Source organism: Kangiella marina, from assembly GCF_039541235.1.
GTDB classification, from domain to species: domain Bacteria; phylum Pseudomonadota; class Gammaproteobacteria; order Enterobacterales; family Kangiellaceae; genus Kangiella; species Kangiella marina.
Genome location: NZ_BAABFV010000001.1, coordinates 1,383,969 through 1,614,654 on the forward strand (window position 1 = coordinate 1,383,969; position 230,686 = coordinate 1,614,654).

Consider the following 230,686-nt stretch of genomic DNA (forward strand, 5'->3'; position numbering starts at 1 on the left):
TCAAGCAGTAATTCAATTTCTTCTGTATTCTCGTTCGACGTTTCAAATAATGCATCTTCTAATCGAATGATGCTGCTGTTCAGCTTCGTTGCAAAGTCTTCATCACTTTGTAAGATATTATTCAAAGACTCCTTAAGCTCGTTATCCTTTATTGCCTTAACGGTCTCAAACCATTTATTTTTTAGTGCTGTTTGATCCGCATCTAAAACCAAGTACGCATTATAGGTTCCTGCGAAGTGTTCGTTTAACACTTTATCTGCTATTCGAATATCATGGCTTTCTTTAAACCAGCGAACAGGATTGTCGTTAATTTGAATTTTGCTTAAACCCACAATACTGAGTATTACTATTCCAGTAAAACCAACGATGACTAACTTATTTTTTGCTAAACTTGAATTGCCTACTTTTGGCAATAACTTCATTAACTTTGTATTGCTATCCGATTTGTTTTGCAACGACGCCAGTGACTCATCTTTTAACGTCACTAAATAGGCTGGGATAAAAATTATCGTGAGTATAAACGCCAATAAAATTCCGAAACCAACAAAGGCACCAAATATCTGTACGGGCGGAATCGGTGTCAGCATTAATGAAAAGAATCCTATTGCTGACGTTACGCTGGTATATAACATCGGCGTGAATAAATGATCCACGACCTGTTTTATCACACTCCGTTTATTGCTTTCGCCTTTATACCTATCTGCAAATTCCGACATGATATGTACAGAATCTACCACAGCGATTGGCATCAAGAAGATAGCTATCATCGAGCTCATGATATGCACAGTAAAGCCCATACCAATTAACGCACCCATCGTGATGATCACTGTCGCCATAGCAATGATCATTGGAGCTACGACAAACTTTAGATTTCTAAAAAATACCCACATCACAATAAAAATCATCAAGGCTGCTAATGGCGCCGAAATCCCCATTTGTACAAACATCTCAAAGCCGAAAGTATCTTCAGCCACTGGCAAACCCGTGACGTGATAATCATCCTCTGAGTCCAACCCTTTGATTAACAGATCGATTTCATTTGCAATTCGATAACTTTCATCTTTGTCTTTTATCGGTACATAGATAGTAGCGGCTTTTGCATCGGCCGAAGCAATGGTTTCTTGAAGTAAAGGCAACCGTTCTACTTTTTCACTGATCTCGATCGCTTCATCTTCGTTTTGCGGAACTTCCCTCATCATCCACTCAAAACGTATTTCGCCTGACTTCCCTTGTGAAATATTGTCAACGGTTGATATGTCCATCATATCTGAAGAAACAACACCCTCGATTTTTGAAATTCCCTTACTCAGTTGATGGAGAGCGGTGAGTGACTGCGGGTTATAGATCCCATCAGCTCCTTGATTTACTGCACCGACAACAATGACATCGTATAAATTGAAGCGATCCTTCACTTCATTATGAAACACTCGCGCAGGCTGATCCTTTGGCAGCATATTCTCTGGATCGGTATCAATTGTGATATTGGGAATTAAAGCTCCAGCTATTAAGGTTAGCATTAGAGTGATAATAAAGATCCATTTTGGCTTGTTCAGCGCGAATGTGAGTAATGATTGCTTCATGTCTATGTCCACAGTATTTTCTAGTCTGAAGTTTAAATTAGTTATTGCTAATATTCAAACACTGTTCTATCCTGATATCATAATCTATTAATGCCATACACTATGTCTATCCAGATTACTCCCTTCTACCACCAAGATACGGGTACTTGGACTTACGTAGTCAATGACCCATCCTGCAACCACTGTGCCGTGATTGATCCTGTGCTTGACTATGAGCTGAGTTCCGGCAAAGCGAGTTATCAATCGATTCAAAAAGTGATCGACTTCATCAATGCCCAACACTTGCAGCTACAATGGATTCTTGAGACGCACGCTCATGCCGACCACCTTACCGCAGCCCAATATGTAAAAGATAGCTTAGGTGGGAAAATCATTATTGGCGCAGGTATTATGGACGTCCAACAGCACTTCGCCACCAGCCTAAACTTAGATATCCCCATCGACGGCAGTCAATTCGATATCCTTGTGCATAAGGGTGACACTCTGAGTTTAGGTCGATATGAATTTATCGCTCACCCAACTCCAGGCCATACAGACGATAGTATGAGCTATCAGATTGCGGGTCATATTTTTATTGGTGATACCTTTTTCCATCCAGAACTGGGCACGGCTCGTTGTGACTTCCCGGGCGGTTCCGCTGAAAAGTTGTTTAGCAGCCTTAAATTTCTAATCGCATTTCCTGAGGACTATTGTTTGTGGCTCTGTCATGATTACCCCAAAGACCGTGAGCCGGTGGCTAAAACGACTGTCGCAGAGCAGAAAAATAACATCCACTTTCGTCAATCTGGCGGCAACCCCGAGGCCTACGCACAATTACGCAATGAACGTGATGACTCTCTTCAGGTGCCTAAGCTGATTTACCCATCCCTTCAGGTCAATATTCGAGCGGGGCAATTTCCCGACGCTGAGCCGAATGGTTGTAAGTACTTGAAAATGCCTTTTTCTGTCGACAAACCTTAATTTTCGTTGCGCTATTTGGCGGTCAGTTGCTAAACTTGCCGCCAACTTTAACAATAATATTGTGCGCACTTGTCATTACCTCAGCTCAATCAACGACAACAACAAGCCCTACTCAACACCTCTGGTCCACTATTGGTACTGGCTGGTGCAGGTAGTGGTAAAACAAGTGTCATTACCCGCAAAATTGTTTACCTGATTAAAGAGCGCAAGATTCCAGCAAAGAATATTGTTGCGGTTACCTTTACCAACAAAGCATCCCGAGAAATGAAACAACGGGTTAGCAAGATTGCGGGGCAAAACGCAACCAAAGGTCTTACGGTTTCTACGTTCCACAATTTTGGTCTTAATTTTATTCGCCGAGAATATAAAACTCTCGGCATGAAATCTAACTTCACTATTTTTGATGATCAAGACAGCTTGGCTCTACTCAAGGACTTAGGCTTTAAAGAAGCGGAAAGCGATAAAGCCTTACTCTCGCAGCTACAAAACCAAATCTCTCAGTGGAAAAACGATCTGATCCTTCCTGAACAAGCGATTGCTCAAGCCAATAACCAAGAATTACTCGTTTTCGCTAAAGTTTATGAAAAGTATGCTCGAAGCATGAGGGCATACAATGCGGTTGATTTTGATGACTTAATTTTGATACCGACCTTATTATTGCGCGATAACCTTGAGGTTCGCGAAAAGTGGCAGAATAAAATTAAATATTTATTGGTTGATGAATATCAAGATACCAATACCAGCCAATATGAATTAATTAAATACTTAGTGGGTCAGTTTGGCAACTTCACCGTTGTTGGTGATGACGATCAATCGATTTATTCATGGCGAGGCGCACGTCCTGAGAACCTGGATCAGTTAGCCAAGGATTTTCCTAAACTTCAAATTACCAAGCTTGAGCAAAACTACCGTTCTTACGGCAGAATTTTAAAAGCAGCCAACGTGTTAATTGATAATAACCCTCACGTTTTTGAAAAGAAGTTGTGGTCAGATAAACCTTATGGCGATCCGCTTCGCGTTGTCACTTGCGCCAACGAAGATGAAGAAGCTCAGAAAGTCGTTACTGAAATTATTTCCCGAAAAGTACGCACCAAAAATGGTCGCTATTCTGACTTTGCCATTTTGTATCGCGGTAATCATCAAGCAAAACTCTTTGAAAAAGCGCTTATCGCTAACAAAGTCCCTTATAAAATTTCAGGAAGCACCTCCTTTTTTGGTCGCGCTGAAATTAAAGACATCATGGCCTATCTTCGTTTGTTAACTAACGAAGATGACGACAATGCGTTCCTACGTATTGCTAATACCCCTCGTCGCTCTATTGGCCCCACGACTCTTGAGCAGCTTGGAACTTACGCTCAAAAACGCCACATTAGTTTGTATGCTGCCAGTTTTGAAATGGGCCTTGAGCAATACTTATCTGGCAAAGGATTGGATGCCGTTCGTCGTTTTACGGATACCATTTCACGCGCTGCAGATAATGTGAAACGAGGCGACAGTTTAGGCGTCATCCATGATCTGATTGCCAAAATTGGCTATCACTCCTGGCTTCATGAAACGTCAAGTACACCTAAAGCCGCAGAATTTCGTTGGAACAATATTCAAGAACTTTTGGGTTGGGTTGAAACCTATGTTGATGATAATGAACATGACGAAAATCCTTTCGCAGCAGCGGTTGCTAATCTGATGCTTCGAGACATGCTTGACCGTAATGAAGAAGAGGAAGAAAACTCCAATCAAGTTCAACTGATGACCCTACACGCAGCCAAAGGCTTAGAGTTTAATCATGTTTATTTAGTTGGCATGGAAGAAGAGTTTTTACCGCATAAGTCGAGCATCGAAAATGACGACATTGAAGAAGAACGTCGACTCGCTTATGTGGGTATTACCCGCGCCCAACAAACACTCGTGTTCACGCTTTGCAAGAAACGAAATAAATTTGGCGAAGTGATCAACTGCGAACCCAGCCGTTTCCTTGAAGAAATTCCAGAAGAAGACTTAGATTGGGACGCAAAGCGTAAACCATTATCCGACACTGAACAAAAAGAATTAGCTGACGATAATATCTCTATGCTGAAAGCACTTTTTAGTGACTAGTTCCTGACATCACTAACCCTTCTCTTGATTGGTCGCTTTCCCCCCTTTTGCAGTTCCTTACAATCTCTCGCTTGCTTAATCGCTAACGTTGGATAATAATAAAATTATTGGTAAAGGGCACAGGAGGTGTACCATGTCATTCTTCGAATGGTTTTTTGTCGTCATAGCCTGCATTCTTATTTTTGCAGTCGGCTATGCGGGAGTTACAGGAAAGTCTATTTTTTCGTATAAAGAACCCAAAAATAATCGACGGCACCCTCATTAAAAAAGGCTTCCGAAGAAGCCTTTAAAGAAGTTGCTGTTAATTCAACCTTTGGAATACGGTTGCAATGCCTTGGCCTAAGCCAATGCACATAGTCGCCAATCCAAACTCCTTATCTTTATCTTCCATCAGTCGCAGTAACGTGGTTGAGATGCGAGAACCTGAACAACCTAATGGGTGACCCAAAGCTATCGCGCCACCGTTTAAGTTTACTTTGTCTTCAAACTTATCTCGCAAACCTAGTCCGTCAAGCACGGCTATTGATTGAGCTGCAAACGCTTCGTTCAGTTCAAAAAGCTCAATGTCGTCGATAGACATTTTCGCTCTTGCCAACGCTTTTTGTACCGCAGGAACGGGGCCGAAACCCATAATCGATGGATCACAACCAGCCACACCCATTGAGACAATTTTAGCGATAGGCTTTAACCCTAAACTGTCTGCTTTTTCACGCGACATCACCAACATCGCTGAACCACCGTCTGAAATGGCAGAAGAAGTTGCCGCCGTTACGGAACCATTTTTTGGATCAAACACTGGGCGCAACTTTGCTAAATCTTCAACCGTTGACTCCGGACGAATCACTTCGTCAAAATCAAAACGCTTTAGCTGCCCTTTCTCATCATGCCCTTCCATCGCTAAGATTTCTTTAGCAAAACGGCCTTCAACAGTCGCTTTATGTGCTAACTGATGTGAGCGATAACCAAACTGATCTTGCTCTTCGCGCGTGACCTTGTACATCTTAGCCAACATCTCAGCCGTTAAACCCATCATGCCAGCAGCTTTTGCCGTGTATTTTGCCAGCTCAGGGTCAAAATCGATCCCATGATTCATCGGTACATGACCCATATGCTCGACGCCACCGATGATAAAGACATCACCGTCACCCACCATAATTGAGCGAGTAGCCGTGTGTAGCGCTTGCATTGATGATCCACAAAGACGATTAACGGTTTGTCCGGCAACATGATGAGGTAAGTCCGTCTTCAACATTGCATTACGGGCAATATTGAATCCTTGCTCCAAAGTTTGCTGCACACAGCCCCAGATCACATCTTCAACATCCGCCGGATCCAACTTCTGGTTGCGATCCAATAGACCTTGCATCAACCGTGCCGACAATTCTTCCGCACGTGTATTTCTAAACATTCCACCTTTCGAACGACCCATTGGGGTACGAATGGCATCTACTACTACTACTTCTTTCATCGTTTACTCCCAGTGGCTTCTTTTAAGATACGTCAGATTGATAAAATTTCTTGCCAGACTTTGCCATTTCGACCATTCCGGCCGTCGGCTCATACGCTTTACCTAAGTGTTGGTATTTTTCAGCAAGTTCAACAATAGTATTAATCCCTTGTTCATCGACGTACTTAAAGACGCCACCTCTAAATGGTGGGAAACCTAAACCATAGATCAGCGCCATATCACCTTCAGCAGGACTATCAATAATTCCTTCTTCAAGGCAGCGAATGGTCTCAATGATCATCGGCAACATGGTCCGAGCAATCACTTCTTCATCGCTGAATTCTTGGCTTTCGCTAGCGATCTCTTTCAACAACTCGTATGCTTTCGGATCGGCCTCTTTGGTTGTACGACCCTTCTTATCCGTGCCATAGACATAAAAGCCTTTACCGGATTTTTGTCCGTAACGATCGCTCTCAAACATCACATCGATGGCATCTTTCTCTTCTTTGCTCATGCGATCAGGGAAGCCTTCAGCCATCACTTCTGCTGCGTGACGACCAGTGTCCATCCCAACCACGTCCAACAAGTAAGCCGGTCCCATCGGCCAACCGAATTTTTTGCTCATGACCTTATCTACCTGCTGGAAGTCAGCACCATCGCGTACTAACTTGGTAAAACCGCCGAAGTATGGGAACAAGACGCGATTAACAAAAAATCCAGGGCAATCATTCACAACCACAGGGGATTTACCCATTTTGCTGGCGTAAGCCACCACGCTCGCCACCGTCTCATCCGAAGTTTTCTCACCACGAATTACTTCAACCAATGGCATTTTGTGTACCGGGTTAAAGAAATGCATGCCGCAGAATTTTTCAGGACGCTTCAGTGACTTGGCCAAACGATCAATCGAAATGGTCGAGGTGTTCGAGCAAATAATGGCATTCTCAGGCATTAAGCCCTCAACCTCACTCAGCACAGACGCTTTGACTTTTGGGTTTTCAACCACAGCTTCAACCACGATATCGGTATGTTTGATTTCTTCATAGCTGAGGGTCGGCTTAATACTGGCAATACCTTTGGCCATTTTATCGGTCGAAATTTTGCCGTACTTAACACCTTTACCAAACAACTTAATGGCTTCGTCCATGCCCGCTTCTAGTGCATCTGGATTGATGTCTTTCATAATCGCCGGGACGCCACGTGATGCCGACTGGTAAGCAATGCCGCCACCCATGATTCCAGCACCCAGTACAGTCGCATTCTTTACTTCAACATCCGCGGTTTTAGAGGCTATTTTGGCTTTTTTCTTTAATACCTGATCATTCAAGAACAGCTGAATCAGAGCCGACGCTTGTTCCGTTTGCGCCATATCCGCAAACGCTTCATGCTCAGCACGAATCGCGTCTTCAAGAGACATACCCGCACTGTGCTCGATCAACTCAACACCACGAACCGGCGCAGGGTAGTGTGGCCCCGCCTGACTCGCGATATAGGCTTTCGAGGTCATAAAGGACATCATGCCTTCGGTTTTATTTAGCTGCAAAGGCGCTTTCTTTTCTGCACGACGCGCTTTCCAATCCAGCTCGCCCTCAGCTGCCTGCAATAACATCTCTTTTGTGCTTGCCACTAAATGCTCAGAATCGACCACGGCGTCTAGCGTGCCAATGGCCAGAGCCTTCTCAGCCTTGTATGCTTTACCGGTTGATAACCACTCAAATGCATTATCCGGGCCTATCAATCTGGCTAACCGAACACTTCCGCCAAAACCAGGCACTAAACCCAGCTTCGACTCTGGTAAACCGACTTGCGCTTTTGGGCTAGCGATACGGAAGTCGCAGGTTAAACACATTTCTAATCCACCGCCTAGCGCGATGCCATCGATTGCCGCGGCAGTTGGGTAAGGTAAATCTTCAAAGCCTGTGAACACTTCATTCGCTTCAACCAACCAGCCCAGTAACTCTTCACGGCTGGAAGCAAACAGCTCATTAAATTCTGTAATATCAGCACCCACAATAAATACGGGTTTAGCGCTGGTCGCAATAACCGCTTTAACCTCTTTGTGGTCTTTTAACAGCTCATTGACTTGGCGCCATTCGCTCAAGGTAGCTCGGTCAAACTTATTAACCGACTCATTTTGATTGTTAAAACACATCTCAGCGATACCGTTATCGCTCAGTCTGCATTGAATCGACTGACCTTCGAAAATCATTCTGTTTCTCCGTTTTGATTATCAGATAATGGAGTTGGACTTTTGGCCGCTCTGATTAAAGTAGATTAGGACAAACCAGTGTACTTCAACCCAGCTTCAGGTCTCAACTACATCTGTACGGCTGTATCTGGTCTGACCAATCATAACGAACTTTTTATCTGAACAAAAGCGTCTATTCCTGAGCATCCACAATAATTGTTGCTTTTGTGACCGACCGATTCTTTCCTTGCCCACCAAGGGGCCGATCTGAAATAATGTTGCCTTATTGTCTTAAATTTAATGGTAGTTTTATGACTGACGCAGAGCTAAAACCTTTATTCTCTGAGCACATTGACACGATTACCAAGCGTTATCAAGACGCTATGCAGCGTCATGGCTTCGATCACCTGCTTATTCCGGCCGGTTCGATGCACGGTATTTTCTTGGATGATATGTCCTATCCATTCAAGTCGAATTTCCACTTCAACAGTTTCATTCCGCACGATGATCTTCACGACAGCACCATTATTATCTCAGCCAAGGGTGAGCGCACCCTATGCTACTACCAGCCGGTAGATTTCTGGCATAAAGTTGCCGGCGATCCCGATGGCTTCTGGGTTGAGCACTTTGATATCAAAATGATGCGCAAAAAAGATGAAGTCCGTGCTTTCATGCCGTCTGACGGCACTATCGCCTTTATTGGTGAGATGGCTTATCCTTTCTTGGATGAGGATTTTGATGCCATCAATCCTGGCAACCTAATTAATGAAATCAACTGGCACCGCGCCATCAAAACAAATTACGAGATAGAGTGCTCGGCACTGGCGAACAAGCGCGCTGCAATGGGCCACATGGCTGCTCGCGACATGTTCTACAATCAAGGTTCTGAGCTCGAAATCCATTTAGCCTACTTATTGGCTAGTGGTCATCACGAAGCTCAGCTTCCGTATAACAGCATCGTGGCGCTTAATGAAAACGCCTCTATTTTGCACTACATGCATTATGATGCGGAACGCCCAAGCGAACATCGCACTTTCTTGATTGACGCTGGTGCTCGATACAACAGCTACGATGCCGATATCACCCGCACCTATGCGTTTGACAAAGACACCGAGTTTGCTGATCTCATCAATACCATGGAGCAACTTCACTTAGGTATCGTTGATCGGGTCAAACCAGGTCAGTCTTATGTTGACCTACACGTTGATACCCACTTAGAAATCGCCAAGGTGCTTAATCAATACAAGATTTGCGATATGAGCCCTGAGGCTATGCTTGAGAATGGTGTAACGCGGACTTTCTTCCCACACGGTCTAGGCCATCAAATCGGTCTGCAAGTCCATGATGTCGGTGGTCACCAAGCCAATGCTGACGGCGATCCGGCGCCACCGCCACAAGAGCACCCGTTTTTGAGGAACACTCGACCTATCGAGAAAAATCAAATTCTCACCATCGAGCCAGGCCTCTATTTCATTAAGTCACTGTTGGCTGATCTTAAGGCGAGCGAACACGGCTCCAGCATTAACTGGGATCGTATCGAAGCGTTCCGCCCTTATGGCGGCATTCGAATCGAGGACGACATTGTGGTGACAGAAAGCGGTCACCGCAACCTAACCCGTGCTTACTTGAAATAATCGGTTATTCCTTTAACAACCAATGAGTAAATCGACAACCGCTTACCGCGTGCCCAACCATGAGGTAAGCGAACCTTTCACGGTTGAAGACATCATTAAAGGCAGTCGATTCATTACTCGAATGGTCTTCACACCTTCTGTTGATAAGGCCAAAGCATTCATCAAACAACTGAACAACGACGAACCTGACGCCACTCACCATTGCTGGGCGTACATTGTCGGAAACCCCGAAAGTACCACCTTGATTGCTTGCTCGGATGACGGTGAACCCAGTGGTACCGCTGGCATGCCAATGTTAAATGTTCTACAACACAGTAAGGTGGGGGATATTACCGCTGTAGTCACTCGCTATTATGGTGGCACCAAACTTGGCACGGGTGGACTTGCTCGCGCGTACAGCGGCGGCGTTAAGTCTGCTTTAGAGGCTGTAAGTACCCACACAAAAATCTATACGGTTTCTGCAGAGGTCTCTTGCTCATACGAACTTCAGAATCAAGTTCGCTATCTTCTGGATGAGCATCAGGCACAAAATATAGCCGAACATTTCACTGACAAAGTCGTTATAATGGCTGATATTCCAACCGATCAACTGTCCGCATTTTTATCCTCGGTTGAAGCTTATGAAAACAAACAACAACTTAGTATTAAGGTAGATCATGACAGCGCTTAAACATATCCATATGACCTTGGCGATCATTACTATTCTTGGTTTTTTGCTGAGAAGCTTTTGGTTATTCCGTCAAAGCCCAAGCTTGAACAAAAAGTGGGTCAAAATTAGTCCTCACGTTATTGATACCTTTTTACTTGGAACGGGTATTGCTTATTGGGCAACCTACTATGGCGCGGTGTTTCAGCCATGGATCATCGCCAAACTTATCATGATTGTGCTCTATATCGGTTTTGGTATTGTGACCTTTAAAGCCAACACCAAAGGTCTGCGCGCTCTGGTCTTTACCCTTGCAATTGTTAGCTTTGCCACCATACTCTATTTAGCACGCACCAAATCGTTACCTTGGTAACCACGACAAGAGGTCTCATCAAATGATTGATCCTAAAAAGCTGGATGACATTGCTAAGAAACTCTCTGATTCAGTACCAGAGCGTCTAAAAACAGCCAAAGACGAAATGAGCAAGCAATTTAAACAAGTGCTACAGACTCAGCTGGGTAAACTCGACTTGGTTTCGCGCGATGAATTCGATACTCAGACACAAGTCCTGCTTCGCACACGCCAAAAGTTGGAAGAACTCGAAAAAAAGCTGTCAGAAATCGAAAACCGCTAATCATAATTCCCAAGCGACCTACTCTGGTCGCTTTTATCATCTGCAACAACAATTCCAGACTTGCCTTTTACCGTCGTTTGTATAATCTGATTATAAGGGAACATAACGACTTAAACTTATGCTATTAATTGGCGGCAACCCACAAAAAGAGCACATTCTACTTAACCCTAAAATGGCTAATCGCCACGGACTTGTTGCTGGCGCAACAGGAACCGGTAAGACCGTGACGCTACAAGTCTTGGCAGAAGGTTTCTCAAAAATGGGAGTGCCGGTGTTTACCGCCGATGTTAAGGGTGACCTTTCTGGTGTTGCCACAGCGGCTGGTAGCCACCCAAAAATCACTGAACGGATTGACACGATTGGCATTACCAATTATCAAGCACACGATAACCCGGTTATTTTTTGGGATGTCTTTGGTAAGCATGGCCACCCTGTCAGAACGACGATTTCTGAAATGGGCCCCATCCTGCTTTCAAACCTTCTTGAGCTCAATAATACGCAGGAAGGTGTCCTTCATATCGCGTTTGATATCGCTGACGAACAAGGACTATTGTTGTTAGATATCAAAGACTTGCGGTCCATGCTCAATTGGCTTAGTGATAACCGCCAAGAAATTATGCGTGAATACGGTAATGTTTCTCCGCAAAGTGTTGCTGCCATCGTACGCCGCCTTCTAGTCCTTGAAAATTCTGGTGGCGATCAGTTCTTTGGTGAGCCCGCACTCAACATTAAAGACATGATGCGTACCGACATAGATGGTCGTGGCCTTATCAATATTTTGCACAGTAAGGAATTAATGCTGAATCCCCGTATCTATTCAACATTCTTGCTGTGGCTCCTGTCAGAACTCTTCGAAGAGTTAGAGGAAGTCGGCGATCCAGATAAACCTCGTTTGGTCTTTTTTTTCGATGAAGCCCACCTCCTTTTTGAGAATGCGCCAAAAGCGTTACTCGATCGAATTGAACAGGTTGTTCGTTTGATCCGCTCAAAAGGCGTTGGAGTTTTCTTTGTCACACAGCATCCTACGGATATACCAGAAGATGTACTCGGCCAATTAGGCAATCGTATCCAACATGCCCTTCGCGCCTTTACCCCAAAGGATTTTAAAGCCGTTAGAACGGCTGCAGAAACTTTTCGCCCCAATCCTGAGCTTGATACCGAAGCCTTAATCACTCAGCTTGGTGTTGGCGAAGCGTTGGTTTCTGTTCTGGATGAGAAGGGACGGCCCAGCATTGTTCAACAAACGTTAATTTGCCCACCTGAATCCCGTATTGGCCCACTCAAACCCAATGAACGAGAAAACGTGTTTAACACCTCTCCGGTTAAAGGGCTTTATGATACAGCTGTCGATCGTGAATCAGCGTATGAAGTGTTATTAGCCAAGGAGCAGAAACTCAAAGAGCGTCAGGAAAAAGAAATGGCAGAGGCTAAACGCCTGCGTGAAAAGGAAGAAAACGCGAAAGCTTCTCGTAAAAAGCAAAGCCGTCGCTCCAATCGACAAGGGGTTGGTGAAACCTTCTTAAAAACACTGGCTAGAACCCTTGGTTCTAACCTAGGAAAAAAACTACTTCGCGGCATACTGGGCTCCATCACCGGAAGTAAGTAATCACTTCTAAAAGTGTTCAATAAAAAGGTGCATGAACGCACCTTTTAATATCTTTAACTCGGTTATCCGGTTAATCCTTCAACAAGAAGGTTACCTTTAACACCACTCGAAACCCAACAACATCACCATTTTCTATAACCGCTTGTTGTTCTTTTACCCAGGCAGCTTTAACCTGATCAAGCGTTTTATTCGCTCGTTTAACACCCTGCACCACAGCATCTTCAAAACTCTTTTCCGACTCAACGATAATTTCTGTAACTTTTGCAATTGACATAACAGCTCCTTTTTTATCCATCTTCGTATATCCCTTTTCATATTACGTATATTTCCTGTATAAACAAGGATGTAGTAACAACATTTGTAAAATAATCAGCGACTTGAGGTTTTTATGTTTTCCGTTACCGACACCCCTTACCTTGTACCTTTTGATAATTCTTTCGACTTAACTCAAATGGCAACCACTGTTTCATCGGAACGCTCAAGCCCGCAGCTAAAGAAACACTACAAAAAAAACCGCAAACAACTCTACTTAGAACAACAAAAGCTCTATGCCGATAACCGTTATAGCGTTTTGTTTGTCTTTCAAGCCATGGATGCCGCCGGTAAGGACAGTACTATTCGACATGTTTTTCGAGGGGTAAACCCAGCAGGTTTTCAAGTCTCAAGTTTTAAGCAACCGTCGAAACGCGAGTTGGATCATGATTTTTTGTGGCGCACCACGAAACAGCTACCTCAACGCGGTCGCATTGGTCTTTTTAATCGAAGCTATTATGAAGAAGTGCTCGTTGTCCGTGTTCATCCCGAGTACCTTGATTCACAACAGCTTCCGTTTGATTATCAACCTGAACTCACCGCCCCTTCTCCCGATCAAACACCCAGCTTTTGGCAGCAAAGGTTTCGCTCAATTAACGATCATGAGCACCACCTTGCCGCTAATGGCACCATTATTCGTAAGTTTTTCCTCAATGTGTCTAGGCAAGAACAACATCGACGCTTTAAAGATAGGATTGATCGCCCGGAGAAGAACTGGAAGTTTTCTGCTGGTGACCTCAAAGAGAGCGCTCACTGGGATAAGTACATGCAGGCCTATGAAGATTGTCTTCGAAGCACATCCACCCCTTGGGCCCCTTGGTATTGTATTCCAGCGGATAATAAGCCTCTGATGCGAGCAATTGTGTCTGATATTGTCTTACAAACGTTAACTGAGCTTAAACTGGCATTCCCCTCATTCGATGACGAGGATACAGCGCGCCTTAAAGACTATCGCTCACAGCTTATTGTATAGGTTTCATCACGTCTCACTAAAAAGGGCGCTATTAGCGCCCTTTGTTAATCAATATCGAATCAATCTACTGAGATCTCTCGCTACACATCAAGATTCGCTACTGACAACGCATTGCTCTCAATAAATTCCCGTCTAGGTTCCACATGATCACCCATTAACGTAGTAAACAGTTGATCAGCAGCTACTGCATCTTCGATGGTAACTTGCAGCATACGACGGCTTTCTGGGTCCATTGTAGTTTCCCATAGCTGACCTGGGTTCATTTCGCCCAAACCTTTGTAACGTTGGATGGCTTGGCCTTTACGAGCCTCTTGCATTAACCACTCAAGAACGTAACTAAAGGTCTCAACTTCCTCTATCTTTTCACCACGCTTAACAAAAGCTCCAGGCTCAATAAGACTCTCTAACTGCTCACCAAGAGTACTGATTTTCTTGTAATCCTCTGAAGTAAAGAACTCCTTTGAAAGTAAGTACTCACTTTCAATGCCGTGGTGATACATGGTAAGGTGCGGCATGAAGATGTTCAGTTCATTATCCTTGCGCAGCTTAAATTCATAACGATGCGATCCGCTCGTTCTGTCTTTATTCAACTTTTCTTCCAGCGTATCTATCCATGTCTGAACTTTCGATTCATCTTTCATGTCATCGGTTGACAAGGTTTTGTGATAGATCATCTTGTTCAGCATTTCTCGCGGTAATCGACGAGCAACACGGTTGATGGTCTTTTTAACTTCACGATATTCCGTAACCAGTGTCTCTAAACGTTCACCACTAATCGGCGGGGCATCTTTACTGGTAAATAACTGAGTATTATTCAAAGCCAAGTTCGTCAAATATGCCTCTAGAGCATCATCGTCCTTAAGATAAGTTTCTTGCTTACCTTTCTTCACTTTATACAGCGGTGGTTGGGCAATATAAACATAGCCTCGCTCAATAAGCTCGGGGACTTGGCGGTAAAAGAAGGTTAATAATAAGGTTCGAATATGGGCACCATCGACATCGGCATCCGTCATGATAATAATACTGTGATAGCGTGTTTTATCTGCGTCAAACTCCTCGCGTCCAATACCACAGCCTAACGCCGTAATTAAAGTCCCGACTTCCTGTGACGATAACATTTTATCAAAGCGCGCTTTTTCAACGTTTAGAATTTTACCTTTAAGCGGCAAAATGGCCTGATTCTTACGGTCACGGCCTTGTTTTGCAGAACCTCCCGCAGAATCACCCTCCACAATGTAGAGTTCTGATAACGCCGGATCTTTTTCCTGACAGTCTGCTAATTTTCCTGGTAAACCCGCGATATCTAACGCACCTTTACGACGTGTCATTTCACGCGCTTTCCGTGCAGCCTCACGCGCTCTGGCCGCGTCGATCATTTTATTAATAACCGACTTTGCTTCGTTAGGGTTTTCCAATAAGAAGTCTTTTAAGTGCTCGCCCATCGCTTGCTCAACGGCACTTTTGACTTCACTAGAAACCAGTTTGTCTTTAGTCTGTGAGCTAAACTTTGGATCAGGTACTTTGACTGAGACAACCGCAGTCAGTCCTTCACGAGCATCATCACCCGTCGTGCCAACCTTGCCTTTTTTATTGTAACCTTCCGCTTCCATAAAGGTATTCAAACCGCGAGTTAACGCTGCACGGAAGCCGGCTAAGTGTGTACCACCATCACGCTGAGGGATGTTATTGGTAAAGCAGAAAATATTTTCTTGGAAGCCATCGTTCCACTGCATCGCCACTTCGACCGTAATACCATCTTCCTCACGCTCTGCAGTAAAGTGGAAAACACGCTCATGAACCGGTGTTTTATTGTGATTCAAATATTCAACAAACGCCTGAATCCCGCCTTCATACTTAAAATGATCAGACTTACCACTGCGCTCATCGTTTAATTTAATACTAACGCCGGAGTTCAAGAAAGATAGCTCACGTAAGCGCTTTGCTAGAATATCGTACTTAAACTCAATATTGGTAAAGGTTTCAGAGCTCGGCTTGAAACGGAGTTCTGTGCCGCTGGTTTCGGCATCTCCAACCATTTCCAATGGCTTTTCAGGCACACCAAATTTATAGAACTGCTCATAACGCTTACCACCACGACGGATGGTTAAGGTAAGATCTTCGGATAGCGCATTAACTACCGACACCCCTACGCCATGCAGGCCGCCTGACACCTTATACGAGTTATCGTCAAATTTACCACCGGCATGAAGAACCGTCAGAATCACCTCAGCAGCGGAAACACCCTCTTCTTCGTGAATTTCAGTAGGAATACCACGACCATCGTCGCGTACCGATACCGAGTTATCATCGTGTATCGTTACCTGAATTTCCGAACAGTGACCGGCTAGCGCTTCATCAATGGAGTTATCAACCACCTCAAACACCATGTGATGCAAGCCGGTACCATCATCAGTATCACCAATGTACATACCGGGACGCTTTCGTACAGCGTCTAACCCTTTAAGTACTTTAATACTGGAAGAATCATAGTTGTTATTTTCCGACATAGAGTTTCCTTCTAGGTTGTTCATGCCTATATAACCATCGCGTTGCTCGACACCTCTTCAACTTGACCATGTTCCACGTGGAACATTTTCACCTGATCATACTGCTCAATCAGTGGTTTAAGAGGTGCTAAATGAACGCAAGTTATAAAAATTTGTTGATTTACTGGCTGTTGAGCTAATAAATCCAGCAGCTGAGTTTGATGATTCGCATCAAGTTCAGCGCCGATATCATCCATCAGAAAGAGTGGAGACTGTTGTCCATACTCTTGCATGGCTTTTAGTTGTGCTAATTTAAAAGCTGTAATCAGCAGTTTTTGTTGGCCGCGAGACAGATAATCACCAGCCTTTTTATTTCGAGCGAGTAAAAACTTTAGATCAGCTTTATGAATACTAGACTGGGTGAAACCCAGTTGCTTATCTTTTTCAAATTGTGATTTATACAATTCTGCCAAACCAATGTCATCTTTATCAGACCAACCTGGATATAACTCTAAGTGACAGTCTGCTTGTTGGATAAAAGCTTTGGCAAATTGACTAAATAAAGGGTTTATTTTATCACAATAAGCCTGCCTAAGTTGAGTAACTTGTTGTGATAAGTTAACCAATTGCTTATCCCAAACAGAGACATCGGAGTAAGGTGCCTTGCGTTTTAACAGCTGATTACGTTGCAAAAGGATTTTGTGGCATTTTTGCCAAGTAGATAAAATAGAATGTTCCACGTGGAACACTCCCCAGTCTAACTGTTTGCGGCGCGCTCCTGGCCCTTTAATGAGCAAGTCATATTGTTCCGGAGATAGGATTTGCACCGGAGAAAGCTTAGCAAGTGTGGAAAGCCGTTTAACAATCTCACCGTTGAGTTTTATAGCGGTTTCGCCATTACGTTTACGGTTAAAGCCGAGTTTGTGAGAGGCACCTGAAGACTCTAGTTTGGCAAAAACAGTGATGTCCTGATTATCATCATTGATGACTTTATTATGTTTGCTGGTACGAAAAGAACGACCGTTACCTAATATATATAGGGCCTCTAATAAACTGCTTTTTCCAGCAGCATTGGGGCCGTAGATGATATTAAGTTGAGGAGAGAAACTTAAAGTTGGATTCTTTAAGTTCCTCAAATTTGAAATGGTTAACTGGTTTACACGCATGGGATTGGATGAGTTTGCCAGTTAGAGAATCTTATAATAGAAAAGATCAACTAGAGTCTCATTGGCATAACGACATACATGCTTTCGCCGCCATCAACTTCTTCAATTAAGGTGCTACTGTTAGCATCAATAAAGGTTAATTTTACTTGCTCAGTTTTAATGGTATTCATAACATCGATCATATAGCTAACATTGAAACCAATTTCCAAATCAGATCCTTGATAATCTACACTGAACTCGACTTCGGCTTCTTCTTGCTCTGGGTTGTTCGCATGTAAGCGTACCTGGCCATCCGACAGCATAAAACGAACACCGCGAAACTTTTCATTACACAGGATAGAAGCACGCGAAAGGGATTCTTTTAAAACCTCTCTGTCTGCAATGACAATTTTATCACCATTACGTGGCAGTACTTTGTCATACTCAGGAAAGCGTCCATCAACCAGTTTCGATATAAACGAATAGTCAGAGTTAGTGATTTTGATGTGGTTAGAGCCTAAACTTAGTGTCAACGGCTCATCGGTGTGATCCAACAAACGGCCTAACTCTGAGACACCTTTACGAGGAATAATGGCGTTAACGCGTTCATCCAACTCTAACTTAACCGACTCTTTGGATAGCGCAAGTCGGTGACCGTCGGTAGCGACCGAGGTTAGAGTATCTTCATCAAACTCAAACAACATGCCGTTCAAATAATAACGAACATCTTGTTGAGCCATAGCAAACTGAGTCTTTTCTATCAATTCTTTTAGGGTATGCTGAGAGACCGTAAGTGAGGCGAGACTCGCAGTTTCTTCAAGGTTGGGGAATTCATTAGCAGGCATCGTCGACAGGTTAAAACGACTGCCGGGGGTCGAAACACGCAGACGGTTTTCACCCATCTCAAGCTTAACGTTTTCACCATCACCTAAGCTTTTAATGATATCCAGAAGCTTTCGCGCTGGAACTGTAATTTCTCCAGGCTCAAACTCTCCCTCTAAAGCAACTTGAGCTTTTAATTCAATCTCTAAATCGGTTGCGGTTAGTGAGAGCTTACTATCATCAACAACCATTAAAACATTAGATAAAATTGGCAGTGTCTGTCTTTTTTCAACAGCGCCACTAACCAATTGTAATGGTGTTAACAGTTGATCACGAGTCATGGTAAAACGCATATGAGTACCCTTATGAAACCCAATAAATAGTTATTATGTTGATAAAGTCCTTAATAGATTAGAGTAATCTTCTTCAATATCAACACTTTCGCTTTTTAATTCTTCAATTTTTCTACAGGCATGCAAGACCGTGGTATGGTCGCGGCCACCGAAAGCATCTCCAATTTCAGGCAAGCTGTGATTGGTTAGCTTTTTGGCAAGCGTCATCGCCATTTGGCGAGGTCTAGTAATAGAACGACTGCGCCTTTTAGATAATAGATCAGAAACCTTTATCTTGTAATAGGTGGCGACAGTTTTTTGGATATTATCAATAGAAATCAGCTTGTCTTGCGCTGCGATTAAATCTTTTAAAGCATCTTTAACAAAATCTAGCGTGATCGCACGGCCGGTAAACTGAGCGTTTGCAATAACGCGCTTTAAGGCACCTTCAAGCTCACGCACGTTAGAACGAATTCGTTTTGCAATAAAGAAGGCCACTTCATGCGGTAACTCAATATTGGAGTGATTGGCTTTACTCATCAGGATAGCTACCCGTGTCTCAAGATCAGGTGGCTCGATAGCAACTGTTAGCCCCCAACCGAATCGCGATTTAAGCCGCTCTTCCAGCCCCTCAATCTCTTTCGGGTAACGATCACAGGTAATAATAACCTGTTTATTCTTTTCAATGAGGTTATTAAAGGTATGGAAAAACTCTTCTTGGGTCCGACCCTTATTGGCAAAAAACTGAATATCATCAATCAACAAAGCATCAACTGAGCGATAATAGTTTTTAAAGGCATCCATACTGTTGCTTTGAAGTGCTTTAACCATATTGGCCATAAAGCGTTCAGAATGAAGATAAACGATTTTTGAATCGGGTTTATCTTGTAAAATAAGATTACCGACAGAGTGCATTAAGTGAGTCTTACCAAGACCGACGCCACCATAAATCAACAGAGGATTGTATGAAATACCTGGGTTTTCAGCTACCTGCTCAGCAGCGGCTCGTGCAAGCTGATTCGATTTACCTTCAACGAAATTCCCAAACGTAAATTTAGCGTTGAGGTTATTCTGTGGAAAACTGGACGACGGTGCTGATTGACGGCTAGTCGAGGAAACCGATTGAAACGGGTTTGCGTACCCGTTAGTCGCTGGCGCTGTAGTCGGCGCAGTGGCAGGCTGAGAAGGAGTAGCAGCTTCCATTTGCGCATTACCAACATGTAAAGAGATATGCATGTGATTGCTCTCATCTTTACTGGTGACAAACTCAGTGATGCGATCGAGGTATTGCTGTCGGATCCAATCAACAAAAAAAGGATTAGGTGCATACAAAGACATTTCTTTGTCTGTTACTTGGACTTGGAGGGGTTTTATCCAAGTATTATATTCTGTAACTGACAGTTCAGATTGAAGTCGTTGCAGGCAATTTCGCCATATGCTGCTAGACATATACAGTTAATCCTAAATCCATGTTTATAGTTGTTGTTAACAAGTAAGTGTTCGAGGTTGAAAACCGAATTCAGTCATTCCCCAACTCCGAAAGCTAGTGTAGATCCATCTTTGTGAAATATCCACAGTTTTAACAAAAAACTTATCGTTTTTGTGAGTAACTGAAAAATGCAACATTGGGGACTAATTGCACAAAAAGCAAACACAACCCCGTTAAAAGGATAAATTGTGGTTAAATGATGTATATAAATAGTGCAAAACTGTGCACAAAGGTATAAAAGTGGCTTTGTTGAGACTTATCCATTTTTTAACCTCAGGATATAAGACAGTTTAAACACCGGTTTATCATAATTCTAACTCAATGATAAATTTATACTTTACTAACTTATCAACAGATAGTGGCTTGACTAATAATAATAATAAGATCTTTAAATACTTAATTATATTTATTACTGACTAACTTGATCAAATCCGAGAAAATTGATGGAGATAACGCATGAAAAAAGAAATAAAACGGATAAAATCCTGTAAAAGCGCTTTTTTTATCAGAAATATAAGCGTAGTATGAGTTTTTAAGCCAATAGGTTATCCACAGTTTGCGGGCCTAGACTCCGTGTAAATACAATATCTAGTGCTTGGATATAACAGAAGACACTATATGAGAGATCTGGAAATAAACGGAGCAAACCCTTAAAAAATAAGGCTTTGAGCATTGCAATCGTAGGGAGATTCCTATAAAATTCCGCGTCCTTGTAGTTATTGTCACAAATCAATGTCTATTATGGACAAGATAATTGTGAATAAATTTTTATGTTGATGGGTTAAGCAGATGAAAAGAACATTTCAACCAAGCGTCATTAAGCGTAAGCGTGTACACGGTTTCCGTGCTCGTATGGCGACTAAAAATGGCCGTAAAATTTTAGCTAACCGCCGTGCAAAAGGCCGTAAGCGTTTAAGCGCTTAATTTGCGGTAGATAAAATATTGAATTCTTTGATGTGAGCGATAAGACGAGTTCCAGTAAAACCATAGATTATGGTTTTCCAAGAAGTCGTCGATTGCTCACAGCTGAGGATTATAAAAAAGTCTTTAGCAATCCAGTAAAGCTGGTTTGCCCTTCTTTCACACTCCTTGCAGTTCCTAATACGTTAAATCATTCTCGTCTTGGCTTAATTGTAGCTAAAAAAAACGTTAAATCAGCGGTTAAACGTAATCGTTTAAAGCGATTATGTCGACAGTCATTTCGTTTAAACCAAAATGAACTTCCTGCTGTAGATATTGTTTTATTGGCGCGTCGTGGTAGTAGTGAAATGACGAATGAGGTATTATTCGAGCACCTCAAACGACTTTGGTCGCGAGCGAAGAAAAAATGCAGTGGCTACTGATTAAATTAGTGCGTTTATACCAGTTAACGCTCAGTCCGTTAATTGGCAATCAGTGCCGTTTTGCACCTACCTGTTCTAATTATGCGATAGAAGCCTTAGAGCATCATGGTGCGCTTCGAGGGAGCTGGTTGACAGTGAAGCGAGTCGGACGTTGTCACCCAGGGTGCGAAGGTGGGCACGATCCTGTCCCTGTGAAAAAGTCGGTTCAACAATCAAAAGCTGTAAAAGAGTAAACTATGGAATCAATGCGCGGATTTTTTATTCTCGGCCTAGCGGTATGTACGTTTCTTTTGTACCAAGCTTGGCAAAAAGATTATGGCCCTAAGCCCTCTCAACAAGAGAGTGTGGCCGAGCAAAACAGTGTTGCAGTAGCTGGTGATAATAAGACCGTTGCTAGTGACGATCTTGTTACCGTTGAAACGGATTTAATCAGTTACCGTATCGATCCAAACGGTGGCGACATTGTTTATGCTGAGTTGAAGAACTATAACGTCGAGTTAGATCAAGCAAACAATAAAGTCGTGTTGTTTGATTATCGCGATCGTATGTACCAAGCGAAAAGCGCATTGTTAGGGCAAGGCGCTCCTGATAACCAATTACCGCGTGCTGCCTATACCACCGAAAAGCAGGCTTATCGATTGATAGAAGGCCAAGACTCTTTGTCGGTTCCTATGACTTGGGTCAACGCTGACGGTGTTACGTTTGAAAAGGTCTTTACGTTTACACGCGGACAGTACCTTATCAACATGGCTTACCGCATCAACAACAGCTCTGCTAACGACAGAACCTATAATTTTGTTGCTGAGCTAGCGCGCGATCAAAAACCTACAGGCTTGGAAGAAAAGTCCTCGTTTGGTATGACGCCATTTATGGGGGTTGCCTACTCTCCCGAAGAGCAACAGTACGAAAAAGTAGATTTTGAAGATTTAGAAGAAGAGCCTATCAAAACATCGCGTCAAGGTGGTTGGGTCGGCTTCTTACAACACTACTTTATTTCGGCGTGGATTCCGCCACAAGATCAGCAGATCAATATCACCAGTTCAGTAAAGCAGAACAAAGACACCACGATCCGTTTTGTGCAGCCCACAATTTCAGTTCCGGCAGGCCAAGAAAAGTCGATTACCGCAGACTTGTATGTTGGACCAAAAGATTTAGAGCAGCTCGAAGCAGCGGCACCAGGTCTAGACAAGTCTTTGGACTTGAGCTGGGTTTGGTGGATTGGTTTGCCTCTGTATAAATTAATGCAGTTTTTCTTCAGCTTCTTAGGAAACTGGGGCTTAGCCATTATTTTAGTGACCATGGTCATTAAAACGTTGTTGTACCCATTGTCAGCAGCGCAGTATCGCTCGATGGCGAACATGCGTAAATTGCAGCCTAAAATGCAGCGTTTGAAAGAGCGCTATGGCGATGATAAGCAGCGCATGCAGCAAGAAATGATGAAAATGTACAAAGAGGAAGGTGCTAACCCATTCGGTGGTTGTTTGCCGATGCTGTTACAGTTCCCCATTTTCATCGCCTTGTATTATGTTCTGTTTGAAGCGGTTGAATTACGACATGCGCCATTCTTTGGTTGGATTCAGGATTTGTCGGTTGCTGATCCCTACTTCGTCTTACCGTTGCTGATGGGCGGAAGTATGTGGTTGATGCAGCGCTTGCAGCCTAAGTCACCAACCATGGATCAGATGCAACAAAAGATCATGAGCTATTTACCGGTGGTCTTTACAGTCTTTATGCTGTTCTTCCCGGCAGGCTTAGTCCTTTATTGGTTATGTAACAACTTAATTTCGGTGGCCCAACAGCAGTACGTCACGAAAAAAGTTGAGAACGCCCCCGATAAGCCTAAAAAAGCGGTGAAGAAAAAGTAAGCTAACGCAGTAATTATATAGGAACAGATAGTGTCAGCTACTAATACGCAAGACACCATTGCCGCTATTGCAACGCCTCCCGGTCGCGGAGGCGTTGGCATCATTCGAGTATCGGGCGCCTTAGCAAAAACCGTAGCCCAAAAAATTGTCAAAAAATCACTCCAAGTTCGAGAAGCAACTTATCTCCCCTTTGTCGATCAAAACGATGTCGTACTGGATGAAGGGATCGCGCTTTATTTTAAAGCGCCGAACTCTTTTACCGGAGAAGACGTTCTAGAATTGCAAGGCCACGGTGGCCCAGTGATTCTGGATTTATTGCTCAAGGAAGTTCTAAAACTAGGAGTTCGTTTAGCACGTCCTGGGGAATTTTCTGAGCGTGCGTTCTTGAATGATAAGCTGGACTTGGCGCAAGCGGAGGCGATTGCCGATCTGATTGAATCAACCTCAGAACATGCGGCGCGATCGGCGGTGCGATCACTGCAAGGTGAGTTTTCGCAAAAAGTCCATGGGTTAGTTGAAGCTTTGATCCATTTACGGATTTACGTTGAAGCGGCAATCGACTTTCCGGAGGAAGAGATTGATTTCTTATCTGACGGTAAAGTCTTAGGTGATTTAAATACAATTATCAATAACATTGAGTTATTACAAAGCCAGGCGCAACAAGGCTCGATTTTACGCGAAGGCATGACCGTGGTGATCGCGGGAAAACCAAACGCCGGTAAATCCAGTTTATTGAACGCACTGGCAGGCAAAGATTCGGCAATTGTGACCGATATTCCAGGAACCACCCGTGACGTCCTGCGAGAACATATTCATATTGACGGACTGCCGGTTCATATCATTGATACGGCGGGTTTGCGCGAATCAGACGACAAAGTGGAACAAATTGGTATTGAGCGAGCTTGGAAAGAAATCGAACAAGCGGATCAAATTATATTAGTCGCAGACTCAAATGAAACCACGAGCTTTACTCCTCATGAAATCGATCCTGCTTTTGAGCGCTTTGAACAATTTAAAGAAAAGTTATTGATCGTAGCCAACAAAATTGACTTGTCACAGCTTGACCGAGATGATCTAAATACGGGTTATAAAACCATCAGAATTAGTGCAAAGGATGGAACGGGAATTGATGAGTTAAAGGCAGAGCTCAAACAGATTGTCGGCTATCAACAAAATACCGAAGGGGCTTTTTTAGCTCGACGTAGACACTTAGACGCGATTGAGCGAGCTCTGTCGTTTTGCTACTTAGGCAAGGAGCAATTAGTCGAGTTTAACGCTGGAGAGTTACTCGCCGACGAATTACGCCAAGCACAAAACTCGCTGTCAGAAATTACCGGTGAATTTAGTGCCGACGATTTATTAGGACGAATATTTTCTAGTTTCTGTATTGGGAAGTGAAGGTAGTCATATAGATCTCGGGAATTTGATCTAGTGCACATAAAAATTTATTATTAACAGTGAAATTAAAAAAATACAGGGATATAAAATGAGGAATTTGGTTTTTATAGCTTTTATATTAATTTTATCTGCTTGCACAACGATTAAGGTTCCAAAAGCAACTGGTGGTAGTAAGTCTGATGGAATTGTAGAACTTTCATACGAATACGGTATGTTTGAAAGTCCCCAAGTTGACTGGAATGAAGCTTTGAGCACAGCCGTTAGAAGGTGTGCTGCTTGGGGTTACAGTACAGCCGAAAGCTTTGGCGGAACAATTTCCCGTTGCCAGTCATATAATAGTTATGGCAACTGTGTTAGAAACTTTGTCACAATGAAGTTTCAATGCATAGATTGATAAATCATTGGCTGGGTGAAATTCATCCAGCCAGCTATTAGTAAGTTTAAAGCACCCCTCTAAAAGTATCACAAGCCCCAAAGCTTCCTGTATTTGCGCCTCGATTAAACCAGTCCATGCGTTCTTTCGCTGAGCCATGGGTAAAATTTTCACGACGTGGTGGTACGCCAGCGCGTTTCATGAGGGTGTCGTCGCCGACGGCTTCTGCTGTTGATAAAGCTTCTTCTAAATCACCTGACTCTAAGAATTGAATGCGTTTCTGGGTTTGGTTAGCCCATACACCAGCGAGGCAGTCCGCTTGCAGTTCCATTTTAACCTGAAGGGCATTCTGCCCTACTTTGTTGGTTTTGCTTTGTGCTGTGCGAACCTTGCTTGAAATGCCTGTGACGGTTTGAATGTGGTGACCGACCTCATGAGCAAGTACATAGGCCACCGCAAAGTCGCCACTGGCTCCCATGCGTTTTAACTCGCCTAAAAAACTTAAATCCAAATAAATTTTTTGATCGGCTGGGCAGTAAAAAGGTCCAGAGGCTGCTTGACCGGTACCGCAAGCGGTTGGCGTCCTGTCGTTATAAATAACCAATGTGGGTTGCGGGTACTTTTCATTGGATTGGCGAAAAATCGAAGTCCAAGTATCTTCAGTATCAGCTAAAACCACGCTAACAAAATCATAAACGTCTTGTTCTTGAGCGGAGGGTTGGTAGTTGGTTTGCTGAGTTGTTGTGTTAGAGTTTTGACCACCTATCAAGTTTGTGACGACCTGCATCGGATCTTGGTTGAACACAAAGATGGCGATGAGAGCCATGACAATACCACCGATACTAAGCTTGGCACCTGACTTCATTCTTTGACCACGGCGGTCGTCTATATTGCTGCTTCTTCGTCGATTGCGCCACTTCATAATCGGATCCCTAGAAAAAACGAATGGTTAAGAATAATATAACAAGCAAAATAAAGGCAAGTGACAAGGTTTGATTTAGAGAAAATTATAAGCGTGTTAAAAATACTTAAGGTAAGCCCAAGGTGAGGAAGAACCTCACCTTGGTTATATATTATTGATCCGTTTCTACCTCTTCTCGTTTGACGGACTCAGGAGTAACTTCACGACGAACTTGGAGTGCTTGGATTTCGTTTACTCTGAACGGCATCTCAAGATAGTTGCCTGAAGAAATGAAGGTTTTAACTCGGGCTATCGAGCCGGAAACGGACTGTACGGTTCCAACGAAGCTTTTGCCTCGGTAGTTAAAGCGTGCTTCATAACCAATATATTGACCGAGATTAGAAGGCGCTGTGTCCTGTAATGTTAACCCCTGTACTCGGGTTAAGTTGTCGTCTTCTAGTTCCACAACCGTATCCAGTTCAGGGAGCTCGGAAGGCAGTGGTGGGTTTCCGTAAATTTGGCGAACACGTTGATCGTTAAAGAAAATACGAACACTTAAAGCACTCATCAAACGTTGCGCAGACATTTGCATCATTTCCATAGAATTGATGGAGTCTGTTGGGTAGCTTTCTAAGCGAATACTACCAGGCTGACGAATATAGGTTTTATACGTATCGTAAAACTCTTCGCTAAAATGAAGATTATTGTCGTACAAAACATGACGAAGATAATCGATATGGCGTGGGTAGTACTGAGCAAGCTCTAAACCTTCGAGTTCTGCGCAATACTCAAACAGACGATTGGTAAAATCGGTTGTCAAAGCTTCGACAGTGACCGACTTCAGCTTGGGGTTTTGTACCAGAGCATTGGGATTGATTTGATCAAGTAAAAAATCAACGTTTAAACTGCCGTACTCACCAGCATTAACATACATGTTCCAGTTGGCTTGATTGATATGCTTATCGTAGGTAAAGCTGGTACTAAAATCCAAGGTCACTTGTTGATAACCCATCGCAGTGTAATCACTGATATCAAGAGAGGTTTTATTGTCACAACCGGCAAGCGACATTGTTGTCAATAAATCCGGTTGAGAATCATACGAGGAGTCACTATCCATCGACGAAACTAACGGAAATTGCAGTTGCTTAATTTCTGCGCTCATATTTTGAACGCCACCAAAGTATTGGCCTGATTCGATGGAACGAACCAGTTTAAAAGAGTTAATTAAGCTGTCTGTACCAAATCGAATTTCTTCAATCGTGGCTTTTTGAGCAGTGCCGGGAATGGTGATTTTAATGTTGGTCGTGACCGATTTACCATCGAAACTGACGTAAGTTGAATCATAGCTAGCTGGCGCTTGCATTTTCATTGCGGTAAAAATGTTGTCGATCATTTGCTTATTTTTGTACCAGATATAGCCGTAAGCTAAACCTGCAAGAATAAGAAGAACGATCAAAATACGAGTAAAAAGTTTCACCAGCCTCTCCTTCCTTTATCTATCAATAATAATTATCTGCACATGGTGATCGTGTAACAAAGGCTACGCTAACCATAAAATTCCCGCGTTGTAACTCGCGTGACATAAAATTGGGCTTAACATGGAATTGCTCGACTCACGTAAAAACGCCAATGCAATGCCAAGAAGAAAAATCGCTGACATCCCCACCCAGTAATCACTGTATTCTATTAGGTGGAAGCCCATAAATACAACTGCAGATGCACAGATTGCGAAAAATGTGGTAAAGCGGGTTTTTAGGGCGTCAAAAATAATACCGCGGAATAAGTACTCTTCACACAAAGGAGCAAGTAAGACGGTTACAAAAATCAGTAAGCTTTGTGCGCTTAAACCACTGCTTTGAATGATCCGAAAGGTGTTGCTCTCCCCAGCTTGGGGTGGGTATTGAGAGCTGACGAAACTAACGACGTAGGCTATAGCTGCACCAGAAGCTAGAGCAATAAGGATGCGATGAGGTTTAAGAGAGAGTCGTGGTAAAAACTGTGTGACTAAGTACTCTTGGGTTAAGAGTGCAAGCAGTGTGTATGAAATCACCAAAGAGCCCGTGACCGAGAGAATCAGCACCATGCCGGAGGCCGTTTCTGGGTCGCTACCAGTGGAAAAAAAAGGCGCTAGTATTGTGAGCAATAGCGCTGTGGTTAGGGAAAGCACAAGTAATAGTGCCAAAGCCAACCATAACGAATACATCAGGGAGATCGGGGTATAAGACGCGCTATCAGTGGTTTTGAGCACAATAAAGAATAAGTATAATGATAAAGTATTGATTTTAGGTTGATTGAAACAGAAAAGATAGTCAAAAACTGTTCAAAAGTTAAACAAATCAGAGTATGATCTCGCTCCCAAATCGCCTAGGGTTTACAATAGCTCTTTGCGCTCACAAACAGTTAGGTTGAAAGTTCGATATATGCGTTATCCAGAAAATTATTCAGTGATTATTATTGGCGGTGGCCATGCGGGTACAGAAGCAGCGCTTGCGTCTGCGCGCATGGGTGTGAAAACGCTATTACTGACGCATAATATTGATACTTTAGGCCAAATGTCCTGCAATCCAGCGATTGGAGGTATCGGTAAAGGCCACTTGGTTAAAGAGATCGATGCCTTGGGCGGTGCCATGGCGCAGGCGATTGATCGCGCCGGAATCCAGTTTAGAACCCTAAACGCCAGCAAAGGCCCAGCAGTGCGTGCGACGCGTGCGCAGGCTGATAGAGCTTTGTATAAAGCGGCGATTCGAGAAACGTTGGAAAATCAGGAAAACTTGAGTATTTTCCAAAACGCTGTGGTTGATCTGATTGTTGAGAAACACGACGTTAGCGGCCCGGCTGAACAAAAAGTGATCGGGGTGAAAACCCAGATGGGGCTGGATTTTTATGCGGATGCCGTTGTTTTAACGGTGGGCACTTTCTTGGGTGGAAAAATTCATATCGGTCAACAGAACCACTCAGGCGGTCGTGCTGGTGATCCGCCGTCGATTGCACTGGCGGATCGGTTGCGTGAACTTCCATTCCGTGTCGATCGCTTAAAAACAGGTACACCTCCTCGAATTGATGCTAAATCCGTTGATTTCTCGCAGCTGGAACAACAACCGGGTGATACGCCGGTACCAACCTTCTCTTTTATGGGTGATGTGTCGCAACACCCTGAGCAAATCTCTTGCTGGATCACCCATACTAGCGAAAAGACCCATGACATTATTCGTGGCGGGTTGGATCGTTCGCCGATGTATTCCGGGGAAATTGAAGGGGTTGGCCCGCGTTATTGCCCGTCGATCGAAGACAAAGTGATGCGCTTTAGTGATAAAAACAGTCACCAGATTTTCGTCGAGCCTGAAGGTTTGAATACCCACGAATTGTATCCAAACGGTATTTCAACCAGCTTACCGTTTGATGTACAGATGGACTTTGTGCGCTCGATCAAAGGTTTTGAGAATGCGCACATTACGCGTCCGGGCTACGCCATTGAGTACGACTTTTTCGATCCTCGTGACCTCAAAGCATCGTTAGAAACCAAATTTATCCATGGATTGTTCTTTGCGGGACAAATTAACGGTACCACGGGGTATGAAGAAGCTGGTGCTCAAGGTTTGATTGCGGGTATGAACGCTGCGCTGCAAACACAAGGCAAAGACAGCTGGACGCCGCGTCGCGATGAAGCTTACATAGGCGTTTTAATTGATGACTTAATCACGCGCGGCACACAAGAGCCTTACCGCATGTTCACTTCGCGAGCTGAATACCGTTTGATTTTGCGCGAAGACAATGCCGATTTACGTTTGACTGAGCGTGGTCATCAGCTTGGACTAGTGGATGAAGCCCGCTGGGTCGCCTTTAATCACAAGCGTGAAGCGATTGATAGCGAGTTAAAACGTATTGCTAAGCTGGTGATTACGCCGGAAAGCCAGGCAGCCCAAGAATTGAATAAAGTGTTGGAAAAACCGTTGAGCCGTGCTTACAAGGCCCAAGAGTTATTGCGTCGCCCAGATGTGAGTTATGACATGCTGATGTCGCAGCCTGATTTAGGGCCGAAAGTCGAAGACCCTAAGGTTTCTGAGCAGGTCCAGATCCAGACCAAGTACTCGGGTTACATTGAGCGTCAAAAAGATGAAATTGATCGCAACTTACGTAATGAGCATACGCAACTACCGAGTGATATCGACTATACCCAAGTAAAAGGGTTATCCAACGAAGTGGCGCAAAAGCTCCAAAACTTGAAACCTGAAACCATTGGCCAAGCTAGCCGTATTTCAGGGGTTACACCTGCCGCTATTTCGTTGTTGTTGGTGTATTTGAAGAAGCGGAAACACCTAAAGTCAGCGTAATGACTTGTTCCTTTTCTTACGTGGCGACCAACGGGAATGCCTTGGTACAAGAAAAGGAACCAAAAGAAGGCCACCCCGGACATTGAGGTCATGCAAGCATGACTTCCAGCGTCCCGCCCAAAATATTTTCCGCATCAGAGTTTACAGCTCTTCCTTGTGCTGAAAACTCTTAGCAAAATCATCCAAGATTTTGCTCGCGGTATTTTGTGCGTAACTTAGCTCAATGTAAGGGGACCAGAAGCAGGGCTTGTAACAATCGAGTAATAAATATAACCACGAGTAATCTTTAGTGAATCAAGAATTAAAACAACTCCAACCTGAATTTAATCAAGAGTGTCAGAAGCTGGGTATTGCTGTTTCTGAAGCGCAAAGTGAGCAGTTGCTGGAGTATTTATCGTCGTTATTTAAGTGGAATAAAGCATTTAATCTGACGGCGATTCGCAATCCTCAAGAGGCGTTGTACCTTCATTTATTGGATTCTGTGGTGGTATCGCCTGCGGTTGCGTCGTTTGATTCTTGCTTGGATGTGGGTACTGGCGGTGGTTTGCCTGGAATTCCGTTGGCGATTTTAAATCCTGAGAAATCCTTTACCTTGCTGGATACAAACAGTAAGAAAACGCGATTTTTGAAACAGGTGGTCTATGAGTTGGGACTCAATAATGTCACCGTGGTTAATAAGCGGGTACAAGACTTTAATCATGATTCAGGGTATGCTTGCATACTTTCGCGTGCTTTTGCGTCGCTAAAAGACATGACCGATTGGACCGAACATTTACTGGCAGCGGATGGACAGTGGCTGGCAATGAAAGGCTTATACCCTGATGATGAGATAGCACAGTTAGATTCATCGCTACAATTGGTCGATTCTAAGCAAGTAAAGGTTCCCAATTTGGACGCAACGCGGTATTTTATTTATCTCCAAAAAACACAATAAAAGAATCTTGAGGTGACTTGTGGCTTACATCATTGCCATTACCAATCAAAAAGGCGGCGTCGGTAAAACGACCACTAGTGTCAATCTTGCAGCATCTTTGGTGCAAGAGAAGCAGCGTGTGCTGATGATTGATATGGATCCTCAGGGCAATGCCACCATGGGGTCGGGCATTGAAAAGTCGGATTTAGAGCTTTCAACCTATGACTCTTTAATGGAGCCGGAAGACGTTAAAAGCCATATCGTCAGCTCCGATGTTGCGGGTTACGATGTATTGCCTTCAAACGGTGATTTAACCGCGGCTGAAGTTCATTTGTTAGAGTTTGATGATAAAGAAAAGCGTTTGAAACAAGCATTGCAGGCGGTTAATGATCTGTATGACTTTATTCTGATTGATTGCCCTCCGTCGTTGAACATGCTGACCTTGAACTCGCTAGTGGCTTCGGACTCGGTTGTGATACCGATGCAGTGTGAATACTACGCGTTGGAGGGCTTGTCGGCGCTACTTAATACCATTCGTCAGGTTCAAGAGCATGTTAATCCGAACCTTGAGATTGAAGGTATTCTACGCACCATGTACGACCCCCGTAACCGTTTGTCGCTGGAAGTATCACGACAGCTTTTCAGTCACTTTGAGGATAAAGTCTACCGCACCGTGATCCCGAGAAATGTGCGTTTGGCAGAAGCGCCAAGCCACGGCGTTCCAGTATTATTCTATGATCGCAGCTCCAGTGGTTCTAAAGCTTACTTGGCGTTGGCGGGTGAGATTATTAAGCGTCGAAGTGCGGCATAACGATAACGTAGAGAATTTAGAGGACATTTCATGAGTAAACGTGGTTTGGGTAAAGGTTTGGACGCATTACTGGGGAACAGTACCAGTAAAACGGCTAGGGACGCTAAAAAATCAGACGCAAACCAAGACTCAGAAACGATTTTGAGCCAAGACGGCGTTCTTAAAGAAATGCCAATCGAGTTTTTACAGCCCGGTCAATATCAGCCGCGTCGGGTGATGACTGAGGAGGGCCTGGAAGAATTAGCCGACTCAATTCGAGCTCAAGGCATGATCCAGCCGATTGTGATCCGCCCGATTTCTAAAGACAAATATGAGATCATTGCTGGTGAACGTCGTTGGCGTGCAGCGCAAAGAGCAGAGTTGCACCAAATCCCGGTTTTAATAAAAGAAGTTCCGGATGAAGCGGCCATTGCTATGGCCCTGATTGAGAATATTCAACGTGAAGATCTCAATGCAATGGAAGAAGCCAATGCTCTGCACCGCTTAAAAGAAGAATTCAACCTGTCACACCAACAAACGGCCGACGCTGTAGGTAAGAGCCGTACGACCGTAACTAACTTATTGAGATTAATGCAGTTAACGGATGCTTGTAAGACGCATCTGGAGCGTGGGGACATGGAAATGGGTCATGCACGAGCGTTATTAGCGCTTGATGGCGCGAAGCAGTCGGAAACCGCAAAGATCGTGGTGCAGAAAGGATTAACGGTTCGAGAAACGGAAAAGCTGATTCGAAATATTAATGAACCGAAGAAAAAAACCAAAAAAGAAGAAAAAGATCACCATATTGTCGCACTGGAACAACAGCTGGCTGATAAAATCGGTGCCACCGTGGCGATTAATCACGGCTCAAAAGGTAAAGGCAATCTTGTCATTAACTACCACAGCTTGGATGAGCTGGATGGGATATTACAACATTTAGGTATTCAATCAGACTAGAACACAATTTATAGGGATTACAATAACTAATTAGTCACATGAGGTAAAAAAAACACTTTTGTGGCAGTCCTTTGGTTGATAAAAGGCGGGTAAATCTTTATACTTGCCGCCCGAATTGTGGTGAAACTGGTAATGTTGGCATGAGTCAATCACTAGCGCGAAAAGGCCGAATGCAAGCCTACAAGATGGTGCTCGTGCAATTGGCAATCAGTTTTGTCTTGTTTCTGATAGGTCTTTTGATATCAGGAACCGTCAGCCTATCACTAGGGGTTGGCAGTCTCATTGTGGTGCTGGTTAATTTTATCTTTGCCACAATCGTATTTCGCAAGTCAGGTGCTCAGGCAGCTCTCGAAATTAAAAAAGCCTTTAATTTTGGAGAGAGCTTGAAACTAATGCTTGCAGCAGTGCTCATGGCATTTGCATTTATTGTATTACCGGTGCAGGGGGCTCCATTATTGATAGGTTATTCAATAATCGTGCTATCTCAATGGTTTGCACCGTTAATTATTAAGTGACTTATTTTTAAGTGATTAAAGGGGACCTTTCCTTTATAACCGATTAAAGAAAAGGTTTTACTTGATTAAAGAGTATAGGGTTTAAGAAGCAATGGCATCTTCAGAGAATCAAACCAGCGTTGAGTATATCAAGCACCACTTACAAAACTGGCAAGTGTGTAAAACCGACCAAGGTTGGGTATGGAATAACTGCCAAGAGGCTGGTTTTTGGACATTTAATGTCGATAGTCTTATTTTCTCTTTCCTTTTAGGCGCGCTATTTTGCTTTAGTTTCTGGAAAGTGGCTAAAAACGCGAAAATTGAAAACCCTGGCAGATGGCAATCATTTGTCGAAATGATCTTCGAATTTGTTGATAAGTCCGTTAAGGACACCTTCCATGGCAGAAATCCATTAATTGCACCATTAGCATTAACGATTTTCGTCTGGATCTTCCTGATGAACTTAATGGATTTAATTCCTGTCGACCTACTTCCATGGGTTGCAGATAAGATAAATGTGTACGCCTTTGGTGCCGAGCCTGGTCATACCTACTTAAAGGTTGTGCCAAGTACTGATGCCAATATTACCTTTGGTTTATCGTTGGGCGTATTCTTACTCATTATCTTCTACAGCATTAAAGTGAAAGGTGTTGGCGGTTTCGTTGGTGAATTAACGTTACACCCTTTCTCAAGCAAGAATAAATTTGTACAGGTGATTTTGATTCCGGTTAACTTATTGATGGAATCCATTGGTCTTCTGGCAAAACCTGTATCGTTAGCGCTGCGTTTGTTCGGTAACTTATACGCAGGTGAGTTGATATTTATTTTGATTGCGGTCTTGATGAGTGCTGGTATCGGCGGCATCGTTGGCGGTGGTATCGCTTACATGATATGGGCTATTTTCCACATCCTAGTAATCGTACTACAGGCTTTCATCTTCATGATGTTGACGATTGTCTACTTGAGCATGGCTCACGAAGATCATTAATCACAGTTGTAAGTTTTAGATTGAGTTTTTAGTTTTAATATTTAGTTTTTAACATTTAACCATTTCTCGATTGGAGGAAAACAATGGAAACTTTGTTCGCGTTCACAGCATTAGGTGTGTTATTAATTTTGGGTCTAGGTGCTTTGGGTACTGCGATTGGCTTCGGTCTTCTAGGTGGTAAATTCCTTGAAGCTTCAGCTCGTCAACCTGAACTAGCTCCAATGCTACAAACTAAAATGTTCCTAGTAGCTGGTCTTCTGGATGCGGTAACCATGATCGGTATCGGTATCGGCATGTGGTTCACATTCGCAAGCCCATACGTTGGTCAATTGCAATCTCTTTTAGGTTAATACGATTGCACGCTGGTATTAATACCAAATTAATGACTAACTATTAGAGAGGGGGAATAGACGTGAATATTAACGCTACCCTATTAATCAATATGGTTTTCTTTGCTGGCTTCGTGTGGTTCTGCATGAAGTTTGTATGGCCTCCAATCATGGCAGCCATCAAAGAGCGCCAAGATAAAATTGCCGAAGGTCTTGCGGCTTCTGAAAGAAGTCAAAAAGATCTAGAGCTTGCTCAAGAAAAAGCAGCTGAGATGTTGCGTGAGGCGAAAGGCCAATCTGCTGAATTAGTAGATTCTGCTAAAAAACGCCACACCGAAATCGTTGATTCTGCTAAAGATGATGCACGTGCTGAAGCTGATAAAATCAAAGCTGGCGCACAAGCTGAAATCGAGCAAGAAGTTAACCGTGCTCGTGAGCAACTTCGCACAAAAGTGGCAACACTTGCGGTTGCTGGCGCAGAGAAAGTTATCGAGCGCAATATTGACGAAGCGGCGAACAACGATATGTTCGATAAGCTAGTCAAAGATCTATAAGGGTTAACTATGGCAGAGCTATCTACTATTGCAAGACCATACGCAAAAGCAGCATTCGAATATGCTCTTGGTTCTCAGACTGTGTCTGAGTGGGCAAGCATGTTAGATTTTGTCGCTCAAGCCGTTAGCAATGATGAAGTGGCGTCACTGATTACAAACCCTGCCCTTTCGACAGAACAGAAAGGTGAGGTTGTTCTTAAAATCGGTGAAGGCCATTTGGTCGATAAAGTTCAGAACTTTATTAAACTGCTTGCAAGAAATAATCGCTTAGAAGCATTGCCAGCAATTCGCCAACGTTTCGACGTGTTAAAAGCGAATTATGACAAAACGGTTGATGTCGAAGTAACTTCGGCAGCGGCCTTAAGCGATGAACAATTGCAACGACTAACTGACAAGTTGACGACAAAACTTGGTCGTAAGGTTAACATTGAAACACAAGTGGATTCTTCAATGATTGGTGGACTGGTTATCAGAGCCGGTGACATGGTTATTGACGGATCAATACGCGGTAAGCTCAACAAGCTTTCCGAAACGCTAAGAGCTTAGTGAGGAAGAAGCATGAGTGTGCAACTGAATCCATCTGAAATTAGCGAGCTAATTAAAAAGCGCATCGACTCTTTTGAAGTTGTGAGCGAAGCTCGTAATGAAGGTACTATCGTCAGCGTATCTGACGGTATTTTACGAATTCATGGTCTAGAAGAAGTCATGGCTGGTGAGATGATTGAACTCCCTGGCGGTAAATATGGTATGGCTTTGAACCTAGAGCGTGACTCAGTCGGTGCGGTAGTTCTTGGTGACTACTCTGACATCGTTGAGGGCATGACAGCGAAATGTACTGGTCGTATTCTTGAAGTACCAGTCGGTCGTGGTCTTCTAGGTCGCGTAGTAGACGCGCTAGGTAACCCTCTGGACGGCAAAGGTCCAATCGAGAATGACGGTTTCTCTCCAATCGAAAAAATTGCACCGGGTGTAATTGAACGTCAATCGGTAGACCAGCCTGTTCAAACTGGTATGAAATCTATTGATGCGATGATTCCTGTTGGTCGTGGTCAGCGTGAGTTGATTATTGGTGACCGTCAGACTGGTAAAACAGCCATCGCTATTGATGCCATCATCAACCAAAAAGGCACAGGCGTGACTTGTGTATACGTAGCGGTTGGTCAGAAAGCATCGACAGTAAACAACATCGTACGTAAGCTTGAAGAGCACGGTGCAATGGACCACACTATCGTGGTAGCTGCGACAGCAGCAGATGCGGCTGCACTGCAGTTCATCGCTCCATTCTCTGGTTGTTCTATGGGTGAGTTCTTCCGTGACCGCGGTGAAGACAGCTTAATCGTATATGATGATTTGACGAAACAAGCATGGGCTTACCGTCAAATTTCATTGCTATTACGTCGTCCTCCAGGTCGTGAAGCATACCCTGGTGACGTTTTCTACTTACACTCGCGTCTTCTTGAGCGTGCTGCACGAATCAATGCAGATCATGTTGAAAAGATCACTAACGGTGAAGTAAAAGGTCAAACGGGTTCTTTGACAGCATTGCCTATCATTGAAACTCAAGCTGGTGACGTATCAGCGTTCGTACCAACTAACGTAATCTCGATTACAGACGGTCAGATCTTCTTAGAAACTGACTTATTCAACGCAGGTATTCGTCCGGCGGTGAATGCAGGTCTATCGGTATCGCGTGTAGGTGGTGCAGCACAGACTAAGATCATTAAGAAGCTTGGTGGTGGTGTTCGTCTAGCATTGGCTCAGTATCGTGAATTAGCAGCATTTGCTCAGTTCGCGTCTGACCTTGATGACGCAACACGTGCACAGCTAGAGCATGGTCAACGTGTTACTGAATTAATGAAGCAGAAACAATATGCTCCATTATCAGTAGCTGAAATGGCTATCTCATTGTACGCAGCAGAAGAAGGCCACTTGAAAGATGTTGAAATCAACAAAATCGGTGACTTTGAATCTGCATTGCTAGACTACTTCAAGAACCAACACGGCGACTTGTTGAATGAAATCAATGAAAAATGTGATTACAACGACGACGTGAAAGCTAAACTTGAAGAAGCTTTAACTAAGTTTAAGTCTACGCAAACTTGGTAAGACTAAGTTTTGAAGGGTGCTTTATGCGCCCTTCCCTACTTACCAAACACTAATTTTAGACTGGAAATAGAGTATGTCAGGCGCTAAAGAAATTCGTACCAAAATTGGGTCGATTAAAAATACGCAAAAAATTACTTCTGCGATGGAAATGGTTGCGGCAAGTAAAATGCGTAAAGCGCAAGATCGTATGGCATCATCACGTCCTTACGCTGAAAAAATTCGCACTGTGATCAAACACATTGCGCAAGGTACTCCTGAGTACCGTCATGCTTATATTACTGAGCGTGATGTTAAGCGTGTAGGTTATATCGTGGTATCAACAGATCGCGGTTTATGTGGTGGCTTGAACATTAACTTGTTCAAGAAAGCACTAAACAGCATGAAAGAATGGTCTGAACAAGACATTGAAGTTGATATGTGTCTTATCGGCAGCAAAGCTACAGGATTCTTTAGAAGAGTCGGTGGTTCAGTTGTTGCTAAAAGTTCAAATCTTGGTGATACACCAGAGATTGAAGACTTGATTGGCGCAGTTAAAGTGATGTTAAAAGCCTACGATGAAGGTCGCATCGATCGTTTATTTATCGTAACTAACGAATTTGTGAATTCAATGACGCAAGAGCCTAAGGTTGAGCAGTTATTGCCTCTACCGGTTGGTCAAGACGATGAATTGCGTCACCATTGGGATTATTTGTACGAGCCAGAAGCGAAGCCGCTTTTGGACAAACTAATGGTTCGTTTCATTGAATCACAAGTTTATCAGGCCGTTGTAGAAAACATCGCCTGTGAACAAGCTGCACGAATGGTAGCGATGAAAGCTGCTTCGGATAACGCAGGTGATCTTATTGATGACCTTGAGCTTGTTTACAACAAAGCACGTCAGGCAGCGATTACTCAAGAGTTGGCTGAGATTAGTGCTGGTGCAGCTGCGGTTTAATACATTACTTTCGCGTAAAGTAGAGAAGATAAGTTTTTAAAGCTTAAGATTGAGGAAATCAATATGAGCACAGGTAACATTGTAGAAATTATCGGCGCGGTTATCGACGTTGAGTTCCCGCGTGATAGTGTTCCTAAGGTTTATGATGCACTTACAGTAACTGACACTGGCTTGACGCTAGAAGTTCAGCAACAGTTAGGTGACGGTGTTGTTCGTTGTATCGCGATGGGAGCATCAGATGGTTTACGTCGTGGACTAGAAACAACTAATACTGGCGCGCCAATTCAGGTTCCTGTGGGTACTGAAACCCTAGGCCGTATCATGGACGTGCTTGGTAACCCAATCGACGAAAAAGGTCCTATCGGTGAGAAAGAGCGTATGTCTATTCACCGAAAGGCGCCTACTCTTGAAGAGTTAGCACCTGCTAATGAACTTCTAGAGACTGGTATTAAGGTTATTGACTTGGTATGCCCGTTCGCAAAGGGTGGTAAAGTTGGTCTGTTTGGTGGTGCCGGTGTTGGTAAAACTGTAAACATGATGGAGCTTATCCGTAACATTGCGATTGAGCACTCAGGTTTCTCAGTATTCGCTGGTGTTGGTGAGCGTACTCGTGAGGGTAACGACTTCTACCACGAAATGACTGATTCAAACGTAATCGATAAAGTATCGCTAGTATACGGTCAGATGAACGAACCACCGGGTAACCGTCTACGTGTTGCTTTGACTGGTTTGACGATGGCGGAAAAATTCCGTGACGAAGGCCGTGACGTACTATTGTTCGTTGATAACATCTACCGTTATACCCTAGCAGGTACTGAGGTATCAGCACTTCTAGGTCGTATGCCATCAGCGGTAGGTTACCAGCCTACACTAGCTGAAGAGATGGGTGTTCTTCAGGAGCGTATTACTTCAACGAAGACGGGTTCGATTACGTCGATTCAGGCGGTATACGTACCTGCGGATGACTTAACGGATCCATCGCCAGCAACGACGTTCGCACACTTAGATGCAACAGTTGTATTGTCTCGTCAAATCGCTGAGCTAGGTATTTACCCTGCGGTTGACCCACTAGACTCTACTTCACGTCAGCTTGATCCGTTAGTTATCGGTAATGAGCACTATGACGTAGCTCGTGGCGTTCAAGGTGTATTGCAGCGTTATAAAGAGTTGAAAGATATTATTGCGATTCTTGGTATGGACGAGCTTTCTGAAGAAGATAAGCAGACGGTATCACGTGCTCGTAAGATTCAACGTTTCTTATCGCAGCCATTCTTCGTAGCAGAAGTATTTACTGGTGCTCCTGGTAAATATGTATCGTTGAAAGACACGATTTCTGGCTTCAAAGGCATTTTGAACGGTGAATACGATCACTTGCCTGAGCAAGCGTTCTACATGGTTGGCTCAATCGAAGAAGCGGTTGAAAAGGCTAAAAACATTTAATCAGCCCTTACTTAGTATTAAGAAGGGGGGGACCTAATGGCAATGACTGTACATTTGGATATCGTTAGCGCAGAAGACTCAATCTTTTCTGGAAAGGTTGAGCGTCTTATTGCGACAGGTGATTTGGGTGAGCTAGGTGTTGAACCTGGCCACGCTCCCCTACTAACGTCATTAAACCCAGGCCCAGTCAAAGTGACTTTGCCAGGTGGCGAGGTTGAGTTGTTTTTCGTCTCAGGCGGAATGCTGGAAGTTCAACCACACATGGTAACAGTATTGGCTGATACGGCTGTTCGAGCGGAAGACGTTGATGAAGCAAAAGCTTTAGAAGCTGAAAAAGACGCTCGTGAAGCCTTGGCTGATCAAAGTTCTGAGATTGAGTACTCTAAAGCTGCTGCTGAGTTAGCTGAAGCTGTTGCTCAATTACGCACGCTACGTGCGATTAAAAAGAAAAGCGGAAAATAATTCTTTTTAAAAGAGCGAAATAAAAAAGGTGGCTTTGGCCACCTTTTTTTATGTTCGAATGTTGTCTTTTATGGGTTACATGTCTTCTGGAGTCATACATGGTTCAACCATAAACTCTGGAGTCGCCATCTGACTTGTAAGACTGTATAGCATCATACTCGAAGCGCCTAAGTGAGGATCACCGATAGTGCCACCAGTACCGCCGCCGCCAAAACTGATATTATCCCAGTCATTTTGCGAAGCATTAATATTGCCGACAAAAACTGATGATTGCAGAGTACCATTGTTGTTGACGTCTAAATTTGCGCTGGCTGTTCCTGATAACCAAGAACCGTTACGGCGTACTTGATAGTCAGCCAAATCGGATTCAGTAGTGCCTCCATATCCAGACATAGCGCTAAACTCACTGATGTTACCGCTGATGGCGTTAACTTTTAAGCGAGAATAGTCAACAACACCGGTTGCGCCATCAACACGTAGCCCCGGCATTTGGTAGTCATAACTCATGATGCTGAGGTAATTTAGTTTACGGTTGGTATTTTCATTACCACCATGACGTAGACCTAGATTGTGACCAAACTCGTGCATCAACGTGCCAGCTTGTTGCTGCATTGTGCCACCAGGAGTCGGCCATCCACCTAAACTCACAACAAAGTCATGGGCTGGGATACCGCGAGAAATACCACTGGAAGTACCGCCACTATGGCGATCAGCAAATAAAGCATAGTGGAACAATTTACTGCGTCTTGACGGGAAGTATTGATTTTTAATGACATCAAAATCAGTCCAAACCGGGCTTAAGTTACTATCAACATCGGCGGCAGCGATTTGAGAATCCAAATCAATGGCTAATGTAATGCCTGTTGAGCCATCAGGATTGGTCACTGGGGCGTCGGCAAATGCTTGAATAACTTGATCTAACGCTGCTTGATCAGGTTTAAAGGCTTGATAATAGTCAGCTTCAACCAACACCGTTTTACGCAGCGGATCGGCGCCATAGTAGCGGATATCAACCCCGTTGTAGCCGAAGATTTCAGCGGCATCACTCAAACGATCGTCATCTGTGTCGCTATCATAAGGATTGGTGCCGTAGCGCGTTTCGGCCGCGTTACAGATAGAGTCGCCATCGCTATCAAGGCTGCCTAGTGGGCAAAGATAAATAACTGGTGCGTCACTGACGTAATAGGTTTTACCACTATAAGTAATTTTTTGGTAATCCGGCTTATGATAGAAGGTGCGTGATTGATAACCCGGTTTAGAGACTCTGAAGGTGACGGCCTCTTGACCGCTTGATGGTGTGATAAATTTAGTATTGGCGCTGCCATTGCGGTCACCATAGGCATCAAACACATACATACCCGAAGTATCGGTGCCTTCTGGAAAGCCGCAACCATTACCTGAGCAGTTTCCATTAATGACAGAAACCTTAGCTTGGTAAACGGCGGAACCGGTGTTAGCGTCTTGGACTGTACCGTAAATACAGCCATTAAGAATAGCTGCCGAAGCAGTCAGTAATAACAGTTTTTTCATTTCAATCTCCTTTGAAATATTCCTGTGAAAGGCTTCATCTATGAAGCATGACCAGCTTAATAAAGACTTGAAGAATGAAAAAGTGGTTAAAACTGAAAAAAAAGTGAGAGATCACTGAAAAATGTATTCTATAAAAGCCAAAATTGATGATAAGTGTTAAAATAAGCGCTTAATTTCAACGAATTAGAATAAATATGGCACTAAGCGTCGTGATATTGGCAGCGGGCAAAGGGACTCGCATGCGCTCAAACTTGCCAAAAGTATTACACCCTATAGCTGGTCGCTCGATGGTAGAGCACGTCATCAATACTGCAAACTCATTACAACCCAAGCAAATCATCGTTGTAGCGGGCCATGGCATCCATCAAGTTGAAAAGAAACTCGAAAACACTAATATAACCATCGTAGAACAAGCCGAGCAATTAGGAACCGGCCACGCGGTTGATCAAGCTTTGCCTATAATCAGTGATGATGATCAGGTTTTAGTACTTTATGGTGATGTTCCATTGATTCAATCCAGTACGCTCAAAGATCTGATTCAAGCACAACCATCTGCTGGCATCGGATTGTTAACAGTAAAACTGGATAATCCGTCGGGCTATGGCAGAATCATTCGCAATTCACAGAATGAGGTTACCGAAATCGTTGAGCAAAAAGATGCGAATGATGAACAGTTGAAAGTGACAGAAGTTAATACCGGAATACTGTGCGCGAATGCTGCGGCGTTAAAGCAATGGTTGAGTAACATTGATAATAACAATGCCCAAGGTGAGTATTATCTGACGGATTGCATTGCTATGGCTGCAGACAAGACTCAAAACGATGATGCAGGGGTTATCGCATGCCACCCTACTTCGGAGATGGAAGTCGAAGGGGTTAACAGCCGCGTGCAGTTGGCACAGCTGGAGCGTCGCTACCAAGAAGCGCGTGCACAAGAGTTATTAGAGCAAGGTGTTACCCTACTGGATCCAGCGCGATTGGATGTTCGAGGCGAACTAAACTGCGCAAACGATGTCTTGATAGATGTCAATGTGATTATCGAAGGCAAAGTCACCATTGAGTCGGGTGCGACAATTGGTGCAAACGTCATATTGAAAGACTGTGTGATTGGTCGAGACAGTCAAATAAAACCGAACACCATGATAGAAAGTGCCGAAATTGGGGCAGCTTGCCAAGTAGGCCCGTTCGCGAGGATTCGTCCAGGAACGAGACTGGAAGATGAAGCGTTCATAGGTAACTTTGTTGAGACCAAGAAGGCAACGCTGGGTAAAGGCAGCAAAGCAAGTCACTTGACCTATTTAGGCGATGCTGAGATTGGTCAAGGGGTCAATGTGGGCGCGGGAGTGATTACCTGTAACTATGATGGTGCTAATAAGTTTGTTACACGAATTGAAGATGGTGCCTTTATTGGATCAGACTGCCAATTAGTTGCACCGGTGACTATTGGACAAAATGCGACAGTGGGCGCGGGCACGACGGTAACTAAAGATGTTCCAGCTAATGAATTATCGATCAGTCGGGTGCCACAAAAAAACATTGAAGGCTGGCAAAGGCCGGTTAAACAGCAAAAAAGTAATAGCGAAGGATAAAGAATAATGTGCGGAATTGTTGGTGCAATCGCGCAACGAGATGTCAGCGACATCTTGGTTGAAGGTTTGAAACGTTTGGAATACCGTGGATATGACTCTGCGGGAGTGGCTATTTATCATGATGGTCACATTGAAAGAATTCGACGGGCTGGAAAAGTATCTGAACTTAAAGAAGCTCTGACTAAAAGCCCAATAAGCGGTGGCTTAGGCATTGCTCACACTCGTTGGGCAACTCATGGTGAGCCAACAGAGCGAAATGCTCACCCACACATGTCCGAAGATAATATTGCGTTGGTGCATAACGGCATCATTGAAAACCATGACGAGTTACGCGATGAACTGAAAAATAGAGGGTATCGCTTTGAGTCCGATACCGATACTGAAGTCATTGCGCACTGCTTACATGAGGCACTACAAAACACCGATAGCCTGTTGAAGGCGCTATTAGCAACGACAAAGAAGCTGAAAGGTGCTTATGGCACGGTAGCCATCGACGCTAATCAGCCAGATAAAATGGTAGTTGCCCGTTCCGGCAGCCCATTAGTGATTGGCAAAGGTATTGGCGAATACTTTGTCGCTTCAGATCAGTTGGCTTTATTGCCGGTCACACGCGAGTTTTTATATCTGGAAGAAGGTGAAGTGGCTGAGGTGCGCCGAGATGGATTTACCTTATTAAACAGTGATGGTAAAGAAATTCATCGAGAATTTGAAACCTCAGATATTCAGCATGATGCTGTCGATAAAGGAAACTACCGTCACTTTATGTTGAAAGAAATATTTGAGCAGCCGTCAGTGGTCGCAGAAACCTTAGAAGGCCGTATTGTCGATCATCAGGTTTACGTTGAGACTCTTGGCGAAAATGCGACAAAGATCTTTGAGCAAGTGGATGCGCTACAAATTATTGCTTGTGGCACCAGCTACCATGCGGCATTGGTTGCGAAATACTGGGTTGAGCAATATCTTAAGATTCCATGCTTAGTTGAAATCGCCAGCGAGTACCGTTATCGCGACACCGCAGTGATTCCAAACAGCTTATTTATAACGATTTCACAATCAGGTGAAACTGCCGATACCTTGGCGGCTCTAAACAAAGCCAAAGATGAAGGTTATTTAGCAAGTTTGACGGTATGCAACTCCCCTGCTTCTTCCATGGTGCGTGAGTCTGACTTTACCTTATTAACGCGAGCCGGTGCTGAAATTGGCGTTGCCTCGACCAAGGCATTTACGGCACAGCTTGTTTCTTTGCTTCTTCTTATGGTGTCGATTGGTAAAGCCAAGGGTATGGAAAAAGCCGTCGAACAAGAAATCGTAGACGCATTGGAGCATTTGCCGCATGAAATCCAGAAAGCACTGGATCAGGCTGAAGCTATCGATAAGCTATCAGAGGCATTTGCAGAGAAACAACATACGTTATTTTTAGGACGCGGTCAGCAGTACCCAATAGCGATGGAGGCGGCGTTAAAGTTAAAAGAAATTTCGTATATTCATGCGGAAGCCTATGCGGCGGGTGAATTAAAGCATGGACCTTTAGCGTTAATTGATAAAGAAATGCCAACGGTTGTTGTTGCCCCAAATGATAATTTACTGGAAAAATTGAAGTCTAATGTTGAGGAAGTGCGCTCACGAGGCGGTAACCTCTTTGTTTTTGCAGACAAGTCAGCTAATATTCAGGATTCAAATGGTATAACAGTGTTCCCTGTGGATAGCCAATATCGAATTACGGCCCCCATGGTTTACACCATTCCAATGCAACTTTTGTCGTATTACGTGGCGGTGATCAAAGGAACTGATGTCGATCAGCCGAGAAATTTAGCAAAATCAGTGACAGTTGAATGATTTAGGAGTCATGAATGAAATTAAAAGTATTATTAGGTAGTGTTTTAGCGTTGATTGCCATGAGCCAGGTGGCTTGTGCTGAAAATAACACGAGTAAGTCCGCTATCGTTAAAGAAGGCGAAGACTACACAGTTATCAGTGGCAAAGAAGCGAGCGCTAAGCCACACGTATATGAGTTTTTCTCATATACATGCCCACACTGCTACAACTTAGAGCCGGTGTTAAACAAGTGGAAGGAGTCTAAGCCAGAAGCTGTGAAATTCGAGCAAGTTCCAGTTTTCATGAGCCAGGTGCCACACTTAACTTATGGTTACTACGCGGCAGAGGTTTTGGGCGTTAAAGACAAGGTACACCCAGCAATTTTCCATCAATGGCATGCCGAAAAAAATATCGTCAAATCAAAAGAAGATTTAATTCCAATCTTTGAAGAAGCCGGTATTTCTAAAGAAGACTTTGAAAAAGCTTACACCTCATTTGGTGTTGAGAGTAAAGTCCAATACGCAAAAAAGCTAGCGCGTGATTTCCGTGTAAGTCGTTTCCCTATGGTTATTGTGAACAAAAAATACACGGTACAAAGCTATAAAAACATCAATGAAATGCTAGGTAGCTTTGCCATAGAAAACACAAAGTAATCCCTACTTATACAAAGTGTTAATTCAAAAATGCCAGTGTTCACTGGCATTTTTTATGGTTATACTTAATATGAACGATACAATAAAAAAAACGTCAACCGTAAGCTAAGTTCACAACTCACACAGTTCAACTATGACCGATCCAAGCAAACAGAAAGAGTCTCAAGTGAAAGGAAAAGCGATTCAATCACAACCCTTTAAGGTTAAGGTGATTCGAGCATTAATCCGCTTTTTTGCCGCGATGCCAGCCTTTGTTGGGAGTGGCTTTTCAAGGCTTTTTGCAACCTGTTCAAGGGTATTTAAGTCCCGTGGTTATCAAACAACGCTGACCAACTTAGAGCTGTGTCTGGCTGATAAAACCGTCAAGCAACGTCAGGAGATTGCTGCTGATAGTTTACGTCATACGGGTAAATTATTTTTTGAAGCGGCTAAGATTTGGAAGAAATGTGAAGGCGAGCAGTTTCTAGACAAGATATATGGTGAGGCCTTGGTCAAGGATACTGTAGCACAAGGTCAAGGGGTGCTTTTTACCGGCTCTCATATCGGAAATTGGGAGGTCGCTTTATATTACCTTGGCAGCCGATACCCCTTTCACTGTATGTACCGCCCGCCTCGGCAACAAGAGATGGATGAAGTCATCAATATGGGGCGCTGTCAGAATGATACGACGATGGTCAAAGGGGATAGCCGTGGTGTTATGCACATGATTAAGATGTTAAAAAACGGTGAGGTTGCAGCGGTGTTAAGCGATCAAGAGCCGGGGCGTCGAGCGGGAGTCTTTGTTCCCTTTTGTGGTAAGCAAGCGTTGACCATGACTATTGTGCAAAAAATTCAACAAAAAAGTGATGCCAAACTGTTTCAAGTAGCAGCTATTAAAAATGACGCTAATCGTTATGACATACATTTAATGCCAATTGATATTAACCCGGATCAAAGCGTAGAAAGTTATGCGAAACAGGTTAATGGAGAGTTGGAAGGAATGATTCGTCAATATCCTGAGCAGTATCAGTGGTCCTATAAACGCTTTAAAACGACCGAGTGTGGCGGATCCAACCCGTATCAGAAGTAAGTTAGCGTCGCCAAAAATAAGGGGTAAATAACACTAGAAGGGTAAATATTTCAAGACGACCTAACAGCATGGCGAAGCTTAAAATGTATTTCGTGAAATCATTGAGACTGCTGTAATTGACTGAAACCTCACCGAGACCTGGACCCAGATTATTTAAGCAAGCCGCGACAGCAGAAAAAGCGGTAATCTGATCGATGCCGTTGGCCATGAGCAAGATCATAAGAATTAAAAAGAGCATGACATAGGTGGCGAAAAAGCCCCATACCGCTTGTACCACACGATCGCTGACAGAGGTTTTGCCTAGCTTGATCAAAAAGACCCCTGTTGGATGAACCAATCGTTTAATTTCTCGAAACCCTTGCTTGAAGAGTAATACGATTCGAATAATTTTTATGCCGCCACCAGTAGAGGCCGCACAAGCTCCGGCAAAGCTCGTTAAAATCAACAAGACAGGCAAGAAGCTTGGCCAAGCGCTGAAATCAGAGCTGGCAAAACCCGTGGTTGTAGCAATTGAGATGGTATGAAAAATACTCTTCACCAGGCCTTCGGAAAAGCCAAACTGGTTATAGCTTAACAGGACCGCAAGACAGATTAGGGTTACGCAAACCAGCATCGCCAAATAGCTTTTAAACTCGGGATCTTTAAAGTACGGCGTCAGACTAAGACTTCTAACCGCCATGAAGTGCAGTGAAAAATTAACCCCCGACAACAACATGAATAGTGACGCCACTAATTCAATATTAGAGCTTTCAAAATAGCCTATGCTGGCATCATGAGGCGAGAATCCACCAATGGCGACGGTCGAAAAACTGTGAGCTAAGGCATCGAACGGCGTCATGCCCGCTAGCCAATAGGCAACGGCACAGGCAATGGTCAGGCCGAGATAGATATACCACAAGGCCTTGGCCGTACCAGCGATTCGTGGTGTGAGTTTGTTGTCCTTCATTGGGCCGGGCGTTTCAGCGCGGTAAAGCTGCATCCCACCAATACCCAGCATAGGCAGGATAGCGACCGCAAGAACGATGATACCCATGCCGCCAAGCCATTGCAGTTGTTGTCGATAATAAAGAATGGAGTGAGGTAGACTGTCGAGGCCGCTGATCACCGTTGCACCAGTCGTTGTCAGCCCTGAAAATGCCTCAAAAACGGAATCGGCTAGCGACATTTCAATCCTGTCCATCAGTAAAAATGGAACAGAGCCCATTAAACTTAAAACCGTCCAAAACAGCACAACCACTAAAAAGCCGTCGCGGACTTTTAAATCACTTTTGGCGTGGCGTTTAGGAAAGAATATCAGGAAGCCAAAAATAAGGGTCATGAAAAAGGTCAATACAAAAGCACTACCGCCGCCATCCTGATAGATCAGTGCTACCACGCTCGGCGGAATCATGGTCAAACTGAAGACCATGATTAATAACCCTAAAATGCGTGTAATGGTAGCGAATTGCATTAAACGTCCTAAATAAGGCTAAAAATAGGTGACATTGACTTGGAAAAGACGTTCAACATCTTGAATATAGTCTTTGTCCACCATGAACAGAACCACATGATCGTTTTCACGGATAATAAGATTATCGTGCGCGATCAAAACCTGATCATCGCGCACGATGGCCCCAATCGAGGTTCCAGGCGGTAACGCCAGCTCGCTAATCGAGCGTCCGATAACAGAAGAGGTCTGTTCATTACCTTTAGCAATGGCTTCAATGGCTTCTGCCGCACCACGACGAAGCGAATAAACGCTAGAAACGTGTCCGCGTCGAATATGAGTCAGCAAGCTGCCAATGGTCACCTGCTGTGGCGAAATAGCGATATCAATTTCATGTCCTTGAATAAGATCGACATAAGCGGTGCGGTTAATCAGAACCATAGTTTTGCGCACGCCCAAACGTTTGGCGAGTAGCGCCGACATGATGTTTGCTTCGTCATCATTCGTCACTGCGATAAACAGATCAAACTCGCTGATATTTTCATCGGTCAATAAATCTTCGTCAGAGACATCGCCTTGCAGAACCAAGGTATCTTCAAGATTGTTAGCGAGTTCTTCCGCTCGCTCGGGATCGCGCTCAATGATTTTGACCAACATCTTCTTTTCAAGACGCTTGGCCAAACCCTGACCGATATTGCCGCCACCCGCGATAATCACGCGTTGATAGCTTTTTTCGAGACGCTGCAGCTCACTCATGACTGAGCGAATATGCTTTTTGGCGGCAAGGAAGAAGACCTCATCGTCGGCTTCAATCACCGTGTGTCCTGTCGGCACGATAGGCTTTCCACGTCGAAAAATAGCCGCAACACGGGTTTCGACATTGGGTAAGTGTTGCTTTAACTCGGACAGCGCATTACCAACGAGAGGGCCGCCATAATAGGCCTTAACAGCAACTAAGCGCAGTAAGCCATTGGCGAAATCTAACACCTGAAAAGCCCCAGGATTATCGACCAAGCGTTCAATATACTCGGTAACCAATTTTTCAGGACTAATGACCACATCCACTGGAATGTGGTTATGGGTAAACAAGTCGTGCTTATGGTGGTAATTAGCCGAGCGGATTCGAGCGATTTTAGTGGGTGTTTGGTAAAGGCTGTGAGCTATTTGGCAAGCGATCATATTGACCTCATCGCTACTGGTAACCGCGACCAGCATATCGCTGTCATCAATGCCTGCGTTGGCTAACACATCAGGATAGGCGGCATGACCAACTATCGTGCGCAGATCGAGGTGATCTTGGATGTAGCGCAACCGCTTGGGATCCGAGTCAATTAAGGTAATGTCGTTATTTTCGCCCTCTAAACTGAGCGCGAGGCTAGTACCCACCTGACCGGCGCCGAGAATAATAATTTTCATAACGACAAATAATAAGCCTTCTTATTAGTATCTGATGCTTATGCTAACGCTAACTGCATGGGATCGGAAGGGTTTTTTGATGAATATGGGTATTAATATCAGGGATTTAGCAATCTGCGGTAAAGGCTTGCGAGGCTACTGACTGCGCTGCTGGACTGCTATTTAACTCGATTTCTGCAATAGGGCGTAATAGAAACCGTCCATGCTTCCTGTTCCCGGAATAATTTGGCAGCCCAGTTGAGCGTGGCTTATGGCGACTAACGCTTCGGGCAAGTCGACTAAATTGGCGCTATGAGTGCGATCTAGAAAAGCTGTTATTTGTTGCTCATTTTCTTCGAAAAGAATGGAACAGGTGGCGTAAAGTAGCTTTCCTCCAGGTTTTAAAGCAGTCCAAGCAGCATCCAAGATCTCGTTTTGGATCTGTTGCAGCTCTGCAATATCGCTATCCCGACGCAGAAGTTTAATATCTGGATGACGACGTATAACGCCAGTTGCACTGCAGGGCACGTCCAATAAAATCGCGTCATAGTGATCGGTTTGGTTGTGTAAAAAACGGGTAACGTCACTATCGTGAATGGTGGCTGATAACTCCAACCGCTCGAGGTTTTCTTGGATCCGGAAACAGCGAATAGGATCTATATCAACCGCATCCAATTGGATGCGGTTGTCGGTAAACTCAAGTAGGTGGGCGCTTTTACCGCCAGGGGCTGCGCAAGCGTCTAAAACTTTTTGATCTGGTTTGGGCGCGAGTAACTGGGCCGCTAATTGTGCCGCGACGTCTTGTACGGAACACATGCCCTGCTCGAACCCTGGGAGCGATAGGACTGGAACGGCTTGGTCTAACACAACGGCGCTGCTCACCAATGGGTGTTCGGAGTACCCTAGACCGACTTCATCCAACGACCGGCAAAAATCAGCACGGCTAGTTTTCATCCGGTTGATGCGTAACGACATTGGTGCTTGCTGATTGGATTGTTCGAGAATCTGTTCAACCTGACCTTTATAATGTGGCTTAATACGTTTGATGAGCCACTCTGGAAAGCTAAATTTGGTGTCCCAATGGTGATCCAGCTGTTGAGCTAATGCCTCTTTTTGGCGTAAATAGCTGCGAAGAACGCCATTTAAGAGCTTCGTCGCCCACTCTTTTTTGAGCTGGCGACAGCCATCAACCGTTTCGCTGATAGCGGCATGATCGGGCACTCGGCTATATTCCAGTTGGTAAAGCCCCACGATTAATAAGCAGAGCAAATCCCGATCTTTGGGTTTAAAGGGCTTTCTTAACAGTAAATGGCTAAGCGCATCTAAACGCTCAAAATAACGGCACGATCCCAAGACGATGGCTTTATATAGCGAGGTATCGCTGGGGTTTTCAAATTCGATATTGGCCAATACATCGCTTGAGGATTGGCCCTCAAAGGCGATCGTATGTAACGATTGAGCCGCCTGAGAGCGAATTTTCTGTGCGTTGAATAGAGCCAATGAGATAGCCTTACAGTATTTAAGATAAAGTAAATTGCACGCCTTTGGCTAGCAATTCTTGATTTTTAGGAGCATTTAGAAGATCTTTGACAGGCATGCGACGAGAGCCAGGAAGTTGCAACTCGGTAAGCATCAATTGTCCTTGGCCACACTGGACCAAGATGCCTTCTTGGCTAGCGTCGAGAATGGTTCCGGCGGCTTGCTGCGCTTGAGGAGCGCTGTGTTCACTGGCCACTGCGGCCTGCCAAATGCGGATAACCTCTCCGTCTAATTCAGTTTGTGCCACCGGCCAACTGTTAAATGCACGAATAGTGCGTTCAATGTTGGCGGCGTCTCGCGTCCAGTCAATCATAGCTTCTTGTTTACTGAGCTTGTGCGCATAGGTGGCTAAGCTGTCATCTTGCGTTTCGGCCGACATGCCCTTCTTCGCGATCTGGTTGAGGGTGTCGGCTAATACTTGGGCACCTTGAAGGGCTAACTTATCATGCAAACTAGCGCCTGTATCGGTATGGGTAATCGGTGTGATCGCTTTGCTGATCATGGGGCCAGTATCTAAGCCAGCCTCCATTTGCATGATGGTGATCCCTGTTTCTTTGTCTCCGGCTTGGATGGCGCGTTGAATCGGGGCAGCACCTCTCCAGCGAGGGAGTAAAGAGCCGTGTACATTAATACAGCCAAGCCTTGGCGTGTCTAAAACGATTTGAGGGAGCAACAAGCCATAGGCGGTTACAACCATGATGTCAGCTTTGTAATCCGCCAACACCTGCTGGGCTTCGTCGGATGTAAAGTTTAACGGTTGCTCGACGGGAATATTATGCTCCAGCGCCAGTGTTTTAACAGGACTCATGGTGATCTTTTTTCCGCGACCGGACTGGCGATCAGGCTGTGTATAGACCGCAATGACTTGATGATCGGAGTCGATGAGTGCTTGTAAGCTGGCTGCCGCAAAGTCAGGCGTTCCGGCGAAAATAACGTTAAGAGATTGACTCATAGTAAGTGTGTGCTTACTTGTTTTGTCGGTGCTGTTTTTCCAGCGCCTTTCGGATGCGGTTACGCTTTAATGGCGATAAGTAATCGACAAAAAGCTTACCTTCAATGTGATCGTATTCGTGCTGGATACACACGGCTAAAAGGCCCCCGGTATCCATTTCGAATATGTCGCCGTGACGATCTTGTGCTTTGATAACAATTTCATTGGCACGTTTAACTTTGGCATAAACGCCAGGGAAAGACAGGCAGCCCTCCTCCATTTCTTCAACGCCACGCTTTTCTACGAACTCTGGATTAGCGAAAACCAGAGGTTCGCTTTTGTCCTCTGAAACGTCTATCACGAAAAGGCGTTTGTGGAAGTTGACTTGCGCGCCTGCAAGGCCGATGCCAGGTGCTTCATACATGGTTTCAAACATGTCATCGACCTGTTGTTGGAAATCGTCACCAAAATCCGTGACGTCTTCTGCTTTTGTGCGAAGTCTTGTATCTGGGAATTCTAAAATGTCTAGTTTAGCCATGAAACCTAATTCGTTACCAATTGTAGTTGAACATGATTAATATGGGGGCGATCATAATCAATTCGACCCAGAATGACCATTTTTTAGACCAAAAATGTCCACAAAATGCTCGAAAATATTGATTAGACTGTGATTAAGTTGTAGTAATCTGCTAAGAAATGTTGATAAGATGATGATCCTTATAGAGTTTAAGCTCTAGGTTTGGGGTTTGGCTGTTTCCTTTTGGCCTATTTTCAAAGCACGCTGATCGCGGTATATTCAGTGCTATGGGTTAAGAGGATCCGACTATCAGTAAATTACAAAGGATAGCCATGAAAAAATTAGTTTTAGCAGCAGCTGCAACGGCAGCGCTATTTTTGGGGAGTATCGCAGCACAGGCTGCAGAGCTTCGCGCAGATCATCCTGATACATACGTGGTCGAAAAAGGTGATACCCTTTGGGATATCTCTGGCCGCTTTTTAACAAAGCCGTGGAACTGGCCTGAAATTTGGCACGTTAACCCGCAAGTTGAAAATCCGCATTTGATTTATCCTGGTGATATTTTAAAGCTGGTGTATATCGATGGTAAGCCATACTTGGTTAAAGCCAGTGATGGAACAATTAAGTTGCGTCCGAAAGCGCGTGTGTTGTCAGAAGGTGATGCGATTACGACAATCCCAATGGATATCATTCGTCCTTTCTTAATTGATGAGCTAGTGGTTGATCCTTCGGTCTTCGAAACGGCACCTTATGTGGTTGCGCTCGGTGATGAGCGACTTATTACGGGCGGCTTAGATGATCGAATCTATCTTCGTGGTTTGGATGCTAATGCTGGAAGCACGTACGGTGTTTACCGTAGAGGCAAAGAATACCGTGATCCGGTGACGGATGAGTTACTGGGTGTAGAAGCGCGTTATGTTGCCAGTGGTAAAATTGCCAAAGAAGGTGATCCTGCTACTCTGGATGTTAAAAAGTCAAAGCTGGAAGTGTTAAAAGGTGATGTTTCTTTACCGCGAAATGATGATCCTTTACCGCCAGTTTATGCTCCTCGTGCTCCTGAAAGTGACATTGTTGCACAGCTGATTTCGGTCTATGACGGTGTCTCGATTATTGGGCAGTACAACGTCGTGACTTTAAACAAAGGTGCGCGAGATGGACTTGAGGAAGGACATGTTTTAACGGTCTATCAACGTGGTAAGAAGGTCTTGGACGAAGTCGCTGAAAAGCGTGGGGCTGATGATCCTTATGTGACTCTGCCAGAAGAGCGCGCCGGCACTATTATGGTGTTCCGTACCTATGACAAAGTGAGTTTGGCGTTGGTGATGGATGCTGTACGTCCTATTCATTTACTTGATGTGGCGCGTAACCCTTACTAAGTGAACTTATTGGTTCGACGAGTTATACTAAAACTGGCCTTGTTAAACGCAAGGCCAGTTTTTTATGGGGAACAGAAAGCCGACACCAATTTACACCATCGATTAAAGGATTAATCATGAATATTAAGAATATAGATTCACCAGAAATGCGCTCTTGGTTAGCACTTTCTCACGTCAACATCAGCATTAGTAAGCTGCAACACTTCTTCGAGAATTACTCCTCAATCACTGACTTATTTGAGTTGTCAGAAAAACAGCTACAGTCACTAGGCTTTCGCCAAGGTTTAAAGGAAAAGTTGGGTTCGATTGATGACGCACGTTTAGAGCAAGATTTGGCGTGGTTCGACAGTGAGAATAAACACTTATTACCTTATACCAGTCATGACTACCCGCCATTGTTGCGAGAGATTGATTCTGCGCCGAAAATACTTTTCGTTCATGGACAAAAAGAAGTGCTTAAACAACATCAAATCGCGATTGTTGGCAGTCGAAATCCAACGCCACAAGGCAAGGATAATGCAATTGAATTTGCACGTACTTTGGGCAAGGCTGGAGCTGTCATAACCAGCGGTTTAGCATTGGGTGTGGATGGGTTTGCTCATCAGTCTGTGCTCGATAAGGGGCTTCCTACGATAGCGGTCGCGGGAACGGGTTTGGATCGAGTATACCCTGCGCGCCATAAAACGATGGCGCAAAAGATTGTTGAAAACGGTGCTTTAGTGTCCGAGTTTGCAATAGGGACAGGAGTTCGAGCAACCCACTTCCCGGCGAGAAACCGAATTATTTCTGGCATGAGCTTGGGAACCTTGGTGGTCGAAGCTGCTGTAAAGAGTGGTTCACTAATTACCGCACGCTTAGCGATGGAGCAAGGACGTGAAGTGTTTGCCATTCCTGGCTCGATTCATAACCCGCTGGCAAGAGGCTGTCACGCATTGATAAAGCAGGGCGTGAAGCTAGTCGAAACGGCTGAGGAGATCATAGAAGAATTAAGTGCTTTGGCTATTTGGCAAAATGAAAGTTTGTTACAGCCCGAAAAAGACACGAATAAAGCGGTGGAAGGGTTTACTTTAGATAAGGAATATCAAGAGCTTATAGAGCATATCGATTACGATACAACCTCAATGGATTGCATCGTTGAGCGTACAGGCCTTGAAATAGATGTAGTCAGCCATATGTTATTACTGTTAGAATTAAATGACCATATTGTGAGTGTGGCGGGCGGATACCAGCGCCGGTCCAGCTAGAGAACGCAGTCCCTTTAGCGACACTTAGCAAGTGGGTTCAGTGACTTTAACGGCAATCTATAGCCTAAACCAAGAGAGTCAAATGAAAGAAGACGTACTTGACGTACTACTTTATATCTTTGAAAACTTCCAAGACGAAGAAAACAACCACATATTGGCCAATGACACCTTAGTTGAAGCCCTCGAAGACGTTGGTTTTACGGATGGCGAGATTAAAGGTGCGATTGATTGGTTAGATGGGTTGGTTCTAGCGACTTCTGAACACTTCAAGCCGACACCTGAAGCCAGTCAGTCGATTCGTTTGTTTTCGCCAGAAGAGCAAATCATTTTAACGCCAGCAGTTCAAGGTGCGATTATGTACTTCGAACAGCGCGGAATTTTGGATGCTCACGCTCGCGAAATGGTGATCGATCGAATGACAGCATTGGGTCAACATGAAGATGAAGAAGTGGCATTAGAACGTCTACGCTGGGTAGTCATGATGGTCTTGTTTAATATGCAGGATCGAGATGCCGAGTTCGCTTGGGTAGAAAACTTAGAGAGTGGTTCTTTCGCTCACTAGTCTAATCTAGAGCAAAAGTTCCACGCCGACAGCGGCAATGCGCCGTCATCAAAAGCGTAGCAGCTAAAACTGCTGACAGCCTTTTCTTCTCACTTTTTTAGACATCTTTACCAAGATTTACACCGCACTTTAAGTAACAATAAGCTTTTTAGCGTACAATTTGACGTCATATTAGGCGTGCCTTCTTGAATAGCGAAAAGATCCTCACCATGTTAAGTGTATCGTTGGGCCCATTGAGTTTGCCGGTCGACAGACTACTGCTATTGATCAGCTTTGCTGCCGCTATGCTGGTAGCTTACCTCGTTGGACGGCGTAATCAGTCGCCAGCCGATGGTAAAATAGCGACGATTTTTATCGGCTCGATGCTGGTCGCTAGACTGGTATTTGTAGCTCAATACTGGGAGCAGTACCAGGTAAGCTGGTGGTCGGTGATTGATATTCGTGATGCGGGCTTTAACCCTTGGGCAGGTGTTGGAACGGCGGTTTTAATGACGCTGTATATGTTGAGCCAACACAAAAAAATTCGTAAAGCCTTAGTCAGTGGTTTAAGCGCAGGCGCGGGATTATGGTTACTGGTGATGGCATCTTTGTGGATGATCAGAGATACGTCGCAGCAACTACCAACCATTGTGGTGCAAGAGCTGTCAGGTAACAGCGTCGAGATAGGCGAAATTGAGGCTGGTAAGCCTCGGGTCATCAACTTATGGGCAACCTGGTGTCCGCCCTGTCGTCGTGAGATGCCGGTGCTACAAGCGGCACAACAAAATACGGACGAGATTGGGTTTATTTTTGCCAATCAAGGTGAACACCAAGCGGTGATTAAGCAGTACTTAGACACTGAATCACTAGCGTTGCGCAATGTCACGGCAGATAGCAAGGCCCTATTAGGCCAAATGGTTGGCAGTCGAGCCCTACCGACGACATTATTCATTGACGGACAAGGGCGAATTGTTGATGCTCACTTAGGTGAGCTGTCTCATGCTAAACTGGCATCAAAACTAGAACGGTTGAAGACGCTCAATAAAGAGCAGTCAAAGGTGAACAATTAATGAAAAAACGGTATATATTGGCGAGTATACTCGCGTTATCACTAAACGCCTGTGCGGATGAGAAAGCGGAAAATGACGGTGTCTTAAAGACTGAGCAAAATCAGGAGCAAGGAGCGTTGGAGCGTGTTAAACAATACCCTGCACCGATTGAGAGTATCATTGACCAAGGCGTTGAAATTATCGATACGTTCGAAGCGCCAGCGGGCATGATCGGCTACGCAGGGATGATGCGAGGCCAACCGTTAGCCATATATGTTACCAGCGATAAAGAGCATGCCATTGTTGGAACCTTGATCGATAAAGACGGCGTTAACTTAACCGTAGATGTTATGGATTCTCTGGTGGAAGGGCCTAGAATGGAGCGAGCCTGGAAAGAGCTTGAGGAAAGCGCTTGGGTAGCCGATGGCAGCGATGACGCGCCAGTGATCATTTATACCTTTACCGATACCAACTGTCCTTATTGTCATAAATTTCGAGAAGCTGCGGAGCCTTGGATCAAAGCCGGAAAGGTCCAGCTACGCCATATCCTAGTCGCGATATTGCGTAAAAGCAGTATGAGCAAAGGGGCAACCATTCTGGGCAGCGACGACCCTGAAGCGATGATGCAGCAGCATAACAATGCTTTTAGCCAAGGTGGTGTGACGGTTGACCCTGCAGCGGTAGAAAAAGGACAAGTTAGAGTTCAATTGAATACCAACATGATGCAGCGCCTAGGTTTCGGCGCAACACCAACATCACTGTATAAAGATCAAAACGGCAAGATTAAAAGCGTTCAAGGAATGCCGCAAGGCGATATGCTAGAACAAATGATGGGCAGTCCTAAGCCAGAGTAACTCTGGCTATGGAAATACGGGTGTTTAGCGTCTTTCGGGAGCTATTTTCTTAATCGCTTTGGCGAATGCTTGATGCTCTATCGGGTTCACCGTTTTATGCACTATTTTAGTACTGGCTGGGTGTTGGCTTAAGCAATTACCATCCTTCCAGTTGATTTGTGGCCTGACGGGTCTTGGAACGAAGCCGCCCCCACAGTTTGAGCAGACATTAAGCAATATATCATCAACGCAGTCACGGCAAAACGTGCACTCAAAAGTGCAGATCATGGCTTCCGTAGACTCTGGCGGAAGCGATTTATTGCAGTGTTCGCAAGTAGGTCTTAGCTCTAGCACAAATCACTCCCTATGCTTCATTTGGTATAGAGGTTGTAGTACTAACTTGTTCTTCATTATCGCTATCAGGACGAGTAAAAGTCTTTTTTACCCTTTCCGACATGAGCATGTAAGGTATCCAAATGGCGGCATAAACAATACTCCTTGCTAACAGTTTGATCGTTTCAGCGTTGAAAATTGATACCTCAGGTAGGATTTTATTAACCATGACAGAGTCCAATAGCACGATGAAAGGAACTAGCGAGATGACAAGGATAAAGATGCGGGGGAAAGCTTTATGCTTATAAAAGAATAAGAATAATAAACTCAGCCAAGCAAGCAATAGAGCAATGTTTAAGGCTAATTCAGCATAGAATAAAGCAGCAAAGTACTCGATATAATAATCGGATGAGGGATCACTTAAAACTGCCAATGTCCCGTCAGATATCAATGGAAAGAGCTCTTGGTTGAGTTGGTATGAGAGCAGTATCGGATTAAGTACAATACCAATGGCCACGACGATAAGCCAACCGCCAAGCCCTTTTAAGTAGTTAGGGTCGTCATCAAAAGCTTGAAGTTTATTGTCCATTTAGATCCTTTTTAGTATGTTTTTTTGAAAATGTAGCACGAATAAAGCGTGATGGCATAAAAGATTGAGAAAATAGTGGTCTGAACCTACACAAGAGCAGGCTAAGCCGGTAAAATTCGCCATAATGTCGTAAACCCTTTGTTTATGCCATACTTAAAGACTTTTGAACGCTGAGCGACACTTCTCGAGCGTTTCTAATACACAGTATATTAACGAGTCGAATCATTTGGCCTACGTAAACGATTTTCAAATCAAGCGTGCCGTCAATCTTATGGAGCAAGACGGTGTCATCGCCTATCCCACCGAGGCCGTATTTGGTTTGGGCTGTCTCCCCTTTTCTATTGAAGCTATTCAGCGAATTCTTGCGATTAAAAAACGTCCTTGGCACAAAGGTTTGATCCTTGTGGCGAGTGATATTGGGCAGATTGAGCCTTTCGTCGATGAGAATTTTCATGACTTGTTGGTCTGTTTCGATGAAGTGCCTTTTTTTGAAGAGAGTCGTCCTAGTGAACCGGATCAGCCGGTGACTTGGCTGCTGCCTAAGAGTGAGCTGGTATTACCGCTGGTGTGTGGCGAACACCCAAAAATTGCGATTCGTTTAAGTAAGCATCCGATCGTGAAAGCCTTGTGTGATGAGGCGCAATCAGTGATTGTTTCGACCAGCGCCAATCGTGCGGGAAATCCTGAGATGAAGCGTACGGAAGAAGTGCGTAATCAAATGTCTAATCAGTTAGATATGGTGGTATCGGGCGCTGTGGGTGGTTATGATCGCCCTTCTAAAATTATCGATGCTCAAACACAAACAGTGTTGAGAGCTTAAACACCGTTGTATCAATACAAAGAGGTGGTATGCAAACCATTGATATTGAAGCAGTGAAATCCTACCTGCTTGATTTACAAGAAAATATTTGCCGCGAACTGGCCAAGGAAGATGGCGAGAAAGACTTTATTAAAGATGAATGGCAACGTGCCCAAGGTGGTGGTGGTCTAACTCGCGTGATGGAAAATGGTGCTGTCATCGAAAAAGGTGGTGTTAACTATTCTTATGTTGAAGGCACTAATATGCCGGCTTCGGCGACAGCACACCGCCCTGAATTAGCTGGCCGTGGCTTTAAAGCCATGGGTGTCTCCTTGGTCATCCACCCCAAGAACCCCCACGCGCCAACGTCACATATGAATGTACGCTTTTTTATTGCCGAAAAAGAAGGCGCTGAGCCGATCTGGTGGTTCGGAGGTGGCTTTGACTTAACGCCCTATTACGCTAATAAAGAGGACTGTCAGTTTTGGCATCAAGTAGCGAAAGACGCTTGCGATCCTTTTGGTGAAGAGTGTTACTCCAAGTACAAAAAATGGTGTGATGACTATTTCTATATCAAGCACCGTGATGAGCACCGGGGTATTGGCGGCTTGTTTTTTGATGACGTTAATACGGAGAGTATGTCTCAATCAGGAGATGACTGGGACTTTGAGCAGTGCTTTGCTTTTATGCGTTCGGTCGGCGATCATTTTATTAAGGCCTATCAGCCAATTTTGAATAAACGCAAAGACTTGCCCTACACTGAGCAAGAGCGTGACTTCCAGTTATACCGTCGTGGACGTTATGTCGAGTTTAATCTAGTCTGGGATCGGGGCACTTTATTTGGATTACAGACAGGCGGTCGTACGGAGTCAATATTGATGTCCCTGCCAACCGCAGTAAGTTGGCGCTACAATTGGCAGCCAGAGCCGGGAACTCGTGAAGCTGAGTTGACGGATTATTATCTAAAGCCGCAAGATTGGCTAAGCGCTTAAGCGAATTATATAAGGTTTGATTATGAATAGTGGTTTCTTCCCTAGTCGTCGTTTGCGACGCGTTCGTGCGCAGGCGTTTAGCCGTGACTTGGTGCGTGAGTCGAGCTTGTCAGCGAAAGATTTTATTTATCCAGTTTTTGTACTGGAAGGTGAAAGCCGTAAAGAAGCGGTCGCTTCGATGCCAGGCGTTGAGCGCAAAACCTTAGATTTGTTGCTGGAAGAATGTGCTGAAATCGTAGAGCTAGGCATTCCGGCTATCGCCCTATTCCCAGTAGTTGGTGACGATAAAAAATCATTGAAAGCCGAAGAAGCCTACAATCCTGAAGGGTTAGTCCCGTCCGTAGTTAAAGCCATTAAAGCGAAATTCCCGCAGCTTGGGATTATGACGGATGTCGCGCTGGATCCTTATACGTCACATGGTCAAGATGGCATTCTCGGAACAGAGGGTGATGATGAGGGCTATATCCTAAACGACATCACCAAAGAAGTCTTAGTGAAACAGGCTTTGTGTCATGCACAAGCTGGCGCTGACATGGTAGCGCCGTCAGATATGATGGATGGTCGTATCGGTGCCATTCGTGAAGCGTTAGAAGCCAGCGACTTTGTCAATACTTTAATCATGTCGTACGCGGCTAAGTACGCATCGAGTTTTTATGGACCTTTCCGTGATGCGGTGGGTTCTGCCGACGCCTTAGGCAAAGCGGATAAGAAAACCTATCAGATGGATCCGGGCAACACGGATGAAGCGCTACACGAAATTGCTTTAGATATTGAAGAAGGTGCGGACATGGTGATGGTGAAACCGGGCCAGCCGTATTTGGATATCGTTCGCCGTGTGAAAGACGAGTTCAAAATGCCAACATTTGCGTATCAAGTCAGTGGTGAGTACGCCATGATCAAAGCCGCTGCGCAAAACGGTTGGCTTGATGAAAAAGCGATAGTGATGGAATCGTTATTAGGCTTTAAGCGTGCTGGATGCGACGGTATTCTGACTTACTTTGCTAAAGACGCTTGCCGTTATCTTTTAGACGATCAATAGAGACGTTAACGAGAAGCTATTTTGACCGTCATTTTAAACGCCATCATCCCAGTCGCCCTTGTGGTGCTGATTGGGGTGGTGTTAAGTAAGTGGCGGTTGGTACGCACGGAGTTCTTCGAAGACCTATCCAAGGTCGTGTTCAAAGCATTCGTCCCCGTCTTTTTATTCGTCAATGTCTATGAAACCGGTTTAGAGGATATTGGCACTACACTGTTCGCCTACTTTACGCCCGTTCTAATCATCTTTGTGGTTCTGGCCTTAACCATGAGTCATCGCATCGCCTTAACCTCGACCTTCTCCAACAATGTTTTAGTCGGTATACCGGTGATTTTATCGGTCACTGGGCAGAAAGGTTTGGTCATTAGTTTGGCAGTTATCTCAGGGCACAGCCTAATTTTGTTTAGCAGCTTTTTCTTGTTTTCAACGCGAGTGAACGTAACACCGTCGAAATTTAAAGCTGCGCTTGGAATTTTTAGTAATCCCGTCATTCTCGGCGTTGTTTTGGGGTTGATATTTAACGTTTTTGAGATTCCTATTCCCAAACAGTTATTCACGCCTCTGGAAATGGTTTCCGATGCTGCGTTGCCGTTAGCCTTAATAATTTTAGGGAGTTCGCTCGCGAGTCTTGGGACTCTTAGCCGTTCGGTAATTAAAAAAACAGCTTTGGTGACCACAATAAAGTTAGTACTGTTACCGCTGGCGGTCTTTAGTTTTGGTTATTGGGTTATAGGGCTTGGCCCGACACACTTGCTATCGTTAACCATTCTCGCCGCATGCCCTACCGGGATCAGCGTCATGCCTTTTGTGGAAGCGGTTGAAACGGATCGCAAAATAGCCCATAACACCATAGCGTTAAGTACTTTGTTGTCGGTGGTGACGATTCCGACTACGATATGGTTAGTACAAACCCTACACTAGCCCGATCTGGCGAGTCCGGGGTATTCTAAAGCCGATAGATAGAGGTATCTCATGAAGTTATTCAAGGTAGCTATGACGGTAGCATTTACTTTACTGGTGGCGACGAGTTGTAAGACCACAGATATAAACCGAGTTCTGGATAGTATTGGCGGTAACCAGCCTTTATCGGAACAAACGGTCGTGGCGGGATTGAAACAAGCGTTGGAAGTCGGGACGAAAAATAGTGTTAACAGTACGAATCGCCCCGGAGGTTTTAGTAACAACCCACTGATTAAGATTGTGGTGCCTGAAAAGCTGGATAATGCAGCGAGCACACTGCGCAAAGTGGGTTTAGGAAGCTACGTTGATAACTTTGAAATGCAGATGAATCGTGCCGCTGAGAAAGCCTCGGGTGAAGCAACCGAAGTGTTTATTGGGGCTATCAGCTCGATGTCGATTGCAGATGCTTGGGGGATTTTGCGCGGCGGTGATAATGCAGCAACCGATTACTTTCGCACAAAAACGCAAACGAGCTTAGAGCGACGGTTCCAGCCTATTATTACCAGCAGCATGGAAAAAGTTGGTTTTTATAATGACTACAAACAGTTGTTAGGTGCCTATGAAAAACTGCCCTTTGCCGACAAGCCAAACATGAACATAGAAGATTATGTGATGCAAGAGACCTTAGGCGGGTTGTTTACGTTAGTGGCGCAGGAAGAAAGGAAAATTCGTGATAACCCAGTTGCACGAACAACGGAACTCTTACGCAAAGTTTTTTCTCAGCAATAAATGCCACTATTCGTGTGGCCAAGATAAAAGCGCTTCCTCCTTAAGAAATACAGGGCTCTAGAATCTAAGCCACGAGTAAAGCACAAAAGGCCAGACCTCTGGCCTTTTGTGGTGAAATAAGGTATCTATAGACCAGTCTTATAGAAACATAGGTATTTTCTTGAGTGTAAAAGTAAAAGAAGTGCAGTTTACGGCTGACGATGGCTTCGAACTACACGGAGCGGTGTTTTCATCAATCGATTCGCCACATCAACGTGCGGGCAAGACCGAGCAATTGCTTATCATTGGTTCTGCATTCGGTGTCCCCTATCAATATTACAAGCATGTCGCTAGTTTTCTCGCGGAGCAAGGAATCATAGTCCTTGTGTTTGATTACCGTGGAATCAGTCATTCGGTCAATGGCAACATGGCGACAGATAGCATATTGATGCAGCATTGGGGGGAGTTGGACTTAGAGGCGGCAATTCAGTTTGCCGGCAACCAGTACCAGCCAGAGCGGTTGAGCTATATGGGGCACAGTGCTGGCGGTCAGATCATTGGGCTAGCGCCGTCAAGTCATCGATTCGATAGAATAATAATTGCGGCGAGTGGTGTGGGTTCTTGGCGCTTATGGCCGGGGTTGCAGAAATATGCATTAGCTGCAGTTTGGTATTTAGTGTTTCCATTGGTGATGGCGCTTCAGTTTGGAGACTATTTTAAGTCACGGTTTTTAGGCCCCATCCCTGTGCCAAAAAATGCGGTCAAGCAGTGGTTGCGCTGGGCTCGGTCAAAAGAATACCTCTTTAGTCCTGAGCATCATTTGGATATTTCAAATTACCAAAACATCGAAGCAAAGCTCCTTGGCATGACCATCACCGACGACTGGTATGCACCAAAAGAAGCGAGAGACGGATTACTGAAACACTATCCTAATGCGAGGAAAACCATTGTAGAAATATCACCTGAATCAATAGGACTTAAACGTATTGGACACTTTGGTCTGTTTAAGAAAAAGCAAGAAATCCGACAAGGAATATGGCAACCTATAGTTAATTTTTTACAAGACTAGGAAGTACCTCAATGTCAGAACGTGAGCAAAAACCCTCTGAAGCAATAGAGACTTGGAACTTTGTCTTCCCAAACCAAAGCAATCCCTACGGCAATATGTTTGGTGGAGAGCTATTGGCGATTATGGACTCAACAGCTGCATTGGCTGCAATTCGCTATTCAGGCCGCACCGTATCCACGGCTTCGGTAGAGCGTGTGATATTTAAACGCCCTATTTTTGTGGGAGATCGAATCAAAACGGTGGCTAAAGTGGTGTTGGTTGGGAGTTCATCAATGATGGTACGAACGGACGTGTTCGTCGATAAAGGCGGTGAAGAAGGTGATGTGTTGAGTACAACCGCGCACTTTACCCTGGTGGCTTTTGATGAAGATCGTAACCCTGTAATCGTACCTGACTTGGTGATAGAAAATGACAAAGAGCGTAAGCACCTTGAGTTAGCTGAACAAATTAAGTCACATGTGGGTCGGCGAGAAGGAAGAATTAAACACGTTGTGGAGAAATGGAAATAGTAGCTAAACTAGAATTGCGCAGATGGTTTTGAGGCTTAAATTATTAGTAGTCGCGAAGGAGCGCATCTTTCGCAGGGGTTTTTTATATGGATTCAACCTCAGAAAAATAGGGTTAGGGTGTTACTTAAAGTTTTGCTGGGAAATGGTAAAAGTATAGGCTGCTTAAAAGCAGCCTATAGCGTTTGGGGTTAGTTTTTCGATTGGCGTCTTTGAGTGGGGTGACGGCGCTTTTGCTTTAACGGAATCGAAGGTTTGAGTTCAGCCAAGTATTCCGGCTTAATCTCAAGTTTCGGCAGTTCGTGTCCAACGTAGGCTTCGATAGCTGTTAGATTCATGGCGAAGTCTTCGCCTGCAAAACTCACAGCATCGCCCTCGGCGCCAGCTCGAGCGGTACGGCCAATACGGTGTACATAATCTTCGGCATCATCAGGTAGGTGATAGTTAAAAACATGAGTAACGTCGTCAATGTGTAAGCCACGCGCAGCGACATCGGTACAGACTAGGACATTAACCGCATTATTTTTAAGGTCATCGAGTAACTTTAAGCGCTTCTTTTGGTGCACGTCGCCGGTTAACAATCCGGCTTCAATATCATTACCGCGTAAGCATGCCCAGACATGTTCCGCTGCGCGCTTTGTGTTGGTAAAAACGATGCTCCTCGGCGGCGTTAAGCGCTGCATAAGGCCGACCAATAGTGGTAGCGCCTCATCCCGACTCGGATAAAACAAAGCTTCACGTATTTTCTTGGCGGTCACTTGCTCAGCGGCGACTTGGACATGTTCAGGGTTATGCATATGCTCATAAGCAAGCTCTTGCACACGATGTGATAAAGTCGCTGAAAACAGCATGTTCATACGGTCAGTAGCCGCAGGCATACGGTTGAATAAGTAACGAATGTCTTTAATAAAGCCAAGATCAAACATGCGATCGGCTTCGTCGAGAACCACGCTATCAATGGCCTCTAGGCCATAAGCACCCTGCTTCAGGTAGTCGATTAGGCGACCAGTAGTACCGATCAGAATGTCGACGCCCTTTTCCAATTGAAGGCGTTGTTTTTCGTGATCTTCGCCCCCATATACTACTCGAATCTTGAACTTTGCATGCTTGCCAAGCTTCAAGGCATCTTTAGCAATTTGAACCGCCAGCTCACGAGTTGGTGCCATGATAATAGAGCGAGGCTCGTTAACACGACGCCCATCAATTTCCGGCAGGGTCAACATGTCGTTCATGACCCCAAGCAGAAATGCGATGGTTTTGCCAGTACCAGTTTGTGCTTGGCCAGCAACATTTTGACCTTTCAGTAATAAAGGTAATGTTTTAGCCTGAATGGGCGTACAGTACTGAAAACCAAGGTCATTAATCGCCGACAGTAGTTTCGGGTGTAGACCTAAATCGCTAAAGCGAGTGTCGGATAAATGTGATTTGTCCATCTATTATAACTTTTTACCATTGGATGCTTGCAAAATTGCAAGTCATTGTATCAAATAGGGCCATTGTGCGTCTGATAGCTAGCAAGCGCAAGCGAATTAGTAGGAGAAAACTGAATGAGTGACAAAATTGTATACCTTAGCGACGACACCTTTGAACAAGAAGTCTTAAACTCAGATAGTCCTGTTTTAGTGGATTACTGGGCTGAATGGTGTGGTCCTTGTAAAATGATCGCGCCAATCTTAGACGAAATTGCTGAATCGTATGACGGTAAAGTAAAAGTGGCTAAGTTAAACATCGACGAGAATAACGAAACGCCGCCAAAGTACGGTATTCGTGGTATTCCTACGTTAATGCTGTTTAAAGGCGGTAACGTTGAAGCAACAAAAGTAGGTGCAGTATCAAAGTCACAATTGATGGCTTTTATCGACAGCAATATCTAAGCTGATCACGTTAGTCGATTAAGAAAAGAGGCTCCGGCCTCTTTTTTTACGGGTATTTTGTTAAGAACGTCAATTAATGTAGTAGGCTGGCTATTTGTTGAGCTAAAAAGCTAGACACCTCTAAAATCTAGTGCTACATTTAACCTTGCTGAATACAGCGTCCAAATAAAAGCCTTCGGGCAAACTCCGTTTCTATTCCAAAACACTAATTTCACGGGAACACTAAGCATTGTCTATCAATGCGTCAAAAGACAATCATTCAACATTATGAATCTTACAGAATTAAAGCAGAAATCCGCTCAAGAACTGTCTGAGATGGCTAAAGCTGTCGGTCTCGAGCACATGGCGCGTATGCGCAAACAGGACATCATCTTTGGACTACTAAAGAACCACGCCAAAAGCGGCGAAGATATCTTTGGTGGTGGAGTTTTAGAGATTTTACCGGACGGTTTTGGTTTCTTACGCTCAGCGGAGGGCTCTTATTTAGCAGGCCCTGACGATATTTACGTCTCGCCAAGCCAGATCCGACGTTTTAACCTGCGAACGGGTGATACCATTTTCGGCAAAATACGCCCACCTAAAGATCAGGAACGCTATTTTGCCCTACTAAAAGTCGCAGAAATTAACTACGACAGCCCAGAAAACTCCCGCCGCAAACTCTTATTTGAAAACCTAACACCGTTACATCCAGACGACCGTATGCGTATGGAGCGTGGTAACGGCTCGACGGAAGATATTACTGCGCGTGTTATTGATTTAGCAGCGCCAATCGGTAAAGGTCAGCGTGCATTAATCGTATCGCCACCGAAAGCCGGTAAAACCATGATGTTACAGAACATCGCTCAATCGATTACCTATAATCACCCAGAGTGCATGCTGATCGTCCTTCTGATTGACGAGCGTCCGGAAGAAGTAACTGAAATGCAGCGCTCAGTAAAAGGCGAAGTGGTCGCTTCAACCTTCGATGAGCCAGCTGCGCGTCACGTGCAAGTCGCCGAAATGGTTATCGAAAAAGCCAAGCGTTTGGTTGAGCACAAAAAAGACGTGATTATCCTTCTTGATTCGATCACGCGTCTAGCCCGTGCTTACAACACCGTTGTACCATCATCAGGTAAAGTTCTGACCGGTGGTGTCGACGCCAACGCCCTACAACGCCCGAAGCGTTTCTTTGGTGCTGCGCGTAACATTGAAGAAGGCGGTAGCTTAACCATTATCGCTACAGCGCTTGTTGATACCGGCTCTAAGATGGACGAAGTGATCTACGAAGAGTTCAAAGGCACCGGTAACATGGAGCTGCACCTATCTCGTAAGATCTCAGAAAAACGTGTATTCCCAGCGATTGACTTCAACCGCTCAGGCTCACGTAAAGAAGATTTACTAACGTCTCAAGAAGAACTTCAGAAAATGTGGATTTTACGCAAAATCCTACATCCAATGGACGAGTTAGACGCGATTGAGTTCTTGATCGACAAGATGGCGATGACAAAAACAAATGACGAGTTCTTCACCTCAATGAAAAAATAACCTAGAAACGTCTTTTTAGGTTATTGCTTTGTTAGTCTCTTGCTCGCTCGGTTACGTATTATTATACGTGCCCTCGCTGTGCGAGAGACTGCCTCGCAAAATGACTAAAAATCCAGTTTTCTAGTGATATTTTACTGAGTAAAAATTACCCTTTTGCGAAATAACTTTGTTGGTTTTGTGCTCATGTCGGTCACGAATTTGATATACGCCCCTCATTGTGCGCAAAACTGGCTCGCTCTTTCATCAAAAGTCTTAATTTTTAGATATACAGTTGTAGCAAACTACTTCTCAAAACTCTTTGCTAAAAGAAGGAGCTTAAGTATTAATTTCAGGGAAAAAATTAATCAAAACCTCGAGTTCCGAAAGATTCACTTAATAGCTGCTTTTTTCTTTAGTTTACTTATTTCAGCGGCCTTTGTGGGACTTATGGGTAGCTCAATTGAGTTGGTAAGCCGAGGAGAAGTTGAGTGGACGCAATTCCTATCGGCACCTCTTGGGTATTCAATTTTTAGCATCTTTTATACTCCTTTTTTAGCTCCGCCTTACTTGCTATTAATGACTGCCTTGATATTACTTAAGATAGTCAATCGTTATACCCTTGTTTTAGCAGGTTGTATCTTTGGCCTCGTATTCTGGCTAACGCTGCATTTAACAGAAAACTGGCTACCATTTTCTGAGATTGGCTTTATCGTGTACGGTTTAGCCGGTGCTCTTGGAGGCTTGGTAACTTATAGAGTTTTGGATAGAAACTCGCTTGAAAAAGAACTAAGTCTTAAAGGCGACGGACCACCCCTTAAAAGTTAGCTGAGTGATGCAAAATTATAGGGTAAATTGGGCAGGGATAGCCCAATTTAGCAAAGACGAAACAGGAAGTTTCGTTTTGCGGCGCGTTAATAATTTTGAAGAATGAAGGTAGTTCGAAGAACCTAACTTTTGGGGCGAGTTTTTTGGTTCGTTTTTTGCTCGTCAAAAAATGAACGTTAAAAATACTATCGCTATGATAGAGTGATCAAGAAAGTCCTACATTCGATATAGAAATCTAAACCAATCTGCTAAAATACCCCCAATACCAAACAACCCCCAATCCCATGCAATACAAAGATCTACGTGATTTTATCGAAAAACTTGAATCGATGGGCGAGCTTAAGCGCGTGTCGATGGAGGTTGATCCGAATCTTGAGATGACGGAGATTTGCGATCGAACCTTGCGAGCAGGTGGTCCTGCGATTCTTTTTGAAAACGTGAAAGGTCATTCTGTGCCGGTGCTGGGAAACTTGTTTGGAACGACACGACGTGTCGCTTTAGCCATGGGCAAAGAAGATTTAACAGGGTTGAGAGAGTTGGGTGAATTGTTGGCGTTTTTAAAAGAGCCAACGCCGCCGGCGGGCTTTCGTGATGCATGGCAACAGTTGCCAGTATTTAAAAAAGTGATGAACATGGCGCCGAAGGAAGTAAAAAAAGCGCCGTGCCAAGAAATCGTGATCGAAGGCAATGCGGTCGATTTAACGAGCATTCCAGTGCAAACCTGTTGGCCGGGTGACGCTGCACCACTGATGACGTGGGGCTTAACCGTCACCAAAGGGCCGAATAAGAAGCGTCAGAATTTGGGTATTTACCGTCAGCAGGTGATTGGTAAAAATAAACTCATCATGCGTTGGTTGGCACATCGTGGTGGTGCGTTAGATTTTAAAGAGTGGTGCGACAAGCACCCTGGAGAACGTTTCCCTGTGTCTGTGGCATTTGGCGCTGATCCGGCTACGATTTTAGGTGCTGTAACGCCTGTTCCTGATACGCTAAGTGAGTATGGGTTTGCGGGCTTATTGCGAGGCCAGAAAACGGAAGTCGTGAAATCCATTGGCAACGAGTTACAGGTACCCGCTTCGGCTGAATTTGTACTTGAAGGTTATATTGAACCGGGTGAGATGGCGGACGAAGGCCCTTATGGTGATCATACGGGGTATTATAACGAGGTGGATAGCTTCCCAGTCTTTACGGTGGAGCGCATGACCCAGCGTACCAACCCAATCTATCATTCGACGTATACCGGTCGTCCACCGGATGAGCCTGCTATTTTAGGGGAAGCACTTAACGAAGTGTTTGTACCCATCTTACAAAAACAATTTCCAGAAATTACCGATTTTTATCTGCCACCGGAAGGGTGTTCATACCGTTTGGCGGTGGTGTCGATGAAGAAGCAATATCCAGGACATGCCAAGCGCGTGATGATGGGCGTCTGGTCGTTCTTGCGTCAATTCATGTACACCAAGTTTGTGATTGTGGTCGATGATGATATTAATACGCGCGATTGGAAAGATGTCATTTGGGCAATCACGACACGCGTCGATCCGAGTCGTGATTGCACGCTGGTTGATAACACGCCGATTGACTATCTTGATTTTGCGTCACCAGTATCAGGTCTAGGTTCTAAACTGGGGATTGATGCCACCAATAAATGGCCAGGCGAAACTGACCGTGAGTGGGGCGAACCTATCGTGATGGATCAAGCGGTCAAAGATAAAGTGGATTCGATGTGGGACGAGCTTGGGCTTGAGCCTGCAGATAAAGAATAGCATTAAGAAGAATAGCACTGAGGGTTTATGTCAGAGCAGACTGAAGCACAATTTGTAGAATCCCAAGTATCGCTCGTTCGCCGTATGGGACGAGATGTCTACTGGGTTGAGTTGGAGCCAACGGCCGGAAAGTTGCCATCGTATAAAGCGGGTCAATACCTTATGTTAGAGTTAGAGGATGGTTCGTTACGCCCGTTTTCAATCGCCAGCTCGCCGCTTCAGGATGTGCTTGAGTTACATATCCGTCGTTTACCCGGTCATGATGAGGCTGATAAAATTATCAGTCATCTAAAGCACCGAAATACCGTCAGGGTACAAATGCCTCAGGGCGAGTGCTTACTGACCGATAGTGAACGCCCGGCAGTATTTATTGCAGGTGGTACGGGCTTTGCGCCGTTCCATTCGATCATCAAAACGGCTTTGCGAACAGGCAACCCTAGGCAATTGGTTCTATACTGGGGCGCGCAAACCTCGCCTGATCTATATTTACACCGTGAACCACAAGAGTGGGCTGAACAGTACACAAACTTTACTTATGTGCCGGTTTTATCTGGGCTTGATGAAGCGTGGCAGGGTCGTAAAGGCTTCGTCCATCATGCTTTTATGCTCGATCATGATGACATTACTGACATGGATATTTATGTTGGTGGTTCTGAGCCTATGGTGATGTCAGTCTATCAGGATTTATTGGAGCGCGGTGTGGCCAAAGAGTCGATTCACTCGGATATACTCGATATCAAACGTCAAATGGGCTTGCTCGACTAGTCGCTGGGTTAACTCACACCCGCTTGAAAATTATTGACGTATTAATCCCACCAAACGCAAAGTTATTGCTCATGATGTATTGATGATCCATTTGGCGATCATTCTCGACAATGTAGTCCAGCTCTGCACAGTCCGGATCGACAGTCTTTAGGTTCGCAGTAGGCGCATACCAATTGTTACGCATCATTTCGATAGACAACCAAGCTTCAATCGCACCACAGGCACCAAGGGTATGACCAAAGTAGCTTTTTAGCGAGCTAATCGGGACGGCACGTTGGAAAACATCACGGGTGGCATTAGTTTCAGCGACATCACCACGATCGGTTGCTGTGCCGTGTGCGCTGACATAGCCAATATCATCAGGCGTTAATTGCGCGTCTTTTAAAGCCAGCTGCATTGCGACCGACATGGTTTCGCGCTGCGGCTGCGTGACGTGAGCGCCATCGGAATTACAACCAAAACCAACCACTTCAGCCAAAATAGTCGCGCCCCGCGCCTTGGCGTGTTCGTACTCTTCAAGGATCAAAGTACCTGCGCCCTCGCCTATGACTAATCCATCACGATCTTGATCAAAAGGACGAGGCGTTGATTCGGGTGAATCGTTTTTAACCGAGGTCGCGAACAGCGAGTCAAAAACAGCCCCTTGTGTGATACACAATTCTTCAGCACCGCCAGCAATCATTACGCTTTGTTGGCCGTACTTGATGGCTTCGTAGGCATAGCCAATGCCTTGGCTGCCTGAGGTACACGCGCTACTGGTCGGAATGATGCGGCCTTTTGTGCCAAAGAATACGCCCATGTTGACGGGAGCGGTATGACTCATCATTTCAACATAAGAGGTCGAAGTGAAACCGGTCATAGGGCCACCTTTGATCAAGTCACCGAACACTGGAATGGTGCGCGTGCTGCCGGAGGATGAACCATAAGCAATACCGGTAGCGCCGTTGGTGAGTGATTCGTGCTCTAATAAGCCGGCCTGCTCTAGCGCTTTTTGGGTCGCGCAGGTAGCGAGTAATGAGACACGGCCCATGCTACGAATTTTTTTGCGCGGAAGCTTCGGAAAAATATAATCAACAGGAGCCGCTAGGCTGGTGCGCAAGCCTTCACACTGTTCCCACTCCGGCATAAAACGCACAGCATTTTTACCGAGCTTTAAATGGCTGGAAATTTGCGACCATTCATCGCCAAAGGCGGTGATGCCCGACATTCCTGTGACAACGACTCGATTCATTAGGCCATGCCTCCGTTAACCGAAATGACTTGGCGAGTGAGGTAGCCCGCAGTATCGGAAAATAAGTAGCTGACTAAACCGGCGATTTCTTCCGGTTTACCCATGCGGCGTGCCGGAATCACTTTCATGGCTTCATTGGTGATCTCATCATCAATCATGTCGGTTTCGATGAGCCCCGGGGCAACGCAGTTGACGGTGATTTTACGTCGAGCTAACTCGACCGCTAAGGCTTTAGTGGCACCAATAAGCCCTGCTTTTGAGGCGCTGTAATTGACTTGGCCGCGATTGCCTAAAACACCGGAAACCGATGACATGGCAACAATTCGGCCACCTTTTTTATTGCGCACCATTGGCATCACCAGCGGTTGCACCACATTGTAAAAGCCATCCAAGTTGGTATGGATGACATCGTCCCAGTCACTGTCAGTCAAGGCCGGAAAGGCACCGTCACGAGTAATACCGGCGTTACACACGACCCCATAATAGGCTCCGTTGGCTGCAACATCTGCTTCTAGCGCTTGACGCGTTTGCTCGCGATCGGCGATATCAAACTGGATAAGCTGAGCAGAGCCACCTTGTGACTGGATTTCAGCGACAGTGGTTTCAGCCTGCTCAACACCGGAGCGGCAGTGGACGGTAACTTCTAAGCCATCATTGGCGAGTTGAAGGGCGATGCTCTTGCCAATACCGCGGCTGGAACCTGTGACTAATACGCGTCTGCTCATAGTTTTACTCATTATACTGTGTTAATTCGTTAAAAGTTGATTCTCATCATTGGTTTCAAAAACGCTCAATTTTGCCTCAGCCATAAGCTCTCCGTCTAAGCTGATGGTGCATTGAAAAGCACCGAGACCGGAGTTATCCATATACACCTCTTCGACGTTAACCTGATAGGTGTGCCCTGACTTAAACACCGGTTGATACAGTTGCAATTTGCGGCTGCCGAGCAAGAAGCCAAGCTTCACCGGCTCGTCCCGTAAGACCGCTCGAACGCCAGCAAGCGCAGCAATAGTTTGTGCCATGTACTCGATAGCGACCAAGTTTTCCACGCCTTCTTTGTCAGCGCTATAAAATCGACTTTGTGGCGAAATGTCGACCTCTGCATGTAGCTGACTTGGCCCAAAATCAAGCACGCGGTCAATTAAAACCATTGGTGGAGAGTGAGGTACAAGCTCCGCTATGGGTTTTGACAGGATTGAATTTTTGAGTTGAGAATTGATTTCTTGCATACCTTTACCGTTCGCTGGAAGCGATTATAACACTGACGTTGTTTCCTCCAAAGGCAAAGGAGTTACTCATCGCAGTGGTCAGAGAAGAAACGGCTTTGCCGTCGGCCAGCGTGATCGGGGCAAGCGCAGGGTCATAGTCGCCATCGTAGCAATGCTTGGCTAAAAATCGTTCATTATCAGTCTGTTGCAGTAGTAACCAGCAAAAAGCAAGCTCGGTTGCACCCGCCGCACCCAAGGTGTGACCGGTTAAGGGCTTGGTTGAGCTGCAGTGAGTTTTGTGTGATAAGACTGCCTGTACAGCCTGACTTTCCATAGCATCGTTAAGCTCTGTCGCAGTGCCGTGGAGGTTGAGGTAGTCGATATCATCCCCAGAAAGTCCCGCCTCTTCTAGCGCCATCAACATGGCTTCTTTAGCACCTTGCCCTTCCGGGTGTGGCGCTGAAATATGGTGCGCATCCGAGGATTCGCCGACGCCGCGTAACTCTATGGCGCTAGGGTCGCGGGTCATGATAAATAAAGCCGCACCTTCACCAATATTAATGCCGCTGCGGTTAGAGCTGAATGGGTTCGTTAGCGCCGGTGAAATAGCTTCTAGAGCATTAAAACCGTGCAAAGTCATGTCGCACAGTGAGTCCGCGCCACCGACAATGACCGCGTCGCACAAATTATTCTGGATGAGGCTTCGAGCCGAAGCGAAGACTTTGCCGCTTGAAGAGCAAGCAGTAGACACGGAGTAAGTGGGCCCTGTAATGCCCCAGTAATCAGCAATAAACGCTGCCGGTGATGACATTTGGATCTGTGAGTAGTCAAAGCTGGCGGGGAATTCACCCTGTTTATGATGATGGTTAAGCGCCAGCTCACCCTCAGCGATACCCGAGGTACTTGTTCCAAGCACCACGCCAATGCGATGATTGGGGGTGCTGGATTGAAGCTTGTCAAATGCTGGTTGTAATTGCTGTAAGCAGTGCAGAATCAATTGATTATTACGGGTCTGGTGCTTCGACAAGTGCTGGGGAATGGCGGGCAGTGACGGTGTAACCTTACCTGCAATAAATGTTTTCGGCGACAGCTGGGTGGTGTAAGGCGTCATGTTCGAAGTATCACCCGTGATGAGTTTAGACAATATCTCTTGATGATCGCTGCCTAAGGCATTGATTAAGGACATGTGGTTTAAGTAGACACGTGCTTTAGTCATTGGCATTCATCTCTATAGCTAAAGGTGCGATAACCAGGCTGTAACCTCGTTCGAGGTGATTGAAGCGAATAGTTCCTTGGTATTTGGTTGGCTGCGAATAGTCGATGGTAATGATAGGTATACCATCGTTGACAATCTCTCGCTTAAGAGGGTTCGGTTCTAACAGATCGGCGTTGTTTAAGTGTTGAAGCAGCTGGCGTTTGGGCCACAAACTCAGCTGCAAATCCGCCAGTAAATATTCAGGCTTAATGCTATCGACCATCGCTGAAAGTCCTGTCGCATCTATCATTCCATCCTTCATGACGATGGTGAAAAGGCGTGTGCCAGTAGGGGTTAAACCGACCATGGTCAGTTTGTCACTAAGAATTTCAGTCTGAAAAATCAGATCATGGTGTTCATCGTTATATTCAGCCGTTGCACTCTGGGTCAGAGTCATACCGTTGTCGAATGGAATACTTGAAAGCAGCTGAAGCTGGACGCCATCAGCGATCTCAACAGTCTGATCCTGTGACTGATAATGCGTGGTGCAACCGACCAGCAGCAACAATAATGAAAAAACTAAGGCGCGCATAATTCACCCAGTACGTTGAGGCGACGTTTGGGTTCGACAACGAAAGGATTGTTGTCATCCCAAGCATAACCGGCTAAGACGGAGCAGATCATTTGTCGGATATTATCAGGAGCATCTTGGAATTGAATGATATCTTGAAGCTGCTGCTGATACCAAGAATCAACAAAGGCTTTAAAAGTATTGACGCCCTGGCGCAAGGGTTCGGCGAAATCCTTATTCCAGCAAACCGCTTGCTGATTGAACTGCTTAATTAGGCAATCGCATGCTAACGTCGCGGATTTAAAGGCGATAGTAACGCCAGAGGAGAAAATAGGATCGAGAAACTCGCCGGCATTACCTAGTAGCGCATAGTGATCACCGTACAGTTGCTTCACATTAGAAGCATAACCCGTGAGTTGCTGTGCGTCTTGCGTGATAACAGCTGCGAAAAGCAGTTTGCTGAGCCTAGTCGATTGGTTAACTGCGCGAAGCAAGAGCTGATCATTGCCGAGCGGCTCTAAGTCTGGAGCGGTGCCCTGACGCAGCCGCTCAAAAAATTCAGGTTTGGCGACACAGCCTAGCGAAGCGGTATTGTCGGAAAACGGGATCAGCCAATACCAAACATCCTCTTCGTTGGGGTGGGTTTCAATTAAGATTTTATTACGATCGAAAGTGGGATCGGTGATGTTATCTTGAATATGACAAAATATGGAACTGCGAACAGGAAACTCACTCGGTAGGTCGAGATCAAGCAAACGAGGGAGCACCCGCCCAAAGCCACTGGCATCGAGGACGAAATCAGCCTTGATGGTGCTCGCCATGCCCTCTTCATCACGAATGATTAATTCCGGTTTGGGGTTAAAGTCAATACTCTCTAGCTGGCTGCCAAAAATGAACTCTGCCCCAAACGCTTGGGCTTTTTGCGCTAGCAGTTGATCAAAGCTTGCTCGTTTGACTTGGTAAGTTGATTCAGGGCCGTCGCAGGATTTGTCTGCAAAATCAAAAACCGATTGTTGCTGATTAGAGACGAAAACAGCACCGTTTTTATACTGAAAACCAAGCTCGTGAGCAGAATCCAGGACTGATTGTAATAGGCCCGCCTCTTCAAGATAAACCATGGACTGGGGAAGTAAACTTTCACCAATGGAAAATCTTGGGAAATGTTGTTTCTCAACCACCAGTACTCGGTGCTGAGCTTGGGTTAGAAGACTTGCGGCAAGACTACCAGCAGGGCCTGCACCAATAATGACCACATCATAAGTTTGCGCTGGCTCAGTCACGGCTTAATCCTTTTGCTTGGTAAATTTGGTGCCCTAAGACAGGCGATAATAAGAATACACTTAAGATACCAGAAAGCATGGTGACGCCAAAGGCGTGAATGGCCGGGGTGTCACTAAAGGACAGTAGGCCAAAAGATAAAAAGGTGGTCATCGCGGAAAGACCGATAGCCAATGCAATATACCGTGAGCGCTGTTTGGATTCAGAGTAAAACAACCCATAATCGATACCAATACCAAATACCAAAAACAGGGCGAGAGCGCTGAATAAGTTAAAGCTGCCGTTAATAGCGATATTGGCTAAGATAGCGATTGATGCGGCAATGATGGGCCCAAATACGACAAAGAAGCCAATACGAATGCCGTAACGTAAAGCAAGAATGATAAAGATCACGGCGACGGCGATCGAGAGCATGAGTAAGGAGAGCTCACGGTATTGAGCAAAGAGCGCAGAGACTTTTTCAACTTTGTTAATGAAATACAAGGTTGGGTTCTGTTCAGCAAGAGTGACTAAAGGTTCGATATGTTGAATATTGTGCAGCGTTATTATAGCGGAGAATTGCCGTTCAATTTGCCCCAACCATAAATAAGAAAAGCGTTCACCAAGCGGTGAGGCAAGCCATTGATTAAGCGTCAGCGGCTGTCCTTCTTGAGCATGAAACTGTTGCTGCAACTCAGCAGCATCATTCGCTGTAAGCAAGCCTAGCTCGATAAAGGGTGCCAAAAACTGGGAGTTGAAATGCTCGGCCAGCTGCTGGTAACTGCCCTGTTGCTGCATGACAGATGGTACAAATTGAGCAAGATGATTGAAATCATCAATAGCGCCTGAGTCGACCAGCGTCTGTAAATCCTGGTTAACGGATTCAAGTTTTGCCAACAGTTTATCCGTAGAATCGGCTTTAACCACAAAAAATTGATTAGTCGCTGGCGCCGCAACTAACTGTTGCAGCTGCTGCTCTTGGGCGTACAGTTCTGGTGGTACCGATTGCAGTTGTCGAATGTTGTCGTTATTGCTGTCAGTGTTGCTTAAATAAAAAGCGGCAACGAGGGGCAATAAACATAACGCAGCTATGAAGGCTTTGTGACTAAGGTGCTGACTGGCTCGAGTCAGTGCGTCAAAAACCTTAAGCAACCTATTTGGGGTGTTAACTTTATAGGGAATCCGGTCAAACAATAAGGTCACTGTTAGGAAGGCGCCAATTAATCCTGTAGCGCAAAATAGCGCCATTTGCTGTAAGCCTGGGAATGGCGTGGTAAATAAGGCAGCATAACCAATAACACTAGAAATAAGGCCAAAGCTGATGGCACCAAGGATGTGGTGCAAAGGCTTTTGGGTTTCATTAGCGCTGGCGAAATAGTGAAACGCATAGTCCACGGCCACACCAATTAAGCTGGAACCGAAAACCAGCGTCAAAATGTGGATGGAGCCGAAACTTGCATGGGTCACTGTGAAGCCCAAAAAGATACCAGTGCCGAGGGATAATAACGTTAAGCACAAAGGTACAATGCCGCGAAAAGCCACGATTAGCAGCAAGACAACCCCGATCAAAGAGCCCAAACCGATGGTCGAAATTTCTGACTTGGCAGACGCTGCGGCATGTTGTGCATAAAAAGTGGCCCCTGTATAGAGTACTTCGAGTTCAGGGTGCTGGTGTTTAAACTGTTCTATGGTGGTGATCAGTTGTTGTTGCGTGGTGCTATCAAAAGGAGATGACTGGAGCGTGGCGGTGACAATCGAGTAAACGTCGGACTGGTCATGGATAATCAAATGACCATCAACAAATTCGCGTTGGCTGTCGGCTGTATTGGTCGCGGCGATGTGCTCGAGATAACGGTAAGACAACAGGTAAGGATCATCGGGTAATAAGCTGATTAATTGACCAGATAGGGGCGAATAAACCAGTTGTAAGCTGGCATCGATAAACGGCTCAATCCCTTGCTCACACAATAACAGCTGATCTTGGGGGCTGAGTAAATGGAATCGATGGTTAAACACGAGCTGACCGACGGCTTCTTGCTCGGCAGAGCTTAATTGTGCTTCTAATGATGCAACGAGAGAGTTGTTGTGCAGGGCTTGTGCAAACGTTTTTGCCGATTCAGCAGCGGTGTTTTTGTCGGATGCTTTGATGGCAACGATAATTTTTTTAAAGTTTTGCTCTGAAAATCGTTCAAATGCTTTTTCCGCAAAAGGATCAACTTCCGTTTGTGGAAGGAGTTTAAGAATATTGGTTTGAACGTTAAATCCAGATTGCAGTTGAGCGTAGAAGCCAGCGCCAACGGTAAGAACCAATAATAACCAAAAGACAAAGCGACGGTTAATCGACAAGGTACTGTCCTAATTGTTGTTCTAAGCTGGAGTCTTGCAACGAAGAAAAATGGAGGACGGTTTTGTCATCATTGGCTTCGGTAAAGTGCAATTCGTTAATACGCTGTTCGCCGGATAGGTAAATCTGCTTAAGCAGACGCTCTATTTCAGAGTTGGAAGGTGTCAGCGTTAGAGCCCAGCCCTGTTCTTGGCAATGGGATTGGACGTTAAAGTGATGATGTAAAGCCTCAAGGTTGCCAGATAGAATCGCTAAAAAGGTCGATGAAATCAGTTCGCTGGTTTGGTTTTTAGCGTTACCAGGTAAGCTCACTGGCTGATCGTTTTTATTAAACTGTTGGAAGCTGTCGTTACCGATAACCGTTGTACTTTTGATGGGTTTCGTCGTTTGCCATACTACAAAGCCCTGCTCCGTTAGCAACAGATAGCCAGATGATGGCAAAGGTTTGGAAAGTACGGCTATGTGCTTTTCTTGTTCGAAACTGTGTAACGGATCTTGGTTTTGAATAGAGGCTGTAATAGCGTCTAAATCACAGACCTGAGAGTCTTCAGCTTGTGCCGTGCTGAGAAGAAAGAAAGCAAACAGTAATAAACTAACAATGCGCATTATTGTGCCTGAATGAATTGGTGTAATTGTTGGCCAAGGATTGGGGGAGACACCAGCTGCATTTCAAAATCAGTGGTGGTTACAGCAACTTGGACTGTGTAACCCTTACAAAGTTTCTCTCCAGAGCTGGCGCTTTGGATCACGTAGTCGATTTTTAAACGGTTTTCAAATTCTTTGAACGTCGCCACACAGAGCAATTTATCGCCAAACTTTGCGGGCTTAATGTATTTCAAGCGCATATCAACGATAGGCCAATAATAACCGGATGCCTTCATTTGTGGATAGTCATACTGAATTTTACGCAACAGCTCGCAGCGGGCTTGTTCAAAGTACTTGACGTAATTGCCGTGCCACACGATGTGCATGGGATCTAAGTCGAAGAATGGTACTTCAACGAAACACTCGGCGGCGATGGCGTGTTGTTGTAGCTTTGCATTATCCATGGTCGTAAACTCAGTAAGTCTTCCAGTGGCGTTGTTGAATTAAATCAACAAAGTGACGCAGCTCAGATTCTAAAGGACGGTCTTCATCGACCAGCTGGAACGTTTTAAACACTTGCTCAAGGGTGCTGCTAATACTGTCGGAAAGGGAGTCAGCGCTCAACTCTTCGCTGTTGATGCGAATTTGAACGGCCTGACAGGATGCCATTAATGAGGCCGCAGCAACCTGTTCGGTCAGCTGTAATATGCGTAAGCAGTCGCGTGCAGCGATAGTGCCCATACTCACCTTGTCTTGGTTATGACATTCGGTTGAGCGTGAAAAAACACTCGCTGGCATGGTGTTTTTTAAAGCTTCTGCGGTCCAAGCACTGATTCCAATCTGAACGGCTTTAAAACCATGGTTAATAGGTTTGCGCTCTGCCGTGGCCGCGGAAAGATTATTCGGGAGGCCATTGTTAAACTTTCTGTCCATCAGCAGTGCCATTTGACGATCCATCAAATCAGACAAGTTCGCAATACCCGTTTTTAACGTGTCCATGACCATCGCAATATGGCCGCCATAAAAGTGACCGCCATGCAAAACGTGTTGCCCTTCACCATCAATGATCGGATTATCGTTAGCGCTATTGAGTTCGGTTTCGATCATCTGACGCATCCAAGGCATCGAATCCTTTACCGCACCGATAATGTGTGGCGCGCAACGTATCGAGTAACGATCCTGTAAGCGACTGGAATTTCGCGGATGCTTATGGTGATTCAGATCATCACGGATCCAGGCAGCGATTTGATTTTGCCCAGGGTGAGGCTTGGCACTAAACAGAATATCATCGAAGTGAGCGCTGTTACCTTGAAGCGCGATCGAGCATAACGCCGTAATTCGTGAACATAACTCGATAAGGTATTCAGCGCGCTGGTAAGCGAGGCAGGCTAAGGCGGTCATGACGGCTGTACCGTTCATAATCGCTAGACCTTCTTTTGGCTGCAGCTTGATGGGTTTGATATTTAAGGCGGCAAAGACCTCTTCAGTAGGCTTGGTCTCGCCTTGGTAGATGACTTCGCGTTCACCGATCAGAACCGCGGCAACGTACGACAAAGGCGTTAAATCGCCACTGGCGCCAACCGAACCTTCTTGCGGAATTCGCGGCATAATATCGTGTTTGAGCAGAGTTTCTAGCTGCTGCAATAACTCCCAGGAGACGCCCGAATAGCCTTGGCTTAAGGAGGTTAAGCGAGCGCCAAGAATAGCGCGGGTTTGTTCGACCGAGAAGATATCTCCCAAGCCACAGCCATGGAAGCGAGTAAGGTGAAGTGGTAATTCATGGACATTACTCAGCGGAACTTGCTCGGTGACAGAGTCGCCATAACCCGTGGTCACGCCATAGATCACACCGTCTTCTTTGAGCAGGGCTTTTAGGAAATCAGACCCTTTTTGGATGTGTTGCTGAAAGCTGGGGTCATCGTTGAGTTTGATTTGCGCGTGACCTTCGGCCATGGCATTGATCTGCTCAATGGTAATGGCTGAATGACCAAATGTAATGTCAGTATTAGCTGTTGTCACTGGGTGTCTTCTCTTTTTTGTTTTGTGTTGCGAGAAATATGGTTTTCGTCGTCTTTTTGCCAAAAATTAAAGAAGTTGAACCATTGATACGGTGCCTTGAGGCAATAATATTCAAGTCGGCTCGCATAATTCTCGATAATTGATTGTAACTGTTGCTTCTTGCCAGTTCTAGTGAGCTTTAAACTGTCCGCAAAGTGCTCAAGATAGATATGGTACTGTCCAGATTGCTTGAGACAAAAGATCAGGTAGGTTGGGCAATCCAAAAGACTGGCTAAGATAAAGGGGCCTTGGGAAAATGGTGCTGGTTGGCCGAGGAAGTCGGCATAATTAACACGACCGTATTGTGTCACGGAGGTTCTATCCCCGACGATAATGACGATTTCGCCCTGATCGACTTTTTCTTTAAGCTCAATAGCGGTTTCCGCGCCCATGGAGTCCACTTGAATGAGATTCAACTGGGCATTAGGGTTGAATTTCTCGATAGCGGCTTGAAACTTGAGAGCGTGCTTGGTGAACACCAAGGCATTAATTTTCAAGTCCGAATCATTTTCGCCTATCGCGCGGCACAATTCTAGGTTACCTAAGTGAGAGCCAATGAAGACCGCGCCTGCTTTGGGACGTTTTTCGCGTAACTGTTGGAACATCTCAGGGTTATGAAAAGTCACATCATCCAACGTCACATCATTTAACCAAGCTCGAATTTTATCGATGGCGGAAACACCAAACTGAAAAAAGTGCTGATAAACATGGTACCAACGGACGGCTTTTGGTGATCGGGTGTGTTCAGCCAGGCGACGTAAATACTGGTACGAGGCTCGTTTTGCTTTACTACCGGTTAGCATAAAGTAGCCAATCACTGGGATCAGAATTAAGCGAAATAGCCACTGTCCAAAAACTCGGTATATCCAAACCAGTAGCTGTATGCCAAAGGTGGAGCCGCGCTCTTGGGTTGCTGACCAATGTTTATCGGGCATCGGCTTAACCTACCTTGGAACGCGATAGCAGGCGGCCGAGCAGGCGTGGTGCTCGCGGAAGCATGCCAAAAAATAAACGGGTATGCATTTTCGTGATCAGCCAATTGTCTTTGACTAACTGAAAGTGCGAAGAGCCATCTTCGGGATAGGTGACACGAGTGGGCAGATTAATAATGGGTACCCCCTTCCAGTCCAGTTTGACCAAAATTTCAGTGTCAAAATCCATGCGTTTGCCAATGCGGCTTGAGTCAATTAAAGCCACTGTGCTGCTCAAGGGATAAAGCCGAAAGCCGCACATGGAGTCTTTGATGCGGAAAGACAGCGTTTCAACCCAGACCCAAAAGTGCGTGATATAACGAGGAATAAGTCTGCCCAGCGGCACTGATTGATCATAATCAGGGATGCCACAAATCACCGCTTGGGGTGATTGTTGGCTCAGTTCGATAAAGGTTGGAATATCATCAATCGCATGTTGGCCATCGGCATCGACTTGAATAGCATGACTGTAGCCTTGGGTATGAGCTTCTCGAAGTCCAGCCATGACCGCGCCCCCCTTCCCTTGGTTGTGCGAAAGGTGGATCAGTTGAAGCTGTTTATCTTCAGATTCAAGCGTTTCGAGATACTGCTTAGTGCTATCGTTACTGCCGTCATTGACCATAATCACGGGTAAATCATACTCAGCAATTGCTTGCAGCACCTGCTTGATGTGCTGGGTGTGATTATAATTTGGTATGACGATACAGTATTGCGGACTCATCAGGATTTATCGTCTCGAAAAAAGAGTTTGCCCGATGAAAAGTTGTGTTCAGCGTTATCAAACTTGAAGGTTAAGCAGTGCTTAGCCGGATCATAAGACAGGTTTAAGTTAACATCAGTTTCAGGTGTGATGACATGCTGAAACTTGAGTGCCGAGACTTTGTCGACACTCCACGTAGGTTGAGTATTCAGCTCGGGAGCGATTAACTGCTTAAAATAGTCTAGTGCCCACTGTGTTTGCACGACGCCGGGCACAATTGGGAATTGGTCAAAGTGGCCAGCGAAGGCATCAAGTTGTGCTGAAATCTGAAGCTTCAGCGTGGCTTCGTATGGGCTGACTTGGCTGTTTAATATCTGTGGGTACTTCATGGTTAAAATAAATTGGATAGCAGGGTGAGTGGCAGTTTTCCCTGAGAATTATACGGTAGATGTTCAAAGTAACGCCATTTTCGAGGGATCGCAACCGCTTCGAACTGGCCGACCAGCTGCTGTTTTAATTGCTGGTTTAGTTGGCGCTTTGAATGCTCTGCGAGAAATTGTAACCCTTGTTCGCTAAGCTCAACCACCATAGCAATAAAGGTTCGGTTTTGTTCTAAGACAACAGCTTTCGCCTGATTCACTAAATCTGAGGCTTTGAGTGCGGTTTCTAGTGCTTCTAAAGAAACTCGCTTCTCTTCAATTTTAACGACCCGATCCACGCGCCCTAAAAGTTCAAAATGATGGTCATCGAGTAACTCTATTCGGTCGTCTAACGGGATGGAGTGGTGAATATAAGGAGAATGCAATTGTGCACGCTCGGAGCGATGGGCTTGAGCTAGCGTTAACCCGGGAAAGAGCGTCCACGCGGTATTCTTATCGGCTTGGGTTCGGTAACCAATGCCGCCGGTTTCAGTGCTTCCAAAGACCTCGATCGGATAGACCCCAAATTGTTGGAATGAAGCTGTGGCAGCTTGTGTTGAGAGTAGACTGCCGGAGCTAAAGCATTGGTTTAAGACAATATTGTCGAGACTGTTATCTTGGCGTGATAAAAATGCTGGGCTCGAAATTAAGCATATATCAGGGTGTTGATGGTTGTGGGCAAGCAGTTCTTCGGGGTAAAGCAGTAGCTCTGTGCTGAATGCATGACGAAATAATAGCGGCCATAGCAGGCGGAAAATCAAGCCATAAATGTGGTGGTGCGATACGGTGGCGAAAAAGACACCTTGATCCACCTGCTGGGCAAATAATTGCTCCAAAGTTTCCGTTTCCAAGAGCAATTGTGATGGTGTTTTAGCAATAGCTTTTGGTTGGCTGCTCGACCCCGAAGTAAAAAACTGTATCTCACTGCTTAAAATGTTTGGAAATTCGATGCTAGATTCAGTCTCAGATTCCAAGTAATGGGTCGAAGCGATATCAGCAACGACGGATTGATCAGCGATAATCAGTTGGTAAGAATTACTGATGCTGGTCAGCCACTCGGGTTTATTGTTAGCGGTCAGCACAATATCTTTGTTCAACAACATCAAGGCGACAAAATTGACGGCGAAATCGTAACTGTTTTGCGCAAATAACAAATAGCTCTGCTCAGGGCGCTGTTTAAATCGATTAGTAGCTACTTTGATGTGCTTTTGAAAGTCGGCGCTGGAGAGGTTTATCTCATTATTAAACGCGATCAGGCTATCGGTATCTTCTGTCAGCAGTTGCTTGAGGTTTTGATATGCCAAGTTCATGCAACTACCCTTTTTTTAATACCAACTTGCGATACAACAACTCAGAAGCAAACAAAACACCCATTAGGATGTATGAAATAAGGCCGTTATAGAGTGTCCAGATCGCGGTCGACGCATAAAAAACAGTGTACAAAGATATGCCGATGTTGATGATGAAAAAGCCACACCAAACCATGGTGACATTCCGCGTATAGGTGACGCCTTCTGGCGGTAGGTCTGGTTCCTGTAGGCGAGCCAGTCGCTCAATCACAGAGGGTGGTTTGACTAGGCTGTAACTGAAAATGGTCAAAAAGCTAAGCGAGATAACCACCGGGTAGAGTTTAAGGCCTAACTGGCTATTGTCAAAATAACTGAAGCCAGCGAGGCTCAACCCAGCAATAAAGATAATAATCCATAGCCCTTTAACGGCTTTTAGTAAGTCGCTATTGGTAAATAAGGCGCGAACAATAACCAGCGCGGCTAAGGTCAGGGCTAAATGCTTGGGTTCTAGGTAGTGTAAGCCAAAATAAATCGCTATGGGGTACAACAAAACCACCACAGCGATAGTTATTTTGAGCAAAAGAGCCATCTTAGTTATGGACTAAGTCATATACTGCGTCGACAACATGCTGCATGGTGCGTACGGCTTTGAATGTCTCAGGATTGACCGATTTGCCAGTGATTTCTTGAAGTTTGATCACCAAGTCCACGGTATCAATACTGTCGAGATCAAGGTCGGTATAGAGGTTTGCATCAATCGTAATATCGTCAGCATCAACTTCAAAGTCTTCAACAAGAATTTGAATAAGTTGTTGAAAAATTTGGTCTTTATTTTCAAGCTTTGCCATTATGCAGCTCCTTTTTGTTGTTCTATAAAGTCCGCCAAGGTGCTCACAGAATAGAAATGTTTTTTTGACTCTTCGGAGTTGGAGTCGAGTTTAATATCAAACTTCTTTTTTAGCGCGAGCCCGAGTTCAAGGGCGTCAATGGAATCCAGCCCCAATCCATCGCCAAACAAGGGTTCCTGTGTTTCGATGTCATCAATGCTAATATCTTCAAGATCAAGGGATTCAATAATCACAGCCTTGATCTCAGCTTCAATAGGTCTCATTCTTCGATAATTCCTCTGTAAATACTGTCTTAATATGCTCCGTTAATCGCCTGGCAGCGATGGACTCATTTTTGTCATTATTTATGAACGGAGTAACATCTATTTCCTCGATAACGCGCATGGAGAACTGAGCTCTGCGGGATGGTATCTGATACCACTTTTCTTGTTTTGTCAGTGTGGTCGGGTTGCAATCAATAATCACCGGCAAAAGATTTTGTTGGCAACGTACGGCAATATTGGCCGCGCCACGCTGTAACTTTATGGGTTGATTAGGGACTGTACGGGTGCCCTCTGGAAATATGACGAGATTATAACCTTCTTCGAGGGACTTTTTACAGTTTTCTATGAGTTTATTCACATCTTGGTCATTATTGATAAAATCCGCGACCCGCACCACGCGCTTCAAAAAGAAGTTATTCCAAAGCCCCTGTTTAACCACGCAGTCAGCTTTTGGGATGAGTGAAATCAAGGCAACCACATCAATGAGCGTTGGGTGGTTGGCGATAATCACTTTGCCCTCAACCTCTTGTAACTGCTGTCGAGCTGTCTCTAGATCAAAGGTAAAGATGCCGAGACTTTGCATAAAACTGATAAAGAAGCGCCAAGATCGATGGATTAAGAAGCGAGCTTTGCGTTTTCGAATATCTGGATCGGGGTTAAAAACTTTAATTACTGGAAAAACAAACAGCGATAAACAAAGGCCACCGAGGCCGAAAGTGGTGAAGGAAAGCCCTGTGGCAAAAACACGCCATAGGTAATTAAGCCTATAAAGCATGCTTTGAGAACTCCCAATGGGTGTCATCAGAGTCTATCGTGTGCTCATCGTGATCGCTGTGCAGAAATTCAAAAAAGGCCAGTGACAGAGGTATTGTGGGTGAAAGTTCTGCTTTTGAGCGTTGAAAGGCGAACGAGAGTGGTTGCCCTTCGTCCAGAGACAGTAGTAGCGACAGGCTGTAGCTCGGGCTTGAGTAGGGCTGAAGCTTATCAAAAGGTTGACTAATGAGACTATCAAAGCAGGTTAATAGTACTTTAGTGCCCGGGAAGCGCTGTAAAAGATTAAAGCTTTCAAGTAAAGCAAAGCCGAAGGTGTTGCTACTGGCTGCGATGCTCGTCCCCGGGTGTTTATTGCCGTTGAAAATCGAGTATAAGCCCAGTGCGGCATTATGAACCGACAAACTAAAGTCTTTGGGTGAGACTTCCTGATCAGAGCTCATATCGTTAACAATAGTGATAGTGCGATTAAGCTCGCCGTGCTGAGATGCAAAAACCGTCATAATGTCAGCAGGATCGACCGTTGCTCTTTCGAGACACTGTAGCGAAGAGTGCATTGCCATTTTGCTTAAACCGTTTAGGCGGCGACGCTTAATCGGTGGGATCTGTTTTAAACTGATATCATCAAGATCGCAGTTTTTAAGCAAAGATGGGCGGTAATTATCAGAACTTAAGTCATTATCAGAGAGCCAGCAATATGACGATACAATGCGGAGGGAAGGCGAAGGTTTGTCGATCATTGTGCTATCCGTAAGGCTTAAGTTGGAATTAGAGTTATGTAGGCTGCGGAAAGTCTAGCCGAATTAGGTGCTGACATCAAACGGTTCAGCAGTGTAGGCGCTGCAATAAAAAGCCGAGCAAACAGGCTCGGCTTTAGGTCTTGCTGTGGCTTAACTAGAATTTAGCAATCATTTGCTGAATTTTTTGGTTATCCACCATGTCTTTAATGGTTTTCTGTAATTGCTCGAGTTGCTCACCTTGAATAGAGGCTTTGCTGAACATAAAAGCAACGCTATCGCTGGGTAAGTGTACGTTTGAAGCTTTGATCTTATCATCTAAGCGCTTACGTTTGAGGATGTATTGGCCCTCAACTGGATCGGCCAACACCCCGTCAATCTCGCTATAAAGGATGTTAAAGAAGCTTTGTTCACCCGACTTAGAGTCAATAAAAAGCCCTGAATATTGCGGATGATTCATGAGTTCGTAGACTTCTTTACCGTAAAAATAGTCGCTGGTAATCCCGACTTTTTGACTACGGCTTAAGAAACCGCTTAAGGTATTACCGTTATACGAATTGCTGCTTCTAATGAATAAAGTAAAAGATTCATCACGATATGGTGCTGAGAAGTTGGCAAATTCCTCACGATCAGGCGTGACGGTTGCCCCCGCTAAAACATCGACCTCACCATTTTCTAAATCTGTTAATAATTGTGTCCAAGGCTTCTCAACGAATTTAACATCACAATTTATCGAGTCAGCTGCTTGTTTAAAGACCTGTATGTCAATACCGACAATTTCACCATTACGCTCAAATTGGTAGGGCGCGCGCGACTCCCAACCCATGGTTAAACTGCAGTCACGATTAGGCTTATCGGCAACTGAGTTGTTTTGTTCAGCAGCTTCTTCGCTTCCACATGCTGTCAGAATAAAGATTGTCAATATGGATATCAGCTTAAATAACTTCATTGAGCGCCTCCCCAGTACAACGTGTATAAATATTGCTTAGTTTTTATACTGCTACGAAATGTGAACTGGATCAAGTATTAGAGGCCAAAATAGTCAGTTTTTTTTACAAATAGTGTCAAAAATTTATACATTTGATGAGTTTAAGTGACAAAAATCGTAATTTGCGGATTTTGACAAGAAAAGTGTATCGGTAAGTAAAGACACTGTTGTGTGCAATATTGGCGTGAATTGTGAGGTTGAAGGAGGGATTTCTGACTGTTATTGGCATAAAAAAAGCAGGCCGAAGCCTGCTTTGTATGTCGTAAGAACTGCAATTAATGAATGGCGTTCTTAATTTTGTTCATAGCATTTTTTTCTAATTGGCGAATACGCTCAGCAGAAACGTCATATTTATCCGCTAATTCATGCAAGGTTGCTTTTTGATCGCTTAACCAACGCTGCTGAAGAATGTCTTGGCTGCGCTCATCCAATGTTTTAAGGGCGAACATCAAACGTTCTTCGCGTTGTCCTTGCCATTGGTTTTGCTCTACTTCTTCTGCAGGATCGGCATTACTCGCTTCCAAATAATGCACGGGAGCGTATGCGGATTCTGAATCGTCGTCTTGAGCGGGTGCGTCAAACGTCGCATCACGAGCATTCAAGCGCCCTTCCATTCGGCGAACTTCTTCAGGTTTAACCCCTAAATCGTCAGCAACAGCTTTAACTTCCTCATTATTTAACCAGTTCAAAGACTTCTTCTTTGAGCGAAGGTTAAAGAATAGTTTGCGCTGGGCTTTGGTTGTGGCAACTTTCACGATGCGCCAGTTACGCAATACATATTCATGTATTTCCGCTTTAATCCAGTGCACAGCGAAAGATACTAGGCGCACACCAACCGTCGGATCAAAACGTTTTACGGCTTTCATCAAACCAATGTTGCCTTCTTGGATAAGGTCTGCTTGTGGAAGACCATAACCACTGTAGCTTCTAGCAATGTGGACAACAAAGCGTAAGTGAGCCATTACTAACTGGCGAGCAGCTTCAAGATCGCCTTCGTCTTTAAAGCGGTGCGCTAGCGCCTGTTCATCTTCAACGGAGAGAACAGGAATCGCGTTGACGGTACTGACGTAACCGTCAATACTGCCAGTCGGTACTGCTAGCGCCATGTTCATTGGGATATTACTCATTCATCCCCTCCTAATATTAATCGTTAGCTACGATGTTAGCACTCTTTTTTGGAGAGTGCTAATGTTTTAGCACTTTGTCTATAAGAGTGCTAACTATAGCAAAAGTTTCAGCCTATTGATCAAAAATGGGGTAAAGAAATGTCAAGATTGACGGGGCTTTGATCGAAAGTGTGACTGGCGGTAACCAGTCACTTATCAAGACTGTTTTGTGTTCCGGATTTATTACTTAGCTGACGCTTCAACTTCAATAATAAGATGAACGTCATCAGCTACCGCTGGAACACCGTAAGTCATTCCCCACTCCGAGCGCTTAATGGTGCCGCGAGCGGAAAAACCGACGTGTTGTTGCTCCGACATTGGGTGAATGCCAGCTTTATTAAGCGTTAGGTCCAATGTGACAGGCTGGGTTTTGCCTAAAATGGTTAAGTCGCCATGCAATACGCCAGTATTATCGCCTGTTTTTTCGAGCTTTGTGCTGGTAAAAGTTAGGCGCGAGAATTTATCGACATGCAGAAAGTCAGCGGATTTCATGTGATCGTTCCACTTGGTATTTTCTAAGTCGATGGAGGCAGCTTTAATTTCGACGTGAGTGGATGATTTCGACCAGTCATCTTGGTCAAAGGTCAGGTCGCCACGGAATGTCGGGAACTTACCAAAAGAATTTGAAAATCCAAGGTGATTAACTTTAAAAACGATTTGACTGTGTACGGTATCAAATTCGTATTCAACAGGCTCGGCGACTGAAGCGGTTGAGAAAGCCAGTACACTCGAGGCAACGAGGCCCTTAATGAGATTGTTCATGCTACATTCCTTATTATTGAAAATTCAGATGGGGTATTTTTAACAAGCTTAAGCCCATCTATCAAATGCATAGTACCAATATTGACTATCCGCGTAGGAAATAGTTGCAAAGATGATAACCAGTATGTGATGGCCAACGTTACTGCGGATTGATGTCTTTTAAATGTTTTCGGACCGACACCCAGGCGCCAATAAGTCCTAAGGATGCGCCAATAACCAGCAGTCCTAAGGTGAAACTCGGGGCAAGGCCAAGTAAGGAAAACTCGCTGCTGTACAGTTGCGCCAATTGACTGGTTGACTGTTTAAGTAGCACAAACACTATGTTAACCATCAGTGCAGCGAGCAGTGCTGCAATCAAGCCATACCAAAATCCAGCATAAAGAAAAGGCCGGCGGATAAAAGCGTCGGTTGCACCAACGAGTTTGATGACTTGGATTTCTTCGCGGCGGTTTAAAATGGCCAAGCGGATGGTATTACCAACAATCAATAGGACGCCGAGTGCCAGCATTAGGCTGACAAATGTAGCCACCTGCTCCGAAATTTCAAGGATGGAGTTGTACTTTTTGATCCAATCACTGTCTAGCTTTGTTTGATCCACCAGTGGTAATAAGGCCAGTTCTTGGGCTAGGGCTTCGAGTTGCGACGGATCATTAAAAGCGTCTGTAGGTTCTAAGGTGATGGTGTATGGCATCGGATTACCATCAAGATAATCAAGTGCTTCACCAAACCCGGAGTAATCTTTAAATTCGTTGAGCGCATCTTCTTTACTGACAAAAGTAACCTGCTTAAACTCTGGCCGTTTGCTGAGTTCTGTTAACAGTTCTTTGGCCTCTTTGTCAGAGCTGCTTTGCTCCAAATAAAGTGCCATCTTAATGCCGCCATCCCACGACTGAGAAACCGCTTTAGCATTGGTCATAAACAGATAAAAAGCCGAAGGCAAAGCTAGCGCTATGGCCAGAACCAAAATTGTCATTAGGCTGTTGGTCGGCTGGCGTAAGATATCGAGAAGCGTTTGAAAGCTATTTTCTTTGTGGAGTTTGAGCGCCGTGCGAAAACGATCACGAAAACTGATCTTGTAGCTGGTAGCGCTGGATTTGCGACTTTTAGATTTAGCAGAACTCATGCGAAGTCGACCTCCGCCAGTTCATTACGAATAGCGCGTCCTTCTTTGAGCGTGATCAAAGGGTGTTTCATGCGAGCAATCAGCCCTAAATCGTGGGATGCGATAAGGACGCTGACCCCGACCTGATTGAACTGAGCAAAGAGATTCATAATATCTTCAGACAGCTCGGGATCTAAATTACCGGTGGGCTCATCAGCCAAAAGCAGTGGTGGCTTGTTAACCACAGCTCGAGCAATGCCGACCCTTTGTTGTTCACCGCCGGAAAGCTGGATCGGCAGTTGCTTCTCTTTCGTAAGGAGGCCAACTTTGTCCAGCGCAGCGCGGACACGTTTGGGTATGTCGCGATCGGAGACACCAGCGATAACTAACGGCAGTGCCACATTGTCATAAACCGTCCTATCGAACAATAAACGGTGATCCTGAAAAATCATACCGATCTTACGACGATGGTAAGGGATCTGACGATCTTTAACGTTAGAGATATTGATATCATCTAAAAGGATTTGTCCGCGAGTCGGACGCTCCATCAGGGCGATGAGTTTGAGAAGGGTACTTTTGCCAGCGCCACTATGGCCGGTTAAGAAAGCCATTTCACCGCGCGGTAAACCGAAGCTGACGCCTTTTAAGGCTTCATGACCACCTTGATACCGTTTAAAAACCTGATGGAATTCAATCATTTATAGTTGTATTTGTCCTATTCGTTGGAGTCACTTGGCTGCACATCGGAGCTGAATAAGGCTTCGATAAAGTCATTTGCGTCAAACTCACGCAAATCATCAATACCTTCACCGACACCGATAAAACGGATAGGAATCTGTAATTTATCCGCTAGTGCAAAGATAATACCACCTTTTGCAGTGCCATCCAGTTTTGTAATCGTGACGCCGGTCAAATTAATCGACTTGTGGAAGTGTTCAGCCTGATTCAAAGCATTTTGGCCGGTCCCCGCATCAACCACCAGCATAACTTCGTGAGGCGCGTTTGGATCAAGCTTCTGCATTACTCGCTTAACTTTAGCTAACTCGTCCATCAAGTTAGACTTGGTATGCAATCGTCCGGCGGTATCAGCAATCAGCACATCAATCTCGCGGCGTTGGGCGGATTGTAATGCATCGTAGATCACCGAGGCGCTGTCTGCACCAGTATGTTGTGCGGTTACATGAATATTATTGCGCTCGCCCCAGACCTGAAGCTGTTCGACTGCAGCTGCGCGGAAAGTATCGCCGGCGGCCAACATGACCGACTTACCTTCTTGCTGGAATTTTTTAGCAAGTTTGCCAATGGTAGTGGTTTTTCCGACACCGTTAACGCCAACCATTAAAATCACATGCGGCTTATGGCTTAATTCTAACGGCGCACTACAAGGCTCTAAAATCTCGGACAGCAATAAACGTAACCTATCCATTAAAGTCTGCGCATCTTTTAGCTCTTTTCGCTCAGCCTTTTGGGTTAGATCGTCAATGATTTTGCGCGTCGCTTCAACGCCGACATCTGCCATCAGCAGTTGTGTTTCGATTTCTTCCAACAAATCATCATCGATTTGTTTACTGCCTAGCACCAGATCAGCGATGCCGCTGGTCAGTTGGCTACGCGTTTTACTGAGCCCGTCTTTAAGACGCGAGAAAAACCCTTTTCGGGTTGGTCGCTCTTGAGTCTCATTGTGACTTGTTTCAGAGGCGGCTTGCTCGATTGGAGCCGTTGAAGTGGAGGAGTTATCAGTCAGATCGAGCGGTTCTTTAGATTGATTGTCTCTGTCACTAAGTTCAGGCGCAGGCGCATCTGATGTAGAGTCAGGGGCAGAGTCAGTTAGCTCAGGCGCATGATTGGCAATGTTTTCTGTGTGCTCGGTATCAAGTTGCTGCTCCAAATCCTCTTCGATAACTTGCTCCAAAGCTTCCTCAGCTTGTTCAAGTTTTTCCTCAAGATCATCGGGCGTTGCTGCTTGTTCAGTCTTGTCTTTCGCAGTCTCGTCTTTTTTTCCAAACCAGCCGAAAAGGCCTCGCTTTTTAGATTTGTCATCGCTCATGAGCTGAACAGTCCGTAATGTATTTATTCTAAACAATAAAAGCGCTATCCTACCATTTTAGGCAAGCTAACGTCAGCTTTTTAGAAAAGGGTCGGGTAAACAAAATGGCCAATCGTGACAAGTTTTTTGACGAGACAAGACAAAGCAGCAAAAAGCCCAATAAAAGTGGTCAGTTCCGAATTATTGGTGGTCAGTGGAAAGGACGAAAGTTAAAGTTTTATGAGGTTGAAGGTTTGCGACCGAGTTTGGATCGCGTTCGTGAAACCTTATTTAACTGGCTGCAGAGTGATATTCGTGGGGCGCGATGTTTGGATCTTTTTGCAGGCTCTGGTGCTATTGGCATTGAGGCCTTATCCCGCGGCTCGACGCATGTTGATTTTGTCGAGCTTAATAAAAAGGCCGTGCGTCAACTGGAAACTAATTTAGGATTATTAGACGCTGACGACGGTAACGTTATCCACATTGACGCCAAGCAATTCCTGGAAAAAGAAAACAGAGCTTACGATATCATTTTTATTGACCCACCGTTCCATAAGGGCTTAGCGCAAGAGGTCATTAGTAAGTTAGCGCAAACTAACTTAGTGCAAGAGGACACCTTGATCTATTTGGAAATGGAACAAGACTTGGAAGTCGAGATTCCTCAAGGCTGGGAGTTACTAAAAGACAAGAAAGCTGGGCAGTTACAATATCAGCTGTATAAAAAGATTCAGTAATCCGATATTACGAGGTATACAACACTCTGATCAAGTGGTAGCCAAAACGGGTTTTAACGGGGCCAATAACACTGACTTCGTCGCTTCCCTTTTTGAAAACGGCTTGATCAAAAGGCTTTACCATGGCTCCCTTTTTGAACTCGCCTAAATCACCGCCTTGCTTTTTGGAGGGGCACATGGAGTGCTTTTTTGCCAGATCTGAAAAATTAGCGCCCTTCTCAATTTTTGCTTTTAAAGCGTTTGCTTCGGATTCCGTTTTAACCAATATGTGTAGGGCTGCGGCAGTTTTCATTGTTGTGAAAGGATTAAAGTAAAGTTTAGAGTTCTGGCGATGATAGCACATAAACATCGAACCGATTGCCTTTTGATTCGATGCTCATCGAGGGTTTTTGATCATTAAGGAAAGGTGCATAGCTCGGACGCTTGACCACGACGCGGTATTTGGCGTGAGCTAAAGCGGTCGGCAGCAGTTCATCAGCATCCGGGTCAGTGCCGACCAATAATTTGACGAGCCGCATGTCTTTTTTAACCGCAGCGCTTTTGGATTTTGGCGGAAACATCGGATCGAGGTAAATAATGTCGGGCTGTTGCTCCTGACTTAAGCTTTGGATCAGTTGAGTAGACTGGCCTTGAGACAATGAAAACTGCTGTTTAAAAAGGGCCTCATCCGCTTGCTTGGCGCGCTCTATGGCATCATCCAACAAACTCGCGACAAAGGGCGAACGTTCGATCATACGAATGGAACAACCAAGGCTGCGTAATTCTGCGGCGTCGCGACCCAGCCCAGCCGTGGCATCCAGTATACTCGGGTTCCAATTATGTTTGAGGCCGCAGGCTTTAGCGATATGTTGTTTGCGCCCTCCTCCATGTTGACGCCGGTAGGCGATGGTGCCAGCGGTTAAATCGAGAGTTAGGCTGACATCATGACCATCGAGCGGCGCCGTAAAGCTGAGAAACGGAATGCCGCTATTATCGGCATAGTGGAAATACCCCTGATAATCCTTGAGCTTAGATTGGTCAGTGACAGCAGCTAGCTCCCTCAGTAAACTAGGGGCATCGGGCCTATTAGGCTTTAACCAAAAAGCAAAGTTTGTTGCCACAAAATTCCTTAACATTAAATATAAAAAGTTAATAAAATCAAAATGATAGAAGCTGAATCATCCATTATTGAAGTACAGGTTCCCGTCACATCAGCTGAGCAAAATGCGCTTGAATTATTAGCGTCCGAGAGCGGTTTGTCAAAGCAGAAGATTAAAGATGCAATGACAAAAGGTGCTGTTTGGGTCGCTAAGAACAAAGACAAAACAGGTTCAGCGCGTCCTATCAGACGTAAGAATAGCAAGTTAAAGGAAGGCGATCAGTTATTTTTATACTATAACCACGCGGTGTTAGCTCAAACCACCGAACTGCCTGAGTTGGTCGCTGATGAAGGTGATTATTCGGTGTGGAACAAACCCTATGGAGTCTGGGCGCAGGGTTCGAAATGGGGTGATCATTGCTCGATAGGCCGTTTAGTAGAACAGCATTTTGAGAATAATCGCCAAAGCTATGTGGTGCACCGACTGGATCGAGCCGCCAGTGGACTGATGGTGGTTGCGCATAATAAAAAGGCTGCCGCTGCTTTATCCCAACTGTTTGCCAAGCGCGAAGTGGAAAAAGTTTATCGAGCGACTGTCAATGGACGATTGCCGCAGAGTGAGGTCTCAGTGACTCAGCCTATCGATGGCAAGCCTGCAAAAAGTCATGCAAAGGAAGTGAGTGTTGATGAAAAGAATACGACCAGTGTGGTTGAAGTGACTATCGAAACCGGCAGAAAGCATCAAATTCGAATTCATTTAGCGAGTGTTGGCTGCCCAATTGTCGGCGACAGATTACATGGTGATGCAACAGCGGAAAGTAGCGATTTGCAGCTAAAAGCGGTTAAATTGTCATTTAAGTGCCCTATTACCGATAAAAAAAGCCACTACGAGCTGTAGTGGCTTGGTTGTAAAAGCGTGCCGATTTGTGAGATCTAGACTACCTCAATGGTTTCTGGCTTACGCAGAAAATAGATGGATAAAAATACCAAGTATAAGGGATAGATAACGATGGTTGCCGCGCTGAAGCTAACACTGACCTCAAACAACCCTAAAAGTATCGATATTGCAGCTAAAATGGATAAATAAGCAGGTATATTGCGGTAGTTTGCTAATAAAATAATGCCTATAATAACATCCAAAATACCAAAAATAATCATACAGCTGATACTGAGGATATGAACACCAGTTGTGGTCCAAGCTTCAGCGAGTCCAAAATTAGCCAAGACATCAGAAAGAAAGATCCCGCCAAAGAAGATCACAGAGTTGATGATGATTAACGTGAGTAAAACATCGATGCTTTTAAAATTAAGTTGCTCGTGAAGGATTTTTTTAAAATAAATATATAAATAGACCGAAATCGCACCAATGAGTAGGAACAATCCGCTATAACCATCGAGTTTAGGCTCAAATATCGTCAGTGGATGCGCGCTATCCAGCCTTGAGTAAATCAGTAATGCCCAGTAAACCGGGAATAAAATGGCGAGGACAATGGATGCAATCCCAGGTAATAAATAATCACGTTTCATTAATATCTCCACTATAAAAGTTAATCCGTTTGTTCATCGACAAATTCAAGAATATCGCCAGGCTGGCACTGCAGTTCTTTACAGATTGCTTCCAGTGTTGAAAAGCGAATGGCTTTGACTTTGCCGTTTTTTAAAAGAGAGAGGTTGGTCATTGAAATGCCAATTCTCTCGGATAGTTCTTTGAGCGACAGTTTGTTTTTTGCCATCTCAATGTCTAGGTGTATTTGTATTTTCATGAGGCTAGATTATGATCGATATAATTGATTGTCAATAAATATTTTACGTTTATCATAAAATTTTAATTGTTTGTCATTGTTTGTCATTGTTTGTGTAAGAAGCACTAGAAGATGTAAATGGCTATATTTTGCTGGTAATATGGTGGCTCGAATGGTTAGAGGGGTTTGAATGAGCACGCAGCAGCGACTAACGGATGAAGTATCCGCTTGCCGGATATGCACGGACTTACCGTTAGGCCCAAAACCAATTTTTCAGTTTGGCGATGAGGCTAAGATATTAATTGCTGGGCAAGCGCCTGGACAGATTACTCATCAGCGCCGCCGCCCTTTCGACGACGCTAGTGGCGTCCGATTGCGAGATTGGTTAGGGGTTGATGAAGATACCTTTTATGAAGCTAAACAGTTCGCGATTTTACCGATGGGGTTTTGTTACCCAGGAAAGGGAAAATCAGGTGATCTCCCTCCTCGTCCTATCTGCGCTAAAACCTGGCAACATCAACTGTTAGCCCAGCTTAAACATCTAGAGCTGGTGGTGGTTATGGGCCAATATGCCCTGCAATGGCACTTAGGAGTGAAAAAGTCACAACCGATAACACCGTTAGTTAAGAATTGGTCTAAATACCAGCAAATAGACGTTAAAAGTAGGCAAAATGCAAATAATGGCATTGAACAACCAGTCAGTTATTTCCCACTGCCCCACCCTAGTCCACGCAATAATATCTGGCTAAAGAAAAATCCGTGGTTTGAAAAAGATTTATTGCCTCAATTAAAACATAGTGTCGCTAAGGCTTTGCTTTGAAGGATTTTTTTAGTGCAGCCTCAAACACGGCAACACCTTTTTCACGAGCGAGTTTAACGTTATTGTCTGGGATCGATTCGGGATCATCGTAGTTTTTGAGTGCTTGGTCGAGGCTGGCTTCGCGCAGAATATGCAGAATTGGGTAGGGTGAGCGATTGGTATAATTCGCTGGATCGTCTTTGTCCAAGCCGTCAAAACAGTAGTCAGGATGGAAGCTGGCGATTTGATAGATGCCTGTATAGTTAAGGCGATCCAGTAATTGGTTGCCGTAGTCGAGTAAGTCGAGATAGTCATCAAACGAGTCGAATCCTTGGGGCAGGATGATCAAGCTGGTTTCTATCGCCTTATTTTGATCGAGCGCCTGAAGTTCATCGACGAGTTCGTATAACACCGGTTCGATGCTATTAGACGACGATACTGCGTAATTGATAGTATTTCGAACAAATTCACGACGGGCAAACGGACAAAAATTATAGCCAATAACGGTCTGGGAGAGCCAATAACGGACGCTGGCGATGATGTTTTCTTGAGGAACTTGTGACATAAGGCTTTATCATGTTTTGGAAGCTGAAGAATTATAGCAGAAGCATAACCAATTAGCTTATCGAGACTATTACTCAAAAAAAGGTTTTAAGTCGTCTGGTATTGGCATAGCTTTGAAGGGTGAAACATTGGCACCGCCAGTATTGCCGACGGGATATTTACCAAATAAGGAGCCAGCAGAGCCAATAATTCGGATCATTTGTCCCAATATTTCTTTTAGGTTTATAGTTCTCAGGCCGATCTTAAACATCCAGTAATGACTCTTAACATGCCAAGAATAGCGCGGCTGACCAAGGATATGAGCGCGCTCGAAGTGATAAAATGCTAAAGAAAACTCTTTGTTATCAAAATGTTGCTTGCCAAGGTCAAGTTCTTGATCGAATTTTTTCTGCAGTTTAGATACTTCCATCAGTCGCCTCATTTACGATAAACATTCTGTGTACCAGTAGTTTGACAGACTAGTTGGTTTGTTATTAAATGGCAACATATTTCAATGACTGATCATGCCTCCTGTGTTCAGCAGTCAGAAACCGGGAGAGAGGGAATATCATGTCGAACAATAGCGAACTCGATAAGCAAAGCTCTGGTTCAACAGAGCCTCAACAAAAGCCATCAAACAATGGCCAGCGCACGGTTGCGTTTGGTCGCTTTATTGTAAATCACCCTTGGCTAGTTATGCTGGCAGCAATAGCCTTGCTATTGTCAGCCATGTATGGAGCTAAGTTTCTTGAGATAAAGCCTGATTATCGGGTGTTTTTCGCCGAAGATAACCCCCAGTTAATAGCATTTGATCATATTCAGGATACTTACGATAAAGCCGACAACGTGATGATGGTACTCACGCCAAAGGAGGGTGAGGTTTTTGATAAGGAGACTTTGAAAACCATCCAGTGGCTAACCGAAAAAGCTTGGCATGTACCTTATTCTACCCGTGTTGACTCAGTCACCAATTATCAGCATACCTGGGTGACGCCAGAGGACGAGGATTACATGCTGGTTGGCGCTTTACTGTGTGTCCCGGCAAAATCTGCCGATTTCGATAGTACCTGTGAGCATGAGTCTGTTACCCCAGCGGCAATTGATGAGCTGACTCAGCAACAGCTTGATCGTCTTGAACAGATTGTGATTAATGAGCCACAGGTGGTTAATCGGATGATTAACCCGGAAGGCACGGTCACAGCGGTTAACATCACAGTGCAAATGCCAGACGATAAAGACCTCGAGGGGTTAGAGGGCGATGAGCGCGCTAAGAAAAAGACGGAGATATTAACCGCGGGGCAGAAGGTCGCGGATTATGTTCGGGATTTGCAGTCACAAGTTGAAGAACGCAATCCTAATTTAGAGGTTCGGCTAACGGGTGTGGTCATGATGAACACCGCTTTCGCCGAGACAGGGCTGGGCGACATGATGACATTAACTCCGATCATGTTGTTACTGGTGATTCCGTTGGCGTTGTACTTCATGATTAGAAGTATTAGCGGCACTATCGGTAGTGTTCTGATCATTATTTTCTCCATCGCTGGAGCCATGGGGATGGAAGGTTGGTTAGGAATATTCCTAACAGCACCAGTATTCTCTGTACCAACGGTGGTGGCGACGATGGCGGTGGCGGATTCCGTTCATCTGTTGGTAACTTACATGCAAAACCTACGCCAAGGGATGCACAAAAAGGATGCCATGGTTGAGAGTATTCGTATCAATATGATGCCGATATTTTTGACCAGTGTGACGACCGTGATTGGCTTTTTGACCATGAACTTTAGCGATGTTCCACCGTTACAAGATCTGGGTAATGTGGTGGCTATCGGGGTGACGTTTGCCTTTATATTCTCGGTAACATTTCTACCAGCGTTTATATTATTGATGCCAACCAAGGTTCCACGAGGTCGCTCAGCTAAACACGAAAAAATGGATCAGTTTGCCGACTTTGTGGTGGCAAAGCGTAAGATGTTGCTGCCTCTGATGACGGTGATTTGCATTGGCGTTATTGCTTTCTTGCCGAAGAACGAACTGAATGATGAGTTCGTCAAATATTTCGATGAAACCATTGATTTTCGCGTTGACTCGGATTACACCGCTGAAAACCTTACTGGCCTCTACACCATGTTCTACGCCGTCAATAGCGACAATGAAAATGGGATTCATGAGCCTGAGTTCATGGCAATGTTGCAGGAGTTTGTGACCTTTGCTGAGGCACAACCAGAAGTGATCCATGTGCAAAGCTATACCGATGTCATGAAACGCTTGAATAAAAGCATGAACGCGGATCGTAATGCGTGTTATGCCTTGCCAGAGGCTAGCTTGGACGAAAATTGTAATGAGGTGCTGAAAGAGCCAGATGAGGGTACCGATTTGAATACCCGAGTGCGAGAGCTGACGGCACAGTTTACATTGATGTATGAAATGTCATTACCAAAAGGCATGGACTTAAACAATCAAGTCAGTAGCGATAAAGCAGGAACGCGGGTTCAGATCGCACTGCACAATTTATCCAGCATTGAAGTCCTAGCGCTCGAGAAAAAATTTGCACAGTGGTTTGAGAAAAATGCCCCTAACTACGAGGTGCAAGGGTCGAGTCCTGCCGTCATGTTTGCCCATGTCGGACAAAACAATATCTATTCAATGTTAGAAGGCACGGCTTGGGCATTGGTACTTATTTCGCTGTTACTAATTTTTGCGCTTCGATCGTTTAAGTTAGGACTATTAAGTTTAATACCTAACATTATTCCGATGGCGGTGGCCTTTGGTATTTGGGCAATTTTTCAAGGGCAGGTTGGCATGGGCTTGTCGGTTGTGACCGGCATGACCTTAGGTATTGTGGTCGATGATACGGTGCATTTCTTGAGTAAGTATTTGCGAGCACGCCGAGAAAAAGGGTTGGACTCCCATGCTGCGGTGAAGTATGCCTTCCAAACCGTGGGCATGGCACTTACCGTAACCACCATTGTCTTAGTACTAGGCTTCCTAGTTTTAGGGATGTCACACTATGTCATGAATAGCCACATGGGCATATTAACGGCAATAACCTTAGCAGCCGCATTAATCATTGATTTCTTGTTGCTGCCGCCGTTACTGATGTTGATTGAACCTAAAAAATCGACGCAGAAAACAAATTCATAGAAAATAATCAATAGGAGTTATTGATGAAACATTTATTGGTATTGGCTAGTTTGTTCTTAGCCAGTGTTGGAGTTCAAGCCAGCGATGCAAACCAACGCATTGCTGAAATCAGTGATGGGAAAGCGAAAGGCTTAGCTGTGGCGGAAGCAATGAAAGCCCACAATACGGGTTGGGGCGATAGCGAAGCAAAAATGACCATGATCTTGCGCGACAAAAGCGGTAGCGAAACCGATCGTAAAGTGCGCGTCAAAAGCCTTGAGGTTGATGGTGATGGCGATAGAGGATTAAGTATTTTTGATGAACCTCGGGATGTTGAAGGTACTGCTTTTTTGACCTATTCACACATTGAAGGAAATGACGATCAGTGGCTGTATTTACCAGCTTTAAAACGTGTTAAGCGGATTTCTTCATCAAACAAATCTGGGCCATGGATGGGGAGTGAGTTTGCTTACGAAGATTTGTCGTCGTTTGAAGTTGAGAAGTACGATTATAAATTTTTACGAGAAGACGAGCTAAATGATCAGAAGGTTTATGTCGTTGAGTCTTATCCGACGTACGACAACTCAGGCTATAGCAAAACCATCACTTGGGTCGATCAAGAGCACTTTCGAGTGCATCGCATTGAATTCTTCGATGAGAAGGGTGATGCCCTGAAAACGATGGAAGTTTCAGAATTTAAACAGTACTTGGACAAGTATTGGCGTGGTCATAAACAGGTTATGACGAATCACCAAACGGGCAAGAGTACTGTCGTAAAATGGAAGGATTATGAGTTTAATACAGGTCTTGATGAAAACGATTTCAACAAGAGTAGTTTAAAAAGAGCGCGTTAATGTCAGTTATAGTGAAAGATACCGAAAAAACGAGCATCAGAAATGCTGACGCTACCCGGCAAAAGATTCTGGATGTGGCCTTTGAGGAAGTGCTTCTCAAAGGCTACCAGGGACTTCGTGTGGATGGCGTGCTTAAGAAAACCTCATTAACTAAAGGCGCTTTCTATCACCACTTTGCCAGCAAGAAAGAACTCGGCCATGCTGTCATCGACGAAGTTCTCAAGCCATGGATCGAAAACCGTTGGATCATTCCGCTAAAAGAAATCCAGCATCCAATAGACGACTTAATTCGAATGCTTGAATCTGCGCGGGATGACATTAGCGCGGAAGAATTGCATACAGGTTGTCCATTGAACAACCTTACTCAAGAAATGTCACCGCTGGATGAATCGTTCAGGATTCGAATTGCGAATATTTGGCAGCTTTGGCATCAGGCTTTGGTTGAAACCCTAGAGCGTGGACAAAAGCTGGGTTTAGTGAAAAAGAGCATTAAGCCCAACAATGTCGCCCGATTCCTAATTGCTGCGATGGAAGGCATCATTGGCCAGTGTAAATGCTACATGAATGACTTGGCTTTTTATGAAGCCGGCGAATGTTTACAAGACTACCTTGAAAGCTTGCGAGTGGAAAATAGCTAGATCGTGATTCCACCGCGCAAGCCAGTCCCCCTTACCGTCTTTCTCAGCACTATTTATACAGAAGATAACTCCTCTATCCACAGCATCCATTGACTCCTGAACGTGGGAATCCCCACGTGTACTGTGTGACGTTGATATTTCCATCTTATTTTGGGGTTAAAACACTCGCTTCGAGTACAATCAAAAAGATATGCGCGCAAAATAATTAAGGTATATTTAAGAAAGACTTCACGTTTTAAAGTTTTTTTTATAAAAGCGTAGTGTTATTATTCCGCAGCTATTTAGGGATATTGAAGGACAATCAAGAGAAAAGGGCTTTGCAGAATAATAACGATACGTGCTCACAAACTGTTTTATCTGAGATAAATGAGTCGAGTGGCAGTGACATAAGTGAGTTGAGCGCAGAGGCAGGGAGCTTGGACTGGGAGCAGATTAAAACCCAGTTGCAAATCATGGTGCTAAAGATTGATAAAAAACTGAGTCAATCAGTCAACGCCATCCTCCACCATCCCCGATTTCAGGAACTTGAAGCTAACTGGCGAGGTTTGTATTTTCTTTGTCGTGAGCGCTCACTAGAGAAATCAGCCCGAAAAACCAAAATTAAAGTACTTGATATCAGTCTGGCTCAGCTTGGAAAGGACTTATCGAGAGCCATCGACTTTGATCAGAGTGAGATTTTCAAAAAGGTTTACGCTGAAGAATACGACAATCCGGGGGGCGAACCCTACTCGGTGTTATTGGGCTGTTATCGGATGCAACTTAAGCCAAGGCCTGAGGTAGGCATTGGTGACATTGAAATCTTGCAGTTGATGTCGGGTGTGGCTGCGGCAGCATTTTCGCCATTTCTTACCAGCTTAGAACCGAGCTTTTTTGGGGTGGATCGATATCAAGATTTATCGCCTTTAATGAATGTCACTGAGATGATGCGCCAAAAAGAGTATCGCGCTTGGAATAGCCTTAGGAAGAGTGAGGACGCACGCTTTCTTGGCTTAGTATTGCCAGATATCTTAATGCGACAACAGTACCAAAATGACGGTACTCGAAACGATGGATTTGTATTTAAAGAAACCATTGAACACTCTGGGGACCGGTTGTGGGGCAATGCGGTTTTCGCGTTTACGACAACGGTAATGCGAGCATTTTCTGAGCATGGGTGGTTTGCTTCAATCAGGGGAGTACCGCGGGGACAGGTCAGTGGCGGCGTAGTTACGGACTTACCAGTAGAGCGATCTGCTGTTGATGGTTGGAGTGAATTAGCGCCCGTAGCTGTGAGCGTGACCGACGGTTTAGAGCAACAACTGCACAGCAATGGATTTATACCAGCAATGGCGTTAGCAAGAACCCCATATTTAGCCTTTTATGGCAATAACTCGGTACAAAAACCGCAAGTGTACAACGATGCGGTGGCGACGACCAATGCCGCAATGTCGAGCATGATGCAATATACCTTGTGTGTCTCAAGATTTGCTCATTACATAAAAGTTATCTGCCGTGACAAGGTTGGGACTTTTGCTAACGAGACAGAGTGTGAGGCATTTTTGCGGCAGTGGTTATTGAAATACACCACGGCGAATGATGATGCGTCGGTAGAATTAAAGGCTAAATACCCATTGCGAGAAGCAAAAGTCAGCGTTAGCGAACGGCCAGATAAACCCGGTTACATGTTGTGTGATATGCACATCAGACCGCATTTTCAGTTGGATAATCTAACGTCAAGTATTCAGCTAACAACCGAAGTCATACAAAATAAACGAGGGAATCGATAATGGATAGTTTTTCTGAAAAATATAGCGAAGGGAATATTGACGCCTGTATTAACCAGTTAGTGCAAGAAATCAAAGAAAACCCCGATCAGCATTACAAAAGAATGCTATTTGGACAAATGTTATGCGTTTCTGGAGATTATGAGCGAGCGGATAAGCAGTTAGATTTACTGTCGACATTAGAACCAAAGTTTGTCATTGAAGTCGCCAATTGGCGGAACTTGATCCGCGCCGCTCAGCATCGTAAAGACTTTTATGAATCAGGTCGTCCACCAGAAGTGATTGGCCAGCTGTCAGCGCGGCTAGAGAAACATATTGCAGCAATGGTGGCGTTACGCGCAGAAGATAGTGAAACTTTCAGTGCTGTACTGTCAGAAGCTGAAGAAGCTCGTAAAGCGGTGAAAGGAACTTGGAATCAGGAGTCAAAGGAGTTTGATGATTTTCGAGATCTTGACGATTTAAACGGAGGCTTCATGGAAGTGCTTGCCCCCAATGGGAATTATTACTGGATTGCCAACGAGTCAATATCGTCGATTGTGTTTGAAGAAGCCAAGCAGCCGATTGATTTCTTATGGCGGAAGGCTGACTTAATCTTAAACGATGGAACGCAGGGCGAAGTGTATATCCCTGTAACTTATGTGGATTCCATGAACGATCAACAACGTCTGGCCCGAGAAACTGAATGGGAAGATTACCGTGAAACGGAAACCATGCGTGGTCGTGGACAGAAAACGTATTTAGTCGGCGACGAGGCCGTATCGATCTTAGAAATCAACAGTATTGAATTTAATCATTAAGAAAGAGGCACGGACGGAAAGTAAAATGAAACTACTACTATTAGCGCTCGCATTATTGTTGTTACTGCCGGGGTGTGAATTACTGAACAAAACATTTTCGATGGGTGCTATGTCCGAAGAAGAGCGTTATCTAGAGAAAAAAAGGCAGTCTGAAAGAGACAAGGTCTATATCTATCAGAAAGAAGTTGTGTCGGCTGAAGAGTATATGCACATCATTGATAAGTCGTTTTATCGAAATTTTATCAACGAAGAGCAAATCCAAGTTATCCGCTATGCTGACTCAAAATACTATGATGTGGCGCTGCGTTTAAAAGGGCGGGACATTTTCAGAACAGATAGTGAAGTCCTAACCAATAACGCAAAAGATTTGCTCGATCGAATCGCGAGCTTACTGAATGTTTATGATAAGAGCACTATTACCGTGGTCGGTTTTACCGATAATGTGGGTGCCGCCAAGTACAACATGAGTTTGTCAAAAAATCGGGCAGATAGTGTGTTATCAAATTTAGTCTTGCGCGGAGTTGAGTTAGACCGATTAAAGTCATGTGGGCTGGGAGAAAAATATCCTATTGCGACCAATAGAACGGAAATAGGACGAGCGACCAACCGCCGAGTAGAGATTCACATCAGCACCTATTTTGACGGAAGAGAGTGTCAATAAGCAATGATAAAACCAAGTCAGATGCCAGAGTTAAGGACGTCATTACTTGATGTGCTTGCAGATGACGATGATGGCCAGCAGGGCTTTGATCCTTATGACCGTTACAAAAAACTGGTGTGCCGTGATATCGAAGCGTTACTCAACACAAAAATTGATTGGACGTTAGTGACCGACTCATTGCAAGAACTCAAGCTGTCATTAGTAAATTATGGTCTGGAAGACTTTTCGACAAAGAACTTAACGTATCCCGGTGATAAGGATGTGTTGTGTGTTGAGATACGAGAATTGATCGAGTTGTATGAGCCACGATTAGAGCGAGTAAGAGTCAAAATTCTGGATAACAGTGATCCGATTGATCGAGTGGTGAGGTTAATGATTACTGCCAATTTAATTTTAGAAAAAGACAGAGAACGGCTATCGTTTAGAACGAAACTGAATCCGGTGGATCATTTATTCAGTGTTAAGGAGCTTGAGTATGAAGGATAAGTTACTCAGCTATTACAATAAAGAATTATCCTACTTTAGGGAATACTCAGAAGAGTTCGCAAAAAAACACCCAAAAGTGGCGGGGCATTTAGGTATTGATACGAATGAGGTGGACGATCCTCATGTTGCTCGGTTAATAGAGTCAGTGGCATTTATGACCGCCAGAGTGCAGCAAAATATTGATGCTGGTTTACCAGAGCTGACACAGTCATTGTTCAGCGTGTTATATCCCGATTACTTTGCGCCGATACCAGCTACCGGGATTTTTTCATTTGAGCTCAAAGAGGGCATTGAAAAGCCTTACAAGATTGAAAAAGGAACCCGCTTTCGAGCGATTCAAAGCGGCATGGCAGAGTGCCGCTTTAGAACCTGCTATGAAACAATGCTGTATCCTATACAAGTCACGGATGCCAGTTACAGCGGATTACCTTTTGAATTGCCTGAGCTACCCCAGCGTAGCCATAAAATACAATCAAGGTTAAGGCTAGCGGTAGCGGCAACGAGCAACAACCTTGATGAAGACGGTTTCGAGGTAGAGCGACTACGATTTTTTCTCAAAGGGCAGCAGCAATACATCGCGAAGTTATTTGAGTTGATCCATAACGATGGAGTTGTAATAGCCATTTCCGATAAAGCCCGCCCTGAATCAAGGAAGTTCGTGACTGCTGACTGTGTAAAGCAAGTCGGGTTTGACCATGAGGAAGCCGTACTACCTTATGACAAAAAAAGTTTCAGCGGTTACCGAACATTATCAGAGTTTTACCATACGCCGGATAAGTTCTTATTTTTTGATATTGAAGATTTCAATCAGTGCTACAAACCCGGCGAAACTCAGAAAGAAATAACGTTTTATTGTAATGCACACTATCCAGAACTAGAGCAAATGGTTTCAGCTCAAAATTTTGTACTGGGAGCAACGGCAGCGATCAACCTCTTTGAACATACACCAGAGTTAGTTGATGTCGAGGATGAGATTAATGATTACAGAGTCAATCCTTCAGCGAATCAGCCTGAAAACTTTGAAGTTCATCACATCAAAGAGGTGTGTAGCATTGATGCTGCCGGTAATAAAAAAACATTGTCGCCGATTTATAAACCCAATTTAAAGTCAGGCTCAGCATGGGTATGGAACTACAAGCGTGAGTTTAAAGACATGGCAGGGGGAGCCGTATCGGCAGGATTAGATACGGTGATCAATATGATCCCACAGGGAGAAGATGCTCGGCCTAAGTTTTTACAACTGACGACAGAGTGCAGTAATCGAAATTTGAGTACTAAGTTGCGCTTGAGTGATGGTGGTTGCCAGTTACTGTTTGCAAAGCCGACGCCGAGTATACAGCGAATTCGGTGTGAGTCTAACCTGTCAAAACCAAAACGGCCTATGGTGAATGACCAGTCGCGCTGGCAGTTAGCGCGTCATCTGAATTTAAGTTATTTGTCAGAAAACGGGGTCGAGGGATTGCGGGAAGTACTGAGCCTTTACAATTTTTTTGGGTTGCCAGAGGTCGATAACATGATCGATGGTATCCAAGACATGGTAATCAAATCTGACGTGTCGCGTGCAGTGATTGGTGGTCATTCGGGTGTCATTCACGGTAATCAAATGACGCTGATGTGTGATGAAGACTATTACACAGGAACCAGTATTTACCTATTTGGATGTGTGTTGAACAACTTCTTATCGCAACTGTGCCAAGTTAACTCTTACGTGAAGTTGTGTATCAAGTTGCAGGGACATAAAGAGAAGTCCTATCAATGGCCCGTGTTAGCAGGAAAGATCAAGCTGCTATGAATGACTTAACCGTGAATACAGTGACCAGGTTCCATTCAGATCATCCTTACGCGATTGTTTTTGGAATTGAGCAAGCGATGTTTCGCGAAGGCAAAACGCGGGTGCTGGATGGGTTAGAAAAAGGGCGTATAAAGTTTGTCGCTAAGCAAACATTGAATCCTCATGAGCACTCGGTTCAGTCATACCAAAAAGATGAATCTGTCGACCAATACCGTGTGGTTGGGAGTTTATTAAACTTGACCGGGGCGAATGGAATCATGCCTAACCATTACTCGGAAACACTGGCTAAGACCTTACGCGATAACAATACAGTGTTTAAAGATTTTTTGGACATGTTTAATCATCGCTTGAGCAGTTTGATGTACCGCAGTTGGGCTAAGTACCGCTTTGATACCGACAGAGTGTATCAGCGCGCGGTAAAGCAATACCAGTCGAGCATCGATGTGTTAATGAGTAGTTTGGCTGGTATCAGCTTTTTTGCGAAAGATCACTCGGCAACTTACTTCAGTGGCTTAACCTTTAACAGCGCAATCTCAGCTGAAAAGCTGAAAAATATTGTTGCTGAGGTTAGTGGACTCGAGGTTAGCATCAACGAATTTAAAGGAAAGTGGATTGAGTTAGCAGAAGAAGATTTGAGTCGGTTAGGGCGTAGTGAAAAAAAATATAACCAACTTGGAGTGAGCACTATGCTCGGACGTCGTTGCTGGGATATTGGGTCGGGTTTTGAAGTGGAGTTTAAGGTTGAGGATAAAGCAACTTTTAAAAGTCTAAACCCCGGCGGCAGTATGAACCAAGCGTTGACTAGGTTACTCAAGCAGCTAGTGGGAAGTGGTTTCGAGATTAATTATAAATTGAAAGTAAAAGCGTCGCACTGTGAACCCGTGGTTTTGTCAAAAGAAGCCCGAACCACATCGCTTGGAGCCAATGCCTGGATGGGCAAAAACACCAGCCACCATCGAATGATTGATTATTATTGTTAAAGAGTTAGGAGAAAACTGTGTCGAATAATGAACTCAGAGTGCTTATTGATAAGCTAAATGGATTTTGTAAAAACAGTCTAGAATCGTCAGCGGGTTTATGCCTGTCGAGAAGTCATTTTTATGTGGAAATTGAACATTGGTTCTTAAAGTTACTGGAAGATAAAACGGGTGATTTTCATCATATTTTGTCGTTTTTTAATGCGGACAGTGAGAAAGTTTCTCGAGATTTAAATAAATCCCTTGAACGATTAAAAACGGGCAATGACCACCCTCCGGCGCTATCAACCTATCTGGTCAGTTTAATCAAACAAGCTTGGTTGCAGGCGTCGTTAGAGCGGGGTAACGCAGTAGTGCGTTCGGGGCATTTGCTATTAGCATTATTAAAAGACGATAGTTTGTCTATGTTTACTCATGGTATTTCGCCAGAGTTAGAGCAGTTAAGCGCTGAAAAACTGTCGGTAGATTTTGACACTATTACGGCTGCAAGCAGTGAATCATCTCAGCTTCAAGCAGTAAGCCCGTCAACATCAAGCAAGGGCACGCCAGCGCTTGATCAGTACACCGTAGATTTGACTCAACAAGCCCGTGATGGAGAGCTTGATCCGGTACTCGGCCGAGAAGAAGAGGTGCGACAATTAACGGATATTTTAACTCGGCGTCGACAGAACAACCCTATTCTGACCGGCGAGGCAGGTGTTGGTAAGACTTCTGTGATCGAAGGCTTCGCCAGTAAAATTGTTGCAGGAGAAGTGCCTGATGTATTGAAAAATGTCCGCCTTAAAGTGTTAGACATGGGATTATTACAAGCCGGTGCGGGTGTCAAAGGTGAGTTTGAAAATCGATTAAAAAGTGTCATTGAGGAAGTCAAAGGTTCGGTAGAGCCGATCATCTTATTCATTGATGAAGCGCATACGATGATCGGGGCGGGAGGAGCTGCGGGCCAAAATGATGCGGCCAATTTGTTAAAGCCAGCTTTGGCGCGTGGTGAATTACGAGTAATTGCTGCGACGACTTGGGCAGAATATAAAAAATATTTTGAAAAAGACGCTGCGCTGACTCGTCGCTTTCAAGTGGTGAAAGTTGAAGAGCCTGATCTGAATACCGCGATAGCGATCATGCGCGGTCTCACGGATGTGATGGAAAACCATCATAAAGTCAGAATACTCGATGAGGCATTGGTCGATAGCGTAAAGTTATCGCAGCGGTACATTGCTGGACGACAGCTTCCCGATAAATCGGTGAGCTTACTAGATACTGCTTGTGCGCGGGTTAATTTAAGTCAAAACTCAAAACCCAGACAAGTAGAGCAGCTTGAGAAAACATTAGAAGAGATAGTCAGAGAAGCAACTATTTTGGATAAAGAGGCAGAGCAGGATGCGAACCATCAGTACCGTTTAGAAGAGTTGGTACTAGAGCAGGAAAAGTTAGATTCAGAGCTTGAGGAGGTCACCGAGCGCTGGCAGAAGGAGCTTTCGATGGTGCAGAAGTTGAACGAATTAATGCTGAAACACAATACTGCGTTAGTCGAAACCGAGGAAGAGGAGGCGGATGCTGGAGAATGCCTTACGGAAGACGGTGAATGGAATGCGGATGATCTGATTGGTAAGCTAGCACAGATGCGATTTCAACTAGAGCAACTTCAGGGTGAATCTCCAATGGTCTACCCGGAAGTGGATTCTCGAGTTGTGGCTGAAGTGGTCTCAGATTGGACGGGCATTCCAGTTGGGAAAATGCAGAAAAGCTCAATCGGTGTATCACTTAAATTAGAACAGACCTTACGCCAAAGAGTGGTTGGGCAGGGCAGCGCGCTTAAAGGCATTGCTAAAGCGATGAAAACATCATCTGCCAAATTGATGGATCCAACCAAGCCGTTGGGTGTTTTCCTGCTTGCGGGGCCAAGCGGTGTTGGTAAGACTGAAACCGCGCTGGCACTCGCTGAGCAAATGTATGGAAGCGAGCATAACCTGACGGTGATCAATATGTCGGAGTTTAAGGAAGAACATAAAGTCTCGTTACTCATGGGCTCCCCTCCAGGTTATGTTGGTTATGGTGAAGGTGGTGTCTTAACCGAGGCTGTCAGGCGTAAACCCTATTCGGTCGTATTGCTCGATGAAATTGAGAAGGCTCATCTCGGGGTCCAGGATATTTTTTATCAAGTCTTCGATAAAGGAATGTTAAAAGATGGTGAGGGGCGCGATATTGATTTTAAGAATACGCTTATTATCATGACTTCAAATGCTGGTACCGACACCATCATGAAGCTTGCTGAGGATCCTGAAACACTGCCTGAAGGCGAAGCCCTTAATAAATTAATCCATGAAGATTTGCTAACAGTCTTTAAACCGGCATTTTTAGGGAGAGCGACATTACTGCCGTATCTGCCATTAAATGAAGAAGTACTAGAGACCATCGCTCGTATCCAGTTGGGTAAGGTGTCACGACGAATCGAAGACTCTTATAAAATCAGTTGTGAATTTGATCAGTCCGTAGTATCTAGCATTGTATCTCGCTGTTCCGAGGTCGACTCTGGTGCTCGAAACATTCAAAAGATTATTAATCAAAGTCTACTGCCAGAGCTTTCGGAGTATTTTTTAAATGCGATGATCGAGGAGTCTGATATCAGCGATTTAAAAATTAGGGAAGAATCTGGAAATCTCATATTTGACAGGGGTTAGAGGATCATTTGTCTGGTCATACTAGTCATTGTAAATCAAGTGTTATATGGCTTGAGTTGATTATGATTGCTGTTTCTATGAATTGGTTCTTACTTTAGACTTTATTTGCGTAAAATAGTTGATAAATTTGAACTGATTAGTAATATCTGATCGTGAACTTGATTTCACGCAAGATATATCTTGAATTATATCGATACAGATGAACAAACATATGGACGGTTAAAAGGAGAAAATTTCATGTCTATATTTATGAATTACGACAACATCAAGGGTGAAACGACAGCGAAAGGTCATGAAGACTGGATTGATTTGTTGTCATTGGACTGGGGTGTTCAGCGCGGCATTACTGCGCGTGTGGGCACTAGCAAGGATCGCGAAGCGACATCTGCAGACGTTAGTGAATTGCGCATTACAAAATATATGGATAACACGACGCCTTACTTGTTTAAGGAAGCCTGTGTTGGTAAAGGCAAGCCGGTACAGATCCATTTAACAAAAACGGGTGATACGCTTGAAAACTATATGGAGTACAACCTAAAAGACTGCATGATCAGTGGCTACCGTGTAAACACTGAAGGCGAACGTCCTGTTGAAGAAATCACGCTTAGCTTCACTAAGATTGAGCAAAAGTACACGCCATACGATGATAACCATAAAGCAGCGAGCCCTGTCAGTAATGGTTATGACGTTGCAACAGCATCAATGATCTAATCATTAGTGCTAAGAGTACCATTAAAGGGAGGTCATGCCTCCCTTTCTTGTCTCTAAAAACGTCTCACTAATAAAATGGGAACTAGATTGGTTTAAGAGAAAGTGTAGCACTGGTTATTGAGTAACATAGTTATTGAGTAAAATAGTTTCTGAGTAAAAAAGGGAAGCACGATGGGAATATTTGAGAAATACACACAGGGAAACCGCTTACTTCAAGTCGAGACTCCTCTCGGGGGAAATACCCTCCTGCTAACGGCTATTGAAGGTTATGATGAGCTTTCAGCGCCTTATCAGTTTACTCTAACCTGTTTGTCAGAAGAGCCCAGTTTACCGGTCCAAGATTTGGTTGGGAAACCTGTAGACTTCGGCTTTGAATTGAACAATGGCGCTACGCGCTACTTCAATGGGTATGTCAGTCGATTAGTCAGTTTAGGCACTGCATCAGAACACTTATATCGTTACCAATTGACGGTAGTGCCGAAATTATGGTTTCTCGGTAGACGTGTGAACTTAAGGATATTTCAGCATCAAACATTGCCACAAATTGTTGAGAAATTGTTTGCTGAGCATGAGATCACATTTGAAAATCGGATCACTGCCAATTACCCCAGACATGACTATTGTGTGCAGTACCGTGAAAGCGATTTGGACTTTATGAGTCGTTTGCTAGAAGAAAGTGGGATCTTTTATTACTTTGAACATCTTCAGGGTGAACATAAGATTATCCTTGCAGATAATAAGTCGAGTTATCCCGCCTGTGCCCAATCAGTGGTGGCTCAGTCTTATGGCAGTTTGGACGATGAGCATATTTCAGATTGGCGGAAAGAAGTAATCTTCCCTCATGGACAATATAGTGCCAGAAGCTACAATTTTGAAAGTCCCAATGATGATTTGAGTACGAACTGTCAGGCACACAATGATTTTCCAGGAGTCGAGCCTTATGAAATATACGACTACCCGGGAGAGTATTACGATTCAGGGGATGGGGAGCCAGAAACCAAGAGTCGAATGCAGGAAGCTGAGCAGTATCATGAACGAGTAGAGGCAAAAAGCAGTTGCCGTAATCTATCGGTCGGAGGGACCTTTACCGTCAGTATACATGATGACCGTACTGAAATGGGACAGAGTTACTTAATCACAAGGATGCAGTATAAAGCTCAAGATAATACTTATCTCAACAGTGATGATCCGCAGCAAGAAGTAAGTAATAGTTTTACGTGTATTCCAAAGTCTGTCCAGTTTCGTCCAGCCAGAAGACAGGCGAAGCCTTGTGTAAAAGGGATTCAAAGTGCAGTCGTGACGGGACCTAAAGACGAAGAGATTTATACTGACGAATATGGCCGTGTAAAAGTACAGTTTCACTGGGATCGTGAAGGGAATTTGGATGAGAATAGTTCCTGCTGGGTGCGCGTGTCGCAGCAATGGGCTGGTGCGGGTTTTGGTGGTATCAATATTCCTCGAGTGGGTCATGAAGTCTTAATCGAGTTCGAAGATGGCGATCCAGACAGACCGATCATTACTGGGCGTGTTTATAATGGTAATAACCCCGTACCTTATCATTTACCTTCCAACAAAACGCAGAGTGGCTGGATGTCTCGTTCGACACCAAAGGGCAGCGTTGAGAACTGCAATCAGATTCGGTTTGAAGATAGAAAAGGCGCTGAGCAATTGTTGATCCATGCCGAAAAAAATCAGGACATCGAAGTTGAGAAAGATGAAAGCCACTGGGTTGGTAATAATCGCACAAAAGTTATCGACAATGATGAAACCAGTCATATAAAGCATGATCGTAAAAAAACAGTGAGCAATGATGAAGCGGCTGATATCGGTAACGATCAAAAGACCAAAATTGGCAACGATATTGAGCTTAAAGTGGGGAGAAACTCGCAAATTGAAATCACCAAGGATTTGTTAGAAAACGTTAACAATCATCGAAAAGAATATACCTATGCCAACCATTGGGAAGAAGTGGGTGGGCATTATGAGCATAAAGTACAGGGAAAATATGACCTGGAAGTCGTCGAGAAAATATTTAGCAGAACCACAGAGCATACATTGCATGCGTCAGATAAGGTGGTGATAGCTGGAGCCGGAGGATCGATCACCATTGATAACTCAGGTATTACTTTGGAAGGGAAGGAAATCAATATTAAAGGCAGTGCGATCAATATGGGAAGTGGTTCAGCAAAGCAGATTGAAGCATTGAAAGGGGCTGCTAACGAGGGGTTACCCTTCTGTGAAGAGTGTGTGACGAGAAAGGATGACGAATAAAAGATTACCGAAGCTTACAAAGAAGGAACGAGCTCATTTAAAAGAGCTGCTGTTAGACTCTGTAGGAGATAATGAAGAGTTGTACGCTATTGTCGACTCAGCAAAGGATGGCTCAATACCGCATTACTTAAACGGTCTTAAAGCAAACTATAGAGTGTTATTGACAGGTGAGGGCGCCAAAGGGTTAGAAAGTGTCGCGCCTTATATCGTCAGACTCGAAGAGTCGGCAAATACTGTGAATTGGTATTTAGAAAAGGTATACGGTAACGGGATAGGATTCGTAGTAGCTTCCATGGATTCCATCGAACAGCTTGCAGATCAATGGGCGGGCATCATTGAAACAAAAGTGCCGAGCTCAGGGCATAACGGATATTTTAGAGTATATGACCCTGTAGTACTGCGGAGTTATCTAGAGATACTAGACGAAGACGGTGAGTTAGGAGATTTTTTTGAACATCTAGGATCGCTACTTGTTGAAGCAGATAATACTGTGGAATTAATTTGTTATAGAAAGAATTCTAAAGACAAGTTTAATAATGAAATAATTGTGAGTAAAGAAAGCATTCATAGAGCAGAAAACATGCCGCGGGACACTATTGAAAAGGGAGCGATAGCAGGATGAAGGAAATAGCATTAATCGGTCATACCCATACCTGCAAGGGAACGAAAAGCAGTGAACATAAAAATGGCCCGATAATCAGTGGGCAAGCAAAAGTGACAGTGAATGGTGTGCCCGTCGCTGTTGTCGGCGATAAGCTGCAATGTGATGATTCAACTGACGTTATCGTTAAGGGATCTAGCGTGGTTAAAATTAATGGCAAGCCTGTTGCTCGAAAGGGAGATAAAACGGCAATAGGGGGATTCATTGATAAAGGTGATCCGTTAGTTAAGATTGAGTAATTAGGGATGAATGATGTCAAACAAGTCGAAAAGTAAGATTCAAAAACTATTTACCGAAAATCACTATAAAAAGTTTTTAATGCAATGCCGAGATGAAATAACGCAAAAGTTCCCGGGCTTTTGGAGCAGCCTTTCTCAGCAAGAGCAACTGACTTGGCTTGATAGCGTTGTTCGAGACTCAAAGAAACTCGGGTTTGGGAATGAGTACTTAATTAAAGATTACATGAGCATTGTGTGTAAGATAGGAAAAGATTTCCTCCAAGACCCTGACATCGATAATAAGATAGTACGGTTCATAACTGACACTAACTTTTCACCTTACGTAAGAACCAGAGACACCAATCGATGGATTGATAAAAACTTGTCTAAGATAACAAAGCCAGAGAGGATCTAAGACTATGATGAAAAAAATAACAGTTATAGTATTACTGATTCTTATCGCGGAGTTAGCGATGGCAGACAGTAAAGAGGTTGTTGGCTCAGAAACTGAAAAATCATCACAAAACAATATTTATCATGATTATATTGTTCAAACAAAAAAATTAATTGATAAAAAGTTTCCCGGCTATTTCAAAGAGCTAACGAAAGGTGAGCAATTACAATGGATTGACTACGTGGGTCGACAAGGGGCTAAGTTTGGATACGACAATATAAGCTTGAGGCAGGGCTATACAATCATAGCTTGCTACTTAGGAAAGGACTTTATGACAGATCAAGGTGTAGATAAGAATATTAAGCGATTCTTACAAGATGAAAGGTTTTCTAAATACGTAAGAATTAGAGATATGCAGCGGTATTTAGAAAAGAAGAACTATAAATTAAACAAACCATCGATTGTGGAATAAATGATGAAAAAAACGATAGCAACACTGCTGATAATTTTTGTTACTGGCTGCTCTGCTATGCAAAAGAAAGCCAATGGCAGTCATTTCAACTTTGGATCTAATAATAACTCAGAAGCAAGCGTTTGGTTAGAAGAAATTATTGTTGATGGGAACTGGAGTGCTCCTGCTACAGGGACTCTAGGCTGTGGTGGTGGCAATATAAATGGTGCACCAGCTATTGGCTCAGTTCCTAAAAATACTCCAGCACCAAAAGATACCATTTACTTGGAGTGGTATGCTTGGAGGGAGATGTCAAGAATGAAAGCGGTAGTTGATTTGCCAGGTAGAGATGTAATCTATCCATTGTTGCTTAATCCACCGTGGCCTAAAAATAAATATAATATAAATAAATCCTACTTTATTATTGATTTTAGACCTGACCATAAAGTCTGGATCAAACTTGCTGATACTTCTTCGCCGTCGTCACAAGACGAGGTAATGATTTTAGCAGAAGGACAAGGTGTTAAAACTGATGATGTTGTTACTCGATATAGCCATTTTGAGGAGGGTGAAAACTACAAACTCGATTGTACGGCACACCGTAAACGGATTGAGGAACTTGGGGGATACACGAATTCTTTAGAAGTTTATGACCGTTGGTATCCTGGAGCGCCTCAAAATAAAGAGTTAGGCCATGAGTAGTCGTAAAAGCCCGAATCAGCTACCAAGCAAATGCCCATGGATATTAAGAGTCGGTGTTTTCTTTGATGGAACTGGTAACAATAAAGAAAATGATATCCCTAGAGGTAAAGCCACAAATATTGCGAAGTTATGGGAAACGTACAAAATTGAAGAGGATACAAAAAACCTTATAAGATATAGACGGTTTTATAAAAATGGTGTTGGCACAATTGATGGAGATGATGATGAAGTTAGTGGTTTAGCACTAGGGGAAGGTGGCATAGAAAGAGTTCATGAGGCGATAAAAGAGGTTGCAGATTTTTTTGATGGTAAGCCTTGCGCTAAAGAGTTTGTTGTTGATGTATTTGGTTTTAGTCGCGGCGCTGCTCAGGCCAGACATTTTATCAATGAATTACACGACCGTGCCGCTGGGCCGAATGTTAAAGTTGGCTTTGTAGGAATTTATGACACAGTGGCTTCTTTTGCTGGAGGTTGGATCGGAGCGCTTGACCCTACGGATTTATTCTCAGATGACGAAGCTGGGGATAATATTAATCGTTACAAAGTGTCGGAGTACCAAGGACAAAGAAAGGTAAGACGAGGACGAAGAATTGTAGAGGCCCCATACTATAAAGATATTATTAAAGACTTTAACTTTCACCTCAGCTCTGCTTCTGCAGATTTTATTGAGCACTTTGTGGCAAGAGATGAGGTTCGTAAGAACTTTCCGTTAAGTAGCTTGGAGCCTAATGATGGAGGCTTCCTGAATCAGAAGACATATATTGGCGTGCACTCTGATATTGGTGGAGGCTATGCAACAGATGAAGGTGAGATAAAAAATAAACTAGACTGGATAGCGCGTTATCGACCAGTACATGGAGCTAGGATCGGTGGCTTAGATAGAGCAAGGCCCGATAAAAGCAATCAGTATCGAAAAGAGGAACGATACTCGGAAGCAGAAATAGAAGAGATAAAGCAGGCGTATTGGAAGCTTGGTTATGATATCCGTGAAGAAAGACTAGGGTTAAAAGTGTGGTTGGTTGGCAAGAAAAGCGTTGCTAATACTTTATCCAATGTCTATTTACGATTGATGCACCAGAAAGCCTGTCAGTCTCAAGTACCATTTGAAGAGTTACCTGAAGGCGAAGAGTACGATATTCCATCAGAGCTTCAGGACTATTGGAAATCGTTAAAGGATAACGATAGTTTTCCTCGTTCATGTGAACAAGAAATTTATGCAAAGTTTGTGCATCAGTCAGATGTTGATGATGAGGACAGAGCGCCAATATACAAGCCGAAACAGTATTTTGCTGATTTAGCTAATGAGCCTGATGTTGGCGAAATAAGAACGATCTTTACAAATGACTCGACTTTAGCCGTGGCGCCAGAAGCTAATGATAACGTTGACGCTAATGGTGCTGAGATCTGTACTGAGAATTTAGCGAGTAGGGGTTAGTTTATCGTGTGCAGGTTCTTATAAAGGGGCTTTAGCCGTTTATAGAGTCGCTTGTAGGTTTCTTGATAGAGCTTGTGGTATTTTTTTGTATTTCCTGGAATCGGTTTGAACACTGCGCCCTGACGACACATGGCTGATGTTGCTGCTTCATAATCCTTATAAAGGCCAATGCCGACGGCGGCATTAATCGCTGCTCCGAGTGCTGATGTTTCATAGGTATGAGGTCGTATGGCAGGCCGATTGAATATATCTGCAGTTAACTGCATGCTGGTCGCACTTTGTGAACCTCCCCCTGAGACATAAAGTTCTGATATTTTTTGATGAGTCCTGCGTTCAATATTCTCCATTCCTTCCCTTAAGCTATAGGCGATACCTTCCAAGATCGCATGGTAAACGTGTGCTTTGGTATGAGAGTCTTTAAATCCTATGATGGAGCCTCGAGCTTCGGGACCTGGTACTTTAACTCCAGGAGACCAGTAAGGTTGTAACATTAAGCCATCAGAACCTGGCGGGATGTCAGCAACGGACTCTTCTAGAATTTGCTCGGTAGCAACGCCGCGCTCTTGTGATAATAGCTTTTCAGCATGTGCAAATTCATCTTTGAACCAACTAATCATCCAGTATCCGCGGTGGATCTGAAACTCTAGCGTGTAGGCGTTCGATACGGATGATGGGTAAGGTGGAATAAATCGAACTGGCTCGACATATGTTTGACTGGTGACGTTTATGGTGGCAGTGGTGCCGTAACTTAAACATGCTTGGTGTTTATCCAAGCAACCTGAGCCTAATACTTCCGAAGCTTTATCTGCACCAGCAGCGATGACTGGCAGCCCTTGGGGCAGACCAGTCGCTTTAGAGGCGCTGGATTGAAGCTGGCCTATCAGATCACCCGGTTTCACAAGTTCAGGAAGTTGCTGTTGAGAAATGGGTGCTATTTGCCACTTCCAATCAGAAGGCTTAGCCCACTGGTGGTGTTTGTAGTCAAAAGGAATATAGCTGACTTGTGAGGCTACGGAATCTTTATACTCACCGGTAAGCTGATAATTGAGGTAACCGGATAATAGCAGGTACTTGTGTGTGTTTTGCCATATGTCAGGTTGGTGATGAGCTATCCAAGCTGCCTGGCAACTGGCTTGGAAGTTCTCGAGAGTCGCGTTAAGTCCTGCTAATTTAAAAAGGTATTTCCAGTAACCTTTTAATGGCTGAGTTTCTTCTAGTTTTCGTTGATCGGTCCAGATGATTGCGGGGCGTAAAGGTTTGCCACTAACATCAAGGTTAACGACCGTATTTCTCAGAGTCGTTACGGCTATCGCTTGGATATTCGAAAAGTGATCTGAGGCAGTCGATTTTAGTCTTTGGCACGCTAAGCATAAAGTGTCCCAAAAGTAGCTTGGGTTTTGCTCATACCAGCCAGGGTTAGGTGACTGATAATGATTAATAGGAATCTGGCTTTTGGCGAGGATATTGCCATGAACGTCAAAGATAATGGCACGCAAGCTTTGCGTACCATTATCAATGGCGAGAATGGTCTTGTTGCTCAATTAATTGCCTATCCCTGAGTGGCGGAGTAAAGCATCGGGCGAAGGCTCGCGTCCGCGAAAGGCTTCAAACAGTTCGGCTGGCTCAGCGGAACCGCCTTTCTGTAAAATGTTCGTTAGGAAGTCTTGCCCCGTTTGCGGGTTAAAAATACCTTCTTCTTCGAATCGAGAAAAAGCATCTGCCGATAATACTTCGGCCCATTTATAACTGTAATAACCGGCCGCATAACCTCCAGCAAAAATATGACCAAAGCTATGCTGGAAACGATTAAATTGTGGAGGCTGGATAACAGACACTGCTCGTCGAACTTGGTCGAGCTGGTGTTGGATTTGATCGGGTTGCTTAACATCAAACTCACTGTGTATGGTGAAGTCGAACAATGAGAATTCTAGTTGTCGAACCATTTGCATGGCTGACTGGAAGTTCTTAGCTGCTAATAGGCGTTCCAGTTTCTCAGCCGGTAGCGAATCACCAGTCTTATAGTGTTTAGCAATCTTGGCCAAGCCTTCTTCTTCCCAACAGAAATTTTCGAGGAACTGGCTGGGCAACTCTACTGCGTCCCAAGGTACGCCAGAAATTCCCGCAACAGAGGCATAGTCAATATCGGTCAGCATGTGATGAAGGCCGTGACCGAACTCATGAAATAAGGTGGTGACTTCGTCATGGGTAAAAAGCGCAGGAGTATCACCAACAGGACCATTAAAGTTACAGGTTAAAAAGGCGACAGGCTTTTGGATGCCATTGTCGGTTTTGCGGCGACCAATACAGTCAGCCATCCAAGCGCCACCACGCTTATTGCGTCTCGCATAGAGATCAAGATAGAAGCTGGCGATATAATTATTCTGTAGATCGTAAATGTCAAAAAAGCGAACGTCATTATGCCAGGTTTCGATATCATCACGCTCTTGGAAGGTGATGTTAAACAAGGTACCGGTGATTTCAAACATGCCTTTAATGACTTGGTTCTCAGGAAACCAAGGTCTTAATTCTTCTTGAGAAATGTTGTAGCGTTCGTTTTTGAGCTTCTCACTGTAATAGGCTAAATCCCAGGCGTCGAGCTTATCGATGCCATGCTTTTCACGAGCATAGTCGCTCAGTTCTTTTAAATCGTTTTCAGCTTGAGGCTTAGATTTGGTCGCTAGCTCGGTTAGAAAAGAAATAACTTCTTCAGTGGACTGAGCCATTTTCGTCGCAAGAGATAGCTCACCATAATGTTTGAAATCCAATAACTGGGCAAGTTCATGCCTTAGTGTGAGTATTTCTGGCATGATGTCGCTGTTATCGAACTCTTCGGCATTGGGGCCGATTTCTGAGGCGCGTGTGGCGAATGCCGTATAGACTTCTTGACGCAACTCTCTGTTATTCGCATGCATCATGACCGGCAAATAAGAGGGGAAGTCGAGTGTGATTCTATAGCCGTCAACATCAGCAGCTTCAGCAGTTTGCTTGGCCGCAGCTATGGCAGACTCTGGTAATCCATCAAGAGCGCTTTTATCGGTAAAGTCTTTATGCCATGCCATGGTAGCGTCTAACACATGTTGTTCAAACTTTGAGGTTAGCTCTGATAGACGCTTTTGGATTTCACCATAGCGTTGCTTCTTATCATCATTGAGTGCCACGCCTGACAATTTAAAGTCGCGTAAATCATCTGTCAGGATTTTGCGCTGCACTTTATCAAGCTTTAGTTCATCCGCTCTTTTTGCCAGCGAGCGTACAGCGTTATAGAGCCCTTGGTGTTGGCCCATTTCTGTTCCATAGTCAGAGAGCAGAGGCAAACAAGCGTTATAAGCTTCGCGTACTTGATCGGAATTAGCCACGGAATTGATATGGCTGATAGGACTCCAGGCTCTATCCAAGCGATCGTTGATTTCTTCAAGCGGTTTAACGAAGTTATCCCAAGTAATGGTCTCAGGAGTCAGACTATCCGTTAAGTCGTTGATAGCTTGTCGGCTGTCGTTAATGATGGCCTCAATGGCATCGACCATATGAGCAGGTTCAATGCTGGTGAAAGGGGGTAATTCTTTCAAGTTTAGCAAAGGGTTAGACATAAATACCTTCTAAGATGTTTTGCTTAATTCATACAATTTAGCTTCTTTTAATAAAGCATAATATGCGGATAAATGTGAAAAAATAAAGCCCCTCAAGCCGGAAAAGCAGTAGCGATAGATTAGGTAGTTTCGAATAAATTCGAGCGGGTATATGAGCAGCAGTTTCAAAACTGATGCTTTTTTGCCTTTGTTGAACTTTTCTATGGCCTTTAGCGAGGAGTATTGATTATATTTTTCAGTGAGTTGAGCGATATTCGAGTAACCATAGTGGTTAAAGTAACGCTTGGTATGGGCAACTTTCTGATCAAAGTCTGGGCCTTCATGAACGTTATCTTGCAGTCGATACTTCGCATGTTGCTTGAGAAATAATCGAGTATTCGTTGGTAGGCGTGTTAGATTTGAAAAAAAACGTCCGGCGAAAAGATCGTTGCGACGACATTTGAGTGCAACGTAATCGTGCTGGCGTGTCACAAAAGATTTGAACTCATCAATAATTTCTGGTGTCAGTTCTTCATCGGCATCAAGATTTAAGACCCAATCATGCTGGCACAAACTCATGGCATATTGCTTTTGCTTAGCATAACCCTGCCAATCGTGATGAACCACTTTTGCGCCTTTTGATTTTGCGATAGCTATGGTTTTATCGTTGCTGCCGCTATCGACGACAATGATCTCAGCGAAAGACTGGCAGCTATCTAACACACGACCAATATGCTGCTCTTCATCTTGAGCAATAATAAAAACACTAATTGGGATGGGTTCCATAAGTCCTACTTGTTTGGGTTTTTATGTCTCACGACCTCGATAATCTCGGTGGTCGAAATGGAGGGTGTTCGAGGTAAATATTTAACATCGCATAAGTTTGAGAGTTCATCAAACTTACCCTGCCAATCATCGCCCATGACGAGGATATCGGCGTTATACTGTTTGATGTATTCAGCTTTAAGCTCTAAAGATTCTTCGGAGAAAACAAAATCAACACAGGATAGCGCGCTAATAATGCGCATACGGTCTTCCTCCGAATATATAGGATAGCGGCCTTTTTTCGAGTAGTTAAGTTGATCCGAAGAAACTCCGACATAAAGCTCAGTACCGTAAGCGCGGGCTCTTTCTAGAATGTTAACGTGGCCGACATGAAACACATCGAAGGTACCAAATGTAATGATTCTCATAATAGGCCTCAAATTAACCCGTAGGATTTAAAAGAAAGTTGGCGACGCGCTGCGAGCATTGCCCATCAACGTTACCCACTACTTGTTGGGTAATCGATTGACGTGCGCTGTGATGGGTTTGTGGCTGTTGAATATTGAGCTCAACCGCCTCTTTTAATTCCGAGTAGCGATTGATATTGGTGCCCATCGAACCAAATAATTCATAGTCATCCGAGAGACGCTTGTTTAGACGGAACTTGAGAATACCGCGATAACCCCAGCGCAATTTTAGGAAGTGACCAATAATGACGGGTTTATCCAGTGCGATAAACTCGAATAAAGCGGATGAGGTTTCACTGATCATGATATCTGCTGTGGCCATAAAGGGCACCAAGCTTTGCTCGCTCATATCAGCTAAATAAACATTGCTAAAAGTAGCCCAGCGCTCTAGTAGCAAGCGCTGCTTTTTGTAAGCCGATTTAATTAGTGATAAATAGTGAGGCTTGATAAGAATATTGTAGTCGCTAAATTGCTGCGGCCAATCTTTAGGGAAGTTTTCGATGGTGCTCGGATAAAACGTCGGCGAATAGAGCAAGGTTGGCTTGGCCGGATTGAGTCCTAGAGCAGTAAGGTCCATAGCGATAGTAGGGTCATTGATAATTGGATCCAGCTTGGTATAACCCGTATTAATAAAGGTTTTATTAGGGTACATCGCTTCTAACCGCTGCTTTCGGTGCTCTGATTCAACGAAGCGATATTGGATAGCGGCGCTGGACGCATTATAGTAAGTCGACTTAGGACCAAGCCCATGCAATATTAATGCAGTTTTACAGCAGTCGTTCAGATCATTGGCAATGTCAGCGGCATGCCCAAAAATGACCCAGTCCGGTGCCTGAGATTGATAAAAACTCAAGCGCTCATCTTCAGCCAGTAGATGTGTTGTAACATTCTTACTATGAAGCGACTCTGTAATGGATGGCGGGGGCTCAGAAATGAAGGTGACCCCGACTTTTACAGAAGAGTCAGCGGCCGATGCTAACAAAGCATCAATGACTGGCTCGAAGTGTGGCAAATAGTATAAATAAGCGACATCAAAATATATTTTCACAGCGACAACTTTTCGTCCAAGAATGATTTAGAAACTAGGGTATTAAGAATCATCCAAATGATGTGAACGTGTTCCGTTCATTGCTTGGCGGTTTGAAAACCTAAGCCTGTCCCTGTGATGTGATTAGCTTCTAAATAGCAACTTAATGTGTTTATAATCAGGACATTATAAACAGAATTGGTGAGAAATAACCATGACTGATAGACAAACTAAAGTTCATGCCAAAAACCACTACGACTTCCTGGCAATCGGGGGAGGCAGTGGTGGCATCGCTTCAGCAAACCGAGCCGCCATGCACGGCGCTAAAAGTGCCATTGTCGAAGCGAAGGCTTTGGGTGGGACCTGTGTTAATGTTGGTTGCGTACCTAAAAAAGCGATGTGGTACGGTGCACAAGTTGCTGAAGCGTTTAAATATGCACCAGATTACGGGTTTACGCCACAAAACGTCGACTTTAGCTGGTCGAAGCTTGTGGAGAGTCGAGAAGCCTACATCTCAAGAATTCACCAGAGCTATGAGCGAAATCTCGGCAATAACAAGGTTGACGTGATCGAGGGCTATGCCAGGTTTATTGGGAAAAATACGATTGAAGTTAATGGTGAATGCTATAGCGCGGATCACATTGTCATCGCTACCGGCGGCTATCCTATAATTCCAGATGTGCCTGGGGCGGAGCATGGTATTGACTCGGACGGCTTTTTTGAGCTGACGGAGCAGCCTAAGAGAGCAGCAGTTGTTGGAGCAGGATATATTGCTGTTGAGATTGCAGGTGTCTTCGATGCGTTAGGCACAGAAACACATTTAGTGGTTCGAAAGCACAAGCCACTTCGTGATTTTGATGATTTATTATCAGACACATTGGTTGATGTCATGCGAGAGTCAGGCCCAACCTTGCATACTCACAGCACGCCAAAATCTGTGGAGAAACTGGCGTCTGGAGAATTGCTACTACATTTAGAGAATGATGAAACCATCGGCCCTGTTGACACTTTGGTGTGGGCGATTGGACGTGCCTCCGCCACCGGCGATTTAGGGCTTGAAAATACCAATGTGACCAAGGATGAAAAAGGCAACATCAAGACAGATAAGTACCAGAACACGACCGCCAAAGGTATTTATGCACTTGGAGATAATACTGGACGATTAGCCTTGACGCCGGTGGCGATTCAGGCGGGTCGTCGCTTGTGTGAGCGATTGTTTAATAACAAGCCGAATGAATTTTTAGATTACACCAATGTGCCAACGGTGGTGTTTAGTCACCCACCAATCGGAACCGTTGGGATGACTGAGCCTCAGGCACAGGAAATATACGGTGAACAGAATATCAAAGTTTACACCTCTTCGTTTACGGCGATGTATTCAGCACTGACCCAGCATCGTGAGCCGACCAAGATGAAGTTAGTCTGTGCGGGACCGGAAGAGCGAGTTGTGGGTATTCATGGCATTGGTTTTGGAATTGATGAAATCTTACAAGGTTTTGCTGTTGCGCTTAAAATGGGCGCCACTAAAGCGGATCTGGATGATACGGTGGCGATCCATCCGACCTCTGCTGAAGAGTTTGTGACCATGCGCTAAGAGACAAGGTTAGCACCCAGATGTTGATCATCATAAAAAAAGCCCAGTTCAAACTGGGCTTTTTTAATCAGGCGGTTATGCGTTAGTATTCGATGCGCTCTACAGTGAAACCTTTTTGTTCCAAGTAGTCGTTGATACTCTTTTCACCGCCATAATGAGCCGCGCCTACTACCGCAAAAACAGCGCGACCATCTTCAATCTGCTTTGCTAAGCCGTCAGCCATGTTTTTATTACGGTTATATAAAAGCACATCCATGAAGTACGAATAATCTTCCTCATTGATACCGCTTTCTTTGGCTTCCTCAAAAGAGCTTTTAACATACTCTTCGATATCCCCAGTTTTCCACGCCTGAATTAATTTATCATTTTCACTGTCATCTTTGGTTACTACAGAATAGAGGAACGCATCTTGAAGTTTTGGTGACATGCTATCCAGCGCATTGAGTTGCAGATCAATCGTTTCAAGCTCGAGAATATCTTTGTTATCACGTGCTCGATCTATGAAATACATATCAACCCCATATTGTTCGCTGTAGCCTGACTGCTGCATATTCAGTGCTTCTAAAGTCATTGCTGCAAACCAAGGTTCAAATGAAGTGAACATGCTGCATGGGCTTTTGGTTTCTTGGCAGTACTCATTGTATTTTTCAAGCGTTTCAGCCTGTAGCACGGACTCCAGTGAGTTTTCAGGGTCAATAGCCATTTGCTGGACTTTTTGCGCCAAAGCCATTTGGTTGATATTGGTCACATCAATTTCAACAGTTAATGTATCGCTAGAATTGAAGGCATCTGTAACCACTTTGGGTAAAGGGTACATGCTTTTTTCGCCCATGTGCACAGAGCCGAAAAGATAGGAAGTTTTACCGTTATGCTCAATTTTCCAAAGCGCAGGCGTATAGCCCTGAGCTGTGTGTTGGCTCTTATTTTGCGGATTATTTGTTTCAGCAACAGTCGTGGAAGCTTTAGTGTTATCGTCTGATGGCGACTTTTTTTGCGATTTGCCCGAATCGTCACCACAGCCTTGAAGGCCAAGGAGCGTTGCAAACAATATCCCTAACAATTTTTTCATAGAAAACTCCGAAAGATTCTCTTTAATATCGTTTATATTATAGTCTATTAATGGGTATCACTGATAAATTTTGCAAGAGCTTGGGTAAATAACTCACAGCTTTGCTTTCCGCCATGCCTAAAGAACAGCGAAGGTTCGATAAGTTCCACTTCATTGACATAGACTGCACCATCTTTGTGATGCAGGAAGTCTACGCGAGCATACAGCGGCAAACTGATGGTCTTGGTCACGTAAGCAATGGCCTTTTGCGCTAACTCACGCTCTTCGTCCGATAACTGATACGGGTAATCACTGGCCCCATAATCATCTTGTACCCTAAAGTCACCCTTAACGGGTACCTTTCGTGTGCCGTGACTGTACTCACCGGCGAAGAAGATTCCAGAGGTTTCGCCAAAGGATTCGACATTGCTCAGGTAGGGCTGCAGCACCAAGTCTTCTGTTGGAGTCAGCCGGTCAGCGTGTTTTTGTGCCTCAGCGATACCTTCCGCTGTATTTTCAAAGGGTAGACACTCTCTGGCATTGGCGCCGACCAAAGGCTTTATGAAACCTTTTTTCCAGCCATGCTGTTGCATCAACTTCTCTATGTTGTAAAGCTTGCCTTTAAGGAGCCACTCAGAGGGGGCAATGGTGATACCCGCATGTTGCAGCTCTTGTAGATAGCGTTTATGACTGTTCCAGCGAATGATGGCGGTGGGGTTGATAAGTTGAGTCTGAGTGCTAACTCGATCAACCCAGCCCATAAATTCTTCAAAACGATCCTGATAATCCCAGGTGGTGCGAAGCAAGCAGGCATCAAACTGATGCCAGTCCGTGTCGCTGTCCCAGGGTAAGATTTGGTATTCAATACCGTTGGCTTCGAGCGCCCTAAAAAAAGGAAGATCGTCTTTTTCCCAATCAGGAAGATCAAAGCAGCTAGCAATGGCAATTTTCATGCGCATAAACCTTTGATTTAAATAACATATCAGGATTCTAGGGCTAGCATACTACAGGTTTTTATAAAAGTCTTTATACCAATACCCAGATTAGTTACCTGCCAAATTATTGGCTAATAGTGCTCCGGGCGAGGCGTTGTTCGCGTTGTAGTAATTTTGATAGCTGGTTGGCCGGCATTGGATGATAGAAGAAGATACCTTGACCCATATTGCAGCCCAAAGACTTGAGTGTGTTGTACTGATTGGGCGTTTCGATACCTTCAGCAACCGTATTTAGGTTAAGGCTTTCTGCCAAAGAAATGATGGTGCGAATAATATTCAAATTAACCATATGATCTTTGAAGTTAGGGCTAAGGCGAGAGATAAAATACTTATCAATCTTGAGGTTGTCGACCGGAAGTTGGCTGAGATAAGCCAATGATGAATAGCCTTTGCCGAAGTCATCAATCGACACCTTAATGCCAAAATCTTTGAGTTGCTTGAGAACTTTGACGGTATTAATAACGTCCGTCATAGCAGCACTTTCGGTGACTTCAACCTCCAGCATTTTGCCCGATACGCCATACCGATTAATGGTATCCCTTAGGTTATGCACCAAATCGAAATACTTAAGATCTTTGACTGATAAATTGAACGCTATGGTGACGTCGATACCGGTATTGTGCCAATCGAGAAGTTGTTGGCAGACCATTTCCATGACGAGTTGGCTCAGATCATGAATGAGTCCACTCTCTTCGGCAATCGGGATAAAAATATTCGGCGGAATACTACCACTTTCCGGATCATCCCATCGGCACAAGGCCTCGACACTACGAATTTTGCCCGTATGAATATCGACTCGTGGCTGGAAGAATAAGTGCAATTGCCGCTCAGCAATCGCAACCTTAAGCTTTTTCTCAACCATTCGACGTTTGCTTTCTTGTTGGCTGTACTTGCGTTTATAAAACTGAACTTGGTTGCGTTCGGATTTCGCTGAGTACATTGCCATATCGGCATAGCGGAACAAATCTTCAGCATTATCACTGTGATCAGGGAACATGCTGATCCCTATACTGGCACCAGTCTGAACGCGGTGTGGGCCGACTTTAATCGGATTTTTGAGGTGTCGCAATAAGCGTTTTGCTACCGTATGGGCTTCTTCGGCATCAATATTAGGTAAAATAATCGCAAATTCATCGCCACCCATGCGCGCCAAGGTATCTCCATTACGAATACATTTTTTCATGTATTCGGTGACCGCAATAAGCAGTTGGTCGCCAGTGGCGTGACCTAGAGTGTCATTGATTTCTTTAAAGCGATCTAAATCAATGTACATAAAGGCAAGCTGGTCTTTTTTATCAGAGCAGTTCTCAATGTCTCGCGCCAAGCAGCTATGCAATAGATTTCGATTAGCGAGGCCAGTCAGGCTGTCGAAGTTAGTCAGTCGATGAATTTTATTTTCCGACTCTTTACGCCCGGTTATGACGTGAAAGTTGATGGTAACGCCTTGAATATCAGGATCATCCAAGTGATTAGCCAGTCGGCTTTCAATCCACAAAATAGCACCATCTTTATGGCGAATACGTCTTTCTACGACTGAAGATGCGCCAGGATTCTCTGAAACATAGCGTAAATTAACACTGGCATCCTCACGATCATCCTCGTAGATAAAGCCTTCGAGTGTTTTCCCCAAAAGGTCTTCTGGGGTGTAGCCCGTCACGCGGGTGACAGAGGGTGAGATATAAGTTACATAACCTTCTTTATCGTACATCAAAATACAGTCGTAACTGTTCTCAACCAAGGTTCGGTAATACTTATCTTTTTGCTGAAGTGCTAATTCGGCTTCATAGTCTTTATTGAGCTTATGAATAGAGCCAATTTCAATAATTGGTTCGCCATCAGCATCGCGTGAGTAAATGGTGCTGTGTACCTGAATCCAAAACCATTCACCGTTTTTGTTTTGTAATCTGAATTCGGCCGGTACAACGGTGCGATTATCGCTTGAGCGTAGCGCCTTCTCTTGCTCTTGAACAATATTGAGGTCATCCGGGTGGATAAAGCTATACACACCATCCGGCATATTAGAAATTTCTTCCTCTGTGTATCCCAAGAGTTTTGAGTAATTGGCCAAGCCTTCAGTAAAGATCTTTTGTTGATAATCAAGAACATAGATAAAGATGGGTGAGTTCTCTAAAACGGTCTCTTTATAGTCTTTGACCACATCTTTCAGTGCGGGGTCTGCGAGGTTTAGGCTGGGTAGGACCTGCAGGGTGATAACGCGATCGATAAAAGAGCTGCCTTCTTGTAACTTATGAGCGGATAGAAGGAACTCGCGATCAAGACCGAGTTGAGGCAGCTTAATAATCGCTCGGCTCTCTTTACCCCGCAGAATGGGCTCAGGAAGCAGCTTTGCCACTTCTTCACCGAGCAGCATGTTTGATGAAACGACGGGATCAATAGCGATGGCTTTGATGACATAACGCTTATTGCATAGCAATAGCGCAGCATAATCATCATCGAGAATACTGTTAATGACTTCTTGATCCAGTGGCTTAATCCGTTGCTCCAATGCTACCCTTGGCCCCATATATATTATTGTTGGTCACGCTTTATCCTTACTAGAATAGCCGGTAGCTAGGGTTTGTCAAATAGTAGGGCAGACTTTTGTTTTGCGATTATCAACTTTATCGCTAAAATAGGGCAAGCTTATCGAAAATACAGTCTATGACTATTCGAACTTTTCAAAAGAAAACCCCAAAAATTGGAAACAAGGCTTTTGTCGATGATACGGCGCTAGTACTTGGTGATGTGGAAATTGGCGACGATAGCTCTATCTGGCCAATGGCTGTACTGCGTGGCGATGTGCACTCAATTCGAGTGGGCAAGCGTACCAGTATCCAAGACGGAACGGTTTGTCATGTTACACATGCCGGCCCTTATGATCCCAAGGGACATGATTTAATCATTGGGGATAATGTGACGGTGGGCCATAAGGCCATACTTCACGGCTGTACCATTGAAGATAACTGCCTTATTGGTATGGGGGCTGTAGTCATGGATGGTGCGGTTGTTCGAGAAAATGCCATCATTGGCGCGAATAGCCTAGTACCGCCAGGGCGTGAGTTGACGGGGGGATTTTTATGGGTAGGTTCACCGGCGCGTAAAATTCGAAAACTTACTGACGAAGAAATCAAATTCTTTAAGTATTCTGCCGATAACTATGTTCGTTTGAAAGATGAACACCTAGAAAGCTAGGATTAGGACGCAAGCCTGCGCTTCCTGATATAACGATAGATTCAAAAAAACCGGCGTGAAGCCGGTTTTTTTATGGACGGTGTTATTAGAAGCTGTAGCTAATCCCGACTGTGGTGGTGCGATCCGTTTTCTCAGCACCGGCTGGAACAACGGAATTGTAGTTAATTAAGTAAGACAACTTCATGGCTAAGTTTTCAGAAATCTTCGTCGAAATAGCCGAACGCGAAACATAAGTATCGATTTCTTGGCCCCAAACAGCACTGATCGTCTGTGTGAAGCGGGCGTTATCAGTTAATTTGTGCGCGAAGTCTAAGTCACCACGAATCACGCTTTCTTTTTCGTCTTCACCAATAAAAACAGCGTTAACCCGATAACCAAGACCAATACCTAACGAGAAGTGGCCGTCATCACTTTTGTAAAACTGATGACCGTAACCTAAATAGGCGCCTGCTTGGTAATCATAAGCCCCGAAGTAATCGTTTTTATAGTCTAAGATGCTATAAACAAAACTTTTCTCAGTAAGGTCAAAACGGTTATTCCAAGCAAAAGTATATTGCTCAGCATCACGCTGATCTTCACTTGAGTTACTAACACCAGTGATTTGGATACCCGTCGCCCAGTTTTCAGATGCGCGGGCTACCCAGTCAAACGCGCCATTAAGGCTTTCGGTTTCTGTGTTCCCTGATGTGCTGATATAACCAAGATCAATATTACCTTGATGACCTTCTTCAGGGGCATCAGACAGTAAGCCATCAGCGAATAAAGCTGGTGAAGCAGCGCAAAGCGCTAAAGCAATTAAATTCTTTTTCATTGTCATAATCAAAAATCTCGCAAGTCTATATCTTTTGGGGGTTAGCGGCACAAATTGTAACAGATTGAGCCGCTTGATCACCCCTTAAAATGTCAAGAATGGTCAATGCTTATGAATTTGTTTTATCAAACCAGTCAAAAATGCTGTTGAACTGTAAATGTAGCCGTTTCAATAATACGGAATGGTATTGTTTGCTCGGTGTGGCCGAAGTAACCTCTTTACCGGCGACATGATCTTGTAATTGCTGGCGAGTGAAGGCCGTTCCATCAGAAGCTATCGAAAGACTCATCTCACGTTTCCCAGCAAGCTCAAGCCAGTAACACAAATCGTCTTCGTGGATAAGATTAAGCCACTTAGGGTCATGGTATTTGTCTTTGTCTAAAAGGCTATCCATTAGCTTAGAGCGGTCGCTGGAATACAGTCCTGAGGCTCTAACGATAGAGGTAACCGGATGTAAAGTCTGCAAGCTTTTTTCGGCATCTAACAGCGCCTTGCCTTTGAAATTGGCGGGTTTAGGGGTAACCGATTCGTCAATAACGGGCTCTAAGTTACCCTCGTAAACCGATGTCGACGATAAGAAAGTGCAGTGAAACTCGGTCTGTTGTTTATGCAGCTCTTGGATCAGACGAGACACGGCATGGATATAGGTTTGGCGATAGGCTGGCTCTGCTCTCTCGTCAGGTGCCAATATAATATAAACATTCGAAAATTGAGGCAGCTCAGGCAGCGTGTTGCTAACTTTTAAGAGATCACACACGATGTGGCGACTTGCCCAAGACTTCTCAGAGCGCGATAAAGTGTAAGGCTGTTCGCCTTTACTGACCAAGTAGTTATAAAAACGCTGACCAAGTTTGCCAGTGCCGACGATTAAAGTGTTCAATCTATTTCCTCTACAAGTTTAGCCAGGCTTTTTTCAGTGGCGATATCTTTAGCTGCAAGCTTATCCAATGTTTTCAGTCCTTTGCCGGTAAGTACTAATACGAAGTCACACCCAAAGTTCTGCGCGCATTCGTAATCGGACTTGGAATCACCAACGAAAACCACCTCGTTAGCGGTTACCTTAAACCTATCAGCAATGCGTTGCAGCATCAGCGGTTTCGGTTTACGGCAGTCGCAACCATCATCAGGATGATGGGGGCAAAATTCGATGTGATCGATGTGGCCGCCTTGCTCTTCAAGCAACTGAGTCATCTTGAGGTGCATCTCTGAAAGCACCGACTCATCATAAAAGCCGCGTCCAATCCCCGATTGGTTGGTGGCTATCGCGATTTTAAATCGTTGATTCAGTTTCGCTACGGCAGGCAAGCTACCAGCAATAGGCACCCACTCCTCGGCAGACTTGATGTAAGCATCTGAATCGTGATTGATGACACCGTCACGATCCAGAATAATGACTTTCTTCGTTGACCAATCGATCATGGATTAACTCTGTAGCAACGAAATATCAGCCACTGAACCAAATAGGTCTTCCAGCTTTTTTAGAAGTGCCAATCGGTTAGCTTTGATCGCTGCATCGTCTGCATTCACCATCACATTATCAAAGAACGCATCAACATCATCGCGCAGAGCCGCAAGGCGTGTTAATCGTTCTTGGTAGTTTTCGATAGTCGTCAACTCTTTTTCTGCTTTGCTGATAGTCTCGGCCAGAGCTTTTTCTTCGGTGTCTTGCAACAATGATGAATCAACAGTTTCTGGCACGGTAACGTCTGCTTTTGCCAAAATATTTTTTACGCGTTTATTGGCGGCAGATAAACTTTCCGCTTCAGGTAGCGTCTGGAAATATTGAACCGCTTTGATGCGTTGGTCAAAATCTAGGGGCTTTGTCGGGCGAAGTGCCATTACCGCGCTAACCGTATTGGCACTAACGTTTTGATCAAGATACCAAGCGCGGAAACGATCAAAAATAAAGTTGAGTAGTTTTTCAGCAGCTAATTCATCAGAAAGCTTACCCTCGAACTGGCTAAGCGATTGTTCGACGAGTTGCTCGAGGTCTAGGCTTAATTGATTTTCAACAATAGTACGCAATAAACCAATCGAAGCACGTCGTAGCGCAAAAGGATCTTTCGCGCCTTTCGGGGCTTGACCGATGCCAAAAATACCGACCAATGTATCAACCCGATCGGCAATAGCGATACATTGACCAACTGGGTTTTGCGCTAAGGCATCACCAGAATACTTCGGTAAGTATTGCTCAGTCATGGCGATAGCAACGCTGTCGTCTTCGCCATCATGACGGGCGTAGTAAGTACCCATAATGCCTTGAAGCTTATCGAATTCCCCGACCATTTGTGTGGTCAAGTCACACTTCGACAGTAAACCGGCGCGGTGGGCGAGTTCAGGATCTGCGCCCACTTGCGGTGCAATCGCTTTAGCCAGCTCCGCCACTCGTTCGGCTTTTTCTTGCACCGAACCCAGCTGATTCTGGAAAACGACTTTCTTTAAACGCTCTTGGTGGCTTGCTAACGTAGTTTGTTGATCTTTTTCATAAAAGAACATGGCATCCGCAAGGCGAGGACGAATCACTTTTTCGTTACCCTCAATCACTACGCGCGGATTGGAACTTTCGATATTACTAATAGTGATAAAGTTTGGCATTAAGTTGCCGTCTTCATCTAAAACGTGAAAATATTTTTGGTGCTCAGCCATCGACGACACTAAACACTCAGCCGGGACTTTTAAGAATTCGGTATCAAATTCACCAGTTAGTGCGACTGGCCATTCAACCAATCCGGTGACTTCATCCAGCAGGTCCTGTTCGATTTGAGCCACGCCACCCAGTTTTTCAGCCTCAGCTTTGACCTGGGCTTCAATCAGTTTTTGGCGTTGTTCAAAGCTGACGATAACGTGTTCTGCTTTAAGCTTGTTCACGTAATCATCGGCATCATGCAAGGTTACATCGCCTTGCGCCATAAAGCGGTGACCACGGCTGACATTGCCAGTCTTAGTATCCAGAATCGTTGCTTCAAGTACCGAAGAGCCGTGTAATAATACTGCCCAGTGCACGGGGCGAATAAATTGCGCAGAGCTATCTCCCCAGCGCATTGGCTTAGGAATCGGTAGTTTCTTCAGCGCGCTATTGAGAATTTGCTCAATCAGCTCGCCCAGTGGCTGACCTTTTTGCGACATGGTGTAACCAAGACGTTCGCCTTTATCGGTAGCAATTTTTTCAAGTTGATCGACGTCGACGCCACATGATTTTGCAAAGCCGACTGCCGCTGGCTTCGGTTGACCATCATCATCAAAGGCAGCCGCAACCGCAGGTCCTAAACGCTCGACCTCTTTATCAGGCTGGGCGTCGCTTAACTGACGCACGATCAACGCTAGGCGACGTGGTGTGGCATAACTTTCAATTGACTCGAAACTAAAGTCTTGAGCGGTTAAAGCTTCAGCAACATTTGCTTTTAAAGCATCGCGTAATGTTTTTAGACTCACTGGTGGAAGTTCTTCAGTTCCCAGTTCGAATAATAGATCAGAAAAATGTTGATTAGAGGATGTCATTATTTTTCCTCCTTCTGCGCGTTTTGTTGCGACTCATTAAGCATCGGGAAGCCGAGATCTTCGCGAGCGGCGTAATAGGTTTCTGCGACCGCGCGAGCAATGGTTCGAACGCGCAAAATGAAACGTTGACGCTCAGTCACTGAAATAGCGCCACGAGCATCCAATAAGTTGAAAGTATGAGAGGCTTTTAACACCATCTCATAGGCTGGTAGCGGTAGATTGTTGTCGATGAGGTTCTTAGATTCTGACTCATAGTAATCGAACAGCTCGAATAATTTATCCACGTTAGCGTGCTCAAAGTTGTACTTTGACTGCTCAACTTCGTTCTGATGGAAAACGTCGCGGTAATAAACTTTGCCCAGAGGGCCATCGGTCCACACCAAGTCGTAAATGCTATCGACTTCTTGTAGATACATAGCAATACGCTCTAAACCGTAAGTGATTTCGCCCATCACAGGCTTACACTCGATGCCGCCTGCTTGTTGGAAGTACGTAAACTGGGTCACTTCCATGCCATTGAGCCACACCTCCCAGCCAAGACCCCAGGCGCCAAGTGTTGGCGACTCCCAGTTATCTTCAACAAAACGGATGTCGTGCTCTAATGGATCAATACCAATGGCTTTTAGTGAGCCCAAGTACATTTCTTGGATATCAAGCGGCGAAGGCTTGATAACAACTTGATATTGATAATAATGTTGTAGTCGGTTTGGATTTTCACCATAGCGGCCGTCAGTGGGGCGACGGCAAGGTTGTACATAAGCTGCGCTCCAAGGCTCAGGGCCAATGGCGCGTAAGAATGTCGCTGGGTGAAAGGTGCCAGCGCCAACCTCAAGATCAAGCGGCTGTTGAATGACGCAGCCTTGTTCGGCCCAGTAGTTTTGCAGGGTTAAAATCAGCCCCTGAAATGTTTTTGTACTTTCGTTAGCTTGAGTCACAAGTATGCCTTCGCTAAGGTGATGAATAAGAATGCTAGGATAAGATCCTAATTAAAGGTCGGATTATACGGCAATTTGGGTTATTTTCTAACCTAGAAAGCCAACAAATTCAGGAGAATGCACAAATGTTCAAGATTAGAGCAATTACCAACCTGTTATTAGTCGCAGCCGTGATTTTTATGAGCTACTACAGCAGTATTGTTGGGATTAATGGCGAGACTCAAGCATCCGTCAGTAATGGCTTGTCTACGGATTTTACCCCGGCACCTTACGCTTTCTCGATTTGGGGCCTGATCTTCGTCATGTTGGTGGTGATCGCAATTAAAGATATTCGTCTGGCTTTTGCTGACAGTACGGATGGCGAGGAGTCTTTTAACTGCTGGTTGACGGTGGCTTTGGTCTTCACCATTGCGTGGACGATTGTTTGGTCTTACTTACTGATTGGTTGGTCGTTGCTGGTGATGGCGGCTATTTTTGTCAGTCTGGCACTGGCGATACTGCGCGATAAGCCTCGCCCGGTTAGCGCCAATATGACATTAGCGCTGTATTTTGGCTGGATCAGTGTGGCGCTAGTGGCTAATGAATCTGCTTGGTTAGTACATCTTGGTTGGGTCGCGGACAATGGTCAAGGTTGGCTCAGCGATCCCAGTTTTAGTGTGATGCAAAGTGCGTTAAGTTTGGTGTTATTCGCGTTGGTTCTGAGTTTTAAGTCGATTCGCAAAGGGCTTGAGCCTGCGGTCTTTGTTTATCCTTTGGTCGGTGTGTGGGCCTATATCGCCATTATGGTGAAAAATGGGGCGGGAAATCCCAACCTGTTAGTCTATGTCTCTGCATTCTTTGCGCTGATTTTATTGGTCGTCACCGGCTATTTTGGGACCAAGTGGAATGCCAACTATTCTGCGAAATCGAAAGATTAGTGTTAAATAACAAAAATTAGGAAGGGCGATGTCTAAAAAACGTTGTGGCTGGGTCAGTGATGACCCGCTGTATATTGATTATCACGATAATGAGTGGGGACGTCCGGAATACGATGACCAGAAGTTGTTTGAAATGCTATGCCTTGAGGGCGCTCAAGCAGGCTTAAGCTGGATCACGGTGCTTAAAAAACGCGAACATTACCGTAAAGTGTTCGATAATTTTGATCCAAAAAAGATCGCGCAATATGACGATAAAAAGCGCGAAGAATTATTAAATGACGCTGGAATTATAAGAAACAAGCTGAAAGTAAACGCTTTTATTGTTAACGCCCAACGTTATTTAGATATCACTAAAGAGCAAAGCTTTAGTGACTACGTCTGGCAGTTTGTCGACGGAAAGCCCGTTAAGAATCACTGGAAGAGTTTAAAGGAAGTGCCAGTGACTACGCCAGAATCTGATGCGATGTCCAAACGGCTAAAAAAAGACGGTTTTAAATTTATCGGCAGCACCATCTGCTATGCCTTTATGCAAGCCACCGGCATGGTTGATGACCATGTAAAAGACTGTTTTATTCGAGAGGATTAGACGTAGATTAAAAAAAGCCACCAACGTTACCGTCAGTGGCTTTTTTGCTTCGGTCATTTGCTGCTTATCATTACCCCAACTGTGCTAGGACAGCTTTTGCCGATTCGGCTGATGAGGCAGGATTTTGACCAGTGATCAGGTTGCCATCAATTTGGACAAAGGACTCCCAGTCATTACCTTTGCTATATTGACCGCCGTTTTGTTGCAACATATCTTCAACCAAGAAGGGGACCACATCAGTTAACTCCACAGCTGCTTCCTCTGAGTTACTGAATCCAGTGACTTTCTTGCCGGAAACAAGTGCATTTCCTTGCTGGTCTTTAGTGTTTTTAAAGACCGCTGGGGCGTGACATACCGCGCCAACAGGTTTGTTATCTTGGTACATCTTCTCAATGATGGCCTTGGAATCTGAGCTTTCAGCGAGATCCCATAATGGACCGTGCCCGCCTGGGTAGAATACGGCATCAAAGTCATCTGGGTTTATGTCCGACAGTATTTTAGTGGTTGCTAAGTGCTCTTGTGCTGCTTTGTCGTCTTTGAAGCGTTGCGTCGTGTCGGTTTGGGCATCTTCAGCATCGCTGTTCGGATCAAGCGGCGGCTGACCACCTTTAGGAGAAGCTAGTGTAATGTTCGCGCCCGCATCCTTGAATACATAATAGGGTGAGGTGAACTCTTCGAGCCAAAAGCCCGTTTTATTGCCTGTATCACCGAGCTGATCGTGCGAAGTTAAAATCATTAGAACTTTCATATTTGCTCCAATATTTCTGTATGTAATAGAAAGGTGGTGTTTATTCGGACTATTTCAACCGTGAGAAACATTAAATGAGGGATAGGTATCAAACAACTTAGCAGGCTTTGGAAAAATTAGCGCTTAGAGAACATCTGCTTTAGTTGTTTAATGATACTGACAAAAGAGCCTGAAAGTCCGATGATAACAGCCGCAACGAGCAAACCGACGCGAAGTTTTACGGGGAATTCAAACCAGCCCCAATAATCATTGCCCAGAATAAAGCCAATCAGAATGACGGCTATTAGGTAGCAACCAAGGGTAAATTTGGATAAAGGTTGGAATTTAGGCATTGTCCTGCTGTGTTGTTGGGAGCATCAAATGGTGCCGAGACTGTAAAACTCACCCGCGGAGATGACACCTAAGTGCTTTTTATCATCAATTATGCGCTCTTCGGCCAGCTCAACCAGCTGGTAAAACACATTGCGGTGAATCAAGGCGTGAAGGTTGCGACGGATCATGATGTAAGGTGATGGCTCACCCGTTTTGGCATCTTGTTCAACCCATAGCGGGTTATCTTCGCTCAAGGCCACCGTATTATCACAGTTGTCGGTAAAAATAATGACCTGCCCCTGATCGGTATTTTTGAGGGACATCTTGAGAACAAGAAATGGGGCATCTTCGACTTTGATACCCAGCTTTTCGACGGGGGTTACTAAAAAGTAATTGTCGTCTTCTTTCTTGAGTACGGTAGAGAAAAGTTTGACTAAGCGTTGACGACCAATGGGAGAATTTTGGTAATGCCAAGTACCGTCACGTTTAATCACCAACTCCATCTCACCACAAAAGTCGGGATTCCATTGCTCAACCGGTGGCAGCTTGTTGCTGGCTTGAGCCTTATTGATCTCGCTCAGGATATTATTCAAATTGGGATTGTCGTCGTTTTCGTTACTCAAATGCTCTTACTCTCCATGAAGTCCCTTATAAACCTTTACGAATAAGGTATTTATAGGGTGTTTCGTCAGTGCTACTGGCAAGAAGCTGGTGATCCATAAAAGTGCAAAACTTCGGTATATCACGGGTTGTTGATGGGTCATCCGCTATCACCAATAACGTTTCACCATCTGCCATCTTGCGTACATTTAACCGTACCATCATCACGGGCTCTGGACAACGTAGGCCGAGGGCGTCGAGTTTACGATCAAAGTTATCGAAGTTGAATTCTGTCATGATGGCTCAATGTAATGGGTATATGATTGAAAAAATTGTGCGAATTTTAGTCTTTTTGGGCATGTTTCTAAAGTAAATTGCTCAATAATAGTAATAATATATTACATTGTTTTAAAAGATTAATTTTATATATTAATAAAGATTCGTTACGATAGTGACATAAATTAAGCAAAGGAGATTGATTGAATGAATAAAGCGATTAACATTGGAATTGAGCAAAAGGCACGTGAAGAAATTGGTCAGGGACTATCTCGCTTACTGGCAGATACTTATACGCTGTACTTGCAAACACACAATTTCCACTGGAACGTTACGGGTCCTTTTTTCCAGCAGCTACACGTATTGTTTGAAGAGCATTACGTAGAGTTAGCGGAAGCGGTGGATGAAATTGCTGAGCGTATTCGTGCTCTGGGTATTTTGTCTCCAGGGACTTATCAAGAATTTGCTGATCTTTCGAGCATCAAGGAAGTGAAAGGCGATATCCCAGCTGAAGAGATGATTGAGCGTTTAGTGGATAGCCATGAAACGGTCGTAAGAACAGCGCGTCAGGTTTTAGAAACTGCGCAAAAAGCGGATGATGAATCTTCAGCGAGCCTAGTCGGTGATCGTTTAGTGGTTCACGAGAAAACCGCTTGGATGTTACGCTCGCACCTTCAAAGCTAATCGGCAAGTTTTAGTGAAGCTAGTCTTCACTAGAGTCATCACGAGAGGTCGAAACCACGCGGTTTCGGCCTTCTTTTTTGGCCTTATATAATAGGTGGTCAGCTCGATTGATGACCATATCAAGGTGTTCATCTTCTGGCGTATACTCAGTCACACCAAAGCTTGCGGTTAGATGTATTCCTTCCGCTAAATCTTCAAAGTCTGCATTAGCAAATTGTTCATTGAGACGAGTTGCAATTTGGGTAGCATCGTCCATCACTGTGTCTGGTAAGATAATTAAGAACTCTTCACCACTGATACGGCCAATCGTATCGTTATCTCGCAAAATGTGACGAGTAATCCGAGCAAGGCGATTAATTACTTTATCGCCGACATGATGGCCAAAGCGGTCATTGATCGTTTTGAAATGATCAACATCAAAGATGATCAGGCTATAAACCGATTTATTCAGCGTGGACCGTTGATGTTCGTTATCCAGTTTGCGGAAAACCTGGCGACGGTTAGGGAGTAGCGTCAGATTATCGGTGAGCGCCATTTCTTGGTTTGTTCGCGCTAAGCGGCGATAGCGAATAAGTAGCCAACAACAAATGAGCAATAAGACCAGCAGCAAAATAATTAAAGTGATGAGCCAAGTGCTGTATTCTTTGTATTGTTCAACAAATTTGGTGCTTATTTGGTTTTCTTTTTCGAGCAACTTATTTTCAAAACTCAATCGCTCTTGATCAAGCTGTTCGCGAGAAAGGTTAGAAACATAGGTCAAGTTATCATTAAAAGTATCACGATAAACACTGAACGATTCATCCAGTAATTCAAAAGCCATTTCAAACTCACCACGCTGAGCACTAATCTCAGCGCGCAGTTTCTTAAGGTAAAAGTCGTCGAGTGCAGCGACTTTTGCGGCCTCTTCGATGGCGTATTCGATGTGTTGTTCTGCTTTGTCGAGCTCACCAAGTTTCAAGTAAGCATAGGCAAAGTCAGTTTGTAATTCATAGCCAAACAGCTTCTCACCAACTTTTTCTTGAAGTGCTTTGGCTTTTTCTAATTGCTCTATAGCCGCTTGATACTGCTCAGTATCAGTGTCGATCCTTGCTTCAACTTGGTGAGTGAAAGCCTGAAGCGGCACATCATTTTCTTGGATAGATAAAAGGCGTGCTTTGTGAGTGAGCTCTAAAGCTTTTTCATACTGCTTGTTAGTGCGATAAGCGTCACCCAAGTTAGCGTAGAAATAAATATTACTGACCAGTGCTGGGTGCTTTTCCATCACTTCAACCGCTTTTTCAAAATACATGATTGCGGATTGGTTGTCGTTCAAGAAATTATACAGAATGCCGAAAACATTATAGGTTTCAGAAATTAAATAGGGGTCATCAGATTCCAGTGCATAATCAAGCGCGAGGTCGAGTAACGTGATGGCTTCTTTATACAACGATAATAATGACGAAATGTAAGCGCGCTCGAGGATTAGATCGCCTAATTTGTTCATGCCCCAAATGTCTTTGACCTCTTCATAGAGGTTTTCAGAAGTGGTTAATGCTTGCTCTAGATCACCCTCACTGCGAAGAACAAAAATATTCACGTACTGGTATTGATGTTCTAAAGAAGGAGTATCAACATTTTGCACCAAAGGCTGTGCGACAGAAAGAAACTCTCTAGCTCGAATCGCGTCACCATTAAGGATGTGATAATTGGCCATCAGAATATTGGCTAGAGCTTCTGAGTGATTATCGAGATCGGGCTTGTTAAGTAGGTTGTTTATTTTGATATAAAAAGCTTCTTGTTTTCTTTCTGGGACAGAAAGGTTCGACATTCCGTAAAGCTGTTGCTGTAAAGCTGATGTGTTTACTGACGAACTGGAATTGTTAGAAACAAAAGTAGGGACTCCATAGTTGGCGGGAGCCATAAAAGCGAACGCACTACAACTAAGCAAGCATAAAAAAATAAACTGTATGCATTTCCTATAGATGTACACGAGTTCCCTTTTATTAGATTGATAGCTATAGACCGCACTTTACACCAATCCTTGTGAAAAATGAACAACCAGACAATGCGGTTGCGCATTGTCTGGTTAAAAGTTGAACAAACTCTGATTTGTACTAAACGTTACAATTAACAAATCATCGCTTTATTCAAAGAATAGCGCCGGTCTAGCCTCTTCTTTTGGCGCAATTTGGTTCATGGTTTCGGCGTCATACAACTTACCGTTCAACATGACCATCTTGACCTTGTCTGAGTTGCGCAGGTTTTTTATCGGATCGGCGTCGAGCACCACTAAGTCCGCCAGCTTACCAGCTTTTATCGAGCCAAGTTCATCAGCCATGCCCAACATTTCTGCGCCATCGATGGTGCCAGCACGCAATGCTTCTAATGGCGTCATACCACCTTGGGCAAACATCCACAGTTCCCAGTGAGTGGCTAAGCCTTCACGTTGACCGTGAGCACCAACGAGGACTTTCACGCCTTCGTCTTGTAACTCTTTAGCGACGGTCGCATTGTTGATGTGGTTATAATCTTCAAGCGGCGCTTTCATGCGTCGGCGAGATGCTGGTTCTAGGACTTCACGAGGAACAAACTTGCTCAACAGTGGGTGCTTCCAAACGTCTGTTTGGTCGTACCAAAAACGCTCGCCCCAAATACCACCGTAAGCCACGCCAAGCGTTGGTACATAAGCGGTCTCAGCTTGACTCCATAACTGCTTCACATCGTCATAGATGTTGGCGACAGGAATCGAGTGCTCAATGGTCGTATGGCCATCAATCACCATGCTCATGTTGTGCATGAATAAAGAACCACCTTCTGGTACCACTAACATATCGGTCTTACGAGCGGCTTCAAGCACCTGTTGGCGTTGATCGCGGCGCGGTTGGTTGTAACTTTTTACCGAAAAAGCACCAGCAGCTTTCATGCGCTCAAGGTGACCGGTCGCATCGTCAAGGTTATCAACCTCAGCAGTAATGTAATGGTTCGCCCCGTACAAAATCGTACCCGTAGAGAAAATGCGGGGGGCGGTGATTAATCCTGCTTTTTGCATTTCACTCGCCGAGAATACCGCTTCAGTGTCGGCTGACGGGTTATGCGTTGTGGTCACGCCAAAAGCGAGTGATGCCAAGGCATTCCAGTTAGTTTCAGGTTGGATTTGATCGTTAGCGTAAGAGCCGTGCCAGTGATAATCCACTAAGCCAGGAATAATAGTTTTACCGCTGACATCAATGGTTTTTGCACCAGAAGGTACCGAAATATCGTCACGCGTCCCCACAGCTTTGATGCGATTGTCTTCAATCACGACCACGCCGTCTTCGATCACTTGATCGCCTTCCATGGTGATAACTTTCGCGCCGACTAGGGCAGTAACGCCGTTGGGTTTATCAGCTTTGACCGCAAGCTCGATTTTGGTTTCTCGTGCAACCTTTTCATCAGCAGTCTCTTCGCTCGCTTTGTCCTCTTTATGACCTGAGGCCAAGAAATCAAACTTCTCAGCTAGTTTTTGTTGGTAAAGCGTTGGGCCTAAGGACCAAGACAGTTCAGTGCCATCTTCTGACCAAGCTAAGTTCGATCCTGCAAAGGTCGAAAACTGTTTCACCGGTAGGTTGCCCGCAGAAGGACCTGTGGTAATCGCGCCACCACTTTTCACGAAAGGTGTGACATAAACTTGGTAACGTTGGGTAAAGGCTATCCACTTTTGATCCGGAGATACTGCAAAGTCTGAAATCCAGTTGCCTGCGTAGTGTTCTTGCTGGTCGTTACCGTTTAAGTCAGTGCTTACTAGTTTGCTCTGGTAGGTTTGACCGTTAGCTTTAGTCGTTGAGAAAAAGACGCGATCGTTATCGCCAGCGAAAAATGGGTTTGAGCCTGAATCGCTGACCTTTGTCACTTCTTCTTCATCAAGGTTAACGCCGAAAATTCCCGTATCGTTGGAATACAGCGGACTCGTAATGTAGCCGCCACTGATTGCCTGATACACCGCAAATTCACCATCAGGACTCAAGCTAGGGTTAACATAATGCCCCGGTTTGTCTGAAATGACATCGCCGCGACCGCCGCTAGAAGACACCACGCGAACCGTTCCCAGCTTTTTATCGTCCCAAGTGGTGTAGATGATGTCATCGCCATCGGCAGAATAGCTTGGGTAAAGCTCGAAGTGATCATTCTGGCGCGTTAAACGTTCTGGCTTACCATTGGGTAAATCCACCGTGTAGATTTTACCTAAGCTTTGGAATACCGCTTGATCACCCTCTGGCGAGACCTGTAACCAGCGCAACATTTTGGCATTAAAGCGGTCTTCACCCACAGAGTTCTTCTGTGTGACCGCCGCACGCATTTCACGCTTATCATTCACTTCAAACGGAATATGAGCGACTTCCTTCGACTCAACGTCGATTTTGTGCAATTTACCTTTAGCCCAGAACACGATTTCCTCGCTATCAGGTGTCCATGAGAAATTCGGGTAAACCCCGTGAATCGCCCAGGTTTCCTGCATATCACGCTCTAAATCTTTATAGATAGGAAACTCAGCTCCCGACTCGCGATCGTGCAAGAAAAGTGCTGACTTACCGCTGATACGGCGAACGAAGGCGATGTATTTGCCGTCTGGCGAAGGCTCAGGGCGAACTGCGCCACCCGGGCCATCGATCCAGGTTTCGGTTTCGCCGGTATCACGATTAATCGCGAAGACTTCATAAATCTGTTTGGTCGAATCTTTGCTGTACTCGAAATAGCCGCCGGGGGTCGAGTCGCGCGAATACAGAACATACTGGCCATCAGGCGTAAACGCCGGTTCTCCCAAGTCTTTCTGCTCGTTCGGGCGCTTGTTTAACTGAACGCCGCTACCGCCAGACTTGTGATAGAGCCAAATTTCGCCTGCGCCGAGCGAGCGAGTGCCGGTAAAGTGTTTACGTGCCGCAATATAGTCGCCGTCAGGACTCCACTTAGGGTTGTTTAATAGGCGGAAGTTTTCTTTAGTGACCTGATACTGATCGCTACCGTCAGTATCCATCACCCAAATGTTATCGCCGCCACCCTGATCTGAAGTGAAGGTGAGCTTTGAGCCGTTAGGAGAGAAATCAGGCTGCATATCCCACGCCATGCTGTTGGTAATATTGGTTGCCTTACCGCCAGACATCGGCATGGTGTAGATATCGCCTAATAAATCAAAGGCAATGGTTTCGCCATCCGGGCTCACATCAAGGTTCATCCAAGTACCTTCAGTCACATTTAACTCGGCAAAAACCGCTTCGCCGGGAGGATTATTGACGTCCCACTTAGCCTCTTCTTTCTTCTCCTCAGCCTGCGCCGCGAAGCCCAAAGAAGCCACTAAAAGGCCGCTTATCATGGAATATTTATACATTGTCACATTCTTATAAAATGGTCCGAACCTAGCAATATAAAGACTTGGCACCGAAAGGGCAAAGGAGGGCAGGCTAAGATTTGTCGAAAATTGTAAGAAAAGGTTAACGCTCTAAGTGAAGTGTGAGGATAAAGAGTCTTTTGACTCAAATAGAGGCATGCAGTAGTCTTAACGTTCAATTAAAAAAAGAATACAAGAAACTGGAATAGCTTGTAGGAAAAAAGCCAATGAGTACCGAAAAAGTCGGAAATCCGAGCGATACCGCACTTCAAGACCGCCTTTACTAGGGTATTAGCCACTTTTTTTGGAACTGAAATAAAAATTGCAAGTAAATTAATAAGTTACAAGCGAGTTCGTGTATTCTTATGTTAAATTTCAAAGGAAGCTATGAGCAACATTGATGAATACAAAAGGTCAGAGTTGCATTATCTCTGTATCGGTATTCCTGAGAATGAAAGATTAAAGAAACTACAGGAACTCATCGCTTCTGGAGAAAACATTAATGCTCAAGACCGAAATGGCTGGTCACCTTTACATTTTGCCGCCCAAGAAGGCGACCACAAAGTGGCAAAACTTTTGATTGAGAATGGCGCAGACATCTCGTTAGTAGACGTGAACGGTAATACTCCTATTTGGGTGGCAACAATGAATTCATACCATGGGACTGAGGTTATTACTATTTTACTGAGTTCTGGTGCAGATCCTAGTCAGAAGAACATTCATGGAGTATCTCCAATAGATGTAAGTCCGGAGTTGTTCAAAGATGCAATTTAACAAGTCAATCAACTACGCGCCTTCGGCGCCGGACGCAGCAAAGCTGCGCCGGTTATTGAAGCGTTATGTGTCAGAGGAGAATCGATGAGCAGCGTAGTAGAGGCCCTTCTTGATAATGCATATCAAGACTCGCAGCTATTAGAAGGAAATGACCAGAAAGGAGATGTTTTCTTTATTCCACGGGATGTTGATTTTCTTTTATATGCTAAAGATCAAGCTAAAGGGGAGCTTGTCACAAGTTTCATTAACGATAATTGCTACGGAGAGGCTAGCTACTCCGAACATGATGGTAATCACTGTATAAAAGTGGTCATCCACATGCCTACAACCCAGAATGTCCTCAACTCTGTTTCGGGTTTAATGACTTGTATTGCAGCAATCTACGATCTCGATTACGACGGTTGGGGCTGTTCTCTTCAAAGGAACACTTAACAAATTGCTCAAGTATACTCCGGCCGCAAGCGACCTCCGCGGGACGCCCACTGCATCGCTTGATTTTACATTGGCTACGCCAATTTTATTAAAACCAAGCAATACAGCGCGCGCCCCTTAGCAAGGCGTTATGTTTTTAAGAAGTTATGAAGCAAGATATCTATAAAATGATTGAAGAAATGGATGAATATTTCTATGGAATAATGGAAATAGACCCCCTTTCCGTACTTTCGTCTGTAGATGAAATTTCACAACTTAATGAGGTTGCAAAGAAATACAAATGCGCTTCCATCGGCGATTCATGGAGGGAAATATCAGAGGAAGATGGTTTTGATCTAATAAAAGATGGAATAGCCTTTGATTTGGTTTTCACTAGCTATCGAAATGTGGATGAGAAATTAAATGGGGTCAGAGTACAATTATAACTCTAAATGGAGCGGGTAGGTTTTAGTAGAAATAAATTATAACCTGACACAAATAACCAATAAATGAGAAAGTGACGCAGAATGAATTTGAGCCTTAAATTTAAAGTTCTAGAAGAGTAATTATCAAGCTAAAGAATGACATAAAGAGTAACAATAAAAAATATCATTCAAGCAAATAGTTCAATAAGATTTGGAGTTGTTTGTAAAGTTTTTGAGTTAATTTTAGGGAATCATGAAAATAATACCATATGATAAGTTTGACATAGAATTATCTAGTCGCCCTGATGAGGTATTAGATATTATTTCAAATGTCACTGAATCTGATAAATTATTTAAATTTTCTGAAGGTAAAGAGTTTAGTGGCTCTATAACAGAAAACGGATTTGTAATAAGAAAAAATATAACGTACCGCAATTCGTTCCTTCCTATTATAGAAGGTGAAGTAAAGCCTTCTTATGACGGCATACTTGTAACTATCACCATGAGGCTTCATACAGCCGTTCTATGTTTTATGTGCTTTTGGTTCACGGGTGTAGGGATTGCATGTATAAATGTATTGGCAAACCTTGATAACTTTTCCAACAATTCGCTAATACCCTTTGGAATGCTTTTGTTTGGATTGGGCATGGTCATTTTTGGGTTTGGATTAGAGGCTCCTAAGCAGAAAAATCGAATTGTAAATCTTTTGACAGAGCAAAGTACTACGAACTAAGGCTTAGTCCCAACCAGCCACACAGAAACTACTCCAATAAAACAGTATACTCCGCACATAAATAACAGGATTTAGGACAATAGGTGTTATGGATATGAAATCAAAACTTAGTCCTTCGTTTAGATTGGGACAAACGAGCTGGAAGTGTTTCTATACGACAGCGATAGCGGGTCTCATTGGATTAATGATGGCGATTCCTGCGGCGCAAGCTGTCTGTACAACTTCTTCGCGAGGGGGGACACCTCCTGGTGCGTGGGAAGCCCATATGAATGAAATTGCATCTATGGGAACGTTTCCAGAGGCTAGCTTTGAGATAGGTAATCAAAAAATTTATAGAATGCGTAAACCAGATGATGTCGGATCTCGCGATCGTTGGCTTGAGCGTTTGCGGAGCATGAAGCCTCGTATCGAAGAACTACAACGTCATTTCCCGACAGCGGCTGAGCGCGAAGCGGCAGAGCGGGAAGAGAGTGAAAGAAGAGAACGAGACGATGATTATAGGTTGCCGTATATGCCAACTCCCCCCGAACGTTCCGTACTTATCATCGAAAGTGAACTCAATATTATTGATAACCCGGCGTTCACTAACTGCGCGGCTGAAGAGGAAGTCCATGACCTAAAGAATTACTTATCGGGAGATTTAGATCCGAATTTATTTAAAGGGTTGTGTGTAGTTTTTATTCGCTCGCACGTGTTCGATCGAGAAGAAGAGAGAAAGTTTGCGTTGTCACATGAGTGGATGCACACCATGCAACATGGGTCTTATCAAATTTCTGAGATGGAGAGGCTGTGGTGGATTGAAGGTTCTGCCGAGTGGGGCGCACATAAAGTCGTCGGCAGGACGACGGAGCGTGATAATAAGATTGAACAGTTCTTTGAACGCCAGCCTGACTGTTCATTAACGCAACAGTCTTATGATGCGCAGGTGTTCTTTTTCTGGGGAGAGCAATCGTTTGGTACTGACTGGGGCATCTCACTGGGCATGGGTGGGCCTGATTATCTTGATACGCCGCGACGAGCTGCTGAAATATTACCTCCTGAGCAATGGCTGGACTGGGCCATTTCTCAAGCCGACAAAAAAATCACGATGCCCGATGGGCGGGATTTACCTTTTCAGGCAGAATTGGAGCTGCTTGATTTAACACACTCATGCGAAGCGGCTATTGAAGGACCACCGCTATCGGTGCAGTTGCGTGAAATACGATTCCCCGAAGACTCCGCGCCTTTATTAACGATTGATCCTCAAGGGGCTCAGGTAGCGTATAGACCACTTGATGTTGACGAGCCCAGTCGCCCAAGCTCGTGGACCAGAGTTACCGAAGAAGTGGAATTAGAACCAAGCGAAGGTCCATTGCTTTTAGCTGCGATTATGCCTTCTGGGAATAACCTAAACGTACAAATACAACAGGAAAGTAGTGCTGGAGACAATTGCGCCTGCCACATAGGTCGTTGGATGGAAGAGGCGACGGCGGACTCTGAAGCCCGAGACAGTTTAAGAGGGGCGCTGGAAGCAATCGAAAAAGCGCGCGCCTTTGTACCGCCAGAGCAGTTAGCAGAACTGGAAAAAGCAAAGCGCATGATCAGTTCGTCAGACACCAAAGATAGATTCCGCTTTAGAGGAGCTGCAGAGCAAATTTTTGAGCTCGGTGGAGAGGGTGATGTGACCTACGTGAACGATGGCCCAATCGTTACTTTTAGAGGCGGTGGTGCCTTTAGTATTGAAGACCCTCATACGATTCGAGCCGACAAAACAGAAGTGAATTACACCACTTATATACATTCTGGTCGTTGGGACATTGAGGGAGGAGCATTAAAAATCGACCTACAAGAATTTACCTATAAAGGTACAGTGGAAGGCCCAGTTTCAGATGGCCCACAACATATTGGCGGTAGCAATAGACACACAAGTTACGTTGGTGGCGGTGGTGATTGGATCGTCTCCTGTGAAGGCTCAGGCGTAAAACTGACTCCAGCCGATAGGGGAAATCGTGGCCCGGGTAAGGATGCGGTGTTGGAGGCTCACTAAATCAGTCAGCTTGCCTTGAGACTTTTTCTTCGAGGCAGAGCTTGCTATCCGGTTAATCGCTCGTAGTTTAGTCGGATTACCGTTACACTAGCGGCTTATTGCACTGATAAAGCCTTTGATGACCTTTTCTGAACTTAAATTGATCCAACCTCTTCTCGATTCGCTGAACAAAAGCGGTTATAAAACGCCTTCACCGATCCAGCAGAAGGCTATTCCACTAATCCTCGATGGTCAGGATATTATGGCTGCCGCGCAAACAGGAACGGGGAAAACGGCGGGCTTTTCACTGCCGATCCTGCAAAAGCTATCAAAAGGTAAAAAGCCTTCAGCCAACGTTGCGCGGTGTTTAATCCTAACGCCGACACGAGAGCTGGCGGAGCAGGTTCATCAAAGTGTCCAAAAATACGCGGCAAACTTATTGCTAAAGTCGCAGGTGGTTTACGGTGGCGTTAAGATCAACCCGCAGATGCTAAAGCTTCGGAAAGGGACGGATGTGCTAGTAGCCACGCCGGGGCGATTATTAGATCTGATGGAAAAGAATGCAGTGCGATTTGATGATCTAGAATTTCTAGTCTTAGATGAAGCGGATAGAATGCTGGATATGGGGTTTATGCCCAGTATAAAGCGGATTATCGGGAAGCTGCCTAAACAGCGTCAAACGTTGTTGTTTTCGGCGACCTTCTCCGAATCGATTAAAAAGATAAGTCAGCAGTTCCTGAATAACCCCAAACTGATTGAAACAGAAACCACCAATACCACTGCGGCTACTGTTAAACAGTGGATTCATCCGGTCGATAAAAAACAGAAAGCAGCGTTGTTGAGTTATCTCATCGAAGAGCACCGTTGGCACCAGTTATTGGTCTTTGTGAGAACCCGACGGGGAGCGAATCGTTTAAGTCTGGCGCTTGAAAAGCGAGGAATCAAAGCGACAGCGATCCATGGTGGTAAAAGTCAGAACGCACGTAATCGTGCTTTGGCTGAATTTAAATCGGGTAAGGTACATGCCTTGGTCGCCACCGACGTCGCTGCACGTGGACTGGATATCGACCAAATGCCTGTCGTCGTGAACTATGATCTGCCAAATGTCGCTGAAGATTATGTCCACCGGATTGGACGTACGGGTCGTGCTGGTGAAAAGGGTAGCGCTATATCACTAGTCAGCGCCGATGAAGTCGATGACTTGCGAGCAATTCAAGACCTGATCCAAAAGCAGTTAGAGCGAATCATCATTGATGACTTTGAACCGCAGCATGTCGTCCCAGAAACCAACTTAAAAGCCGCGAAGAAAAAGAAGCCTCACAAAAAGAAAATCGCTAAGGCAAAACTGAAACAATCTGGCAATAAATCAGGCGACTCTCAAGATAAAGGTAGCCAACCGAAAAGAGGCAAGAACGGTTATAAAGGCAAGTCAGCTAATAAAGGGAAAGCGACTAAGAAAAAGCCGAGTAAAAAGAAACCGACTAACAAAAGTTCGAGTAATATCTGGGACAAAAAGAGTTAATTAATATTTCTATTGAAGGTTAAAGTTAAAGGGGCAGTAAATGTACTCTGACCCCATTTATTTAATTAATATTTTTATTGAAGGTTAAGTTAAAGGGGCAGTAAATGTACTCTGACCCCATTTATTTGCATTTATTTAAAATTACAAAGGTTAGAATTTTTACTCTCGCCTTATTTTATGACTTTTTGTGAAGGCAAGGTTAGCGTAACGATAAGAATCGTCATCACTTTGTTCATCCTAAATCATTGCTAAAGGTCTAACCAGCTATAACTCCTATTAGAGCTGGGCTAGAGCGAAGAGGTGGTTTGTAAGTCATTGATTTTACAGTTCTTTAAACACATTCTTATTCAAATCATTAGAATGCTATAAGCATAAAACAAAATAAGCTTTGTAAGAGGTTTCTATCAAGGCCCTTATTGTCAGGATAAGACAATTGCTTTGGTTACGACGAAATCTTTCCAGTACAGGTGAATATCGTAAATCGTTACGGGCCCTGTACACCAACGGGCAATACTGCTTGTTGGTGGAACGAGAATGAGGAGTAACTATGTTTGATATCATGAAAAGACTATTAGCGATAAGCGCTTTAGTGTTCGTCATGTCAGCTTGTAGCGATTCTGACTCGAATGACGATGATAATTCGAATAATCAAAAGCCAGTGGCTGAAGCTGGTAGTGATCAGGAAGTTGACGTTGGTGCCGAAGTCACCTTAAGCGGTGAGGCTAGCTCAGATCCTGATGGCGACACTCTAACCTATCAATGGACATTATCATCAACACCGTCAGGTAGTACCGCAGTGTTAGTCGCGGCTACGTCGATGAGCCCTACCTTTACTGCTGATGTTGCAGGTTCTTATACTGCAGAATTAGTGGTGAGCGATGGTGTTCTATCGAGTGATGTTGATAGTGTGACCATCGTTGCGGTTAGCGCTAATCAAAAACCAGAAGCAAATGCAGGTCCAGATCAAGACGTAAGAACTGGTTCAACAGTGAATCTTGATGGTTCAGGCAGTGTGGATGCTGATGGTGATACGTTAACTTACCAATGGGAAATCACATCGAAACCCTCTGCGAGTACAGCAACGTTAAGTGATAATGATGTTGAGCAACCAACGTTTATTGCGGATGTAGATGGTACTTATACGGTAGATCTTGTTGTTAATGATGGAACGATCGACAGCGACGTTGATTCCGTAACGATTATTGCAGCATCAACCAATGCTAAGCCCGTCTCTAATGCGGGTAATGATCAGGCCGCAAAAACCAGCTCTAGTGTCATGTTAGATGGATCTGCAAGTACAGACTTAGACGGTGATCAGTTGTCATACCAATGGACTTTAACAGCAAAGCCAGCTGCAAGTGCTGCTGTGTTAAACGATAGCACCGCCGCTCGCCCAACGTTTGATGCAGATGTTGATGGTGAGTATACGGCAGAGCTAGTAGTTAACGATGGCAGTGTCAGCAGTGATGTGGACGCGGTAACTGTGGTTGCGGCATCCTTGAACTCTGAACCTGTGGCAAATGCTGGTGATGACTTAAAGGTGAAAGCAAACACTGTGGTGACGCTAAACGGAACGCTGAGTTCTGATGCAGACAAGGATTTAGTTAACTATCAATGGGCGCTTACTTCGACGCCAGCAGGAAGTGCAGCTGAACTAAGCAATATCAGTCTTGCAACACCAACCTTTGTGGCAGATGTTGAAGGGACGTATGAAGCAGAGTTAACTGTGAATGATGGTTCTGTTGATAGCAGTGTTGATACCGTAACGGTTGTCGCTGTTGAAGCAAATGCTGCACCTATTGCAAATGCAGGCCTAGAGCAAAGTGTTAATACTGGTGCTAATGTGTCGTTAGACGGTTCGGCGAGTGTTGACGTTGATGGTGATCCATTGAATTACGAATGGGCAATCATTTCAGCGCCAGCAATGAGTACGGCGGCGTTAGATAGTTCTTCGTCGGTAAGCCCAAGTTTTACGGCTGATGTTGAAGGTACTTATACGGCACAACTTATTGTGAACGATGGTTCGGTTAAATCTGAAGCGGATACTGTAACGGTAGTTGCTGCAAGTACTAACGCAAAACCGGTAGCGAATGCAGGACTTGATGTTCGTGTGACAGCCGGAACAGAAGTCAGCCTAGATGGTTCAGGTAGCTTTGATGCTGATGGTGATACTTTAACTTATCAATGGAGCTTTATCTCGCAACCGAACGGCAGTGCTGCTGCGTTTAGTAATGCAACAGCCGAAACAACATCCTTTACAGCGAATGCCGAAGGTAGTTATGTGGTTGCCTTAGTGGTGGATGATGGAACGGAAGCTAGTGTTGAAGATATTGTTCATGTCGAGGTGATTCAACCGCAAGTAACGTTGCGCAAACAGTTTGGTGCTGATGCAAGTGCGACTTATAACCAAGTCACTATGCCGTACACTTCAAGTGCGACTGTAGATGCCTCAGTCAGTGGGTCTGCGGACTTTACGTTGGATACGTTCCGTATTCTTGCTGAAGGTCAAAACTATACGATCACCAATGTCCAAGTAACGGATGACTCAGGCAATGTTTCGCCTTACTTTACGGTGATTAGTGACAGTTATGTGCTACTGGAAGGTGAGGCTGTCGAGTTTGCGTTAATGTCGCCACTAACAGCAGGAATCGAAACGAACTTAACCTTTAGTTTTGAGATTGCTGAAACTGGGCAAACTTTTGAAGCAAACTATACTTTCACTAGTAACTAAGCCTGAAGCGTGATTTTAAATCACGATAAAACGACAAAAAAGCCGAGGGTCTCCTCGGCTTTTTTAATGTGATGTTGGGATCATTTTTTTAAACAAATATTATCAGTAATCACGCTATCGCGATGATGCTTGTTAATGGTTTGTTGCAAGCGTTGGTAATTGGTCAATAATTTACTCTGGATACGATAAAGTTCACGAATGACGGCGCGCTCACCTTCTTGATGCAGTTCTTCAACAGTTTCAATACGTAGACTTCTGATAAACAAAGCTTCAATGTAAGCCTGAACGATTGCCCGGTGGTCGCTTTGGTTTGCGTTAATCTCGCCAATTAAACTCAAAATTTCATAGTCAAGGTATGACGAGGCTTGGGTGGTTTTAGCAATCTCCCAGGCATCATTACGCAAATAACCGACTTGAATGCCACTGGGTTTTTCATCGCCCGCTGCAACGGCTTCGTGGTAAGACTGAAAGCTGATAATTCGTAAGCAATTGGCTTCGACTTCATCCACTACTTCTTGCAAAGCTCGCTCGGCTAACTCTTGGTGTGCCTGAGCTTCTCGCCAACTGTTAAGTGCGAGCGCTAACAGGACGCTTAAGATAACCAGCAAGCTTTCGAAGATTAAAAGCTTCCATGGAAATTTAGAAAATGACTTCTTGGTAAAAAACATAGGTTACTCATATTCATCATGGCGCTTTTGCCATTCATAAGTTGGTGTTTGCGGCCAGCCGTCGGGGGAGTCTTCCCATGCTTCTTGGCGTCCGTAAGGTGTTAGGTCTAAATAGCTCCAGTGACTGCCTAGGTATTCCACGCCGCGATCGCCGATATGAAAACTCTGATAAATATCGTTACCATCACGAATAAAAACACTGACCCCATGTTGCTCACCGTCATCAGTCGTTGCACCAAAGTCATAATTAAAATCACTGCCTAGTGACGAGTACCAAGGAATCGGCTTGTTCCACTCCATCCGTTTTTGATACTGATGAAGTTTATCCAAAGGAGCGCGAGAAATTAAAACAAAGCTGGTATTACGGGCATGGAAGTGGGCGGGGTGAGTCATGGCATCTGTCACCCAAGAGCAACCGGGGCAGCCAGCCTCCCAATCAGGACCAAACATAAAGTGGTAAACGATGAGTTGCTTTCGACCTTCAAAAAGATCGAGTAATGACACCTTGCCTTGTGAGCTGTCAAACTCATAACTTTTATCAACTTTGTGCATCGGAAGGCGTCTGCGTTTGGCATTAAGCTGATCGCGAGCTCGGGTAAGAGCTTTTTCTTCCTCTATTAATGCATCTACTTGTGATTGCCACTCTTCCCTTGATACGAGCGGTGGCAGTTTAGGGGCATCATTGACCATAAAACTCCTCCATAGTGTGCAGATACAGAATAAAGATTAGCACTATTAGTCATTAAAGTCCTTAGGTTAGGTGAGAGAGGTGTTTTATCTTATATAAAAATATGTAATGTTTAAGGACAGAGAGACTCTTAATAAGAGACATTCATAAAGTTAGAAAGAGGTTTGAACATGAGTATTTTTACCAGTCATACCGTTGAAAGTGCGCCAGAAGAAGCAAAGAGCATACTAGAAGGGGCGCAGAAGCAATTAGGATTCCTACCCAACTTATACGCGAATTTAGCTGAAGCGCCACAAGCATTAAAAGGGTACATGCAGCTTAGTGAGTTAATGGAGAACTCAAGTTTTAGTGACGAAGAGCAGCAAGTGATTTTCCTTACTGCGAGCGTTGAAAACGGCTGCGAATTTTGTGTCGCGGCACACTCAGTCATTGCTAAAAAGATGGTTGGCGTTGCAGAAGATATTGTCAATGCCATTCGAGATCGTGATGATACCGATAGCGACAAAATAAACGCATTGATTCGATTCACTCAACGTGTGATTCAGGATCGGGGCTGGGTTGATGAACAGGCAGTGAAAACATTCATAGATAGTGGATTTACTAAGCAACAGGTACTAGAAGTTGTACTCGGTGTTGCCATGAAAACGATCAGTAATTACACCAATCACATTACAGGAACTCAAACTAATAAAGAGTTTGAAGCTGAAGCTTGGAGTAACAAGGCTTAATCTTTTAATCAGTAAATATTTCGCTCAAAACCACGCAGGAGGATTAGAGTCATGAAAACCAAGGTGTTAACAGTTGTATTGGCGATTATCTTTTTGGTATCAGGTGGTGCGAAATTATTGGGCCTGGAGTTTGAGCTTGAAGCATTTTCTCGCTGGGGTTACCCGTTGTGGTTTATGTATCTAACAGGTGTGATTGAGGTCGTGGGTGGTGTGGCTTTGCTGGTTCCGCGACTGGCATCTTACGCAGCGGTTGGGTTAAGTGTGGTTATGGTTGGAGCTGTGGCAACTCACTTAATCAATAGCGAGTGGGTGATGTTAGTGATTGCGAGTGTGATTCTGGCTTTATTACTGTGGCGTTCTTATATCGGTAAAGCAGAAATCGTTAAAGTCATTCGTGCCATTACTGGCTCTTCGGCTGCAACATAAAGTCGAGAGCCATTTTTAGCTCTTTCTCGGTACAGTCAAAACAGCCGCCTTTCGGTGGCATGGTTTTGTAACCTTCTATCATGCTTTTCATTAGAGCGGCTTCGCCTTTATCCAGGCGAGTTTGCCATTGCTCAAGATTTCCCCGAAGCGGTGCGCCGCCGTGGCCACGCTCGTGGCAACTAAAGCATGAGCGGTAGTAAATACTCTCACCATCGTTTTTAGGTGGTTCTTGGTTACACCCTGCTAGGAGCAGTAGCGCAGTCGTTATGAGTATTAATTTAAAGCATTGAGTCATCGTCTTTTACCATATAGAGACAATCGGGTAAGGGCATGATTTCAGGGTATTCTGCGACGTTAAACCCAAGTTTTAGGTAAAGGTTTTTGGCTCTGGCATTGGCTTTAAGTACAAATAGTGAGTAGCCATTACTGTCGAGCAATTCGTCACCAAGTTTCATCAGTTGTTCGATTAAAGCTTGGCCTATCCCTTGTCCTTGAACGTCTGGCTTAACGACTAGTCGGCCAAGGTGAGTGTGGCCCAGTCTTTGGTAGGTTTGTCCAAATGCAACGACCTGATGCGGTTCTTGACTAGTATCAATCAGTACACGACTGTGTAATTCGTCAAGTTTAAGATCTTCGATGAAAGTGTCAGCGGTAAACGGAAAACGAAAGCCTGGCCCCGCCCAAATCTCGAAGACTTTAGGGCTTCTGACCCACTCCATCACTTCTAACAGGTGGTGTTTTTCAGGTTTAACGCATTGCATCATGGCAGATTTCAGGCACAAAAAAACCGATCACTTAGGATCGGCTTCTTAGGAATGATTACTTGCTTTCTTCGAGCATGTAGTCAACAACGGCTTTAATTTCGTCGTCGGAACAGTCTGCACAAGTACCTTTCGCTGGCATGGCGTTAATACCGTTAATCGCGTTGGCATAAACGGTATCGATGCCTTTAGACATGCGCTCTTCCCAAACGGCTACATCACCCATAATTGGTGCACCAGCTACGCCAGAAGCGTGACACGCTGTACAGTAAGTGTTGTAGATATCTGCTGGCTCACGAGGACCTGATGGGGCTGTCGTTGGTACTGTATTCGATACCTGAGGTACGTCATCACCTTCAACATATACTTTATAAACTGGCTCTAAACGGTCTTTAACGTTTGAGTCACTCAGGTGAGTCGCTGCCGCAGCGCCGGCAAATACTGCTGCTGTGAATGTTGCAGCTAAAACGAACAATGATTTAACTTTAGTCATGGTCTCTCTCTATCAATACAGATCATCGGCTGATGGCTTACTAGAATACAAAATAAGCGCTGCCAAAACACCCAAAGGTGAAAATTCAGTGCGCAAATTATAACCGTAATCAAGGCACGATCAAATAGCCTGATTAAAATAACCTAAAGTTATTCTGATTATTCACTTCTGGGCATACTTTTTTAAAGTGGGATCAGGCACAATGGGCTTAAATTCAAGGCGATGGTTTCGATATGGGTTCACTTCAGCAAGATGCTTTGCATATGCTTGGCGAAGCGCTGGTCAATAACATTCCTTTCAATCGACATATTGGTCTTAAATATCAAACAGTTAGCGAAGAAGAATGTGTCATTACCTTCGACATGAAGCCTGAATTAGTCGGTAACTATATTCAGGGCATTTTGCATGGCGGTGTTATTTCGTCAGCGATGGATATGGTGGGGGGCACCATGGCTGCTGTTGGGATTTTACATAGCAATCCAGCGACGCACCTTGATGAATTGAAAAAGAAGATTGCCAAATTAAGTACGATTGATCTGCGTGTCGACTTTTTACGTCCGGGACGTGGAGAGCGGTTCTTTGCTAAGGCTGAGTTATTGCGTGCTGGCAAGAAAGTGGCGGTTGTTCGTACCGAGCTCGTCAACGAAAACAATACCCTGATAGCCGTAGCAACGGGAACCTTCATGGTGGGATAAATCGAGGGTTATTTTTTAGCCTTACATTCTTATATTTCAATGGGTTATAGTCATGAAAGCTGAAAACAGTTCGGATCAGCACACGGCTGATGTGGCGCACAAAACAACGGAACCAGAACAAAGTAATAAAGCCGGTTATATCTTTGGCTTAGGTGCTTTTGTCATCTGGGGTTTGGCGCCGATTTACTTTAAAGCCGTTCAACAGGTATCAGCGCTTGAGATTTTGGCTCACCGGGTCGCTTGGTCAGTACCTGTGGTACTCCTGATCATGTTGGTGATAAAGCGCCCGTTTCCAAAAGGGGTGCTCAAAGATAAAAAAGTGATGGGCATTCTAGCCATTACGGCGGTTTTGATTTCAGGTAACTGGCTGGTATTTACTTGGGCGGTGACCCATGATCGGGTGCTTGAAACCAGTTTGGGTTACTTTATCAATCCATTGATCAGTGTGGCGCTGGGGATTTTCTTTCTCAAAGAGAAGCTGTCGATATGGAGTAAGTGGGCACTAGCTTTAGCCATCGCTGGCGTGACTTATCGTGTGATTGTGCTTGGTGGACTACCTTGGGTGTCGTTGTTTTTAGCCTTCTCATTTGGTTTTTACGGCTTACTGCGAAAGCAGGTCAATATCGGACCACTGCAAGGCTTGTTAGTCGAAACCCTAATGGTGTTACCGATTACGGTCGGCTATATTTATTATTTATGGCACACCGGCACGGGTAGCTTCTTAAACCTGTCGCCGACGATTGACTGGTTGCTGGTCGCGGGTGGTGTTGTGACAACCGTACCATTGGCTTTATTCTCAGCGGGAGCACGAATTTTACCGCTCAACACCATCGGTTTCCTGCAGTATTTAGCGCCGAGTTTGACCTTTATTCTGGCGGTTTTTGTCTTTAAAGAGCCTTTCAATTTAGATTTGTTGGCGACCTTTGGCTTAATTTGGGCTGGCTTAGTGGTTTACACCATCGGCGTGGTTAAAAATTCGAATCGTCGTCGAATCGTTACTAATTAAACGGAAAAAGCCATGGCGTGTCTGGGACGCCATGGTGTATTTTCGGTTGGATTAATCGTCGCTTCTTACGATCAACCAGATAAAGACACAGCTAGCAAAGTATTGAAAAGCACCGCCTAGTGATTGTGCGCCGACAGACGTTTGCCACATCTGAAACCAAGCGCCTCCTAAGACGCCAAAGAATCCAAACCACACGATAATGCCAATACCGGCACCAATCAGCGATAAGGATTTAGCTTGATTAAAGGTTGCGCTGTCAGACTGTCTCGCTTTAAACATAGTAAAAGCGCCAATCAGCAGTAAAATGCCTGCGGTCAGCTCCGCCAAGATGATAATAAACACGCAGATCCAGACTAGACTGCTGTTGGTAACGGCTGGAAACCAAGAGTTGGCGTAATAGGTATGCTCCGACATCCCTAGAACGTATGAAACAGCACCAAAGCAAGCGTCTAAGTTGGCCAGGTTTTGTAAGCCATAGATCAGGCAAAGCAATGATAAAAACATGACTAAAACAATTTTTAAGTAACGAATCCCCATACTCCCTCCTGAGAAGTGTTTAAAAAATAGTCAGCGTTAATATAGCAGAAAGCAGTGCTTAGAGGGAATTAAGGGGATGAGCGGACAGGCAGCTTTGTTGTCAGCCAAAGTTCGCTCCAGCGTTGACGTTTTTGTTGCGGTGATAAGGTTTTCGGTGAGGCAATGAGAGCCTCAGGTAAGGTGTAGGTTGACTCAAAGAGTCGGGAATTAACGGCGCCTTTGATGATAACTTCATTCTCATCATAAAGTTGATGACTAACTGCGACCATATCGAGACAAGAGGGACATTGCCAGAAGGTAGCTTGCTCAGATCCTTGTTTTAATGATTGAAGTGAATGTTTAGAGGTAATGACTAGCTCACCCATGGGATCAGACAAGTAAGCGATATTCCGTTCGGTACAAAAGCGACAATCACAAGCCCTAGGCAGATATTCTTCTATTGGCTTTGGTAGTGACAGCGTCAAGTTAACGTTACCACAGCTACACTGTGCTGAGTAGTTCATAAGCAGGGCTTGAGTAGGGAATGATAATTCAATATTGAATGAAGACTGTAAGACAGTCAAAAGTATCGGCCCCGAGGTGGTCGGCCTAGCGAGAAGGAGCAGCTAAGCCAACCTGGGGTAAAATGTATCGATTAAAAGGTTAAACGAAACCCTGCAGTTAGCGTTCTTGCAGGACGTGTTGTGCGATCTTTTAAGAAGGAAGCATGGTCACGAATTTCTTCATTCGCCATGTTGTCGCCTTTTAAGAACAACAACAGATCGGCGTTATCAAAATAGAGGTTGTAACCGACGCTCATGTTGATCAGCGTATAACCTTCGGTTGGAAGCTCTTCGTCAGCGACTTGGGTTTGGTCATCAACTTTAATGGCGGTGAAGTCGGCATTCAAATCGCCTTGCACGAACCCAATATTACCGCCGAAACGCTTAGCTGGAGTACGTGGTAAGTAGCCGCCGTTGTCTAAAGTGGCTCGGGTGTAGTCAGCAAATAAGCCAGCTTTCCAATAGGAGTCGCCTTGGTAACCGAAGGTCCAATCAACTTCAGCTTCTAAACCGGTAAAGGTTGCGTCATCTTGAGTGAACTCAAAAATGGGGAACTCATCATGCTCCTCGTGACCACCGCTGCCTGCATCATGGTCTTCTTCGTGCTCGTGATGAGCCAAGTAGATGTAGTCAGAGACTTGGTTATGGAATAGTGATAATGAGGCGTGGACTTCATCGGTGTGATAACGCAAACCGATATCAAGGTTATTAGCAGTCTCTTCATTTAGGTTTTCATTACCGACTTCAATGCTTAATGTCGCTAAGTGAGGTACATAATTGGTTTCATCGCGTCCCGCATTAGAATACAGTTCTTCGACTGATGGTAAGCGCTGTGCCACCGCAAAGTTAATCGGTAAAGACCAGGTATCATTCATGTGCCAAACTGTACCCGCGGCAAAACTATAAGCCGTGTCATCACGCTGCGCGCCAACAAAGTTAGCAGTACCTGAAACATCAATTTTTTGCTGATCGAAACGTAAACCAAGTTCGGTATGCCAGTCGCCTTTGTCGAATTCTTCTAGCCAAAAGATACCGTAGTTGTTGGTGTTCGATGCTGGAATAAATGTCTCAGCACCAACGGCCGCAAAATCGCTATCGCTGAGCTGTAAGCCGAAAGCACCTTGCCAGCCATTCCAAGATGTATGAACCGCTTCGAGGCGAAGTTCTTGCGCATCATTGGTAAAGCGCGTGCTGACTTCTCCTTCTTCAATTTCTTGGTGCTGATAATCGGTTTTGGAATAGTTAAATTTCAAATTTTGAAAGCCGCTAAAAGGATCGCTTAACTGACCTTTGAGGTTGTATCGTTTTTGCTCAAGGTCAAGGAAAACACCTTCAGCATGTTCTTCACCTTCATGCTCACCTTCTTCTTCGCCGTGCTCTTCATGACCGTGGGCATGGCCGGGTAAGCCATAAGAGCGCTCAAACTCGGTAAACGACATGCCTATATAGCCGCGATCACCAATATAAGAGACACCAAAGCTGCCGCCCTTTGTATCGGTACGAGTGTTTTCAAGAGTGCCGCCGTAGTCTTCTGCATGCTCGGCATGCTCTTCTTCACTTTCACCCGCATGCTCACCTTCTTCTTGAGCGCGCAAGAAAGACGACTCAGAAAAAGCTGGAATGTCATAGTCGTCACTTTTAGATTTGAAGGCATCCACATTAAAAGCAATATTGCCGGCAGATGCTGTTATCGTGCCAACGGTGCTGCGTTCGCCTGTGGTCGAGTCGGCTGCTCTTGCTTCAAAACCACCTTCAAGACCATTGGTTAAATGTTGTGGGATACGGTTATCGACAACGTTAACAGCGCCACCGACAGCACCGCCACCGTACAATAATGTTGCTGGGCCTTTGAGTACTTCAACGCGCTCAGCGAGCAGTGGCTCAGCAGCGATCCAATGATCGGGACTTGAGTTGGAAGCGTCTTGGGTTGAACTGTTATTGCTGAGTACCGTGACGCGATTACCTTGTTGCCCTCGAATCACGGGGCGGCCTGCGCCTGCGCCGAAACTGGAAAGGTTAATGCCCGGCGTTTGAGCAAGTGTCTCACCAATATTGGCACCGCGATTTTTGACTAAGTCATCGCCACTAATAATCACCGCAGGCGAAGCCATTTCTAGACTCGAATGCTCTAGAGGATTACCCGTGATGACGAGCACCTCGGCGTTATCTGGGGTTAGGCTAATACTTTTGTCATTACCATCATGGTTGACCGAGCGGTTAATATGCCCTTCATTGCCGCCTTTGATATCGAGCACATAGCGACCTTCTTCTAGCCCTTCAAAAACAAATGTGCCGTTAGCATCGGTCGTGGTTGATAAATTTTGGGCACGAAGATGAACTTCGACGCCTTCTAAGGGCTGGTTATTGTCATCAGTGATGATGCCAGAAAGATTTTTTTCAGCGGCGAAAGCGCTTTGTGAAGCGAGTATTCCTGCGACTAAAAGACTCAGTGTTCTAAGTTTCATTGGATAAATCCTCAATGTCTTGCATAAGCCAAAGATCAATGGCGTCTAGAGTTGTTCTCTATCAGTAAAGCCAAAGTCTTAATGTGTGTTAATACTTATAAGGGTTATGCGAATTGAGGTGGGGCGCGTCCGTTGAAAGGACGGATGCTGCGCACAAAAACCGTACTGTTGTTAACAGTGATGGCGTCTGCGCTAATCTCGAGTGGTTGTGGAGCGGTTATCTGATTTGGAGCGGTATGCAGTTGATTACCGGCATGATGTAAACAGAAGGTACACTCGGGAAGATCGGTTGCATCCTGGTGAATAGGTGAAAATGCATGCGACACGCTAAGCAAAGCCATGCTTAGCAAGGCAGCTGTCATAATAATGTGACGTAACATTTTATTCATAGTGGATTCACGCAGCTCTTTATTAAGAGTTTGATGCTTAGTCCATGATGGACCAGTCTTAAGCAGTTTACCGAAAAGTTGGCATGCTTCAAGTTTGCAATGCTATTCGATAAAAAAGTAAGATGCAATCAGTACTCTGATGATATTTGTAACAGAGTTTCTCTAGCATTGATGAAAATAACTCTAACTAATTCAATCATAAGGAAAAAGTTGCTATGGCCGACGATTTGCCAATTTCGATAGCTGAGCGTCGATTAGATAATGTGCCGAACTATCCAGACCGTCATGAGCCGGTAGGGTTTATGTTGCGACTGATAAAAGCACTGCATACTTACGGCGTACCGAGCTATGAACTTGAGCGACTGATGACCAATGTGGCGGATCAGTTGGGCTATGGCTTACAAGCCACGGTGGTGCCAACAAGTATTACCATGACCTTTATTCAAGACGAAGATAAGCCACGAACCTATGTCATCCGTTCAAACTCTGGCGAAGTTAACGTCGATAAATTAAGCCGCACGATTGATGTCGCTTATGATGTGATTAACGGTGAAATTACGACTGAGCAGGGCGCACGTGAGTTGACGGAAATTACCCACTCAGCACCGTTACACAGCAAGGGCTGGCTGATACTCTGCTTTATGTTGGTCTCGACGGCGATTTGCCGAATTTTTGGTGGTGGCGTGCCTGAGATTATCACGGCATCAGTAACCGGCTTAATCGTTGGTGTGTTTGTTAATGTTGGCGGTTTACGGTCTGAAACCGTGTCTAACTTGATGCCAGCCTTGTCGGCATTTTTGGCGACACTAATATCCTTCGGCTTTAACTACTGGGTGGGTTTAAGTTCAACATACATTCCCGTAGTTTCTGGAATTATCGTGCTGGTTCCGGGCATGATGCTGACCATCGCCATGGCGGAATTAGCGACTCAAAATCTAGTTTCCGGCACAGCGCGTTTGCTGGGTTCGGTGGTGATTTTTATTCAGATGATTTTTGGCGTGGCGATTGGTTCGCAAGTGGCGGCAATCTTTTTTGGCCAAGCTTCAATTACCACATCGATTGACCACCAGTTACCGCAGTGGACGGTTTGGATCGCTATTGTTGCCAGTTCATGGGCATTAATGATGCTGTTCCAAACTCGAAGCAAGCATTTACCCTGGATTGTGGTCACGACGGCGTCATCGTTTTTCGTCTCACGCTGGGCAGGCGCAGAGTTAGGCGCGGCGACGGGAGCTTTTTTCGGGGCACTGACGGTGGGTGTGTTTGCGAACTTGGCCTATCGAATTAAGCAGGTGCCGACTGCCGCAGTGATGATGCCTGGCTTCATTATTTTGGTTCCCGGCAGTGTCGGTTTTAGGAGTCTGACTGAGATCTTGGATCACAATATTATTGGGGGGCTTGAGTCAGCCTTTAACATGATTATTGTCGGTATATCATTAATAACGGGACTTCTGGTGTCGTCGATAGCGACCTTACCCAAACCTAAGATTAAGACGGAAAGAGTGGAAGTAAAGTCAGAACCACCAAGAGACGATAAAGCATGAAGCGCCTATTAGCTTTTAGTTTGCTGTTATTATTCAGTGTTGCCTGCTCTCCGGCCGATCAGCAAGGCTATCGTTTGGTTTATGTTCAAGATGGGGATAGTGCCGTATTATGTTGTGAGAAGGGCAAAAAGTTTACCGTAAGGTTGCTTGATATTGATGCTCCTGAAAAGAACCAGCCTTACGCTGAGCAGTCAAAAGCCATGCTCAAACAGTTCTTAGAAGACGAGCAGTTGTATTTAGTCGGCAGTCAATACGATCGTTATGGACGCCGTTTAGCCGTTATTGAAGTTAACGGAGTTAGTATCAATGATAAGATGGTAGAACGTGGTGCGGCTTGGGTCTGGAAGTACAGCAAAAGCCGACGTATGAAAGCGTTGCAAGAAGAAGCCAAGGAAGCGCGCGAAGGTTTGTGGGCTTTACCGGAGTCGCAGCGACAGAATCCGTGGGAGTGGCGACAGTCACACCCGAGGAAATAAGTTATCGGGTTACAAGGGTTTGGAGTCAGTTATGTCGAGTGAAATGATCGAGCGAGTGGCATTAGTCGGCGGAACTCATGGTAATGAGTTGACCGGAATTTATTTACTCAACAAGTATCGGCAGTACCCGAAACTGATCGAGAATAATAGTTTTAAGCTGGAGCTTTTTGAGGCTAACCACAAAGCATTTTTGGTTAACCGACGTTATATCGATCGGGATCTTAATCGTAGCTTCAAGCTTGCAGATCTCAATGATGACTCCTTGTTTGGTCATGAAAATGAGTTGGCAAAACGGATTAACCAAAAGCTTGGACCGAAAGGCGACAGTCGTACGGATATGATTATTGATTTACATACTTCTACGGCTCCGATGGGGGTTAACCTGGTGTTAACCAAAACCGATACCTTTCACTTAATGCTGGCAGATTATGTTCAACAGCGCATGGAGGATGTTTCGGTAACTCTTGAGGCGATGCCTGATCATCACTTTTTGATGTCCGTTGCGCCACAGCATGTTTTGGTAGAAGTCGGAGCGACAGCACAAGGACAGTTACGCCAAGATGTATTCGATAAGACAGAAGAAACCGTCCAGTTAATTTTTAAGTTCCTCAATCAATACAATAAGCATCAATTGCCACAGCCGTCTGAATCTATAGATGTTTTTGAATATTTTGACGTCATGTTTTTACCGACGGATATCAATGGCGATATTGCAGGCATGATCCATCATGGCATTCAAGATAGAGATTTTTCGCTATTGAGAACCGGTGAACCAATGTTTACTTTGCTGAACGGCGATGAAGTAATTTATGACGGCGAAGACTGTTATATGAGCTTTATCAACGAAGCCGCTTACTACGACGAAAAGAAAGCCTTCGCCATGTCGAGGAAGAAGGTTTTTCATATAGGGTAGTCATACTTTCAAGTTAATGCTTGAGGTTCAGCACATCTGAAGCTGGATAATTAGCACCAATCACCCCGTTAAAAGTTAGCCTCAAGGTTAAAAATTATAGTGCAAATTGGGCAGGGATAGCCCAATTTAGCAAAAACGAATATGTGACCCCTAGGAATCCCTCCGGGAGAGGTTTCGTTTTGCGGCACGTGAAGAAATTTTTAATCATGAGGGAAGTGCGGTAGCGCCTAACTTTTGGGGCGAGTTTTTTGGTTCGTTTTCCCTAAAGGGACTTCCTTTGGTCGTTTGCTCGTCAAAAAATGAACGTTAAAACACTTTATAACTCTGTCTCACAAGAGACGTACCATGGTGGAGCCATAGAAAAAAGGTAAAAAAAACCGCCCAAAGGGCGGTATAGCGTGAAGAGACCTATGATAGCAGTTTTATTATTGTTGGAATTGGGTTCGCTGGATCATACTCGTAGGAGAGGTGGGGTTTTCCGATAAACACCACTATCATGACCTCAGCGAATGTCGTGGTAGGTCATTACCGTGTTCTGTATGACCTGACCTTGAAACGAATCATACTCTTTAAATTCTTTAAATGCAAACGATTCTCATTACAGTTTAAAAGAAAGTTGAAAAAAGTGAGAACTGCATCAATATCTAGTCATATTAGGTAAGAATAAGTGGCTCTGTTTTTAATAAAAGAGTGACTTTAAGGAGTCGTCAGATGACGCATAAAACGATTCAAGGTATTTACAAAGCACCACAAGGTCACTGGGTTGGTGATGGTTTCCCGGTGCGTTCTTTATTTGCTTACAGCGGTTCTTATAACCAGAAGGGGCAACAGATTAGTCCGTTCTTGCTGCTGGATCATGCGGGGCCCGCGAGCTTTGAAGCAAGCAACCGTCCGAAAGGTGTGGGTGAGCATCCGCATCGTGGTTTTGAAACGGTGACGATTGTTTATCAAGGCGAAGTGTCGCATCGGGACTCCACTGGTAAAGGCGGTACTATCTATCCGGGTGATGTGCAGTGGATGACGGCTGGTGGTGGTATCTTGCACGACGAGTTCCACTCGGAAGCTTTTACTGAACGCGGGGGCGTCATGGAAATGGCGCAGCTTTGGGTGAACTTACCGCAAAAGCACAAAATGGTGACGCCGGGTTATCAGGCGATTCAGTCAGAGGATATTCCGAATCTATCCTTAGACGGGGGCAAGCTGAGAATTATTGCGGGTGAGTATCAAGGTAACAAAGGACCAGCACATACCTATTCGCCTCTCAATGTCTGGGACTTCACCATGGCAAGTGGTCAGCAGCAGCAACTATCCATTAACAAAGTCTGGAACACGATTGTGGTTGTGTTGAAAGGGGCGATAACAATTAATCATCAGCGAGCTTCAACAGACGATACGGTAATATTTAATCAGGGTGGTACCGACATCGATATCACGGCTGAAGAGGATTGTACCCTGTTACTGCTTAGCGGAGAGCCGTTGAATGAGCCCATTGTCGGAGCGGGCCCATTCGTTATGAATAGTGAAGATGAAATCATCCAAGCTTTTGATGACTTCAAAAATGGTCAGTTTGGTCGAAGCCTAGACTAGTTTTGTACTACTGAGCATTCTTCCGATTAATCTTTCTTCATAAAGTTCTTCATGAAGTCGATCGGCAGCGGGAAGACTATCGTGTTGCTATTTTCACCGGCCAAGCTGGAAAGCGTTTGCAGGTACCTTAGCTGGATAGCTTCCTCTTGCTGCGATAATACCTTCGCCGCTTCTAACAGTTTTTCAGAGGCCTCCATTTCACCACGAGCATGAATGACTTTGGCGCGACGGGCGCGTTCGGCTTCTGCTTGCTGCGCGATGGCACGAATCATGCTTTCGTTTAAATCCACATGCTTAATTTCGACGTTAGCCACTTTGATACCCCAAGCATCAGTTTGACTGTCTAAGATGGCTTGAATATCGGTGTTTAATTGTTCGCGCGAGGCTAACATTTCATCCAGCTCGTGTTGGCCGAGGACGGAGCGCAAGGTCGTCTGAGCCAGTTGGCTGGTGGCGTCATAATAATGCTCAACGTTAATGATGGCTTTTTGCGGATCAATCACGCGAAAGTAAACAACTGCATTGACTTCGACGGAGACATTATCCAGCGAAATCACATCTTGCGTTGGAACGTCCATCACCACGGTACGTAAATCAACGCGAACAATTTGTTGGACAAACGGGATCAGGATGATAAGGCCGGGCCCTTTGACTTTCCAAAAACGACCGAGCATAAAAATAACGCCGCGCTCATATTCTCGAAGAATCTTAAACATGCTAGCCAGCAGTAAAACCACCACGGCTAGAATAATGGGAAATAAAATGTTCATAATAAATCCTTCTATGATTGGTTAAGAATGTTTATGGGGCACAGAGTTTCAAGAAAAAGTGTCTCCAGAAGAAGACTCTCCTGAAATAGGCACGACGGTTAGCTCCAGATCCGTAACCGCCACGACTTTAACCTGTTGCCCCGCGTGTAAAGGCGTATCGCAGTGAGCTTTCCATCTCTCGCCACAAATATGAATCCAGCCTTCTCCAGAAAAGTCATGCTGTACGACGCCGACTTCTTGTAGCAATTCTTCTCGCCCACTGACCACCGGTTGCTGCTTGGCTTGAATGGCAAGGGTTAAAACAAAGCTCAGGAGAATGACGCTGATAATGGTCACGCCGACCAGAATTGGAATAGCAATAGCGACCCCTGTTTCGGGTTCATTGAACAGCATGAAGGAGCCAAAGAGGAAGGCGATAATACCGCCAACGCCCAGTATACCGAAGCTTGGTGCAAACGCTTCAACCACCAGTAACGCAATACCAAGCACCAGTAGCCCCGCTGCCACGTAGTTAATAGGTAAAATCTGCAATGCGTAAAAAGCCAGTAATAGGCAAATTGCTCCAATGACGCCGGGCACCATGGTGCCGGGGTTATAACCTTCAAAGATCAGCCCGTAAATACCAACTAACAGCAAAATATAGGCGATGTTAGGATCGCTAATGATACTGAGCAACTTCATCTGCCATGTCGGTTCGACTTCGACAATACTCATGTCGGCTGTATCCAGAGTGACTTTACCGGAAGGAAGTCGCACGCTGCGGTTATGAATGTCACGCAGTAATTGTTGTGGACTTTCGGCAATCAAATCAATCACGCCAATCTCTAAAGCCTCTTTCGAGGTTAAACTTTCACCTTCACGAACAGCGTTTTTGACCCAGTCAATGTTGCGCCCATGATAAGCGGCCAACCCTCGCAAATAGGCCTCTGCATCATTGATGATTTTTTTGTGCATGGCATTCTGATTGCTGTCCGTAGCTGGTGGTGATTTTTTGGCGCCTTGTTTTTCTTTATCACCCTCTTTGTCTTCTGAGCCCGGATTTGGCATGCCGCCAATCGAGACTGGAGTAGCCGCCCCAAGGTTGGTCGCCGGAGCCATTGAAGAAATATGGCTAGCGTAAAGAATATAAGTTCCTGCGCTCGCCGCGCGGGAACCGGGAGGGAAGACATAAGTCGCCACCGGGATTTTAGAGGCAAGAATCTCGCGAATAATATCACGCATGGCTAAGTCCAGACCGCCGGGGGTATTCATTTGGATAATGATTAAGTCATAACCTTCTTCAGGCGCTGACTGAATATTAGAAACAAGGTAGTGAGCAGTGCCAGGATTGACCGAGCCATCAAGCACCAATAGCTTGGCCTGCTTTAGGGAATTTGACTCACTATCTGAGGCACTAAGAACTGGCCACGCGAATGAAAAAAGCGCGGTGAAAAGGAAAAAGCTGACTATTCTCAGTATTGACTGCTGCATAGAAAATCCCACTACTCAGCTAGGCTCTTAATAAGCCAAAGCCATCACCTTTAATGTAGCGCGAATAGAGAAGGATTACAAAGATGAGGTGTATCAAGCAAGCTGCTCAAAGGTATAAAAAAGCCCGACTATTTCTAGTCAGGCTTTCTTAATAATGGTGGCCCGGGGCAGACTAATTTGTTTTGAACAAATTTGAACATTGCAGTTTGCTGCAATGGCCGTGAGGCAAACTGCAGGGATGTAGTTTGTCATTGAACGTAGTTCAATTCGATAATCTGTATATGTTGGACACAAAAAAGCCCGACTATTTCTAGTCAGGCTTTCTTAATAATGGTGGCCCGGGGCAGAATTGAACTGCCGACACAAGGATTTTCAATCCTCCGCTCTACCAACTGAGCTACCAGGCCGAGGACGCGTATTAAACCGATTCTGCCGATTTAAGTCAAGCCTAAATTTGAAATTTATTGCTTGTTTTCAGGGACGTAGCCATCGGCCTTGTCGTAGTCGCCACCGAAGAGGAACTTTTCCATTTGGTCGGCGAGGTATTTCTGCGTGTCTTCGTCAACTAAACTTAAGCGTTTTTCGTTGATGAGCATGGTTTGGTGCTCTAACCACATTTGCCATGCTTGTTGCGAAATATTGTCATAAATGCGATCGCCAAGTTCACCTGGGAAAGGCTTGAAACCAATTCCTTCGGCGTCTTTTTGTAGTTTTTGACAAAAAATAGTACGTGACATTCGATTCTCCGCTTGGGGTTTTGGCTTTGCTAGCTCAAGCTATCGAGCACCTTACTAACGGGTGTCGGTAGGCCGATTTCAGCGGTTTTCTGCTGAGTATTCTTTTGCAAGAAGTTGAGCGCAAAGCTGTCAAATTCGTTGGGCTCCATGATACCTGTGTTAGGAAGCTTTTTCACTAGCAATGGCTGCACTTCGAGGTCGTAATGGCTGAATTTGTGCACGAAACTGCTGAGTTTTTGTGCATCCGCAGGAGCTTGCTCGGATTGGTCTATTTCTGGGAAACACCAGAGGCCGCCCCAAATCCCAGAAGGGGGGCGCTTGTGCAGCACTACTTGCTGGTTTTCGAGGTAAATCAACCAATACACCGAGCGTTTAGGGCGTGCTTTTTTGGGTTTTTTGCCGGGCAGCTGGGTGATTGTGTCATGCTTGAGGGCGTAACAGTGCTCTGATAACGGGCACTGTTCGCATTTCGGTTTTGAGCGAGTACAAACCACCGCGCCGAGATCCATCATGGCTTGATTATATTCGGCAGTATGGTGGTTAGGTGTATTTTCTTCGGCTCGCTGCCACAGAGTCTTCAGCACAGACGATTTTCCTGCCCAGCCTTCGATGCCGTAACAGCGCGCTAAAACACGCTTAACATTACCGTCGAGAATGGCGCTTGGCTGATCAAAGGCAAATGCAGCAATCGCGCCCGCAGTGGAACGACCGACACCGGGGAGTGTTTCGATAGCTTCTTGAGTTTGTGGAAATTTTCCGTCATAGGTTTCCGCAACCATTTTCGCTGCCTTGTGGAGGTTTCTGGCGCGGCTGTAATAGCCCAGCCCGCTCCACAGGTGCATCACTTCATCGCTGCTGGCCTTGGCTAAGTGGTTAATGGTTGGAAACTTATTGAGAAAAGATTCGTAGTAAGGAATGACTGTTGTAACCTGAGTCTGCTGGAGCATGATTTCGGACAGCCAAATCTGATAGGGATCTTTGGTTCCTTGCCATGGCAAATGCTTACGACCGTGTTGGCGGTAGTAGGCAATGACTTTGTTTTGAAACTCTGTTGCTTGCCACATGAAGCTTGCTCTTTAGCAGATCTAGAAGCCGTAAAGGAGCGGCAGGATAATCGATAGCGATATCCACATCAAGATAACCAGCGGAACACCGACTTTAACAAAGTCTGAGAACTTGTAACCACCGGCATTCATGACCAGTAAGTTGGTTTTATAAGCCATCGGCGTGGCGAAGCTCATGTTGGCACCAAACAAGACGGCGATGACGAATGGCTCTGGCGGTAGGTTCAACTGGGTCGCTACGCTGACCGCAATCGGGGTGCCAATAACCGCGGCGGCATTGTTGGAGACGACGTTGGTTAAAATCGCTAACAGTAACATCAGGCCGCTTAATAGAACGGCTGGTGGTGCGCCATGAAGTACAGAGACAAAGGCTTGCGCTAGATATTCTGCGGCGCCAGTTGCGGTCATGCCAATACCCAGTGCTAAACTTGCGGCAACAATCAGGACCACCGGCGCACTGAGGGCGTTCATGGCATCGCGCCAAGTAATACAGTGGGTCAAGATCATTAGCAAGGCACCGCCTAAAGCACTGACAGCAATCGGCAATAACCCAACGGCTGCAAATAAAATGACCAAGCCCATGATGATTAAGGCTCTTGGCGCGCGGTGTGAGCGGGGAAGATCGGTTGTTGCATCGAGCACTAAAATATCGCCACGCTTTTTAAACTCAGCAATTTCACTTTGTCCGCCCTGTACCAATAAAACATCACCGACGTGTAAGGTCACTTTGCCTAAGCCTTTATTATGCATATCAACCACGCGATCGGCGCGGTGGAGGGCTATCGCGACCAGCCCGTATTGGTTCATAAAGCTGACGTCTTTTAATGAACGTCCCGCTAGCGGTGAGCCTGGCGTGACGACCAGCTCTGAAAGTTGTTGGTTTTCTGCCGTGAGAGGGTGATCATCATTGACCTCTTGGCCTGATTTATAAAGCCGAGCCCCCAGAACTTGTTCATATTCTTTTAGGCGATCGGGCGAGTCGGTGACCCGCAGTTTATCACCGGCACGAATAATGGCGTCCGGCATTGGCATAATCGAGGCGTCTGAGCCACGGTGAATTCGTGTGACCTTCATCATGCCATCGGTTTTGCCAATGACTTCGGCCAGAGGTTTGCCATCGGCAAAAGAGTCTTCATTAATATGAAGCTGGGCGGTGAAAATTCTTGGTGAAGTATTTTTCATCAACGCCTGACGCTCAGGAGTTAATTTCGGCGCAACCAGCCACAAGTAAACCACGGCTATCGCGCCAGCAATGGCTGCCGGTAACATGAAGTCGAACATGCCAAAGCGCTCCAACCCTAAATCAGCCGCAACGGAAACTACTAACAGGTTGGTTGAAGTACCAATAGTGGTCGCCATGCCGCCAACAATGGTTGCGAACCCCATTGGCAGTAAAAGCCCTGATGGACTGCGGTTTGAGCGAACGGCAACACTGATAAGGATCGGTAACAATAAGACAACAATCGGCGTATTGTTAACAAATGCGCTTAAAATGCCAGCAATTAATAGCGTTAACAATAATGAGAATAAGGGGGCAGTTTTCCAGATCCGAGCTAAGAATCGGCCGATCGGCTCTAAGGCGCCGGTGCGCACCAATCCCTGACCCGCTACCATCAAGGCGCACACAGCAACTAAAGCTTCGTGGCCAAAGCCGCTGAAGAATTGCATCGGTTCGAGATGACCATTGAAGTTATGGAATGGTGCGAAGGTAAAGCCCATGGTTAAGACCAACAGTACGACTACGCAGGATGTCTCCAGCGGTATGTCATCGCGTCGGAATAGATATAAGGCAAAAACCGTCAGCAACAGCACGAAAAGTGCGTGTCCATTCGGTAAATCCGGAAATGGCATTCCTCTCCTAACTCCTGAACTTTCTTATTAATTTTCTTCAAACCCGAATGAACAACCTTACTGATTTGAGGATATTTTAGCAACGTCTTTGTCGATCTAAGCACATTATTTTCCGCAAACTTTTACAATATGGTAAAATCGCGTCCAAGTATTATGCTGTTTATCCAATAGAGAGCTATCCTTTTGAATTCTGAAGAAAAAAATCAACGCAAAATTCGCAGTTTTGTACTGCGCAAAGGCCGTTTAACCAAAGGCCAGCAGCGCGCAATGGACCTGCATTTCCCGCGTTTAGGGCTTGAATTCAAGAAAGAGCTGTACGATTTTGAGAATATCTTTGGTCGTCAGGCGCCGGTAGTTTTGGAAATCGGGTTTGGCATGGGGAAATCATTTGCCGAGCAGGCGCGAGACCAGCGCGATCACGACTTTATCGGTATTGAAGTGCATAACCCCGGTGTTGGCGCGTGTTTGGTGTTGGCTGAAGAGTATGAGCTGGATAATATTCGAGTGATTAATCATGATGCGGTAGAAGTGATTGAACATTGCATCCCAGACCATAGCCTTGAGCGCATCCAAATCTTTTTCCCTGATCCTTGGCATAAAAAGCGTCACCACAAGCGCCGTATAGTGCAAACTGAATTTTGCCAAAAGCTTCACAAGAAACTGAAACCGGGCGGTGTTCTACATTTAGCCACCGACTGGGAAAACTACGCTGAGCATATGTTAGAAGTACTTCAGCCGATGCCCGAGTTTAAAAACCTATCGGATACTAACGACTTTGTACCGCGTCCAGAATCACGACCTTTAACTAAGTTTGAAGTGAGAGGGCAGAATTTGGGGCATGGGGTTTGGGATCTGATGTTTTCAGCGATAAATTCTTAGAATTTCTGCGTTATACACGCTCTTGCGTGTGCTCGTTGGCTAGAGCCAACTCCGCTACTCAAAGCGTGAAAGCCTTGAACTTCAAAGAATCTCTCGGCTGAAAAAGTATGAGTCAAATCTAGTATAAATAGAACATCATTCCGCGGCACCAAAGGCACTTCCTTCGGTCGTTTACCGCGGAATCCAGAGGCTTTATTTCAAAGACTTGATTATTGCTGTCTGGCAGTAATAGTCTTTCCGGTTTCTGTAGTAAGAATCAAAGCACCGTAACCGTCGATGTCGTATCGTGTGACTTTGTTTAAAGTGTCTAAGAACTTTTTCTCTTGATTCATTAACGCTGGTGGGCAAGCTTTCATCGTGCCGACGGGGTTGTTAAAGGTCAAATTTTCCCCTGTTAATGTGTAAGCGGCGCTGTAGCTGTTGCATGACGATATGCCGTAGGCGCGACCTTCGGTATCAAAGTTGATGGTGACACGCGATCTATCAATAATGCCTGTTTTGGCAATGTCCTCAACCACCCATTCGACATCAGTTAATAAAGTTAAAGGGTCGCCGCCACAGCCTTCATAGGTTTTGCCGTCTAAGGTTAGGGTAACGCGAGCGGGATAGGGGCGGCCGGACATGTCGTCGTAGCAAAGCTTGCGTCGAACATCAATAATGGCGATATGAGCGTCTGTTTCCGCATGATATTTATAGCCACCTTTATAAGGCTGAGGTATTGGTCGTGGCGCCTTTACGGTATTTTGACCGTAATTGGTTTGGATTTCGATACGGTTTTGCTCAATCTTAACTAACCAGCCAGGCTCATTACCTTTAGCAGTAAAAGGAATCGGGTACTTCGAATCGACGTCAGAACCGACTGTGCCGGATTGAACGCGTTCCAATAGAATTTTTCCCATATCATGAGATTGTCCGCTGATATCAATCGTATGTCTTGTGGTTGAAATCCACATCAGTTGGCCGTCGGGGCCTTCGACTTTGGCGTGGAGGCTGTAGATGCGACGTTCTTGTAGTTGTTTCTTCGGCAAATCCAGCGTCACTTCAAGCGGAAGCTGAACGCCGCCACCCAAACCAATAATTTCTTCACTCAGTACTTTTGCGGCCTTGTCGGCAATAGAAACATCCTGAATGGTGGCAATGACCGTACTGCCTTCAGGCGCGAGCATCTTTTCACGGTACATTAACTCTGCTGTAACCTGGAAGTTTGAAGCGACTGGCTGGTGCGAGTCACTAGGGATGGTTTCTTTTTTGCAGGCGGTCAGGCCTAATGTTAGAGCGGTAATAAATAAAGTCAGTGTGTATTTCATAATTGTTTCCTACCGTTTGAAATATGGACTTTGTATGAGCTTATAGTGCCATATTAACGGCAGTAGAAGCTAATAGAGTTAATGATTTTTGAATTATAACTGGGCGCTCTGTATGGAAGCTGAATTTATCGATAAGTTTTAATCTCGAGCTCTATCTTTCTCAGCTAGATATTGGAGTGCTTTAGGATCGCGATCGATTTGTCGCTTAAGAGCCCCTAGTAAATCTTTTTGCGAAGAGCCATGTATGGATTTGTTATTTACGATAAGCAGACCGACAGCGCAGGATATAGCAGTCAAGTTGACTAAGTCTGTGGTTGAGTTGGTTAGATAAAGTATTAGCCAGATGATTTCGACAAGTAATACTAAGAGGAGTGTGATGAATTGAATCTTTTTATTCTTTTTAGCCTTTATATAAATGTCTATGTCTTGTTCTTCCATGGTTAGGATAAATTGATAATATTGATGGATTCAGAACTATTATAGTTGATAAGAAATCTTTCGAGCAACTCGTTAAGGAAGAGGGCGCCTTTTTCAGTCGGCTTTAATTGTGAGGGATTGTTGTCTATAAGACCGTCGTCTATTGCTTGTTGCAAGGTTGGTTGGATGGTAGAGAGCGAAAGGCCGGTGTATTGACTGAACACACTCATGGGGACGCCATCAATTAAGCGCAAAGCATTTAGCATAAATTCGAACGGTAGCTCCGATGTCGGGATCGGCATATCATTGCTGATCTCATTGACAGAGCCTTGCAAGTAATCTTTTGGGTGGCGTTTTTTTGTGGTGCGGTGGACTTCACCTAAGTCCAGTCGCGTAATTTTGCCATGAGCGCCTGCACCAATACCTAAATAGTCGCCAAAGCGCCAATAATTGAGATTATGTTTTGCTCGAAGTGTAGCATCTTTAGCATAAGCCGATGTTTCGTATTGTTGATACCCGTGTTGCGCCAACAGTGCTTGGCCAGCTTCTTGGATATCCCATAAGACTTCATCGTGCGGTAATTGCGGCGGCTGTTGATGGAACAGTGTGTTGGGTTCAAGTGTTAGTTGATACCAAGAAATGTGGTGCGGTTTGAGGCTGATGGCTATTTCTAAATCACTCAGAGCTTGTTCAACAGTTTGATTGGGAAGGCCATGCATCAGATCGACATTAAACGAATCGTACCCTGCTTCATGTGCAAACTCAGCCGCCGCTATAGCCTGCTCGGGGTTATGAATACGTCCCAGCTGTTCCAAGTGAGTAGCGTTAAAGCTTTGCACGCCTATCGACAGGCGATTAATGCCTGCCTGGCGGAAGCCACGAAACTTTTCGGCTTCGAAAGTACCGGGGTTGGCTTCCATGGTTATTTCAATGTCGTTCTCAAACGGTAGGCGTGCTCGAATGGCGCTGAGTAATCGGTCTAATGACGCTGGGCTGAATAAGCTCGGGGTGCCCCCGCCAATAAAAATACTGTGCAAACGTCTGCCCCAAACCTTCGGCAGTTCCTGCTCAAGATCCTCTATCAGTCGATCGATATAAGCCTGTTCGGGTAAGTCGAACTCAGTTTGTTGATCGGACTTGAGGTTTTTGATGGCGTGTGAGTTGAAGTCGCAATAAGGACACTTACGCACGCACCAAGGGATATGGATATACAGCGATAACGGAGGATTGGTCAGCATCAGCTTGAAGACTCGCTAAGCTTTTGCATTAATTCGTTGAGCGCTTTTCCGCGATGGCTGATCGCTGCTTTTTGTTCCGGCTTAAGCTGAGCCGCTGAGCACTGATGTTGCTCACACCAAAACAGCGGATCATAGCCAAAACCACCATCGCCAACTTCTTGTGTCATAATCTGACCTTCCCAACTTCCCTGACAAATCAGCGGGGTGGGGTCCTTAGCGTGTTTCATAAAAACCAGTACGCATTGGTAGCGTGCGCTGCGTTCTTCGCTAGGTACGCCCTGAAGCTTGGCCAGCAAGAGGTCGTTGTTGGCTTGATCATTGCCGTGGCTGCCTGAGAAGCGAGCCGAATAAATCCCCGGTTGACCACCAAGGTAATCGACTTCAATACCGGAGTCATCAGCGATTGCGGGCAAGCCTGTTACTTCCGCAGCGTGCCGCGCTTTGATGATGGCGTTTTCGACAAACGTTGTGCCCGTTTCAGGAACATCTTCCACGTTGAGATCAGTTTGCGGGATCACTTGCAGTTGAAACTGAGCCAATAGCTGGGTGAGTTCAGCGACTTTTTTACGGTTGCCTGATGCGAGAACAATTTTTTGCATGATTCACTGCGATCGTTAGGAAATGAGGGTGATTATAACGCAAACCACCGCAGAAAAGAGTGCTGCGGTGGTTTAATTGAAGCGGTTTTTAGTCAGCGTAGAATTTTTGGGTTAGATCGATACTGACGGGTTTGTCGTAACCTGGGATATTGATGGTAAAATCAAGATCCATATCTTCTTCATCGCGGAACTGAAAATCGGCTAGGTAGTACACGGCATCACCTTCAACCACCTCTTTAAAGCCCAACTCTTGAAGTTGTGACAGGTTATTGGTCGCTCGACCGCGCAGTGCAACTTTCATTGCCTTGTCTTCGCCATCTTCAACCACCTTATGCACTGAGACATTCAATAAACCCGTGTATTTGCTGCGCTGAATTTTATATTGAACGGCTGTTTCCGGCTGGATAAAAGAGCTGTTAAAGGCGTTATAGTGAATGACGTAATTGTCCACACGCTTTTGATTCGCTTCAATTGGATTGCTAATAAAAGCAATAAGCCCCATGACCCCAGCTATAAATACGTTTTTCATGATGAACTCCTATCCCTTACGCCTTATAACAAGGCTATACTTATAAGATAGCAAAAACTGTTAAATGTTTCAGGAAAACTCTACTGATAGAAGTTAACCCGTGATCAACTTAACCCCAAAGCTGTATAAAGCATCCTGCAGGAACCAAAGTCCGAACAAAATGATCATTGGTGATAAATCAATCGAGCCAGCGATCGGCGGTATGATTTTTTGAACCGGGCGCAAAATAGGGCGCGTCACCTGGTATAAAAAAGCAACTGCCGGATGGTACCGACCACCGCTCATGAAGCTGGCGATCATGAGACCTAAAAATAGAATCAATAGCATGTTGGTGATAATCATAATGAGCCCGCCCATGGCTGGAGCCCCTTTCATCATCAAACCAATAATAATGCCAAGGGTCATGGCTTGCGGCGGTAAAGTGATGAAAACCGTCGAGATGATAAAAAACTTAATCACAATAATCGCTAACGCCACCATAAAACTGGCCGTACTAAAGCGCCCCATATCAGGAATAATGCTGCGAATAGGGTTGATGACCGGCGCAGTAAACTTGTGAATAAACTGCGAAATAGGATTGTGGAAGTCCGCTTGTCCAAGTTGTAACAGCAGTCGTAGCAAGAACACCATGACCAATAAATTGGACAAATGCTCTAATAAAGTGAAGGTGATGTTATTCATCGATATCTTGGCCTAAAAGTTATAAGTCAGAGTTCTAACACTATTGATTCGCAATTTCAGCTAATTCTTTGCCGCGTTTTACCGAAGCTTCTAAAGCTTTCTTCACTATTTCAGGTAATTTGTGGTCGTTCAGAGTATCCAGCGCGGCTGCAGTCGTCCCGCCTGGAGAGGTGACATTACGACGCAGTTGGCCGATTTCAGTATCACCATTTTGTTGAACCATTGCCGCAGCGCCGAGCGCAGTTTGCGCAGCAAGCTCACGAGCGGTTTCTTTCGGTAAGCCGAGATCCATACCGCCTTGAACCACAGACTCCATAAACAGGAAGTAATGGGCAGGGCCGCTACCTGAAACTGCCGTAACCACGTCCATCAAATCTTCATCTTCAACCCAAATGCTTTTGCCTACAGCTTCGAAAATGGCACTGGTGGCTTCGCGCTGTTGCTCAGTCACTTTGCTGTTGGCGTATAAGCCCGTTGCACCGTAGCCAATCAAGCTCGGGGTATTTGGCATGCTGCGAACGACCGGAGTGTCAGCGCCGAGAAGGTTATTCAAAGTGTCACAGGTAACACCTGCGGCAACTGAAATGGCGCACTTATGGTTCAAGTCCATCGCTTTAAAATCATCGCATGCCAACGACATTTTTTGGGGTTTTACCGCTAACAGCAGATAATCCACATGGTTGGCGACTTCAGTATTGTCATGAGTGGTATTGAGTGTCGGGTATTTTTCTTTAAGTGCATCTAACTTTCCTGCGCTAGGGTTGCTAACGTAAATACACTCTGCAGGAAGGCCTGACTGGATCAAGCCACCTAAGATGCTTGCTGCCATGTTGCCAGCGCCAATGAACCCAACTTTTGCTTTACGTAATACTTCTATCGAATCAGTCATAACTGCCTGTTTGCTTGTTTGTACTCGCTACATGAGCAAGTAAAGTGAATGTGGATAATCTAGTTAATCTTATAGTCATGAGGGTTAATGCTTGGAATTCAACGCTTTTAGTAAGGAAAAGCTACTAAGAAAGACAACGGCTTATGCATCGCGCTGGCCAAAAATGGCTGTACCAATGCGGATCATGGTACTGCCAGCGGCAATCGCAGCCTCAAAATCGCCCGACATGCCCATCGAAAGTGTATCGATATCTGGGTATTGTTCTGCTAACTGCTGATAAAGTTCAGTAACCTTCTCGAACTGCTGTAATTGCTTGGGATACTCGGTTTGTTTCGGGGGCAGCGCCATAATGCCGCGCAGGGTCAGGTTGGGACTGTTTTGAATCGCCTCAGCTAACTCGAAGCAAACCTGCTCATTAACCCCTGCTTTTTGTGCTTCACCAAATAAATTGACCTGAATACAGACGTTCAGTGGCGCCATGCCCTCTCGGGCTTGATTGAGTTTATTAATGATCTTAATCCGATCGACACTCTGTACCCAATCGAAATGAGCCGCGATGTCTTTGCATTTACGGCTTTGAATGGCCCCGAGCATGTGCCATTCGATGTCACTTTTCCCCAGTTTTTGGATTTTCTCAACGCCTTCTTGGACAAAGTTTTCACCGAATTCCCGGTGACCGTTTTGGTAGGCTTCTTCAACTTTATCAATGGGTTGGCGCTTACTAACAGCGATCAGGCGCACATTATCCTCAAAATTCGCGCGTTTCTCGCGGCTTTTTGCGATTTCTTGTTGCAGAAGTTCTAGTTGAGAGGCTATGCTAGTTGTCATTAGTAAGAATAAATATCAATATTGGGGTCTAACCTATGGATATTACAGAGCTTTTAGCGTTCAGTGTAAAGAACAACGCATCGGATTTACACATCTCCGCTGGTATGCCACCACTGATTCGTGTCGATGGCGATATTCGTCGAATTAACGTGCCGCCGCTAGAAGACAAAGAAGTCCATTCGCTGATTTACGACATTATGAATGATAAGCAGCGAAAAGACTACGAAGAGTTTCTTGAAGCGGATTTCTCATTCGAATTACAAGACTTAGCACGTTTTCGTGTTAACGCCTTTATTCAAAACCGCGGTCGTGCAGCGGTATTTCGTACCATTCCCTCGCGCGTTTTAACGCTTGATGATTTAAAAGCGCCTAAGATTTTCCAAGACATTTCAATGCAGCCTCGTGGTTTGGTGTTGGTAACGGGACCTACCGGTTCAGGTAAATCAACAACCTTGGCCGGCATGGTCGATTATATTAATGACAGCAAACATGATCACATTTTAACGATTGAGGATCCGATCGAGTTTGTTCATGAGAGTAAGAAATGTTTGGTCAACCAACGTGAGGTTCATCGCGATACTCACAGCTTCTCTAACGCACTGCGCTCAGCGCTTCGTGAAGACCCTGATATTATTCTGGTGGGTGAGATGCGTGACCTTGAAACGATTCGTCTTGCGCTAACGGCGGCAGAAACTGGTCACTTAGTATTCGGTACACTGCATACCACCTCTGCGGCAAAAACCATTGACCGTGTGATTGACGTTTTCCCGGAAGGCGAAAAAATGATGGTACGTTCGATGCTGTCGGAGTCATTGCAGGCAGTTATCGCGCAGACACTGTTGAAAAGAACGGGTGGCGGTCGTGTTGCGGCGCATGAAATCCTCATTGGAACACCGGCGATTCGTAACTTGATCCGTGAAGCGAAAGTTGCACAAATGTACTCGGCGATGCAGACCGGTATGTCTCTGGGCATGCAGACGTTAGACCATAGTTTGAAACAGCTGGTAAGTAAGGGTGTTGTTTCGCGTCAAGATGCGCGTTTGAAAGCGAGCAATAAAGAAGAATTTTAGAGGTTACACATGGATATTACTCCATTATTAAAAGCTTTGATGGAAAATAAGGGCTCTGACCTTTTTATTACAGTACATCGTCCGCCTTGTATCAAAATGAACGGCAAGATTCGTCCGGCGACAAAATCAATGTTAACGCCGACTCAGGTCGAAGACTTGATTCACTCGTCAATGGATGACCGCCAAAGAAAAGAGTTTGCGGAACAAAAAGAATGTCAGTACGCGATTAGTGTTGAGAATGTGGGACGTTTCCGTGCCAGTGCATTTTATCAACGTAACCAGCCGGGTTTAGTTGTTCGTCGTATTGAAACGAAAATTCCGACGACGGAAGAGTTGAAAATTCCAAGCATCTTGAATGATTTAGTGATGAAAAAGCGTGGCATCATTATTTTCGTGGGTGCAACCGGTACGGGTAAGTCGACCTCGCTTGCCGCGATGATTGGTTATAGAAACCGCAACTCGCAGGGCCACATTATTAGTATTGAGGACCCGATCGAGTACGTGCACCGTCACGATAAATGTATTATCACGCAACGTGAAGTTGGGATTGATACCGAGTCGTTTGAGGTGGCACTGAAAAATACACTGCGTCAGGCTCCCGATGTGATTCTGATTGGTGAGGTTCGTTCGCAGGAAACCATGTCGCAAGCCATTACTTTCGCTGAGACGGGTCACTTGTGTTTATGTACTTTGCACGCCAATAACGCGAACCAAGCACTAGATCGTATTCTGCACTTCTTCCCCAAAGAAGAGCACACACGAATCTTGATGGATTTATCGATGAACCTTCGTGCTATCGTGGCGCAACAATTAGTGCCAACGGTTGATGGTAAAGGTCGCCGTGCAGCGATTGAAATCATGATTAACTCACCGTTGATCTCGGATCATATCCGTAAGGGTGAAGTCCACTTGATTAAAGAGTTGATGGCTCGCTCCACAGAGCTTGGCATGCAAACCTTTGACCAAGCCTTATTTGAGCTCTACGTTAACGGACAAATCACTTATGATGACGCCTTATTGCATGCGGATTCAGCGAACGACTTACGTTTGCGAATCAAGTTGCATGAAAAAGATGCGGATTCGTTGACTGATGGAACGGAAGGTTTACAGGTCGAGATGGATGATGAACGACCGAACAATATGTTCTAAAGGCCGCTTCTAAGCTGCACACAATGAAAGCCTGGCACTTGCTGGGCTTTTTTATGGATAATACAAATTAGTTTATGAGGTAGTTTCTGACTCGAAGTAGCTTTTGAGAATAAGCTCTGCAGCATAAGCATCAAAGTCTGAGTCTTTAACTTTCTTGTATCCGCCGAGCTCAAACAAGTATTCACGAACCTCTGCTGTGCTGAGTCGCTCGTCATGAGTAAATGCAGGTAACCCAAAACGTCCATGCAAGCGCTTGGCGAACTTTTTCGCCATGAGCGTCACCGGCTGTTCGGTACCGTCCATATTCAGCGGTAAGCCAACAACAAAGGCGTCTACTTGCCACTCCTTAATCAAGGCATCAACCTGCTCCCAGTTGGGTTGATTATTTTCCGCCTTGAGCACACAAAGCGCTTGAGTTGTGCCTAATGTTTTCTGACCGGTAGCAACACCAATACGCTTCTCACCAAAGTCAAAGCCGAGAAAGCGAAGTAGGGGCTTCTTGCCTTCTGAGGTGTCAGGCATGTCCGCTGTGCTCGGTTAGCTGAGTCCAGTCAATGCCTAACAGTTTGGTCGCTTTTTGCCAACGCTGCTGCGCCGTGGTGTGGAAAATAATGTCTTTATTGGCTGGAACGATGAGCCAAGAATTTTCCTCGATCTCTTTTTCCAGCTGACCTTTATCCCATCCGGAGTAGCCTAAGGCGATGACACACTCTTCGGGGCCTTCGCGGTTGGCGATGGCCGCTAAAATGTCTTCGGAAGTGGACAGCGCAATATCATCGCTGATGGTCATGCTCGAGTCCCAGTTACCCAGCGGACTATGCAAGATAAAGCCACGCTCTTTATCAACCGGCCCGCCGGCCAAGAGTGCATGATCAAGCACCTCTTGGTTGGTACTGGCAATTTTAAGGTGATCAAACAGCTCATGGTAGGTCGCTTCGAGCGGTTGACTCAACATAATACCCAAAGCACCTTCTTCTGAATGCTCACAGATATAAGTCACGCTTCGTGAAAAGAATGAGTCTTCGAGTGTCGGCATCGCGATCAACATGTGATCGGCCAGTGAATGAATTGATTTCATAGAGTAATTATATCAGCTTTGTGAGGGCTCTTTGGATCTTGTTGTCTATATTAGGGCTTTTTTTCAAAATTCCAGAGGCGAACAATTTCTAGGACATCCGTGGTTTCACGAATCGATTCAGGGAGTGGCGCAAAGGGTGCGGACAGGCGCACAATCTGCAAAGCGGCTTGATCGAGCACCTCTTGGCCCGATGATTGGAGGATTTCGACACTAACCAGCTCGCCACTTTTACTGATGGCGACTTTGAGCTTTAAGTTACCGTAGATACCGAGTCGGTTGGCTTGTTCTGGGTAATGTAGATTACCGACTTGCTCAATTTTTCGACGCCAAGTTTCAAGGTAGGCGGCGTCGGCGGGTGACTGCTTTACGGCTGCTGAAATTTGTCGGGTTCTCGTGCCGCGGGTTTTCAGTTTGTCCGTCGCGTCTTGCTCAAGATTACGCTTTTGCAGATCTTCGGGTGGCGGACTGACGATGGTAGGTAAGTCGAGCTCCGCCATGGTTTCATCAGGATCATTGCTGGTGGTGGCGCTCCAATCTGCAGTAATGCTGGTAACGAAATCCAGTTGCTGTTGCTTTTGTGTTGGCTTCGGCAAGACTTCAAGCGACGGGGTATTGGTCGTTCCTTCGGTATTTTTAAAGTGCTCAAGCTGTGTGGTTGGGCGACTCGCTTCTTCAGCGTCACCCGCACCTTCCTGATTTTTCTGCCCAATAAAGTCAGCATCTTTAGGCGCTTTAAGGCTTTCTCGCTGGGCGAGGGTAACGTCCAGAGATAAAGGGATCTGACTGGGTTTTGTATCAGGTAGGGTGAAGCGAATACCGAGCAAAACCAGTAAATGGAAACAGACTGCCATAAAAATTGTAAACTTAAGGCGATCGCTCGACTTGATTGGCGATACCTTGAGAGTTACGGCGTCTTTTGTACGCCTCTGAGTTTGATTAGCAGTTTGAGTCATGAGGATAGTTTTGCTAAATCTTACGTTATACCGATAGTTGTTGTTCTAATGCGAGAAACAGTTTCTCGCCGATATTAATATCAAATTCGTATTCTAATTCTCGCATACAAGTTGGGCTGGTAACGTTAATTTCGGTCACATAACGGCCAATAACATCTAACCCCACAAACAATAAGCCGCGTTTCACCAGCTCTGGAGCGATAGCTTCAGCAATGGCTTTTTCTTCTGCGGTAATGGGCATTGGCACACCACTTCCGCCAGCAGCTAAGTTGCCTCGAGTTTCACCTTTTTTCGGAATTCTGGCTAAGGTGTAAGGGATAACCTCTCCATTCACAATCAAAACACGCTTATCACCATCGGTAATTTCGGGGATAAACTGCTGGGCCATGGCGAGATTTTTTCCATGCTCGGTCAGAGTCTCGATAATAACAGAAAGGTTTGGATCATCAGCTTTGACCCGAAATATTGATGCGCCGCCCATGCCATCTAACGGCTTCAAAATAACGTCCCCTTGCTGCTGCGCAAATGTTTTAATTTTTTGTAGGTTAGCACTCACTAGCGTCTTAGGTGTGTGCTTAGGGAACCATGCTGTAAAGAGTTTTTCATTACAATCGCGTAAGCTCGCGGGGTCATTGACCACTAAAGCCCCTTGCTGCTGGGCAAGCTCCAGCAAATAGGTGCTATAGATATAGTTCATATTAAACGGCGGATCTTTGCGCATCAAGATCGCCGAAAACAGTCCACAATCCATGGCTTTAGGTGACTCATCAACAAACTGAACCCAGCTGTTAGGATTGTCTTCAAGTGTAACTCGTTGGCAGTCTGCGAAAACGTGACCTTCCGACAAGTATAAATCTTTAGGTTGGCAGTAAAATACTTGCCATTGACGACCTTGTGCCTCTAACATTAAGGCGAAGGTAGTATCTTTTTTGGTATTGATGGAAGTGATTGAATCCATCACCACAAGCACTGAGTGGGTCATAGTAGAACATCGTCATTATTTTGTATTAAATTACCATGATATTGTCATAAGCTAAATACATAATATTGATAGAAAAAGCTTGCATGCCATAGGCAAGCGTTTTAGTCTGGAATTGTGATCTACTTTGCGACTTCGTGACTTTTGTGGTAAAAGGTAGCTAGAAAGTTAAAAAACAGTTGAAGAAAGGTCGCTAACTTATTATTAAATAGTGGATTTTCACTATTCATAGGTAACCAGTAGATGAGTGATTTATTTAACGGATTAAAAGTGATGGTGGTGGACGATAGTAAAACCATCCGACGCACCGCGGAGACACTTTTAAAGAAGCAAGGCTGTGATGTTGTAACGGGAGTTGACGGCTATGATGCGCTCTCAAAAATTGCGGATTACAAGCCGGATATCATTTTTATTGATATAATGATGCCAAGGCTGGATGGGTATCAAACCTGCGCCTTGGTCAAAAGTAATCAAGCTTTCAAGAAAACCCCAATAATAATGCTTTCCAGTAAAGATGGGGTGTTCGATAAGGCGAAAGGCCGAGTTGTAGGTTCTGATAATTATTTAACCAAACCTTTCAGCCGCGACGAATTATTAAATGCTATTTCCACGCAACTAGACGGCAATGCAGCAACTGCTGTCTAGTTGGTCGTGATTGTTAATTAGAGAGAGGTAAGAAAAATGGCGCGTGTACTGATAGTCGACGATTCTCCAGCAGAAGCGCATAGCTTGGCGAAAGTTTTGGAAAAGAATGGTCATCAGGTAATTACGGCTCCAGATGGCGAATCTGGTATCGCATCTGCAAAAGCGAATACACCAGACGTAATTTTAATGGATGTGGTCATGCCGGGACTCAACGGTTTCCAAGCAACTCGCCAGCTGAAGAAAGATTCAAGTACTTCAGCCATTCCAGTCATTATTGTTTCCACTAAATCTCAAGCTACAGACCGAGTCTGGGGTATGCGACAAGGTGCGAATGATTACATCACCAAACCAGTGGATGAAGCGGCGCTAGTCGAATCAATTAACAACGTACTGGGATCTTAAGAACTTATGCCTGAAACGCACATGAGCAGTGTTGTCCAGTTACTTGACGATATCCGTCAACGTGGACAGGACCATAAGGACTCATTGCCTCAACGTGATGTGCGAGGCGAAGCCTTTTGGAGTGGGATCGGATTTAGTTTAAATGACATTAATTACATCGTTCCAATTGATGAAATCGTTGAGCTAATTCCTGTCCCGCACACAACGAAAGTCCCAGGGACCAAACCTTGGCACAAAGGTGTTACCAACCTACGTGGTGTCTTACTTTCGTTAGTCGATTTACAAGAATATCTTGGGCGTTCAAGCTCACGAAGCATCCTTAAACAGCGAGTCCTGGTCATTGATCAGGATGGCTCCTATTTGGGGTTGGTCGTGGATGACATTCGAGGCTTGCATCATTTTGACGAAGATGAGCAAGTGGAAGGGAGTTTGACGGCTGACGCTGTATTAGCACCTTATATTATCGGTGCTTTTGAGCGTGAAGGGGAACTTTGGCGTGTTTTTGGAATTAAAGAGCTTTTTGAAAGCCCTGAATTCCACCAAGTCGCCGTTTAATTTTTACAACAATATGAAGTCAAGAAGTCTCGGGAGCAACCTATGAGTGAGACCACTAAAAACAGGAAAAAAGCAGGCCGTTCTGGTATCGGTATCTATGCGTTTCTTTTGGTCGTAATTTTGATTGCGCTAGCAGCGAATGCTGGTTATGGCTTTTTACAAAGTCAAAACCAGAGTAAGCGTATTGAGCTAGCTTCGGATATGAAGGTATTGTCGCAGCAGATCGCGACCAACGCTTCTGAGGCCGCACAGGGTACTCAAAGCGCGTTCGGCGATTTGGAAGCTGCGGCAAGACAGTTTGGGGGTAACTTACGCGATCTTATCGATGGCGAAACTGTGAGTAACTTACCGCCAGCGCCAGCAGATATTCGTCGAGACGAGTTAACTGCTCTTGAGGAAAACTGGAATAAAGTTCAACCAAAAACGACCGCTATTCTTGCTAACCGAGAAGTTGTCAATCGAATGTTTACGGCTGCTGACGAGCTATCGCAGCAGATTCCGACGATGCAACGTAAATACGATAGTGTGATCGATATTCTGCTAGATAACCGAGCGAATGCAGAAGAGGTTCACCAAGCAACACGTCAAAAATGGTTGGCTGAGCGTATTTCATCAGGCATGCAGAAAGTACTGCGTGGTGGTGAAGAAGCTGAAATTGCCGCGGAAGACTTTGGTCAAGACGTGGGCACCTTCGGTGTTTACCTTGAAGGTCAGTTAAATGGCGATGACTTGCTAGAGATTCGTCGGGTAACAAACCCTGAAGCACGTGCAGCTCTTGAGTCTATTGTTAGTGATTATCAAAGCGTTAACGAAAAAGTTGATTACATTGTATTCAGTACGCCGAAATTATTCGAAGTACAGGATTCATCGGATAACGTTTTCGCTAATGCTCAGGCACTGTTAGCAACAACCAGTGCGGTAGAAGAAGCTTTTGCCGGTCAGTCAACCAGCTTCACTGATTTTGGTAGTGTGTATATTTCAGCAGCATTGTTCGGTGTCATTATTTTACTACTGATTGCGATGTACGTGTCGCAGCGTAAAGCTGAGAAGAAGCGTCTTGAAGAGTCAGTAATTTCAGCTGAGCGAGAGAAAGAAGAAAACGCTCAGAACCAGGAAGCGATTATTCGACTGCTGGATGAGATCGATAGCTTGGCAGATGGTGACTTAACGGTAAAAGCGACAGTAACCGAGGACTTCACGGGTGCGATTGCTGACTCCTTTAACTTAACCATTGACCAGTTGCGCGGTGTGGTAGGAGCGATTAACGAAGCGGTTGACCAAGTATCGAAGTCTGCTGAAGAAACTCAGCAAACATCGACAGCACTTGCTGAAGCTTCGCGCCAACAGGCTCAAGAAATTACCGGGGCATCTGCCGCGATTAACGAAATGGCTGTGTCCATTGAGCAAGTATCTGCTAACGCATCTGAGTCCTCTCAGGTTGCGGAAAAGTCGGTAGAAATTGCAAAGAAAGGTGGTGAAGTTGTACGTAACACCATCCGAGGCATGGACACGATTCGTGAGCAGATTCAAGAAACCTCTAAGCGTATTAAACGTCTTGGTGAGTCATCGCAAGAGATTGGTAACATCGTATCCTTGATTAACGATATTGCTGACCAAACGAACATTCTGGCATTGAACGCGGCGATTCAGGCATCGGCAGCGGGTGAGGCCGGTCGTGGTTTCGCGGTTGTTGCGGATGAGGTACAGCGACTGGCGGAGCGTTCTGGTAACGCAACGAAACAGATTGAAGCACTGGTTAAAACGATTCAGACGGATACCAACGAAGCGGTAATCTCGATGGAAGATACGACTTCTGAAGTTGTTCGAGGAGCTCGACTGGCGCAAGACGCGGGTGTAGCACTAGAAGAAATTGAGTCGGTATCAACCAACCTCGCTGACTTGATTCAATCGATTTCGAATGCTGCTCGCCAACAGGCGGCATCAGCCGGTCACGTATCCAATACGATGACGGTTATTCAGGAAATTACGACACAAACCTCCGAAGGTACACAAGAGACTGCGAAGTCGATTGGTCAGTTAACCTTATTGTCGGATGAATTGCGTCGCTCAGTATCAGGCTTTAAAGTTGACTCAACTAATGATGATGTCTTTAGTAGTGACGATACTAGTTTCGACGATTTTGGCGATGACTTTGACGCTGATGAAGAGGTATCTGAAGATGTTCTTGCTGATGAGTCTCTCAATGATGAAGACGATACTTCGTTAGAAGATTTCTTAGAGCAAGGCGATGAGTCTGATGATCTTGATGACGATGACTTAAAAGATTTATCGGATGAATTGTCAGAAGACTTATCAGATGAAAGCGATGACAACACTGATTCTGATGAAGATATCTTTGGCGACGATGAGCTAAAAGATTTTAATGATGACGAAGATGACTTCTTAAAAGAAATCGATGAGACCTTGGACGGTCTAGATGAGAAAGAGGATGATTCTACTGACGGTGAAAAACCTCGTTCATAAGAAGGTAATAATACTTGAGGCAGAACTCTCTCACTCATGTTCCTGAGATGAAGTCTGGCAGTTTTAAGCGCTGGCAGACTTTAATCAGACAATATTCAGGAATATGGATTCCGACGAACCGAGCTCTTTTCTTAAAAACAAGTTTGTTAAGAAGGATTAGAGCACTCGATTTGTCCAACTATGAAGAGTATTACCTCAAGCTTCAGGATAAAAACTGGGCTTCATTAGAGTGGTTTCAGCTGATCGACGCGTTAACCATTAATGAAACCAGCTTTTTTAGGCATAAAGAATCTTTCGACTTAGTTCAACATGTCTGCCAACAAAAAATAATACAATCAGCAAATGCGAATAGCGATTGTAATATCCAAATTTGGAGCGTTGGTTGTTCGACGGGAGAAGAACCTTATAGCCTAGCGATTGCACTGGAAGAGTTAGCCTTAGGTAGCTTGAATGAAAAAGGCTTACGATTTTTTTACGGTGTCACAGGTGTCGATATTAGTTATCCAGCCTTAACCGCCGCAAGAAATGCAATTTATAGTGAGCGCAAAATTCACATGATTGCCCCAGAAATTCGCGAGCGATATTTTAACCGCCATGATTCGGGCCATTGGCGTATTAAAGAAAAAATACGCAATCGAGTGCTTTATTTGCAAAGTAACTTAAACAAGTTAACGAAAGCACCCAAACGAAATTATGACGTCATTTACTGTCAGAATGTGTTGATTTATTTTAGACCTGAAGATCGCATTGAGATATTAAATGAATTAGTCGAACGGTTAATACCAGGTGGAGTGTTGGTACTTGGACTTGGTGAAATTATTAACTGGCAACACCCTGAATTGGTTCGGATTGACGAAAAGAATTGTTTGGCATTTCAGCGGCAATTATAGCTACAAAAAACGGTGTAGGCATGAAAGATAATCAAACAAAAGTAGCTTTTAACTGGGTTAAAGAAGAAGTCGAAACGACTTTGGAACAGGCGCAACAGGCGATTAGTTCGTTTGCTGATGACGAGTCTGATAAAACCCAGCTTCATTTTTGTGCAAACTGTATGCACCAGATCAGCGGTACCATGCAGATCTTGGAGTTTGCAGGAGCTTCGTTGTTAGCACAAGAAATGGAGGCTTTAGCAGAAGCTATCGGCGAAGAAAATGTTGAGTCGAATGAAGCTGCTTATGAAGAGTTTTTGTCGGCTGTTATGCGACTTCGTAGTTACCTTGCTCGATATAGCGAAGGCAAGGCAGATCTCCCCGTTTTATTATTGTCCACCATCAATGCTATTAGAACTTGCCGTAAGGCTGAACCGTTAGGCGCTGGCGATCTAATCAATATTGAAGTCGACGGTGTAGAAGCCCCTGCGGCTCCTGAGAAAACGGAGCTAGAAGGAGACATCGTAGCAGAAGTCAAAAGCCTCCGTATGAAGTTTCAGCAGTCATTGCTAGGTGTTATGCGTGATGTTGATACTTCAGAAAAATTATCAGACATGCAAAATATCACTCGTAAGCTATGGGGATTAGGTGAGCGTGTTCCTTATCCAGCTTTATGGTGGATTGCTACCGTATTTTTAGAGCATGTTGAACCACTTCTTAGTGAAGAAAAAAATTCGATTAAAGGTTTATTTGGCCAGCTCGATCGCCGTATGCGCGAACTTATTGATCAAAATGTCAACACTGAGGGTGAACAGAAACTACTCGCCAACATGCTATTTTATGTAGCTCAGTTAGATACCAATGATGAGGCGGTTAAAGACGTTCAAAACAAATTCAAGCTGAATCAATTGCTAGAGTCTCTCGGAGACTTCGAAGCAGAAACTGAACAGTTGGAAGGTCCTGGCGCTGAAAGTTTTAAGGCTGCATTGAGTGTCATCAGCCAAGACTTATCAGAAATCAAAGAGTCTTTAGATTTATACATTCGCACGAAATCCCAAGATGACGAGCCACTGGAAGAAATGCTGCCAATCATGCAGAAAATTTCTGACACGCTAGCGATGCTGGGTTTAACGGAATCGCGTGATCTTGTCGAAAAGAAAATGAAGGCTGTGTTAAACCTCGTTGATGGCACAGAAAGCGATCGTCACCAAGGGCTTGTATCCATCGCTGAAACAGTATTGAAGCTAGAAGACTATATTCAGCGTGCGATGTCTATGGACAGTCACCAGCTTGCAAGAGAAACCAGTGGCTCGGATATCGCCGATTCGTTACAGCTCGTTAATGCCCGTTACCAACTGGTTCAAGAAAGCCGGGGAAATTTATACAAAGTCAAAGACGCCATCACGGATTATTTAGATGAGAGTCATAATATCCGTCGATTAGAACGTGTTCCTGACTTGTTAACGGACGTTGAAGGCGCATTAAGTTTTGCTCAACTCGATAATCTACTTGGTGTTGTACGTAAGACCAACAGTTTCATCAGTAAATACCTTATAAGTGAAAAAGTAGTATTAAGTGAAAGTGAAGTCGAAACCCTAGCGGATGCTTTAAGTTCTGTTGATTATTACTTAGAAGGCTTGATGTCGTCAGGACTACACGGTTTACCGATTGTATTGCAGCGCGCTATTCACAGTATTGAAGAATTAGAAGAACATTACGGTAGTCTTGAAGCTGATAGCTTACCTGTGCTTGAAGAATCATTTGAAATGCCAGACATTGAAATGGTTGGGACTCAAGAGCCTGAAGATGATCTGATCGATGACAATTATGCTTCAGAAGATGAGCCAGAACAAGAGACAGTAGAAGCGAGTCAAGAAGTTGATGACGATGATGACTTGATTGATGATGAAGTCAGAGAGATCTTTATTGAAGAAGCAGAGGAAGTTCTTGAAGAAATGCATAGCCTGCTACCTCTGTGGAAAAATGACCAGGGTAATACGGATGCACTAACAACCATACGCCGTAACTTCCATACCCTAAAAGGCAGTGGCCGAATGGTTGGGGCAATCGATGTGGGTGAATTAAGCTGGTCAGTGGAAAGCATGCTTAATCGTCTGATTGATAATAGTATTGACTTTAGTCAAGAACTTCTCGAAACGGTGGACGCGGTAGCTCACAAGTTACCGGGTATGGTCAAAGACTTCGCTGAAGGAAAGCAAACGGAATTCCCAAGTGACTTAGTTGAGCGCGCTGACAAAATAAGCAAAGGCGAGTTAGTCACTTCTGTTCCGGTTGAAGTCGATGAAGAAGAGTTAATGGAGACTGAAGAGCCGGCAGGACAAGAAGTTAACCAAGAGCAAGATACTAGCCCAGAGCAAGGTATTGATGAACAAACTCCAGAGCAAGAGTTGTTCGAAGTATTTAGACAAGAAGCGGACGATCACATCGCTAATTTGGGTGCTTTTGCGCAGCAATTAGATCAAGGTATTACTCAGAGCAACATCAAAGATAACCTTTTACGTTCGTTGCATACTTTAAAAGGTGTGGCGCATATTGCAGACTTGAAGTCTTTAGCAAATGTTATAGGACCTGTTGAAAGATACTTCCAAGAGTTAAATGCTCGTGGCGTGTTGGCTGAAAGCGATGACATGGCTTTAATTGCCCACATGAAGGATTTGCTGCAGCATATCATTGACGCACCAAATGATGAGAGCGTGATTGAAGCACACGAGACTGCGTTGTTAGAACAGTTAGAAAAGGCAAAATCTCGATTTGATGGTACTGAAGGCGGTCAAGATGAAGGGCGCGATCCTGAGCTGTTAAAAGATGTGTTTAACATTGCAGCCGATGTTTTAGCCGATATTGATACGACTAACCTGCATGAAACGCCTAAAGACGAACGTAAAGAAGCTATTCGAGACTTATTGGCTTCTGTTGATCGTTTATCCGGCATTTTGCTTGAATTAGACATTGATGAAATTCAATCATTAGTAAATAGCCTGACAGGAGCTTTACAGCGGAACTTGTCAGCAAATGAAGTAGATACCTCACTTGGTGTTCTATTATCAGAAAGCTATGCGCAATTAGAAAACCAATTTGACTGCTTGGCGGCGAACTTATCGAGACCGCCTGCAAAAGATCTAATTCAGGCGCTGGATACTTGGACGCCGGAAGAAGCTGAAAGTACTTCAGATTTGAGTTTTGAGGGACTTGAGCTTGACGATTTAAGTACGGATAGCGATGACGGGGAGCAGTCATCAGAAGAGTCAGCCGTTGAGGATGTTGCAGCGGACAAAGCAGACGACTCGGAAAAAGAAACGTCTGTCGATGTGGGCGGCCTTGAGCTTGTAGACTTCGACAGTGATGATGAGTCTACCGAGACGGAAGATACAGACGCTGAAGAAGCAACACAAGAAGACTCGCATACGACTGAAGCTAATGAAACATCGGAAAGCGAAGAAGAGCTTGAGTGGGATCTTGACCTTGAAGGTATCGAAGGTGCTCATGATTCAGAAGCCGGTGATGTTGAATCAGGGGCGGAACCTGTAGAAGAAGCTTCAGCAGAAACATCAGACGAAGCGGATGACAGCTTAAATGATGACCTCGATGAAGAGTCATTAGATGAGTTGTTAACGGAAGACTTCGAGCTGGGTGAAGAAGAGAAAGCCTCTGGAGAACCAGTTGCTTCTGAGCCTGAAGACGAGAAAGATACGGTGGATTCTGAGGACTCTGTGCCAGAAGAAACTGCTGTTACTGACGATGAATTATCAGAGTCAGAAACCGAAGACACTGATTCTGAAGAGCCACTTGTCGCGGAAGAAGCGCCAGCTGTTGAAGAAGACGCTCCGGTTGAACAGAGTGACGACGATGCTGAAGTGGAAGAGAAGCCAGCGGTTAAACAAGAAAGTGAAACTGTCAGCTTAGACATCGAAATGGATGATGAGCTCCTTGAAATCTTTACTGAAGAAGCTGAAGAGTTATTCGATAGCGATACCCAGTTGCTTGAGCAATGGAAAAATGCGCCATCCGATATTACGCCGATTGGCGAGTTACAGCGTAACCTGCACACCTTGAAAGGTAGTGCTCGCATGGCTGGGTTCGCTCCAATTGGAGATCTTGCCCATGGCTTAGAAGATTTGTATACCGCGATTATGGAGAAGCGCATTAATGCTTCACCACAAGCGATACAGCTAGCGACCAAAGCCGAAGACAAACTGATAGAAATTTTTACTGCGAGAAATACTCCAGAAAGTATTCCGTCACCTCAAGCCATGCTCAGAGAAATTGAGCAGTTTATTGAGGTTGAAAAATCTGGCGGAACAGCGAAAGTTGAAGAAGAGCAGCCGGCAGAAGAAATTGAAGAGACAACGACCGAGCCAGAGGTAAGCGAAGAGCAAACTGTTGAGCCAGAAGAGGTGGTTGAACAAGAAAAGCCAGCAGCTCCGCAAGATGACATGTGGGAGCAAGAGCTGGTTGATTTATTCCTTGGTGAAGCCGAAGAGTTGTTGGGCGGTTACCTTGATGCACTCAACGAGTGGTCAAATGATTTCGCGAAGCCAGAGCCTCTTAAAACGGCTCACAGAAATCTGCACACGTTGAAGGGTGGCGCTAAGTTAGCACTCATTAGACCTATTGCAAATGTTGCTGCGGCTATTGAAGATGCTGTCAAATTATTGCAAAGAGATACTCGCGCAGGCCAGGCGCGTTGGGTTGAGCTATTAAAAGCGGGTCATGACCAACTGATCGAAATGGTTGGCACGGTTAAAGAAGGAAAAATGCCTGCGGCGTCACACGACTTCGAGCGTCGTGTCGAGAATGATAAAGACGCTATCAAAGCACAGCTTTATCAGCTCGATAAGCGTGACCTTGCTGAGTCAGATGAGCAAGCAGAAGTTAAGGTTGTATCACTTGTTGATCGTCAAAAAGCGAAAGAAGAAGCCGCTAAAGACGCTGCAAGTCGCGATGTTATCCGTGTCCGTTCAGAAATTCTGGATAACTTAGTGAACTTATCGGGCGAGAGTTCGATTTTCCGCTCAAGGCTAGAACAGCAGGTTGCGGATCTTAACTTCAACCTTGGTGAGATGTCGTCAACGGTCGATCGTCTGCGTGACCAGCTGCGTAACTTGGAAATTGAGACGGAAGCACAAGTTCTTTATCGTCGTGAGATTTCAGGTGACTTTGATGAGTTCGACCCATTAGAAATGGACCGATATACTCGTCAGCAAGAGTTAACGCGAAGCTTGCTTGAGGCGGCGAGTGACTTGATGTCGATTCAAGAAACATTAGAGACTAAAGTGGGTGATGCTGAAGCAACCCTACTAGCTCAGGGCCGTGTTAACACCGAATTGCAAGACCGATTGATTCGTACTCGAATGGTACCATTCAACAGTATCGAGAGTCGTTTGCGTCGAATGGTTCGCCAAATTTGTAGTGAGCTAAACAAAGACGTTGATTTAATTCTGACTTCAGAAGGTGAGATGGACCGTACGGTTATTGAGCGCATGGTGGCGCCACTGGATCACATGCTACGTAATGCGATTGACCATGGTATTGAAAGTAAGGAAGACCGTAAGCGTGCCGATAAGCCAGAAAAAGGTCAGGTTAAGTTGAATCTGAGCCGTCGTGGTAATGAAGTGTATATTGAAATTGCAGATGACGGTGCAGGTATTCGTAAAGACCGAGTAAAAGCACGTGCTGTTGCACAGGGTATGATTGATGAGTCGTACCAGCCTTCAGACCGTGAGTTATACCGCTTAATTCTCCAACCAGGTTTCTCGACGGCGGATAAAGTGACACAGATTTCAGGCCGTGGTGTTGGTATGGACGTTGTGCATAGTGAAATTCTGCAGCTTGGTGGTTCATTAAACGTCAACTCAGAAGATGGCAAAGGCACGACCATGACGGTACGTTTACCGTTCACGTTATCTTCAAACCAAGCGCTGATGGTCAAAGTGAAAGGCGAGCCTTATGCCATTCCATTGTCTAACATTACAACGGTTGCGCGAGTTAAGTCGTCTGATTTGCTGGATATCTATCAAAGCAAAAAAGATACCTTTGAACACCTGGGTGAAGAGTTTGAATTACGTTACTTGGGTCAAATTCTAGAGCGTAACTCAGAAATTGTGCCGCCAGTGGATAGTTATGTCCCGGTATTGATTATTCATGGTGAAGGTAAGCCAATCGCGGTCCATGTCGATGAATTATTGGGCTCACGTGAGATTATCGTTAAAAACGTTGGTCGTCAGATTTCGACTGTACCGGGTATTGCTGGTGCATCGATTACTGGTGACGGTACGGTGGTATTGATTCTGGATATGCAAACTCTGGTTGACCGTTTCCATGAGTGGGATTTTGCCCACGAAGCTGGTCTGGTCGAAGATATTATCCACGAAGATCGTATTCCAACAGTTATGGTTGTGGATGACTCCATTACGGTTCGTAAGGTAACGGCTAGGCTATTACAGCGTCATCAGTATCAAGTGATGACTGCAAAAGACGGTGTAGATGCCATTACGCAACTGCACGATGATGTGCCCGATGTGATGTTGCTGGATATTGAGATGCCGCGAATGGATGGTTTTGAGTTGGCAACCATTATCCGACATGATGAGCGATTGAAGCATATTCCAATTATCATGATTACCTCGCGTACTGGTGAAAAGCACCGTGAACGAGCAGAAGAAATTGGGGTCAATGAGTACCTAGGTAAGCCGTATAATGAAGATAAGTTGCTCTCAACGATTGAGGAGATGTTGGAGCTGGACTTTTAGGTAAAGGAAGCCGATGAATACAGTATTAGTATTGTTAGCAGGATCGACAGGTGGTCCTGCGGCGGTAAAGGCATTTATAGACGCACTGCCCGATAAACCGCTACCGGTTTGCTTTGTACTGGGTAACCACATCACTCAAGAATTTTTACCCAGCTTAGAGTTGATGCTCAACGACCACCCGCAATATAGCGCTGAGATCGTTGATGGAAATAAAGCAATACTTCCAGGCAAGTTATACATAGCGCCCATCGACCAAAAAATTAGTTTTAACCCCGAGGGGCGGATTTATTTAACGGGACAACCTTGGGATGCGCCATACGCACCAAACATTAATCAAATGTTTGAGTCGTCGCTGGATTTGGTTAATACCGAAAAGTTGGCGATTGTATTTAGTGGTATGGATGAAGATGGTGCCGCTAGTGCTGACATACTTGACGAGAATGATGTTGAAATTTGGTGCCAGACATTAGAGTCCTGCGTTCAAGCATCGATGCCATTAAGCATGATGCGAACTGGAAAAGTTATCTATAAAGATAGCCCGGAAGGTTTAGCGAGACAATTGTGTGACTATTTAGAGAGTCACGATTCACTTGATCAATATGCGTGAGAGATTGCATGACTGAGAAAGCAAAAGATGTATACAGTTTTTTAGTACCAATGCTAGAAGATAGCTTGCTACTACCAAACACCGTGATTGCGGAAATTGTTCCGTTCATGAACGTATCGCTTGATGATGACATCGAAACAAGCAAAAACTGGAGAGTGGGAAGCGTAGTGTGGAGAAATCAAACGATTCCCGTTATTGCGCTGGAAAGACTTCAGGGCACGCAAGATCTCGGTGACGTTAAGCGTTCACGTATTGCTATTTGCTACACTTTAAATGGCAATGAAGAGATTCCTTTTGTGGCATTGATGGTACGCGGTATTCCTCGCTTGATTCCAATCGATGACGATAATGCTGAGTTTATCAGTGATGAGATTCAAGGCGCAGAAGATGGCGTTAAAGCTTGGGTCAACGTCAATGGAAAAAAAGCACTGATACCAGATTTGGATTTTATTGAGTCGAGACTCGAGTCCGCTTAATTAATGTTATGTCGTAAAAAAGCAGCTTCTAGCTGCTTTTTTATTGGGAACGATAAAGTATTTATAGAATCAGCGAATAGGGGATTGCAAGGTTAAGCAAAGTCGCCCCATAAAGCATTAATCGCTGACACTGCGGCCAGTGATGCGGTCTCTGTTCGTAAGACTCTAGGCCCAAGGTGGATGGGCACTATCCCACGACTTTCAACCTGCTCAATTTCGAGGTCGCTAAATCCCCCTTCGGGGCCAATCCACAGCGATAAAGGCTGCCCTGTGTCGAGTTCAGACTTAAGCTGATAATCCTTAAAGGTTTGTTTAGCATCTGGGTGCAAAAAGAAAGTTTGTTGCCCAGCATGCTCCAATGCTTCTGCCAGCGTCAATACAGGGTTGAGTGTTGGAATAGAAGCTCGTCCACACTGTTCACAAGCGCTTTGAATGACCCTTTGCCAATGCTGCATCTTCTTTTGCCAGCGCTTTTCATCGAGCTTTACGCCGCAGCGCTCGGTAAGGATTGGGGTAAACTCTTTAATCCCAAGCTCTACTCCTTTTTGCAGGGTTAAATCCATTTTGTCTCCGCGAGAGACGCCTTGCAAAAGGTGAATATGAAGCGGGGATTCTAAATTTTTAGCTGTTTGATCCTTAAGATGAACCGTAACTTGATTGCGCTCCACCTCAATAATGTCGGCAAGGTAGTCAAAGCCATCGCCATTAAAGACAATGACTTGGTGCCCCATGTTAAGTCTTAGGACGCGACTGAGGTGATTGCTCGCCTCTTTGTCTAGCTTGAGGGCTTGGCCAACGGATAAAGTTGGCTGCTCAGTGTAAATCCGTGAAATACGCACCGTGTTAGTCCTTCACAGCAATTTGAATGCCTTTCCAGGCAATATCAGCCAACTTATCAATCTCCTCAGGCGTAATTACATAAGGTGGCATGAAATACACCACATTGCCCAGCGGACGCAGCAAGGCACCGCGCGACAGCGCATACTCATAGACCCGCATGCCGCGACGTTCTTTCCAATCGTAACCTTGGCGTGTCTTTTTATCCTGAACCATTTCGGCGGCTAAAATCATGCCAGTCTGACGCACTTCGGCAACGTTGGGGTGATCAGCGAAGTGAGCGGTTGCTTGCGCCATATGTTTAGCCAATTCTCGATTGTTCTCGATGATTGGTTGCTCGCGGAAGATTTTCAGCGTCGCATTAGCGACAGCGCAACCCGTGGCATAACCGGTATAGCTATGTGAGTGAAGGAAAGCTTTTAGAGTTTCATAGTCATCATAAAAAGCCTCGAAAATCTCTTCACGCGTCATCATTACTGAGAGTGGTAGAAAGCCCGCTGTTAACCCTTTCGACATGCACATAAAGTCGGGGGTAATATTGGCCTGTTCGCAAGCGAACAGAGTCCCTGTACGACCAAATCCCACCGCGATTTCATCAGCGATTAAATGTACGCCGTATTCATCGCACAGCTTTCGCAGCTCGGTTAAATACACTGGATGGTACATACGCATGCCGGTAGCACACTGCACTAACGGCTCAAGAATAACCGCAGCAACGGTTTCGTGCTTTTCTTCGATCAATTTGCGCATATGAACAAATTGACGCAATGAATACTCTTCCCAGCTTTCGCCTTCTTCGCGGTAATAGCAGTCAGGTGATGGTACTGTCATGACGTCAAACATCATGGTTTTATAGGGCTCTTTATAAAGTCCCACGTCGGAAACTGCCAGCGCACCGGTAGTTTCGCCGTGATAGCCGTTTTCCAGCGTGACGAACTGAGTCTTTTCGGGTTTATCTTTTAGCTGCCAATAATGGATACTCATCTTGAGCGCGATTTCGACCGCTGATGAGCCATTTTCACCATAAAATACGCGGTCTAAGCCTTCTGGTGTAATCTTCACCAAGTTTTCCGCTAGCTCAATTGCTGGTTCATGCGTAAAGCCAGAGAAAATCACGTGTTCCAGCTGATCGACCTGATCCTTCATCGCCTGGGCGATGGTTGGATTAGCATGACCGAACAGGTTCACCCACCAAGAACTCACCGCATCGATATAGCGATTACCATCAAAATCCTCGAGGTAAACACCGTCGCCTTTCTTAATCGGCGTCATCGGGTATTTCTCGTAGTCCTTCATCTGACTACAGGGATGCCATAAAACGGCCAGATCGCGCTCTTTCAGACTTGCGTTATTCATAATAAGAAATCTTGTGATTGAATCAATCGTGGCGCTATTATCGCGTATTTAAACGGAAGTCTCAAAGGGCTATCACAGGGAGAGAGTGAGGAGTGCCCATTCCGATATCCCAACAGCCTTTCGACTGGAGGCATTAAGAAAGTGCTGGTAAGATGCGTGCTTGATTTTATTAGTAGGTCTATGCAGGCTGTACTCGGCATAGATCATTTTATTCGGCTCTATACTTTATAAGAAAACCTTGTGACTATAATAAAAACATCCCGCTCCTTGGTTGATGCTCTATTCATGCCATTTCTTTTACTGACAACCGTTATGATGTCGGGCTGTTCAAGTCGGCAGGTTTTGGACCCCGAGGACTCTGTAGTGCGATTATCCAATGGTGCCAGCCTAAAAAGTGAAGTGGATCGTTTGGTAATCCCGCTTATTGATAGTGAAGAAAACATTGGGGCTGTAGTTGCAGTATTAGATCAGAATCAACAAAGTAGCGTGTTTGCGTATGGCCATAAAGATAAAGATAAGAAAACGAAGCTATCAGGCGATACGTTATTTGGTATTGGCTCGACGACAAAGTCACTGGTAGTCTCCCTGTTACTGGCAATGGACGACCAAGGCGTCGTTTCACTGGACGATACGATTGCTGATTTGCTACCGGCAGAACTGACATTTGCTGATCCGCGCATCAGAGACATCACGTTCGGGCAATTAGCCAGCCATACCTCAGGCTTGCCCCGCGAACCGGTCAAGTTTGAGAGCCTAGCCGCTCTTTGGCATTACTTCTTCACTGGTGACAACTTATACTCACACCTGACTGATGAGGCTGTCTACACTTATCTGCAAGAGTTTGAACTGCCATCAGATCTCGATGATGCTCCGACTTATTCAAACATTGGTGTGGGCTTATTGGCGCATTTTCTAACGCTTAAAACAGGGCAGGATCTGGAAACCTTGTTAAACACTTATATATTGCAGGAACTGGATATGCAGAACACTGTGATAAAACTGACTCCCGAAGCTACCATGCGCCTAGCCACCGGGTATAGCGGCGACCAACCCTGGTTTATTGAACGAAACACACCGCTTGATAACTGGATCTTCAGTTCCGTCATGTTGGGAACAGGGGGCGTGTATTCCACGGCAGAAGATTTAATCAAGTACCTAAAAGCACACTTGCGACAATCGGGAACCAAGCTGGATACGATATTGCAGCAGTCTCGAACAATCATGGGGGAAGATGGGCGACACTTCCTCACCATGGGTTGGTATGTTGATTATCTTCCCGACTATGACCGCCATTTCTATTACTACCATGGGATGATTTCGGGCTTTAATTGCTACATAGGATTTGAGCCGGAAACTGAGATAGCGGTAGTGGTTTTGAGAAATAATTTTAACTGGCAGGATAAGGTTGGACATAACCTGTTACTGAGAATGTCCGAATTCTTACGCCTTGAGCAATCTCAAGACGTTAACATTAGTAGCCCGTAAATTCTTACGGTAGGTGGCGTTGAGCCTTTGCATGTTAACCTCGAAGTCACGCTGTTCTTTCGAGGATACGCTGGCTCTGACCCTATTAACTCCCCATTAATTCCGAAAAAGGGGTAAACACTCCAGAAATTTGTTATTTATTATATTTTTGTGAGGAACTATAAAAATTTTTATGTTCATTTCCCTCTAAAGAGATTCCCAAGGTCATTCGTCCGAACAAAGAAACGAACCAAAGAAAGTCGCCCCCAATATTTAGGCCAAGCTAGCTTGGCTTCCCTTTCAATTCCTAAGCCATTATACGCACCGTGAAATACAGTCCATCCTTGGCCTGAATATCACTATTCAAATCTTCTCCCTAAAGGGATTCCCGCAGGTCACAGATTTGAATTGCTATGCCTTAGTCACTAAAAGGCTAAATATTACGGGGTAATTGGTGCAAGTCTGCTTGTTCTTTCGAGAACTACGCTGGCTTTATCATATATTTGAAGGTAAACATGAAAGAAGTTATAGTAAATAAATAGCTAAGCGAGACTCTAAAGAAATGGACATATGGGAACTTGATAAATTAATACTATTTTTATTATTTGTTATCCCTGGATTTATAAGTATAAAAACATATCAAATTGTTTTTCCGGGTACAGTCAGAGCTGCTTCAGATCAAATCGTTGATGCGATTGCTTATAGCTCAATAAATTATGCAATACTTTTCTATCCAATTACACTTGTTGAGGGGAAAGAGCTCAGAGACTATAGTTCATTTTGCTATTATTTATTTTATGTATTTGTCTTCCTTCTGGCGCCAATTTTATGGGTAATACTACTAAAATACATTAGAACAAGAAACGTATTTCAAAAGAATGCTCCGCATCCTACTGAAAAACCATGGGATTTTGTTTTTGCTCAAAGAAGAGAGTATTGGGTAAAAGTTACCTTAAAGAATGGAACTGTTTTGGGTGGAAAGTATGCGAGTAAGTCTTTTACCTCGAGCTCTCCATCTGAACAAGAGATATATCTTGAGGAATCATGGGTTTTGAGTGAGAAAGGTGGGTTCTTAAAAAAGAAGGATAGGAGTGAGGGTGTTTTAATAACATCAGGTGAGATTTCATTTTTGGAATTTAGGAATATAAGAGGTTAGTATATGTCAGGTGGTAGAAAAGATATTAATGAAGGGTATAGCCCTTTAGAAAGAAAGGATAATGGTTATCAGCCATTTGAAGATAATGATAAAGGGAGTGGCTCTCCAGACGGGGGCTACCAACCACTTGAGGACACTGGTAGCAACCCAACCCAAGGCGATAACCCTCCCGGGGACGAATAGAAAAGCCGGCAGAAGCCGGCTTTTTACATCACGAAATAGTGATTAATAACGGTAGTGTTCAGGCTTGTAAGGGCCTTCGACTTCAACGTTGATGTAAGCTGCTTGCTTGTCAGAAAGCGTGGTTAGACGCGCGCCGATGCGTTCTAGGTGTAGCTTGGCAACTTTTTCATCCAGGTGTTTCGGTAGGATGTAAACGTCGTTGTCGTACTTATCGCCGTTTTTCCACAGTTCGATTTGCGCTAGAACTTGGTTAGTAAACGAGTTCGACATGACGAAGCTTGGGTGGCCTGTGGCACAACCAAGGTTTACCAGACGACCTTTTGCTAACAAGGTAATACGCTTACCGTCAGGGAATACCACTTGGTCAACTTGGTCTTTAATGTTGATCCATTCGTAGTTTTCTAAACTAGCGATGTTGATTTCGTTATCGAAGTGACCAATGTTACATACGATTGCTTGGTCTTTCATGCGCTCCATGTGTTCATGGCGAATGATGTCGTAGTTACCCGTCGCTGTGACGAAGATGTCAGCTTGCTCAACAACGTTTGGATCTTCTAGGTCTACCACGCGGTAACCTTCCATCGCTGCTTGTAGTGCACAGATCGGATCGATTTCTGTGATCCAGACAGTTGCGCCAAGGCCACGAAGCGATTGCGCAGAACCTTTACCCACGTCACCATAACCGCAAACGATAGCGACTTTACCGGCGATCATGACGTCAGTTGCACGCTTGATACCGTCAACTAATGACTCACGGCACCCGTACAAGTTATCGAACTTAGATTTAGTCACTGAGTCGTTAACGTTAATCGCTGGGAAGGGTAGTTCACCGTTTTTCTTCATTTGGTAAAGACGTGCAACACCTGTTGTCGTTTCTTCGGTCACGCCTTGGATTTCAGCCAATGTGCGCGAGTAGAAAGTGTCGTCTTCAGCCAGTTTCGCTTTGATTGACTTGAATAAAGCAACTTCTTCTTCGCTACCTGGTTTGTCCAATACGCTGATGTCTTTTTCAGCGCGGCTACCTAAGATAAGAAGCATGGTCGCATCGCCACCGTCGTCTAGGATCATGTTTGGAGAACCGCCGTCGCCCCATTTCATGATGCGGTGCGTGTAGTCCCAGTATTCGTCTAGTGTTTCGCCTTTGTATGCGAACACTGGAATACCTTGATCCGCCATTGCTGCTGCGGCGTGATCTTGCGTCGAGTAGATATTACAAGAAACCCAACGGACTTCAGCGCCAAGTGCGATTAGCGTTTCCATTAACATGGCGGTCTGAATCGTCATGTGCAATGAACCTGCAATGCGCGCGCCTTTTAGCGGTTGTTCGCCTTCGTACTCTTCGCGAATCTGCATCAAGCCAGGCATTTCGCTTTTCGCCATTTCAATTTCTTTGTGGCCCCAAGAAGCGAGGCTAATATCTTTAATGATGTAATCTGTCATGTTGTTCCCAATAATTGGTTACGTGTATTTAAAATAAAAATTTATAGGCCAGCAGCCGCTTTAAGAGCTTCTGCTTTATCAGTGCGCTCCCAAGTGAAAGTGCTTTCGGTGCGACCGAAGTGACCGTAAGCGGCTGTAGCTTTGTAAATAGGGTGCAATAAATCGAGCATTTGGATTAAGCCGCGTGGACGTAAATCAAAGTGTTCACGAACCAGCTGTACCAATTTATCTTCGCTGACTTTGCCTGTGCCGAAAGTATTGACGCTGATCGACGTTGGTTCTGATACGCCAATAGCGTAAGACACTTGAATCTCACAACGCTCCGCTAAACCTGCTGCGACAATGTTTTTCGCGACGTAACGGCCTGCGTAGGCTGCACTACGGTCTACTTTTGAAGGATCTTTACCTGAGAAAGCCCCGCCGCCGTGACGTGCCATACCGCCGTAAGTATCGACGATAATTTTACGGCCCGTTAAGCCGCAGTCGCCCATCGGTCCACCGATTTCGAACTTACCGGTTGGGTTAACGAAGTATTTAGTATCGCCAGTAACCCATTCGGCAGGTAATACTGGTTTGATGATTTCTTCGATTACCGCTTCTTGTAAATCTTTTTGCGAGATGTCTGGTGTGTGTTGTGTTGATAACACGACCGCATCAATGCCTACTGGCTTGTCATTCTCGTAGCGGAACGTGAGCTGACTTTTCGCATCAGGACGTAGCCACTTTAAGCTGCCGTTTTTGCGCAATTGGGCTTGGCGCTCGACTAAGCGGTGTGAATAGGTAATTGGGGCTGGCATCAGTACGTCAGTTTCATTACTGGCGTAACCGAACATTAAGCCTTGGTCGCCCGCGCCTTGTGCGTCAGGATCGTCACGATCAACGCCTTGTGCGATGTCTGGGCTTTGTTTACCAATGGCGTTTAGTACCGCGCACGAACTAAAGTCGAAGCCCATATCGGAACCGGTGTAACCGATATCTTCGATGGTTTTACGGGCAATACCTTCGATATCAACCCAAGCTGTGGTCGCGACTTCTCCGGCGACAATCACCATGCCGGTTTTAACCATGGTTTCGACAGCAACACGAGCATTGGTATCTTGCTCTAGGATGGCATCAAGCACGGCATCGGAAATTTGGTCAGCGATTTTATCTGGATGGCCTTCTGAAACAGACTCAGAAGTAAAGACGGAATAATTGCTCATTGTGTAACTAATACCTTAATTTGTGTGGGATACACTTACAAAAAGGCCGTCAAGTAACGCATGACGGTCAAAAAGTAATCGAATTTTACATGCTTTGGACGTCTAAAACATCTATTTTTACATCTTTTGCTGTGAAAAACACATGAATATAAATAATTAGGGCAAAGTTTGAATATTGCAAGTATCCGTTTATGATTGCAGTAACTTATTTATTCCTACTAATGAACAGGCGAAAGTCACTTATGGGCCAACCGACCATACACAAAAAGCACAACTTTGACGAAGGCGAACCGCTGGCGCCGTGGCGCGAAAAAATCCATGAGGTGATTTTTGAGGCTGATACGGGTTGGGGCAAAGCGTTTGATGTGTTTTTGATCATCAGTATTTTCGCCAGCGTGATTGCCGTGATGCTGGATAGCGTCGCCAGTATCTCAGCGGAGTATCGATTGCCGCTGTGGATAGCCGAGTGGACCTTTACCGTGCTCTTTACCATTGAATATATCCTACGCCTAATTTGTGTGCGTAAGCCGATGCTCTATGCCCGAAGCTTTTATGGTATCGTCGATCTGTTGTCCGTGTTGCCGACTTACTTAGCGCTGTTCTTAGTTGATGCTAAATACTTCTTGGTCATTCGTATTTTGCGTGTGCTGCGCGTATTCCGGATTTTCAAACTCGCCAGCTATATCGGTGAAGCCAGTATGATGATGAAAGCGCTACGCAACAGCCACGCCAAAATTAGCGTCTTTTTATATACCGTCGTGCTTCTTGTAGTGATATTCGGGTCACTGATTTATGTCATTGAGGGAGCCGAAAATGGTTTCACCAGTATCCCGACGTCTATCTACTGGGCAATCGTCACCTTAACTACTGTGGGTTATGGTGATATTTCCCCCCAGTCACCGCTCGGACAGTTCCTAGCATCCTGCATCATGATTATGGGTTATGGCTTAATTGCTGTGCCGACGGGCATCTACAGCGCAGAAATCACCCGCCAAGCGATAAAAGAACATAAAGAAAAAGAAATCACCAACAACGCCTGCCCTTCCTGCTCCTACGAAGGCCATGATGCCGACGCGGTACACTGCAAGAAGTGTGGCGCAGAGTTGTAGAGCTTTTCACGTCCGCTTAGCAAACTTCAAAGGTTTAAGCGGTTACATGGAAAGGTCACGTTATTAAATATAATACACCGTGCTGGTCATGACTTTGGACATGGTTTTCATGCCAAACTTGACGGGTTTAGGTAGTTCAGCCGCGCCATTCTCAATCGCGGTAGTGGCATGTTTGAGTTCTTCAGTGTGCATCTGGGATAGAATGGCTTTACTTTTGTAGTCTTTCTTGGGGAGTTTGTCGAGGTGGCTTTCGAGGTGTTTGCAGACTTGGTTTTCGGTCTCAGCGACGAAGCCTAAGCTCCACTTATCACCCACCAGTCCTGCGACAGCGCCGATAGAAAAAGAGCCGACATACCACAATGGGTTAAGGTAACTTTCGTGGCTGTTGAGTTGGGTTAGGCGTTCGCTACACCAAGCGAGATGATCCACTTCTTCTTGCGCGGCAAGCTCCATTTCTTGGCGAATTTCAGGCAGTTTCGCTGTTAGCGCTTGGCCCTGATAGAGTGCTTGGGCGCACACTTCCCCAGTATGATTGATCCGCATCAGATTGGCCGCATGCTTTTGCTCATCAGCCGTCATTTCTTGTTCAGCAATATCGTTAGCAGGGCTTTGACGCGGAGCCGCATCGTAAATCCCCTGAGTTGTTTTTAACGCTGAATCGGCTACCATACATAGGCGATCGAAAAAGCTGTACTGACGCATAAGAAATGTCATTGATAATGAGTAATAAGGATATTTTAGCGTTAATCGATAATAAAGAGAAATTTTGGAGCTAGATTAAGATTCATGGCGAGCATTACTGAACAAAACGACCTGCATATTCTGATTCGGTCTAAGAATCCGATATTGGTGATTGAGACCCACGAAGAGAATCGTGCAATGCAGCTGATCAACCAAGTGGCCCTCAATATCAATAAACCTGTTTTTGGGTGGCACCTGACGGAGGGCTTGCGTCGTTTAGAAGTTGAGGGGCAGCACTTTGCGGCGTTAAAAGACACTAGCACTGCTGAAGGCTGTTTATCACATATTAAGCGCATGGAGCGGGAAGGGCTGTATGTCTTGTTCGATATGCATCCTTTCGTCAATGCCGAGCACCCACAAAACACACGACTGTTACGAGATATTGCCTTGTCTTATGCTGAACATAAGCAGACGATCATTCTGGTCAGTCATAAGGTTACGCTTCCCGACGAATTAAAAAGAGTATCGCGTTCATTCAATTTAAAGCTCCCTGATGAAGCGGAGTTGGAAGTCATCATCCGCAAGGAAGCCACTCGCTGGGGGGTGAAAAATCCAGACAAGCGTGTGCGCACGGATAAGAAGTTATTAGCAAGGTTGGTCAAAAACTTACGCGGACTGACTTGGGCCGACGCTGAGCAGATGGTAAGAAACCTCATTTATGATGACGGCGTTATCTCGCAAGGCGAAGTCGAGGAAGTGAATCAGGCGCGTTATAAGTTGCTCGATCTCGATGGAGCGGTTCATTACGAGTATGAGACGGCGCACTTTGCAGAAGTTGGCGGTATGACCAACCTTAAAAAGTGGCTCCAGCTGCGACAGAAAGTCTTTTTAAGTGACAAAGATCCAGCTCTACAAAATATGGGACTGGATATTCCTAAAGGCATTCTGCTGATGGGGGTTCAAGGCAGCGGTAAGTCATTGGCTGCAAAAGCAGTTGCTGGGATGTGGGAAGTGCCGCTGTTGCGGCTTGATTTTGGTGCTCTGTATAACAAGTGGCACGGTGAAAGTGAGAAGAACTTGCGTGAGGCGTTGAAACTATCGCAGACCATGTCACCCTGCGTTTTATGGCTCGATGAGATTGAAAAAGGGTTAAGCACCTCGGACAGCGATGGCGGAACATCTAAGCGGATGCTGGGGACCTTGCTCACCTTTATGCAAGAGAATGATGCGCCGGTATTTTTTGTGGCGACGGCGAACGATATTAGTGCGTTACCGCCGGAGTTGATTCGCAAAGGCCGCTTTGATGAATTGTTTTTTGTGGATTTGCCCGATGCCGTGGCGCGACAAGAGATTTTTAGAATTCATTTAGAAAAGCGTGAGCAATCAGGAGTGAACTTTGACTTGGTTACGCTTTCCGAGATAACGGAAGGTTTCAGTGGCGCAGAGATTGAGCAGGCTATAGTCGCTGGCTTGTATGCCGCGCATTATCAGGACAGTTCGTTAACCACAGACATGATTGTCGATGAAGTTCGTCAAACCAAGCCGTTGTCTGTGGTTATGGCTGAAAAAATTACAGCGCTGCGCGCCTGGGCTAACGAGCGTGCAGTAAAAGCAAACTAATAGGATTTATCATGAAATTGATCTACTCAGAGGCATCGCCGTATGCCAGAACGGCAAGAATGGTGGTTAGAGAATTAGGACTGACTGGGCAGGTTGAAGAGGTTGCGCACCATCCTTTTGATAACCCGCAGGAGCTGTTGGACGCAAACCCTTTGTGTAAGGTGCCTTGCTTGATTGATGATAAGGGCATGGCTATTTTTGATAGTCAGGTTATTGCTGAGTATTTGGATGCAAAGGCTGATGGTGACAAGGAGTTATTTGCAGCAGTAAACAAAGATTGGCAGCTTAAAACGCTCTATTCGCTGACTCGTGGGTTAATGGATACGGCGGTCGCTTTACAGCAAGATAAAATGCGCGGTGAGGGACAGTCGGAGTTTTGGCAAGAGCGGTTTTATGGGGCGCTTGATCGCGGCTTGGGCTATTTGCAAAAACACTTAGCGAGTTTCCCCAAGCAGTTTGAGGTTCTGTCAATTAACACCGTTGCGCTGGTTGATTATATTCGGTTTAGACACCCGGACTATCAGAGGCTTGATAGCTTTACTAAGCTAACCATGTGGTGTGATGAACAAGAAAGCCGCCTGAGTGTGACCCAAACGGCTCCAAAATAGACGCTTAAAAACGTTGGTTTTAATCATCCTGAACTTTCAGGAGTGACGGACTACTTTTTCTGCCAAGCGCCGTTTAACTTGACGTAGTGACCTGACTGAGTGCGGTCAATGTTGCGGCGCGCAGCAATCGCTTCAATTTCTGCTAACGTCTTGTTGTTTTGCTTCGCTTGGTCGGCATAGATTTGACGACGCTTATCGTTAACGTCTTCGACTAAAGCTTTAGCCGCTGGCGTTGCTTTGCTTGGTGTAACGATGCCAACATAACCGTTAGATAGCTCGCCGACGACGCCTTCATCCTTGAGTTGCCCCAAGTTAGCAGCGAAAGCTTGAGCTGTTAATAGCAAAGCACTTGCAATGGTTACTGTGATTTTTGTTAGAGTCTTCATTTTACTCTCCTAATTCTTCACCTGATTCGTTACCTAATGTTAGGCAGTTGATAATCAAATGTCCTTGGTTATTCGGTTCGTTGAAGTGTCTAGAACAAGCCAGACTCTTCGGTTAACGCTTTATCAAGGGCTTTTTCTACCTTGACCACGATTTCATGTTTAATGGTGAAATCACCAATAATATGAATCGGCTTGTCCGGTGCTTCCAGCTTAACGGTGCATCCACTCAATGCGAGTAGGGCTGCACAAGATACGCTCAAAGCGAGATTTGTTATCTTGGTCATAACCAGTTCCTTTTTAGTTAAAGGCTACTTAATAATCTTTCGATTGACGATAGCGTTTATTTTAGAACAATAACATGAATTATTGCTGAATGTTGAGAATTTGTTTTTGCTGCAAGTCATCCAAAATGGGCTTAGTCATATCGCCGCTGATGATCATGGCGTAGAGCATTTCCGGTAGTTTTCCGCGCAAGGTCAGATCAAGCTTGATCGGAAAGCCATTGTACAAATTAGGATTTGAACCAAGGATATTGAGCTCGATAACATAGTCACCGTCGAGGGTGTAATTGATCGTGCCGGAGAACTCTTTGTAGCGGAAGTTCTCTAGTGCTTGGAAAGCAATATTGGCATCCTTACCTTTCTCGGATTTTAACTGGAGAACACCTTCCGTAAGTGCTTTAAACTTGCCGTTGGTGATTTGTTGGCCCCTATCCGAAATGTTGAGCGGTAAGGTGAAATCAAACCGTCCTGTTAGGGTTAACTTTTCACTTTTTAGCCTGCTTAGTAAAGCTCCAATATCAATCGACTTTAGGTAGGCGGTGAACGGTGAGACACCTTGTTCGTTAATTGACAGCTGGGGGATCTCAAGCTGCCCTTTGAGTAGGTTACCTTTAAAATTGGTGACGACTAAGCTGTTAATCGTATGCGGCATTAAAAAGGAGATGTCGGTGATGGCTATATCCGTCGCTAACTCAATGCTATCAATGTGACTCTTTAGAGTACCGCCAAGCTTGGAGCTTGAGGTCAAAGAATCTTCAATGGTCCAATTCTTGACGTAAAACTCGTCATAGTTCAGGTTGAAATTATCCAGTTTAATTTTTCCGTCAAACAAGAGGCCGATTGGGTCACCGTCTAATGAGTCTATTTCTAGTTGTCCGGAACTAAAGCTAAGTTGCGGGTAATTTTTTAGTGTATTGACCCAGCTGGTCACGGTAGAGACGGGCAGCGATGACTGCTTCACTTTGAGATTGTGTCGCGAGTTTTTCAAGTCAAATTGGTAAGTGAAAGGAACCTTGGAGTTTTGGTGTTTCAGCAGGCCTTGTGCAGCAAAGCTTTGCGTTTTTTTGCGCCAATCTAACTCCCCAGCAATACTGTTAACGCCAATCTGTTGGCTGTTGTACTTGGCGTTAGCGAAAGATAGGTGACCATGAGGATCTTTGCTTGGAACAAATTCAATATTTCCTTTAAGGCTATTTAAGTTAAGGGGTTGCTGTTTGAGCGATAGGTCTGCTACCTGGTAGTTTCCGGTAAGTTTTCCGGTTGGATTTTTTGTGTTCTGGATGAAGTGTAGTTTTGGCCAAATACCAGTAGCGACAAATTGCTCATTGTCTAAGTTGAGCGCGCTGTTAAAGGCTTTTGTGCTTAAGAGAGTCCATTCATGCTGAGTGATTTTGTCAGGGCTAAAGCTTAAGTGTGCAAGTCCTTTGATATCCCATGTATTTTGGGCAATGCTCGCGGTGGAGTTCTTGCCACGATAATCAACCGTGCCAAGGCTAACGTGAGCGGTAGTGTTATCGAGCTTTAATAGAGAGTTTGCTAATGAGGCATCAGACTGGGCTGACATCCGAATATTATTACTACTGGATTTGTGCTCGGGTGCATTGAGTTCGGCATTCAAGCCTTTCACATCAATTTCAATCGCTGATTCAAACTGCTGCATCTTAGCGGTTAATGGCTGATCTAAGTCAAGCTCGAGACTTGCTACGGTGAGCTTGGTGGTGACTGCGGGATTAGTCGCATGAACCTCCAGCAAGCCTTGTGGCATTTCGAGCTTATTGCCTGAGGGGTAATAGTTAATCGAGGTAATTTCTGATGACGACATCATGACGCTATAACGTGGCTCAAAGGTATCCACGTTGGTCTTTATGTTATATCCCTTGAGGAGAGCTTGCAGCTGAGGCGTCAGTTCTAGAGTGTTTGCATTAATGCCAGTAGAAATGCGGCTATTAGGGTTTAAGGTTAGGTTTATGACGCGATCCTGCTTTAAACCACCGGCTAGCTCAAACGTCATCGGCTCGAGTCCGGGGGAGTAAAAAAACTGATTAAGATCGATGCGTCCGTCCGTGGTAAAGGTCCAGTCTTTGAGGGTTTTTGGCGTGGCATTTAGTGTTAATTGATTACTTCCTTGTGAAAGCTTTAGCTCAAGCTGGTTAACACTTTGATGACGCCTTTTAGCGGTTAACGCCACCGAGAAAATTTTATCCAGAAAATGCACTTGAGTATTGATACTCATGGCTTGTTCACTATCACGCAAGCGGATCTCTTTGGCTATCAGATCCTGTACGGTTAAACCGCTCAGCGTGAGTTGTTTCACATGAATGTCAGTGACCGGTAGTTGCGGCAGAGGAATAGCGGATAACGCCTCACGAGTGGATGAGTCGGAGGATGATTTTGGCCACTGAACTTCAGCGCTTTGAGCGCTAATAGAGGTTAACTTACGCTGCCATAATGAATAACCGAGATTCACTTGCTCTAAAGCAACTCGATACTCCGTACCTTCACCGCGATCACCGAGAGTTAAGACCAATTGATCAATGTCGGTAGAGCTTAATCCCGGGCGCTTAAACTCAAGGTTTTGTAGTTTAATTGAAGGCGGCAGGAATTTTTGTACTTGGCCCGGAACCCATGAAGGGGCTGTCCAATAGGCAATTCCCAAGGCGATAATTAATAGGGGTAAGAAGCCTAGTAGATATTTGGCGATGGTTTTGAGTAGTGATTTTTTTGGCGCTGCCGTATTCTGCACGATGAAACCCGTAAGTCCTTGTTATTCCAATAATAGTGTAGCATGACCAATGTATTGAATAGTGTATCGAATTAAACTGAATCTGTAATGAATCGTTTCAAGAAAATCGATCAAGAGAAAGCAGAAGCTTGTGGAAAGAAAAGAAGAAAAGAGAAAAGTCATTCCGGCCTTTGAGCCGGAATCTAGAGAGCTCTCTTAGGAGTGTTTCAAAGATACGGGATACCGCGGTCAAGCCGCGGTATGACAGTGGCAGAGTTACTGCTCACGAGCAATCGCTCTGTGGCCAATATCCGTTCGATAATAAACTTTATCCCAGCTAATTTTATCGACTGCTTGGTAGGCTTTTTGTTGAGCCTCGGTAACGTTGTCACCAAGGGCTACGACACAAACCACACGACCACCGTTGGTCACGATATTGCCGTCTTTTTCAGCAGTCCCAGCGTGAAAGACTTTACCGATTGTGTTGATATCATTCACTGCATCGAGACCTGAAATAATATCGCCCTTCGGGTAGCTGTCGGGGTAACCACCAGCTGCCATGACAACACCAATCGCTGCACGCGGGTCCCAGTCCGCAGTGGCTGTGTCCAGCTTGCCATCAATCGCTGTTAAGCAAAGCTCAACCAAGTCAGAGTTCAAGCGACTCATGATGGGTTGCGTTTCTGGATCGCCAAAGCGGCAGTTGTATTCAAGCACTTTAGGTACACCAGCAGCATCGATCATGACGCCTGCGTAAAGGAAACCTGTGTAAGGGTGACCTTCAGCAGCCATGCCTTCAACCGTTGGCACTATGACTTGTTGCATGATGCGGTCGTGCATTTCAGCAGTAACCACGGGTGCTGGAGAATAAGCGCCCATGCCACCAGTATTCGGGCCTTTGTCGTCATTGTCACGAGCCTTGTGATCCTGAGACGAAGCCAATGGAAGAATGTTTTTGCCATCGACCATGACGATGAAGCTCGCTTCTTCGCCTTGTAAAAACTCTTCAATCACTACGCGGTGACCGGCATCGCCAAATTTGTTGCCAGCCAGCATGTCGTCGATCGCTGCATCGGCTTCTGCTTCGGTTTGCGCAATAATCACGCCTTTACCCGCCGCTAGGCCATCAGCTTTGATCACAATAGGGGTACCCATTTGGCGAACATAAGCTTTTGCTGGCTCGATATCGGTGAAGTTTTGGTAAGCCGCTGTTGGGATCTGGTGACGCGCCAAGAAATCTTTCGTGAAGGCTTTAGAACCTTCAAGCTGTGCCGCACCTTTGGTTGGGCCAAAGCACTTCAAACCGGCGTTAGTGAATGAGTCGACCACGCCGATAACGAGCGGCGCTTCCGGGCCAACAATGGTCAGTTCGACCTGGTTGTCTTTAGCAAAGGCTACCAGCTCATCAATGGCTTCAACGCCTATCGCAACGTTCTCAACCTTATCTTCAAGCGCTGATCCCGCGTTTCCGGGGGCGACAAAGACTTTCTCGACCTTCTCTGACTGTGCCGCTTTCCACGCCAACGCGTGTTCACGACCACCGCTACCGATAATTAATACATTCATTATCTCGCTCCTAATCGTCAGTCTTAATGGCGGAAATGACGCATGCCAGTGAACACCATGGCCATGTCATTTTCGTTAGCCGCTTCAATGATTTCATCATCGCGAATCGAGCCACCCGGCTGAATGACAGCGGTGATACCAGCTTCTGCAGCGGCGTCAATACCATCGCGGAATGGGAAGAACGCGTCGGATGCCATGACTGAGCCACGAACTTCTAAGTTTTCATCTGCCGCTTTAATGCCGGCGATTTTAGCACTATAAACACGGCTCATTTGGCCTGCACCAACACCAATTGTCTGACCGTTTTTGCAGTAAACAATGGCGTTTGATTTAACAAACTTCGCAACTTTCCAGCTGAATAATAGATCGCGCATCTCTTCTTCACTAGGCTGGCGCTTAGTCACGATGCGTAAATCATCTTCGAAGACCATGCCCAAGTCACGGTCTTGAATTAATAAGCCGCCGTTAACACGCTTGTAGTCGTAGGCTGGAACCGCTTGTTCCCATTGACCACACTCCAGTAAACGAATGTTCTTCTTTTCCGCAACAATGCTTTTCGCTGCATTGTTGATGCTTGGTGCAATAATCACTTCGACGAATTGACGATCAACAATCGCTTTTGCCGTTTCAGCGTCCAACTCGCGGTTGAAAGCGATAATGCCACCGAATGCTGAGGTTGGGTCCGTTGCGAAGGCCAAATCGTAGGCTTGACCGATGGTGTCAGCGATAGCGACGCCACACGGATTAGCATGCTTAACGATGACGCAGGCAGGCTCTTCAAAGCTTTTGACGCACTCAAGCGCCGAATCGGTATCAGCAATATTGTTGTAAGACAATTCTTTGCCTTGTAACTGTTTTGCTGTTGAAACGCTGGCTTCATTAGGGTTGTGCTCCACATAAAACGCTGAGTTTTGATGTGGGTTCTCACCGTAACGCATGTCTTGTGCTTTTTTGTATTGCACAGAATAGGTTGGCGGGAAGTCGCTGTTATCTTCAGCAGCTTGCACGCCAAGGTAGTTTGAAATCGCAGCATCGTATCGCGCAGTGTGCGCAAACGCTTTAGCGGCAAGACGGAAGCGAGTTTCTTTATCCACGGCGCCTTTGTCTTCGATTTGCTGTGCCACTAAGTCAAAATCTTCATTTTCAACAACGATAGTGACGTCTTGATGATTTTTAGCGGCAGAACGAACCATGGTTGGTCCGCCGATATCGATGTTTTCAATCGCATCTTCAAGCGTCGAGTCGCTTTTAGAAATAGTGCTTTCGAACGGGTAGAGGTTAACCACGACCATATCAATACCGATAATGCCGTGCTCAGTCATAACCTCGTCATCCATGCCACGACGACCAAGAATCGCACCGTGCACTTTAGGATGTAGGGTCTTCACTCGGCCATCCATCATCTCAGGAAAGCCCGTGTAATCAGCAACGTCCGTTACTGTAATATCATTGTCGCGTAAAAGTTTTGCAGTACCGCCAGTTGAAAGAATTTCAACACCTTTGTTGGTAAGTGCTTTGGCGAATTCAACTACTCCAGTTTTATCAGAAACGCTGATCAGGGCACGTTTCACCGGACGATAGTTTGACATGTTGTAGCTCCTTAAAAATTAAGGGTTCCGACTGTGGTAAACAGTGTTCAGAACCCTTATTTTAATTGGTCGATTTTACAGTAAGTTGTAACGTTTTAACTTTTTGCGCAAAGTACCACGGTTAAGACCTAGAACTTTTGCGGCTTTCGTCTGATTGTTACGAGTGTGCTCCATGATGGCACGCAGAAGAGGTTCTTCAACTTGAGATAACACCAAGTCATAAACGTCGTTTAAAGGCTGACCTTGCATTTGCTTAAGGTATTGTTGCATTGAAATGGCAACGTGCTCACGCAATGTCGGGTTAGATTGGAAACTCGCAGTATCGCTTTGCGAACTCGCTTGATTAAGCGCTGCTTGGTTGTTGGTTGTCGTGTCAAAAATTGTCATGCTGCTTTAGCCTGTTGCTTTTGTTCAAAATAAAGGTTTAAAACGTCTATCTGCTCAGCACCCTCATCAATACGATTAAAGGTACTGCGGAATTCTTTACTATCAGCCTGTTCTTGCAAATACCAAGAAACATGCTTTCGAGCAATTTTGGGTCCCATGTGATCACCGTAAAACTGGTGGAGACCTTTAACGTGACGAATCATCACGTTGCGAACTTCCTCAATGCTTGGTGACTCTAGGAACTCGCCCGTTTGCAAATAGTGCCAAATCTCACGGAATATCCAAGGGTTCCCCTGTGCCCCTCGACCAACCATCAAAGCGTCAGCACCGGTATACTCCAGTACAAACTTAGCTTTTTCCGGGCTGGTGATATCACCATTCGCAATCACAGGAATTTCAATCGCCTGCTTGATCGCTGCAATTGTGTCGTACTCAGCGAAGCCTTGATACTTACAAGCGCGGGTTCTGCCATGGACAGCCAGCGCCTGAATACCGTTGTCTTGCGCAATTTTCGCAATATCGACACCATTGCGATTATCAGGATTCCAACCTGTTCTTATTTTTAGCGTCACCGGCACCTCGACCGCATTGACCACTGCCTTAATGATGTCTTCAACTAAGTCAGGATATTGCAGTAGCGCGGAGCCAGCGGCTTTTTTACACACTTTTTTAGCTGGGCAACCCATGTTGATATCGATAATCTCAGCACCATTCTCAACATTGTGTTGAGCCGCTTGAGCCATCATCTCAGGTTCTGCGCCAGCAATTTGAACCGAACGAATACCCGGTTCGCCTGCATGATCGCTTCGCATCAGGCTTTTCTTGGTATTCCACAGTTTAGGGTTTGAAGCAATCATCTCAGAGACTGTCATGCCAGCTCCGAGCTCTTTGCACAACAATCGAAACGGACGATCAGTAACGCCTGCCATCGGGGCAAGAATTAACGGATTATCGAGTTTGTATTGAGCAATTTGCATGGTTCCGACCGCTTCCTAATATCGTCGACAAAACCTCTCTCATTGATCGCTCAATTTTACGAGCAATCTCGACACAGATCAGTCAGACGCTTAGGATTTACACTGTAGGTTCAAATTTAAGGTCGCCGATCATACACTTTTTTGATCAGCTTTTGAACGAAAATTGTTTAAAAAATCATCAATATTTTGCTTGACAATCTACCGCCAATATCTAAGCCCATGAAACCACAAGGCTTATTTTACAAGCTCTACCTGATAGCCGCTGTAGTCGGTAATTTCGTTGGTAAAGGTAAAAGCGATATGAACCGATTGTTCCGGTTTGATTAGATCGTTGTGATTCAGTTCAGGTAAGTAATGTTGAGGTTTGTAGATTGGGCTTGGAAACTGATTGCCCTTAATGTCACTTAAGATAACGCGCACTTTAGGGTAAGGTTGAGCGAAGTTAGCGACATTTTTAAGCACCATACTCACTTCTTTCTGACCATTACGTGTCATGTTTACTTCGATGGCATTGACGCGGTACTGTGCAATATCTTGGCGTGGCGCTAGCTGACAGCCAAAGACTGAGCAGGATGCTTGGTAAACCGAGCGCCAGCTAGGATCTTGAGCTAAGGTATTTTTATTTGGCCATAGGTACAGGAACCAAAGAGCAAGGTATATTAGGATTAAGCTGGCTAGGCCATAGAAAAGCCACTTCAAGGTATGGGAATGATGTATCGCTTCTCCTTCCTCGTCGACCTTAAGCTGATAGTGCTCTGACTTATCGATTTCTGTCAGCTCAGGAATCGATTTCGAGACGATTTGATCTTCAGCCTCTTCAACCGTCTCCGACATTTGGGCTTTTTGGCTTTCCTTATCAAGCGACACTAGCGAGTCCGTGGCTAAAAATAACGAATGACAATTACCACAGCGTACGTGTCCCGAAGCAACTTCGAGGTGCTCCCGACGTAGTTTAAACACTGATTTGCAGTGCGGGCAATTGGTTAAAAAGGTTTCACTCATAATGCGTTATTCAATCATCAAGCCAAATCAAGAATCGTTTTATTATTTCTATGATGCGGAAAGCTTCTGCCCTGACAGTCGAGCCCAGTCTTCTTCAAGTGCCACAGGATCCATGGCAAACCATTGACTGTAAAGCTGTTTTAATTCTTCAGCCTGACTTTCGAGCAGCCCCGATAATACCAGATTTCCGCCGCTTTGCACTGAGTTTGCAATAGATTCTGCCAACTGGCGCAAGGGTTCCGCTAAAATATTAGCGACGAGAATGTCTGCCTGCGGTAGCTCCACCTGATCCGGTAGTCCTAAAACCAACCGCTCGCTGTGAATATTGTTTCGCTCCAGGTTTTGTTTAGTCGCTTCGATAGCCTGCGGATCGATGTCCACAGCGTAGACCTTTTCGGCGCCTAGCAATAATGCCGCGATGGCGAGAATGCCCGAACCACAGCCATAATCGATCACCGTTTTACCATCTAAGTCCGCGCCATCGAGCCATTGCAGACAGAGGGAGGTTGTCGGGTGAGTTCCCGTACCAAAAGCCAAGCCAGGATCGAGTTTAATATTCACTGCATCAGGCTCAGGCGTGTCGCACCAACTCGGCACAATCCAAACCCGCTTCCCAAACTGCATGGGCTTAAAATTATCCATCCAGCTTCGCTCCCAATCCTGATCGCGAATAATTTCCCACTCGTAACTGTCGCCAAAGTGCTGATAAAAGTCGCTATGCTTCAATAAATTATCCATCATCGCGGTGTCGGTTTCAGCATCAAATAACGCTAACACGATTAAATGTTCCCACAACGGCGTTTCACCCGGCAAAGGCTCAAGAATGGGCTTATCTTCGGCATCAAGGAAAGTCACCGCAAGTGCGCCAAGCTCCATCAGATGATCACTTAAAGTGTCTGCATCAGAGTGTTTGTAGTCGAATTTAAGCTGGATCCAAGCCATGGGGATATTAAGGTTTTGCAATTTGGGGGGTATTATAAGGGGAAAGGTGGGGAACTACTAATCGGGATTTTTCTTTGGCTACTTGTTTCGCTTTTCTGCGAGTTACTTTTCTTACGTGCCTAAGAAAAGTAACCAAAAGAAGGGCATCCCAATATTGAGACCTCGCTTTGCTCGGTTTCCTTCATAGTAACCAAGTCACTTAACGTACCGTGACATACATTCCATCCATGGCCTGTATGTCACTATTCAAAACGTCCTGTTTTGAATTACTATGACTTGCTCACTCTTCAGCTCAATCTTATGGAGCTTGAATTGTCTATGGGGTTCTGAAGTTACAGTTGAGAATTGAGCCGCTTGATGATCTTGTTTATCCTTAACCGGTCATTTTGAATGATAAATTTAGAGTGCTCATGCATATGCTGTAGGAACTGTATAACTAAACCTTGTTTTTCCGGCTCCATATTACGAAAAGTACTCAGGTGTTGAACATCAGTGTTTTTGCACTTGCTTAGTTCATTTAAGTAAAACATGAGCTGGCTAAAAATAAATGGCTCATCCTCAGACTTCGTGCAGTCCAAGCAATAAATCATTATCTGAGCGATGTAAGTTTCAACGTCCGCATCACTACATTCCTCAAGAATGTAGGGCTGATCTTCGAGCTTGTGTAGGTCTATAAGCCCTTTTAGCTGGAAGGTATCATGAATTTTCTGAACTATTTCTAGTCTATTCAATATGTTTTAGCCTCAAAAAAGCCGGCATTTGCCGGCTTTTTACTGATTGTTTAAGACACTTACTCTTTATCACCGAACATATGCTGTTCCAAGTAGTGGATGTTGGTTCCACCTTTTTGGAAGTTGGCGTCGGCTAGAATTCGCTTTTGCAGCGGTATGTTGGTTTTAATACCGTCAATCACGATTTCTTCTAAAGCCATCTGCATACGTTGGATCGCGACTTCACGGGTTTCGCCATAAGTAATCAGCTTACCGATCATTGAATCGTAGTAAGGTGGTACTTTATACGACGCATAAATGTGTGAGTCGATACGGATACCTGGGCCACCGGGAGCGTGGAAACGCTTGATGACGCCTGGAGACGGAATGAAGGTATCAGGATCTTCAGCGTTGATACGGCACTCGATCGCGTGACCTTTGAGCTGGATGTCTTCCTGCTTAAAGGAAAGCGGTTGATTGCTGGCAATACGCAGTTGCTCTTTGATGATATCGACACCAGAGATAAGCTCTGAAACCGGGTGCTCTACCTGAACACGAGTGTTCATTTCGATAAAGTAAAACTCACCTTTTTCGTACAAGAACTCGAAAGTACCGGCGCCGCGGTAGCCAAGTTGCTTACAGGCTTGGACGCATCGCTCACCAATGTGCTTACGCATTTGGTCAGTAATGCCTGGAGCTGGTGCTTCTTCGACGACTTTTTGGTGACGACGTTGCATTGAGCAGTCGCGTTCACCCAAGTGGATCGCGTTGCCGTGACCATCCGCAAGTACTTGAATTTCAACGTGACGAGGCGTTTCTAAGAATTTCTCCATGTACACCATGTCGTTACCGAATACTGAGCCGGCTTCTGACTTAGTGAGCGAGATAGCTTTAAGCAACTCTTCTTCTTTGCGAACGACACGCATACCACGACCGCCACCGCCGCCAGCGGCTTTGATGATGACTGGGTAGCCGATACGTTTACCCATGGCGAGGTTTTCTTTCTCATCATCGCCAAGTGGGCCGTCCGATCCTGGCACACAAGGTACGCCAGCTTTTTTCATCGCTGCGATGGCAGAAACCTTGTCACCCATTAAGTTGATAACTTCCGCGCTTGGGCCGATGAAAGTGAATCCACTTTTTTCAACCTGCTCTGCGAAGTCAGCATTTTCGGCTAAGAAACCGTAACCGGGGTGGATACCGACGGCATCGGTGATTTCGGCAGCTGAAATGATCGCTGGAATATTGAGATAGCTGTTGGTCGCTGAAGCGGGACCGATACACACTGATTCATCAGCGAGACGAACGTGCATCAAGTCAGCATCAGCCGTCGAGTGAACCGCGACAGTTTTAATTCCCAGCTCACGACAGGCTCTCAATATGCGCAAGGCGATCTCGCCACGGTTGGCTATGACCACTTTTTCTAACATAACTATTTCCTACTCGTTAGGGAATTTACTCGATGATGAACATTGGCTCGTCGTATTCGACAGGTTCGCCATTAGAAATCAAAATGGCTTTCACAGTACCTGAAACGTCAGCTTCAATTTGGTTCATCATTTTCATGGCTTCTACGATACACAAAACGTCGCCAGCTTTAACTTGTTGACCAACTTCTACAAACTCTTTAGCGCCTGGTGACGGTGCTGAATAGTAAGTACCCACCATCGGTGAACGAACCTGGTGACCGCTAACTTCTTCTTTAGCAGGTGCTGCATCAGCCGCTGGAGCCGGAGCCGCTGCTGGGGCTGGAGCCTGTTGTGGCTGAGGCGCTGCTGCATATTGAATGGGTGCTGGCGCTGGAGTGCTTGAAGAACGTGAGATGCGTACTGATTCTTCACCTTCTTGGATTTCAAGCTCAGCGACACCTGATTCTTCAACCAACTCGATGAGTTTTTTAATTTTGCGTAAATCCATAATCTCTACCTACTTTCTTTATTGGTGATGGTATTAATAGCAGCATCGAGTGCATAGCGGTAACTGTCAGCGCCAAAGCCTGCAACCACCGCTTCAGCAATGTCGCTAAAGTAAGAGTGGTGACGAAAGGGCTCACGACGGTGAGGGTTAGACAAGTGCACTTCGATGAAAGGTATTTCCACAGCTAACAGCGCATCGCGTATCGCAACGCTGGTATGTGTGTAAGCTGCTGGATTGATAACAATTAACGACACTTTAGCGGCTTTTGCTTGCTGTACGCAGTCCACGATCGCTGATTCTGAGTTACTTTGAAAGGTTTGTAACTCGATATCAGCCGCTTCAACCTGTTTTTTGGCCGCCATGTTGATGGCTTCTAGGCTGAGATCACCGTAAATATCGGTTTCTCGCTGACCGAGCAGGTTGAGGTTTGGACCATGTATGAGCAGTATTTTAGCCATAGTGTCATTAAAAGCTTTTAAGATACGATAAAATTCACCAAACCGACCATAAAGCCTGTTTTGGCGAGTGATCTGTTAAAAATTAAGCTGCAACAAGCAACTTTTTAACGTTGGCGCATTTTACAGTAAGTTACCAACAAATAACTACTTTTTGCAAGCCTGGTCAGATGTCTTTGTGAAATGATTGCAAAAATAGTGAAAAATGCGATAGGCATTTTACATTTGTTTAAAATCTGATAGCTTTAAAGGATATAGTATATATGGGCTAATTATAGATTGGAGCTAACGGCTCACCATAGTCTTAATAATAAAAAGGTTTTTCGTGGAAGGAGACACCATGTCCCAAGATTTAAAACTACTCTATCTTGAAGATGATCAGACTCAAGCAGATGCGCTGTTGGCGATTTTGCAAGATTCTGGATATCAATGTACGCATTGTCAAAATGCGGAATCATTTTTAGAGATATTGAAAGTAGAAGATTTTGATTTACTGATTTTGGATTGGGAACTGCCCGATATGTCGGGTATTGAGGCGTTAGAGCGCGTTCGTTCCTTTATGGATTGGCGCGGGCCGGTACTCTTTGTGACCAACCGAGATGCTGAGCAAGATATTGTAGCAGCCTTAGAAAAAGGGGCTGATGATTACATGGTTAAGCCTTTTAGACGGTCTGAGTTACTAGCCCGTCTTAATGCGCTGGTTCGCCGCGCAGGTCTGCTCGACGATGTTGATCAGGTTGAGGTCGGGCCTTTTACCGTTGATCAGCAACACCGTAGGATTTTGGTGAATGATGAAGCGGTGACCTTAACCACTAAGGAATACGAGTTAGCGTTGATTCTATTTAAAAATGTCGGTCGACTCTTTTCGAGAAAATACCTTCTTAAGCACATCTGGGGCATTGAGACTGAGATCAGTACTCGTACGGTCGATGCGCATGTCAGTTCTTTGCGGCGCAAGCTCAATATTCGAGCTGAAAGCGGCTATCGTATCAAGACGGTCTATCAGCATGGTTATCGACTTGAAGAATTAATGGATGCGGGTGCTGCCGCGGTATAACTGAATAACATTAATGCTCACAGAGAGCATCTATTGAGGATAGTGCAATGGGCTCTTTGCGCTCGATGAATTGGCTTTTATCTATATTTGTAATGTTGGTGTTGGCTTTGCCACAGTCTGTGGCAGAAGACTGGCTGTATACCGTTCGTAAAGGTGACACGATCTGGGGCTTGTCACATAAATACCTTAAAGAACCCTTAAAATTTCAAGAAATCCAAAAATACAACAATATTCAACTCGATCGTCAGTTGCCACCCGGTGTGACCTTAAAATTCCCGATGGAGTACCTCAAGTTTGCCCCTGCGGAAGTGGATGTTACTGCCATTAATGGTTCGGTTTATTTTGTTCGACGAGGAATTAAAAAGCCCTTAACGCTTCAACACACCTTGGTATTGGACGATATCTTAGTCACGGAGAAAGACTCGAGCGTCGCCTTGCTATTCGCTGATGGCTCTAAGCTGCTGTTAGGCGAAAACTCTGAGCTGGTGTTCGATATTCAAACTAAATGGGGCGAGACCGGCATGGTCGATAGCCGTATGCGTTTGATGAAAGGCTCGGCGGAAGGGCGCGTTAAGCCGTTGATTGGTCCGGGCGCTAATTTTGAAGTACAGACACCGTCAGCCGTAGCGACCGTTCGTGGTACTGAGTTTAGGGTTCGTGTTGATGACAAGGATCCAGGAGTGGTGTTCAATGAAGTGGACGAAGGAACCGTCGCAGTGCAGTTGCATGAAAATCGGGCCTCAGTAAAACAGGGTTTTGGCATTAAAACGGCCACTAATTTGCCGTTATCGAAACCTAAAGCGTTGCTACCAAAACCGATATTTGTGAATGCTCAGGATAAATATCCAGGACACCCAGTAACGCTTACCTGGCAGTCGATTGATGGTGCCAAAGACTATTATTTTGAGCTCTTTGAAGATGCTGCAATGACCAAGTTAGCGCATAAGGCGGTATTAAGCAGCAATCAAGTCGAGTTACCTGAGGTTGAGCTGGGAGCTTATAGTGTTCGAGTAAGAGCGATTGATAGCGATGGCTTGCAGGGCTTAAATGGCACTCATAGATTCGTCATATCGCCAGTCCCTTCCAGTCCTAGCTTAGAGCAAGGGGCGTCAAGTTATCTAACGGGCCAACCGATTGAGTTTCAATGGAGTGAAAAATCGGATGCGACCAGTTATCGCTGGCGACTGGCTGAAGATCGTCAGTTTCAGAGTCTGGTGACTGAAGAAATCCTAACAACTACACGCAAAACTTTGGCCGCTGGCTTACCAGCTGGGACTTATTACTGGGATGTTGCGGCAGGAAATAATCAGGGCTTTGGCAAGAGCTCAGTCGCCGCAAGTTTTGATGTTAAGCTGCCACAACAGCCAGTAGTGACGCCGATTGCTGAAAGCATGCCGTCCGATGAAGCCTTAAGTGTTTATTGGAGTCAAGTGGCCATGGCAACGGAATATCAGTGGCAAATAAGTTCTGATCGAGACTTCAAACGTATTATCGAAGAAGGAACCACTCGGGATACTCGGGTCGATGTTAGCGACTTGCCAGAGCAGCAGCTTTATATCCGAGTGGCAGCTAAAGGACCTTATAATCAATTTCGTTATTCTGAGATTCAAGAAATTGACATCGTAGAGCCAAGCAATGGTAAAACGGCATTTAGCATTGGCTCGGTACTTCTATTCATCCTAATGCTTTAAGGTTTTTTGTGTTTGAGAAGCGTCGGTTCTTTACCAAAGGTGGCATTGCATTTGCCACCGCTCTCGCCGTAACGGCATTCTTCCTATCCTATTTTAAGGTTTTTCAGCCTGTTGAGCTGCTGGCCTATGATCGGATGTTGCGTTTACAAACCACCCAATATTCAGACAATGTGGTTATTGTTTCGATGGATGAAAAAAGCTTACGTCAGTATGGACCTTTGCCGTGGCCACGTGAGCTACATGCTAAGGCAATAGAGCGACTGACCCAAGCGAGAGTGAAGGCCATTGGTTATGACGTTTTGTTTAACAAAGAAAAAGATGACGGAGATAAAGCCCTAACCAAGGCCGTGAGCGACAGTGGTAAGATTGTTTTTCCCGTGCTTATCGACGAGTTAAAGCAAGATGGCCAGTTAATAGAGCTGCAACCTTTCCCCGAACTGTATCAGGCGAGCGCTGAGCTGGGTATGGTTCATTTCGAGCTTGATAGTGACAACATTGCGCGTGGGGTATATTTAAAATCTGGGCTGGGTGAACCTTATTGGCGAGCATTCGCAGCTGAAGTCCTTGATGTGGCCAATGGTGATGAAACCTTTCAGTTGCCTTTCGAGGATGGTAAGTCGGAAGAAGCCTCTTATAATCTGACCAAGATCGAAAAAACACACTTCGCATTAATCCCTTACAAAAAAAATCGAGATTACTTTCCTCGGGTGAGTTTTGTTGATTTGGTTGAAGGTGAAATTGATCCCAATGTGCTTAATGGGCGCACCGTGTTTGTTGGAGTCACTGCAACGGCGGCACGAAATGCTGATTTTTTGCCGGTGCCAGTCAATCGTGATGGGCAGATCATGTCGGGTGTTGAAATCAATGCGACTTTGTTCAACGGTCTCAGCAACGATGAATTGATTTTGCCGGTGAACCTGCTGCTGTCGAGCATTATTTCAGGCTTTTTGGTGTTGGTTTTATTCATGCTCATTCCGCGTTCAATGCCAAGACATAACGTGTATCTGGTATTTGTGTTGGCATTTACCATGATGTTTGTCAGCTGGGTGATGCTGCATGGCGCCAACCGATGGCTGCCGATGGTCACGCCAGCCATTGTGATGATTCTCGGTTACTTCCTCTGGGTGTGGCGAGCGGTGGTAACCAATATGGCCTTTTTCCGCCGCACGGTTAAGCGATTACAGCTCGAAGTTAGCAACAGTTTTGAGCCAGACGTCCGAGCCACTTACGAGCAACATTTTACTTTCTGGAAACGGCTAAAATTAATCCGTGGATGGTCGAATGACGAGCGAGACATTGTAGACTTTGACCGAAGTATTCCTATTGAGGTAGGTAATCGACCTTGGTTGATTGAGCTTGAGAAGCAAAGCGAACAAGAACGGCGATTATTCAACAAACTGTATGAACAGTCGACCTTAACGGAGGAAGTCGAGGCAACGCAAGGAAGTGTGATTGAGGATAAAGTCGCTCAAGTACAAACAGCCATCACGAAAATTAACTTCCTTAGACGATTTGTCGAGAAAACCATGGATAAGATGTCCGACGGTATCATGCTGCTCGACATGTCAGGCATCGTCTTTTACGCCAATCTCGAAGCCAAAAAATACATGAAAATCAATGATGGTGATGATATTTTCTCTGTGCTGTCACAGCTGAATATACAGTCTAATAACGACTGGGCGGAAGAGTTAAAAAGCGTGATGCTAACCGGTGTGGGGCGTGAAGTTCAGGCGACCAATCATAACAAAAGCTACTTTAAAGTTGGTTTCTCGCTACTGGACAACATTGATGGTCAGGACTTTATTATTATCAATCTGGCCGACATTACTTCTGTTAAGCGTGAGCAGCAGCGACAGTTAGAGATGATTGATTTCATTTCACACGACTTGCGCTCGCCGATGACATCGGTGCTTGCTTTGTTGGGGCAGTTTCGAGCCGATAGCAGTAAGCTGGGTATCGATGAACTGAACTCAAAGGTTGAGCGATTAACCAAGTCGAGCTTGTCTTTGGCGGAGCACTTCTTGATGCTGTCTAGAGCTGAGAGTGATATAGAAATGCCGCTTTATCCGGTTGAGCTTCTGGATAGTATTGATAATGCTTTAGCGACAGCGCGTCCCCTTGCTAAGGACAAGAACATTCGCTTAACGTTTAATTTTGCCGATTATGACGATACTTGGCTTCAAGCCAATGAGGATCTTCTGGAGCGCGTGGTCCTCAACCTATTGACCAATGCAATTAAGTATTCACCTGCGGACAGCGTGGTGTCGATTACGTTGGAAGAGGACGAAAAAGACGTGCGTCTGTTAGTGCACGATCAAGGCGAGGGCATCAATAAGGAACAAATGGAAACAATCTTTGAGCCATTCTCAAGGATTCGACGCCATGAAATAGCTAAGATCAAAGGCATTGGTTTGGG

Annotated in this window: 221 protein-coding genes and 1 tRNA gene (2 of these 222 only partly in view); 109 read left to right on the top strand and 113 right to left on the bottom strand. The window is 44.9% G+C overall.

Translation table 11 applies throughout. From position 1 onward, the window contains the following. On the bottom strand, positions 1-1,580 hold the 5' portion of the coding sequence (locus ABD943_RS06215) for an efflux RND transporter permease subunit (RefSeq protein ID WP_345292316.1). 934 nt of this gene lie to the left of the window's left edge; the window shows 1,580 of its 2,514 coding nt (coding positions 1-1,580); its start codon is at positions 1,578-1,580; its stop codon lies off the left edge, out of view. Positions 1,581-1,682: 102 nt separating this feature from the next. On the opposite strand from ABD943_RS06215, the gene ABD943_RS06220 reads away from it, so the two are divergent. Together ABD943_RS06220 and rep are read left to right on the top strand one after the other, a co-directional pair. Then, a complete protein-coding gene (locus tag ABD943_RS06220) occupies positions 1,683-2,540 on the top strand; it encodes an MBL fold metallo-hydrolase (RefSeq protein ID WP_345292317.1) in 858 nt (285 codons plus the stop codon). Between the two features lie 69 nt (positions 2,541-2,609). Further along, positions 2,610-4,634, top strand: a complete 2,025-nt coding sequence (gene rep, locus ABD943_RS06225) for a DNA helicase Rep (protein ID WP_345292318.1) — start codon at positions 2,610-2,612, stop codon at positions 4,632-4,634. Between the two features lie 301 nt (positions 4,635-4,935). Here the strand turns inward: rep and fadA are convergent, their stop codons facing one another. Together fadA and fadB are read right to left on the bottom strand one after the other, a co-directional pair. Beyond that, positions 4,936-6,102 (bottom strand): acetyl-CoA C-acyltransferase FadA, encoded by a 1,167-nt coding sequence (fadA, locus tag ABD943_RS06230; protein WP_345292319.1) that lies wholly within the window; start codon positions 6,100-6,102, stop codon positions 4,936-4,938. A gap of 22 nt (positions 6,103-6,124) precedes the next feature. After that, a complete protein-coding gene (gene fadB, locus ABD943_RS06235) occupies positions 6,125-8,290 on the bottom strand; it encodes a fatty acid oxidation complex subunit alpha FadB (protein ID WP_345292320.1) in 2,166 nt (721 codons plus the stop codon). A gap of 290 nt (positions 8,291-8,580) precedes the next feature. On the opposite strand from fadB, the gene pepQ reads away from it, so the two are divergent. The 5 genes from pepQ to ABD943_RS06260 all read left to right on the top strand — a co-directional run bounded on the left by pepQ (position 8,581) and on the right by ABD943_RS06260 (position 12,790). After that, positions 8,581-9,903 (top strand): Xaa-Pro dipeptidase, encoded by a 1,323-nt coding sequence (gene pepQ, locus ABD943_RS06240; RefSeq protein WP_345292321.1) that lies wholly within the window; start codon positions 8,581-8,583, stop codon positions 9,901-9,903. A gap of 22 nt (positions 9,904-9,925) precedes the next feature. Next, positions 9,926-10,573, top strand: coding sequence for a YigZ family protein (locus ABD943_RS06245; RefSeq protein WP_345292322.1), 648 nt, complete (start codon positions 9,926-9,928; stop codon positions 10,571-10,573). Beyond that, entirely contained in the window at positions 10,560-10,922 is a 363-nt protein-coding gene (locus tag ABD943_RS06250; protein WP_345292323.1) for a SirB2 family protein, read from the top strand. Before ABD943_RS06245 ends, ABD943_RS06250 begins: the two co-directional genes overlap by 14 nt. Before the next feature lie 22 nt (positions 10,923-10,944). Further along, a complete protein-coding gene (ubiK, locus tag ABD943_RS06255; protein WP_345292324.1) occupies positions 10,945-11,184 on the top strand; it encodes a ubiquinone biosynthesis accessory factor UbiK in 240 nt (79 codons plus the stop codon). Between the two features lie 118 nt (positions 11,185-11,302). Beyond that, the gene (locus ABD943_RS06260; protein ID WP_345292325.1) at positions 11,303-12,790 is read left to right on the top strand and encodes a helicase HerA-like domain-containing protein; all 1,488 of its coding nucleotides are present in this window, start codon (positions 11,303-11,305) and stop codon (positions 12,788-12,790) included. 70 nt (positions 12,791-12,860) lie between these two features. On the opposite strand, the gene ABD943_RS06265 is transcribed toward ABD943_RS06260, so the two are convergent. Continuing rightward, on the bottom strand, positions 12,861-13,064 hold the full coding sequence (locus ABD943_RS06265) for a dodecin family protein (protein ID WP_345292326.1): 204 nt from the start codon (positions 13,062-13,064) through the stop codon (positions 12,861-12,863). Between the two features lie 114 nt (positions 13,065-13,178). Here ABD943_RS06265 and ABD943_RS06270 point away from each other — a divergent pair, with 114 nt between their 5' ends. After that, positions 13,179-14,075, top strand: a complete 897-nt coding sequence (locus tag ABD943_RS06270) for a PPK2 family polyphosphate kinase (protein WP_345292327.1) — start codon at positions 13,179-13,181, stop codon at positions 14,073-14,075. An 80-nt stretch (positions 14,076-14,155) separates the two neighbouring features. On the opposite strand, the gene gyrB is transcribed toward ABD943_RS06270, so the two are convergent. From gyrB to dnaA, 4 genes are read right to left on the bottom strand one after another with little or no spacing between them, the layout of a single operon-like run. Further along, positions 14,156-16,582 (bottom strand): DNA topoisomerase (ATP-hydrolyzing) subunit B, encoded by a 2,427-nt coding sequence (gene gyrB, locus ABD943_RS06275; RefSeq protein WP_345292328.1) that lies wholly within the window; start codon positions 16,580-16,582, stop codon positions 14,156-14,158. A 26-nt stretch (positions 16,583-16,608) separates the two neighbouring features. Beyond that, positions 16,609-17,727, bottom strand: a complete 1,119-nt coding sequence (gene recF / locus ABD943_RS06280; protein WP_345292329.1) for a DNA replication/repair protein RecF — start codon at positions 17,725-17,727, stop codon at positions 16,609-16,611. 50 nt (positions 17,728-17,777) lie between these two features. Next, positions 17,778-18,881: a DNA polymerase III subunit beta gene (gene dnaN / locus ABD943_RS06285; RefSeq protein ID WP_345292330.1), complete on the bottom strand. Its 1,104-nt coding sequence runs from the start codon at positions 18,879-18,881 to the stop codon at positions 17,778-17,780. Between the two features lie 33 nt (positions 18,882-18,914). After that, on the bottom strand, positions 18,915-20,309 hold the full coding sequence (dnaA, locus tag ABD943_RS06290) for a chromosomal replication initiator protein DnaA (protein WP_345292331.1): 1,395 nt from the start codon (positions 20,307-20,309) through the stop codon (positions 18,915-18,917). An 829-nt stretch (positions 20,310-21,138) separates the two neighbouring features. Here dnaA and rpmH point away from each other — a divergent pair. The 6 genes from rpmH (at position 21,139) to yecR (ending at position 25,349) form a co-directional block, all read left to right on the top strand. Continuing rightward, positions 21,139-21,273: a 50S ribosomal protein L34 gene (rpmH, locus tag ABD943_RS06295; protein WP_046562175.1), complete on the top strand. Its 135-nt coding sequence runs from the start codon at positions 21,139-21,141 to the stop codon at positions 21,271-21,273. Positions 21,274-21,305: 32 nt separating this feature from the next. Next, entirely contained in the window at positions 21,306-21,692 is a 387-nt protein-coding gene (gene rnpA, locus ABD943_RS06300; RefSeq protein WP_345292332.1) for a ribonuclease P protein component, read from the top strand. Continuing rightward, entirely contained in the window at positions 21,677-21,925 is a 249-nt protein-coding gene (yidD, locus tag ABD943_RS06305; RefSeq protein WP_345292333.1) for a membrane protein insertion efficiency factor YidD, read from the top strand. The genes rnpA and yidD overlap by 16 nt, the downstream gene beginning before the upstream one ends. 3 nt (positions 21,926-21,928) lie before the next feature. Then, positions 21,929-23,557, top strand: coding sequence for a membrane protein insertase YidC (yidC, locus tag ABD943_RS06310; protein ID WP_345292334.1), 1,629 nt, complete (start codon positions 21,929-21,931; stop codon positions 23,555-23,557). A gap of 30 nt (positions 23,558-23,587) precedes the next feature. Then, positions 23,588-24,955 carry a tRNA uridine-5-carboxymethylaminomethyl(34) synthesis GTPase MnmE gene (mnmE, locus tag ABD943_RS06315; RefSeq protein WP_345292335.1) on the top strand — a complete coding sequence of 456 codons (1,368 nt, stop codon included), beginning with the start codon at positions 23,588-23,590 and terminating at the stop codon, positions 24,953-24,955. A gap of 88 nt (positions 24,956-25,043) precedes the next feature. Then, the gene (yecR, locus tag ABD943_RS06320) at positions 25,044-25,349 is read left to right on the top strand and encodes a YecR family lipoprotein (RefSeq protein ID WP_345292336.1); all 306 of its coding nucleotides are present in this window, start codon (positions 25,044-25,046) and stop codon (positions 25,347-25,349) included. A 46-nt stretch (positions 25,350-25,395) separates the two neighbouring features. Here yecR and ypfJ read toward each other — a convergent pair whose 3' ends face one another. From ypfJ to ABD943_RS06335, 3 genes are all read right to left on the bottom strand, one after another. Further along, positions 25,396-26,250, bottom strand: a complete 855-nt coding sequence (ypfJ, locus tag ABD943_RS06325) for a KPN_02809 family neutral zinc metallopeptidase (protein ID WP_345292337.1) — start codon at positions 26,248-26,250, stop codon at positions 25,396-25,398. Positions 26,251-26,401: 151 nt separating this feature from the next. Further along, on the bottom strand, positions 26,402-27,706 hold the full coding sequence (locus ABD943_RS06330; RefSeq protein ID WP_345292338.1) for a hypothetical protein: 1,305 nt from the start codon (positions 27,704-27,706) through the stop codon (positions 26,402-26,404). Positions 27,707-27,769: 63 nt separating this feature from the next. Then, positions 27,770-28,411 carry a CPBP family intramembrane glutamic endopeptidase gene (locus ABD943_RS06335; RefSeq protein ID WP_345292339.1) on the bottom strand — a complete coding sequence of 214 codons (642 nt, stop codon included), beginning with the start codon at positions 28,409-28,411 and terminating at the stop codon, positions 27,770-27,772. Positions 28,412-28,649: 238 nt separating this feature from the next. Here ABD943_RS06335 and mnmG point away from each other — a divergent pair, with 238 nt between their 5' ends. From mnmG to ABD943_RS06400, 13 genes are all read left to right on the top strand, one after another. Then, positions 28,650-30,560 (top strand): tRNA uridine-5-carboxymethylaminomethyl(34) synthesis enzyme MnmG, encoded by a 1,911-nt coding sequence (gene mnmG / locus ABD943_RS06340; RefSeq protein ID WP_345292340.1) that lies wholly within the window; start codon positions 28,650-28,652, stop codon positions 30,558-30,560. 289 nt (positions 30,561-30,849) lie between these two features. Beyond that, positions 30,850-31,494: a 16S rRNA (guanine(527)-N(7))-methyltransferase RsmG gene (rsmG, locus tag ABD943_RS06345; RefSeq protein WP_345292341.1), complete on the top strand. Its 645-nt coding sequence runs from the start codon at positions 30,850-30,852 to the stop codon at positions 31,492-31,494. A 19-nt stretch (positions 31,495-31,513) separates the two neighbouring features. Continuing rightward, positions 31,514-32,284 (top strand): ParA family protein, encoded by a 771-nt coding sequence (locus ABD943_RS06350; RefSeq protein ID WP_345292342.1) that lies wholly within the window; start codon positions 31,514-31,516, stop codon positions 32,282-32,284. A 30-nt stretch (positions 32,285-32,314) separates the two neighbouring features. Further along, complete coding sequence (locus tag ABD943_RS06355) at positions 32,315-33,220, top strand: ParB/RepB/Spo0J family partition protein (RefSeq protein WP_345292343.1); 906 nt, start codon at positions 32,315-32,317, stop codon at positions 33,218-33,220. A gap of 140 nt (positions 33,221-33,360) precedes the next feature. After that, a complete protein-coding gene (locus ABD943_RS06360) occupies positions 33,361-33,735 on the top strand; it encodes an ATP synthase subunit I (RefSeq protein ID WP_345292344.1) in 375 nt (124 codons plus the stop codon). 91 nt (positions 33,736-33,826) lie between these two features. Further along, positions 33,827-34,702, top strand: a complete 876-nt coding sequence (gene atpB / locus ABD943_RS06365) for a F0F1 ATP synthase subunit A (RefSeq protein WP_345292345.1) — start codon at positions 33,827-33,829, stop codon at positions 34,700-34,702. Positions 34,703-34,785: 83 nt separating this feature from the next. Next, complete coding sequence (atpE, locus tag ABD943_RS06370) at positions 34,786-35,052, top strand: F0F1 ATP synthase subunit C (RefSeq protein ID WP_345292346.1); 267 nt, start codon at positions 34,786-34,788, stop codon at positions 35,050-35,052. 62 nt (positions 35,053-35,114) lie between these two features. After that, positions 35,115-35,585 carry a F0F1 ATP synthase subunit B gene (locus tag ABD943_RS06375; RefSeq protein WP_345292347.1) on the top strand — a complete coding sequence of 157 codons (471 nt, stop codon included), beginning with the start codon at positions 35,115-35,117 and terminating at the stop codon, positions 35,583-35,585. A 9-nt stretch (positions 35,586-35,594) separates the two neighbouring features. Further along, positions 35,595-36,131: a F0F1 ATP synthase subunit delta gene (locus ABD943_RS06380; RefSeq protein WP_345292348.1), complete on the top strand. Its 537-nt coding sequence runs from the start codon at positions 35,595-35,597 to the stop codon at positions 36,129-36,131. A 12-nt stretch (positions 36,132-36,143) separates the two neighbouring features. Further along, positions 36,144-37,691: a F0F1 ATP synthase subunit alpha gene (gene atpA, locus ABD943_RS06385; protein ID WP_345292349.1), complete on the top strand. Its 1,548-nt coding sequence runs from the start codon at positions 36,144-36,146 to the stop codon at positions 37,689-37,691. Between the two features lie 73 nt (positions 37,692-37,764). Continuing rightward, complete coding sequence (gene atpG / locus ABD943_RS06390) at positions 37,765-38,625, top strand: F0F1 ATP synthase subunit gamma (protein WP_345292350.1); 861 nt, start codon at positions 37,765-37,767, stop codon at positions 38,623-38,625. Between the two features lie 63 nt (positions 38,626-38,688). Then, a complete protein-coding gene (gene atpD, locus ABD943_RS06395) occupies positions 38,689-40,065 on the top strand; it encodes a F0F1 ATP synthase subunit beta (protein ID WP_223576897.1) in 1,377 nt (458 codons plus the stop codon). A gap of 36 nt (positions 40,066-40,101) precedes the next feature. Then, positions 40,102-40,527 (top strand): F0F1 ATP synthase subunit epsilon, encoded by a 426-nt coding sequence (locus ABD943_RS06400; RefSeq protein ID WP_345292351.1) that lies wholly within the window; start codon positions 40,102-40,104, stop codon positions 40,525-40,527. A gap of 75 nt (positions 40,528-40,602) precedes the next feature. Here ABD943_RS06400 and ABD943_RS06405 read toward each other — a convergent pair whose 3' ends face one another. Then, the gene (locus ABD943_RS06405) at positions 40,603-42,057 is read right to left on the bottom strand and encodes a zinc metalloprotease (RefSeq protein ID WP_345292352.1); all 1,455 of its coding nucleotides are present in this window, start codon (positions 42,055-42,057) and stop codon (positions 40,603-40,605) included. 194 nt (positions 42,058-42,251) lie between these two features. Here ABD943_RS06405 and glmU point away from each other — a divergent pair, with 194 nt between their 5' ends. The 4 genes from glmU to ABD943_RS06425 all read left to right on the top strand — a co-directional run bounded on the left by glmU (position 42,252) and on the right by ABD943_RS06425 (position 47,183). Then, entirely contained in the window at positions 42,252-43,646 is a 1,395-nt protein-coding gene (gene glmU, locus ABD943_RS06410) for a bifunctional UDP-N-acetylglucosamine diphosphorylase/glucosamine-1-phosphate N-acetyltransferase GlmU (RefSeq protein ID WP_345292353.1), read from the top strand. A gap of 6 nt (positions 43,647-43,652) precedes the next feature. Further along, entirely contained in the window at positions 43,653-45,482 is a 1,830-nt protein-coding gene (gene glmS, locus ABD943_RS06415) for a glutamine--fructose-6-phosphate transaminase (isomerizing) (RefSeq protein ID WP_345292354.1), read from the top strand. Between the two features lie 14 nt (positions 45,483-45,496). Then, on the top strand, positions 45,497-46,114 hold the full coding sequence (locus ABD943_RS06420) for a thiol:disulfide interchange protein DsbA/DsbL (RefSeq protein WP_345292355.1): 618 nt from the start codon (positions 45,497-45,499) through the stop codon (positions 46,112-46,114). Positions 46,115-46,247: 133 nt separating this feature from the next. Further along, on the top strand, positions 46,248-47,183 hold the full coding sequence (locus ABD943_RS06425) for a lysophospholipid acyltransferase family protein (protein ID WP_345292356.1): 936 nt from the start codon (positions 46,248-46,250) through the stop codon (positions 47,181-47,183). 1 nt (position 47,184) lies between these two features. Here ABD943_RS06425 and ABD943_RS06430 read toward each other — a convergent pair whose 3' ends face one another. The 5 genes from ABD943_RS06430 to def form a co-directional block, all read right to left on the bottom strand. Continuing rightward, a complete protein-coding gene (locus ABD943_RS06430) occupies positions 47,185-48,633 on the bottom strand; it encodes a TrkH family potassium uptake protein (RefSeq protein WP_345292357.1) in 1,449 nt (482 codons plus the stop codon). A gap of 18 nt (positions 48,634-48,651) precedes the next feature. Further along, positions 48,652-50,025 (bottom strand): Trk system potassium transporter TrkA, encoded by a 1,374-nt coding sequence (gene trkA, locus ABD943_RS06435; RefSeq protein ID WP_345292358.1) that lies wholly within the window; start codon positions 50,023-50,025, stop codon positions 48,652-48,654. A 162-nt stretch (positions 50,026-50,187) separates the two neighbouring features. Beyond that, complete coding sequence (gene rsmB, locus ABD943_RS06440) at positions 50,188-51,504, bottom strand: 16S rRNA (cytosine(967)-C(5))-methyltransferase RsmB (protein WP_345292359.1); 1,317 nt, start codon at positions 51,502-51,504, stop codon at positions 50,188-50,190. Between the two features lie 19 nt (positions 51,505-51,523). Further along, the gene (fmt, locus tag ABD943_RS06445; protein WP_345292360.1) at positions 51,524-52,495 is read right to left on the bottom strand and encodes a methionyl-tRNA formyltransferase; all 972 of its coding nucleotides are present in this window, start codon (positions 52,493-52,495) and stop codon (positions 51,524-51,526) included. Positions 52,496-52,508: 13 nt separating this feature from the next. Continuing rightward, positions 52,509-53,012: a peptide deformylase gene (def, locus tag ABD943_RS06450; RefSeq protein ID WP_345292361.1), complete on the bottom strand. Its 504-nt coding sequence runs from the start codon at positions 53,010-53,012 to the stop codon at positions 52,509-52,511. A gap of 311 nt (positions 53,013-53,323) precedes the next feature. Between def and ABD943_RS06455 the strand changes: the two genes are divergently transcribed. The 5 genes from ABD943_RS06455 to dsbG all read left to right on the top strand — a co-directional run bounded on the left by ABD943_RS06455 (position 53,324) and on the right by dsbG (position 58,055). Beyond that, entirely contained in the window at positions 53,324-54,367 is a 1,044-nt protein-coding gene (locus ABD943_RS06455; RefSeq protein ID WP_345292362.1) for a LysM peptidoglycan-binding domain-containing protein, read from the top strand. A 116-nt stretch (positions 54,368-54,483) separates the two neighbouring features. Then, complete coding sequence (gene dprA, locus ABD943_RS06460) at positions 54,484-55,611, top strand: DNA-processing protein DprA (RefSeq protein WP_345292363.1); 1,128 nt, start codon at positions 54,484-54,486, stop codon at positions 55,609-55,611. 82 nt (positions 55,612-55,693) lie between these two features. After that, a complete protein-coding gene (locus tag ABD943_RS06465) occupies positions 55,694-56,173 on the top strand; it encodes a Smg family protein (RefSeq protein ID WP_345292364.1) in 480 nt (159 codons plus the stop codon). 209 nt (positions 56,174-56,382) lie between these two features. Beyond that, complete coding sequence (locus ABD943_RS06470; protein WP_345292365.1) at positions 56,383-57,222, top strand: TlpA family protein disulfide reductase; 840 nt, start codon at positions 56,383-56,385, stop codon at positions 57,220-57,222. Beyond that, complete coding sequence (gene dsbG / locus ABD943_RS06475; RefSeq protein WP_345292366.1) at positions 57,222-58,055, top strand: thiol:disulfide interchange protein DsbG; 834 nt, start codon at positions 57,222-57,224, stop codon at positions 58,053-58,055. Before ABD943_RS06470 ends, dsbG begins: the two co-directional genes overlap by 1 nt. Before the next feature lie 24 nt (positions 58,056-58,079). Here dsbG and ABD943_RS06480 read toward each other — a convergent pair whose 3' ends face one another. Then, entirely contained in the window at positions 58,080-58,388 is a 309-nt protein-coding gene (locus ABD943_RS06480; RefSeq protein WP_345292367.1) for a DUF1272 domain-containing protein, read from the bottom strand. A gap of 10 nt (positions 58,389-58,398) precedes the next feature. Continuing rightward, positions 58,399-58,956 carry a DUF2569 domain-containing protein gene (locus ABD943_RS06485; protein WP_345292368.1) on the bottom strand — a complete coding sequence of 186 codons (558 nt, stop codon included), beginning with the start codon at positions 58,954-58,956 and terminating at the stop codon, positions 58,399-58,401. A 226-nt stretch (positions 58,957-59,182) separates the two neighbouring features. Between ABD943_RS06485 and tsaC the strand changes: the two genes are divergently transcribed. From tsaC to ABD943_RS06520, 7 genes are all read left to right on the top strand, one after another. Next, positions 59,183-59,776, top strand: a complete 594-nt coding sequence (gene tsaC / locus ABD943_RS06490) for an L-threonylcarbamoyladenylate synthase type 1 TsaC (RefSeq protein WP_345292369.1) — start codon at positions 59,183-59,185, stop codon at positions 59,774-59,776. 29 nt (positions 59,777-59,805) lie between these two features. Then, the gene (hemF, locus tag ABD943_RS06495) at positions 59,806-60,747 is read left to right on the top strand and encodes an oxygen-dependent coproporphyrinogen oxidase (RefSeq protein ID WP_345292370.1); all 942 of its coding nucleotides are present in this window, start codon (positions 59,806-59,808) and stop codon (positions 60,745-60,747) included. Positions 60,748-60,769: 22 nt separating this feature from the next. After that, positions 60,770-61,786 (top strand): porphobilinogen synthase, encoded by a 1,017-nt coding sequence (gene hemB, locus ABD943_RS06500; protein WP_345292371.1) that lies wholly within the window; start codon positions 60,770-60,772, stop codon positions 61,784-61,786. 21 nt (positions 61,787-61,807) lie between these two features. Then, positions 61,808-62,704, top strand: a complete 897-nt coding sequence (locus tag ABD943_RS06505) for an AEC family transporter (protein WP_345292372.1) — start codon at positions 61,808-61,810, stop codon at positions 62,702-62,704. 51 nt (positions 62,705-62,755) lie between these two features. Beyond that, the gene (locus tag ABD943_RS06510) at positions 62,756-63,472 is read left to right on the top strand and encodes a DUF4197 domain-containing protein (RefSeq protein ID WP_345292373.1); all 717 of its coding nucleotides are present in this window, start codon (positions 62,756-62,758) and stop codon (positions 63,470-63,472) included. Positions 63,473-63,632: 160 nt separating this feature from the next. Next, the gene (locus tag ABD943_RS06515; protein WP_345292374.1) at positions 63,633-64,520 is read left to right on the top strand and encodes an alpha/beta hydrolase family protein; all 888 of its coding nucleotides are present in this window, start codon (positions 63,633-63,635) and stop codon (positions 64,518-64,520) included. 11 nt (positions 64,521-64,531) lie between these two features. After that, on the top strand, positions 64,532-65,029 hold the full coding sequence (locus tag ABD943_RS06520) for an acyl-CoA thioesterase (protein ID WP_345292375.1): 498 nt from the start codon (positions 64,532-64,534) through the stop codon (positions 65,027-65,029). Between the two features lie 188 nt (positions 65,030-65,217). Here the strand turns inward: ABD943_RS06520 and rhlB are convergent, their stop codons facing one another. Further along, complete coding sequence (gene rhlB, locus ABD943_RS06525) at positions 65,218-66,459, bottom strand: ATP-dependent RNA helicase RhlB (RefSeq protein WP_345292376.1); 1,242 nt, start codon at positions 66,457-66,459, stop codon at positions 65,218-65,220. Between the two features lie 114 nt (positions 66,460-66,573). On the opposite strand from rhlB, the gene trxA reads away from it, so the two are divergent. The 5 genes from trxA (at position 66,574) to ABD943_RS06550 (ending at position 71,759) form a co-directional block, all read left to right on the top strand. Continuing rightward, on the top strand, positions 66,574-66,900 hold the full coding sequence (trxA, locus tag ABD943_RS06530; RefSeq protein WP_345292377.1) for a thioredoxin TrxA: 327 nt from the start codon (positions 66,574-66,576) through the stop codon (positions 66,898-66,900). Positions 66,901-67,167: 267 nt separating this feature from the next. Further along, positions 67,168-68,424 carry a transcription termination factor Rho gene (gene rho, locus ABD943_RS06535; protein ID WP_345292378.1) on the top strand — a complete coding sequence of 419 codons (1,257 nt, stop codon included), beginning with the start codon at positions 67,168-67,170 and terminating at the stop codon, positions 68,422-68,424. A gap of 183 nt (positions 68,425-68,607) precedes the next feature. Next, positions 68,608-69,228 carry a hypothetical protein gene (locus ABD943_RS06540; RefSeq protein ID WP_345292379.1) on the top strand — a complete coding sequence of 207 codons (621 nt, stop codon included), beginning with the start codon at positions 68,608-68,610 and terminating at the stop codon, positions 69,226-69,228. A gap of 284 nt (positions 69,229-69,512) precedes the next feature. Beyond that, positions 69,513-70,994, top strand: a complete 1,482-nt coding sequence (ubiD, locus tag ABD943_RS06545) for a 4-hydroxy-3-polyprenylbenzoate decarboxylase (RefSeq protein WP_345292380.1) — start codon at positions 69,513-69,515, stop codon at positions 70,992-70,994. A 27-nt stretch (positions 70,995-71,021) separates the two neighbouring features. Beyond that, positions 71,022-71,759: an NAD(P)H-flavin reductase gene (locus ABD943_RS06550; RefSeq protein WP_345292381.1), complete on the top strand. Its 738-nt coding sequence runs from the start codon at positions 71,022-71,024 to the stop codon at positions 71,757-71,759. A 13-nt stretch (positions 71,760-71,772) separates the two neighbouring features. Here ABD943_RS06550 and ABD943_RS06555 read toward each other — a convergent pair whose 3' ends face one another. From ABD943_RS06555 to ftsY, 25 genes are all read right to left on the bottom strand, one after another. After that, positions 71,773-72,990: a beta-ketoacyl-ACP synthase gene (locus ABD943_RS06555; protein ID WP_345292382.1), complete on the bottom strand. Its 1,218-nt coding sequence runs from the start codon at positions 72,988-72,990 to the stop codon at positions 71,773-71,775. After that, positions 72,990-73,715: a 3-ketoacyl-ACP reductase FabG2 gene (locus ABD943_RS06560; RefSeq protein WP_345292383.1), complete on the bottom strand. Its 726-nt coding sequence runs from the start codon at positions 73,713-73,715 to the stop codon at positions 72,990-72,992. The genes ABD943_RS06555 and ABD943_RS06560 overlap by 1 nt, the downstream gene beginning before the upstream one ends. A gap of 21 nt (positions 73,716-73,736) precedes the next feature. Next, positions 73,737-74,219, bottom strand: coding sequence for a hotdog family protein (locus ABD943_RS06565; protein WP_345292384.1), 483 nt, complete (start codon positions 74,217-74,219; stop codon positions 73,737-73,739). Between the two features lie 4 nt (positions 74,220-74,223). Continuing rightward, the gene (locus ABD943_RS06570; protein WP_425559455.1) at positions 74,224-75,420 is read right to left on the bottom strand and encodes a beta-ketoacyl-[acyl-carrier-protein] synthase family protein; all 1,197 of its coding nucleotides are present in this window, start codon (positions 75,418-75,420) and stop codon (positions 74,224-74,226) included. Further along, complete coding sequence (locus tag ABD943_RS06575) at positions 75,407-75,985, bottom strand: DUF3261 domain-containing protein (protein WP_345292386.1); 579 nt, start codon at positions 75,983-75,985, stop codon at positions 75,407-75,409. Before ABD943_RS06575 ends, ABD943_RS06570 begins: the two co-directional genes overlap by 14 nt. Further along, a complete protein-coding gene (locus tag ABD943_RS06580; protein ID WP_345292387.1) occupies positions 75,973-77,244 on the bottom strand; it encodes an NAD(P)/FAD-dependent oxidoreductase in 1,272 nt (423 codons plus the stop codon). The genes ABD943_RS06575 and ABD943_RS06580 overlap by 13 nt, the downstream gene beginning before the upstream one ends. Further along, positions 77,237-79,567 carry an MMPL family transporter gene (locus ABD943_RS06585; RefSeq protein WP_345292388.1) on the bottom strand — a complete coding sequence of 777 codons (2,331 nt, stop codon included), beginning with the start codon at positions 79,565-79,567 and terminating at the stop codon, positions 77,237-77,239. The genes ABD943_RS06580 and ABD943_RS06585 overlap by 8 nt, the downstream gene beginning before the upstream one ends. After that, complete coding sequence (locus ABD943_RS06590) at positions 79,557-80,171, bottom strand: outer membrane lipoprotein carrier protein LolA (RefSeq protein ID WP_345292389.1); 615 nt, start codon at positions 80,169-80,171, stop codon at positions 79,557-79,559. Before ABD943_RS06590 ends, ABD943_RS06585 begins: the two co-directional genes overlap by 11 nt. Next, a complete protein-coding gene (locus tag ABD943_RS06595; RefSeq protein WP_345292390.1) occupies positions 80,171-80,614 on the bottom strand; it encodes an acyl-CoA thioesterase in 444 nt (147 codons plus the stop codon). The genes ABD943_RS06590 and ABD943_RS06595 overlap by 1 nt, the downstream gene beginning before the upstream one ends. Positions 80,615-80,624: 10 nt before the next feature. After that, positions 80,625-82,169, bottom strand: a complete 1,545-nt coding sequence (locus ABD943_RS06600) for an HAL/PAL/TAL family ammonia-lyase (RefSeq protein ID WP_345292391.1) — start codon at positions 82,167-82,169, stop codon at positions 80,625-80,627. Next, complete coding sequence (locus tag ABD943_RS06605; RefSeq protein WP_345292392.1) at positions 82,166-83,143, bottom strand: lysophospholipid acyltransferase family protein; 978 nt, start codon at positions 83,141-83,143, stop codon at positions 82,166-82,168. The genes ABD943_RS06600 and ABD943_RS06605 overlap by 4 nt, the downstream gene beginning before the upstream one ends. 4 nt (positions 83,144-83,147) lie before the next feature. Next, complete coding sequence (locus tag ABD943_RS06610) at positions 83,148-83,900, bottom strand: glycosyltransferase family 2 protein (RefSeq protein ID WP_345292393.1); 753 nt, start codon at positions 83,898-83,900, stop codon at positions 83,148-83,150. Next, positions 83,900-84,268, bottom strand: a complete 369-nt coding sequence (locus ABD943_RS06615; protein WP_345292394.1) for an ApeI family dehydratase — start codon at positions 84,266-84,268, stop codon at positions 83,900-83,902. The genes ABD943_RS06610 and ABD943_RS06615 overlap by 1 nt, the downstream gene beginning before the upstream one ends. Positions 84,269-84,270: 2 nt before the next feature. After that, positions 84,271-85,608 (bottom strand): acyl-CoA synthetase family protein, encoded by a 1,338-nt coding sequence (locus ABD943_RS06620; protein ID WP_345292395.1) that lies wholly within the window; start codon positions 85,606-85,608, stop codon positions 84,271-84,273. Between the two features lie 4 nt (positions 85,609-85,612). After that, the gene (locus tag ABD943_RS06625) at positions 85,613-86,176 is read right to left on the bottom strand and encodes a COG4648 family protein (protein ID WP_345292396.1); all 564 of its coding nucleotides are present in this window, start codon (positions 86,174-86,176) and stop codon (positions 85,613-85,615) included. Between the two features lies 1 nt (position 86,177). Next, positions 86,178-86,435 carry an acyl carrier protein gene (locus ABD943_RS06630; protein ID WP_345292397.1) on the bottom strand — a complete coding sequence of 86 codons (258 nt, stop codon included), beginning with the start codon at positions 86,433-86,435 and terminating at the stop codon, positions 86,178-86,180. After that, entirely contained in the window at positions 86,435-86,698 is a 264-nt protein-coding gene (locus tag ABD943_RS06635; RefSeq protein WP_345292398.1) for a phosphopantetheine-binding protein, read from the bottom strand. The genes ABD943_RS06630 and ABD943_RS06635 overlap by 1 nt, the downstream gene beginning before the upstream one ends. Continuing rightward, on the bottom strand, positions 86,685-87,500 hold the full coding sequence (locus ABD943_RS06640; protein ID WP_345292399.1) for a lysophospholipid acyltransferase family protein: 816 nt from the start codon (positions 87,498-87,500) through the stop codon (positions 86,685-86,687). The genes ABD943_RS06635 and ABD943_RS06640 overlap by 14 nt, the downstream gene beginning before the upstream one ends. Further along, positions 87,463-88,209 carry a beta-ketoacyl synthase chain length factor gene (locus tag ABD943_RS06645; protein WP_345292400.1) on the bottom strand — a complete coding sequence of 249 codons (747 nt, stop codon included), beginning with the start codon at positions 88,207-88,209 and terminating at the stop codon, positions 87,463-87,465. The genes ABD943_RS06640 and ABD943_RS06645 overlap by 38 nt, the downstream gene beginning before the upstream one ends. 154 nt (positions 88,210-88,363) lie before the next feature. Further along, positions 88,364-89,155, bottom strand: a complete 792-nt coding sequence (locus ABD943_RS06650; protein ID WP_345292401.1) for a substrate-binding periplasmic protein — start codon at positions 89,153-89,155, stop codon at positions 88,364-88,366. Between the two features lie 314 nt (positions 89,156-89,469). After that, on the bottom strand, positions 89,470-90,321 hold the full coding sequence (gene rpoH / locus ABD943_RS06655; protein WP_345292402.1) for an RNA polymerase sigma factor RpoH: 852 nt from the start codon (positions 90,319-90,321) through the stop codon (positions 89,470-89,472). Between the two features lie 222 nt (positions 90,322-90,543). Next, complete coding sequence (locus ABD943_RS06660) at positions 90,544-91,122, bottom strand: YceI family protein (RefSeq protein ID WP_345292403.1); 579 nt, start codon at positions 91,120-91,122, stop codon at positions 90,544-90,546. 139 nt (positions 91,123-91,261) lie between these two features. Beyond that, positions 91,262-92,245 carry a permease-like cell division protein FtsX gene (gene ftsX, locus ABD943_RS06665; RefSeq protein WP_345292404.1) on the bottom strand — a complete coding sequence of 328 codons (984 nt, stop codon included), beginning with the start codon at positions 92,243-92,245 and terminating at the stop codon, positions 91,262-91,264. After that, positions 92,242-92,922 carry a cell division ATP-binding protein FtsE gene (gene ftsE, locus ABD943_RS06670; RefSeq protein ID WP_345292405.1) on the bottom strand — a complete coding sequence of 227 codons (681 nt, stop codon included), beginning with the start codon at positions 92,920-92,922 and terminating at the stop codon, positions 92,242-92,244. The genes ftsX and ftsE overlap by 4 nt, the downstream gene beginning before the upstream one ends. Before the next feature lie 17 nt (positions 92,923-92,939). After that, the gene (gene ftsY / locus ABD943_RS06675) at positions 92,940-94,271 is read right to left on the bottom strand and encodes a signal recognition particle-docking protein FtsY (protein ID WP_345292406.1); all 1,332 of its coding nucleotides are present in this window, start codon (positions 94,269-94,271) and stop codon (positions 92,940-92,942) included. A gap of 104 nt (positions 94,272-94,375) precedes the next feature. Here ftsY and rsmD point away from each other — a divergent pair, with 104 nt between their 5' ends. After that, positions 94,376-94,984, top strand: coding sequence for a 16S rRNA (guanine(966)-N(2))-methyltransferase RsmD (gene rsmD, locus ABD943_RS06680; RefSeq protein ID WP_345292407.1), 609 nt, complete (start codon positions 94,376-94,378; stop codon positions 94,982-94,984). A 7-nt stretch (positions 94,985-94,991) separates the two neighbouring features. On the opposite strand, the gene ABD943_RS06685 is transcribed toward rsmD, so the two are convergent. Further along, entirely contained in the window at positions 94,992-95,276 is a 285-nt protein-coding gene (locus tag ABD943_RS06685) for a peptidylprolyl isomerase (RefSeq protein WP_345292408.1), read from the bottom strand. A gap of 25 nt (positions 95,277-95,301) precedes the next feature. Next, a complete protein-coding gene (locus ABD943_RS06690) occupies positions 95,302-96,099 on the bottom strand; it encodes a class I SAM-dependent methyltransferase (RefSeq protein WP_345292409.1) in 798 nt (265 codons plus the stop codon). 27 nt (positions 96,100-96,126) lie between these two features. On the opposite strand from ABD943_RS06690, the gene ABD943_RS06695 reads away from it, so the two are divergent. Beyond that, positions 96,127-96,960 (top strand): RluA family pseudouridine synthase, encoded by an 834-nt coding sequence (locus ABD943_RS06695; protein ID WP_345292410.1) that lies wholly within the window; start codon positions 96,127-96,129, stop codon positions 96,958-96,960. Between the two features lie 35 nt (positions 96,961-96,995). On the opposite strand, the gene ABD943_RS06700 is transcribed toward ABD943_RS06695, so the two are convergent. Beyond that, complete coding sequence (locus ABD943_RS06700; protein WP_345292411.1) at positions 96,996-97,589, bottom strand: hypothetical protein; 594 nt, start codon at positions 97,587-97,589, stop codon at positions 96,996-96,998. Between the two features lie 20 nt (positions 97,590-97,609). Then, positions 97,610-97,825 (bottom strand): helix-turn-helix domain-containing protein, encoded by a 216-nt coding sequence (locus ABD943_RS06705; RefSeq protein WP_345292412.1) that lies wholly within the window; start codon positions 97,823-97,825, stop codon positions 97,610-97,612. 169 nt (positions 97,826-97,994) lie between these two features. On the opposite strand from ABD943_RS06705, the gene ABD943_RS06710 reads away from it, so the two are divergent. Next, positions 97,995-98,624 (top strand): uracil-DNA glycosylase family protein, encoded by a 630-nt coding sequence (locus ABD943_RS06710; protein ID WP_345292413.1) that lies wholly within the window; start codon positions 97,995-97,997, stop codon positions 98,622-98,624. Here the strand turns inward: ABD943_RS06710 and ABD943_RS06715 are convergent. Both ABD943_RS06715 and ABD943_RS06720 read right to left on the bottom strand, forming a co-directional pair. Beyond that, a complete protein-coding gene (locus tag ABD943_RS06715; RefSeq protein ID WP_345292414.1) occupies positions 98,608-99,168 on the bottom strand; it encodes a DUF1415 domain-containing protein in 561 nt (186 codons plus the stop codon). The genes ABD943_RS06710 and ABD943_RS06715 overlap by 17 nt on opposite strands. Positions 99,169-99,237: 69 nt before the next feature. Continuing rightward, a complete protein-coding gene (locus tag ABD943_RS06720; RefSeq protein WP_345292415.1) occupies positions 99,238-99,576 on the bottom strand; it encodes a DUF3703 domain-containing protein in 339 nt (112 codons plus the stop codon). A 140-nt stretch (positions 99,577-99,716) separates the two neighbouring features. Here ABD943_RS06720 and ABD943_RS06725 point away from each other — a divergent pair, with 140 nt between their 5' ends. The 17 genes from ABD943_RS06725 (at position 99,717) to ABD943_RS06805 (ending at position 119,755) form a co-directional block, all read left to right on the top strand. Beyond that, on the top strand, positions 99,717-102,287 hold the full coding sequence (locus ABD943_RS06725) for an efflux RND transporter permease subunit (RefSeq protein WP_345292416.1): 2,571 nt from the start codon (positions 99,717-99,719) through the stop codon (positions 102,285-102,287). A gap of 23 nt (positions 102,288-102,310) precedes the next feature. Then, positions 102,311-103,120 carry an outer membrane lipoprotein-sorting protein gene (locus ABD943_RS06730; protein WP_345292417.1) on the top strand — a complete coding sequence of 270 codons (810 nt, stop codon included), beginning with the start codon at positions 102,311-102,313 and terminating at the stop codon, positions 103,118-103,120. Continuing rightward, entirely contained in the window at positions 103,120-103,758 is a 639-nt protein-coding gene (locus ABD943_RS06735; RefSeq protein WP_345292418.1) for a TetR/AcrR family transcriptional regulator, read from the top strand. The genes ABD943_RS06730 and ABD943_RS06735 overlap by 1 nt, the downstream gene beginning before the upstream one ends. A 317-nt stretch (positions 103,759-104,075) precedes the next feature. Beyond that, positions 104,076-105,524, top strand: a complete 1,449-nt coding sequence (tssC, locus tag ABD943_RS06740; RefSeq protein WP_345292419.1) for a type VI secretion system contractile sheath large subunit — start codon at positions 104,076-104,078, stop codon at positions 105,522-105,524. Further along, entirely contained in the window at positions 105,524-106,318 is a 795-nt protein-coding gene (locus ABD943_RS06745; RefSeq protein WP_345292420.1) for a type VI secretion system accessory protein TagJ, read from the top strand. The genes tssC and ABD943_RS06745 overlap by 1 nt, the downstream gene beginning before the upstream one ends. A gap of 25 nt (positions 106,319-106,343) precedes the next feature. Further along, positions 106,344-106,979 carry an OmpA family protein gene (locus ABD943_RS06750; protein WP_345292421.1) on the top strand — a complete coding sequence of 212 codons (636 nt, stop codon included), beginning with the start codon at positions 106,344-106,346 and terminating at the stop codon, positions 106,977-106,979. 3 nt (positions 106,980-106,982) lie between these two features. Beyond that, the gene (gene tssE, locus ABD943_RS06755; RefSeq protein ID WP_345292422.1) at positions 106,983-107,465 is read left to right on the top strand and encodes a type VI secretion system baseplate subunit TssE; all 483 of its coding nucleotides are present in this window, start codon (positions 106,983-106,985) and stop codon (positions 107,463-107,465) included. Continuing rightward, positions 107,455-109,257 carry a type VI secretion system baseplate subunit TssF gene (gene tssF, locus ABD943_RS06760; protein ID WP_345292423.1) on the top strand — a complete coding sequence of 601 codons (1,803 nt, stop codon included), beginning with the start codon at positions 107,455-107,457 and terminating at the stop codon, positions 109,255-109,257. The genes tssE and tssF overlap by 11 nt, the downstream gene beginning before the upstream one ends. Continuing rightward, positions 109,254-110,237: a type VI secretion system baseplate subunit TssG gene (gene tssG, locus ABD943_RS06765; protein WP_345292424.1), complete on the top strand. Its 984-nt coding sequence runs from the start codon at positions 109,254-109,256 to the stop codon at positions 110,235-110,237. The genes tssF and tssG overlap by 4 nt, the downstream gene beginning before the upstream one ends. A gap of 17 nt (positions 110,238-110,254) precedes the next feature. Beyond that, positions 110,255-112,912, top strand: a complete 2,658-nt coding sequence (gene tssH / locus ABD943_RS06770) for a type VI secretion system ATPase TssH (RefSeq protein ID WP_345292425.1) — start codon at positions 110,255-110,257, stop codon at positions 112,910-112,912. 237 nt (positions 112,913-113,149) lie between these two features. Beyond that, on the top strand, positions 113,150-113,623 hold the full coding sequence (locus ABD943_RS06775; protein WP_345292426.1) for an Hcp family type VI secretion system effector: 474 nt from the start codon (positions 113,150-113,152) through the stop codon (positions 113,621-113,623). Positions 113,624-113,794: 171 nt separating this feature from the next. Then, positions 113,795-115,894, top strand: coding sequence for a type VI secretion system Vgr family protein (locus ABD943_RS06780; protein ID WP_345292427.1), 2,100 nt, complete (start codon positions 113,795-113,797; stop codon positions 115,892-115,894). Further along, positions 115,884-116,516, top strand: coding sequence for a DUF4123 domain-containing protein (locus tag ABD943_RS06785; protein WP_345292428.1), 633 nt, complete (start codon positions 115,884-115,886; stop codon positions 116,514-116,516). The genes ABD943_RS06780 and ABD943_RS06785 overlap by 11 nt, the downstream gene beginning before the upstream one ends. After that, positions 116,513-116,794: a PAAR domain-containing protein gene (locus ABD943_RS06790; RefSeq protein ID WP_345292429.1), complete on the top strand. Its 282-nt coding sequence runs from the start codon at positions 116,513-116,515 to the stop codon at positions 116,792-116,794. The genes ABD943_RS06785 and ABD943_RS06790 overlap by 4 nt, the downstream gene beginning before the upstream one ends. A 398-nt stretch (positions 116,795-117,192) precedes the next feature. Continuing rightward, the gene (locus tag ABD943_RS06795; RefSeq protein ID WP_345292430.1) at positions 117,193-117,639 is read left to right on the top strand and encodes a hypothetical protein; all 447 of its coding nucleotides are present in this window, start codon (positions 117,193-117,195) and stop codon (positions 117,637-117,639) included. Then, positions 117,640-118,320 (top strand): hypothetical protein, encoded by a 681-nt coding sequence (locus tag ABD943_RS06800; RefSeq protein ID WP_345292431.1) that lies wholly within the window; start codon positions 117,640-117,642, stop codon positions 118,318-118,320. It abuts the gene before it with no gap. Next, a complete protein-coding gene (locus tag ABD943_RS06805; protein WP_345292432.1) occupies positions 118,313-119,755 on the top strand; it encodes a phospholipase effector Tle1 domain-containing protein in 1,443 nt (480 codons plus the stop codon). Before ABD943_RS06800 ends, ABD943_RS06805 begins: the two co-directional genes overlap by 8 nt. Here ABD943_RS06805 and ABD943_RS06810 read toward each other — a convergent pair. Genes ABD943_RS06810 through ABD943_RS06830 form a run of 5 tightly spaced genes read right to left on the bottom strand, consistent with a single transcriptional unit; the run spans position 119,752 to position 125,601 of the window. Further along, positions 119,752-121,296 (bottom strand): FGGY-family carbohydrate kinase, encoded by a 1,545-nt coding sequence (locus tag ABD943_RS06810; RefSeq protein WP_345292433.1) that lies wholly within the window; start codon positions 121,294-121,296, stop codon positions 119,752-119,754. The genes ABD943_RS06805 and ABD943_RS06810 overlap by 4 nt on opposite strands. Beyond that, positions 121,297-123,342, bottom strand: a complete 2,046-nt coding sequence (gene prlC / locus ABD943_RS06815) for an oligopeptidase A (protein ID WP_345292434.1) — start codon at positions 123,340-123,342, stop codon at positions 121,297-121,299. A gap of 9 nt (positions 123,343-123,351) precedes the next feature. Beyond that, positions 123,352-124,107 (bottom strand): glycosyltransferase family 2 protein, encoded by a 756-nt coding sequence (locus tag ABD943_RS06820; RefSeq protein WP_345292435.1) that lies wholly within the window; start codon positions 124,105-124,107, stop codon positions 123,352-123,354. A 5-nt stretch (positions 124,108-124,112) separates the two neighbouring features. Next, positions 124,113-124,514 carry an FAD synthase family protein gene (locus ABD943_RS06825; protein ID WP_345292436.1) on the bottom strand — a complete coding sequence of 134 codons (402 nt, stop codon included), beginning with the start codon at positions 124,512-124,514 and terminating at the stop codon, positions 124,113-124,115. A gap of 13 nt (positions 124,515-124,527) precedes the next feature. Further along, a complete protein-coding gene (locus tag ABD943_RS06830) occupies positions 124,528-125,601 on the bottom strand; it encodes a CDP-glycerol glycerophosphotransferase family protein (protein ID WP_345292437.1) in 1,074 nt (357 codons plus the stop codon). A gap of 193 nt (positions 125,602-125,794) precedes the next feature. Here ABD943_RS06830 and gorA point away from each other — a divergent pair, with 193 nt between their 5' ends. Then, positions 125,795-127,174 (top strand): glutathione-disulfide reductase, encoded by a 1,380-nt coding sequence (gene gorA, locus ABD943_RS06835; RefSeq protein ID WP_345292438.1) that lies wholly within the window; start codon positions 125,795-125,797, stop codon positions 127,172-127,174. Positions 127,175-127,256: 82 nt separating this feature from the next. Here the strand turns inward: gorA and ABD943_RS06840 are convergent, their stop codons facing one another. The 3 genes from ABD943_RS06840 to ABD943_RS06850 all read right to left on the bottom strand — a co-directional run bounded on the left by ABD943_RS06840 (position 127,257) and on the right by ABD943_RS06850 (position 131,741). Then, positions 127,257-128,243 (bottom strand): TraB/GumN family protein, encoded by a 987-nt coding sequence (locus ABD943_RS06840; RefSeq protein WP_345292439.1) that lies wholly within the window; start codon positions 128,241-128,243, stop codon positions 127,257-127,259. Positions 128,244-128,290: 47 nt separating this feature from the next. After that, a complete protein-coding gene (locus ABD943_RS06845; protein WP_345292440.1) occupies positions 128,291-129,175 on the bottom strand; it encodes an ATP-grasp domain-containing protein in 885 nt (294 codons plus the stop codon). A 106-nt stretch (positions 129,176-129,281) separates the two neighbouring features. Continuing rightward, entirely contained in the window at positions 129,282-131,741 is a 2,460-nt protein-coding gene (locus ABD943_RS06850) for a bifunctional diguanylate cyclase/phosphodiesterase (RefSeq protein ID WP_345292441.1), read from the bottom strand. Between the two features lie 137 nt (positions 131,742-131,878). On the opposite strand from ABD943_RS06850, the gene ABD943_RS06855 reads away from it, so the two are divergent. After that, the gene (locus ABD943_RS06855; protein WP_345292442.1) at positions 131,879-132,409 is read left to right on the top strand and encodes a gamma carbonic anhydrase family protein; all 531 of its coding nucleotides are present in this window, start codon (positions 131,879-131,881) and stop codon (positions 132,407-132,409) included. Positions 132,410-132,494: 85 nt separating this feature from the next. On the opposite strand, the gene ABD943_RS06860 is transcribed toward ABD943_RS06855, so the two are convergent. The 5 genes from ABD943_RS06860 to glyQ form a co-directional block, all read right to left on the bottom strand. Then, positions 132,495-133,220, bottom strand: coding sequence for a DUF481 domain-containing protein (locus tag ABD943_RS06860; protein WP_345292443.1), 726 nt, complete (start codon positions 133,218-133,220; stop codon positions 132,495-132,497). 109 nt (positions 133,221-133,329) lie between these two features. Then, a complete protein-coding gene (locus tag ABD943_RS06865) occupies positions 133,330-134,100 on the bottom strand; it encodes a sugar nucleotide-binding protein (RefSeq protein ID WP_345292444.1) in 771 nt (256 codons plus the stop codon). Continuing rightward, complete coding sequence (gmhB, locus tag ABD943_RS06870; protein WP_345292445.1) at positions 134,097-134,639, bottom strand: D-glycero-beta-D-manno-heptose 1,7-bisphosphate 7-phosphatase; 543 nt, start codon at positions 134,637-134,639, stop codon at positions 134,097-134,099. The genes ABD943_RS06865 and gmhB overlap by 4 nt, the downstream gene beginning before the upstream one ends. Positions 134,640-134,642: 3 nt before the next feature. Next, on the bottom strand, positions 134,643-136,718 hold the full coding sequence (gene glyS, locus ABD943_RS06875; protein WP_345292446.1) for a glycine--tRNA ligase subunit beta: 2,076 nt from the start codon (positions 136,716-136,718) through the stop codon (positions 134,643-134,645). Beyond that, positions 136,718-137,653: a glycine--tRNA ligase subunit alpha gene (gene glyQ / locus ABD943_RS06880; protein WP_345292447.1), complete on the bottom strand. Its 936-nt coding sequence runs from the start codon at positions 137,651-137,653 to the stop codon at positions 136,718-136,720. The genes glyS and glyQ overlap by 1 nt, the downstream gene beginning before the upstream one ends. Before the next feature lie 125 nt (positions 137,654-137,778). Here glyQ and ABD943_RS06885 point away from each other — a divergent pair, with 125 nt between their 5' ends. Beyond that, positions 137,779-138,570 carry a hypothetical protein gene (locus ABD943_RS06885; protein WP_345292448.1) on the top strand — a complete coding sequence of 264 codons (792 nt, stop codon included), beginning with the start codon at positions 137,779-137,781 and terminating at the stop codon, positions 138,568-138,570. A 28-nt stretch (positions 138,571-138,598) separates the two neighbouring features. After that, positions 138,599-139,156 (top strand): DNA-3-methyladenine glycosylase I, encoded by a 558-nt coding sequence (locus tag ABD943_RS06890; protein WP_345292449.1) that lies wholly within the window; start codon positions 138,599-138,601, stop codon positions 139,154-139,156. 70 nt (positions 139,157-139,226) lie between these two features. Here the strand turns inward: ABD943_RS06890 and ABD943_RS06895 are convergent, their stop codons facing one another. The 4 genes from ABD943_RS06895 to tusA form a co-directional block, all read right to left on the bottom strand. Then, the gene (locus ABD943_RS06895; protein WP_345292450.1) at positions 139,227-139,904 is read right to left on the bottom strand and encodes a type 1 glutamine amidotransferase domain-containing protein; all 678 of its coding nucleotides are present in this window, start codon (positions 139,902-139,904) and stop codon (positions 139,227-139,229) included. Positions 139,905-140,020: 116 nt separating this feature from the next. Next, on the bottom strand, positions 140,021-140,236 hold the full coding sequence (locus ABD943_RS06900; RefSeq protein ID WP_345292451.1) for a hypothetical protein: 216 nt from the start codon (positions 140,234-140,236) through the stop codon (positions 140,021-140,023). Between the two features lie 24 nt (positions 140,237-140,260). Further along, entirely contained in the window at positions 140,261-140,839 is a 579-nt protein-coding gene (locus ABD943_RS06905; RefSeq protein WP_345292452.1) for a DUF1285 domain-containing protein, read from the bottom strand. Between the two features lie 25 nt (positions 140,840-140,864). After that, positions 140,865-141,113, bottom strand: coding sequence for a sulfurtransferase TusA (tusA, locus tag ABD943_RS06910; protein ID WP_345292453.1), 249 nt, complete (start codon positions 141,111-141,113; stop codon positions 140,865-140,867). Positions 141,114-141,299: 186 nt separating this feature from the next. Between tusA and ABD943_RS06915 the strand changes: the two genes are divergently transcribed. Beyond that, the gene (locus ABD943_RS06915; RefSeq protein WP_345292454.1) at positions 141,300-141,776 is read left to right on the top strand and encodes a Dps family protein; all 477 of its coding nucleotides are present in this window, start codon (positions 141,300-141,302) and stop codon (positions 141,774-141,776) included. A gap of 19 nt (positions 141,777-141,795) precedes the next feature. Here the strand turns inward: ABD943_RS06915 and ABD943_RS06920 are convergent, their stop codons facing one another. Both ABD943_RS06920 and ABD943_RS06925 read right to left on the bottom strand, forming a co-directional pair. Further along, complete coding sequence (locus ABD943_RS06920) at positions 141,796-143,676, bottom strand: tetratricopeptide repeat-containing diguanylate cyclase (RefSeq protein WP_345292455.1); 1,881 nt, start codon at positions 143,674-143,676, stop codon at positions 141,796-141,798. A 222-nt stretch (positions 143,677-143,898) separates the two neighbouring features. Further along, complete coding sequence (locus ABD943_RS06925; protein ID WP_345292456.1) at positions 143,899-147,117, bottom strand: amidohydrolase family protein; 3,219 nt, start codon at positions 147,115-147,117, stop codon at positions 143,899-143,901. Between the two features lie 387 nt (positions 147,118-147,504). On the opposite strand from ABD943_RS06925, the gene ABD943_RS06930 reads away from it, so the two are divergent. From ABD943_RS06930 to ABD943_RS06960, 7 genes are all read left to right on the top strand, one after another. Beyond that, positions 147,505-147,891: an ankyrin repeat domain-containing protein gene (locus ABD943_RS06930; protein WP_345292457.1), complete on the top strand. Its 387-nt coding sequence runs from the start codon at positions 147,505-147,507 to the stop codon at positions 147,889-147,891. 84 nt (positions 147,892-147,975) lie between these two features. Next, the gene (locus ABD943_RS06935; protein WP_345292458.1) at positions 147,976-148,323 is read left to right on the top strand and encodes a ribonuclease E inhibitor RraB; all 348 of its coding nucleotides are present in this window, start codon (positions 147,976-147,978) and stop codon (positions 148,321-148,323) included. A gap of 146 nt (positions 148,324-148,469) precedes the next feature. Then, positions 148,470-148,748 carry a hypothetical protein gene (locus ABD943_RS06940; RefSeq protein WP_345292459.1) on the top strand — a complete coding sequence of 93 codons (279 nt, stop codon included), beginning with the start codon at positions 148,470-148,472 and terminating at the stop codon, positions 148,746-148,748. 232 nt (positions 148,749-148,980) lie between these two features. After that, positions 148,981-149,460, top strand: coding sequence for an LSm family protein (locus tag ABD943_RS06945; RefSeq protein ID WP_345292460.1), 480 nt, complete (start codon positions 148,981-148,983; stop codon positions 149,458-149,460). A 94-nt stretch (positions 149,461-149,554) separates the two neighbouring features. Further along, on the top strand, positions 149,555-151,486 hold the full coding sequence (locus ABD943_RS06950; RefSeq protein ID WP_345292461.1) for a hypothetical protein: 1,932 nt from the start codon (positions 149,555-149,557) through the stop codon (positions 151,484-151,486). Between the two features lie 118 nt (positions 151,487-151,604). Continuing rightward, a complete protein-coding gene (locus tag ABD943_RS06955) occupies positions 151,605-152,987 on the top strand; it encodes a DEAD/DEAH box helicase (protein WP_345292462.1) in 1,383 nt (460 codons plus the stop codon). A gap of 547 nt (positions 152,988-153,534) precedes the next feature. After that, positions 153,535-155,718, top strand: a complete 2,184-nt coding sequence (locus ABD943_RS06960) for a PKD domain-containing protein (protein WP_345292463.1) — start codon at positions 153,535-153,537, stop codon at positions 155,716-155,718. 80 nt (positions 155,719-155,798) lie between these two features. On the opposite strand, the gene ABD943_RS06965 is transcribed toward ABD943_RS06960, so the two are convergent. Both ABD943_RS06965 and ABD943_RS06970 read right to left on the bottom strand, forming a co-directional pair. Continuing rightward, positions 155,799-156,386: a hypothetical protein gene (locus ABD943_RS06965; RefSeq protein ID WP_345292464.1), complete on the bottom strand. Its 588-nt coding sequence runs from the start codon at positions 156,384-156,386 to the stop codon at positions 155,799-155,801. A 3-nt stretch (positions 156,387-156,389) separates the two neighbouring features. Next, positions 156,390-157,076: a DUF899 domain-containing protein gene (locus ABD943_RS06970; RefSeq protein ID WP_345292465.1), complete on the bottom strand. Its 687-nt coding sequence runs from the start codon at positions 157,074-157,076 to the stop codon at positions 156,390-156,392. A 168-nt stretch (positions 157,077-157,244) separates the two neighbouring features. Here ABD943_RS06970 and ABD943_RS06975 point away from each other — a divergent pair, with 168 nt between their 5' ends. Both ABD943_RS06975 and ABD943_RS06980 read left to right on the top strand, forming a co-directional pair. After that, positions 157,245-157,802: a carboxymuconolactone decarboxylase family protein gene (locus ABD943_RS06975; protein ID WP_345292466.1), complete on the top strand. Its 558-nt coding sequence runs from the start codon at positions 157,245-157,247 to the stop codon at positions 157,800-157,802. A gap of 51 nt (positions 157,803-157,853) precedes the next feature. Then, complete coding sequence (locus ABD943_RS06980) at positions 157,854-158,228, top strand: DoxX family protein (RefSeq protein ID WP_345292467.1); 375 nt, start codon at positions 157,854-157,856, stop codon at positions 158,226-158,228. Here the strand turns inward: ABD943_RS06980 and ABD943_RS06985 are convergent. The 3 genes from ABD943_RS06985 to ABD943_RS06995 are packed head-to-tail and all read right to left on the bottom strand — an operon-like array spanning position 158,203 to position 159,482. Next, positions 158,203-158,523, bottom strand: coding sequence for a c-type cytochrome (locus ABD943_RS06985; protein WP_345292468.1), 321 nt, complete (start codon positions 158,521-158,523; stop codon positions 158,203-158,205). The genes ABD943_RS06980 and ABD943_RS06985 overlap by 26 nt on opposite strands. Continuing rightward, a complete protein-coding gene (locus ABD943_RS06990; RefSeq protein WP_345292469.1) occupies positions 158,507-158,992 on the bottom strand; it encodes a GNAT family N-acetyltransferase in 486 nt (161 codons plus the stop codon). Before ABD943_RS06990 ends, ABD943_RS06985 begins: the two co-directional genes overlap by 17 nt. Positions 158,993-159,047: 55 nt before the next feature. After that, positions 159,048-159,482 carry a c-type cytochrome gene (locus ABD943_RS06995; RefSeq protein WP_345292470.1) on the bottom strand — a complete coding sequence of 145 codons (435 nt, stop codon included), beginning with the start codon at positions 159,480-159,482 and terminating at the stop codon, positions 159,048-159,050. 233 nt (positions 159,483-159,715) lie between these two features. Here ABD943_RS06995 and ABD943_RS07000 point away from each other — a divergent pair, with 233 nt between their 5' ends. Together ABD943_RS07000 and rarD are read left to right on the top strand one after the other, a co-directional pair. After that, positions 159,716-160,177, top strand: a complete 462-nt coding sequence (locus ABD943_RS07000; protein ID WP_345292471.1) for a thioesterase family protein — start codon at positions 159,716-159,718, stop codon at positions 160,175-160,177. Positions 160,178-160,229: 52 nt separating this feature from the next. Further along, on the top strand, positions 160,230-161,183 hold the full coding sequence (gene rarD, locus ABD943_RS07005) for an EamA family transporter RarD (RefSeq protein ID WP_345292472.1): 954 nt from the start codon (positions 160,230-160,232) through the stop codon (positions 161,181-161,183). A 51-nt stretch (positions 161,184-161,234) separates the two neighbouring features. Here rarD and ABD943_RS07010 read toward each other — a convergent pair whose 3' ends face one another. From ABD943_RS07010 to ABD943_RS07020, 3 genes are all read right to left on the bottom strand, one after another. Continuing rightward, positions 161,235-161,720, bottom strand: coding sequence for a DUF2165 family protein (locus ABD943_RS07010; protein ID WP_345292473.1), 486 nt, complete (start codon positions 161,718-161,720; stop codon positions 161,235-161,237). A 68-nt stretch (positions 161,721-161,788) separates the two neighbouring features. After that, a complete protein-coding gene (locus ABD943_RS07015; RefSeq protein ID WP_345292474.1) occupies positions 161,789-162,223 on the bottom strand; it encodes a GFA family protein in 435 nt (144 codons plus the stop codon). 131 nt (positions 162,224-162,354) lie between these two features. Continuing rightward, entirely contained in the window at positions 162,355-164,727 is a 2,373-nt protein-coding gene (locus ABD943_RS07020) for a TonB-dependent receptor (protein ID WP_345292475.1), read from the bottom strand. A gap of 113 nt (positions 164,728-164,840) precedes the next feature. On the opposite strand from ABD943_RS07020, the gene ABD943_RS07025 reads away from it, so the two are divergent. The 5 genes from ABD943_RS07025 (at position 164,841) to ABD943_RS07045 (ending at position 169,636) form a co-directional block, all read left to right on the top strand. Then, entirely contained in the window at positions 164,841-164,990 is a 150-nt protein-coding gene (locus tag ABD943_RS07025) for a hypothetical protein (RefSeq protein ID WP_345292476.1), read from the top strand. Positions 164,991-165,331: 341 nt separating this feature from the next. Continuing rightward, positions 165,332-166,660, top strand: a complete 1,329-nt coding sequence (locus ABD943_RS07030; protein ID WP_345292477.1) for a threonine/serine exporter family protein — start codon at positions 165,332-165,334, stop codon at positions 166,658-166,660. Continuing rightward, a complete protein-coding gene (locus ABD943_RS07035) occupies positions 166,657-167,136 on the top strand; it encodes a thermonuclease family protein (protein ID WP_345292478.1) in 480 nt (159 codons plus the stop codon). Before ABD943_RS07030 ends, ABD943_RS07035 begins: the two co-directional genes overlap by 4 nt. Before the next feature lie 31 nt (positions 167,137-167,167). Then, complete coding sequence (locus ABD943_RS07040) at positions 167,168-168,049, top strand: aspartoacylase (RefSeq protein ID WP_345292479.1); 882 nt, start codon at positions 167,168-167,170, stop codon at positions 168,047-168,049. A 711-nt stretch (positions 168,050-168,760) separates the two neighbouring features. Next, positions 168,761-169,636, top strand: coding sequence for a pirin family protein (locus tag ABD943_RS07045; protein ID WP_345292480.1), 876 nt, complete (start codon positions 168,761-168,763; stop codon positions 169,634-169,636). A 26-nt stretch (positions 169,637-169,662) separates the two neighbouring features. On the opposite strand, the gene ABD943_RS07050 is transcribed toward ABD943_RS07045, so the two are convergent. The 6 genes from ABD943_RS07050 to ABD943_RS07075 form a co-directional block, all read right to left on the bottom strand. Next, a complete protein-coding gene (locus tag ABD943_RS07050) occupies positions 169,663-170,406 on the bottom strand; it encodes a slipin family protein (protein ID WP_345292481.1) in 744 nt (247 codons plus the stop codon). Between the two features lie 48 nt (positions 170,407-170,454). After that, a complete protein-coding gene (locus ABD943_RS07055) occupies positions 170,455-171,876 on the bottom strand; it encodes an NfeD family protein (protein WP_345292482.1) in 1,422 nt (473 codons plus the stop codon). A gap of 331 nt (positions 171,877-172,207) precedes the next feature. Continuing rightward, positions 172,208-172,283: transfer RNA gene (locus ABD943_RS07060), tRNA-Phe, on the bottom strand. Between the two features lie 54 nt (positions 172,284-172,337). Next, positions 172,338-172,613 carry an oxidative damage protection protein gene (locus ABD943_RS07065; RefSeq protein WP_345292483.1) on the bottom strand — a complete coding sequence of 92 codons (276 nt, stop codon included), beginning with the start codon at positions 172,611-172,613 and terminating at the stop codon, positions 172,338-172,340. Between the two features lie 29 nt (positions 172,614-172,642). Continuing rightward, the gene (mutY, locus tag ABD943_RS07070) at positions 172,643-173,677 is read right to left on the bottom strand and encodes an A/G-specific adenine glycosylase (protein WP_345292484.1); all 1,035 of its coding nucleotides are present in this window, start codon (positions 173,675-173,677) and stop codon (positions 172,643-172,645) included. Positions 173,678-173,698: 21 nt separating this feature from the next. Beyond that, complete coding sequence (locus ABD943_RS07075; RefSeq protein ID WP_345292485.1) at positions 173,699-175,528, bottom strand: SLC13 family permease; 1,830 nt, start codon at positions 175,526-175,528, stop codon at positions 173,699-173,701. Between the two features lie 183 nt (positions 175,529-175,711). On the opposite strand from ABD943_RS07075, the gene trmB reads away from it, so the two are divergent. Next, a complete protein-coding gene (gene trmB, locus ABD943_RS07080) occupies positions 175,712-176,407 on the top strand; it encodes a tRNA (guanosine(46)-N7)-methyltransferase TrmB (protein WP_345292486.1) in 696 nt (231 codons plus the stop codon). Between the two features lie 209 nt (positions 176,408-176,616). Here the strand turns inward: trmB and ABD943_RS07085 are convergent, their stop codons facing one another. From ABD943_RS07085 to ABD943_RS07120, 8 genes are all read right to left on the bottom strand, one after another. Then, on the bottom strand, positions 176,617-177,714 hold the full coding sequence (locus tag ABD943_RS07085) for an META domain-containing protein (protein ID WP_345292487.1): 1,098 nt from the start codon (positions 177,712-177,714) through the stop codon (positions 176,617-176,619). 138 nt (positions 177,715-177,852) lie between these two features. Next, complete coding sequence (locus ABD943_RS07090; protein WP_345292488.1) at positions 177,853-178,152, bottom strand: hypothetical protein; 300 nt, start codon at positions 178,150-178,152, stop codon at positions 177,853-177,855. Between the two features lie 2 nt (positions 178,153-178,154). Continuing rightward, positions 178,155-179,369 (bottom strand): radical SAM family heme chaperone HemW, encoded by a 1,215-nt coding sequence (hemW, locus tag ABD943_RS07095; RefSeq protein WP_345292489.1) that lies wholly within the window; start codon positions 179,367-179,369, stop codon positions 178,155-178,157. Beyond that, complete coding sequence (gene rdgB / locus ABD943_RS07100) at positions 179,369-179,968, bottom strand: RdgB/HAM1 family non-canonical purine NTP pyrophosphatase (protein ID WP_345292490.1); 600 nt, start codon at positions 179,966-179,968, stop codon at positions 179,369-179,371. The genes hemW and rdgB overlap by 1 nt, the downstream gene beginning before the upstream one ends. Before the next feature lie 88 nt (positions 179,969-180,056). Continuing rightward, positions 180,057-180,497, bottom strand: coding sequence for a DUF4426 domain-containing protein (locus ABD943_RS07105; protein ID WP_345292491.1), 441 nt, complete (start codon positions 180,495-180,497; stop codon positions 180,057-180,059). Between the two features lie 93 nt (positions 180,498-180,590). Further along, entirely contained in the window at positions 180,591-181,178 is a 588-nt protein-coding gene (locus ABD943_RS07110) for a YggT family protein (RefSeq protein WP_345292492.1), read from the bottom strand. 40 nt (positions 181,179-181,218) lie between these two features. Then, on the bottom strand, positions 181,219-182,067 hold the full coding sequence (gene proC, locus ABD943_RS07115) for a pyrroline-5-carboxylate reductase (protein WP_345292493.1): 849 nt from the start codon (positions 182,065-182,067) through the stop codon (positions 181,219-181,221). A gap of 141 nt (positions 182,068-182,208) precedes the next feature. Continuing rightward, positions 182,209-182,895 carry a YggS family pyridoxal phosphate-dependent enzyme gene (locus tag ABD943_RS07120; RefSeq protein WP_345292494.1) on the bottom strand — a complete coding sequence of 229 codons (687 nt, stop codon included), beginning with the start codon at positions 182,893-182,895 and terminating at the stop codon, positions 182,209-182,211. Between the two features lie 35 nt (positions 182,896-182,930). Here ABD943_RS07120 and ABD943_RS07125 point away from each other — a divergent pair, with 35 nt between their 5' ends. Both ABD943_RS07125 and ABD943_RS07130 read left to right on the top strand, forming a co-directional pair. Beyond that, entirely contained in the window at positions 182,931-183,965 is a 1,035-nt protein-coding gene (locus ABD943_RS07125) for a type IV pilus twitching motility protein PilT (RefSeq protein ID WP_345292495.1), read from the top strand. Positions 183,966-183,974: 9 nt separating this feature from the next. Then, a complete protein-coding gene (locus ABD943_RS07130) occupies positions 183,975-185,114 on the top strand; it encodes a PilT/PilU family type 4a pilus ATPase (protein ID WP_345292496.1) in 1,140 nt (379 codons plus the stop codon). Between the two features lie 72 nt (positions 185,115-185,186). Here ABD943_RS07130 and ruvX read toward each other — a convergent pair whose 3' ends face one another. Genes ruvX through gshB form a run of 4 tightly spaced genes read right to left on the bottom strand, consistent with a single transcriptional unit; the run spans position 185,187 to position 188,127 of the window. Continuing rightward, on the bottom strand, positions 185,187-185,636 hold the full coding sequence (ruvX, locus tag ABD943_RS07135) for a Holliday junction resolvase RuvX (protein WP_345292497.1): 450 nt from the start codon (positions 185,634-185,636) through the stop codon (positions 185,187-185,189). After that, the gene (locus ABD943_RS07140) at positions 185,629-186,192 is read right to left on the bottom strand and encodes a YqgE/AlgH family protein (RefSeq protein WP_345292498.1); all 564 of its coding nucleotides are present in this window, start codon (positions 186,190-186,192) and stop codon (positions 185,629-185,631) included. Before ABD943_RS07140 ends, ruvX begins: the two co-directional genes overlap by 8 nt. A gap of 50 nt (positions 186,193-186,242) precedes the next feature. Next, positions 186,243-187,145: an energy transducer TonB gene (locus ABD943_RS07145; RefSeq protein WP_345292499.1), complete on the bottom strand. Its 903-nt coding sequence runs from the start codon at positions 187,143-187,145 to the stop codon at positions 186,243-186,245. Positions 187,146-187,170: 25 nt separating this feature from the next. After that, the gene (gene gshB, locus ABD943_RS07150) at positions 187,171-188,127 is read right to left on the bottom strand and encodes a glutathione synthase (RefSeq protein WP_345292500.1); all 957 of its coding nucleotides are present in this window, start codon (positions 188,125-188,127) and stop codon (positions 187,171-187,173) included. Positions 188,128-188,367: 240 nt separating this feature from the next. On the opposite strand from gshB, the gene pilG reads away from it, so the two are divergent. The 8 genes from pilG to ABD943_RS07190 are packed head-to-tail and all read left to right on the top strand — an operon-like array spanning position 188,368 to position 200,932. Continuing rightward, entirely contained in the window at positions 188,368-188,769 is a 402-nt protein-coding gene (gene pilG, locus ABD943_RS07155; RefSeq protein WP_046562044.1) for a twitching motility response regulator PilG, read from the top strand. A 36-nt stretch (positions 188,770-188,805) separates the two neighbouring features. Then, positions 188,806-189,171 (top strand): response regulator transcription factor, encoded by a 366-nt coding sequence (locus ABD943_RS07160; RefSeq protein ID WP_345292501.1) that lies wholly within the window; start codon positions 188,806-188,808, stop codon positions 189,169-189,171. Positions 189,172-189,177: 6 nt separating this feature from the next. After that, positions 189,178-189,726, top strand: coding sequence for a chemotaxis protein CheW (locus ABD943_RS07165; RefSeq protein WP_345292502.1), 549 nt, complete (start codon positions 189,178-189,180; stop codon positions 189,724-189,726). A gap of 42 nt (positions 189,727-189,768) precedes the next feature. Next, entirely contained in the window at positions 189,769-192,210 is a 2,442-nt protein-coding gene (locus ABD943_RS07170; RefSeq protein WP_425559456.1) for a methyl-accepting chemotaxis protein, read from the top strand. 47 nt (positions 192,211-192,257) lie between these two features. Beyond that, positions 192,258-193,100 carry a CheR family methyltransferase gene (locus tag ABD943_RS07175; RefSeq protein WP_345292693.1) on the top strand — a complete coding sequence of 281 codons (843 nt, stop codon included), beginning with the start codon at positions 192,258-192,260 and terminating at the stop codon, positions 193,098-193,100. A gap of 20 nt (positions 193,101-193,120) precedes the next feature. Further along, positions 193,121-199,849: an Hpt domain-containing protein gene (locus ABD943_RS07180; protein WP_345292503.1), complete on the top strand. Its 6,729-nt coding sequence runs from the start codon at positions 193,121-193,123 to the stop codon at positions 199,847-199,849. Positions 199,850-199,862: 13 nt separating this feature from the next. Beyond that, the gene (locus ABD943_RS07185; RefSeq protein WP_345292504.1) at positions 199,863-200,456 is read left to right on the top strand and encodes a chemotaxis protein CheB; all 594 of its coding nucleotides are present in this window, start codon (positions 199,863-199,865) and stop codon (positions 200,454-200,456) included. Between the two features lie 8 nt (positions 200,457-200,464). Then, the gene (locus ABD943_RS07190) at positions 200,465-200,932 is read left to right on the top strand and encodes a chemotaxis protein CheW (protein WP_345292505.1); all 468 of its coding nucleotides are present in this window, start codon (positions 200,465-200,467) and stop codon (positions 200,930-200,932) included. A gap of 92 nt (positions 200,933-201,024) precedes the next feature. Here ABD943_RS07190 and ABD943_RS07195 read toward each other — a convergent pair whose 3' ends face one another. Together ABD943_RS07195 and ABD943_RS07200 are read right to left on the bottom strand one after the other, a co-directional pair. After that, positions 201,025-201,771, bottom strand: coding sequence for a 16S rRNA (uracil(1498)-N(3))-methyltransferase (locus ABD943_RS07195; RefSeq protein ID WP_345292506.1), 747 nt, complete (start codon positions 201,769-201,771; stop codon positions 201,025-201,027). A 4-nt stretch (positions 201,772-201,775) separates the two neighbouring features. Continuing rightward, positions 201,776-203,125: an adenosylmethionine--8-amino-7-oxononanoate transaminase gene (locus ABD943_RS07200; protein ID WP_345292507.1), complete on the bottom strand. Its 1,350-nt coding sequence runs from the start codon at positions 203,123-203,125 to the stop codon at positions 201,776-201,778. Positions 203,126-203,365: 240 nt separating this feature from the next. Here ABD943_RS07200 and ABD943_RS07205 point away from each other — a divergent pair, with 240 nt between their 5' ends. The 3 genes from ABD943_RS07205 (at position 203,366) to ABD943_RS07215 (ending at position 205,928) form a co-directional block, all read left to right on the top strand. Beyond that, on the top strand, positions 203,366-204,610 hold the full coding sequence (locus ABD943_RS07205; protein WP_345292508.1) for a serine hydrolase domain-containing protein: 1,245 nt from the start codon (positions 203,366-203,368) through the stop codon (positions 204,608-204,610). Positions 204,611-205,151: 541 nt separating this feature from the next. Further along, on the top strand, positions 205,152-205,745 hold the full coding sequence (locus tag ABD943_RS07210; RefSeq protein WP_345292509.1) for a DUF6338 family protein: 594 nt from the start codon (positions 205,152-205,154) through the stop codon (positions 205,743-205,745). 3 nt (positions 205,746-205,748) lie between these two features. Continuing rightward, a complete protein-coding gene (locus ABD943_RS07215) occupies positions 205,749-205,928 on the top strand; it encodes a hypothetical protein (protein ID WP_345292510.1) in 180 nt (59 codons plus the stop codon). A gap of 42 nt (positions 205,929-205,970) precedes the next feature. On the opposite strand, the gene ahcY is transcribed toward ABD943_RS07215, so the two are convergent. Next, positions 205,971-207,368 (bottom strand): adenosylhomocysteinase, encoded by a 1,398-nt coding sequence (ahcY, locus tag ABD943_RS07220; RefSeq protein WP_345292511.1) that lies wholly within the window; start codon positions 207,366-207,368, stop codon positions 205,971-205,973. 41 nt (positions 207,369-207,409) lie between these two features. Continuing rightward, positions 207,410-208,570, bottom strand: coding sequence for a methionine adenosyltransferase (gene metK, locus ABD943_RS07225; RefSeq protein ID WP_345292512.1), 1,161 nt, complete (start codon positions 208,568-208,570; stop codon positions 207,410-207,412). Positions 208,571-208,812: 242 nt separating this feature from the next. Between metK and ABD943_RS07230 the strand changes: the two genes are divergently transcribed. Continuing rightward, positions 208,813-209,679 carry an ion transporter gene (locus ABD943_RS07230; RefSeq protein WP_345292513.1) on the top strand — a complete coding sequence of 289 codons (867 nt, stop codon included), beginning with the start codon at positions 208,813-208,815 and terminating at the stop codon, positions 209,677-209,679. A 63-nt stretch (positions 209,680-209,742) separates the two neighbouring features. Here the strand turns inward: ABD943_RS07230 and coq7 are convergent, their stop codons facing one another. Then, positions 209,743-210,381 (bottom strand): 2-polyprenyl-3-methyl-6-methoxy-1,4-benzoquinone monooxygenase, encoded by a 639-nt coding sequence (gene coq7, locus ABD943_RS07235; protein ID WP_345292514.1) that lies wholly within the window; start codon positions 210,379-210,381, stop codon positions 209,743-209,745. An 84-nt stretch (positions 210,382-210,465) separates the two neighbouring features. Here coq7 and ABD943_RS07240 point away from each other — a divergent pair, with 84 nt between their 5' ends. Both ABD943_RS07240 and ABD943_RS07245 read left to right on the top strand, forming a co-directional pair. Continuing rightward, positions 210,466-211,980, top strand: coding sequence for an AAA family ATPase (locus ABD943_RS07240; RefSeq protein WP_345292515.1), 1,515 nt, complete (start codon positions 210,466-210,468; stop codon positions 211,978-211,980). A gap of 11 nt (positions 211,981-211,991) precedes the next feature. Next, a complete protein-coding gene (locus ABD943_RS07245; RefSeq protein WP_345292516.1) occupies positions 211,992-212,588 on the top strand; it encodes a glutathione S-transferase in 597 nt (198 codons plus the stop codon). A 50-nt stretch (positions 212,589-212,638) separates the two neighbouring features. Here the strand turns inward: ABD943_RS07245 and ABD943_RS07250 are convergent, their stop codons facing one another. The 12 genes from ABD943_RS07250 to aroQ form a co-directional block, all read right to left on the bottom strand. Then, the gene (locus ABD943_RS07250) at positions 212,639-212,974 is read right to left on the bottom strand and encodes a YdbL family probable chaperone protein (protein ID WP_345292517.1); all 336 of its coding nucleotides are present in this window, start codon (positions 212,972-212,974) and stop codon (positions 212,639-212,641) included. Between the two features lie 89 nt (positions 212,975-213,063). Then, positions 213,064-213,258 (bottom strand): YnbE family lipoprotein, encoded by a 195-nt coding sequence (locus ABD943_RS07255; RefSeq protein ID WP_345292518.1) that lies wholly within the window; start codon positions 213,256-213,258, stop codon positions 213,064-213,066. Positions 213,259-213,337: 79 nt separating this feature from the next. Beyond that, positions 213,338-215,998 (bottom strand): intermembrane phospholipid transport protein YdbH family protein, encoded by a 2,661-nt coding sequence (locus tag ABD943_RS07260; RefSeq protein ID WP_345292519.1) that lies wholly within the window; start codon positions 215,996-215,998, stop codon positions 213,338-213,340. Between the two features lie 255 nt (positions 215,999-216,253). Beyond that, the gene (purD, locus tag ABD943_RS07265) at positions 216,254-217,543 is read right to left on the bottom strand and encodes a phosphoribosylamine--glycine ligase (RefSeq protein ID WP_345292520.1); all 1,290 of its coding nucleotides are present in this window, start codon (positions 217,541-217,543) and stop codon (positions 216,254-216,256) included. 23 nt (positions 217,544-217,566) lie between these two features. Continuing rightward, positions 217,567-219,132 (bottom strand): bifunctional phosphoribosylaminoimidazolecarboxamide formyltransferase/IMP cyclohydrolase, encoded by a 1,566-nt coding sequence (gene purH, locus ABD943_RS07270; protein WP_345292521.1) that lies wholly within the window; start codon positions 219,130-219,132, stop codon positions 217,567-217,569. 75 nt (positions 219,133-219,207) lie between these two features. Next, on the bottom strand, positions 219,208-219,519 hold the full coding sequence (gene fis / locus ABD943_RS07275) for a DNA-binding transcriptional regulator Fis (RefSeq protein WP_345292522.1): 312 nt from the start codon (positions 219,517-219,519) through the stop codon (positions 219,208-219,210). Continuing rightward, on the bottom strand, positions 219,516-220,496 hold the full coding sequence (gene dusB, locus ABD943_RS07280) for a tRNA dihydrouridine synthase DusB (RefSeq protein ID WP_345292523.1): 981 nt from the start codon (positions 220,494-220,496) through the stop codon (positions 219,516-219,518). Before dusB ends, fis begins: the two co-directional genes overlap by 4 nt. Before the next feature lie 234 nt (positions 220,497-220,730). Then, entirely contained in the window at positions 220,731-221,498 is a 768-nt protein-coding gene (locus tag ABD943_RS07285) for a zinc-ribbon and DUF3426 domain-containing protein (protein WP_345292524.1), read from the bottom strand. 48 nt (positions 221,499-221,546) lie between these two features. Then, positions 221,547-222,440, bottom strand: a complete 894-nt coding sequence (gene prmA / locus ABD943_RS07290) for a 50S ribosomal protein L11 methyltransferase (protein WP_345292525.1) — start codon at positions 222,438-222,440, stop codon at positions 221,547-221,549. A 790-nt stretch (positions 222,441-223,230) separates the two neighbouring features. Then, positions 223,231-224,580 (bottom strand): acetyl-CoA carboxylase biotin carboxylase subunit, encoded by a 1,350-nt coding sequence (gene accC, locus ABD943_RS07295; protein ID WP_345292526.1) that lies wholly within the window; start codon positions 224,578-224,580, stop codon positions 223,231-223,233. A 25-nt stretch (positions 224,581-224,605) separates the two neighbouring features. Continuing rightward, positions 224,606-225,067, bottom strand: coding sequence for an acetyl-CoA carboxylase biotin carboxyl carrier protein (gene accB / locus ABD943_RS07300; RefSeq protein ID WP_345292527.1), 462 nt, complete (start codon positions 225,065-225,067; stop codon positions 224,606-224,608). A 5-nt stretch (positions 225,068-225,072) separates the two neighbouring features. Further along, positions 225,073-225,525 carry a type II 3-dehydroquinate dehydratase gene (gene aroQ / locus ABD943_RS07305; protein WP_345292528.1) on the bottom strand — a complete coding sequence of 151 codons (453 nt, stop codon included), beginning with the start codon at positions 225,523-225,525 and terminating at the stop codon, positions 225,073-225,075. A gap of 337 nt (positions 225,526-225,862) precedes the next feature. Here aroQ and ABD943_RS07310 point away from each other — a divergent pair, with 337 nt between their 5' ends. The 3 genes in view from ABD943_RS07310 to ABD943_RS07320 are tightly spaced (at most 47 nt apart) and all read left to right on the top strand, a layout consistent with a single transcriptional unit that may run on beyond the window. Beyond that, entirely contained in the window at positions 225,863-226,579 is a 717-nt protein-coding gene (locus ABD943_RS07310) for a response regulator transcription factor (RefSeq protein ID WP_345292529.1), read from the top strand. A 47-nt stretch (positions 226,580-226,626) separates the two neighbouring features. Next, complete coding sequence (locus tag ABD943_RS07315) at positions 226,627-228,270, top strand: FecR family protein (RefSeq protein WP_345292530.1); 1,644 nt, start codon at positions 226,627-226,629, stop codon at positions 228,268-228,270. 8 nt (positions 228,271-228,278) lie between these two features. Beyond that, positions 228,279-230,686: the 5' portion of a CHASE2 domain-containing protein gene (locus ABD943_RS07320; protein WP_345292531.1), read on the top strand. Its footprint extends 139 nt past the window's final position; the window shows 2,408 of its 2,547 coding nt (coding positions 1-2,408); its start codon is at positions 228,279-228,281; the stop codon falls past the right edge of the window.

Excerpts from the sequence above, each read along its gene's own strand:
- tssE (WP_345292422.1), top strand. The coding sequence starts at position 106,983 with ATGATAAAACCAAGTCAGATGCCAGAGTTAAGGACGTCATTACTTGAT.
- ABD943_RS06695 (WP_345292410.1), top strand. The coding sequence starts at position 96,127 with ATGATAGAAGCTGAATCATCCATTATTGAAGTACAGGTTCCCGTCACA.
- rarD (WP_345292472.1), top strand. The coding sequence starts at position 160,230 with ATGAAAGCTGAAAACAGTTCGGATCAGCACACGGCTGATGTGGCGCAC.
- dusB (WP_345292523.1), bottom strand. The coding sequence starts at position 220,496 with ATGCAAATTGCTCAATACAAACTCGATAATCCGTTAATTCTTGCCCCG.
- ABD943_RS06785 (WP_345292428.1), top strand. The coding sequence starts at position 115,884 with ATGACGAATAAAAGATTACCGAAGCTTACAAAGAAGGAACGAGCTCAT.
- prmA (WP_345292525.1), bottom strand. The coding sequence starts at position 222,440 with ATGGCTTGGATCCAGCTTAAATTCGACTACAAACACTCTGATGCAGAC.
- ABD943_RS07110 (WP_345292492.1), bottom strand. The coding sequence starts at position 181,178 with ATGAATAACATCACCTTCACTTTATTAGAGCATTTGTCCAATTTATTG.
- ABD943_RS07140 (WP_345292498.1), bottom strand. The coding sequence starts at position 186,192 with ATGAAATCAATTCATTCACTGGCCGATCACATGTTGATCGCGATGCCG.
- ABD943_RS07255 (WP_345292518.1), bottom strand. The coding sequence starts at position 213,258 with ATGACCAAGATAACAAATCTCGCTTTGAGCGTATCTTGTGCAGCCCTA.
- ABD943_RS07210 (WP_345292509.1), top strand. The coding sequence starts at position 205,152 with ATGGACATATGGGAACTTGATAAATTAATACTATTTTTATTATTTGTT.
- pilG (WP_046562044.1), top strand. The coding sequence starts at position 188,368 with ATGAGTGATTTATTTAACGGATTAAAAGTGATGGTGGTGGACGATAGT.
- ABD943_RS07170 (WP_425559456.1), top strand. The coding sequence starts at position 189,769 with ATGAGTGAGACCACTAAAAACAGGAAAAAAGCAGGCCGTTCTGGTATC.
- ABD943_RS06735 (WP_345292418.1), top strand. The coding sequence starts at position 103,120 with ATGTCAGTTATAGTGAAAGATACCGAAAAAACGAGCATCAGAAATGCT.
- ABD943_RS06420 (WP_345292355.1), top strand. The coding sequence starts at position 45,497 with ATGAAATTAAAAGTATTATTAGGTAGTGTTTTAGCGTTGATTGCCATG.
- ABD943_RS06430 (WP_345292357.1), bottom strand. The coding sequence starts at position 48,633 with ATGCAATTCGCTACCATTACACGCATTTTAGGGTTATTAATCATGGTC.
- ABD943_RS06455 (WP_345292362.1), top strand. The coding sequence starts at position 53,324 with ATGAAAAAATTAGTTTTAGCAGCAGCTGCAACGGCAGCGCTATTTTTG.
- ABD943_RS07055 (WP_345292482.1), bottom strand. The coding sequence starts at position 171,876 with ATGCAGCAGTCAATACTGAGAATAGTCAGCTTTTTCCTTTTCACCGCG.
- ABD943_RS06895 (WP_345292450.1), bottom strand. The coding sequence starts at position 139,904 with ATGAAAGTTCTAATGATTTTAACTTCGCACGATCAGCTCGGTGATACA.
- ABD943_RS07310 (WP_345292529.1), top strand. The coding sequence starts at position 225,863 with ATGTCCCAAGATTTAAAACTACTCTATCTTGAAGATGATCAGACTCAA.
- ABD943_RS06595 (WP_345292390.1), bottom strand. The coding sequence starts at position 80,614 with ATGGATAATGCAAAGCTACAACAACACGCCATCGCCGCCGAGTGTTTC.
- ftsE (WP_345292405.1), bottom strand. The coding sequence starts at position 92,922 with ATGATTGAATTCCATCAGGTTTTTAAACGGTATCAAGGTGGTCATGAA.
- ABD943_RS06730 (WP_345292417.1), top strand. The coding sequence starts at position 102,311 with ATGAAACATTTATTGGTATTGGCTAGTTTGTTCTTAGCCAGTGTTGGA.
- metK (WP_345292512.1), bottom strand. The coding sequence starts at position 208,570 with ATGAGCAATTATTCCGTCTTTACTTCTGAGTCTGTTTCAGAAGGCCAT.
- ABD943_RS06805 (WP_345292432.1), top strand. The coding sequence starts at position 118,313 with ATGAGTAGTCGTAAAAGCCCGAATCAGCTACCAAGCAAATGCCCATGG.
- ABD943_RS07105 (WP_345292491.1), bottom strand. The coding sequence starts at position 180,497 with ATGAAAAACGTATTTATAGCTGGGGTCATGGGGCTTATTGCTTTTATT.
- ABD943_RS07160 (WP_345292501.1), top strand. The coding sequence starts at position 188,806 with ATGGCGCGTGTACTGATAGTCGACGATTCTCCAGCAGAAGCGCATAGC.
- ABD943_RS06845 (WP_345292440.1), bottom strand. The coding sequence starts at position 129,175 with ATGAAAATTGCCATTGCTAGCTGCTTTGATCTTCCTGATTGGGAAAAA.
- ABD943_RS07230 (WP_345292513.1), top strand. The coding sequence starts at position 208,813 with ATGGGCCAACCGACCATACACAAAAAGCACAACTTTGACGAAGGCGAA.
- ABD943_RS06990 (WP_345292469.1), bottom strand. The coding sequence starts at position 158,992 with ATGATGCAATGCGTTAAACCTGAAAAACACCACCTGTTAGAAGTGATG.
- dprA (WP_345292363.1), top strand. The coding sequence starts at position 54,484 with ATGAATATTAAGAATATAGATTCACCAGAAATGCGCTCTTGGTTAGCA.
- ABD943_RS06615 (WP_345292394.1), bottom strand. The coding sequence starts at position 84,268 with ATGAAGTACCCACAGATATTAAACAGCCAAGTCAGCCCATACGAAGCC.
- rdgB (WP_345292490.1), bottom strand. The coding sequence starts at position 179,968 with ATGCAAAAAATTGTTCTCGCATCAGGCAACCGTAAAAAAGTCGCTGAA.
- rhlB (WP_345292376.1), bottom strand. The coding sequence starts at position 66,459 with ATGGACAAATCACATTTATCCGACACTCGCTTTAGCGATTTAGGTCTA.
- ABD943_RS07120 (WP_345292494.1), bottom strand. The coding sequence starts at position 182,895 with ATGACAACTAGCATAGCCTCTCAACTAGAACTTCTGCAACAAGAAATC.
- ABD943_RS06620 (WP_345292395.1), bottom strand. The coding sequence starts at position 85,608 with ATGAACTTGGCATATCAAAACCTCAAGCAACTGCTGACAGAAGATACC.
- ABD943_RS07130 (WP_345292496.1), top strand. The coding sequence starts at position 183,975 with ATGGATATTACTCCATTATTAAAAGCTTTGATGGAAAATAAGGGCTCT.
- ubiK (WP_345292324.1), top strand. The coding sequence starts at position 10,945 with ATGATTGATCCTAAAAAGCTGGATGACATTGCTAAGAAACTCTCTGAT.
- ahcY (WP_345292511.1), bottom strand. The coding sequence starts at position 207,368 with ATGACAGATTACATCATTAAAGATATTAGCCTCGCTTCTTGGGGCCAC.
- yidD (WP_345292333.1), top strand. The coding sequence starts at position 21,677 with ATGCAGTGGCTACTGATTAAATTAGTGCGTTTATACCAGTTAACGCTC.
- ABD943_RS07030 (WP_345292477.1), top strand. The coding sequence starts at position 165,332 with ATGGCCGACGATTTGCCAATTTCGATAGCTGAGCGTCGATTAGATAAT.
- ABD943_RS06510 (WP_345292373.1), top strand. The coding sequence starts at position 62,756 with ATGAAGTTATTCAAGGTAGCTATGACGGTAGCATTTACTTTACTGGTG.
- ABD943_RS06590 (WP_345292389.1), bottom strand. The coding sequence starts at position 80,171 with ATGCGCATTGTTAGTTTATTACTGTTTGCTTTCTTTCTTCTCAGCACG.
- atpD (WP_223576897.1), top strand. The coding sequence starts at position 38,689 with ATGAGCACAGGTAACATTGTAGAAATTATCGGCGCGGTTATCGACGTT.
- mnmG (WP_345292340.1), top strand. The coding sequence starts at position 28,650 with ATGCGTTATCCAGAAAATTATTCAGTGATTATTATTGGCGGTGGCCAT.
- ABD943_RS07190 (WP_345292505.1), top strand. The coding sequence starts at position 200,465 with ATGACTGAGAAAGCAAAAGATGTATACAGTTTTTTAGTACCAATGCTA.
- ABD943_RS06775 (WP_345292426.1), top strand. The coding sequence starts at position 113,150 with ATGTCTATATTTATGAATTACGACAACATCAAGGGTGAAACGACAGCG.
- yecR (WP_345292336.1), top strand. The coding sequence starts at position 25,044 with ATGAGGAATTTGGTTTTTATAGCTTTTATATTAATTTTATCTGCTTGC.
- ABD943_RS06650 (WP_345292401.1), bottom strand. The coding sequence starts at position 89,155 with ATGAAGTTATTTAAGCTGATATCCATATTGACAATCTTTATTCTGACA.
- trkA (WP_345292358.1), bottom strand. The coding sequence starts at position 50,025 with ATGAAAATTATTATTCTCGGCGCCGGTCAGGTGGGTACTAGCCTCGCG.
- recF (WP_345292329.1), bottom strand. The coding sequence starts at position 17,727 with ATGCGTGTAAACCAGTTAACCATTTCAAATTTGAGGAACTTAAAGAAT.
- ABD943_RS06570 (WP_425559455.1), bottom strand. The coding sequence starts at position 75,420 with ATGCCAATGACTAAAGCACGTGTCTACTTAAACCACATGTCCTTAATC.
- glmU (WP_345292353.1), top strand. The coding sequence starts at position 42,252 with ATGGCACTAAGCGTCGTGATATTGGCAGCGGGCAAAGGGACTCGCATG.
- dsbG (WP_345292366.1), top strand. The coding sequence starts at position 57,222 with ATGAAAAAACGGTATATATTGGCGAGTATACTCGCGTTATCACTAAAC.
- ABD943_RS06750 (WP_345292421.1), top strand. The coding sequence starts at position 106,344 with ATGAAACTACTACTATTAGCGCTCGCATTATTGTTGTTACTGCCGGGG.
- ABD943_RS06625 (WP_345292396.1), bottom strand. The coding sequence starts at position 86,176 with ATGGCTCTTTTGCTCAAAATAACTATCGCTGTGGTGGTTTTGTTGTAC.
- ABD943_RS06720 (WP_345292415.1), bottom strand. The coding sequence starts at position 99,576 with ATGGAAGTATCTAAACTGCAGAAAAAATTCGATCAAGAACTTGACCTT.
- ABD943_RS06840 (WP_345292439.1), bottom strand. The coding sequence starts at position 128,243 with ATGAAAAAATTGTTAGGGATATTGTTTGCAACGCTCCTTGGCCTTCAA.
- tusA (WP_345292453.1), bottom strand. The coding sequence starts at position 141,113 with ATGACAGAATTCAACTTCGATAACTTTGATCGTAAACTCGACGCCCTC.
- ABD943_RS07125 (WP_345292495.1), top strand. The coding sequence starts at position 182,931 with ATGGATATTACAGAGCTTTTAGCGTTCAGTGTAAAGAACAACGCATCG.
- ABD943_RS06465 (WP_345292364.1), top strand. The coding sequence starts at position 55,694 with ATGAAAGAAGACGTACTTGACGTACTACTTTATATCTTTGAAAACTTC.
- ftsY (WP_345292406.1), bottom strand. The coding sequence starts at position 94,271 with ATGAGCGATGACAAATCTAAAAAGCGAGGCCTTTTCGGCTGGTTTGGA.
- gmhB (WP_345292445.1), bottom strand. The coding sequence starts at position 134,639 with ATGATCGATTGGTCAACGAAGAAAGTCATTATTCTGGATCGTGACGGT.
- ABD943_RS06715 (WP_345292414.1), bottom strand. The coding sequence starts at position 99,168 with ATGTCACAAGTTCCTCAAGAAAACATCATCGCCAGCGTCCGTTATTGG.
- ABD943_RS06610 (WP_345292393.1), bottom strand. The coding sequence starts at position 83,900 with ATGAGTCCGCAATACTGTATCGTCATACCAAATTATAATCACACCCAG.
- ABD943_RS06540 (WP_345292379.1), top strand. The coding sequence starts at position 68,608 with ATGTCGGTCACGAATTTGATATACGCCCCTCATTGTGCGCAAAACTGG.
- ABD943_RS06565 (WP_345292384.1), bottom strand. The coding sequence starts at position 74,219 with ATGCAAGAAATCAATTCTCAACTCAAAAATTCAATCCTGTCAAAACCC.
- ABD943_RS07240 (WP_345292515.1), top strand. The coding sequence starts at position 210,466 with ATGGCGAGCATTACTGAACAAAACGACCTGCATATTCTGATTCGGTCT.
- ABD943_RS06485 (WP_345292368.1), bottom strand. The coding sequence starts at position 58,956 with ATGGACAATAAACTTCAAGCTTTTGATGACGACCCTAACTACTTAAAA.
- atpA (WP_345292349.1), top strand. The coding sequence starts at position 36,144 with ATGAGTGTGCAACTGAATCCATCTGAAATTAGCGAGCTAATTAAAAAG.
- accC (WP_345292526.1), bottom strand. The coding sequence starts at position 224,580 with ATGTTAGAAAAAGTGGTCATAGCCAACCGTGGCGAGATCGCCTTGCGC.
- ABD943_RS07075 (WP_345292485.1), bottom strand. The coding sequence starts at position 175,528 with ATGCCATTTCCGGATTTACCGAATGGACACGCACTTTTCGTGCTGTTG.
- tssG (WP_345292424.1), top strand. The coding sequence starts at position 109,254 with ATGAATGACTTAACCGTGAATACAGTGACCAGGTTCCATTCAGATCAT.
- ABD943_RS06520 (WP_345292375.1), top strand. The coding sequence starts at position 64,532 with ATGTCAGAACGTGAGCAAAAACCCTCTGAAGCAATAGAGACTTGGAAC.
- ABD943_RS06945 (WP_345292460.1), top strand. The coding sequence starts at position 148,981 with ATGAAAATAATACCATATGATAAGTTTGACATAGAATTATCTAGTCGC.
- ABD943_RS06690 (WP_345292409.1), bottom strand. The coding sequence starts at position 96,099 with ATGTTAAGGAATTTTGTGGCAACAAACTTTGCTTTTTGGTTAAAGCCT.
- ABD943_RS06250 (WP_345292323.1), top strand. The coding sequence starts at position 10,560 with ATGACAGCGCTTAAACATATCCATATGACCTTGGCGATCATTACTATT.
- dnaN (WP_345292330.1), bottom strand. The coding sequence starts at position 18,881 with ATGCGTTTTACCATGACTCGTGATCAACTGTTAACACCATTACAATTG.
- ABD943_RS06635 (WP_345292398.1), bottom strand. The coding sequence starts at position 86,698 with ATGAGACCTATTGAAGCTGAGATCAAGGCTGTGATTATTGAATCCCTT.
- ABD943_RS06360 (WP_345292344.1), top strand. The coding sequence starts at position 33,361 with ATGAGTCAATCACTAGCGCGAAAAGGCCGAATGCAAGCCTACAAGATG.
- yidC (WP_345292334.1), top strand. The coding sequence starts at position 21,929 with ATGGAATCAATGCGCGGATTTTTTATTCTCGGCCTAGCGGTATGTACG.
- hemB (WP_345292371.1), top strand. The coding sequence starts at position 60,770 with ATGAATAGTGGTTTCTTCCCTAGTCGTCGTTTGCGACGCGTTCGTGCG.
- ABD943_RS07165 (WP_345292502.1), top strand. The coding sequence starts at position 189,178 with ATGCCTGAAACGCACATGAGCAGTGTTGTCCAGTTACTTGACGATATC.
- ABD943_RS07040 (WP_345292479.1), top strand. The coding sequence starts at position 167,168 with ATGTCGAGTGAAATGATCGAGCGAGTGGCATTAGTCGGCGGAACTCAT.
- ABD943_RS07015 (WP_345292474.1), bottom strand. The coding sequence starts at position 162,223 with ATGAACTACTCAGCACAGTGTAGCTGTGGTAACGTTAACTTGACGCTG.
- proC (WP_345292493.1), bottom strand. The coding sequence starts at position 182,067 with ATGACTGATTCGATAGAAGTATTACGTAAAGCAAAAGTTGGGTTCATT.
- ABD943_RS06995 (WP_345292470.1), bottom strand. The coding sequence starts at position 159,482 with ATGACTAAAGTTAAATCATTGTTCGTTTTAGCTGCAACATTCACAGCA.
- ABD943_RS06685 (WP_345292408.1), bottom strand. The coding sequence starts at position 95,276 with ATGAAAACTGCCGCAGCCCTACACATATTGGTTAAAACGGAATCCGAA.
- rpoH (WP_345292402.1), bottom strand. The coding sequence starts at position 90,321 with ATGAGTAATATCCCAATGAACATGGCGCTAGCAGTACCGACTGGCAGT.
- glyS (WP_345292446.1), bottom strand. The coding sequence starts at position 136,718 with ATGACATCCTCTAATCAACATTTTTCTGATCTATTATTCGAACTGGGA.
- ABD943_RS06270 (WP_345292327.1), top strand. The coding sequence starts at position 13,179 with ATGTTTTCCGTTACCGACACCCCTTACCTTGTACCTTTTGATAATTCT.
- ABD943_RS06605 (WP_345292392.1), bottom strand. The coding sequence starts at position 83,143 with ATGCCCGATAAACATTGGTCAGCAACCCAAGAGCGCGGCTCCACCTTT.
- ABD943_RS06470 (WP_345292365.1), top strand. The coding sequence starts at position 56,383 with ATGTTAAGTGTATCGTTGGGCCCATTGAGTTTGCCGGTCGACAGACTA.
- def (WP_345292361.1), bottom strand. The coding sequence starts at position 53,012 with ATGGCTAAACTAGACATTTTAGAATTCCCAGATACAAGACTTCGCACA.
- ABD943_RS07200 (WP_345292507.1), bottom strand. The coding sequence starts at position 203,125 with ATGAATAACGCAAGTCTGAAAGAGCGCGATCTGGCCGTTTTATGGCAT.
- ABD943_RS06850 (WP_345292441.1), bottom strand. The coding sequence starts at position 131,741 with ATGGGGCCAAGGGTAGCATTGGAGCAACGGATTAAGCCACTGGATCAA.
- ABD943_RS06790 (WP_345292429.1), top strand. The coding sequence starts at position 116,513 with ATGAAGGAAATAGCATTAATCGGTCATACCCATACCTGCAAGGGAACG.
- ruvX (WP_345292497.1), bottom strand. The coding sequence starts at position 185,636 with ATGCCTGACACCTCAGAAGGCAAGAAGCCCCTACTTCGCTTTCTCGGC.
- ABD943_RS07185 (WP_345292504.1), top strand. The coding sequence starts at position 199,863 with ATGAATACAGTATTAGTATTGTTAGCAGGATCGACAGGTGGTCCTGCG.
- prlC (WP_345292434.1), bottom strand. The coding sequence starts at position 123,342 with ATGTCTAACCCTTTGCTAAACTTGAAAGAATTACCCCCTTTCACCAGC.
- rpmH (WP_046562175.1), top strand. The coding sequence starts at position 21,139 with ATGAAAAGAACATTTCAACCAAGCGTCATTAAGCGTAAGCGTGTACAC.
- ABD943_RS06890 (WP_345292449.1), top strand. The coding sequence starts at position 138,599 with ATGTCTAAAAAACGTTGTGGCTGGGTCAGTGATGACCCGCTGTATATT.
- ABD943_RS06885 (WP_345292448.1), top strand. The coding sequence starts at position 137,779 with ATGTTCAAGATTAGAGCAATTACCAACCTGTTATTAGTCGCAGCCGTG.
- ABD943_RS06925 (WP_345292456.1), bottom strand. The coding sequence starts at position 147,117 with ATGTATAAATATTCCATGATAAGCGGCCTTTTAGTGGCTTCTTTGGGC.
- ABD943_RS07250 (WP_345292517.1), bottom strand. The coding sequence starts at position 212,974 with ATGAAGACTCTAACAAAAATCACAGTAACCATTGCAAGTGCTTTGCTA.
- ypfJ (WP_345292337.1), bottom strand. The coding sequence starts at position 26,250 with ATGAAGTGGCGCAATCGACGAAGAAGCAGCAATATAGACGACCGCCGT.
- ABD943_RS07315 (WP_345292530.1), top strand. The coding sequence starts at position 226,627 with ATGGGCTCTTTGCGCTCGATGAATTGGCTTTTATCTATATTTGTAATG.
- purH (WP_345292521.1), bottom strand. The coding sequence starts at position 219,132 with ATGTCAAACTATCGTCCGGTGAAACGTGCCCTGATCAGCGTTTCTGAT.
- ABD943_RS07010 (WP_345292473.1), bottom strand. The coding sequence starts at position 161,720 with ATGGGGATTCGTTACTTAAAAATTGTTTTAGTCATGTTTTTATCATTG.
- ABD943_RS06960 (WP_345292463.1), top strand. The coding sequence starts at position 153,535 with ATGTTTGATATCATGAAAAGACTATTAGCGATAAGCGCTTTAGTGTTC.
- hemF (WP_345292370.1), top strand. The coding sequence starts at position 59,806 with ATGCAAACCATTGATATTGAAGCAGTGAAATCCTACCTGCTTGATTTA.
- ABD943_RS06970 (WP_345292465.1), bottom strand. The coding sequence starts at position 157,076 with ATGGTCAATGATGCCCCTAAACTGCCACCGCTCGTATCAAGGGAAGAG.
- ubiD (WP_345292380.1), top strand. The coding sequence starts at position 69,513 with ATGCAATACAAAGATCTACGTGATTTTATCGAAAAACTTGAATCGATG.
- ABD943_RS06855 (WP_345292442.1), top strand. The coding sequence starts at position 131,879 with ATGACTATTCGAACTTTTCAAAAGAAAACCCCAAAAATTGGAAACAAG.
- ABD943_RS06710 (WP_345292413.1), top strand. The coding sequence starts at position 97,995 with ATGAGCACGCAGCAGCGACTAACGGATGAAGTATCCGCTTGCCGGATA.
- ABD943_RS06955 (WP_345292462.1), top strand. The coding sequence starts at position 151,605 with ATGACCTTTTCTGAACTTAAATTGATCCAACCTCTTCTCGATTCGCTG.
- ABD943_RS06700 (WP_345292411.1), bottom strand. The coding sequence starts at position 97,589 with ATGAAACGTGATTATTTATTACCTGGGATTGCATCCATTGTCCTCGCC.
- ABD943_RS06400 (WP_345292351.1), top strand. The coding sequence starts at position 40,102 with ATGGCAATGACTGTACATTTGGATATCGTTAGCGCAGAAGACTCAATC.
- ABD943_RS06260 (WP_345292325.1), top strand. The coding sequence starts at position 11,303 with ATGCTATTAATTGGCGGCAACCCACAAAAAGAGCACATTCTACTTAAC.
- ABD943_RS06745 (WP_345292420.1), top strand. The coding sequence starts at position 105,524 with ATGGATAGTTTTTCTGAAAAATATAGCGAAGGGAATATTGACGCCTGT.
- ABD943_RS06660 (WP_345292403.1), bottom strand. The coding sequence starts at position 91,122 with ATGAACAATCTCATTAAGGGCCTCGTTGCCTCGAGTGTACTGGCTTTC.
- ABD943_RS06965 (WP_345292464.1), bottom strand. The coding sequence starts at position 156,386 with ATGTTTTTTACCAAGAAGTCATTTTCTAAATTTCCATGGAAGCTTTTA.
- ABD943_RS07020 (WP_345292475.1), bottom strand. The coding sequence starts at position 164,727 with ATGAAACTTAGAACACTGAGTCTTTTAGTCGCAGGAATACTCGCTTCA.
- ABD943_RS06985 (WP_345292468.1), bottom strand. The coding sequence starts at position 158,523 with ATGACTCAATGCTTTAAATTAATACTCATAACGACTGCGCTACTGCTC.
- tssF (WP_345292423.1), top strand. The coding sequence starts at position 107,455 with ATGAAGGATAAGTTACTCAGCTATTACAATAAAGAATTATCCTACTTT.
- ABD943_RS06975 (WP_345292466.1), top strand. The coding sequence starts at position 157,245 with ATGAGTATTTTTACCAGTCATACCGTTGAAAGTGCGCCAGAAGAAGCA.
- gyrB (WP_345292328.1), bottom strand. The coding sequence starts at position 16,582 with ATGTCGGAAAATAACAACTATGATTCTTCCAGTATTAAAGTACTTAAA.
- ftsX (WP_345292404.1), bottom strand. The coding sequence starts at position 92,245 with ATGAGTTCTGCTAAATCTAAAAGTCGCAAATCCAGCGCTACCAGCTAC.
- ABD943_RS07035 (WP_345292478.1), top strand. The coding sequence starts at position 166,657 with ATGAAGCGCCTATTAGCTTTTAGTTTGCTGTTATTATTCAGTGTTGCC.
- ABD943_RS07145 (WP_345292499.1), bottom strand. The coding sequence starts at position 187,145 with ATGACTCAAACTGCTAATCAAACTCAGAGGCGTACAAAAGACGCCGTA.
- ABD943_RS06795 (WP_345292430.1), top strand. The coding sequence starts at position 117,193 with ATGATGAAAAAAATAACAGTTATAGTATTACTGATTCTTATCGCGGAG.
- ABD943_RS07090 (WP_345292488.1), bottom strand. The coding sequence starts at position 178,152 with ATGGAAGAACAAGACATAGACATTTATATAAAGGCTAAAAAGAATAAA.
- ABD943_RS06780 (WP_345292427.1), top strand. The coding sequence starts at position 113,795 with ATGGGAATATTTGAGAAATACACACAGGGAAACCGCTTACTTCAAGTC.
- ABD943_RS07065 (WP_345292483.1), bottom strand. The coding sequence starts at position 172,613 with ATGTCACGTACTATTTTTTGTCAAAAACTACAAAAAGACGCCGAAGGA.
- ABD943_RS07180 (WP_345292503.1), top strand. The coding sequence starts at position 193,121 with ATGAAAGATAATCAAACAAAAGTAGCTTTTAACTGGGTTAAAGAAGAA.
- fis (WP_345292522.1), bottom strand. The coding sequence starts at position 219,519 with ATGACAATTTTTGACACGACAACCAACAACCAAGCAGCGCTTAATCAA.
- rsmD (WP_345292407.1), top strand. The coding sequence starts at position 94,376 with ATGGCCAATCGTGACAAGTTTTTTGACGAGACAAGACAAAGCAGCAAA.
- ABD943_RS06245 (WP_345292322.1), top strand. The coding sequence starts at position 9,926 with ATGAGTAAATCGACAACCGCTTACCGCGTGCCCAACCATGAGGTAAGC.
- ABD943_RS06555 (WP_345292382.1), bottom strand. The coding sequence starts at position 72,990 with ATGAATCGAGTCGTTGTCACAGGAATGTCGGGCATCACCGCCTTTGGC.
- ABD943_RS06575 (WP_345292386.1), bottom strand. The coding sequence starts at position 75,985 with ATGCGCGCCTTAGTTTTTTCATTATTGTTGCTGCTGGTCGGTTGCACC.
- ABD943_RS07050 (WP_345292481.1), bottom strand. The coding sequence starts at position 170,406 with ATGAACATTTTATTTCCCATTATTCTAGCCGTGGTGGTTTTACTGCTG.
- glmS (WP_345292354.1), top strand. The coding sequence starts at position 43,653 with ATGTGCGGAATTGTTGGTGCAATCGCGCAACGAGATGTCAGCGACATC.
- gshB (WP_345292500.1), bottom strand. The coding sequence starts at position 188,127 with ATGACCCACTCAGTGCTTGTGGTGATGGATTCAATCACTTCCATCAAT.
- ABD943_RS06915 (WP_345292454.1), top strand. The coding sequence starts at position 141,300 with ATGAATAAAGCGATTAACATTGGAATTGAGCAAAAGGCACGTGAAGAA.
- ABD943_RS06935 (WP_345292458.1), top strand. The coding sequence starts at position 147,976 with ATGAGCAGCGTAGTAGAGGCCCTTCTTGATAATGCATATCAAGACTCG.
- ABD943_RS07045 (WP_345292480.1), top strand. The coding sequence starts at position 168,761 with ATGACGCATAAAACGATTCAAGGTATTTACAAAGCACCACAAGGTCAC.
- ABD943_RS06640 (WP_345292399.1), bottom strand. The coding sequence starts at position 87,500 with ATGACACCCATTGGGAGTTCTCAAAGCATGCTTTATAGGCTTAATTAC.
- atpE (WP_345292346.1), top strand. The coding sequence starts at position 34,786 with ATGGAAACTTTGTTCGCGTTCACAGCATTAGGTGTGTTATTAATTTTG.
- atpG (WP_345292350.1), top strand. The coding sequence starts at position 37,765 with ATGTCAGGCGCTAAAGAAATTCGTACCAAAATTGGGTCGATTAAAAAT.
- ABD943_RS06220 (WP_345292317.1), top strand. The coding sequence starts at position 1,683 with ATGTCTATCCAGATTACTCCCTTCTACCACCAAGATACGGGTACTTGG.
- ABD943_RS06800 (WP_345292431.1), top strand. The coding sequence starts at position 117,640 with ATGATGAAAAAAACGATAGCAACACTGCTGATAATTTTTGTTACTGGC.
- ABD943_RS06860 (WP_345292443.1), bottom strand. The coding sequence starts at position 133,220 with ATGAAAAAGAATTTAATTGCTTTAGCGCTTTGCGCTGCTTCACCAGCT.
- rho (WP_345292378.1), top strand. The coding sequence starts at position 67,168 with ATGAATCTTACAGAATTAAAGCAGAAATCCGCTCAAGAACTGTCTGAG.
- ABD943_RS06560 (WP_345292383.1), bottom strand. The coding sequence starts at position 73,715 with ATGAGCAGACGCGTATTAGTCACAGGTTCCAGCCGCGGTATTGGCAAG.
- ABD943_RS06550 (WP_345292381.1), top strand. The coding sequence starts at position 71,022 with ATGTCAGAGCAGACTGAAGCACAATTTGTAGAATCCCAAGTATCGCTC.
- ABD943_RS07000 (WP_345292471.1), top strand. The coding sequence starts at position 159,716 with ATGGGTTCACTTCAGCAAGATGCTTTGCATATGCTTGGCGAAGCGCTG.
- ABD943_RS06265 (WP_345292326.1), bottom strand. The coding sequence starts at position 13,064 with ATGTCAATTGCAAAAGTTACAGAAATTATCGTTGAGTCGGAAAAGAGT.
- ABD943_RS07285 (WP_345292524.1), bottom strand. The coding sequence starts at position 221,498 with ATGAGTGAAACCTTTTTAACCAATTGCCCGCACTGCAAATCAGTGTTT.
- ABD943_RS06825 (WP_345292436.1), bottom strand. The coding sequence starts at position 124,514 with ATGAGAATCATTACATTTGGTACCTTCGATGTGTTTCATGTCGGCCAC.
- fadB (WP_345292320.1), bottom strand. The coding sequence starts at position 8,290 with ATGATTTTCGAAGGTCAGTCGATTCAATGCAGACTGAGCGATAACGGT.
- gorA (WP_345292438.1), top strand. The coding sequence starts at position 125,795 with ATGACTGATAGACAAACTAAAGTTCATGCCAAAAACCACTACGACTTC.
- mutY (WP_345292484.1), bottom strand. The coding sequence starts at position 173,677 with ATGTGGCAAGCAACAGAGTTTCAAAACAAAGTCATTGCCTACTACCGC.
- ABD943_RS06405 (WP_345292352.1), bottom strand. The coding sequence starts at position 42,057 with ATGAAAAAACTGTTATTACTGACTGCTTCGGCAGCTATTCTTAATGGC.
- ABD943_RS06920 (WP_345292455.1), bottom strand. The coding sequence starts at position 143,676 with ATGGCTCCCGCCAACTATGGAGTCCCTACTTTTGTTTCTAACAATTCC.
- ABD943_RS06980 (WP_345292467.1), top strand. The coding sequence starts at position 157,854 with ATGAAAACCAAGGTGTTAACAGTTGTATTGGCGATTATCTTTTTGGTA.
- ABD943_RS06355 (WP_345292343.1), top strand. The coding sequence starts at position 32,315 with ATGAGTAAACGTGGTTTGGGTAAAGGTTTGGACGCATTACTGGGGAAC.
- ABD943_RS06820 (WP_345292435.1), bottom strand. The coding sequence starts at position 124,107 with ATGGAACCCATCCCAATTAGTGTTTTTATTATTGCTCAAGATGAAGAG.
- ABD943_RS06725 (WP_345292416.1), top strand. The coding sequence starts at position 99,717 with ATGTCGAACAATAGCGAACTCGATAAGCAAAGCTCTGGTTCAACAGAG.
- coq7 (WP_345292514.1), bottom strand. The coding sequence starts at position 210,381 with ATGCGTCAGTACAGCTTTTTCGATCGCCTATGTATGGTAGCCGATTCA.
- ABD943_RS07175 (WP_345292693.1), top strand. The coding sequence starts at position 192,258 with ATGAAGTCTGGCAGTTTTAAGCGCTGGCAGACTTTAATCAGACAATAT.
- ABD943_RS06900 (WP_345292451.1), bottom strand. The coding sequence starts at position 140,236 with ATGCCTAAATTCCAACCTTTATCCAAATTTACCCTTGGTTGCTACCTA.
- aroQ (WP_345292528.1), bottom strand. The coding sequence starts at position 225,525 with ATGGCTAAAATACTGCTCATACATGGTCCAAACCTCAACCTGCTCGGT.
- dnaA (WP_345292331.1), bottom strand. The coding sequence starts at position 20,309 with ATGTCTAGCAGCATATGGCGAAATTGCCTGCAACGACTTCAATCTGAA.
- hemW (WP_345292489.1), bottom strand. The coding sequence starts at position 179,369 with ATGCTGACCAATCCTCCGTTATCGCTGTATATCCATATCCCTTGGTGC.
- ABD943_RS06630 (WP_345292397.1), bottom strand. The coding sequence starts at position 86,435 with ATGGCAAAGCTTGAAAATAAAGACCAAATTTTTCAACAACTTATTCAA.
- ABD943_RS06645 (WP_345292400.1), bottom strand. The coding sequence starts at position 88,209 with ATGATCGACAAACCTTCGCCTTCCCTCCGCATTGTATCGTCATATTGC.
- ABD943_RS07085 (WP_345292487.1), bottom strand. The coding sequence starts at position 177,714 with ATGAAATACACACTGACTTTATTTATTACCGCTCTAACATTAGGCCTG.
- ABD943_RS07245 (WP_345292516.1), top strand. The coding sequence starts at position 211,992 with ATGAAATTGATCTACTCAGAGGCATCGCCGTATGCCAGAACGGCAAGA.
- ABD943_RS06940 (WP_345292459.1), top strand. The coding sequence starts at position 148,470 with ATGAAGCAAGATATCTATAAAATGATTGAAGAAATGGATGAATATTTC.
- trxA (WP_345292377.1), top strand. The coding sequence starts at position 66,574 with ATGAGTGACAAAATTGTATACCTTAGCGACGACACCTTTGAACAAGAA.
- fadA (WP_345292319.1), bottom strand. The coding sequence starts at position 6,102 with ATGAAAGAAGTAGTAGTAGTAGATGCCATTCGTACCCCAATGGGTCGT.
- pepQ (WP_345292321.1), top strand. The coding sequence starts at position 8,581 with ATGACTGACGCAGAGCTAAAACCTTTATTCTCTGAGCACATTGACACG.
- ABD943_RS06425 (WP_345292356.1), top strand. The coding sequence starts at position 46,248 with ATGACCGATCCAAGCAAACAGAAAGAGTCTCAAGTGAAAGGAAAAGCG.
- ABD943_RS06705 (WP_345292412.1), bottom strand. The coding sequence starts at position 97,825 with ATGAAAATACAAATACACCTAGACATTGAGATGGCAAAAAACAAACTG.
- ABD943_RS06950 (WP_345292461.1), top strand. The coding sequence starts at position 149,555 with ATGAAATCAAAACTTAGTCCTTCGTTTAGATTGGGACAAACGAGCTGG.
- purD (WP_345292520.1), bottom strand. The coding sequence starts at position 217,543 with ATGAATGTATTAATTATCGGTAGCGGTGGTCGTGAACACGCGTTGGCG.
- ABD943_RS06380 (WP_345292348.1), top strand. The coding sequence starts at position 35,595 with ATGGCAGAGCTATCTACTATTGCAAGACCATACGCAAAAGCAGCATTC.
- accB (WP_345292527.1), bottom strand. The coding sequence starts at position 225,067 with ATGGATTTACGCAAAATTAAAAAACTCATCGAGTTGGTTGAAGAATCA.
- ABD943_RS06930 (WP_345292457.1), top strand. The coding sequence starts at position 147,505 with ATGAGCAACATTGATGAATACAAAAGGTCAGAGTTGCATTATCTCTGT.
- atpB (WP_345292345.1), top strand. The coding sequence starts at position 33,827 with ATGGCATCTTCAGAGAATCAAACCAGCGTTGAGTATATCAAGCACCAC.
- fmt (WP_345292360.1), bottom strand. The coding sequence starts at position 52,495 with ATGAGTCAATCTCTTAACGTTATTTTCGCCGGAACGCCTGACTTTGCG.
- ABD943_RS07215 (WP_345292510.1), top strand. The coding sequence starts at position 205,749 with ATGTCAGGTGGTAGAAAAGATATTAATGAAGGGTATAGCCCTTTAGAA.